This is a genomic window from Micromonospora sp. NBC_01638, from assembly GCF_045209745.1.
Taxonomy (GTDB): domain Bacteria; phylum Actinomycetota; class Actinomycetes; order Mycobacteriales; family Micromonosporaceae; genus Micromonospora.
The window spans coordinates 403,701-634,386 of the sequence record NZ_CP109273.1 but is presented as its reverse complement, the minus strand read 5'-3'; the positions used below and the strand labels follow the sequence as shown (position 1 = coordinate 634,386).

Here is a 230,686-nt window from a genome sequence, read left to right as displayed (position 1 = left end):
TTGCGTCAACCCGCTCGGCTTCGACAAGCAGGGCCCGTACGCGCTGACCGTCGCCGAGGGCAGCGCCGTGCAGCAGGCCGCCGCGTTGCTGCCCAACTCCCGGGTCTGCGCGGCGTTCAACCACGTCAGTGCCCCGCTGCTGGCCGACCCCGAAGTCGATCGGATCGACCTGGACGTGCTGATCTGCACCGAGGACCGCGAGGTGGTCGACGTGGTAGGCGCGCTCGCCGCCCGGATCCCCGGAATGCGCGGCATCTACGCCGGCCGGCTGCGCAACGCCCACCAGATCGAGGCGTTCACCGCCAACCTGATCGCCATCAACAAGCGCTACAAGGCACACGCCGGCATCCGCGTCACTGACCTCTGACGAGGTCCCGAGCGGCGTGATCGACTCCGGTTCGTTGATATCGGGGTGTCCCGTTGCCAGGGATACCCCGATATTGGCAAAACCGAGTCGATCACGCCGCTGTCCGCGCTAGAAAGTGTGCTCGGCGGCCGGGAAATCGCCGCCTCGGACCTCGTCGGCGAAACGACGGGTGGCGTCGGTGAGGGCGCCGGCCAGGTCCGCGTACCGCTTGACGAAGCGTGGCGCCTTGCCGGTACGCAAGCCGGCCATGTCCTGCCAGACCAACACCTGCGCGTCGGTGTCCGGGCCGGCGCCGATGCCCACCGTAGGGATCGGCAGTTCGTGGGTGATCCGCTTGGCCACCTCGCCGGGCACCATTTCCAGCACCACCGCGAACGCGCCCGCCTCCGTCACCGCCCGTGCGTCGGCGAGCACCTCGTCGGCCGTGTCGCCCCGGCCCTGCACGCGGTAGCCGCCCAGGGTGTGCTCGCTCTGCGGGGTGAATCCGATGTGCGCCATGACCGGAATGCCGGCGGCGACGATCGCGGCGATCTGCGCGGCGCAGCGGCGGCCGCCCTCCAGCTTCACCGCGTGGCAGCCGCCCTCCTTCATGAACCGGACGGCGGTGCGCAGCGCCTGGGTCGGGCCCTCCTCGTACGAGCCGAACGGCAGGTCACCGACCACCAGCGCCTGCCGGGTCGCCCGCACCACGGCCCGCGCCAGCGGGAGCAACTCCTCGACGGTTACCGGCAGGGTCGTCTCGTAGCCGAACACGTTGTTCGCGGCCGAGTCGCCGACCAGCAGCACCGGGACGCCGGCCTGGTCGAAGATCGACGCCGTGTACTGGTCGTACGAGGTGAGCATCGGCCACCGTTCGCCGCGCTCCTTGGCGGCGATCAGGTCGCGGGTGCGGACCCGTCGGGTGGCCGGGCCGCCGTACAGGGCGGTCACCTCGTTCGGAGTGGACTCCACCATCTCTGTCTCCCTTCCTCGAGGCCGCCTGCGCGGTCCCCGGGTTCCGTCGCGATCGTCGCACCGCGAGACGGGGTGACGACAGGGCCCAGTGCAAGATGTCACTGGACCGCCGCGAGGCGGTGCCGGGTCGTGCCACCGACCCGGCACCCCCGGGTGTACGGCTCAGCCGTGCTCGCGCCACCGGTTGGTGATCGGCAGACGGCGGTCCCGGCCGAACGCCTTCATGGAGATCTTCGTGCCCGGTGCCGACTGCCGTCGCTTGTACTCGGCGGTATCCACCAGCCGCAGCACCTTGTCCACGACTGCCGGGTCGTGACCCGACTCGACCAGCCCGTCGCGGCCGAGGTCGCCGTCGACGTAGCCGATCAGGATCGGGTCCAGTACGTCGTAGTCGGGCAGGCTGTCGCTGTCCAGTTGGCCCGGGCTCAACTCGGCGCTCGGCGGCTTGCCGATGGAGTTCTCCGGGATCGGGGCGGTCTCACCGCGCCGGGCCGCGTCCGTGTTGCGCCACTTCGCGAGCCGCCAGATCAAGGTCTTCCAGACGTCCTTGACCGGGTTGAAGCCGCCCACCGAGTCGCCGTACAGGGTGGAGTAGCCGACCGCCAGCTCGCTCTTGTTGCCGGTGGTCAGCACCAGGTGGCCCTCCTGGTTCGACAGCGCCATCAGGATCACGCCGCGGACCCGGGCCTGTAGGTTCTCCACGGCCACCCCGGACAGCGACAAATTGGCCAGGAAGCCGTCCACCATCGGCTGGATCGGCTCGACGCGGTAATCCAGGCCGGTGCGCTTGGCCAGGTCGGCGGCGTCCTCCCGGGAGTGCGCGGAGGAGTGCTGGCTGGGCAGTGACACCCCGACCACCCGGTCCGGTCCCAGGGCGTCGACGGCCAGCGCGGCCACCACTGCCGAGTCGATGCCGCCGGAGAGACCGAGCACCACCGACGGGAACCGGTTCTTGTTGACGTAGTCGCGCAGGCCGACCACCAGTGCCTGCCACACTTCGGCCTCGTCGGCCACCGGCTCGATCAGCCCGCCGGTGGCAGCCGGGCCGGACGGTGTGGGGGGAATGCCGTCCAGTGTGCTGTGCACGACCCGCATACCGCCCGCGACGGCGTCCGCGGTCGGCGGTGTGGTGGCGGCCGGCAGCTCGATGTCGTGCACGAGCAGGTGCTCGACGAACTGCGGGGCCCGGGTGAGCAGGTCCCCGTCGGCGCTCACAATCATCGAGTCGCCCTCGAAGACCAGCTCGTCCTGACCGCCGGTCATGTTGACGTACGCGATGGCGGCACCTGCCTCGGCGGCCCGCCGGCGGACCAGTGGCAGCCGGATGTCGTCCTTGTTGAGTTCGTACGGCGAGCCGTTGATGTTGACCACCAGGCCGACGCCGGCGCGCCGGGCGTCGGCGAACGGGCCGCCGGCCTGCCACAGGTCCTCGCAGATGGTCAGCGCGACGTCCACGCCGCCGATCCGCACCACGGTGAGGGTGTCGCCGGAGACGAAGTAGCGGTCCTCGTCGAAGACCCCGTAGTTGGGCAGGTGGTGCTTGAAGTAGCGGGCGGCGACGGCGCCCCGGTGCAGCAGCGCGGCGGCGTTGCGGGCGCCCCGGCCCGGCTCGGCGTCCCCGCTGACCTGTGGCGGTCCGTCGGCGTCCAGGTAGCCGACCACGACTGGCAGTTCGCCGAGACCGTCCGCGGCGAGGTCGGCCGCGAGCCGCTCCACGGCGGCCCGGGACGCGGCGACGAAGGAGCGCCGGAAGGCCAGGTCCTCGACCGGGTACCCGGTCACCATCATCTCCGGGAAGAGCACCAACTGGGCACCGGCATCGGCGGCCTGGCGAGTCCAGCTGCGGACCAGGTCGGCGTTTCCGGCGAGGTCGCCGACGCTCGGGTTGACCTGGGACAGGGCGAGACGCAGGGTGGGCATGTCCTCATCTTGCCCCAGCCTCCGCGGGAGAATTCGTACCCTCGGACCAGATGGCCGCCACGCTGCGGCGGCACGTGCTCGGCACGCTGTGCTGGTATGCGCTCGGCACGCGGCGGCGGTATGCGTTCGCCGGGCGGCAGAGGCACCGTTCGCCGGGCGGGATGCGAGGGGACGGCGGGCGGCAGTTCGCGTAACGTCTGCGTAACCAGGCCCGGGAACACTGGGCGATCAGGTCGGGTGCAGCCCGGCCAAGGCGGACAAAAGAGCGTCGCGAGGGGTTGGGGAAGTGGACCGTCAGCAGGAGTTCGTCCTCCGGACGCTGGAAGAGCGGGACATCCGGTTCGTCCGGCTGTGGTTCACCGACGTGCTGGGCACGCTCAAGAGCGTGTCGGTGGCGCCCGCCGAGTTGGAGGCCGCCTTCGAGGAGGGCATCGGCTTCGACGGCTCGGCGATCGAAGGCTTCGCCCGGGTCTTCGAATCGGACATGGTGGCCATGCCCGACCCGACCACCTTCCAGGTCTTTCCCTTCGAGGGCGGGGTCAGCGGCGAGAGCGCCCGGATGTTCTGCGACATCCTGCTGCCCGACGGCGGTCCCTCCTGGGCCGACCCCCGGCACGTGCTGCGCCGCGCGCTGTCCAAGGCCGCGGAGAAGGGCTTTACCTTCTACACCCACCCCGAAATTGAGTTCTTCCTGCTGGAGAACGGTCCGCAGGACGGCTCGGTGCCCACCCCGGTCGACACCGGCGGCTACTTCGAGCACACCACGCACGCCGTGGCTCGGGACTTCCGCCGCCAGGGCGTGCTCGCGCTGGAACGGATCGGCATCTCGGTGGAGTACAGCCACCACGAGGTGGCCCCTGGCCAGCAGGAGATCGACCTGCGCTACGCCGACGCGCTGACCACCGCCGACAACATCATGACCTTCCGGCACGTGGTCAAGGAGGTCGCGCTCTCCACCGGCGTGCAGGCCAGCTTCATGCCGAAGCCCTTCACCGACCAGCCGGGCAGCGGCATGCACACCCACCTGTCGCTGTTCGAGGGGGAGCGCAACGCCTTCCACGACGCCGGCGACCCGATGAAGCTCTCCAAGGTGGCCAGGTCGTTCATCGCCGGCCTGCTGGTGCACGCCCGGGAGTACACCGCCGTCACCAACCAGTGGGTCAACTCGTACAAGCGGCTGTTCCCACTGGCGCTGCCGGACCGGATCACCGAGAGCCCGGCGTACGTCTGCTGGGGCCACCTGAACCGGTCCGCGCTGGTCCGGGTTCCCGCCTACGGCAAACCCAACTCGGCCCGGGTCGAGGTCCGCTCACTGGACTCGGCGGCCAACCCGTACCTCGCCTTCGCGGTGCTGCTCGGCGCCGGCCTGAAGGGCATCGAGGAGGGGTACGAGCTGCCGCCGGGCGCCGAGGACGACGTCTGGTCGCTGACCAGCGCGGAGCGACGCGCCATGGGCTACGAAGCGCTGCCGGAGAACCTCGCCGAGGCGATCGACGTGATGTCCGGTTCCGAACTGGTCGCCGAGGTGCTCGGCGAGCACGTCTTCGACTTCTTCCTGCGCAACAAGCGGGCCGAGTGGGAGCAGTACCGCCGCGAGGTCACCCCGTACGAGCGGCAGCGCTACCTGGCGCTGTAGCCGCAGGGCTGACGCGGTTGCGCGCTGCCGCTATCGTCTCGATCACCGCGCCGGTCCCCCTCCGGGCGGAGAGTCGGGAGGCAAGTCGGTGCTGGAGGATCTGCTCAGCGGTGCCTGGCAGAGCGTCGTGTTCGGGATCGTGGGCGTCGGTCTCATGGCGGCCGGGTTCGGGTTGGTCGACCTGCTGACCCCGGGCCGGTTGCGGGACCTGATCTGGGTGGACCGCAACGCCAACGCGGGGCTGCTGCTCGCCGCCAACCAGCTCGGCATCGCCGGGATCGTCTTCACCGCGATCCTGACCAGCTACAGCGACTTCGGCAGGGGGCTCGCGTCCACCGTGGTGTTCGGGCTGGTCGGGTTGGCCATCATGGCGCTGGCCTTTCTCGTGCTCGACCTGCTCACCCCGGGCAAGCTCGGCGAGGCCATCTGCTCGGCCGAGCCGCACCCGGCGGCCCGGGTCAGCGCCGCAACCCACTTCGGCGCCGCGCTGATCGTCTGTGCCTGCATCGCCTGAGCCCGCCCAACGGACGAAACTGTCCAAGATCTCTGGTGGGTGGGGGGTCTGGGCCCAGCCGGGCGGCCATGAGGGCGCGATGGACCGTCTCGGCGCCCTCACCGGGCGGGCGCGGACCACGTTCATCCGATCGACTCCAGACGGGCTGATGGGGCGGTGTCCGGGTGGACACCGCCCCATCGCTGCCGAACGAGATGGATCAGGCATGACCCGCCAGCGCGGGACAGCCGTGGGTCACCTGCTGGGCGTGGCCTCCGCAGCGTCCGGCTGGTCGGAGCCCTCCGGGGCACCCTGTCCGTCGGGGCTGCCCTTGCCACCCTTGTCACCGTGGCCACCCATGTCACCGGGGCCACCCTTCTCACCCGGGCCACCCCTGCCGCCCGGACCACCCTTTCCACCCGGGCCGGTGAGGACGCCGGCCTCGGCGGCCGCGATGATCGCATCGGCCTGTTCCTGGGTGATCTTGCCGTCGGTGACCGCCTGGTCCAGTCGCTCCTTGAGGGCGGCCTGGCGGTCCTCGGCGGACGGGCGCTCCGGCCGGTCGGCCGGCTTGTGCTGCTCACGCAGCTTCTTCAGCGCGGCGGTCACCTTGTCGGTGGGGACGCCCAGCTCCGTGGCGAGCGCCTCGGCGAACTCGCCCTGCCGGTCGCCCCTCTTGTCGGTCTGCCGGTCCTGCTGCTGCGGCCTCTCACTGCTGCTGGCGCTCAGCGTCGGGGTGCCCCCGTCAGCGGCGAACGCCATCGTGGGGGCGGCGATCCCCACGCCGAGCACACCGGCGGCGGCCACGCTGGCCAGCAGGTGCTTCTTCGACATAGTGCGGAACATCAGTCCTCCGGGTTTGTCGTTGGTGCTGCGATGACGTCAGCGACAGTGACCGGGAAGCCTGGGCGCCCCCCATGGCGACCCTGTCAGCGGGCTGACAATTCCAGACCGGCAGTCGGACAAACCGATTGCAACGTCGTCGCCCAGGGGGTCCAGGTGGGAAACTTCCGACGAGAGGAACACGCCACGTTCGCGTCAGGATCCCACCCGGTAATGATCACCGGGGAGTGTCACCGGACGGCTGGGGCCACGGTGAGGGTGGCGGCGGCGGTGTCCAGGGTGGCCCTGGTGCCGATCGGGACGGTGAGCTGGCCGGGGCCGTGCCCCACGGGGAGGCCGCCGAGTACCGGTACGCCCAGGTCGCCCAGGCGTTCGGTGAGCACGTCGACGATCGTGGTGTCCCAGCCGTCGCCGCAGTCGGTGAACTGCCCGACCGCCACCCCGGCCAGCCCGTCCAGCGCTCCGGCCCGGCGCAGGTGGGTGAGCATCCGGTCGACCTTGTACGGGGGCTCCTGCACGTCCTCGATCAACAGCACCGCACCGGTCAGATCGGGCAGGTCCGGCGTGCCGATCGACGCGGCGATCATGCACAGGTTGCCGCCGAGCAGGGTGCCGGTGGCGCGACCCGGGACGCGTACGCCGAAGGTGTCCTCGGTGGGCACCGCGGCGACCGACACCGGCTCGGTCGTCATCAGCGCCGCGTGCAGGGACTCGGCGGAGCGCAGGGGGGTCCGCTCGTCCCGCCAGGCTGCCCCCGGGCCGTGTACCCCGGCCAGCCGGGCACCCCGCCACAGTGCGAACTGCAACGCGGTGATGTCCGAGAAGCCGGCCACCACCTTGGGGTCGCGGCGAACGGCGGCCATGTCGATGGCGTCCACGATCCGCTGGGCGCCGTACCCGCCCCGGGTGCAGATCACCCCGCGTACCTCCGGGTCGGCGAACGCCGCGTTCAGGTCGGCGGCGCGCAGGTCGTCGGTGCCGGCGAGGTAGCCGTGTCGGGCGTAGGCGTTCGGGGCCGGCACCGGACGCAGACCCCAACCGATGAGCAGTTCCATGCCCCGGGCCACCCGCTCCGGCGAGGTCGGCCCCGACGGCGACACCAGCAGCACCGTGTCACCCGGGCGCAGCACGGGCGGGCGGACGGCGGCGGTGTCCTCGCTGATCACAACCGCAGAGCCTAACGACCCCACCAGCTCAAGACCGCGCGCAGTGGCGCCACCCGGCGGCGAAAGAGGCGGCACGGCGGCGGCACGGCGGCGCGGGCCTGTGGCGGGGCGTGGCGCACACCGTGCACCGGCTAGCCTCGACGAGTGGCAACCGCGCTGGTGATCGAGAACGACCCGACGGACGACGCGCGCCGGCTGGGTGAGTGGCTGACCGAGGCTGGGCTGGAGCTGTGGGTGGTTCGCCCACACGCCGGCGACGAGCTCCCCGCCGACCTGGAGGGGTACGCGGCGCTGGTGGTGCTCGGCGGCGACCAACAGGCGTACCCGCTGCCGGACGGCTCGCCCGGCGCACCCTGGTTCCCGGCTGTGGAGGGCCTGCTGCGCAAGGCGGTCCGCTACCGGGTGCCCACCCTGGCCGTCTGCCTGGGCGCGCAGCTGCTCGCGACCGCGCACGCCGGGCTGGTCGAGCGGAGCTCGTCCGGGCCGGAGATCGGCCCCGGCGTGGTCGGCCGGCGCGACGCCGCCGAGGGCGACCCGTTGTTCCGGTACGTGCCGTTGATCCCGGACGTGCTCCAGTGGCACTCCGACGAGATCACCGAGCTGCCCCGGGGCGCCACGCTGCTGGCCGCGTCCACTCGCTACCCACACCAGGCGTTCCGGCTCGGCGACCGGGCGTGGGGGTTGCAGTTCCACATCGAGTGCGACGCCGCGATGATCGCCGACTGGGCCACCGACTCGGCCCAACTCGCCGAGCTGGGCTACGACCCGGAGCTGGTCGTCGCGGCCTGCGCCTCGGTGCTGGCCGACGTGGAGGAGGTCTGGCAGCCGTTCGCCGCCCGGTTCGCGGCGCTGGCCCTCGGCGAGCTGGACGACAGCACGACGCGGCGCGGCCTGCCGCTGCTCGGGCACTGATGAGCCGGCCGACCAGGGCGCCGGGCCGGCTCGCCCGGTACGGCTTCGGCACCGCCGACGGCGACGACGGCGGGCGCGCCGCGGACCTGCTCGGCCCGGACGGGCTGCGCCTGTGGCAGCCGGTCGAGCAGGAGCCGGTCGACGAGGTGGCCGCGGAACTGCTCGCCGCGCTGTCCCGGGCCGCCGACCCGGATCTGGCGCTGCGTCAGCTGCACCGCATCATCGAGGCCGAACGCCGCACCAACGGCGGCACCGAACGCCGCACCGATGGCGTTACCGCCGGGCCAGGGCTGTTGGCGGAGCTGCACATCGACCCGGGGCTGCGGCGGCGGCTGATCGCGGTGCTGGGCGCCTCGTCGGCCCTCGGCGATCACCTGGTGGCCCATCCCGAGCACTCCTCGACGCTGCGTACCGCCCCGGACGGGCTCGCGCCGATCGCCGAGGGGCGGCTGGAGCCGACTGACGGTGGCAACCCGGTGGCGGCGCTGCGGACCGCGTACCGGTTGGCGTTGCTGCGGATCGCGGCGGCCGACCTGACCGGCGGGCGCGGCCTGGAGCAGACCATGGCCGCGCTCTCCGCGCTGGCCGACGCGACGCTGGCCGCGGCGTACGAGATCGCGGTCGCGGAGCTGGCGGAGGGCACCGAGCGGCCCCGGCTCGCGGTGGTGGCGATGGGCAAGTGCGGCGGTGGCGAGTTGAACTACGTCTCCGACGTGGACGTCATCTTCGTGGCCGCCGAGGATGCCGACCTGTCCGCCGCGACCCTGGTGGCGACCCGGCTGATCCACATTTGTGGGCTGGTCGCCTGGCCGGTGGACGCCGCGCTGCGCCCCGAGGGTAACCGGGGCCCGCTGGTGCGGACCCTCGCCAGCCACCTGGCCTACTACCGGCGGTGGGCGCGCACCTGGGAGTTCCAGGCGCTGCTGAAGGCCCGCCCGGCCGCCGGTGATCTGCCGCTGGCCCAGGAATGGATCGACGAGCTCGCGCCGCTGGTCTGGCGGGCGGCCGAGCGGCCCGAGGCGGTCGAGGACGTCCGCGCCATGCGGCGCCGGATCATCGACCACATCCCGCCGAAGGAGCTGGAGCGCGAGATCAAGCGTGGCCCCGGCGGGCTGCGGGACATCGAGTTCGCCGTCCAGTTGCTGCAACTCGTGCACGGCCGCGGTGACGAGACACTGCGAGCGCCCGGCACCATCCCGGCCCTGCGCGCGCTCGTCGCCGGTGGCTACGTCGGTCGGGCCGACGGCGAGGCGCTGCTGCGCGGCTACCGCTTCCTGCGCAGCGTCGAGCACCGGCTCCAACTGCAGGGCCTGCGCCGTACGCACACCGTGCCCGCCGAGCCGGGCGCGCTGCGCTGGCTCGCCGCCGCGCTGGACTTCACGGCAGCGCCGGGGCGCAGCGCCGTGGAGAGCTTCCGGGCCGAGTGGGTCACCCACGCCGCCGAGGTACGCCGGCTGCACGCCAAACTGCTCTACCGGCCGCTGCTGGAGTCGGTGGCCCGGGTGCCGGCCGACGGGCTGCGGCTCACCCCGGAGGCGGCCCGGCACCGGTTGGAGATCCTCGGCTTCGCCGACCCGGCCGGGGCGTTGCGCCACCTGCAGGCGCTCACCGGTGGGGTGAGTCGCACGGCGGCGATCCAGCGGACCCTGCTGCCGGTGCTGCTGAGCGAGTTCGCCGACGCGCCGGAGCCGGACCGGGGGCTGCTCAACTACCGCAGGGTCTCCGACAAGCTCGGCAGCACCCCCTGGTATCTGCGGCTGCTGCGCGACGGCGGCCCGGTCGCCCGTCGGCTGGCCCGGGTCCTGGCCCTGTCCCGGTACGTCGCCGACCTGCTCGCCCGCGACCCGGAGGCGCTGCGCCTGCTGGCCGAGGAGAACGAGCTGGTGCCGCGCTCCCGCGAGGTGCTCCGGGAGGGGTTCCTCGCGGCGGCGGCACGGCACAGCGACCCGGTCGAGGCCACCCGCGCGGTGCGCGCGCTGCGACGTCGGGAGTTGGTCCGGGTGGCCTGCGCCGACGTGCTCTGCCGGGCGGGCGCGCTCGCACCCGTTCCGACCCGGCCGGACGGTGCGAACCGGCCCGCTCCCGGGCTGGCCGACATCACCGAGGTCGGTACGGCGCTCGCCGACGTCACCGATGCCACCCTGGCCGCCGCGCTGCGCGCCGCCCAGGTCAGTCAGCCGGCGCCACCCGGGCTGCGGTTCGCGGTGATCGGCATGGGACGGCTCGGCGGGTACGAGTCGAACTACCTCTCCGACGCCGACGTGCTGTTCGTCTACGACCCGCCCGCCGGGGCGAGCGAGAGCGCCGCCAGCGCCGCCGCTCGTGCGATCGCCGAGGAGCTGCGCCGACTGCTCGGCGTGCCCGCTCCCGATCCGCCGCTGGGCGTCGACGCCGACCTGCGCCCAGAGGGCCGGCAGGGCCCGCTGGTCCGCAGCCTCGCCGCGTACGCGGCGTACTACGCCCGCTGGTCGCGGGTGTGGGAGGCGCAGGCGCTGCTGCGCGCCCGGTTCGTCTGCGGCGACGCCGACCTGGGCGCCGAGTTCGAGGCGATGATCGAGCCGGTGCGCTACCCGGCCGACGGGTTGACCCGCGAGCAGGTCGTCGAGATTCGGCGGATCAAGGCCCGGGTGGAGACCGAGCGGCTGCCCCGCGGCGCCGACCCGGCCACCCACACCAAGCTGGGTCGCGGCGGGCTCGCCGACGTGGAGTGGGCGGTGCAGCTCGTCCAGCTCCGGCACGCGGGTGCCGTCCCGGCGCTCCGCGGCACGCGTACCCTCGACGCTCTCGCGGCCGCCGAGCGGGCCGGCCTGGTCGACCCGGCGGACGCTGCGGAGATGGCCGCCGGTTGGTCCCTGGCCGCGCAGGTCCGCAACGCGTTGATGCTGGTCCGGGGCCGGGCCGGCGACCAGCTGCCCCGGCACGGGGTGGAGTTGGCCGGCGTGGTCCGGCTGCTCGGCCGGGACGACCCGGGGGAGTTCCTCGACGAGTACCTGCGCACCGCCCGTCGCTCCCGCGCCGCCGCGCAACGCGTGCTGGAGGCGTAGGGGCCGTCAGCTGCCGAGCGTGTATTCGCCGGGGCGGGGGACCGTGACGGTGGTCCAGTCACCGGCGGCGGCGACGGTGGCTCCACCGGACGCGGTCAGCCAACGGCTGTGCCGCACCCGGACCGCCACCGGGCCGCCGCTCGGGGCGCGGAAGGTCACCGTCGCTGCGTCGACGCGGACCAGCTCGGCGGGGGCAGCGACCAGCGGTGTCGGGTCGGCCACCGCCCAGACCCGCCAATGCGGGCCGGACCAGACCGGCGTCAGGTACTGCAGACCGCCTTCGACCAGCGCTGCCTCGGCCCGCCCCACCCAAGACAGCGGGGCGTCCGGAAGCGCCACGTACTGCACGGCGTTCTCGTTCAGCCAGGCCCGGTAGCTTGCCTGGGTCAGCGGTACGCCGGTGCCGGACGCGCCGGGCACGGTGGTGAAGAACAGAGGATTGCGCTCGATGTCGGCCTGCCGCAGCCAACCACGGGCTAGCGGCATCTCACCGAGCCGGGCTGCCTCCCAGTAGTTGCGCGTCGGCGGCACCTCGACTCGGCCGGTGAGCCGCTGCTCTCTCAAAAACGCGCGCAGTGGCGCGTAGTAGCCCGGCGCGCTGGTCGGGTCGCCGATGCTGCGCAGGTCGGCGGGGACCACCGGCGGCTGCCAGACGCACACCGCCACCAGCAGCGCGACCAAGCCGACACCGCCCAGCAGCCGGGCGCGGCGGGTGCCGCCGGACGGTGCGGCGAGAGCTGCGGACCGGCGGGCCGTCCGGGTGGTGAGCCAGGCCGGCGGGCCGGCGGCGGCGGCCAGCACCGGCAGCGCGAACATCGTGACCAGCCGGGTCGCGTTCAATCCCACTGGCGTGTGCACCAGCGCCGCGGCGAGCACCCCCGCGGCGGAGAGGAGCGCCGCGAACCGCACCGGTCGGTACGACACCAGCGCGGCCACCACCAGACTGGTCACCACCGCGCGCAGCGTGTCGGTCCGACTGATGTTCATCCAGCCGCCGTCGCCGAACAACAGGGCCGTCGCGGCCAGCGGCACGGCCGCCGCGACCCCGACTGCCAGGCCGTCGGCGTACCGGCGGCTGAGCAGCAGCGCGACACCGGCCAGACCGACGAACAGGCCAGCCACCGGGCTGGTCGCGGAGGCAAGCAGCGCGCCAGCCGCGCCGAGCCCGAGCCGCAGCAGCGTCCGACCGTCCGTCCGCCCTTGCCCGGTGTACGCGTCGGGGCGGCCGAGCGTGAGCGCCAACAGTCCGGCCAGCCCGAACGCCACGCCCAGGGAGTACGTGACCCGCCCGGAGACCAGGTTGCCGGCCAGGGTGACCACCCCGACCAGGCTGCCCAGCAGCGGCCGGGGCACTGCGCTGCGGACCAGCAGCGCGGCCAGCGCGGCTGCCGACGCCACCAGCGCCAGAGCACCGGTCACCCGTACGCCGAGCAGCGCCATCACCGGCTGGGACACCAAGCTGTAGCCGAACTGCTGCACCCCGCCGTACCAGCGCAGATCCACTGGCGCCGCACCGTGGGCGGCGAAGAAGTCCGCCCGGGCGACCTGCGCGGCGAGGTCCGAGCCCATCAGCGGCAGAGCCAGCCAGAGCACGCCGAGCACGGCGGCGGCACCGGTGGCCATCGCCACCACCCGACTGCGCCGCATGCCCACCTCCGTACCGCGACCACCGTACTGGCAGCATGTCCGGCGTGCCTCACCACCTCGCGCGTTGGACTGGACTGGCGGGCTCGGCGCTGCTCGCCGTCGCCGCGTTCCTCGGCGGCGCCCTACCCGGGTCACCCCTGCGCCCCACCCCGGTCAGCATCTGGCAGGGCCCGAACGGGCCGCTGGTCATCGCCGCCTGGCTGGTCGGCACCGCGCTGATGGCCTACGCCTGGTGGTCGCTGCGCGACACGGTGCCGTCGACCCGCTGGGCGCTGATCACCGTCGGGCTCTGGCTGCTGCCGGTGCTGATCGCGCCGCCGCTGGCGAGCCGCGACGTCTACGCGTACGCCTGTCAGGGCGCCAGCTACGCGGCCGGGATCAACCCATACGAGCAGGGTGTCTCCGCGCTGCCCTGCCCGTGGCTGGACACCATCTCGTACATCTGGCGGGACACCCCGGCGCCGTACGGACCGCTGTTCGTGGTGCTCTCCGGCGCGGTGGTCACCGCCACCGGCTCGCTCACCGGCGCGATCGTGGCGTTCCGGGTGATCGCGGTGGCCGGGGTCACGCTGACCGCGGTCAGCCTGCCGGTGCTGGCCCGGCGGGCCGGCGTCCCCGCCGGTCGGGCGATCTGGTTGGCGCTCGGCTGCCCCCTGGTCGCCGTACACCTGGTCTCCGGCGCGCACAACGACGCTCTGATGGTCGGCCTGCTGGTCGCCGGGCTGGCGGTGATCGCCTCCCGGCCCGGTCGCCCCGGGCCGCTGCTCGCCGGCGGCGCGCTGCTCGGCCTCGCCGCCGGGATCAAGGTGACGGCGCTGGTCGTGGTGCCGTTCGCGGCGCTGGCGGCGATCGTCGGCGGATACTCGATCCGAGCTCTGCTTCGGCACGGCGGATGGGTGGTCGGTGGCGCGGTGGCCGTCGTGGTCGGGGTGACCTTCGCGGCCGGGCTGGACTTCGGCTGGGTCGGCGGGCTGGCCCGAGGCGGCGACGTGATCGCCTGGACCTCACCGTCCACCGCCGTCGGGCAGACCGTCGGCTACCTGGTGGTGCCCTTCGGCGGAAACATCGACGCGCTGCCGGTGACCCGGGGGATCGGCATGGCCGTGCTGGCGTTGCTGCTGATCTGGCTCTGGTGGCGGGCCCGCACCCGGGACCCGCTCTGGTACGCCGCCCTGGCGCTGGCCGCCACGGTCGCTCTCGCGCCACTGTTCCACCCCTGGTACTGGATCTGGCCGCTGGCCGTGCTGGCGGCCACCGCCCGGCGGACCGGATGGTTCACCGTGGTCGCCCTGGTCGCGTCGTTCCTGGTGCTGCCCGACGGCACCGGGTTGCCCCGCTACACCAAGACGGTCGGGGCCCCGCTGATGACGCTGTTGGTGATCGTGCTGGTCATCCGGTTGGTACGGTCGGCTCGGGCGGCCCGTCAGCCGGTCGCCGCCGACTGAGGGAAGGTGCGCCGGTGACCGCTCCCGGCACGCCACCGCCGCAGTCTGGTCCGCCGGCCGGTTCGTTGTTGGCACGCTCTGCCCGGTACGCGGGACTGGTTGGCGCGGTCCTGCTCACCGTTGCCGGGTACCTCGGCGGGGCACTGCCCGACGCCCCGCTGGGCGCGACACCGGTGTCGATCTGGCGAGCCCCGGGCGGCCCGGCGACGCTGACCTGCTGGCTGGTCGGCACCGCGCTGCTGGTCGGGGCGTGGTGGTCGTTGCGCGCGGGCGCCCCGTCGACCCGCTGGGCGTACGTCACCGCCGGGCTGTGGGCGCTGCCGCTGCTGGTCGCGCCGCCGCTGGGCAGCCGGGACGTCTACTCGTACGCCTGCCAGGGCTGGACGTACGCGCACGGCATCGACCCGTACGCGGTGGGAGTGGCGGCGACGGGCTGCCCGTGGGTGGACGCGGTGGCGCCGATCTGGCGGGACACCCCGGCACCGTACGGGCCGGTGTTCGTGCTGCTCGCGGCGCTCGCGGTCGGCCTCGGGGGCGGGCTCAACGGCACGGTCGCGCTGCTGCGCGTGATCGCCGTGGCGGGGCTGCTGCTGGCCGTACTCTGCCTGCCCGGGCTGGCCCGTGCGGCCGGCGTGCCGACCCGGCGTGCGGCGTGGCTGGCGCTGGCCGGCCCGCTGGTCGGGGTGCACCTGGTGGCCGGGGCGCACAACGACGCCGTGATGCTGGGCCTGCTGCTGTGCGGGCTGCTGATCGTGGTCCGCCGACCGGGCCGGCCGTCGGCGTTGCTGCTCGCCGGGGTGCTGCTCGGGCTGGCGGTGACAGTGAAGGCCAGCGCCGTGGTGGTGGCGCCGTTCGCCGCACTGGCCGCGCTGCACGGTCGCTACACCGTGCGGGCGTTGGTGCGCGACGGCAGCTGGCTGGCCGGCGGGCTGCTCGCCGCGTTGTTGGTCACCTCAGCGCTGTCCGGCCTCGGGTTCGGCTGGGTGGGCGGGCTGACCCACAGCGGTGACTCCGAGCAGTGGACGTCGCCACCAACCGCGGTGGGCTTCGTGGTGGACTACGCCGGGGCGCTGGTCGGACGGGACCCGCAGGCGGTGCCGGTGGTCCGGGCGGTCGCGCTGCTGCTGCTCGTCGGCGCGCTGGTGGTGCTCTGGTGGCGGGCCTGGCGGGCGCTGCGCGCGTTGGACCACACTCCGCAGCCGGTGGCGCGGTTCCGAGTGGCGCTGCACGGCGCGGCGCTGGCGCTGGTCGCCGTCGTTGTCCTGTCCCCGGTCTTCCACCCCTGGTACGCGACGTGGCCGCTGGCGCTGCTCGCACTCACCGCCGCCGGTACGACGTGGTTCGTGTTACCCGCCGCGGCGGCAGCCTTCCTCGCCCTGCCCGACGGCACCAACCTGGCCCGCTTCACCAAGGCCCCCGGCGCGCTGGCGATGACCGCCCTGCTCCTGACCGTGCTCGTCCGCATTCTGCGCCGCAGCCAGCGCCGTTGACCATCAGGTTGACGGGGCAATCTGGACGTAACGCCTAGCCAACCTCATGATCGTCGTCGTCCTGCAGTCAAGATCGTGCTCGAACGTGGATGTAGTGGTGTCCGACGCGATCGAGTCCACTAGATCCAGGATCGAGCACGATCTTGGGGTAGGGGTAGGGGTAGGGGTAGGGGGCTGAGCGGGATGCGGGGGTGTGGTCAGGCTCGCGCGCCGCAGATGGGGCAGGGTTGGCCTGAGGGCTGGGGGGTGGAGGGCTGGCGGGAGCGAAACAAGACGGTCAGGAGTAGGACGGCGGGGCCGGCGAGCGCGACGGCGACAGCGACCACCGCCAGTTCGGTGAAGGTGACGCTGCCCTGTCCCGGGCCGATGGCGTCAGCCAGGCCGGGCACCGCCAGGAAGCCGGCGGGGGTGAGCAGGGTGGCGAGCGCCCAACCGCCGCGGGTGTCCCCGCCCAGTGCCAGACCCGTGGCCAGCAGAGCCCCGACGACCAGCAACAGTCCACCGACGGTGGGCAGGAAGATCTCCAGGGTGGCGCCGTAGTAGGTGCCGACCGCATCCAAGCCCACCAGGAATTCCGTCGCCACCACCGCCAACAGCGCGGACAGCGCCGGCGCGAGGCGGATCGCTCGGGAGGGTCGACCGGGCAGGGCGAGCCCCAGCAGGCCCAGGACCACCTGCGGCAGCAGCACCATCAGCGGCGGTCGGAGTGCGTCGAGCGCTGCGGCCACCGGTGGCAGCGCAATCGTGAGCAGGAGCGCGAGGGCGATGGCCCACCGGGCGACCCGGCTCGGCGCGACGGCGATCACCACCGCCGCCAGCAGCCACGCCGCCCACGTGACGACACCGAGCGAGACGAACGGGCCGACGTGGGGGACGCCCCACTCCACGGGCGGCGGATGCAGCTCTGCCGTACCCCAGACGCCGGCGAGAGCGCTCGCGGTGACCAGGGCGAGCAGCGCCGCGAGGCGTACCCCGGGAACCAGGCTGGCGACGCCCGCGGCCCGCAGCCGCTGGCGCACGCCGCCGCGCACCAGGTCCGCGGTGTCTGCGGGCGAGGGCCAGCGCCGATCCGGTGCGGCCAGGTCCAGGTACGTCCCGACGATCTCGGCGCCGCGGGCGCGCCGGTAGTCAGCGGGGTACGCGCGCAGCAGCCGCAGGTAACGGCGTTCCAAGTCGCTCATGCCAGTCCTCCGGCCAGGCGCGGGGTGATCGGGTGGGCGGCGCGAGTCCGCTCGCCCAGCCGGGTGGTGGCGGCTTCGACGTTGCGGCGCAGCCGCTCGGTCTCGGCGCTCAGCGTGGCCTCGCCGCCGGAGGAGAGGCGGTAGTAGCGGCGCAGCCGGCCGTCCACCACCTCTTCCCGGTCGACCTCCACGAGGCCGGCGTCGACCAGTCGGTCGAGCGCTCCGTAGAGCGTCCCAGGGCGTAGCGACACCCGGTTGTCGGAGAGGGCGGCGACCTCACCGATCAGCCCGTAGCCGTGCATCGGCTGGGCGGCTAGCGCGGTGAGGATCAGGAAGGTCGGTTCGCGTAGCGGTGTGTCCACGCGAGCAATATATCGGACGCGAAGGTATGTCGGGGGGCAGCACAAAGCGGGCCGGGCCGGCCCCGCGATGAGCGGAGCCGGCCCGGCCGGTGTTCGAGCGACTGCTCAGCAGTCGTGGTGCATCCGACTGCTCAGCAGTCGTAGTACATGGCGAACTCGTGCGGGGTCGGGCGCAGGCGCACCGGGTCGACCTCGTTGGCGCGCTTCCAGTCCACCCAGGTGGAGATCAGGTCCGGGGTGAAGACGCCGCCGTCGAGCAGGTAGTCATGGTCGGCCTCGAGCGAGTCGAGCACGGCCGGCAGCGAGCCCGGCACCTGCTTGACGTCGCCCCACTCCTCCGGCGGGAGATCGTACAGATCCTTGTCGATCGGCGTCGGCGGCTCGATCTTGCTCTTGATGCCGTCCAGGCCGGCCATCATCATGGCCGAGAAGGCCAGGTAGACGTTGGCCGACGGGTCCGGAACGCGGAACTCGACGCGCTTGGCCTTCGGGTTGTTGCCGGTCACCGGAATGCGGGTGCAGGCCGAGCGGTTGCGCTGCGAGTAGACCAGGTTGACCGGCGCCTCGAAGCCCGGCACCAGGCGGCGGTACGAGTTGACCGTCGGGTTGGTGAAGGCCAGCAGCGACGGCGCGTGGTGCAGCAGACCGCCGATGTACCAGCGGGCCATGTCGGACAGACCCGCGTAGCCGGTCTCGTCGTGGAAGAGCGGCTCACCGTTGAGCCAGAGGCTCTGGTGGGTGTGCATGCCGGAGCCGTTGTCGCCGAACAGCGGCTTGGGCATGAAGGTCGCGGTCTTGCCGTTGGCCCAGACCTCGTTCTTCACGATGTACTTGAAGAGCTGAAGCTGGTCGGCGGCCTGCAGCAGGGTGGAGAACCGGTAGTTGATCTCGGACTGACCGGCGGTGCCCACCTCGTGGTGCGAACGCTCCACGGTGAAGCCGGTGTCGACCAGCCGGCGCACGATCGAGTCGCGGAGGTCGGCGTAGTGGTCGACCGGGGGCACCGGGAAGTAGCCGCCCTTGTACGCGGTCTTGTAGCCGCGGTTGCCGCCCGGCTCCTCGCGGCCGCTGTTCCAGGCGCCCTCAATGGAGTCGATGTAGTAGAACGACTGGTGTGCCGAGGTCTCGTGGCGGATCGAGTCGAAGATGTAGAACTCCGCCTCGGCGCCGAAGTACGCGGTGTCGGCGATACCGCTCGCCGTCAGGTACGCCTCGGCCTTCTTCGCGACGTTGCGCGGGTCGCGGCTGTACGCCTCGCGGGTGAACGGGTCGTGGATGAAGAAGTTGAGCGCGAGAGTCTTCTGTGCGCGGAACGGGTCGATGAACGCGGTGGCGACGTCCGGGAGCAGGAGCATGTCCGACTCGTGGATCGCCTGGAAACCGCGAATCGACGAACCGTCGAACGCGAGGCCGTCGGTGAAGAGGTCGTCGTTGACGGACTCGACCGGCAGGTTGAAGTGCTGCATCACGCCGGGCAGGTCACAGAAACGAACGTCGACGAACTTCACATCCTCGTTCTTGAGGTATCGAAGCAGTTCCTCGGGATTGGCGAACACACATCCTCCTGGCACGTCCACGGGGTGGCTAGGCTTCTGGCGACGCTATGGCCAAGCGGTTGCCCGGCCGTGTCTCCGTTGTTTCTGCCGTGTTACGTCCCTCGCGGAGCGTCAGCGACGCTCCTGTCCACACCTTCGGCCCGCCGCGAAAGCTGTACCGACTGTGCCAGTGTAAAGACATCTGATGCCTTTGGCCTGAATCGGCACACAGTGGCGGCGGCACCTGGCAAGCCCTCATCCCGGCGCGGATACCCTTGACCGCTGTGACCAATCCGCACGCAACGGCAGCGCCGGCAACCGACCCCACCTTCACTGCGCCGAGCCTCGGTCGGCGGTTCGGGGCGCTGATCATCGACTGGGTGCTCTGCCTGCTGGTTTCCAACTTCTTCGCCGACCCGGTACGCGACGGCTGGGCGCCGGTGCTGGTGTTGGTCCTGGAGTACGGCATCTTCCTCGGCCTGTTCGCCCAGACACCGGGCATGTACATCACGAAGGTCCGCTGCGTGAACTGGCACGACGGTGGCCGGATCGGCGTGCTCCGGGGGCTGATCCGGGGCCTGCTGCTGGCCCTCGTCGTCCCCGCGCTGATCATGGACGAGCACCGTCGCGGCCTGCACGACCGGCTCGCCGACACGGTCATCGTCGACGCGCCGCGCGGCTGAACCCGCCACCAACGAGAAAGAGCCGGACCCGCGCGGGTCCGGCTCTTTCCAGGCGTACGCCAGAGGGGTCAGCGGCCCCGCGACTGGCGGGAGGCACCCGGGGGCCGCATGTTCTTCGGGATCGCGCCCTTGGGCATCTGCGGCCGGGAGGTGAGCGCCTTGAGTCGTTTGTCCAGCGAGTTGACGTCTTTGCCGGAGAGCGCGCGGGGCAGGCGCAGCAGCGTCGTCCGCAGCTTGCGGATCGGCAGCTCGCCCTCCTCCTGCCCGATCACGTAGTCGTGCAGGGGAGCGGAGCCGATCACCTTGGACAGCCGGCGCTTCTCCTGCCCGAGCAGGCCGCGCACCCGCTGCGGGTTGCCCTCGGCCAGCAGGATCACGCCCGCGCGGCCGATCACCAGGTGGACCATGTCCATCTGGGTGGTCGAGCTGACCGCCGGGGTGACCCGCCAGTCGCCGCGCATGTTCTCCATGATCTGCGCCGCCGCGCCGGGCTGCCCCTCGGCGGCGTTCATCATCGCCTTGTTGGACCGTAGGTTGAGCACGATCAGCACCGCGAGCAGGATGAACAGGATGCCCAGCGGCAGCCAGATCCAGCCCCAGAGGATGACCGCGACCACGGTGAGGGCGAGCGGGAGCAGCACCGCGGCGGCGACCAACGGCGCGAACCACCGGTCCTGCTTGGCGGTGAACTGGAACACCATCCCGATCTGCTTCAGCCGCTGGCCGAACGAGACCTTCTCCTGGGGCTTTGCCATGCCGCAGAGTCTAGTGGTCGCCGCTCGCCCCGTTGATCCGCGTCCGGATGCCCGGGTAGCTGAGTACCTTACGTCGCCGTACGCGTCCGGACCGGGCGCGTAAGGAGGGTGGTGGTCGGGAAGATGAGGCGCTGTGCCCATGCCCGGGTGGGGCCTTCACGAGAAGAGTCGTCAGCAGAAGACGACGACGCCACGAAGGAGCCCGACATGTTCGGCAACGACGCAGACTTCCTGCTCTCCCTGCACCGTACCCACGCCGCCGAGCTGCGCGCCGAGGCGGCCGCGCAACGGCTCGCCCGGTCGCTGCCGCGTCGCGCCGGCCGCAGTTGGCTCGGCCGGCGCAAGCAGACCGGCGGCACCAACGACGCCCGCCGGTGACCGCGCCCGCCGCGCTGGCCGGTCGAGTCGAGCCCGCCCCGCCGCCCGGTCACCGGCCGACCGGCGGGGCCGGTGCTGGGGGCCGTCATGGCATGCTCGAGCCCGTGACCGTACGCGCTGCCAGCTCCGTCCTCGTCGGCCGCCATCGTGAGATCGTGGCGCTGCGGGACGCGCTGGGCCGGGCACGTACGGGGGAGCCCGCCACCGTGCTGGTCGGTGGCGAGGCAGGCGTGGGTAAAACCCGTCTGCTGGAGGAGTTCGCCGGTCGGGCCACCGACGGCGCAGCGCGGGTGCTGGTCGGCCAGTGCCTGGAGCTGGGCGAGGCGGGCCTGCCGTTCGCCCCGTTCGCTGCCGCACTGCGCGCGGTGCTGCGCGCGGACGGCCCCGAGGTCTTCGCCGGCTACGAGGCGGAGTTCGCCCCGCTGCTGCCGGAGCTGGGCCGGGCGTCCGCGGCGCTGGCCGCACCGCGCGCCGTCCCGCTCAGCGACGCCCCACGCGGCTACCTGTTCGACCTGGTCGCCGAGCTTTTCCAACGGCTCGCCGATGCTCGCCCGCTGGTGCTGATCATCGAGGATCTGCACTGGGCCGACCGCTCCACCCGCGACCTGATCGGCTTCCTGGTCCGGGTGGCCCGGCCGGGCCGGCTGCTGCTGGTGTGCACCTACCGCACGGACGAGTTGCAGCGCGGGCACCCGCTGCGCCCGTTCCTCGCCGAACTGGATCGGGCCCGGGGCGTGGAGCGGGTCGAGCTGGGCCGCCTGGACCGCGACGGCACCGGCGCGATCCTCGCCGACCTGCTCGGCGCCGAGCCGCCCGCCCGTGCCGTCGACGACATCCATGACCGCACCCAGGGCAATCCCTTCTTCATCGAGGAGTTGGCCGTCGCCGGTGGCCCGATCGGCTGCGCCGCGCTCCCCGAAACGCTGCGCGACCTGCTGCTGGCCCGGGTGGACCGGCTCCCCGAACCGGCCCAGCGGGTGCTGCGGATCGCAGCCGCCGGAGGCACCCGTTTCGCCCACGACCTGCTCGCCGAGGTCGCCGGGCTACCCGAGGCCGAGCTGGAGGACGCACTGCGCGCCGCCGTCGCCGCCCAGTTGGTGGTGGCCGATCGGGACGGTGACTACGAGTTCCGGCACGCGCTGGTCCGCGAGGCCGTGCACGACGAGTTGCTGCCCGGCGAGCACGCTCGGTTGCACGCCCGGTTCGCCGCCGCCATCGAGGCCCAGCCGCACCTGGTCGCCGCCGGCCGGGCCCCGGCCGAGATCGCCCACCACTGGTACGCCGCGCACAACCACCCGCGTGCCCTCGTCGCCGCGCACGCCGCGGCCTGCGCCGCCGCTGACCGGTACGCGTACGCCGAGCAGCGCCGGCTGCTGGAACGGGCGCTGGAACTGTGGGAGCTGGTGCCCGACGCCGCAGCCCTGCTCGGCATGGATCACCTGGCGTTGCTGGAGCAGACACTGGACGCCGCGGTCACCGCTGGCGACTTCAGCCGGGCGATCACCCTGACCCGGGCCGGCCTGGCCGAGGTGGACGCCGATGCCACGCCGCTGCGCGCCGCCCGGCTGCTGAACCAGCGGGGTCGTCTGCTGGCGTTGCTCGGCAAGAGTGACGGTGGCCGGGAGCTGGATGAGGCGTACCGGCTGGCGGCCGGCGGCCCGGCCGGCGTGGAGCGGGTCCGGTTGCTGGCCGACATCGCCGTACACCTGGTCAAGATCGACCCCCAGCAGGCGGCCCGGGTCGCCGCCGAGGCTGCCACGGACGCCGAGGCGCTCGGCGAGGACCTGGCCCTGCTGCCCGCGCGGATCGCCCTGCTCTGCCACGGCGAGCGGGACCTGGAGCGAGGGTTGGTCGAGTTGAGCCAGGCCGAGACCACCGCCCGTGCGGCGGGGGACACGCCGGTCCTGGTGCTCGCCAAGGTGTTCCGGTCGGACCTGCTCTGCGAGCTGGGTCGTTACGCCGAGTCCGCCGAGGCGGCCGAGGCCGGCGTGGCCGAGGCGCGGCGGGTGGGGATCAGCCGCTCCACCGGGGCGTACCTGCTGTCCAACCGGGCCGAGGCGCTGATCGCGCTGGGTCGCTGGGACGAGGCCGAGGCGGTCTGCGCGGAAGCCGCCCGGATCGACCTGTCCGGCGTCACCGGGCTGCACTGGCTCCAGCTTGGCGCCGGGCTGCGGCTGGCCCGCGCCCACCCGGGCGCCGGCGAGCTGGTCGACCGGGCGCTCGCCTTCCTCGGCCGGCCCTACCTGTGGCCGAACCACCGGCTGCCCCTGCACCAACTGGCGATCGAAGCGGCGCTGGCCGTCGACGACAAGGTCGAGGCGATCCGGGCGGCCCGTGTCGCGGTGGCCGACAAGAGCCTGCCGCAGTTGCCCCGCGAAGGCTGGCCGTTGCTCAACGCCGCCGCGCGTACCGCCGCCCGGGTGAGGGACCAGGAGCTGGCAGCCGCAGTGGCGGCGCTCGCCACCGACCTGCCCGTCCGGCACCCGGCGGCACGGGCGCACGCCGCCGAGGTTGCCGCACTGCTCGCGGTCGGCGACCAGGCGCTGCCGGCGTGGCGTGCGGCGGTCGATGCCTGGCGGGCCGACGGGCAGCCGCACCCGCTGGGTCGCGCGTTGCTGACGCTCGCCGAGACGGCTGCCGCCGCCGGGGAGCGCGACGAGACGGCGGCGGCGGTCACCGAGGCCGCCGAGATCGGCCGGCGGCTGGGTGCGGTGCCGCTCGCCGAGGCAGCCGCCACCCTGGCGAAGCGGGTCGGTCTGCGCACCGCCGGCCAGGGCGGGGCCGGCGCGGATCTGTTGACCGCCCGGGAGCAGGAGGTGCTGCGGCTTGTCGCCGAGGGGCACAGCAACAGCCGGATCGCCGAGCAGTTGTTCATCTCCCCGAAGACGGCCAGCGTGCACGTGTCCCGGATCATCGCGAAGCTGGGCGTGACCAACCGGGTGGAGGCCGCGGCCCTGGCGCATCGCCTCGGCCTGCTCGCCGCGCCCGCTGACCGGCTCACCGCGACAGGTAGATCCGCCAGCCGTCGATCGTGACAAGGGCCAGGCTGCCCGGCGTGGCGCGCTGCCGCTCGTCGAGCGCGTTCGCCAACGGCGAGCCGGCCGGTGCGACCCAGGCCGGCGCCGCCGCCCTGTCCACCTCCCGCCGGTATGCGGGGTAGCGGTCGAAACCGGGGCGCAGCGTGTCGTCGACGACCGCGCAGACCACCTGCTCCGCACTGGCGAAGATGAGCCGGTTGCAGGTCCAGTAGCCGGCGCGCACGTGCCGTACGCCGAGCTGACGCAGGGTGCTCACCAGCTCGGTGTGCCGGGCCTCGGCGGCCCGCGTCGCCGGGGCGGTCTCCGCTGCCCGCCAGGTGGCGTGGGCGGCGGTGCCCAGGGTGGCGGCGAGCAACGCCAGCGCGACCGGCCGGGCCAGCGTCCACCCGATGCCGCGTCGGTCGGTCGCCGACGGCCGCAGACCGTGCCGGGCCACCGTCCACACCGGCCACAGCAGCGCCGGCAGGGAGATGAGCAGGCAGGACAGGTAGCGGGAACTCTCCACCGGGGTGAGCCCGGCGGCACTGCTCACCGTGTACGCGCCGAGGGTGGCCACCGCGGCGAGCACGAGCGCCAGCCGGATCGCCGCGCCCGCGCGGGGCGCACGGCCCGCTGGGGAGTCCGGGCTGGTGGGGCGGGCCGGGCTGGTGGGGTCGGCCGGGCTGGTGGGGTCGGCCGGGCTGGTGGGGTTGGCCGGGCTGGTGGGGTTGGCCGGGGAGGCCGGCGGCCGGCGCGTCGCCCGCCAGGCGGTGGCGGCGGCGACGGCAAGCAGCAGTGGCAGGGCGAGTGCCCACCACAGCTGCCAGGTGGCGCACTGCCCGGGAGCGCAGAAGCCCATGCCCAGCGGAGGGCCGAGCAGCAGGCCACCGTGCAGCCGGTCCGCCCAGCCCGCGGTGGTGTTCGCACCGCTGACGGCGAGCACCGCGTGCAGCGGGTTACGCCCGTTCACCAGGCTGTGCAGCAGCAGCGGAGCCGCCCCCAGCACGACGGCCCCCCCGAGCAGCGCCCCGGCCGCCCCGCGCAGCTCCCGACGGCAGAACCCGACGAGCACCGCCCCGGTCGCCACGACGTACGGCAGCACCAGCGGGTCGACCCAGAGCATCAGACCGGCCAGGAACCCCCACGCCGCCCAGCGCGCCAGCCGCCACCCCGGCCGGCCGGAGGCCAGATCCACGGCGAGTACGGCCAACGCCACCCCGGCCACGTTCATCTCGGGGTAGCCGCCGCCAGCGATCAGCTGGTTCTTGACCACGCGGTCGGAGCCGAGGGCCAGCAGCGCCACCACCAGCAGCCCGAACCATCGGTCCCCGGTCAGCCGCAACGTCAACCGCCAGGACAGCACCAGGAACAGCACGTACAGCGCCAGCGTGGGCAGCCGCAGACCGAACAGCGAAGGCCCACCGGCCAGGGCGAACACCGGCGCGGCCAGGTACGCCTCCAGGGTGCCCATGTACTGCTGGCCGTAGAACCAGACCGGAAAGCCCTCACCCCGGGCGATGTGTAGCGCGGCCAGCCCCATGGTGGCCTCGTCGCTGTTCGTGGACGGCGCGGCGTGACCGAGTAGACCGAGGCGATAGCCGACACCCGCGACGACGGCGGGCACGGTGAGGATTTCGGGCAGCCGCGACCGCCGGACAGGTTGCGACACCCGTCGCACAGACACCAGCACCTGTACATAACGGGCGAGCTACGGCAATTGGCGCGCAGTCGCCTGTGTACGGCAGCAGCCGTCAGCCGATCAGGGCACCCAGGTGCCGGCGGTCCCCGACGCGGCGTGGGCCAACGGGTCGGCGCAGCTCAGCCCGGTGGTGGCGCTTCTAAACGTCAGCGCCGTCGGTGCAGCTCAGCCCGGTGGTGGCGGTCCTGGACGTCAGCGCCGTCGGTGCAGCTCAGCCCGGTGGTGGCGGTCCTGGACGTCAGCGCCGTCGGTGCAGCTCAGCCCGGTGGTGGCGGTCCCGGGCGTCGGCGCCGTCGGTGCGGGTTAGCCGGCGGTGGCGACCGGGGCGGCGGCGCGGGCGTCGAGAGCCTGCTGATAGAGCCGGCCGGCCCGGTACGACGAACGCACCAGCGGCCCGCTCATCACCCCGGCGAAGCCGATCTCCTCGGCCTCCTCGCGCAGCTCCACGAACTCCTCCGGCTTGACCCAGCGGGTCACCGGGTGGTGTCGGGGGGTGGGGCGCAGGTACTGCGTGATGGTGATCAGCTCGCAGCCGGCGTCGTGCAGGTCGCGCAGTGCCTGCGAGACCTCGGCCCGCTCCTCGCCCATGCCTAGGATGAGGTTGCTCTTGGTGACCAGGCCGTCGGCGCGGGCCTGCCGGATCACGTCCAGGGAGCGGTCGTAGCGGAACGCCGGCCGGATGCGCTTGAAAATGCGCGGCACGGTCTCCACGTTGTGGGCCAGCACCTCGGGGCGGGAGCCGAAGACCTCGGCCAGCTGCTCGGGGACGGCGTTGAAGTCCGGGATCAGCAGCTCGACGCCGCAGCCGGGCTGCAGGGCGTGGATCTGTCGGACGGTCTCGGCGTACAGCCAGGCGCCGCCGTCGGGCAGGTCGTCACGGGCGACGCCGGTGATGGTGGCGTAGCGCAGCCCCATCGAGACCACCGACTCGGCGACGCGGCGCGGTTCGTCGGCGTCGAACTCGGCCGGCTTGCCGGTGTCGATCTGGCAGAAGTCGCAGCGCCGGGTGCACTGGTCGCCACCGATGAGGAAGGTGGCCTCCCGGTCTTCCCAACACTCGTAGATGTTGGGGCAGCCGGCCTCCTGGCAGACGGTGTGCAGCCCCTCACGCGAGACGAGCCCGCGCAGCTGGGTGTACTCCGGCCCCATCTTGGCCTTGACCTTGATCCACGGCGGTTTGCGCTCAATCGGCGTCTCGGCGTTGCGCGCCTCGATCCGCAGCAGACGCCGCCCCTCGGGGGCGGCCGTTGCGGTGCGCGCTGCCTGGCCGGTCGTCGGCGCGGAGTGCTCGATCGTCACGAAAACGAGCCTACGCCCGACGGCAGGCGTCTATGTACGTCGGGCGACCGGCGTCACGCCCCAGACGTTGTGACGCCGGACACCGGGCTGTCGAAAATACCCGTCACATGTCGGCCGGCGCGGTGCTACGGTCACCGCCAACAGCGACGACGGAGCCGAGTAGCGCCCCGACCCGCCAGTGCAGAGAGCCGCCGGTGCTGAGAGGCGGTCTGGCGCCGGTGCGCGAAGACCCTCCCGAGCTGCGGGAAGAACGGTTGCGGGTCATCCCGTGCCCAGTAGAGCCCGCCCGGCTGGCCCCGGTCATCAGGCGACGAACGAGGCCCCCGCTTCGGCGGGGGTGAAGGTGTGGTGGCACCGCGAGGTTCCCGCTCGCCCACACCTCCCTGGGGCTGATGCGACGCTTCGCCATCCCAGGGCGGCGAAGGCGTGGCGATCAACCGAGGAGCAGCCCGCCATGCAACGAACCCTGTCCCACCAACTGCCCGCCCGCATCGGCGCGACCGTGCGGATCGCCGGCTGGGTGCACCGCCGACGACTGCTCAAGTCGGTGGCCTTCCTGATCGTGCGGGACGCCGCCGGCCTGGCCCAGGTGGTCGTCACCGACCCGGCCGTCCGCGCCGAGCTGGAGAAACTCACCGAGGAGACGGTCGTCGAGGTAACCGCGACGATCACCGCGAACGCAACCGCGCCCGCCGGGGTCGAGCTGACCGACCCGACGGTACGTCCACTCGGGCCGCCCGCCGTGCCGCCACCGTTCGACCTGTACCGGCCCGCGCTCACCGCGAGCCTGCCCACCCAACTCGACAACGCGCCGACCGCGCTGCGGCACCCCACCCGGTCGGCCGCGCTGCGGATCTCGGCGGCGGCGGTGGCCGGGTTCCGAGCCACCCTCGACGCCCACGACTTCGTGGAGATCCACACCCCGAAGGTGGTCAGTTCCTCCACCGAGAGCGGGGCGAACGTGTTCGCACTGGACTGGTTCGATCGGCCCGCGTACCTGGCCCAGTCGCCGCAGTTCTACAAGCAGTTGATGGTCGGCGTCTTCGAACGGGTCTACGAGGTGGGGCCGGTCTTCCGGGCCGAGCCACACGACACCGTCCGGCACCTCGCGCAGTACACGTCGCTCGACGCCGAACTGGGCTTCGTCGCCGACCACCGGGACGTGATGCGTGTGCTGCGTGACACCCTGGCCGGGATGCTGGGCACGGTGGGCGAGCGGGCCGGCACCGCCCTGGCGACGCTCGGCGTCGAACCACCGGAGGTGCCGACGGAGATCCCGGCGGTGCACTTCGCCGAGGCGCTGACGATCGCCGGAGCGCCCGCCGATGAGCCGGACCTGGCACCCGCCCACGAACGGGCGTTGGGCGAGTGGGCTCGCCGCGAACACGGGTCGGACTTCCTCTTCGTCACCGGCTACCCGATGGCGAAGCGGCCGTTCTACACCCACCCGGACCCGGCCAGGCCGGCGTACTCCAACGGCTTTGACCTGTTGTTCCGGGGTCTGGAGCTGGTCACCGGCGGGCAACGGCTGCACCGGCACGCCGACTACCTGGCGGCGCTGGCGGCGCGGGGCGAGCCGGTCGAGCCGTACGCCGGCTACCTGGACGCGTTCCGGCACGGCATGCCGCCACACGGAGGCTTCGCCATCGGCCTGGAACGCTTCGTAGCCCGCCTGCTAGGCGCAACCAACATCCGCGAGGTCACCGCCTTCCCCCGCGACCTGCACCGTCTCACCCCGTGAGGAACGCGCGGGCCGGTGGCGCGGAATGCGTCGCCGGCCCGCGCGCTGGGCCCCAGCCGCGCCCCCCGCGCCTGGCAACGCGTCGATCTAGGGAAAATGGCAGCGTCTAGAGATCAATCAACGACGATAGTCCCTAGATCGACGCGGTTGGCGGTGCTCAGAGCGCGACGAGGGTGGACAGGCGGCGCTCGACTACCGGGAGCACGTCGGCGACGGTGACTGGGCGGCTTAGCTCGGCCGTTAGCGAGGTGACGCCAGCGTCGCGGATGCCGCACGGCACGATCCGGTCGAAGGACGTCAGGTCGCAGTCGCAGTTGATCGAGAAGCCGTGCAGGGTGACGCCCCGGGCCACCCGGATGCCGATGGCGGCCACCTTGCGGGCTGGCCCTCGGTCGTCCTCGGGCACCCAGACCCCGCTGCGCCCCTCGACCCGGCCGGCGGCCAGCCCGAACTCGGCGCACACGTCGATCAGCAGCTCCTCCGTCCGGCGGACGTAGGCGACCACGTCCACCGGGTCGGGCAGCCGCAGGATCGGGTAACCGACGAGCTGCCCCGGCCCATGCCAGGTGATCTTGCCGCCGCGGTCCACGTCGACGACCGGGGTGCCGTCCGCCGGCCGGTCCCACGGCTCGGTGCGCTTGCCCGCGGTGTAGACGCTCGGGTGCTCCAGCAGCAGCACGGTGTCGCCGCGTTCGCCAGCCACCACCGACTCGTGCAGGCGTCGCTGCTCGTCCCAGGCGGCCTGGTAGTCGAGCAGCCCGGCACGGACGGCCGTCAGGCCGGGGGTCGTCGTCGTCACGGCGTCCAGCCTAGTCCCGCTACCGGCGGCGATCCCTGGTGAGCCGCCTCACCGGGGCCTGGTCGCGCCTGGTGGGGGCCGGCTTCAGGCGCTCGGCGCCGGGTCGGTGTCGGTGTCCAGGGTCGTTGCGGAACCCTGACGACGACGCAGGCGGCGAACGAGGAGAGCGACGGCGAGCAGCGTCGGCACGGCCAGTGTCAGGTAGAACCAGAGCGGGGCGGCGAACGGCGACGGTCGGCGCTCCGGACCACCGAACGCGGCCCGGGCCAGCAGGTCACCCGGCACCGTCAGGTCGGTCGACCCGGCCGGCGCGGTCACCAGCACCTCGCGCCCGCCACCGGGCGGCAGCGCGGCGAGGATGGTCCGCCGGTCCTCGCCCTGCTCCGTCCCGCTCACCTGCTGCACCACCGGGTCGTCGCCGCGCCAGCCGACGATCCGGCTTGTCGAGGCGCTGACCGGCAGCGGTTGACCGACGGCTTGGCCGGTGGTGGCGTCCAGGAACTCGATCCGCATGCTGCGTGCAGCCGCCTGCTCGCCCGTGCACCTCGGCCCGGCGCAGCCATCGAAGGCGAGCAGCGCGATCCGTCGACCATCCGGGTGCCAGGCGGCCGGGCCGGCCAGCATTCGTCGGTCGCCCAGGTCGACCTGCCAGCGAGGGTCGCCGCCATCCGGGTCGACGACCACCAGCCGCTGTCGCTCGGCGACTGACGCGGGCACGTCGGGCGGACCGGCCACCGCCAGCACGTCACCGTCGGGTGACCAGGCCGCAGCGGCGTGCGCGGCGAAGGTGCCGGCCGCGACCACTTGCTCGGTGCCCCGGTACGGGTCGACGACGAACAGGTCGTCGGGCTTCTCCGGGTCGTTGAGCGGCTGGTTGTCCGGCCCGTAGCTGATCACCGAATCGTCGTTGCTGCGGGTGCTCAGGACCCGCTGCCCGTCTGGCGACCAGGCCAGCGGCCGCATCCCGGTGTGGATCGTGCGGCGCTGCTGGCCGGTGGTGAGGTCCAGCAGCTCACCGGACGGCCGCAGGTAGTGGCGCCCGTCGGAGGAGAGCAGCCCAGGGTCCTCGGCGACGTGCAGCGGGATCAGCCGGTAACCGCCGTCCCGGCCGACCAGCACACCGGTCGACTCCAGGTAGCGGGTGTGGTTGGTGAAGAAGACCAACGCGGCCGGGCCGGTCGGGCGCTGCCCGACGGTGGCCTGCCACAGCCACGGGTCGTGCAACCGGGACGGCACCGCGCCGGCCGTGTCGCCGCCAGCGGTGCTGTCGGCGGTCGTGCTGACGGCGGCCGTGGCGGCTGGCGCGCTGAGCGCCACGAGCGCCAGCGCGACGCCGACCGCAGCGCCGCGCCGCAGTTGCCGGCCGGTCTCTCGCATCACCCCATTAGACGCGATGAGGGCCGGCCGCGATGCCCCGGTCGACCGCGCCGCTGCCTATTGATCAGCCGGTGGGATGCGCCAGAGCCAGACGTCGTCGACCCGCTGCGGCTCGCCGAACAGGGCGGTGGCGGTGCGCCGGACCGCCTCTTCGTCGATGTCGAACTTTGCGCCGTGCACCTGGTCGGCGAGCACCACCGTCTCGATCTGCCAGTGCCGCAGATCGGAGCGGACCTCCCGGATGGTCCCCTCGGTGACGATCGGCACCATCCCGGTACGGCCGGCCTGGTCCATCAGCGCGCTCAGGGTGCGCGGCACCGGGCCGATCCGGCCGCGTCCGTCCGGCCCGCCGGGACCGAGGAAGAAGCCGCCGGGAATCCTGAACTCGCCCTGCCGGTGCGACAACGCGTACGCCTGCCAGCGCTGGCCGTCCGGGTAGACGTCCACGGGCAGCGGCACCGGGGTGAGCACCCCGTCCGGTGAGACGTAGTCCCGCCACGTGCCGGAGGTGATGAACCGCGGGATGGGCTCCCGCTCGTGGGTGAGCAGCGGGGTGGGCAGCAGCGGCACCAGGGCCACCGCGAAGCCGAGCAGCCAGGCCACCTCCGTGGAGCGGTGCCGGGGCGGTGCGGCGCGCAACTGGTCGACGGCGTACGCCAGCAACAGCCCGATCACCGGCGCGACCACCAGCGCCAGCCGGGCCGGCAGCGCCGCGTTCACCACTGGTAGCTGTCCGAGCAGGTCGAACGGCATGGGCAGATCGCTGCGTCGTCCGTCGACCTTGGCGACCGGGCCGAAGGAGAGCACCGTGAAGATCAGCGCGAGGAAGCCCAGCGCCCAGAGGGTCGCCCGGCGGCCCGCGTCGGCCCGCCGCCAGAGCGCGACGAAGCAGACCACGGTGAGCACCAGCAGCGGGATGCCGAAGAACGAGTTCTCCTCGGTCGGGTTCGGCGCCAGCGAGGTGCCCAGCCCTGCCTCGCCGGCCAGCGAGCGGCGCGGGAAGGCGGCGAACGCGGCGATGTCCTCAGAATGGGTCACCGGGTCGAAGCCGGTGCCGTGGAACCGCTGCGGCCCGGCGAAGTGCAGCCACAGCGGGTACGACAGCAGCGCACCGGCCACCACGGCGGTCACCCCGAGCCCGCGCAGGAAGGTGGGCAGCGCGGCGCGGGCCTCGGCCCGGTTGGCCGGGTGCAGCGCCCAGACGGCGAGGAACACCCCGAGCGCCACGGCGGTGAAGAAGAGCCCTTCGGCGGCGATCGAGAAGGCCACCGCGACCAGCACGCCGAGGATCACCCCGTCGCGGAGCCAGCGCCCTCCTCGGCGCAGCGCGAACAGCCGCCAGATCAGCAGCGGCACCAGCCAGCCGGCGGTCCAGTTCAGGTGGGCGTTGGCGTGCGAGACCATGCCGGGGGAGTAGGCGATGAACAGGGCGCCGACCCCGGCGGCAAGCCGGCTGCGGACCAGGTGCCGGGAGAGCAGCCAGTACCAGGCCAGCGCGGTGGCGAGCAGGTTCAGGGTGAGGATCACCAGGAACGTCGCCGGTGGCCCGATCAGGTACGTGAGCGGGGCGAAGACCACCGCGTACACCGTGATCGAGGTGTTGACCGCGAGGTTGACCCCGTCCGGGACGTTGATCAGGTACGTGAAGAACGGGTTCTCCCCGTGGGTGACCGCGTGCCCGCCGAAGGCCAGCAGCCACTCGAAGAGCGCCTGGTCGCTGGAGTTGACGGTGATGGTGCGAACGTTCGGGTCCCGCCACAGCCCGCTGGTCACCCAGACGGCGAGCGCGAGCGCCACCAGCACGACGATCAGGTCGGCTCGGCGGCCCCGGTTGGCGCGCGGCGGGGACGCGGGTGCGGGCCCGGTGGCCAGCGACGGGGAGGACGGCACGCAGCGGACGTTACCAACCGGACCTGGACGGGCCGGTCAGACCTGCAAGGAGGGGACCCCTGTTATCGCCTGAGGTAGGGGAGTGGTCCCAGCCGCGGAGAGTCGATGGTTCGGCGTACACAGCGGTCGATGTGAATGTGTGAGTGTGCCCCATGTCATAGCGGCGACACATCGTCGTAACGTCTCGGCAATTCGACCGTGACCCAGTTCACAGTCTGCCCCCTCAGGAGGCCGCCGTGCGCCGCTCCTCGTCCACCCTCATCCGGCTTGTCGGCGCGGTCGCCGGGCTCGCCCTCGCCGTAACCGGCGCGGTCGCCATCGCCGCCCCCGCCCAGGCCGCCACCCTCACCCAGGTCACCGGGTTCGGCTCCAACCCGGGCAACCTCGCCATGTACGCCTACCGGCCGGACAACCTGCCGGCGAACTCCCCGGCCGTCGTCCTGCTGCACGGGTGCACCCAGAACGCCTCCGGCTACTTCGCCAACTCCGGCTGGCAGAAGTACGCCGACCTGTGGAAGTTCGCCCTGGTCGTTGCCCAGCAGCCCGCCGGCAACAACGCCAACTCCTGCTTCAACTTCTTCGAGGCCGGTGACACCGCCCGGGGTCAGGGCGAGGCGCTGTCGATCAAGCAGATGGTCGACCACGCCAAGGCGAACTTCGGGGTGGACGGATCCCGGGTCTTCGTCAGCGGTCTCTCCGCGGGCGGGGCGATGAGCGCGGTCATGCTGGCCACCTACCCGGACGTCTTTGCCGCTGGATCGATCATCGCGGGGATCCCGTACCGCTGTGCCACCAGCATGGTCAACGCGTTCAGCTGCATGAATCCGGGCTCGGACAAGACCCCGGCAGCCTGGGGCGACCTGGTCCGTGGCGCGTACTCCGGCTACACCGGCCCGCGGCCCCGGGTGGCCATCTGGCACGGCACCTCGGACACCACGGTCACCCCGCTCAACGGCACCGAGTCCCGCGACCAGTGGACCAACGTGCGGGGGGTGTCGCAGACCCCGAGCAGCACCTCGTCACTGCCCGGCAACACGAGCCTCGAGGTGTACGGCAACGACGATGTGCGGCTCTACCGGGTCTCCGGGATGGGCCACGGCACGCCGGTCGACCCGGGTTCCGGAGCCGAGCAGTGCGGCAACGCCGCCGCGTACTTCCTGGACACCATCTGCTCGACGTACCGTGACGCGCTCTTCTTCGGCCTGAACGGCGGCGGCACCAACCCGACCCCGACCCCGACCGCCACGCCGACCCCGACCGCCACGCCGACCCCGACCCCCACGGCCACCCCGACCCCGACGCCGACCACGCCACCGACCTGCGTGACCGCCAGCAACTACGCGCACGTCACCGCCGGGCGGGCGTACCAGTCGGGTGGCTACGCCTACGCGAACGGCTCCAACCAGCGGATGGGCCTCTACAACACCTTCTACACCACGGGCCTAAAGCAAACCGCCCCGAACTACTGGGTAATCGGCTGCTAACCCCCCACCCAACCCCTGTTGATCATGAAGTTATTGCCACTCGCCTCGGCGTGTCGTGGCAATAACTTCATGATCAACGCGGGTTCAGGGGTGGAGGGGTTCAGGGGTGGAGGGCCGCGTGCAGGGCCTCGGGGAGGGTTGGGTGGTGGTAGGGGTAGGTGGCGCGGGTTAGGACGCCGGGGAGGACTCGGGTGCTGGTGAGGGCCTCATGGGCGAAGCCGCCGAGGGCCACCTTGAGCGCCAGCGCGGGAATCGGGATGACCGCCGGCCGGTGCAGCTGCCGGGCCAACTCGCGGGTGAACTCCGCGTTGGTGACGGGGTTCGGCCCCACCACGTTGACCGGGCCAGCGATGTCGTCGTGGTCCAGCAGGAAGCAAATCGCGTCCAACCAGTCGACCATCGAGATCCACGGCAGCCACTGCCGGCCGCTGCCCAGTCGGCCGGCGATGCCCAGCTTGAACGGCAGCAACTGCGGTTTGAGCAGCCCACCGTCGCGGTGCAGCGGCAGGCCGGTGCGTAGGCGGATCACGCGTACCCCGGCGTCCTCGGCCGGTCGGGTCGCGGCCTCCCACACCCGACAGACATCGGCCAGGAAGCCCTCGCCGGCCGGCGCGTCCTCCTCGACCACCCGGTCTCCGGTGTTGCCGTACCAACCCACGGCCGACGAGTTGAGCAGCGCCCGGGGTCGGTCGGCGGCGGGAAGCCCCGCGAGGGTGGTCGCCAGTGTGGTGGTGCTGTCCACCCGGCTGGTGCGGATCAACCGCCGGTAGTCGTCGTTCCAGCGCTTGTCGCCGACGCCCGCGCCGGCCAGGTTGACCACCGCGTCGGCCTCGGCGACCGCGGCCGGGTCGAGCTGCCCGGCGGCCGGGTTCCACTGCCGCTCCTGTGGGCCGCGCGGCGGCCGACGGACCAGCCGGGCGACCTGGTGCCCGTCCGCCGCGAGCCGGTCGGCCAGCCGGGTGCCGAGGAAGCCGGACGCGCCGGCCAGAAGGATCCGCATGACCTTATCTTCGTGTAAAACGCCGCCTCCGCCCCACTCCTCGCCGATCTTGCACTTCGTGTCGCCGTTCTGCCCAGCCAGGTCCGTTCTGTCGGGACAGCAAGTGCAAGATTGGCGGGGTGGGGGGTGGGCGGGGTGGGGGGTGGGGGCGGGACCGCCCGTCAGTCGGCGACGTGCGGCGGTGCGGTCAGGCCGAGGAGTTCCTCGGCCGTCCCGGGTTGGCCGGTGAGCGCGTTCAGCGCGGTGACCAGCCGCTTCTCCTCGTATCGGAAGTGCGACTCCAGGAGCGCCGCCAACCCGTCCAACTCGGCGCGCACCTGGGCGAGTGGCACCGCCGTGTCGCCGGCCAGCAGCGCCTCGACCCGCTCCAGGACCCCCGCCACCACCTCGTGATCGGTGATCAGGTTCTCGATGACCGGGCGCAGTTCGGGGACCTGCTCGGCCAGTAAGCGGAACGCGCCCGCATCCTCACCGGTGTGGTGTCGGCCGAGTGCGGTGCAGAAGGTCAGGCAGTGCGCCCGCAGCTCGCGGGACGGGCGGGCACCGCCCGCGGTGTCGAGGCTTGCCCTGAGCCGGGCCAGTTCCGCGCTGAGCCAGAGGTGGATCTCGATCATCTGATTGCCGACGGCGGCGAGCCGGCCGGCCGGTGAACCGGTTGGGTGCACGTTCGTCCCATGCTGTCCCCGCGCCTCCATGCCCACGGCGGCCTTCGTGCCGGGTGCACCGCGACGCTGCGCCGGAGTCTATCCGTTGGGTTCACGGCGTGGTCGGCTCGTCGGGCTCCGGGACGTTGTGCCAGCGTGCACGCCAGGCGGCCTCGTGGGCCTCGTGAGTGGTCCGTTCCTCGAAGACGGCGGCCCGCAGCGCGTGCCGGGAACCCGACATCACCAGAACCTCGACGGCCACCAGCCCCACGCAGATGACGGTCGCGAGGGTGAGCGTACCCAGCGTCGGCAGGCGTTGACCGATCGGGAGGGCCACCGTGAGCACGACGATGACGCCGACGCGGGTCCAGCTGACGGTGTGCAGGGTCCGCAGCTGGAACAACATGTTGACGGCGAAGTAGCAGATCAACCCGCCGAAGAGCATCGGCACGGCCGGGCCCCCGACCCGTTCGGCGACCCCGCCGGCCGGGTCGGTGATCTTGCGCAGGATCTCCTCGTTACCGATGGAGAAGAGGATCACCCCGGCGATCATCGGCAGGTAGCAGTACGCGTACGCATCCCGAGCCATCGCCACCCGGGGCTTGCCCTCGGCCGCATGCAGGGCGATCCGGGCGGCCGGCCCGATGAAGTCGAAGTGCGCCCACCACAGGGCGGCGGTGACCACGATGCCGAGCGTGGCGGCCGCCACCGCCGGCCAGGTGACCGGCTTGCCGAGCAGGTTGCCGCCAACGCCCGTGGAGATCACGGACTCACCCAGCGCGATGATCAGAATGAGGTCGTAGCGCTCCGTCCAATGTTCCGCGCTGGTCACCCCCCAGCCCCAGGTGCCGATGATGAAGCCGGTGGCGTACTGCACCACCACCACGGTGATCCACAGCCCGTCGCGGACCATGGCGGCCTGGTCCGGGTCGGTGATCTGCGGCGGGATCAGCGCGGCGGCCAGCAGCAGCACGATGCTGACCACCAGCTCCGGGGCGAACCGCCGCAGCTGCCGCCGCTCCTGCGGGCTGTCCCGCACCACATGCTGATAGAGGATCATGTGAACGGCCCGGACCACGACGTAGCTGATGGCCACCAGCACCGGTCCGGCGACGCTCCCCTTCGGTTCGATGAACGCCTGCGGCAGCGCCAGCGCGAACGCGAACAGTGCGGCCATCGCGATCACCATGAGCACCGGGACGTAGCCCTCGCCGAGTCGGACCCGGGTGGCGACGAGGCTGTGCACCACCCAGATCCACCAGAGCACGGCGAGCACCAGGCCGGCGTGCAGCAACTGTCGGCCGGAGATGTTCGCGGCGGTCTCCCGGGTGATGATGAAGAACGAGAAGACGAAGACCAGGTCGAAGAAGACCTCGAACTTGTCCACCCGGGCGCCGGGAGCGATCGGGACGGCCGGTCCCAGTTGTCCACGCCGCCGGAAGCCGCCCACGGTCCCACTCTGGCAGCGCTCGGCCTGTTCGGAGGCTCGAACGGCGATGGCGGCGGCGTACGGGCAGTCCAAGACGGCCAACGCGCTGATGCCCGGCGCGATCCAGACCAACCTGCAGCGCTACGTCAGCTGCCAGGAGGCCGCCCCGCCCGGCCTGACGGGCGGGGCGGGCGTCGCGGAACACGCGCTGGGCCCGGAGCCGTCGAGCGACTCTGGCAGGTCTCGACCGCGCTGTTGAAGGACTGAGGATCGCAACCGAAAGGGCGCCCCGGTCGACGACCAGGGCGCCCTTCGGCGTTGCACAGGATCAGGCCAGGCCCAGCTCCGACTCGAAGTTGCCGGCCTCCAGCCGCTCCTTGACCGCGGCCAGGAAACGGGCGGCGTCGGCGCCGTCGATCAGCCGGTGGTCGTAGGACATGGCCAGGTAGACCATCGACCGGACCGCGACGACCTCGCCCAGCTCCGGGTCGTTTACCACGGCCGGACGCTTGACCACGGCACCCGTGCCGAGCATCGCCGACTGCGGCGACGGCACAATCGGGGTGTCGAAGAGCGCCCCCCGGCTGCCCGTGTTGGTCAGCGTGAAGGTGGCACCGGCGAGCTCGTCCGGGCTGACCTTGTTGGTCCGGGTCCGCTCGGCCAGGTCGGCAACCCGCTTGGCGATGCCGCCCAGGTTGAGGTCGCCGGCGTTGTGGATGACCGGCACCAGCAGGCCCCGCTCGGTGTCCACGGCGATGCCGAGGTGCTCCGCCTCCGGGTAGGTGATCGTCCCACCCGCCAGGTCCAGTCGGGCGTTGACGATCGGGTACGTCTGCAGCGCCTCGACGGCGGCGAGAGCGAAGAACGGCAGGAAGGACAGCTTCACGCCGTGCCGCTGCTGGAACGAGTCCTTGGCCTGCGTCCGCAGCTTGGCGATCCGGGTGACGTCCACCTCGACCACCGTGGTGAGCTGCGCCATCTCGTGCAGCGACTCGTGCATCCGGGTGGCGATGGCCTTACGGATCCGGGGGAGCTTTTCGGTGGTGCCCCGCTTGCCGCTCGGCTGCGGCTTGGCGGCCGGCTTGGCCGGGGCGGCCGACGGCGCGGCGGCCGGCTGCGGCGCGGCGGGAGCGGCCTTGGCCGCCTTCGCCTTCTCGGCCGCCTCCAGCACGTCCTGCTTGCGGATCCGGCCACCCACACCGGTGCCGTTGAGCGAGGACAGGTCGACGCCGTGCTCACTGGCCAGCTTGCGCACCAGCGGAGTGACGTAACCGGCGGCCTCCTCGCCGCCACCCTGGGCCGGGGCGGACGGGCGCGGCGGCGTCGAGGCCGCCGTGGCCGGCTGCGAGGCCTGCTCGGTCTTCACCGGCTGCGACGAGCTTTCGGTCTCCGCAGCCGGCTCGTTGTACGACATGCCCGGCGTCGGCTCCTCGACCTTCGGCTCCGGCTTCGGCTCGGCCTTGGGCGCCGGCTTGGCCTCCGTCCGGGGCTCGGGCTTCGGCTCGGGCTTCGGCTGCGCGGGGGCCGCGCCGGCAACGCCGATGATCGCCAGGTCGGCGCCGACCGCGGCGGTCTCGTCCTCGGCGACCTTGATCTCCAGCACAGTGCCGGCGACCGGCGACGGGATCTCGGTGTCGACCTTGTCGGTGGACACCTCCAGCAGCGGCTCGTCGACCTCGATGGTCTCGCCGACCTGCTTGAGCCAGCGGGTGACCGTACCCTCGGTGACGCTTTCACCCAGGGCCGGCATCTTCACCGGGGTGCCCTCGCCCGACGAGGCGGCGGCCGGAGCCGGGGCCTCGTCCTGGGCCACCTGGTCGGCGGTGCCCTCGGCGGCGGCGGTCGGCTCGGCGGCCGGCTCGACCGACTCGGCCGGGGGCTGCTCCTGCGGGGCGGCCTCGCCACCGCCGGTCGACTCGCCCTCACCGGCGATGACGGCCAGCTCGCTGCCGACCTCGGCAGTCTCGTCCTCACCGACGACGATCCGGCTCAGCACGCCCGCCGCGGGCGACGGGATCTCGGTGTCGACCTTGTCGGTCGAGACCTCGAGCAGCGGCTCGTCGACCTCGACCGTGTCGCCCTCCTGCTTGAGCCAGCGAGTGACGGTGCCCTCGGTGACGCTCTCGCCGAGCCGGGGCATGGTGACCGATACCGGCATTTTCTGAGACTCCTTCATTCCCCTGGTGGGATCTTCGCCCGTCGCCGGACGCCGCGGTTGGATGATCAGGCGTGCGCGTGCAGCGGCTTACCGGCGAGGGCCAGGTGCGCCTCGCCCAGGGCCTCGTTCTGGGTCGGGTGGGCGTGCACGAGCTGGGCGACCTCCGCCGGGTAGGCCTCCCAGTTGTAGATGAGCTGCGCCTCACCGATCAGCTCACCCACCCGGGCGCCGACCATGTGAACGCCGACCACCGGGCCGTCGTCCACCCGGACCAGCTTCACGAAGCCGGCGGTCTTGAGGATCTGGCTCTTGCCGTTGCCGCCCAGGTTGTAGTTGTAGGTCTTGACCTTGTCGGCGCCGTACTGCTCCTTGGCCTTCGCCTCGGTGAGACCCACCGACGCCAGCTCCGGGTCGCAGTAGGTGACCCGCGGGATGCCGGCCTCGTCGATCACGGCGGGGGTCTGGCCGGCGATCTCCTCGGCGACGAAGATGCCCTGCTGGAAGCCCCGGTGCGCGAGCTGGAGGCCGGGCACGATGTCGCCGACCGCGTAGACGTTCGGCACGCTGGTGCGCAGCCGCTCGTCGGTCAGCACGTAGCCGCGGTCCATCTTGACGCCCTGCTCCTCGTACCCGAGGTTGGCGGTGTTCGGGCCGCGACCCACGGCGACCAGCAGCAGCTCCGCCTCGACGGTCTCGCCACCCTGGATCGTCAGCTTGACGCCGCTCTCGGTCTTCTCGACCTTCTCGAACGGCTTGCCGACCTTGAAGTTGATCTTCCGCTTGCGGAACGCCCGCTCCAGCGCCTTCGACGACTCCTCGTCCTCGGCGGCGACCAGCCGAGGCAGCGCCTCGACGATCGTCACGTCCACACCGAAGGACTTCCACACACTGGCGAACTCGACGCCGATCACGCCGCCACCCAGCACGATCACCGACGACGGCACCCGGTCCATCGTGAGCGCGTGGTCGCTGGTGATGATCCGCTCGCCGTCGACCTCCAGGCCGGGCAGGCTCTTCGCGTACGAGCCGGAGGCCAGGACCACGTTGCGGCCGGTGTAGCGCTTGCCGTCGACCTCGACGACGTTCTTGCCGACCAGCTTGCCGTGGCCCTCGACGATGGTGATCGCCTTGTTGCCCTTCAGCATGCCCTGCAGGCCCTTGTAGAGCCGGGCGACCACGCCGTCCTTGTACGAGTTGACCCCGGCCATGTCGATGCCGATCAGTTCGGCCTTCACACCGAACTGCTCCGACTCGCGGGCCTGGTCGGCGATCTCGGCCGCGTGCAGCAGAGCCTTCGTCGGGATGCAGCCGTTGTGCAGGCAGGTCCCGCCGAGCCTGCCCTTCTCGATCAGCGCGACGGAGAGGTCCAACTGGGCGGCGCGCAGGGCCGTCGCGTAGCCGCCGCTGCCACCTCCGAGAATGACGATGTCGAAGGTCGCTTCGTTCGGCTCGCTCACGTTCAACTCCCAGGTCGCGTCGCTGCTTCGGGGGTCACGGAGGTGTAACACGGACACACCCCACCTCGGTCATCTTGTCACCACTGGGCACAGGGTGCGTACTGAGGTGCCCAACGACACGTCATCGAGACGTACCCTTGGCATCCTTGTCGATGACGCAACGTGGGGGAGAGGTCTGTGGGGTTGTTCCGGCGCCGCAAACAGGCGGCTGTGCCGAGCCATGGCCGTGCGGCCGATCGGGGTGACCTCGACCATCTGGAGAACTTCATCCGGAGCCGGCGTGGCGTCGAGGCGTTCATCGAGCCGCGCACGACGGTGACGGAGACGACGGTGATCCTGATCGCCGACGACGGGGAGTGGACCCGTCGCCGCATCGACGGCCCGGACGGCGCCCGACGATTCGCGTACCGGATGGGTATTCCGGTGTACGACGTCCGGCTGATGGGCTACCCGCAGCGGATGCGCGACTTCAACGAGCGCCGCAAGCGTCGCCCCGAGCGGTACTGAGATGCCAGGAGGGGCCCCGGCGTCAACGCCGGGGCCCCTCCGCACGTCCGTCAGCCGTTGGCGGCGACGTCCTCGACCAGCTGCACCAGGGTGCGGACCGGGACACCGGTGCCGCCCTTGGTCCAGTAGCCGGCCGGCTCACCGGAGTGGTAGCCCGGCCCCGCGATGTCGATGTGCGCCCAGGCGACGTCGTCGGTCACGAACTCGCGCAGGAACACCCCGCCCTGCAGCATGTGCCCGGCCCGGTCCATCCCGGCGTTGACCTGCGAGATGTCCGCCACGTCGGAGTCCATGCCCTTGCGCACGTCGTCCGGCAGCGGCATCGGCCAGGCCGGCTCGCCGACGGCGTCGCCGACCGTCCGGACCCGCTCGCACAGCTCCGGAGTGCCCATCACGCCGGCGATCCGCTTGCCGAGCGCGATCACCTGACCGCCGGTCAGCGTGGAGGTCTCGAACAGGTAGTCCGTGCCGTCCTCGCAGGCGCGGGCGATGGCGTCGCCCAGGATCATCCGGCCCTCGGCGTCGGTGTTGAGCACCTCGACCCGCTTGCCGTTGTACATGGTGATCACGTCACCCGGCCGGTAGCTGGTGCCCGACGGCATGTTCTCCGCCATCGGCAGGTAGGCGCTGACCGCCACCGCCGGCTTCAGCGCGGCGATCGCCAGCATGGCGGCGCCCACGGCAGCGGCGCCCGCCATGTCGGACTTCATCTCCCACATGCCCTGCGCAGGCTTGATCGAGATGCCGCCGGTGTCGAAGGTGATTCCCTTGCCGACCAGCGCGACCCGCTTGCCGTTGCCGCCACCCTGCGGGGTGTAGGTGAGCTTCACCAGCCGCGGCGGGGCCTCCGAGCCCTGCCCGACCGCGACGATGCCGCCGTACCCACCGGCGGCCAGTGCCGCCTCGTCCAGCACCTCGACGTCGAGGCCCGCGTCACGGGCAGCGCCGGCGACCGCGTCGGCGAACGACGGCGGACGCAGCTCGTTCGGCGCGGTGTTCACCCAGTCCCGGCTGAGCCGGACCGCGCCCGCCACGGCCTGCGCCCGGGTGACCTCCGACTGGGCGCCCGCGTCGGCGGCGTCCGGCACCGCGATGAGCACCTCGGCCACCGGCTCCCGCCGGGTCGGCTGGGGGCGGGTCTTGTAGCCGGCGAACCGGTACCCGCCGAGAAGCGCACCCTCGGCGACCGCGCGCAGCGCGGCCGAGGCGTCCGCGTCGTCCGGCAGTGGCATGGCCAGCGCGACCTTCGGCGCGCCCGCCAGAGCCCGGATCGCCGCACCGGCGGCCCGGCGCAGCGTCTCCGGGGCCGGGGCGGCGCCCGACGGCTCCGGGCCGAGCCCGACAGCGGCGACCAGCGGAGCGGTCACGGTGCCCAGCGTGGCCAGCTTGATGACCTCACCCGGCCCACCGGTCGCGCCGAGCAGCGCCAGGGTCTCGGTCAGCTTGCCGTCGAACGCCACGGCGATGCTCTCCGCGCCGCTGGCGAGCAGTAAGGTGCCGGCGAGGCCGCTGGTGGCGCGCTGCTCTCCGGTCTGACTGTGCACGCCGATCACGATCGCGTCGACAGCGAGCTCGGCCGGGTCGGTGTCAACCAGGCTCAGGTTGGTGGTGCGGGGTGATGTCACTGAAGCTACTCCGGGCGGGCCGGGCCGGTCGCGGCGTCGCGTACCAGCGGTGAAGGTCTCCGGCGGAACCTACCCGCCGGACGTCATGGCTGTCCCGCCGATGGCGCCAGCGGGCTCCCGCCGATGCTAACCAGCGAGGCTGCCCCCGGTAAGTTGCCACCCATGACCGACGTGACCTCCGACGCTGCCGCGACCCGGCTGCGCCGTTCCCCGCTGCACGAGCGGCACATCGCCGCCGGCGCCAAGTTCGCCCCCTTCGGGGGCTGGGAGATGCCGCTGGAGTACGCCGGCAGCGGTGTGCTCAAGGAGCACACCGCGGTGCGTACCGGGGTCGGGGTCTTCGACGTGTCGCACCTGGGCAAGGCCCGGGTGAGCGGCCCCGGCGCGGCCGACTTCGTCAACGCCTGCCTCAGCAACGACCTTGGCCGGATCGGCCCGGGCCGGGCGCAGTACACGCTCTGCTGCGACGACGTCACCGGCGGTGTGGTGGACGACATCATCGCCTACCTGTACGCCGACGACCACGTGTTCCTCATCCCGAACGCGGCGAACACCGCCGAGGTGGTGCGCCGGTTGCGCGCCGCCGCGCCCGTGCAGGTCACCGTCACCGACGAGCACGAGGCGTACGCCGTGCTTGCCGTGCAGGGCCCGCGCTCGGCCGAGTTGCTGGCCGCCCTCGACCTGCCCACCGAGCACGGCTACATGAGCTTCTCCGCCGCGAACCTGGCCGAGGTGGAGCTGACCGTCTGCCGTACCGGCTACACGGGCGAGCTGGGCTACGAGCTGGTGGTGCCGGCGGAGCACGCGGTGACCGTCTGGGACGCGCTCTTCGCCGCCGGTGCGGCGTTCGAGCTGCGGGCCTGCGGGCTGGCCGCCCGGGACACGCTGCGCACCGAGATGGGTTACCCGCTGCACGGGCAGGACATCTCCCTGGACATCAGCCCGGTACAGGCCCGTTCCGGCTGGGCGGTCGGTTGGGACAAACCGGCCTTCTGGGGCCGCGACGCGCTGCTCGCCGAGAAGGCCGCTGGCGCCCGGCGTACGCTGCGCGGCCTGGTGGCCGTCGACCGGGCCATTCCGCGGCCCGGGATGACCCTGCACGTCGGCGACGCCCAGGTCGGCACGGTGACCAGCGGCACCTTCTCACCGACCCGCAAGCAGGGCGTGGCGCTGGCCCTGCTGGACACCGACGCGAGGCTGGCCGACGGCGACGTGGTCGAGGTCGACATCCGCGGCCGCCGAGCCCCCCTCCAGCTGACCAAACCCCCGTTCGTAAACCCCTCAGTGAAGTAAACCCACCCCCCACCCGGCCCCACCCCGCCCCGCCCCACCTTGTTGATCATGAAGTTATTGCCACCGTCTTCGGCGTGTCATGGCAATAACTTCATGATCAACAGGGCGGGCGCGGGGGTGGGGGTGGGCGCGGGGGTGGGGTGGGGGTTGGTGGGGTTTAGGGGGTTGGGGGTTCGCCGGAATCTAGGACGGCTTGGGTCCAGCCGCCCTCGATGACGCCGGTGGCGTCCAGGACCGCCCAGTCGACCACGTCGGACGGTCCCACCACGACTGGGGCGCCGATCCGGACCGTCGCATCGGTGGCGGCGTCGCTGGCGCTCACGCCGATGATCTGCTCCGGGGTCTCCCACGAGGTGACGCCTGCCCAGACGTACTCCGGGCCGTCGTCGCCGGGCAGGCCGTACTTGACCACCAGCTGCGACTCCGCCGGGAGGTGGCCGGCGACGAACCGGGCCCGCGCGGCATCCAGCGCCGCTCGGGCGGTGGCGACCGCCTGGCTCATCGCGTCGCCGGAGCGGGCGTAGCGCACGTCCGGCTGGATCCCGGAGAACAGGGTCGCGCAGGCGGCGGCGTAGTACCGCCCGTCGGGACCCGGGTGCCCGGCCGGCGGGCGCAGGCTGAGGAACGAGTCGGCCTCCGGGTCGGTCGCCGGGTCCAGTTCCAGGCGCAGCAGCACCGGGGCGGTGGCGCCGTGTTGTTCCGGGTTGCCGTACGCCACCGCGATGTCGTGCCCGGTAACGGTGGCCAGCACCGGCAGCTGCACGAACGCCGGCACCTCCTCGCCGGTGAGCCCGTCGGTCCAGTCCCGCAGCAGCCGCCGTGCCGCCCCGGTCATCACCGCACCCCAGGCGCGGGTGAGGTGGTCGGGCACCCCCTGGGTCTGCAACTCCAGCAGCCCGAAGCGGCGCAGCCCCTTGGTGGTGAACCACAGCCCCTCGGTGTCCGAGGAGTACGGCACCAGCACCCAGTCGACCAGCCGGATGCGGCCCTGCTCGTCGGGGAGTGAGCGCAGCGCGGTCGCCGGGTCGAGGAACTGCAGGCCGAAGACGTCCACCACGTCGCTGTCGACGGATTCCGCCACGGCAGCCGCGACCGCTCGGGCCGCCCACTCGTGCGCGGGCGGCCAGCCGGGCCGGTACTCGGCCTGCACGACCACCAGGTGGGTCGCCGCCGCCAGCCGGGCCAACTGCTCCTCGGTGGCGCCGAACGCGGTGAGCAGGTCCGGCGGCAGCTCGGGGAACTCGGTGATCGACCGGGTGTCGACGCTCATCAGCGGGCTGTCCAGCATCTGCCGGGCCAGCCCGTGCACCGGCTCCGCCAGCCGCCCGGTCAGGGCCGCCACCGCGGTCTTCGCGCTGACCTTCGGCAGCCCCGTCATCGGCACCAGGTAGGTCGCGCTGAGCGACTCCGGCACCGGTACGGGCAGGAAGTCGTCCGTGATGAGCATGCTGGGTTCCCCCGGTGGCCGTGCCGGTGCTGTCGAACCGAACGCTACCCGGCCCGCCGCGCCCGGTTCAGCCGGACAGCACCAGACCCAGGTAGACCAGCGTGGTGACCACCTCGACGATCGCGCCGAGGACGTCCCCGGTTATCCCGCCGAGCCGGCGTACCACGTGGGTCAGCAGCGGTAGCACGACGGCGAGCGCGGCGGCGACGGCCAGCGGCCCCTGCCACGGGCGGCCCGGCACCGCGGGCACCGCCAGCAGCGCGACGGCGACCGCGCCCGCGGCCAGTGCCACCGGGCCGACGGTGCCGGCCACCAGCGCGCCGAGGCCGTCCGGCCGGGCCGCCGGCACTCCCCGCCGGCAGGCCACCGTGACGCCGAACCGTCCGGCGGCGGTAGCCGCCACAACCGCCGCGAGACACGCCGGCCAGGACCGCCCCGCCAGGTCGGCGAGCGCCGCCGCCTGCACCAGGAGTACGACCACCAGGGCGACGACCCCGAACGGGCCGACGTCCGACTTCTTCATGATCTCCAGAGCGGCCGCGCCCTGCCGGTAAGAGCCGAGCGCGTCCACGGTGTCGGCCAGCCCGTCCAGGTGCAGCCCTCGGGTGAGCAGCGCGGCGGCGCCGACCGTCACGCCGGCCGCCACCAGTGGGGGAGCGAACGCGCCGGCCAGCAGCAGCACACCGGCCAGCAGGGCGCCGAGCAGGGCGCCGACCACCGGGGCAAGTGCCATTGCGGTGCCGGCAACCGGGCGATCGATCCGTCCGGCCCGTACCGGCAGCGTGGTGAAGGTGGTGACCGCCAGTCGGGTTCCCGCGAGGAACCGTGACTCAGCCGACACGCCAGCCCGACGCCGGCTGCTCGTCCCCGCCGGTGCTGGCCGGACCCGGCCCAGCCGGCTCGGGCTCGGCGAAGTCGGGCTCAGCGAAGTCGGGGTCGGCGAAATCCGGGTCGGCGAAATCCGGGTCGGCGTAACTCGGGTCGGTTGACTCCGGCTCGTCGGCGGCCGGGTCCGGCTCCTCGTCGCCGCCGAGCGACGGGTGGACCGGCAGCGCCGCGGCCAGCGCCAGCACCGAGCGCAGCAGCGGGAGCGCGACCAGCGCGTTCGCGCCCTCGCCGAGATCCAGCCGCAGGTCGAGCAGCGGGTTGAGACCGAGCACGTCGGCGGCGAGCCGCACCGCCGGGTGCCCGCCGTGGTCGGCGAGCAGGCACCAGTGCCGTGCCTGTCCGGCCAGGTCGCGGCTGACCATGCCGGCGGCCACCCCGACCGGCCCGTCGAGCAGCACCGGCACCCGGCGGGCGGTGGCGCCGAGCAGCACACCGGTGGCCACCGCCACGTCGCCGCCGCCCAACTCGGCCAGGATGTCCTTGGCGCCGCGCGCCGAGCGGCGGGTGCGGTGCAGGGCATCGCGTACCGCTGCGCAGCGGATCATCCACGCCGCGTCGTCGATCTCGCCGGCGTCGGAGATCACCCGGCCCAGCACGGCGGGCGGCTCGGCGCCCGCGGTCGCCGCGAGCACCGCCGCGGCCGCCGCCTCGGTGCCGGCTCCGCACGCACCCAGCACCAGCAGCTGTACGCCGGCGTCGGCGGCCTGCTCGGCCAGCCTCCAGCCGTAGCGCAGCGCGGACTCCACCTGCTCGAGCGAGAGCGCCGGCTGGTCCTCCATCGGAGCGGCGGCCGGCGTGTCCACCACCTGCAGGCTGGCGCCACTCTCAGCGGCCAGCCGCGCCAACACGCCCCGGCCGGCGCGGGCCTGCGCGGCCCGGCGTGCCGACTCACCGGCGACGGTGCCGGCCGACGCTCCGCCGGCGTGGTCGCCGTGCAGCAGCAGCACCCGCACCGAACCCCAGGCCTGGGGGGTCGAGGTGCCCTGGGTGGTGGCGGCGAAGCCGACCACCCGGTCCAGCACGCCCAGCCCGGCGCCCGGTATGTCGAGCGTGGCCAGTCGGTCCACCGCCTGCGGGCCCGCGTACTCGTCGGGCATCGGCAGCTCCATGCCCGGCTGGATGACCAGCCCGGTGGCCACCATCGGCAGTGCCATGGTCGGCGCGGCCCAGGGGTTGCCGGGCTCCTGGTTCGGGATGACCGGCGGCGTGTGGGTCAGCACGTCGGGCAGCTGCACCTCGGGGGTGGGCTCGACGTCGGCCAGGCTCGCGCCGACCGGCGCGGTAGCGGTAGCGGGGGCCGCCGGCTCGGTCGCGGCGGCGACCGGCTTCAGCCAGACCGGCTGACCGGCGACCACCAGCACCACCGCGTCGCAGGCGTCGGCGACCGCGCGGTTCGCCGCACCCAGCGCGTCGGTGAACGCCCGGCCCAGCGGGGTGGTCGGCACCAGCGACAGCCCCACCTCGGGGCTCACCAGCACCACCCGCGCCGAGCAGGTGCGAATTGCCTCGGCCAGCTCGGCGATCGTCGCCAGGTCGTCGGCGGGCTGGTGATCCGGGTCGAGCAGCACCGTCACCCAGCCGCCCAGGTCGTCCACGAGCAGCGTCTCGGTGGGCTCGGCGGACTCGAGGACGTCAGCCAGCCGGCGCGGGTCCGCGGCGGTCTCCTCGGTGGTCCAGCTGCCCGGCCGCCGGGCGCGGTGCGCCGCCAGCCGGGCCGCCCACTCGGTATCCTCCGGGTCGCCCTCCGGCGCGGTGGCGAGGTAGCGGACCACCGGCGCGTCGGTGACCAGGGACTCGGCGAACTCGGACTTGCCGGACCGGATACCGCCGAGCACCAGGACCGTGTTCCACCCGTCTACGGACATGCCCGTACCTTAAGGCCGCCCGGGGTTGCGGTGCCTGCCGGCCCGGTGCTCGTCATCGTTCAGCCGCAGTGTTCGAATCCGCTGCCGTAACTGACCCCGCCGGTTCCACCGCCCCATTTCACGCACGTCCCGGCGGCGCTGGCCCGCACCGGCCCGGCGTAGTAGTCGAAGGACCCGCTGTCGGTGCTGCGGGCCCGCCCCTGCACCTCCAGGTACGCCGACGCCGCCGACCTCGTGCCGACCGCGGTGTCCTTGAGGGTGACCACGCAGTTGTTGCCGGTGCCCGAGTGGTACAGCAGGAAGACCCGGCCCTTGCGGTGGCCGTCACCACCGGTCAGCGTCGCCGAGTCGATCACCTGGTAGCCGCTGCCGCACGCCTGCGCCGCCGTGTACGGGTTGGGCCGGCTCGACGGGCTGCCGCTGGACGGCGGTCGGCCGCTGGCCGTACCGGTGGGCGTGCTGCCCGGTGCTGCGGTGCGGCCCGGTCCGCCGCTGGTCGTTGCGGTGGCGGGGGAACCGGTCGGGTCGGCGCTCGCCGTGTGGGTGGCGCCCGGCGTGCCACTCGGCCGGGGTCCGGTGGTGGTCGCGTCCCCAATTGGCAGCGGCGCGTCGGGGGCTGCGGCCGACTCGCCGGCCAGTGCGGGCGGCCGGTCCGCCGCACCGGGATCAGGGCCGGTCGGCATTGCCGCCACGGCCACCGCGACGACCAGCGCGACGAGGACGATCGCGCCGGCCCCGACCAGCAGTGGCCAGCGTCGTCCCGCTCGCCCTGTCGCCAGCCCGTCCTCCCGGGTCCGTTCCGGCTCGGTCGTCGGTGCGGCCGCGGAGCGCTCCGGTGCGGCCGCGGAGCGCTCCGGTGCGCCCACGGCGCCGGCGGGCCCTGCGGCCCCAGGCCCTGCGGCCCCAGGCCCTGCGGCCCCAGGCCCTGCGGCCCCAGGCCCTGCGGCCACCGGCCCTGCGGCCACCGGCCCTGCGGCCACCGGCCCTGCGGCCACCGGCCCTGCGGCCACCGGCCCTGCGGCCACCGGCCCTGCGGCCACCGGCCCTGCGGCCACCGGCCCTGCGGCCACCGGCCCTGCGGCCACCGGCCCTGCGGTCCCCGGCCCTGCTGCCCCCGGCCCTGCTGCCCCCGGCCCCGCTGCCCCCGGCCCCGCGGCCCCCGACCCGGCCGGCACCGACCCGGCCGGTGGCGCGGCAGTCGGGACGACGGGTGGAGTGGAGGCCGAGGCGGCCGGGGTGGGGGCGGTCATCGCCCATGGTGGGCGGGCGGAGACCGGGATGCTCGCCAGGGTCGAGTCGCGGGCATCGGCGGCGGCAGCGGCCAGCTCAGCGGCACTGCCGAACCGGTCCGCCGGACGCTTGGCCAGCGCGCGGGCGACCACGGCGGCGATCGCCGGTGGAGTGTCCGGTGGCAGTGGCACCGGCTCCTCCTGGGCGTGCCGCAGCGCCACCGCAAGGGGGTTGTCGCCGTGGAAGGGCGGCTGACCGGCGAGACAGAAATACGCCACCGCGCCGAGCGCGTACACGTCGGTGGCGGCCGACACCGGCTGCCCGGTGGCCTGCTCGGGAGACATGTACGACGCGGTGCCGAGCACCATGTTCGCGGCGGTGAGCCCGGCCATGCTGCGGGACCGGGCGATGCCGAAGTCGACCAGCACCACTCTGTCATCCGCCTTGACCAGCAGGTTGCCCGGCTTCACGTCCCGGTGCACGATGCCGGCGAGGTGGGCGGTGTGCAGCGCGTCCGCGGCCTGGGCCAGCACCGACATGGCGGTGGCCGGGTCCAGCCTCCCCGCCGCGCGCACCCGGGCGGACAACGGCTCGCCCTCGACGTACTCCATCACCAGGTAGTCGACCTGGCTGCCGTCGGCGAGCGCGGCCTGCCCCACGTCGTGCACCGGGACCACGCCGGGATGCCGTAACGCGGCCAGCATCCGTGCCTCGGCCCGGAACCGGGCGGTGAACTCGGGGTCGGCGACCAGCGACGGCAGCAGCACCTTTACGGCGACCTCGCGTTCCAGCAGCACGTCCGTGCCACGCCAGACCGCACCCATCCCGCCCGTCGCCACCCTCTCGCCCAGCCGATAGCGGTCGCCGAGCAGTACTCCCCGAGTCAGCACCGAGCCACCGTACCGGCTGGCGCCAACGGGTTGATCCACCGTGGGTCCCGCCGGGGCGAGCGGCGGCCGTTGCGCGCCGGGCCGACTACGCTGGCGAGGGTTCGTCCCACGGGGACTTCAGCGGCGAGGGGAGACGCGGCATGGTGTGGAGCTGGCGGTACGAGGGCACGGACGGCCAGGCGGTCGAGGGACCTGCGGAGTCGTTCGGCAGCCAGGCCGACGCCGAATCCTGGATCGGTCAATCCTGGCGGGAGCTCGCGGCGTCCGGCATCACCTCCGTCGCGCTGGTGGAGGACGACCGGGTGGAGTACCGGATGAGCTTGCTGCCCACGGCCGAGTGATGGCTTACGACCGGCCGGGCGCCGACGGGCTGGTCCTCGGCGTACCCAAGGCGGCGTTCCGGCCCAGCCCGGTCTTCCTCGGCCTGGTCGCCCTCTTCGCGGTCAGCGGGGTGCTGGCCTGGAACGGTTACGGCAGCGCCCGGTTCAACGTGTTCCTCTTCGTGGTGTCCGGCTGGCTGGTGTCGCTCTGCCTGCACGAGTACGCCCACGCGGTGGTGGCCTACCGGGCCGGCGACCGGGACATCGCCCACCGCGGTTACCTGACGCTCAACCCGTTGAAGTACACCCACCCGCTGCTGTCGATCGTGCTGCCGGTGGTGGTGGTGCTGCTCGGCGGCATCGGCCTGCCCGGCGGCGCGGTCTGGGTGGACCGGCACTCCATCCCGGGCCGACTGCGGCACACCCTGGTCAGCCTCGCCGGCCCGGCGACCAACGTGTTGTTCGCGCTGGTGTTGGTGGCGGCGGTGCGGATCGGCACCCAGTCGGGTGGCCCGGTGGAGTTCTGGGCCGGGGTGGCGCTGCTGGGCTTCCTGCAACTCACCGCGAGCGTGCTGAACCTGCTGCCGGTGCCCGGCCTGGACGGCGGCAACATGATCCAGCCGTGGCTCAACCCGCAGTGGCGCAAGATGTACGACCTGTTCGCCCCGTATGGTTTCCTGCTGCTCTTCGCCCTGCTGTGGAACCCGCGCGTCGGTGGCTGGTTCTTCGACGGGGTCTTCGCGGTCGGTGACCTGCTCGGTCTGCCCTCGTGGCTCTACGCCACCGGCCTCGACCTGATCCGCTTCTGGAAGAGCTGACCCACCCCACCCTGCCCCGCCCCCCGCCCCCCGCCCCCCGTCCCCCCGCCCCCTGCCCCCGTCCCCCCGCCCCCGTCGATCTAGGGCATATCGCTGCGTGTTGATCTCCGTCAGCAGCGATATGCCCTAGATCGACGGGGCCGGGGCGGCGGGGCGGCGGCGGGGACGGGGGCGGGGCGGCGGCGGGGCGGGGACAGGGGGCGGGGCGGCGGGGCTGGGTGTTACGGGCGTTGGGCCGGGGACTCGGTCTTTGCCGGGTCCCGCTCGGTGACCGGCTCGACGATCTCGTCGATCGCCTTGAGCAGCTCGGCGTCGAGCTTCACCCCGGCCGCTTTCACGTTGTCGTGCACCTGCTCCGGGCGGGACGCGCCGATGATCGCCGACGAGACGTTCGGGTTCTGCAACACCCACGCCACGGCGAGCTGGGCCATGCTGAGCCCGGCCTGCTCGGCGAGGGGCTTGAGCTGCTGGACCCGCGTGAGCACGTCGTCGTTCATGAACCGGGAGATGAAGCCCGCACCCGACTTCTCGTCGGTGGCGCGGGAGCCGGCCGGCGGCGGCTGCCCCGGCAGGTACTTGCCGGAGAGCACGCCCTGCGCCATCGGCGACCAGACGATCTGCCCGATGCCCAGCTCCTTGCTGGCCGGCACGACCTCGGCCTCGATGACCCGCCAGAGCAGCGAATACTGCGGCTGGCTGGAGACCAGCGGGATGTGCAGCTCCCGAGCGAGCGCGTGGGCGGCGCGCAGCTGCGAAGCGGTCCACTCGGAGACGCCGATGTAGTGCGCCTTGCCGGCGTGGACGACGTCGGCGAATGCCTCCATCGTCTCTTCCAGCGGGGTGCTGTTGTCGTAGCGGTGGGCCTGGTAGAGGTCCACGTAGTCGGTGCGCAGCCGGCGCAGCGAGCCGTTGATCGACTCCATGATGTGCTTGCGGGACAGACCACGGTCGTTGCGGCCCGGCCCGGTCGGCCAGTAGACCTTGGTGAAGATTTCCAGCCCTTCGCGGCGCTCGTTCTGCAATGCCCGGCCGAGCACGTCCTCGGCCCGGGTGCCGGCGTACACGTCGGCGGTGTCGAAGGTGGTGATCCCCGCGTCGAGAGCGGCCCGGACGCAGGCGAACGCGGCGTCCTCCTCGACCTGCGAACCGTGGGTGATCCAGTTGCCGTACGAGATCTCGCTGACCATCAGGCCGGAACGGCCCAGGTGTCGGAATTCCATGCACCGACCCTAACTCCGGTGGATCACCACCGTCGACCGGCCGCTCAGAGCACCGGGTTGGCGTCGGTGAGTAGCCGGTCGATCTCGGCCAGCACCTCGGCGCGATCGCGGTGCACAGGGTCGATCAGTGGCTCGCCGCGCCGGTCCAACGCGCCCCACCGCCCGGTACCGCTGCCGACCAGGAACGCAACCGGGTGGATGACCAGCATCGGATGTGTCGGCGGGACCAGCACCGCGCCGGTGCGGTCCAGCACGCCGCGACGACCGGCCACGTCGACCACGGCGAGCCCTTCGTCGGTGAAACCGTCGATCTGCTGGCCGTCGGCCAACTCCGTGACGAACCCGTGGTAGCGGGTGGGCACGACGATCCGGCCGGTCCGGTCGACCGCCCCCCACCCCTCGCGCCGAACTGCGGCCAACCCGCGGCGGAACGGTCGTACGTCAGCGAAGTTGGGTGCGACCTGCACCGCGCCGGTCGCGTCGATCGCCGTCCAACCATCTTCGCCGACCACCCAGGCCAGGCCGTCGCTGAAGGGGCGCGCCGCCCGGTAGGTCGGCGGGATCACCGTCGTACCGAGCAGGTTGATCAGCGACCACCGGTCGGTGTCCGGCCGGCGGACCCAGGCCAACCCGTCGTGGAACGGCTGCGCCTCGGCGTAGCGGGCGGGGATGACCAGCTCGCCGCCCGGGCCGGTGTAACCCCACAGCGGCCCGTCCCGGTCCGGCAGCGGGGGTCGGTCGCGCTCGAGCACCTCGTCGCGACCCCGGCGGTACGGCCCGAAGCCGTCCGCCGTGGCCCGGGCGGTGACCGCGTCGAGGGCCACCCGGATCCGGTCCAGCAGCTCGGCGTCGGCGGCACCGCGCAGGTCGAGCGCCTGCTCGAAGTGCTGGCAGGCCTCCATGAGTCGTCCCTGGTCGTAACACGACCGACCGGTGTGCTCGTGTAGTGCGGCCCGTAACCGGTCGGGCAGCTCGACCGAGTTGGCCTGGGCGAAGAGCTGGTCGGCCTCGGCGAAGTCGCCGCGCCAGCGCAGGACGTGGGCCAGCCGGGCCTGGGCCAGCGCGGTCCGGCGCAGCTCGCCGGTCGCCTCGGCGTAGGTGAGGGCGAGCCGACCGTCGGCCAGCGCGTCATCCAGGTCGCCGAGGATCCGCGAGGCCACCGCCCGCAGGCTGAGCAGCCGGGCCCGGGCGCGGTTGTCGATCGCCGAGCCCAGCTTTGCGGTCAGTCGCCGCCGAATGGCCCGCAGGTCGTCCGGCTCCGTCAGCTCCTCGCGCAGGGTGACCGGGTCCAACCGCCAGCGGTACGCCGCGAGGACCTGCTCCGGATCCCCCTGGTCGGCCAGCGAAGGGCGGGTCACCACCGGCGGAGCGTCGCCGGGTGGTGCGGACACCGGCACGTTCTCCCCGCCCGAGCCGGTCCTGGGACCGGGAACGGCTGAGGCAGGTGGCCCGGACGTCGGCACCGCCGACGCGGGCGGCGCGGACACGGGCGGCGCGGACACGGGCGCTGCCGACATGGGTGCTGGTGAGGTCGGTGGTGCGGAGACTGGTGCTGCGGCGGGTGGCGCGGACACGGGCCATGCCGGCGCGGGCGGCGCGGAGACGGGTGCCGCGGAGGCCGGCGGCGCGGGCACCGGCGGCGCGGAGATGGGCGCTACGGGCGGTGCCGAGACCGGCGGTGCGGGGGGAGCGGAGACCGGAGGGGCCGCTACGGGTGCTGCCGAGACCGGATGGCTCGCGTCGTCGGTGTCGTCGTGGGACGTGACGGGTGGGGCTGGCAGCGCGGCGGCGACCGACCAGTCGTCGACCCGCGAACCGTCCATCGGCCCTGCGGTGCTCGGACCGCTCGCGGCGTCCGACGATCCGTCGTACGGGACGGGCTCGTCCGTCGGGTCGTGCTCGACCGGATCGGTGTCTTCCATGGGACCGGCGCTGACCCGGTGGTCGACCTCGGCGACGGTTTCGGCCTGGTGGTGCGGCATCGCCATGGGAGGTGTGCCGGAGACGGGCCGGTTTTCCTCCACCGATGCCGGCCCGACAGCTGGCGGGGCGTCGTCTGGCTGTGCAGCGTCGACCAGGTCGTCCGCCCAACTGGGTGGGGCGCCGGAGGTCGGGCGTGCGGGTGGCGCGGACACCGGCTCGGGGGCGTCAGTCGGTGTGGAGCCGCCTGCGGGCTCGTCGGCCACATCGCGACGGACGTCGGCGGTCGGTGTCGACGGCTCCCAGTCCACTGCGGCCGGAGCGGTGAAGAGCTCGGTGTCGCCGGCTGTCGGCTCATCGTCGGCCGAGTCGGACGACTGCCGGTCCGACGGCGGCTCGGCCTGGTCGGACGACTGCCGGGGCGACGCTGGCTCGTCCTGGTCGGAATCGGCCGGCTGACCGGGGCTGAACCACGCGCCCGGCCCGCGGGTACTCGGTATCCCGTCCGGCTCGCGAACGGGTGCCACCGGGCCTTCCGAGGGCGGCGGGGGTACGTAGCGGCGCGGTGTACCAGGGGCCAGCGGGAGCGCCAGTTCGATGTCCTCGACCGGGGGCTGCTGGGCCCCCAGGGCTGGGGCCGTAGGGGCCGGGCCCGCAGCGGTCGAGGCCGCCGGGGCGGGGCGGGGCGCCGGCGGGTCCGGTACCTGCCAGGTGGGCGGCGGCGCGACCGACGGGCGTGTGTCCGCCGTCTGGGCCGGCCGCTCCGAGGACTGCGGGCGCTGCGGCGAGACCGGGCTGCGTTCGGTCGGCGTGGTGGTGCCCCGCGGGTCGCCGCCCCCGCGGCGGTCCGGGCTCGGCTCCTCGCCGCGCCGCTGGTCCACCGGGCGGCTTCCGGTGTCCGGACCGGGGTAACGCGGCGGTGCGGTGGGGTGTGCCCCGGCCGCCGGTGCCGGGCCGGCGGACGTCCGGTGCCCAGGCGACAGGGGGGCATCCGACCGCTCGTTGGAGATCGGCGGGTCCACCGGCGCGGGCAGGTACTCCAGCCGCAGGCGTGCGGCAGGTGGACCCGAAACGGGCACGTCGAAGGCAGGGGAGACCGGGGTGGCCGACACCGGTCGGTCCCGGCCGGGCGCAGCGGGGGAGACGGGCGCCGGCGACACCGGTCGCTCCGGGGAGACCGGTTTGGCATGGCCTGACGTGGCCGGTGCCGGCGGAGCCGTCGCGGCCGGGCGCACCGGTCGCTCGTCGTACCGGGACGGGTTGGCCGCCGGTCGCTCGTCGTAGCGGGCCGGAGCGACCGCCGGCCGCTCGGACTGGGCGGCCGGCCGCGACGGGATGCCCGGCTCGGCGCTGCGGTACGGGTCCACGGTGCGGTGTGGGTCGGCGGTGCGCTGTGGGTCCGGGATGCGATGTGGGTCCGCGGTGCGGTGGCCCGGCTCCCGGGTGCGGTCCTGGCGCACCGGACCCGGTGGCGGCCAGGGCAGGTTGCCGTCCGGCCGCTGACCGGGCTGCGGCCGAGGCTCGCGGTACCCGTTCTCGCGAGGACCGTCTGCGCGGTAGGTGTCCGGTCGGGCCTCCTCGTGGGGGCGCCGGTCCGGGTACGCCTCGGCGCGGGCCGCGGCCTCACGGGGCTGCTGCCAGTGCGGGTCGGTGTCGGGCCGACGTCGATCGTCGTCGCGGCGGGGCTGTTCGGGCATCTCCGGCTCGGGTCGTCGCCGACGTCCACCATTGGGTGGCTGTGCTGCGCCGGCCCCCTCGTCCGCGCGGTAGCGCCGCTCCGGGCGCGGGGCGTCGTCGGCGGTCCGGTCCGGGTACCCGTCGGCGCGATACCGCGTGCGGCCGTCCACGGGCGCCCACTGGTCGGCCCCGTCGGCGGTCCGGTCGTCGGCCGTCCGGCCGTCGTGGTCCCGGGTGGGTCGTGGGCCGTATCCGTCGCCGGGGTGCCGCTCGTAACCGGCTGCCGGTCGCTCCTGGGCGCCGCGCCGGTGCGACGCATCGTCCGGCTCCGGCATCCAGCCGGCGTCGGATCGGGGCGCGGGGGAGACCGGCGGCGTGCCGAGGTAACCCCGATCCCGCTCGGTGGGCTCCTGCCGTGGGCGACGGCTGTCGTACCGCTCGGTGGCGGGCTGGTCCCGGTGCCAGGCGGCCTCCCGCGCAGGTCCCCGGTCGTCGGCGGGGCGTCGGTCGGACCAGGCGGTACGCCGGTCCGACTCGGGGGAGCGGCGATCGTCGCGGCGGGGCGGCTCGGGTAGTGGCCGCCGGTACGGCTCGTGGTCGTAGGGGCGGGAGTCGGCACTGTCGGGCCGGCCGTAGGCGGACGCGTCGGCCGAGCGCTCGTCGCCCCGCGGCCGGCCGTAGGTGGGTGCTTCGCCCGGCTCGTCGTCCGCCCAGGACCGACTGTGGGGTGCTGGTTCTGCCGGCGGTTCGTCGGCCCAGGACCGGCCGAGGTAGGTGCCGTCCGAGCGCGTGGGCGCGAGCGACGGCACCTCGGCTCGGCCGGTCACCGTCGCCCGGCCGCGCGGTGGCGGTTGGTGGGGCATGCCGATGTCGCCGGGATAGCGCTGGCCGGGGAACTGGGGGTGCCACTCAGAGGTCGGTTCGGCCACCCAGGATGGTTCGTTCGGGTCTGGCCACCGGTCGGTGTAGCGGCCGTTCATCCGCCGAGCCCGTCGCCACACCCGGCCGCGCGGTCGATTGTCGCCGGAGGTGAGCCAGCCGTAGCCACAGCTGGGTGACTGCCGGGCGTCCGGTCGCCGCCTGCCACGCTCCGGTGGCCGGCTCGCGTCCGCTCGCTCACGCGTTGTCACCTCGTTGCAAATTGTCGCGCTTGGGCCTCGGGTGCCGGTCAGGTTGCTGCTCCGGCAGGCCGTGGCTGCGGATGGAGGGTAACGGCGTGGGCTCGCTCACCGCCACTGTGGCTCCGCCCACCGGCGCAAACGTTATCCCATTGGTTTCGGACATTTGGCCCGATAACCGAATCTCGTCTCCGACGATGCCGCAGCCGGCGACGACTCGACCCGGGCGGGATCGCCGCCGTGCTTCCCGACGTGCTTGTCCGCCGTTCGGCCTGCCTCAAGCACGAACCGCACAACTCCGGGGAAACTGCGGCCTCCAGCACGCCGGAGGCAGCAGTTTCCCTGATGTTGTGCGGTTCGTGGCCGGTGCGTGGGGGACGCTCGCGCCGAGTCGGGTCAGACCTTCGCGCCGAGCTTGACCTGAGGGGCCGGAGCGCGCATCCGCCGGAAGGTGATCGACCGCATGACCGCGTAGAGGAAGAGCGAGCCCATCCGTTGGTCGGACTTCGGGAAGCGCTCCCGGACCAGCTTGCTGATCTTGCGGCAGATCAGCACCGAGTCGATGACCACGCCCAGCGCCAGTGCGCCCCAGAGCACGTTGGAGATCAACCGAACCAGCGGCGGCATGGCCGCGTTCGACCCGATCAGCACGATCAGCGCGCCGCCGAAGAACCAGGTGCCGACGGTACGCCGGGAGTCGACCACGTTGCGGGCCAGCAGCCGCTCCGGGCCACGGTCGCGGGGGCCGCCCTCGCGGCGGAACTCCGACGCGGCCTCGGCGCGCAGTTGGCGGCGACGTTCCCGCTCCTCCTCCTTGGTGAGGGGGCGGCTGGGGCCGGCCGGGCGGCGACCGGCGGCGGGCCGCTTCGGCGTCTCCCGACCCTTGGCCGGGGTGTAGCCCCGGGAACGCTCGGCGGTCTCCTCGGGGGTCACGGAGGTGACAGCCTCGTCGACGAGGTCAGTGGACTTGCGGCGAAAGAGCGAGGGCACGCGGCAAGGGTAGCCAACGGTTCGCGCCCGGTGCACATCGCGGTGCACCGGGCCGACGGCTCCAGGTCGCAGCGCGGCGTCAGACCGGCCTTCATTCGGTCCGGAGCGCCGCCTGCCGGCGCGGAGGCCGAATTATGGCCGCCAGCCGAACTGGAGTTGTCGTAGCGAACGAAGGGTGATCGAGGTTACGGACGCTCGGCGTGCGCGCCCAGGTCGGCGAGCTTCGCCTCGAAGTCCTCGTAGCCCCGGTTGATCAGGTCGACGCCGTACACCCGGGAGGTGCCCTCGGCCGCGAGCGCCGCGATCAGGTGGCTGAAACCGGCCCGCAGGTCCGGGATGACCAGGTCCGCGGCGTGCAGCTTGCTCGGCCCGGCGATCACCGCCGAGTGCTTGAAATTGCGCCGGCCGAAGCGGCAGGGGGTGCCGCCGAGGCAGTCCCGGTAGACCTGAATGTTGGCGCCCATCGAGTTCAGCGCCTCCGTGTAGCCCAGGCGCTGCTCGTAGACCGTCTCGTGGACGATCGACAGCCCGCGGGCCTGGGTGAGCGCCACGACCAGCGGCTGCTGCCAGTCGGTCATGAAGCCCGGGTGCACGTCGGTCTCCAGCGCCACGGCGTTCAACTCGCCGCCCGGGTGCCAGAAGCGGATGCCGCCCTCCTGGCCCGGGTCGCCCAGCTTCGGCGCGCGCGCGTCGGTGACCTCGTACTCGCCGCCGACCGAGCGGAAGATGTTCAGGAAGGTCATCATGTCGGCCTGCTGCGCGCCGAGCACCTCGACGTGACCGCGGGTGGCCAGCGCGGCGGCGGCCCAGCTCGCCGCCTCGATCCGGTCCGGGATCGGCCGGTGGGTGTAGCCGTGCAGCTTCGGCACGCCCTGGATCTCGATCACCCGGTCGGTGTGGACCTTGATGATCGCGCCCATCTTCTGCAGGATGCAGATCAGGTCGATGATCTCCGGCTCCACCGCGGCGTTGCGCAGTTCGGTGACGCCCTCGGCCATCACCGCGGTCAGCAGCACCTGCTCGGTGGCGCCGACGCTCGGGTACGGCAGGGCGAACTTGGTCCCGTGCAGGCCGTTCGGCGCGGACAGGTGCAGACCCTCGGGCCGCTTTTCGACCGTGGCGCCGAACTCCCGCAGCGCCTGGAGGTGGAAGTCGATCGGGCGGGGGCCGATGTGGCAGCCGCCCAGGTCCGGGATGAACGCGCGCCCGAGCCGGTGCAGCAGCGGGCCGCAGAACAGGATCGGGATCCGGCTGGAGCCGGCGTGCACGTTGATCTGGTCGGTGCTGGCGCTCTCCACGTTCGCCGGGTCGAAGACGAGCTCGCCGTCCTCGCCGCCGTCGGTGACCTTGACGCCGTGCAGTCCGAGTAGACCCCGGACCACCTCGACGTCGCGGATCTTCGGCACGTCGAACAGCCGGCTCGGGCTGTCGCCGAGTAACGCGGCGACCATCGCCTTCGATACCAGGTTCTTCGCGCCGCGCACGCGGATCCGCCCTTCGAGCGGAGTGCCTCCGTGCACGACCAGGACGTCGTCGGTCAACGCAACCTCCAGCGCGTCGGTGCTGCCGTGTTGATGGTGGGGTGCCTGAACCTTCTCGCTACCCCGGATGCGGCCATATCGAAACGGCCCGCGTGTGTCGTCGCTCCGGCAGCATAGTCCTCGGTGACGAAAAAGGACTCGGTCACATCGGCTTGTGTGGCATTAATCGGTGATCCGGCACTTTTACGTACCAAGAGCGCTACAGATCGTGATCAGGACGCCGCCGCCGGCGGCGGGGTGTCCGCGCCGGGCAGAGCGAGCATCTGGTCCAGCGCTACCCGGGCGTGGTGCGCGGTGTCGGCGTCCACCGTGATCTGGTTGACGACCCGGCCCGCGACCAGCTCCTCAAGAGCCCAGACCAGGTGCGGTAGATCGATCCGGTTCATCGTCGAGCAGTAGCAGACGGCCTTGTCCAAGAACGTGATCTGCTTGTCCGGGTGGGCCAGCGCGAGCCGGCGGACCAGGTTCAGCTCGGTGCCGAGCGCCCACGCCGAGCCGGCGGGAGCCGCCTCGATCGTCTTGATGATGTATTCGGTGGAGCCAACGTAGTCGGCAGCGGTGACGACCTCGTGCCGGCACTCCGGGTGGACCAGGACGTTGACCCCGGGCACCCGCTCGCGTACGTCGTTGACGCTGTCCAGCGTGAACCGGCCGTGCACCGAGCAGTGCCCCCGCCAGAGGATCATCTTGGCGTCGCGCAGCTGTTCCGGTGTGAGCCCGCCACCGGGCTTGTGCGGGTCGTAGAGCACGCAGTCGTCCAGCGACAGGCCCATCTCCAGCACGGCCGTGTTGCGGCCCAGGTGCTGATCGGGCAGGAAGAGCACCTTCGACCCCTGCTCGAACGCCCAGTCCAGGGCGCGCTTGGCGTTGGACGAGGTGCAGACCACGCCGCCGTTGCGGCCGACGAAGCCCTTGATGTCGGCCGAGGAGTTCATGTATGTCACCGGCACGGTCGCACCGGCGATGCCCAGCTCGGTCAGGGTGTCCCACGCGGCCTCGACCTGGCCCAGGACCGCCATGTCCGCCATCGAGCAGCCCGCCGCGAGGTCGGGCAGGATCACCCGCTGGGCGTCGGTGGTGAGGATGTCGGCGCTCTCGGCCATGAAGTGCACACCGCAGAAGACGATGTACTCCGCGTCCGGACGGGCCGCGGCCTCCCGGGCCAGCTTGAACGAGTCACCGGTCACGTCGGCGAACTGGATGACCTCGTCGCGCTGGTAGTGGTGCCCCAGCACGAAGACCTTGCTGCCCAGCTTCGCCTTCGCGGCCGTGGCGCGGGCCACCAGATCCGGATCGCTGGGCGCCGGCAGGTCGCCCGGACACTCGACGCCACGCTCGGTGTCGGGGTCACTGCCCCGGCCGAGCAGCAGCAGAGCCGTCGCCGTGTTGGAGGGTTCCACCCAGGTCGAAGTCACGTAGCCCATCGTCCCACAGCGCGAGCGCGACGCAGCTTCCCTCGGTGTGGGCTGCCACACTGCTCGGCATGCGCGTGCTGCTCTGCCCGGACAAGTTCGCCGGCACCCTGCCCGCACCGGAGGTGGCCGCTGCGGTGGCCGCCGGCTGGCGCAGCGTCGCCGATGACGACGACCTGCTGATCCGGCCGCTCGCCGACGGTGGACCGGGCTTCGTGGAGGTGCTCGCCGAAGCCCTCGGCGGCCGGCGGGTGCCGGTGTCGACGGTCGACCCGCTGGGCCGGCCGGCGGCCGGTGAGATCCTGCTCACCGCCGACGGCGCGACCGCCTATCTGGAGAGCGCGCAGGCGTGCGGCCTGCACCTGCTTTCCACCGCCGAACGCGACCCGAAGACCACCACCTCGTACGGGCTGGGCCTGTTGGTGGCCGCCGCTGTGGAGAGCGGTGCCCGGACCGTGGTGATCGGGCTGGGCGGCTCCGGCACCAACGACGCCGGAGCCGGAATGCTCGCCGCGCTGGGCGTGACCCCGCTCGACACCGCCGGCGCCGCGCTGCCGTACGGCGGGGCCGCGCTGGCCGCGGTCGCCGCGGTGGACGGCGCACCCCGGCTGCGTGGTGCCCGGCTGGTCGCCGCCACCGACGTGGACAACCCGCTGCTCGGCCTGCACGGCGCGAGCAACGTGTTCGGCCCGCAGAAGGGCGCCGACCGGGCCGACGTGCTGCTGCTCGACGCCGCGCTGGAACGCTTCGCAGCGGTGCTGGAGCGGGACCTGCCCGGCTGCCCGGCGGGGCTCGGCGCGCTGCCCGGCGGCGGTGCGGCCGGCGGCCTCGGCGCGGCCATCCTCGCGCTCGGTGGCGGCTGCGAGTCGGGCATCGGCCTGGTCACCCGGGCCACCCGGCTGGACGCCGCACTGGACACCGCCGACCTGGTGATCACCGGTGAGGGGTCGTTCGACCACCAGTCGTTGCGCGGCAAGGTGGTCGCCGGGGTGGCCGGCGCCGCCCGCGACCGGGGGGTGCCCTGCGTGGTGGTGGCCGGCCAGGTCAGCACCGGCCGGCGGGAGGCCGCCTCGGCGGGGGTGACCGACGCGTACAGCCTGGTCGAGCACTTCGGCGGGGAGGAGGCCGGCGGGCTGGACGCCGCGTTGAGTCGGCCCGCGGAGGGTTTGCGCGAGCTGGGCGCCCGACTGGCCCGGCAGTGGAGCCGTTGAGCACGTCGACAGCCCGGCTGGTCCGTGCCGCGACCGGGCCGACCTGCGGCGGGGGTCACGGCACGCGGGTGAGCCCGGCCGGGGCGGCGTACGATCGGCGGAGGAACACAATCGGGAATCACTGGACGGCGCGCGGCGTTGGCCAGTGCGTCCGGACCCAAACCGCGCAGGGAGACTTCCACGTGACCACGCCAGCGCAGACCGAGTCGACCGAGGCCCAGGCCCCTACTTCCGTCGTCCTCACCGACGTCGCGGCGCAGAAGGTCAAGGCCCTGATCGAGCAGGAGGGCCGCGACGACCTGCGGCTCCGCGTCGCGGTGCAGCCGGGCGGCTGCTCCGGCCTGCGGTACCAGCTCTTCTTCGACGAGCGTTCGCTCGACGGTGACGTCGTCACCGACTTCGACGGTGTCGGGGTCGTCGTCGACCGGATGAGCGCCCCCTACCTGTCCGGTGCGACGATCGACTTCGCCGACCGGATCGACGCACAGGGCTTCACCATCGACAACCCCAACGCGGGCAACTCCTGCGCCTGCGGTGACTCGTTCAACTGAGTCGCGCCACACACCAGCACGAGGCGGGGCCGTCCTTCGGGGCGGCCCCGCCGTCGTGTCGAGGTGCCGGTGGGAGCGGTCCCGGGTCGCCGGTTACGGCCGGTTGCCGTTGTCCGACCGACCGGACACCATCGGGTTGCCGGGCCGGTAGGCTGACCGCGCCCTGCCTCCGACCCCGAGGGTTGACATGAAGATCGCCGTCACTGGCTCGATCGCCACCGATCACCTGATGAGTTTCCCCGGTCGCTTCGCCGACCAGCTCATCGCCGATCAGCTGCACAAGGTGTCCCTCTCCTTCCTGGTAGATGACCTGGTGCTCCGCCGCGGCGGCGTGGCGGCGAACATCTCCTTCGGCATGGGGCAGCTCGGGCTGCGCCCGGTGCTGCTCGGCGCGGTCGGGGCGGACTTCGCCGACTACCGCTCCTGGCTGGAGCGCCACGGCGTGGACTGCGACTCGGTGCACATCAGCGAGGTGGCGCACACGGCCCGGTTCGTCTGCACCACCGACACCGACATGTGCCAGATCGCCTCGTTCTACGCCGGCGCGATGAGCGAGGCGCGCAACATCGAGCTGGCCCCGGTCGCCGACCGGCTCGGCGGCCTGGACCTGGTGCTGGTCAGCGCCAACGACCCGGAGGCGATGCTGCGCCACTCGGCCGAGTGCCGCACCCGCGGGTACGCGTTCGCCGCCGACCCCTCCCAGCAGCTCGCGCGGATGCCGGGCGAGGACGTGGTGGCGCTGATCGAGGGCGCCGAGTTCCTGATGACCAATGACTACGAGAAGTCGTTGCTGCAGAGCAAGGCGCAGCTGAGCGATGACCAGCTGCTCGACCTGGTCAAGGTGCGGGTCACCACGCTGGGCAAGCACGGCGTGGAGATCGCCGGGCGGGGCATCGACCCGATCCACGTGCCGATCGCCCGGGAGATTCGCGCGGTCGACCCGACCGGCGTGGGTGACGGCTTCCGGGCCGGCTTCTTCACCGCGCTGTCCTGGGGCCTCGGTCTGGAGCGGGCCGCCCAGGTCGGCTCGCTGCTCGCCACGCTGGTCCTGGAAACCGTCGGGACCCAGGAGTACGACGTCCGCCACGACCTGTTCGTCAAGCGCCTCGCCGAGTCCTACGGAGACACCGCAGCAGACGAGATCCGCCCGCACCTCCTCCCGTCGTAGTCCCCCACCCCTCCTCGGCGATCTTGCACTTTGTGTCGCCGATCTGCGGCTTTTGCGCGCGTTTGTCGGGGCAGAAACCGCAAGATCGCCGGGGTGGGTGGGTGGGTGGGTGGGTGGGGTCAGTGCGAGCGGCGGACGTCGTAGGCGGGGCCTTCGGGGCCGTTGACGGAGCCGAGGAACTCGTGGCCGCGCATCCGGCACCAGGCGGGAATGTCGACCGCTGCCGCCGGGTCGTCGGCCAGCACCCGCACCACCGTGCCGACCGGCACCTGCGGCAACCGCCGGGCCGCCGCGATCACGGGCAGCGGGCAGCGCTGCCCCCGGCAGTCGATGACCTCGTCCGGCACTGTCACAGCCCCACCACCCCGGCCTCGGCGCGCAACTCGGCGACGATCCCGGGCAGTTCGGTGAGGAACCGCTCGACGTCCGCCTCGGTCGTCTCCCGATGCAGGCTGACCCGCACGTTGCCGTGCGAGAGCACCCCCATCGCCTCCAGCACGTGCGACGGGCGCAGCGTGGACGAGGTGCAGGACGAGCCGGAGGACACGGCGAAGCCCCGCCGGTCCAGTGCGTGCAGCAGCGCCTCGCCATCGACGTACAGGCACGAGAAGGTGACCAGGTGGGGAAGCCGGAGCACCGGGTCGCCGACCACCTCCACGTCGGGGACCTCCGCCGCGACCCGCACCCGGATCCGGTCCACCAGCGGGTCCAGCCGGGTCGCCTCGGCCGCCGCGTCGGCCGCCGCCGCCCGCAGGCTCGCCGCCGCCGCCACCACCGCGGGCAGGTTCACCACCCCGGGGGTACGCCCACCCTCCCGCTCGTCGGCCGGCCAGGGTGACTCCCAGCGGGTCCCCTTACGGACCGCCAGCACGCCCACCCCGGGTGGACCGCCCCACTTGTGGGCGCTCGCGGTGAGCACCGACCAGCCGGCCGGCAGGGGCACCCGCCCGACCGACTGTGCGGCGTCCACGTAGAGCGGCACGCCCACGTCGGCGCAGGTGGCCGCCGCCTCGGCGACCGGTTGCACGGTGCCCACCTCGTGACTGGCGGTGATCAGTGCGGCCAGCGCGACTCCGGGGGCCTGAACGGCGGCCGACCAGGCGGTCAGGTCCAGTCGGCCCAACCGGTCGACCGGCACCGCAGTGGCGGCTCCGCCCGCGGCGACGTGCCGCTCCGCGGCGTGCAGCACCGCCGAGTGCTCGATCGCCGAGTGCACCAGCGTCGACCCGACCCGGCGCCGCCCCGCCAGACCCCCGAGCACCGCCCCGTGGGCTGCGGTCGTACCGCTGGGGGTGAAGGACACCTCGTCGGCGCGGACGCCGAGCGTCAGCGCGGTGGCCTCGCGGGCGGCGTCGAGCAGTTGCCGTGCCCGGCGAGCCTGGGTGTAGAGCTTGCCCGGGTCGGCCCAGCCATCGTCGAACGCGGCCAGCAGCGCCTGCCGCGCGACCGGGTGCATCGGCGCGGCGGTCGCCGCGTCCAGGTAGACCGGGGATGCGCTCACGGTGCCCTACGTTATCGCGGAGGTATGGCCAGGTTCCCCCCAATGGGGGGTGGACAGCGACCCCACCACGGTCGAGTCCGTCATGGTCGAGTAATCTGCGACCGTCGGTGACGCCTTTGCCGCCGGTGCTGACGAAAGACGCACCGCGGCGCGCTAGGGAGGCAGGACCAGGTGGTCGCAAGGAGTTCGGAGGTACGGCCGTCGGCCGTACGGCACAGCGCTTCCCGAGGGGTCGGTGGACGCCGGGGGCGTGGTGCTGGTCGGTTGGCCGGGCTCGGTCTCGGTGGCGTGGCGCTGCTGGTCCTGCTCACAGGCTGTGACGTCGGTGCGGCGTTCGACGGCTTCGGCTGGCCGCAGGGCGGCATCTCGGCCGAGTCCCGGCGGATGTACGACCTGTGGATCGCCTCCTGTGTCGCCGCGCTCGCGGTCGGCATCTTGGTGTGGGGCCTGATCTTCTGGTGCGTGGTGCGCTACCGCAAGCGTGGCAACGCGCTGCCGGTGCAGACTCGCTACAACATGCCGATGGAGTTCCTCTACACCATCGCGCCGATCCTGATCGTCTCCGTGCTCTTCTACTACACGGCGGTCGTGCAGACCGACGTCGACAAGTTGTCCAAGAACCCGGACGTCACGGTCGAGGTCGTCGCCTTCAAGTGGAACTGGCAGTTCAACTACCGCGACGGCCAGGGCACGGAGGCCCGCACCACCGCGTCGACGCTGGGCACCAGCGAGGTCATCCCGGTGCTGGTGCTGCCGACCAACCGGTCCATCCGGTTCGAGGAGACCAGCCGCGACGTCATCCACTCGTTCTGGGTGCCGGAGCTGCTGTTCAAGCGGGACGTCATGCCGGGCAAGATCCGCAACGTGTTCGAGGTCTCCAGCCTGGACGTCGAGGGTGCCTTCGTCGGGCGCTGCGCCGAGCTGTGCGGCAGCTACCACGCGTTCATGAACTTTGAGCTGCGGGTGGTCTCGCCGGAGAAGTACGACAGGTTCCTGGCTGCCAAGCAGGGCGGCAAGTCCACCCAGGATGCGCTGGCCGAGATCGGTGAGCAGCCGTACGCGGAGAAAACGCAGCCGTTCGACACCCGGCGGACGCAGGACAACTTCAACCCGGACGAAGTTCCGGACCGCACGGGAAGCTGAGGCAGCCGCATGAAGACCGAGTGGCGTATCTTCCTGATCATCGCCGGGTTCCTTTTCGGTACCGCCATCCTCTACGGCGTCTGGACGAACGGTGAGTCGGGCGGCATCGAGTGGGTGGGTACCATCGCCCTGCTGCTGTCCTTCCTGCTCTGCTCGATGTGCGGTGGCTTCTTCTGGTTCGTCTCCCGCCGGATCGACCTGCGCCCGGAGGATCGTCCGGACGCCGAGATCGCCGACGGTGCCGGCGAGGTCGGTTTCTTCAGCCCGGGCAGCTACTGGCCGTTCGGCCTGGCGATGGCCGCCGCGATTGCCGCGGTCGGCCTGGCGTTATGGCAGTACTGGCTGATCGGCGCCGGCCTGTTGGCGGTCATCTTCGCGGCCTGCGGGCTGCTGTTCGAGTACTACTCGGGCACCCGGCGTACCGCCGAGCACTGATCCGCCCGGTCGCCTCACGATCGACTCGTACGCCTCGAAGGCCCGCACCCCCCACCGGGGGAGCGGGCCTTCGTCGTGTGCGGGGGCCGACCAGGCCCGACATCATTGATGTCGGGGCATCCCGTCCTCCGGACACCGCAGATTCAAGAATTCCGAGTTGACCAGCCCGGCGCCCGCGTGCGACCCGCGCCGACGTCAGGCGCGGGTGGGTCAGGCGGTGGTGGCGGTCTTGATCCAGCGGTCGAGGGTCCCGGCGGCCGCGCCGGAGTCGATCGACTCGGCCGCACGCTCCAGGCCGGCGCGTAGCGCCTCGGTCAGGTCGCCGTCGAGCGGGCCCTGCGTGGCCAGCGCCGCCGCAGCGTTGACCAGCACCGCGTCGCGGACCGGGCCCTTCTCGCCAGCCAGCAGGCGACGGGCCACCCCCGCGTTGTACGCGGCGTCAGCGCCCCGCAGGTCCGCGAGGGTGGCCCGGGGTACTCCCAGGTCCATCGCGTCCAGCACGGTCTCGCGTACGGTGCCGCCCTGGGCCACCCAGATCCGGGTCGGTGCGGCCGTGGTGAACTCGTCCAGCCCGTCCTCGCCGCGCATCACCAGGACGGAGTCACCGCGGGCGGCGAACACACCAGCCATCACCGGGGCCATCCGCGGGTCGAAGCAGCCGACGGCGCCGGCACGGGGCCGGGCCGGGTTGGTCAGCGGACCGAGGAAGTTGAAGACGGTGGGCACGCCCAACTCCCGGCGGACCGGCCCGGTGTGCCGCATCCCCGGGTGGAACCGGGCCGCGAAGCAGAACCCGATGCCCGCCTCGGTGACGCAGCGGACGATCGCGTCCGGATCGAGGTCGAGCGGGACGCCGAGAAACTCCAACAGGTCGGCCGTGCCGCAGGAGGACGATGCCGCCCGGTTGCCGTGCTTGACGACGCGGACGCCGGCACCCGCCACCACCAGGGCGGCCATGGTGGAGATGTTGACCGTGTGGGCGAGGTCACCGCCGGTGCCCACCACGTCCAGTGCGGTGGACCGCAGCTCGTCGGGGAGGTCGACCGGGACGGCCCGGCTCAACATCGTCTCCACCAGCCCAGCCAGCTCGGCCGATGTCTCACCCTTGGCCCGCAGCGCCACCGCGAAGCCCGCGACCTGCGCGGCGCCCGCCGAGCCGGCCATGATCTCGCCCATCGCCCAGGCGGTGTCGGCGGTAGACAGCTCCTCGCCGCGCAGCAGCGAGTTGAGCAGGTGCGGCCAGGTCCGATCGCCCATGGCGGGCCTCCCGAGCGTGCGAAGTGCGGGTGGGCTGGAACCGGCGCCGAGGAGATCCGGCGCCGTGCTGGTGCCGGAGAGCGTGGGGACGTCAGGCGGGTGCGTGCGTCCGCAGCAGCTCGGCGACCGTGCCTCCGGTGGTCACCGGGTCGAGCGGGTGCACCAGCGTCGCGTCGACCTCGGCGTACGCGGCGAGCCATCGGTCGGCGGCGCGGGCGATCACCAGGCAGGTCGGGGGAGCGTCGTCCCGGTCGTCCTTGATCTGCCGGGCGATGCCGATGCCGCCGCCCGGGCTCGCCTCACCGTCGAGCAGCAGCAGGTCGATCTCGTAGTCGTCGACCAGGCGGATGGTCTCCGCGTAGGTCGACGCGTCGACGAACTCGATCTGCAGCCCGGGCGCGGGCCGGGTGCCGACGGCCATCCGCATCCGATCACGGACCTGCGGGTCGTCACTGTAGAGCAGAACGGTGCAAAGACGATCACTCATGCCGGCACTCCGCTTCGCTCCGTGCCGTCATGAGGCACCATCGCACTGAGCTTGATGATTCGTTCGCTGCGCTCGCTCATGCCGGCACTCCGTTTCCACCTCGTAGCTGATCGCCGATCGTACCGGTCGGCGTGACGTAGCTGACATCCCGCCCGTCGCCGCCCGTCGGGCGTACCGTCCGTGCAGCTCAGGCGCCTGCGGCGTTGGCGGCGCGCTCGCGGGCCTCCTGGCGATCCAGCTCGCGGTCGACCCGGCGGGCCTCCCGTTCGGACTGCTTGACCCACTGGACCACCAGGACCGCGAGCATGGTCACACTGACGAACTCACCGCCGGCCCAGAGGATGCCGCCGGCGACCACCTGGTCCGCCCAGGGGTCGGACCAACCGAGGTTGAGCGACGGGTACCAGTCGCCGCCGAAGAGCGTGCTGCTCTGCATGATGGTGAGGCCGAGCACGGTGTGGAACGGCACGGAGAGCAGCATCAGCAGCGCACGCGCCGGGTACGGCCAGCGGCCGGGCAGCGGGTCCAGGCCGAGCAGCGGCCAGAAGAACACGCAGCCGGTCATGATGAAGTGCGCGTGCACCAGCTCGTGTGCCCAGACGTGCTCGAGGGTGAAGCGGTACAGGTCGCTGAAGTACAGGACGAACGGGTTGACCACGAAGATGGCGAACGCCACCAGCGGGAAGCTGTAGACCCGGGCGACGCGGCTGTGCACGATCGCCAGCAGGCGCTTGCGCGGCCCGACCGGCAGGGTCCGCAGGGCCAGGGTCATCGGCGCGCCCAGCGCCAGGAAGATCGGCGCCACCATGGACAGCACCATGTGCTGGATCATGTGCACGGACAGCAGCGCCGTGTCGTACGCGTGCAGCCCGCTGACCGTGACCAGCGCGATGCCGCCCAGCCCGGGGCCGAGGAAGAACACGGTACGGGCGATCGGCCACCGGTCTCCCCGCACACGCAGACGGTGCACCCCGTAGAGGTACAGGCCGGCGGCGAGCACCAGGCCGAGGGCCAGCCAGCTGTCCAGCCGGGTCTCGGTCAGCACCGCGCCGACGGTGAACGGCGGAGGGGCCGAGGTGGCGGCGAAGATCGGATCGACGTGCAGCACCTTTCCAGGCTAGGCCAGGCGAACCGGACCCTGACGCTCGGGCCACGGAAGGCGCAGGTTTGCCACCCCGCTGATCGCCGGCCCCGGTCAGGGGCAATAATGACGGCGTGACTGCGGCCCCAGCCATTGACAAGAGCCGGATCCACTCTCTGACCCGACCGAACATGGTCAGCGTCGGGACGATCGTGTGGCTCTCCAGCGAACTCATGTTCTTCGCGGCGTTGTTCGCGATGTACTTCTCTATCCGCGCGGCTGCGCCGGAGCAGTGGGAGAAGCACACCGAGATACTTAACATCCCGTACGCGACCACCTTCACGGTGATCCTGGTGCTGTCCTCGGTGACCTGCCAGCTTGGCGTCTTCGCGGCGGAGAAGGGTGACGTGCACGCGTTGCGGCGCTGGTTCACCATCACCTTCGTGATGGGCCTGATCTTCGTGCTCGGGCAGCTGAACGAGTACCGCACGCTGGTGGTACACGAGGGCGTCAAGATCAACGGAGACGGTTACGGGTCGGTGTTCTACCTGACCACCGGCTTCCACGGCCTGCACGTGACCGGCGGCCTGATCGCCTTCATCATCTTCATGGTCCGTACGACCATGGGCCGGTTCACTCCGGCGCAGGCGACCTCGGCGATCGTCGTGTCGTACTACTGGCACTTCGTCGACGTGGTGTGGATCGGGCTGTACGCCATGATCTACTGGCTCCAGTGATCTTGCGCGTCACATTCCGCGCTGCTGCTCCGTCCCCTGAGACAGGTCCAACCGGTTAAGGACACCGCTCATGACTTCTGACAACGACCGCCGACGCGGTCTGTTCGCGCGGCTGCGCGAGCGGCCCGCCGCGCGCAGCAGGGGCCGCCGCCGGCTGGGCGCCGCGGTCCGGCTGATCGCCGCGCTGATGCTCGCCGGCGGCGCCTACACCGTCTTCGCCCCGGGTGCCCAGGCACAGGACAACCCGCAGCTCACCGGCGCCGCCGCCGAGGGCAAGGCGCTGTTCGACGTGAGCTGCGTGACCTGTCACGGCCGGAACGCCCAGGGTGTCGAAGGCCGCGGGCCGAGCCTGATCGGCGTCGGCGCGGCCTCGGTCGAGTTCCAGGTCAGCTCCGGGCGGATGCCGCTGGCCCGCCAGGAGGCCCAGGCGCACCGCAAGCCCACGGTCTTCACCGACGAGCAGACCCGTCAGCTCGCCCAGTACATCCAGGAGCTTGGCGGCGGCCCGGTCGTGCCCGACGGCGACGAGCTCCGCGGGGACGGCAACGTCGCGGCCGGCGGTGAGCTGTTCCGGATCAACTGCTCGCAGTGCCACGCGTTCGGTGGTAGCGGCGGTGCGCTCTCCTCGGGCAAGTACGCCCCGAGCCTGCACCCCTCGACCGACCGTCAGATCTACGCGGCGATGCTGAGCGGCCCGCAGAACATGCCGGTGTTCGGCGACAACCAGCTTCGGCCGGAGCAGAAGGCCGACATCATCGCCTACATCCAGGAGACGCTGAAGTACGACCAGGACCCGGGTGGGTTCAGCCTCGGGCGGTACGGCCCGTCCACCGAGGGCCTGGTGATCTTCCTGGTTGGCATCGTGGCGCTCGTCTTCGCCAGCCTGTGGATTGCGGGCAAGTCGTGACCGAGCGGATCATCCGATTCAGTGCTGTGGTGCCGCTCGGCGCCACCCGTAGCGAGGTGACGGCATGAGCACCCACACCGAGCACCAGACCCCGCAGGGTCGGGAGCCGCTCGACGTGAACGACCCCAAGCTGACCCGGTTCGACATCGTTCGTGAGGGCGCGCGTCGGGACGACATCGAGATCGTCCACTACGAGCCGCAGGTGCTACCCGGCACCAAGGCAGAGCGTCGGCTGACCCGGGTGGTCGCCGGGTTGTTCCTGATCACCGGGCTGGCCGCGACCGCCTTCCTGGCCATCTACATCTGGTGGCCATGGCAGTACGAGCCGGGCCGTGGCGGCGACAAGTTCTACACCCCGCTGCTCGGGCTCACCCTCGGCGTGGCGCTGCTCGCCGTCGGCTTCGGCATCCTGACCTGGGGCAAGAAGTTGCTGCCCAAGGAGGTCTCGATCCAGGACCGGCACGAGGGCGAGGTCGACTCCGAAGGCCGCACCATCACCGGCCAGACCATGCTCTACATGGCGGACGAGCTGGGTGTGAAGCGTCGCCCGCTGCTGGGCATCTCGCTGCTGGCCGGTCTCGCGCCGGTCGGCGCGGTCATCGCGGCGCCGCTTGTCGGCGGCATGATCTCACAGCCGCACAAGAACAACCAGATGTTCACCACCGGGTTCGCCACGGCCGAGGGTGGCCCGCGGATCCGCCTGATCCGCGAGGACGGCCGACCGATCCGCCCCGCCGACATCAGCGCCGGTGGGCAGCTGACCGTCTTCCCCGGCATCGAGCACGGTGTGAGCAACAAGCACGCCGATTCGCCGACGCTGCTGATCCACCTCCGGGACTCCGACGCGCAGGAGTCGCGTCGGGCCAACGAGCGGGTCGGCCACGGTGACTTCATGTGGGGCAACTACGCGGCGTTCTCCAAGATCTGCACGCACGCAGGTTGCCCGGCCAGCCTGTACGAGCAGCAGACCAACCGGCTGCTCTGCCCGTGTCACCAGTCCCAGTTCCTGATCACCGACAACGCCCGGCCCATCTTCGGCCCCGCCAGCCGGCGGTTGCCGCAGCTGCCGATCGAGGTGGACTCCGAGGGCTTCTTCGTGGCGAAGTCCGACTACACCGAGACCGTCGGGCCTGATTTCTGGGAGCGGCCATGAAGCGTCGAAAGTTTGACCTTGCGGCGACGCCGGGCAAGGCCGCGGTGGGAGTGGACGACCGCTTCCAGGTGGCCACCCCGCTGCGCAAGCTGCTGAACAAGGTCTTCCCGGATCACTGGTCCTTCCTGCTCGGCGAGATCGCGCTGTTCTCGTTCGTCGTGCTGCTGCTGACCGGTGTGTTCCTGACCCTCTTCTACGAGCCGGCGATGACCGAGGTGGTCTACAACGGCAGCTACGCGCCGTTGCAGGGCACGCCGATGTCCGCCGCGTACGCCTCCAGCCTGAACATCACGTTCGATGTCCGCGGCGGTCTGGTGATGCGACAGATGCATCACTGGTCGGCGCTGCTGTTCATGGCCGCGATCGTCGTGCACATGCTGCGGGTCTTCTTCACCGGTGCCTTCCGCAAGCCGCGCGAGACCAACTGGATCGTCGGCTCGCTGCTGTTCTGGGTCGGCTTCCTGGCCGGCTTCACCGGCTACTCGCTGCCGGACGACGGGCTGTCCGGCACCGGTCTGCGGATCGCCTCGGCGATCATGCTGTCCATCCCGGTGATCGGTTCCTGGGTTACCTCGTCCGTCTTCGGTGGCGAGTTCCCGGGCACGATCATCATCAGCCGGTTCTTCATCGCCCACGTGCTGCTGGTCCCGGGTCTGCTGGTCGCGCTGATCAGCGTCCACCTGGGGCTGGTCTTCAAGCAGAAGCACACCCAGTGGCCCGGCCCCGGCCGGACCAACGGCAACGTGGTCGGCGAGCGGATGTTCCCGCGGTACGCGTTGAAGCAGGGCGGCTTCTTCATGGTCGTCTTCGGCGTCATCGCGCTGATGGGCGGTCTGTTCCAGATCAACCCGATCTGGCTGTTCGGCCCGTACGAGGCGTGGGTGGTCTCGGCCGCCAGCCAGCCCGACTGGTATGTCATGTTCCTCGACGGGTCGACCCGACTCATGCCGGCCTGGGAGATCAACATCCCGCTCGGTGACGGGTACGTCATTCCGCCGCTGTTCTGGCCGACGGTCGTGCTGCCCGGCATCCTCGTGGGCCTGTCGACGATGTATCCGTTCCTGGAAGCCCGGCACCTCAAGGACCGCAAGAGCCACAACCTGCTCCAGCGGCCCCGCGACGTCCCGGCCCGGACCGGGGTCGGCGCGATGGCCGTCGCGTTCTTCATCGTGCTGACGCTCACCGGCGCCAACGACGTGATCGCCGACAAGTTCCAGATCAGCCTGAACGCGATGACCTGGGCTGGCCGGATCGGTCTGCTGTTGCTCCCGCCGCTCGCGTACTACTTCACGTACCGGCTCTGCCTTGGTCTGCAGCAGCACGACCGGGAGGTGCTCGCGCACGGCGTGGAGACCGGCATCATCCGGCGCATGCCGGACGGCCGGTTCGTCGAGGTGCACCAGCCGCTCAGCGCGTCGAGCGAGCACGGGGACGGTCACGGCGAGCTGGAGTACGTTGGCTGGGTCGTGCCGAAGAAGATGAACCGGCTGGGGGCCCTCGGCCCGGCCATCCGGGGCTTCTTCTACCCGATCGAGAAGCCGGTCGAGGCGCCGGTCTCGCCGGGTCACCCGCCGGTCGAGGCCCGGCCCGAGCGCGAGGAGATCGGCAGCGGCGAGAGCCGCCGCTGACCGCCCAAACGCACTGTTACGTGGCGCCCGCCGGATTCCGGCGGGCGCCACGTCGTATCCGTACCCGCCGCCCCATCCCAGCAGGAGTCGGACGGTCACGGCGGGACCTGTCGACCCCGCCCGACGGGCGATCGCAGGAATAACCCCGGTGAGTCGGGTATCCGTGCGGTCCAACGTCTCAAGGGGGGGAAGCATGTTGGGTATCAAACGCCTCGGCCTGTTGGCCGCGCTGGTACTGGTCGGTGTCGCGCCGGCTGCGGCCGCGCAGGCCGCGGCACAGCCGTCGACGCAGGACACCCAGTACCTGCAGGCGCTACACCAGGTCAACCTGTTCGAGATCACCGCTGGTGAGCTGGCCCAGCAGAAGGGTCAGGACCAGGGGGTCAAGGACCTGGGGGCGATGTTCAAGACCGACCACACCCAGCTGGACCAGACGGTGCAGCAGACCGCGTCGCAGCTCGGGGTGGAACTGCCGAACGAGCCCAGCGCCGATCAGCAGGCGGTCATCAACAAGCTGAACAACGCCAGCGGTGCGGAATTCGACCGGCTCTGGGTGACCAGTGAGCTGGCTGGCCACGTCCAGGCCATCCAGGCCACCCAGACGGAGATCTCGCAGGGCTCCGAGCAGTCGGTGGTCCAGTTGGCCCAGACCGCTCTGCCGACGCTGCAGGCGCACTACGACGAGCTGGTGCGGCTCGCCAACCAGTTGGGCATCCCGGTTCCGCAGACCAGCGCCAGCGGTACGCCCAGCCCGGGTGGCACCGGCACTGAGTCGCCGGCTCCGGGCGGCACCAGCACCGAGTCGCCGGCTCCGGGTGGCACCAGCACCGAGTCGCCGGCTCCGGGCGGCGGCACCACCGAGACGCCGGCTCCCAGCGAGAGCTGACGTAGCGACGACAGCAGACGGCCGGTCCACCCGCGCGGTGGACCGGCCGCCGTGCGTGCGGGTCAGTCGGCGCTGGCCAGGCCGATCGCGAACGCCTCCTCCAGGTCGTGCTGGGAGTACGCCCGGAACGCGATGTGTGAGTCGGTGTTCAGCACGCCCGGCACCTTGGAGATGCTGCCCGCGATGACCTCGGCGATCTGGTCGAACTCGCGGACCCGGACGATGGCGATGAGGTCGACGTGCCCGGCCACCGAGTAGACCTCGCTGACGCCGGGAAGGTTGGCCAGGGTCTCCGCCACCTCGGGAATCGCGTCGGTGGCGCAGTCGATCAGCACGATCGCGGTGATCACGGGGCATTTCTCCGTTCGTCGGCGTCGTCGCCCATGCTAGATGTTTCCGCCCGGGCGTGGAGTCGGGAGCCGTCGAGGCTCAGCCGTGCGCGACGGCCGGTACGGTGCAGCCGTCCCCGGCTCGGATCGCGTCGCGCAGCCGCTCGCCCGCGCGCACCGTCGCGCCCGGCCACACCACCGTGCGGCACACGTCACCGTTGACCCGCGCGCCCGCGCCGACCACCGACTCCACGCAGCGACCGGTCACCGTGGCGGACGGGTCCACGATGGCTCCGCCGGCTGCGGCGTGCAGGTTGGCCGCCAGATAGTCGGCGGGGGTGCCGGTGTCGTAGAAGGTGCCCGCGTAGGGCACCACCTCCAGGTCACCGGCCGCCTCGGCCGGGCGCCACAGGGCGCGGACCAGGTTGGAGGAGACCACCGGCAGGTCGCGGACCAGCCGCCAGGGCAGCAGCGAGAAGCCGGTGAAGTTGTGCCCACTGAAGGTGCCCGGTGCGGTCGGGTCGGCGGCGGGCTGGCCGAGCAGGCGTACGGTGTGCCCGTCCCACCCGTCGAGCAGGGCGGCCACGTCCGGCCCCGGCGGAGCCGCCGGGTCGGCGAGGTACGCGTCCGCGTTGCCGACCAGCACCGGCCGCCCGTCGATCCAGTCCCGCAGATTGGCCACGCCGCCCGCGGTGCCCAGCGGATCGCCCGGCTCGACGGACAGGTGCGCGCGGTCGCCGACGTGCGCGACCACCTGGTCGCCGAGGTAGCAGGCGTTCACCGCGACCCGGGCGGGACCGGTCAGGCCGAGCCCGGCCAGCCGGGTCAACGCCCGGTCCAGCAGCGGCACGTTGCCCACCGGGCAGAGCGCCTTGGGCAGCCGTTCGGTGAGCGGGCGCAGTCGGGTGCCCTCGCCCGCGGCGAGCACCACCGCGCACAGCTCCCCAGGCACATCAGCCGCGCCGGTCATGGCAGGTTGTCGGGGACCGGTGGAGGGAACTGCCCGGCCAGCGGCCCGATGTCGTAGTAGGCGAGCAGCCGGGCGGTCGGCCAGGTCAGCTTGGGCAGGTCGTCCAGCGGGTGCCACGCGGCCTCGAAGACCTCCGCGCCGTCGACCGCAAGTTCGGTGCTGGACGCCGGCACGTCCGTCTCGAAGACCATGTCCACCCAGCCCTTGGCGTGCACGATCGCGTTCGGCACCGCCGGACGCAGCCGCGACGGGGGGAGCCGGATGCCGGATTCCTCGAACAGCTCGCGGGCCGCGCCCACCACCGGGGGCTCGCCGCGATCCAACAGACCGGCGGGGAGTGACCAGCCCTTGCCGGGTGGCTGGCGCAGCATCAGCAACCGACCCGCGCCCGTCGCCTCGGCGTCGCGGACCAGGGTGACCGCGCCGACGATGTACTTGGGCACGGCCATCCGGACCAGGCGCCGACGCGCCGGCAGAGGCAGTCGGTAGAAAGCCTGGTAGAAGATGGCCCGACCGGTGGCGCGGGAGCGGGGGATCATGACTCCAGGCTAGTGGTCACAAAAGTCCTTCGGACGCGCTGGGGCCCGCCCGGTCACTGCCGGTGGTCGACCAGGTCGATGAGCTGGCGTACCACGGTGTCCGGTTCGATGACCCGGTCGAAGACCGCGACCAGCAGGGTCTCCAGGTCGGGGTAGCCCAGCTCCTCGGAGAGGCGCAGCAGCGGCAGGTCGCTGGCGAGACCCCGGTTGTGCTGACGCAGGGCGAGCCCGATGGTGGCCCGACCGAGGCGGACCTTGTCGCTGATCGTGATGCCCGGCTCGGTGTGCTCGGCGAACCACCGGTTGATCTGCATCTGCGCGTGCGGCGACTTGACGAAGCTCAGCCACTCCCGGCGGGGGCCACGCGGCGCGACACCGGCCTCGAAGCCGTTGTCGCCGTCGTTCTCGGTGAAGATCTCCACCACGTCGCCCTCGTCCAGCTCTGAGCTCAGCGGGGCCAGTCGACCGTTGATCCGCGCGGCGAGGCAGCGGTCGCCCCGTTCGTTGCCCAGCTCGTACGCGAGGTCGACCGGCGTGGCGCCGGCCGGCAGCACGACCTGCCGCCCTTCGGCGAAGACCTGGATCTGGCCCTCGGCGAGGTCGCAGCGCAGCGATTCGAGGAACTGCGCCGGGTCGGCGGCGTCCGGCTCCCAGTCGAGCACCCGGCGCAGCCAGTCCAACTGCTCGGCGCGGGCCGTGGCGCTGCTGCTCCCCGAGCGGGGAAAGCGGAAGTCGGCGGCGATGCCGTACTCGGCTGAGCGGTGCATCTCCTCGTTGCGGATCAGCACCTCCACGGTGCGGTCCTGTGGGCCGCAGACGCTGGTGTGCAGAGAGCGGTAGAGGTTGTTCTTCGGTGAGGCGATGAAGTCCTTGAAACGGCCGGGCACCGGTCGCCAGGTGCCGTGGATCGCGCCCAGCGCGGCGTAACAGTCGGTGGCCGGGCCGTCGACGACCACCACGATGCGGGGCAGGTCGTACGGGGCGGTGTGGTCGCCGGCGATGGTGTCTTTCCAGATCGAGTAGAGGTGCCGGGGGCGAGGGCTCACCTCGGCGTCGACCCGGCTGCGGCGCAGCGCCACCCGGGCCCGGGTGACCACCGAGTCGAGGTACGCGTCCCACCCCGGCCGGTCGTGCACGTGTCGGGCCAGCCGGGCGTGCTCGTCGGGCTCCAGGTGCAACAGCACCACGTCGTCCAGTTCGCGTTTGAGGGTCTGGATGCCCAACCGGTCACAGAGCGGGACCAGGACCTCCTGGGTCTTGCGGGCGATCCGTTCCCGCGACGACGCGGAGCGCACCCCCAGGGTGCGCATGTTGTGCAGCCGGTCGGCCAGCTTGATGATCAGCACCCGGACGTCCTTGGCGGCCGCGACGATCATCTTGCGGATCGTCTCCGCCTCGGCGGCCTTGCCGTAGAACGCCTTGTCGAACTTTGTCACGCCGTCGACCAGGTGGGCCACCTCGCCGCCGAAATCCTCGGAGAGCGCCTGGAGGGTGTAGCGGGTGTCCTCCACGGTGTCGTGCAGCAGCGCCGCGACCAGGGTGGTGGTGTCCATCCCCAGCTCGGCGCAGATCTGCGCCACCGCGAGGGGGTGGGTGATGTACGGTTCCCCGCTCTTGCGGAACTGCCCCCGGTGCATGTTTTCCGCAATCGTGTACGCCCGGCGCAGCACCGCGGGGTCGGTGCCGGCGTGGATGCCCCGGTGGGTGCGAACCAACTGGGTGACCGGGTCGGAGTCGGTGGTCGGCCAGCTGAGCAACGACCGCAGCCGGCGGGCGAGCGGCAGCTCACCCGGCTGCGTCGGCAGGGCGCCCCCCAGGGCGGCGCCGTGTCCGGCGTCGACGTCCACGAGGGACACCTCCTCACCCCGGCTCCGCGTCGCCAACGGCCGGCGGCACGGAGCAGGCCCACGAATCGGGCAGGACTGCACTTCTCTAACAGACTAAGCGAGTCGACGTAGTCCGATCGGTCAGTTGGTCATGAGCGTTCGGTCGAGAGTTGGTGGGACGCCCCGCTCTCGGCCTTCGCCAGCAGGTCACGGAACCGCGCCGCGCCACCCACGGGGGAGGACCAACCGGAGGACATCTCGACCAGTCGGGTCTCCGGTCGTTCCAACCAGGACAGGATCCGCTCGGACTCCTCGGCGGTGGCCGCCGGCACCGGGCCGTGCCCGCCCGACACCGTCTCGGCGGTGGCTCGGATGGCGGTCAGCGTGGGCCGCGGGTGGACGCCCGGCGGGGACACCCCCGCGCCGGCCAGCCGACCGTGCCGCACCAGCGCCAACTCCCAGCCACCCCGGGCGGCCGGCCGAGCCGCGGCCAGCTCGACGATCCCGGTCAGCGCGGCCAGCCGCTGCATCCGGACGGTGGCCCGCAGCACCGCGGCCAGCCGGGACCGCACCACCGCCGCGTCCTCGTAGCGCTGGTCACGGGACAGCACGTCGATCCGGGCGAGCAGCGCGTCCACCACCGGCTGCGGGTCGCTGGCCGTCGCGGTGCGGAAGGGCGCGGCCGCGCTGTCGTCGTACTCCTGGGGGGTGATCTTGTGCTCGCAGGGTGCCGGGCAACGACCCAGCTCGGCCAGCGCGCAGGCCGGCGTGACGGTGCGCAGCGAGAGCCGGTGCGTGCACTGGCGCAGCGGCACGGCGTCGTGGAAGCCGGCGGCGGCCAGCTCCGCGGCCCGCCGGGAGGTGAACGGCCCGAGGTACGCGGTGTCGGTGGGGGAGAGGTCGCGGACGATCGAGAGCCGAGGATACGGACCGTCGGTCAGCTTCAGCCAGACCATCCGCTCCGGGTACTTCGACCGCCGGTTGTACGGCGGGGCGTGTGCGGCGATCAACCGCAGCTCGCGGACCTCCGCCTCCAACGAGTGCGCGCACTCCACCGCCTCGACCCGTTCGGCCACGGCCAGCATCTCGGAGATCCGGGCGCGCTTCTCCCCGGCGGTGAAGTAGCTGCGTACCCGGGTGGCGATGTCGACGGAGGTGCCCACGTAGAGCGGCCGGTCGTCGGCGGCCCGGAAGATGTAGACCCCGGGGACCTTGGGCAGCCCCTCGGCCAGGTGCCGTTTGCGGCGTTGGGTCGGGGTGACCGCCCGGGCGAACTCGATGGCGTCGCCGACCGTGTCCACCCGGTGCCCGCCGAGCCGACCGATCAGCCCGTGCAACACGTCGACGGTGGCCTTCGCGTCGTCCAACGCGCGGTGGGTGGGCTGGGTGACGGTGCGGAAGTAGGCGGCCAGGGTGCCGAGCTTGCGGTTGGGCACCTCGTCGCGGGTCAGCACCCGACGGGCGAGCGCCGCCGTGTCCAGCACCCGAGGGTTGGGCCAGCGGTAGCCGTGCTTCGCGCAGGCGGCCTTGAGGAAGCCCACGTCGTACGGGGCGTTGTGGGCCACCAGCACCGCGTCGGCGATGAACTCCAGGAAGCTCGGCAGCACCTGCTCGATCGGCGGCGCCGGCACCAGCATCGCCTGGGTGATCCCGGTCAGGACGGTGATGAACGGCGGGATCGGCTGCCCCGGGTTGACCAGGGTGGCCAGCACGCCCAACTGCTCGCCGCCGCGCACCTTGACCGCGCCGATCTCGGTGATGCCGCCGCCGTCCGGCGCGCCGCCGGTGGTCTCCAGGTCGACCACCACGAAGGTGGTCGCGTAGAGCGGAAGTGCCGGGTCCACCCCGCCCACCGCCGGGTCGAGACCGGCCAGCGATTCCTGGACGTACTCCGCCTGTGCCATCGGCGGCACGCTAACGCCCCGGTCCGACACTCTTGTCGCAGCCGTCCCACCAGTCACCTCGGGGGCTAGGATGAGAGATCGGCTCACTCACCGGGCGGTGGGCCCGGTCGCGGTGGGAGACTTGCCACATGCCCCTCACCGAGCCGTACGACGACCACCTCCCGCAGGAGGATGCGGTCGCGCTCGACGGTGCCCTGGGCAACCCGGACGATAACGTAGTCAGCGAGACATCAGGCCCATCCGAGTCGACCGCAGTGGGCGACGGCCCCGCTGTCGAGCCGGAGCCGACCCTGCCCGAGCCGGTCCGGCAGCGGATCGTGACGCTGACCGCCATGGTGCTGCCCACCCTGCCCGCCGACGAGGTGCCGGTGCCGTTGCGTCGGGTGGCCAAGTTCGCTCCCAACCGGCGGGCCCGGCTCGGCGCGCCAGCCATCGCCGCCCAGCTCACCGCCGACCCGCTGTTCCGGCAGCGGGTCACCGCCCGCGTCCTGGCCGACGCCGGTGACCTCGGGGCCGCCGTCGTCGAGGGCACCGCGCCCGCCGCCGCCGACCCGGTCGAGGTCGCCGCGCTGGCCTACCTGGCCCGGCCGCGCGGCTGGCGGGAGCTGATCGACGCGAGCGGTGCCGCCGTGCGCGCCGAGGCGGACAGCGCGGTCGTCGCCGAGCTGGTCCGTGAGGCCGAGCAGCGGGCCACCCGCGCCGAGCACGACCGGGCGGTGGCCCGGGTCGAGGCGGAGAAGCTCCGCGACGAGCTGGCCCGCGTCCGTGAGGAGCTGGGCCAGCTCCGCGAGGAGTCCCGCCAGGTGACTCGTACCCTGCGGGAGACTCAGGCCCGCGAGCGCAAGGCCACCGAGCTGCTGGCCACCGAGCGCGGCCGGGCCGCCCGTGCCAGCGCCGACGTGGACGCCGAACTGCGCCGCGCCCGCGCCCGGCTGGCCGAGGCCGAGTCGGCGGCCGGGGTGGCTCGCGCCAGTGCCAAGGAGGCGCGCTCCGTCGACGACGCCCGGCTCTGGCTGCTGCTGGAGACCATCGGCCAGGCCGCCGTCGGGCTCCGCCGGGAGCTGGCGCTCGACCCGGTCGACAAACTCCCCGCCGACTTCGTCGCCGACGCGTTCGCCGAGCAGCAGGGCACCGCCCCGGCCGGCCCGGCCGCGCGTGCCCGGGACACCGACGACCCGGCCCGGCTCGACCAGCTGCTCGCCCTGCCCAGGGCGCATCTGGTGGTGGACGGCTACAACGTCACCAAGCGCGGCTTCGGCGAAATGTCCCTGGAGCAGCAGCGCAAACGCCTGATCACGGGGTTGGGCGGGATCGCCGCGCAGACCGGCGACGAGGTCACCGTGGTCTTCGACGGCGCCGAGCGGATGCACGGGCTGCCGCCCGCGCCGCGCGGCGTTCGGGTGCTCTTCTCCCGCAAGGGCGAGACCGCCGACGAGCTGATCCGGCGGCTGGTCCGCGCCGAGCCGTCGGGGCGGCCGGTGGTCGTGGTCTCGTCGGACCGCGAGGTCGCCGACGGCGTACGCCGGCACGGGGCTTACCCGCTGGGAGCCGACTCGCTGCTGCGGCGACTCGCCCGCTCCTGAGGTCCGCTCCGACCGGTCCGGTCGCCCGGTGGGAGGTCTCGGCCCGCGGCATCGTCCAGCGCTCAGGTTCGGCACGAGTTCCACGAGGTCGGGGTCTCCGACCGCGCGGGACGGCCCGATGTCATCGACTGGAGTCGACCTCGCCCCACACCGGTCGGGGGCGGTTTCTGTCGTGCCCTCGGGCTAACGTCTCCGCTGTCGCCGACGGGAGGGGGTCGCCATGACTCAGGACAACGCCACGGTATTTGTCGACAGAGACCTGCGGGGTGCCCGGTTCAACAGGTCGATCCTGGCCGGCGCGGTGATGCGGGGCGTCGATGTGAATGGCCTAGACATCGACGCGCCGTGGCTGTCCGACGGCACGCTCGTGGTCAACGGCGTCGATGTCGTGCCGCTGGTCGAAGCCGAGCTCAACCGACAGTTCCCCGGCCGTGAGCTCCGAACGGCCAAGGACCCGGACGACCTGCGCGTGGCGTGGGCGGCGGTCGAGGGAGCCTGGGCGTCGGCAGTTGACCGGGCCCGGTCCATGCCCGAGGGCACGGTCGACGTTTCGATCGACGGGGAGTGGTCGTTCGCGCAGACGCTGCGCCATCTGGTGTTCGCCACCGACGCATGGCTGGGCAAAGCGGTCCTGCGCCTGCCGCAGCCGTTCCACCCGCTCGGTCAGTCGCACGTCGAGTACGAGACCGACGGCTTCGACATGTCGGTCTTCGCCACCGAGCGGCCGACCTTCGAGACGGTTCTCCAGGTGCGGGCCGAGCGGCAGGCCATGGTGCGCGATTTCCTGGCCACCGTCACGCCGGAGCTGCTCGTCGAGTCTCGGCCGAGCGCCTGGTGGCCCGAGTACATCGTGTCCGTCCTGCACTGCCTCCACGTGATCATCGGCGAGGAGTGGCAGCATCTCCGCTTCGCCCTACGCGACCTCGACGCGCAGGGCTGAGACCTCGCCCGAACGGCCGCTCGGGCCACTGCTGGATGCCGCTCGTCGCTCGATCGACACGAGTTCCTTGATGTCGGGTCTTCGGCCGGGTGGGATGGCCCGATTTCGCTGATCTGGAGTGGATCTAGCCCTGAACCGTGCGATCGGACGGGGTTCCTGTCGTACCCGGTGGTTAGCGTCGATGTGACCGACGGTGCTCGGCCGGCGACGACAGGGTGTCGACCGGGCACCGCGAGCCGATCAGGAGGCGTGATGCGCATCGACTGCGACGGGTGCGCGAAACGGGCCGACGGCTGCTCCGGCTGCCCGCTGGCCGCCCTGTTCGACGAGACGTCCCCGGCGGCCGGGCTGGTCGCCGCCGAGGTGGAGGCCATCGAGGTGCTCGCCCGGGCCGGCTTCGACGTGGAAGTGCTGGCCGCGCCCGCGCGCCCGCAGGCGGCTCGCAGCCGTGGCACCCGCCGCGTGGCCTGAGCCCGACACCGCGCCCGGAAGTGGGCTTCTCGCGGGCCATAGGATGAGCGGTCACGGCGGGAGGAGCGGCGCGATGAGCGGGGCACGACGGGCGGTGACGCGGTGACCCCGCGCGGCTGGGCGCTGCTCGCCCTGGCCGGGCTGACCATCGCGCTGATCGTGCTGGCCGCGCTGCTCATCCCGTGGCACCGGCCACCGGCGCCCCGGGCCGACCAACTCGCCGCGCTGGGTGACCTGCCGGCCGAGCAGGTGGCCAAGGGGCGGGAGTTCCGGGCCGCGCTGCGCCCCGGCCGGTATACCGCGCTCGCCGTGGGGCTGCTGATCGCCCTCGCGCTCGGGCTGACCCCGCTGGGCAGCCGCCTGGTCGAGCTGGTGGGCCGGCCCTTCGGCGGGCACTGGGCCGCGCAGGCGGTGCTCGGTGGGCTGGCCGTGCTGCTCGTCGCCGACCTGCTCACCCTGCCGTTCTCGGCCTGGCGGCAGAGCGTGCTCACCCGCTACGGGCTGAGCACCAACGGCTGGAGTGGCTGGGCGGTCGACCTGCTCAAGTCGTACGCGGTCAGCGCGGTGGTCGGCGCGGTGGCGCTGTTCGGCTTCTACGCGGTCATCCGCCTCGCGCCACGCTGGTGGTGGGCTTTCGGCGCGGCCGGTGCGGCCGTGCTGGTGGTGCTGCTGTCGTTCGTGCTGCCGGTGCTGGTGGAGCCGGTGTTCAACCGGTTCACCCCGCTGGAGCAGGGCCCGCTGCGCACCGAGCTGATGAGCATTGCCGCCCGCGACGGAGTGCCGGTGCGCGACGTGCTGGTCGCCGACGCCTCCCGCCGCACCAGGGCGGTCAACGCGTACGTCTCCGGTCTCGGGCCGACCCGGCGGGTGGTGGTCTACGACACGCTGCTGCGCGAGGCGACCCCGGCCGAGGTGACCGCCGTGGTGGCGCACGAGTTGGGGCACGCGAAGGACTCCGACGTCACGGTCGGCACGCTGACCGGGGCGCTGGGTGCCGCCGCCGCCGTGGTGGCGCTCTATCTGCTCGGCTCGTGGGGGCCGCTGCTGCGGTTGGCCGGCGTCGACTCGGTTGCCGAAGCGCGCGCGCTTCCGTTGCTGCTCGCCCTGGTCACGGTGGCCGGGCTGATCGCCACGCCGGTGCAGGCCCTGATGTCCCGACGGGTGGAGGCGCGCGCCGACGCGCACGCGCTCGCGCTTACCCGTGACCCGGTGGCCTTCGAGTCGATGCAACGCCGGCTCGGCTCGGTCAACCTCGGTGACCCCGACCCGCCGCGCTGGGAATACCTCTACTCGGCCTCGCATCCATCCACGGTGGAGCGGATGGCCGCTGCCCGCGCGTACGCCCGGGAGGCCGGCCGATGAGCCGCACGCTGCTGATCACCAACGATTTTCCGCCCCGCCCGGGCGGGATCCAGTCCTTCGTGCACAACCTCGCGGTGCGTCAACCGGCCGGTTCGGTGCTCGTGTACGCGTCGAGCTGGCGCGGGGCGGCGAAGTTCGACGCCGACCAGCCGTTCGAGGTGATCCGGGAGCGCACCCGGGTGCTGTTGCCCACCCCGTTGATCGCCCGCCGGGCGGCGCGGCTGGCCCGTGCGTACGACTGCGACACGGTGTGGTTCGGCGCGGCGGCCCCGCTCGGGCTGCTCGCCGCTGGCCTGCGACGTCGGGCCGGCGTACGCCGGGTGGTGGCGCAGACCCACGGCCACGAGGTCGGTTGGGCGGCGCTGCCGGCCGCCCGGCCGGCGCTGCGGCGCATCGGTCGGGGCGTGGACGTCACCACCTATCTCGGCGAATACACCCGTAGCCGGTTGGCCCGCGTACTGGACGGGGTGACCGAGCTGCGTCGGCTCGCGCCCGGGGTCGACGTGGACACCTACCACCCGACCGTGGACGGTGAACAGGTCCGGGCCCGGCTCGGGTTGACCGACCGGCCGGTGGTGGTCTGCGTGTCCCGGCTGGTGCCGCGCAAGGGTCAGGACATGCTGATCCGGGCACTGCCGGAGATCCGCCGTCGGGTGCCCGACGCGGCGCTGCTGATCGTCGGCGGCGGGCCGTACCGGGCGACCCTGGAAAAGCTGGCCCGGCAGACCGGTGTGGAACGGGACGTGGTGTTCACCGGCTCGGTGCCGTCGGCCGAGCTGCCGGCGCACTACGCGGCCGGCGACGTCTACGCGATGCCGTGCCGCACCCGCAACCGTGGCCTCGACGTGGAGGGGCTGGGCATCGTCTACCTGGAGGCCTCGGCGACCGGCCTGCCGGTGGTGGCCGGTGATTCCGGGGGCGCACCGGACGCGGTCCGCGAGGGGGAGACCGGCTACGTCGTCAGCGGCCGGGACGTCGCCCAGCTCGCCGACCGGGTCGCCCGGCTGCTCGCCGACCGGGACCTGGCTCGCCAGTTGGGCGCTGCGGGCCGGGCGTGGGTGGAGCGGGAGTGGCGCTGGGAGGCGCAGGCGGAACGGATGGCCGCGCTGCTCGCCGGCTGATCGCCGCCCGCGCTCAGCGGGGGCTCGCCCGGGGCGGCGCGTAGTGCGGCACGTACTCCTGGCCGGTGAGCTTCTGGATCGCCGCCATCACCTCGTCGGTGACCGTGCGGATGTCGCGTGGCCCGTTGATCCGCTCGGCGACCGGGATCGGCGGGCCGAACCGCAGGGTGACCGGGTGTCGGCGGGGCAGCCGCGCGTCGACCGGCAGCACCTCGGCGGTGCCGAGCACGCCGACCGGGATGATCGGCACCCCCGCGTCGCGGGCCAGTCGGGTCATTCCGACACGGCCCCGGTAGAGCCGCCCGTCCGGGGAGCGGGTGCCCTCCGGGTAGACGGCGACGAGGCCGCCGGCGCGCAGCACCGGGACGGCGGCGTCGAGGGCGCGCAGGGCGGCCCGGCCGTCGGCGCGGTCGACCCGGATGGCACCCATGCCGGCGACGATCCGCCGGTTGAGCCAGCCCACGGGACCGCGACCGGTGAAGTATTCGGCCTTGGCCCAGAAGGTGACGTGTCGGGGCGTCGCGCTGACCAGGAACAACTCGTCGGCGACGGACAGGTGATTGCCGGCGAGGATCGCGCCGCCGTGCTGGGGCAGATGCTCCAGCCCTTCCACGCGGGGCTGCCAGCCCAACCGCAGTGTGGCGCCGACGGTCAGTTTGGTGAGGTCGTACAGCAGGGGCACGTGTTCTCCGGGGATCGGGGTTCAGTCGAACGTCGGGCCGAGATGGGCGTCGAGCGCGGCGCGCAACAGGGCGTCGTCGTCGCTGGCGCCGGTGGCCAGCGGCAGGCTGCCCCAGGCCCAGAGCTGGGCGATGCCGTGCAGGTTGGCCCAGAGCGCGCCGGCGAGCACCGGTGCGGGCGCGTCGGTCGGCCGGCGTACCTGGGCCACCAGGTCGGCCAGGACGGCGAACAGCGGCAGGCTCGTCTCGCGCAGCCGCAGCCGGCCGCTGTCGAGCAGGTCGTGGCGGAACATCAGCTCGAACATGCCGCGGTGGGTCGCCGCGAAGTCCAGGTACGTCCGGGCCAGCGCGGCCAGTCTGGTACGCGGGTCGGGGCCGGCGTCGCGCATCGTCTCCTCGATGCGGGCGGTGAGGTCGGCGAAGCCCTCCCGGGCGATGGCGGAGAGCAGGTCGACGTGGTTGGGGAAGTAGCGGCGCGGTGCGCCGTGCGAGACCCCGGCGCGACGGGCGATCTCCCGCAGCGACACCGCGGACTGGCCCTCGCGCAGCACGAGGTCCACCCCGGTCGCCACCAGCCGTGCCCGCAGGCCCGTCTCATCGGCGCTCATAGACAGTGTCTACCATCTGGTCGTAGACGATGTCTACCTCGGTGGGTCTGACTCAGCGGATGCGGGCCAGGATCCGGTCGGCGGGGGCTGGCCGCCCGAAGTGCCAGCCCTGGGCCGCGTCGCAGCCGATCGCCCGCAACCGCTCGGCCTGCCCGGCGGTCTCCACCCCCTCGGCGGTGACCGTCAGGTCCAGCGCGTGCGCCAGCGAAACCAGCGAGGCGAGGATCCGCTCGTCGGTGCGGCCGACCGTAGGCGACCGCAGGCCGGCCACGAACTCCCCGGCCACCTTCAGCTCGGTCACCGGCAGGTCCCGTAGGTACGCCAGGTTGCTGTAGCCGGTGCCGAAGTCGTCGATGGCGATCCGCACCCCGAGGTCGGCCAGCACCCGCAGGGCGCGTACCGGCTCCTCGGCGGTGCTCATCATCGTGCTCTCGGTGATCTCCAGTTGGAGTCGCTCCGGCGGCAGGCCGGTCTGCCGCAACAGCGCGCGGACCTCCTGCACCAGCCCGGGACGGTGCACCTGTCGCACCGCCAGGTTGACGCTGACGAACGGCGCGGCGACATTACCGGCCGACCAGGCCTCGGCCTCGCGGCACGCCTCGGCCAGCACCCACCCGCCCAACTGGACGATCAGGCCGGTCTCCTCGGCCAACCCGATGAAGCTGTCCGGCCGCAGCACACCCAGCTCCGGGTGGCGCCAGCGGACCAGCGCCTCGACGCCGACCATGCTGCCGTCGCGGAGCGAGGTCAGCGGCTGGTAGTCGAGGTAGAACTCGCCCCGTTCCAACGCGGCCGGGATCGCCGCGGAGAGCGCGTACCGGGCCAGCTCCCGTTGGTTGCGCTCGGCGTCGTAGAGCGCCCAGCGCGCCCCGCCAGCGGACTTGGCCCAGTGCAGGGTGCTGTCGGCGGCGCGCATCAGGTCAGTGGGGTTGGCGCCGGCCACCTGGCGCTCGACGATGCCGATGCTCGCCGAAATCTGCAGCTCGTGCCCGTCGACCAGGGCCGGTGTCCGGATCGCGGCCAGCGCGGTCTCGGCCACCGCCACCATGTCGTCGGTGCCACCGCTGCATTGCACCAGGATGACGAACTCGTCCCCGCCGAGCCGGGCCACCAGGTGCTCGCCCATGGCCTGGCTGAGCCGTTCGGCCACCGTGACCAGCAGCCGGTCACCCACCTGGTGCCCCAGGGTGTCGTTGACGACCTTGAAGCGGTCCAGGTCCAGGAAGCACACCCCGACCCGCTGCGCGCCCTGGCCGGGCTCGTTGAGCGCCACGGTGAGCCGCTCGGTGAACAGCGTCCGGTTGGGCAGGCCGGTGAGCGGGTCGTGGGTGGCCTGATGCCGGAACCGGGCCTCGCTGGCTCGCAGCGCCCGCTCGGCCTGCGTGCGGGCCCTCATCGCGGCCCGGCGGATCGACTCCTGCTCGTCGAGCGTCCGGTCGCGCAGCGCGCGGGCGTAGCCCGTGGCGACGGCCGCCAGCAGCCGGGCCATCCGGTCCTCGACGTCCTCGGCCACCAACCCCAGGTCGCGCACCAACCGGAGTTGGATGACCTCGACGGTACGACCCAGCCCCTCCGCGGAGGCGATGTGCGCGGCGACCAACTCGGCACCGACCCGATGACCGGCACGCAGGTCGAACGGCTCCGTGAGCAACGCGCCGGCCAGTTGCCCGGTGAGCCGGTCCAGCAGGGTCTCCAGCTGGGCCTGGGTCATCGGCAGGTAGCTGGTCCCGGAGACCGCCTTTGCCCAGGCTCGGGCGAACGTGCCCGGGTAGGAGGTCGCCCCGGGTGGCTCAGCCACCGAGTCGCCCGACGCCGCCCATGAAGACCGCGCGCTCGGCGTCCTCCGCGCTCTCCGGAGTGTCCGGTCGCCACTGGGGCACCCAGACCACGCCGGGGTCGAGCAGCTCGAACCCGTCGAAGAGCGCGGTCAGCTCGGCCCGGCTGCGCACCGACAGTGGGTTGTCGGTACGCCGGTAGACCCGCTCCGCCTCGGCGCGTTCGTCGTCGCTGCGCCCGTCGTCGCTGGCCTGCGACAGCACCAGGTAGCTGCCGGGGGCCAACGCGTCCCGGAGCGTCCGCAGCAGCTGGGCTGGTCGGTCGTCGTCGGAAACGAAGTGCAGGACGGCCACGACCATCACAGCGACCGGTTGGCTCAGGTCGAGCAGCTTGCGGACGTCCGGGTGGGCCAGGATCGCCTCCGGGTGCCGCAGGTCCTCCTGCACCACCACCGCCCGTTCGTTGCCGGTGAGGATCTCGCGGCTGTGCGCCACCGCCACCGGATCGACGTCCACATAGACCACTCGCGACTGCGGGTCGAGCCGTTGGGCGATCTCGTGCACGTTGCCGACGGTCGGGATGCCCGAACCGATGTCCAGGAACTGCCGGATCCCGGCCTCGGCGAGGTGGTGCACGGCCCGGCGCAGGAACGCCCGGTTGGCCTGGGCCATCAGCGGCGCCTCGGGCACCGCCGCGACCATCGTCTGCGCCGCGGCCCGGTCGGCGGCGAAGTTGTGCGAGCCGCCAAGGTAGTAGTCGTACATCCGCGCGACGCTCGGGCGCTCGATGTCGATGGTGTCGGGTGCCCAGTCCGGCCGCTGCATGCGTCAACCCCTCGAGTCCGCGACGCGGGCACCGTCGCCCGCGCGGGTATTGTGCACCCGCCACGCACGCCAGACCATAGCGCGCCAGAGGTTACCCGCCGACGTCGGTCGATGCGCGACGGTCCGCGCCGGGGAGAAGCTGGCGCGGACCGTCGGTCGCAACGTCCCGCTCGACGAGCGGGGGCAGGTCAGAACTTCGGGGCGTCCGGTGCCTCAAGGAGGCCGAGCCGCAGCGCGGTCATCAGCGCCTGCGCCCGGTTGGCAGCCCCGAGCTTCTCGTAGAGCTTGGAGATGTGCGTTTTGGCCGTCGACTCGCTGACGAACAACTGCTTGGCGATGCCCGCCACGCTCATCCCGTCGGCGAGCAGTCGCAGCACCTGCCCCTCCCGGGGCGACAACTGCGGGCCGGACGGGGCGAGCCGGCGCTTCATCGCCTCGGCCAGGTCGGCGGCGGTGAACGCGCTGGGCGAGGAGGCGGCGTGCCGTGCGGCGGCCACGACCTCGTCGGCCGGGGCGGTCTTCGGCACGAAGGCACTCGCGCCAGCCTCCAGAGCGCCGAAAAGCTGGTCGTCGCCGGCGTACATGGTCAGCACCACGATGCCCATCGACGCGCTGGACTTGCGCAGCGCGCGGGTGGCCTCCAGGCCGCTGCCGTCGGGCAGCCGCAGATCCATGATCACCACGTCCGGCTGCAGAGCACCGGCCTGGCGTACGCCCTCCGCCGCGGTGGCGGCCTCACCGACGACCTCGAACTGACGGTCGCGCTCGAAGGCGTGCCGCAGGCCCTTGCGAATCAGGTCATGATCGTCGACAAGGAGGACCTTGGTGCGGGTGGCCGGTATCGGACTTGTGGTCATCCTCGGGTTACTCCCCTTCTGGTGCTGCGCTACCGCGCATGTTGTCTCGCCGGGACGAGGTGCCAAGAACCACCGCCACGGTCGTGCCGCTGGGTTGTCGCGGCCTGATCTCCAACCGGCCCCGGATACGTTCCGCCCTCTCGGCCATGATCGCAAGACCGTACCGCCCGTCGGGGCGCTGGTCAGCCATCCCCTGACCGTCATCCGACACTTCTATTTGCGCGTACGGGGGGTCGACCTCACACGTGACCCACAAATTCGAGGCGCCGGCGTGCTTGCGCGCGTTGGTCACCGCCTCCTGCGCGATGCGCAGCAACTCGGCCTCGGTGGCCGCCGGCAGCCGGGCGGTGGACTCGTCCAGCGAGAGATGCACGCGCAGCCCGCCGGACGCGCCCACGGTGCGCGCGTACTCGGCGATCGCCGCGGCCAGCCCGCCCTGGCGGTCCACCTCGCTGCGCAGCTCGAAGAGGCTCAGCCGCAGCTCCTGGATCACCCGGGTCACCTCACCGCGCAGCGTCCGCAGAGCCTCGGCGGTCTCGTCGGCGTCGTCGAAGACGGTGGCCAGGGCGTTGTCGATGCCGTAGCCGACCATCACCAGCTCCTGCGCCACCCCGTCGTGGATCTCCCGGGCCAGCCGCTGCCGCTCCTCGTTGGTGGCCAGCGAGCGCACCTCGTCGAAGAGCAGCGCCGCCTCCAGCCGCAGCGCGGCCGGGCGGGTCAGGGCGGTCACCCGGGACACCACCGGCGGCGGGTACGCGTGCGCGACGTCCGCCTCCAGCACCACCAGCCCCACGGTGCGCACCCCGGCGACCAGCGGGACGATCAGCGCGGACACGTCGGCGCCGTGGTGCGAGCGGGACTGCGAACGCGCGGCGGTCTGTGCCTGTTGGCTGGCCCAGGCGTCGGCGATCGCCGAGTCCGCGTCCAGCGTCGTCTCCCAGTCCACCCGGTCGACGCCGGCCTGGGCGAGCACCACGAGCCGGCCGCCGCCGCTGGCCGACAGCACCGCGCCCCGGTCCGCCCGGGCCACCGTGCGCAGCTCCTCCAGCAGGTGCTCGGAGATGCCACCCGGGTCCAGCGTGGCCCCGGGCAGCTGCCGGGCCACCGTCCGCAACTGGGTCAGCAGTCGGGTGGCCTCGGCGTACGGCTGGGGTTTGCCTTCACCGCGGACCGCCATCACCCGGTGCAGGGTGCCGGCGGCGTAGAGCCCCAGCGCCGCGAGGATCAGCCACTGCGCGCAGACCGCGAGGTAACCCGGCTGGCCGAGCTGGAGCCCGCCGCCGACCTCGGTCAGCGCACCGCTGACCAGCAGGGTCGCGGCGGTGACCGCGAGCAGAGCGCTGCCCTCACGGAAGCGGCGGCGCAGCGCGGTGACGGTCACCGGGACCGCCAGGTAGGGCAGCATCGCCGAGGCGCCGAGCCCGTCGACCGTGCCGCCGATCGACGCGACCGCGGCCACGTGGCTCGCGGCCAGGCCGAGCACGACCACCTCGGCCACCCGGCTCAGCGGCGCGATCAGCTGCTGCTGCGGGGCCAGCAGGGACGGGAGCCCGGCCACCGCCAGCAGCGCGATCCACCACAGCTGGGCGACGTCGCGGGTGACGAACAGGGTCAGGACGGCGACCAGCGCCAGCATCACCAGGCGGGCGGCCGCGGCGAGGGGATGCGGGTGCGGTGCGGTGGCTGTGGATGCGGGCACGTGACGGATGGTAGTCAGCCTCGGTAGATATCGGCGATCTCCGCCGCGTACGTCTTCTGGACAACCTGGCGCTTGACTTTGAGGGACGGGGTCAGCTCGCCGGTCGCCTCGGTGAAGTCGCGGGGCAGGATCCGGAACACCTTGATCGCCTCGGCCTTGGAGACGGCCCGGTTCGCGGTGTCGATCGCGGCCTGGATCTCCTTCCGCAGGCCCTCGTCATGGCGTAGTTGCTCGACGGAGGTGTCGGCGGGCATCCCGGCGCCTTCCAGCCAGGTCGGCAGCGCCTCCTCGTCGAGGGTGACCAGCGCCGCGATGAACGGCTTCTGGTCACCGACCACGACGCACTGGCTGATCAGTGGGTGCGCCCGGACCAGGTCTTCCAGCACCGCCGGGGCGACGTTCTTGCCGCTGGCGGTGACGATCAGCTCCTTCTTGCGGCCGGTGATGCTCAGGTAGCCGTCGGAGTCGAGCTGGCCCAGGTCGCCGGTACGGAACCAGCCGTCGGTGCTGATCACCTCGGCGGTCGCCGTCTCGTTGCGCCAGTAGCCCTGGAAGATCAGCTCGCCGGAGATCAGGATCTCGCCGTCGTCCTCGATCCGGACGGTCACACCGGGCAGCGGGCGCCCGACGGTGCCGATCCGGGTGCCGGTGGGCAGGTTCGCCGCGGCGGCGGGTGAGGTCTCGGTCAGGCCGTAGCCCTCCAGGATCGGCACGCCGACGCCCCGGAAGAAGTGACCGAGTCGGGCGCCGAGCGGCGCGCCGCCGGAGATGGCGTCCCGGCACCGCCCGCCGAGCGCGGCGCGCAGCTTCCGGTAGACCAGCCGGTCGAAGACCGCGTGCTGGGCGCGCAGCGCCAGGCCGGGTCCGCCCGGGGTCTCCAGAGCCTCGCTGTACGCGATGGCGACCTGCTCGGCGCGGGCGAAGATGCCACCCTTGCCGGACCCTTCGGCCTTCTGCTTGGCCGCGTTGTAGACCTTCTCGAACACCCGGGGTACGGAGAGCACGAAGGTCGGCCGGAACTCCTGCAGCTCGGCGACCAGGTTCTTGGGGTCGGCGCAGTGCGCCATGGTGGCCCGCGCCTGCACGACGCCGATCTGGATCAGCCGGGCGAAGGCGTGCGCCAGCGGGAGGAAGAGCAGGGTGGTCGCGCCGGCGTTGAACAGGTTCGGCAGCACCGGCACCGCGTTGGCGATGTTGGCGTACATGTTGCGGTGGGTGAGCATGCAACCCTTGGGTCGGCCGGTGGTGCCGCTGGTGTAGATGATCGTGGCCAGGTCGCCGGCACGGAGGGCCTTGCGTCGCTGTTCGACCTCGGCCAGCTCGACCGTGGCACCGGTCGTGACCAGTTCGTCGACCGCGCCGTGGTCGATCTGCCAGACGTGGTTCAGCTCGGGCAGGCGGTGCCGGACGCCGGCGACCAGGGCGGCGTGCGCCTCGGTCTCCACCACGATGGCGACCGCGTTGGAGTCCTCGAGGATCCAGGCGGCCTGCTCGGCGCTGGACGTCTCGTAGATCGGCACGGTGACCGCGCCGACGGCCCAGATGGCGTAGTCCAGCAGCGTCCACTCGTAGCGGGTACGGCTCATCAGCCCGACCCGGACACCCGGCTCGATGCCGGCGGCGATCAGCCCGCGGGCCACCGCGGCCACCTCGTCCCGGAACTGCAGGCAGGTGACCTCGCTCCAGACGGTGGTGGTGCCAGCGGTGCCCGGGGTGGGGCGGGCGAACTGGACGGTATCGGGCGCGATCTCGGCGTTGTCCCAGACCGGATCGGTGAGGTTGGCCGTGTCGCCAACGGTGACGATCGGCGGAACGGAAAACTCGCGCACCTGCACTCCTTCGTGCTCGCACTGGCCGGGCCGGCCGCCACCGTGGGCGGCGGCTGTGTCGAAACCTACCCGGCGGGCGGTCAGGGTGGGACAGCCAGGAGGCGGGTAGCCTCCCCCCATGGCGGACTCCTCCACCCAGTCGATCATCATTGGCGCCGCACCGGATCGGGTGACGGCGGTGATCTGCGACTTCGCGCGCTACCCGGAGTGGACCGACGCGGTGCGCCGCGCCGAGGTCGTCGAGGAGTACGAGGACGGCTACGCCAGCCAGGTGCACTTCACCATCGACGCCGGGGTGATGGCCGACGACTACGTGCTCGCCTACGAGTACGCCGAGGACCTGTCCCGCATCGAGTGGCACCTGGTCGCCCCCTCGAAGATGCAGAAGACCCAGCGCGGTTCGTACGACCTGGTGGGTAACCCGGATGGCAGCACCACGGTGACCTACACGCTCGAGGTCGACCTGTCGGTGGGAATGCTCGGAATGTTTCGGCGCAAGGCCGAGAAGATGATCATGGACACCGCGTTGAAGCAGCTCAAGCGCCGGGTAGAAGCAACCGGTGCGGCGCAGTGACGTGTCCGGTGGCACGGTAGAGGAGCCGACGGTGGGCGGAACGGATCCGGGTTCGGCCCGGGAAGAGGCGGAGCGGTTGGTCGCCACCCTGCTCGCGGGGGCGCGACTGGCCTCCGGAGGCTCGGCGGGCGGTGCGTTGGGCTCGCTGGGCGGGGTGCTGGCCGGTGTCCTCGGTCACAGTGCCGGCCCGGACGGGCGCCCCGGCACCGGTGGTGCTTTCGCCACCGGTTCGGCCGAATGCTGCGTCTGCCCGGTCTGTCGGGGCATCGCCGCGTTGCGGGACCCAAGTCCGGAATTCGCCGAACGCCTCGCGACCGGCGCCGGTGACCTCGCGGCGGGCGTCGCCAGCCTGCTCCGGGCGTTCTCCCCGGCGGAGCCGCCCGCGACGAGCCCATTCGAGCCGGCATCCGAACCGAACGCCCCGCCACCGCCCGCACCTGCCGCGAGCACCGGCGATGTGCCTCCGGAGTCAGCTCGGAACAATCAGTCCACCGCAGCCGGCGACGATCACGTGTGGCGCGATGCCACCCGTAGCGGGCATGATTCTCAGCCGGCACCGGAGCGGGATATCTGGTCGGTCGCCACCCGGACGGCGGACCCACTCGCCCCGGCCGCCGCACCACCCGTCGACGAGGCCGGGTCGGCGACCGCACCGGCACCGACCACCCGCCCCGTGGTGCCCGCATCGCGGGTGTCCGACGACACCGGCGCGGAAGCGTCGGGCGACGGCGCCTGAGCGCGGGACATCCCGACCCGGACCGGCACATTGCCGGGACGCGGGCCGGACAGCAGAGGGGAGCGGCAGCGGTGACGCTGACCATCGGAGTCGACGTCGGTGGCACGAAGGTGGCCGGCGGTGTCGTGGACGACACCGGCACGGTCCTCGTGCAGACCCGACGGAACACTCCCGCCGATGATGTCGGCAAGACCCGCGACGTCATCATCGAGGTGGTCGGCGAGCTGGCCGCCGGGCGGACGATCGAGGCCGTCGGCATCGGCGCGGCCGGTTGGATCGACGCCAGCCGCTCGACCGTGCTCTTCGCCCCCAACCTGGCCTGGCGGGATGAGCCGCTGCGCGAGTACGTCAGCACGGCGGTCGGCCTTCCCGTGATCGTGGAGAACGACGCGAACGTGGCCGCCTGGGCCGAGTTCCGCTACGGCGCGGCCCGCGCCGCCGACGACTCCATGATCATGTTCACCATCGGCACCGGCGTGGGCGGCGGCATCGTCCTCGGCGGCGAGCTGATGCGGGGCGCGCACGGCATCGCCGCGGAGCTGGGCCACATGCTGGCCGTGCCGGACGGGCACCAGTGCGGTTGCGGCCGGCTGGGCTGCATCGAGCAGTACGCCAGCGGCAGCGCCCTCGTGCGCTTCGCCCGAGCCGGCGCCCGGCAGGAGCCCAACCGGGCCACCGCGCTGCTGGACCTCGCTGGCGGTGAGGCCGAGGCGATCACCGGCCCGATGGTGACCGCCGCCGCGCAGGGTGGTGACCCGATCTCCGCCGAGGCGTTCGCGCAGATCGGCCGATGGCTCGGCACCAGCCTCGCCGACATGTCGCAGATCCTCGACCCGCAGACCCTGGTGGTCGGCGGCGGTGTGATCGACGCCGGTGACCTGCTGCTCGGCCCGACCCGCCGCTCCTACCTCGACGCGCTCGCCCAGCGCGGTCGCCTGCCGGTGGCCGAGGTGCTCCCGGCCGAGTTGGGCAACAGCGCCGGGGTGATCGGCGCCGCCGATCTGGCCCGCCGGATCTGAGGCGGTCCGGGATGGGCCAGGGTGCCGGCGTGCCGCTGCGCGTGGTGTCGTACAACATCCACAGCCAGCGTGACGACACCGCCGCGCTGGCGGCGGTGGTCCGGGCCGCGACGCCGGACGTGGTGATCGTGCAGGAAGGTCCGCGCCGGTTCCGGTGGCGGCAGAAGTCCGCCACGTTGGCCGAGTCGTTCGGCCTGGTGGTGGCCGCCGGCGGGCTGCCCGCGCTGGGCAACCTGCTGCTGACCAGCCTGCGGGTCCAGGTGCGGGACACCCGATGCCAGCGCTTCCCGCTGAACCCCGGCCGGCATCTGCGCGGCGCCGCGTACGCCGACTGCCGGGTCGGCGACGCTCGGTTCACCCTCGCCGGCTCGCACCTGTCCACCGACCCGACCGAGCGCCCGGCGCAGGCGGCCGAGTTCAAGCGTGGGCTGGACGCGGCGACCAGCCCGGTGCTGGCCGGGGCGGACCTCAACGAGGGTCCGGACGGGCCCGCGTGGGCGACCGTGTCGCGCGGGTTGACCGACGCCGCGGTGGCGGCCGACCGGGCGGACCGGCTCACCTACTCCTGCATCGACCCACGCCGACGCATCGACGCGCTCTTCGTCGACCCGCGGATCACCGTGGTCGACTACGACGTGGTGGACACTCCGCAGACCCGCCGCGCCAGCGACCACTTCCCGGTCCTGGTCGACCTGCTGCTGCCCAGCACCGACTGACCCCCAACCTCGGTTCGACCGTCGATTCGTCCGCGTCAGGGCTGGACATCCGGCTCCGTTGTGGAGAGGATTTCGCGGCGACCGGCACGCGTGCCGTACAAAAGGAGATGTCCCGGTGTCCACCTCCACCGACCACGGCCGGCCCGACCCGGAGGCGACCCCGTCCGCGCAGAGCGGCGACGGCCGCCCGGTCTCCGACCGGGGCGACACGGTCTGCGTCATCGGGGCCGGGGCCAGCGGCCTGACGGCCATCAAGAATCTGCGCGAGCACGGGTTCGGCGTCGACTGCTACGAGCGGGAGACGGGCGTCGGCGGCGCCTGGAACTGGCGGCACGACCGCAGCCCGGTGTACGCCAGCACCCACCTGCTGTCGTCGAAGCCGTTCACCCAGTTCCCCGACTTCCCGATGCCGGACTCCTGGCCGGACTACCCGCACCACAGCCAGCTGCTGTCGTACTTCGAGCGGTACGCCGACCACTTCGACCTGCGCTCGCACATCTGGTTCGGCACCGAGGTGATCAGGGTTGAGCCCGCCGAGGGGGAGCGGTGGGACGTGACCACCCGCTCCACCGGCGGATACGGCCCGGAGCGCACCTCCCGGTACGCCGCCGTGGTGATCGCCAACGGCCACAACTGGTCACCGAAGCTGCCCCGCTACGAGGGGCTGGAGCAGTTCCGCGGCGAGATCATGCACGCCTCGTCCTACAAGGACCCCGCGCAACTGCGCGGCAAGCGGGTGCTGGTGGTCGGTGCCGGCAACACCGGCTGCGACATCGCCGTCGAGGCCGCCCAGCAGGCGTCGCGTTGCTGGCACTCCACCCGGCGCGGCTACTGGTACGCGCCCAAGTACGTGCTCGGCCGCCCCGCCGACCAGGTGAACGACACCCTGCTGGCGCTGCGGGTGCCACTGCGTCTGCGGCAGTGGCTCTACCACTGGACGATGCGGTTGACCGTCGGCGACCTGACCCGCTTCGGCCTGCCCAAGCCGGACCACCGGGTCTATGAGACGCACCCGATCGCGAACAGCCAGCTCGTCTACTACGTGGGTCACGGTGGGATCGGCCCGGTGCCCGACATCGCCCGGTTCCACCCGTACGCGGTGGAGCTGGCCGACGGTCGTGAGATCGACCCCGAGGTGGTCATCTTCGCCACCGGCTATCTGCCGCGCTTCGAGTTCCTCGACGCGTCGGTGTTCGGTGACAGCGCAGGGGCTGGCCGGCCCACGCTGTGGCTCAACGCGTTCACCCCGGGGCATCCGACGCTGGCGGTCGTCGGCCTGGTGCAGCCGGATTCCGGCTTGTTCACCCTGTCGCACTGGCAGACGGTGCTCTTCGCCCGACTGCTGCGGGCCCGCCGGGACCGACCGGAGCGGGCCGCGGCGTTCGCGCAGCGGGTGCGCGAACGGGCCGGGGAGCGTTACTCCGGGCAGGTCAAGGACAGCAGCCGGCACTGGTTCGAGGTCGGTCACGCCGACTACCTGCGCGCCGTCGAGCGCGCACTGGGCGACCTGGAGGGCAAGTGAGCTGCTGCCGGCCCCACCGTCGCGAACGAGAGGCTGAACAGTGACTGAGCTGCGGATCATGCGGGGCCGGGAGTGGTCCCGCCCGGTCCGGCCGGCCCGTCGGGAGGTGCTCAGCGCCACTCCCGAGCTGGAGGAGGGGCGTCCGCCGCTGCTCTTCGTCCCCGGGTTCGGGCACGGCGCGTGGGCGTTCGCCGAGCACTGGTTGGGTCACGCCGCATCGCGGGGCTTCCCGGCGTACGCGGTGAGCCTGCGCGGGCACGGTGGCAGCGAGCCGGCGCCGGAGGCGACGCTGCGGGCGTACGCCCACGATGTGGTCCAGGTGGCCGCGGACCTGCCGCGCCAGGCGGTGCTGGTGGGGCACGGTGCCGGGGCCCTGGTGGTGGCGCACGCGTTGGCCCGCTACCCGGCGCGCGGCGCGGTGCTGGTGGCGCCGGTCTTCGGTGGTTGGGGAGTGCTGGGTGCGGCCCTGCGCCGCAACCCGGCGGGCACGCTGCCGGCGGTGTTCGGCGGGCCGCTGCGGCTCAACCGTGGGCAGTTGTTCAGCCGCGAGTTGCCCGACGAGGAGGCCCGGCGGTACGTCGGACGGCTCGGTCGGGCGGGTCGGCGGGCGCAGTGGGCCCTGCTGGGTGAGCCGGAGGCCGAGCCGGCCGTGGGTGAGCCGCCGGTGCTGGTGCTGGGCAGCCCGGACGACCGGGTGGTGCCGGCGTCGACGTTGACCCGGGTGGCCCGCCGCTATGGTTCGGCCCCGCTGCTCTTCCCCGGGATGGGCCACGACCTGATGCTGGACGCGCGGTGGGCCGAGCCGATCGACGCGATCCTGGACTGGCTGGAGAAGGAGCCCGCGGCGCACTGACCGACCGGGCGGCCCCGCGCCGGTCGGGCTTTCAGCCGCTGGCCTGGTGACTGGCTGGGCTGCCGGTCGGGGTCGCGGGTCGGGGCACCCTGGTGGCGCCGTCGGGGTTGGCGTCGGTGCTGGTCAGGAGGCGGACCAGGGCACCGCCATCGTCCAGCGCGCGGAGGTAGGAGCGGACCCAGGCCCGGATGTCGTGCTGGTGCAGGTGGGCGCGCATGGCCTGCATCCGTTGGGTGATGTCGGCCGGGCTGGCCCGCAGCGCCGCACGGAGGCCCTGCTTGAGCCCTTCCAGGTCGTGCGGGTTGACCAGGTACGCCTGGGACAGCTCAGCGGCGGTGCCGGCGAACTCGCTGAGCAGCAGAGCGCCCGTGTCGTCCACCCGGGCGGCCACGTACTCCTTGGCGACGAGGTTCATCCCGTCGCGCAGCGGCGTCACCGCCATGACGTCGGCGACGCGGTAGAGCGCGGCCAGCTCGGCACGGTCGAAGGGCTGGGTGAGGTAGTGGATCGCCGGCTCGCCGACCCGGCCGAACTCGCCGTTGATCCGGCCCACCTCGCGCTCGATCCGCTCCCGCAGGATCTGGTACTGGCCGACGCGTTCCCGGCTCGGCATCGCGACCTGCACCAGCACGGTGTCGCGGACCTTGACGTCGCCGCTGGCGAGCAGTTCGCTGTACGCCTTGAGCCGCTGCTCGATGCCCTTGGTGTAGTCCATCCGGTCCACGCTGAGGACGACCTGCCGGGGGTCGCCGAGGTCCTGACGTAGCCGGCGGGCCCGAGCGGCCACGTCCGGGCGGGCGGCGAGCGCGCCCATCTCGGCGGTGTCGATGGAGACCGGGAACGCGCCGATGCGGACGACCCGGTCGTCGATGCCGATGCGCCGGTCGGTGGCTGGCAGCTCCAGCACCTTGGTCACCAGCTGGGCGAAGTTGTGCGCCGCCTGGGCGCGCTGGAAGCCGACCAGGTCGGCGCCGAGCATGCCGCGCAGCAGTTCGGCGCGGCGGGGCAGCTGCATGAACAGCTCCGGCGGTGGGAACGGCACGTGCAGGAAGAACCCGATGCGCAGGTCCGGGCGGAGCGCGCGCAGTTGGCCGGGCACCAGGTGCAGGTGGTAATCCTGCACCCAGACCACCCCGCCCGGCTCGGCCACCTCGGCGGTCGCCTCGGCGAAGCGCTGGTTGACCCGCTGGTACGCCTCCCACCACCGGCGGTGATGCTGCGGTTGCTCCACGGCGTCGTGGTAGAGCGGCCAGAGGGTGGCGTTGGCGAACCCTTCGTAGTGGTCGCGCAGGTCTTCCGGGCTGAGCGCGACGGTGTGCATCCGGACGCCGTCCACGTCCGGCAGGGTGGGGGCCGGCCCGGTGCCGCCGGCCCAGCCGACCCAGGTCGCCGGGGTGTGCCGCAGGAGCGGGTGCAGCGCGCTGACCAGCCCACCTGGGCTGCGCCGCCACTCGCAGGCACCGTCGGGCGCCTGGCTGTCGTCGATGGGGAGGCGGTTGGCCACCACCACGAGGGAACTCTGTCGCATCTCGGGCATTCCGATCAGCAGAGGACTGACCGCCGCGAGCAAGGGAAAACCGGTCAGTCAGCGGGGGAAGTGACGTACAGCGGTATTCCTACTGACAGTAAGTTACACCACTGTTACGGCCCCGGCGGGTCGGTGTCGTCCCGGGATGCGGGCCGGGCTCAGACGACGGCGCCGTTGTCCGGGTCGTCGTCGTCCTCGTCGCCGGGGCGCAGCCGCCAGATCAGCGTGACGAAACCGGCCAGAATGCCGGTGAACCCGAACAGGGTGACCGCCGACTTGTCCACCGGGACCAGCCACGGGAAGAGGAAGAGCGCGAACCCGACGACCACACCGAGCACGCCGACCACGGCGTACTTGCTGAAGCGGGGCAGCGGAGGCGGTGGGGGCGGGTGGTATCCCTCGTCGTCCTCGTCGTCGGGCAGGTCGGCGCCGAACGTGTCCAGCCCGTCCAGCAGCGACGGCTCGTCCGGCCGGGTGTCGCGCCCGACGGAAATCCCGGAGATGTCGGTCGCGGACGGTAGCCGGCGGACGTCGGTGGCGGTCGGACCGGGCTCGTCGGTCCCGGAGCGGGCCAACGGACCAGCGGTCGGCTCGTCGAGGGCGTCCCGTTCGTCCACGTCCTCCGCGGCCGGCCACGGGCGTTCGCCGACCGTGGCGGAGGTGTGGAAGCCGGCCACGATCCGCGCCCACTCGGCGTCGATGTCCGGTTCGTCACGGGCTGGCGGCTGCTCCGGAGCGGTCTCGTCGGAGAGCTGGGTCAGGTAGTCCCGTGCGGTGGTCAGGTGTGAGCGGTCGACGTAGAGCCGGTCGACCGGCCGGGCCGGAACGGTGGTGGTGCGGGTGACCGGGTTGAGGTCGGCGGAGGGCTGCAGGTAGGCGGCGATCCCGCCGGCGGCCAGCACGTCGAGCAGGTGCTCGCCGACGCGCGGATCGACGTCGCCGACGACGGCGTACTCGTTCGCGTCGAGCCCGTTGTCCCGCCGTCCCCGGCGGGCCCCACCCGCTGACACCCGGACATCCCCCTTTAACGCGCCTCCCGGCGCGGCCGCCCCTGCGTCTCGGCGCCCGTTCGCACGCCGTGCTTTGAATCGTGACACGTCAGGGCATGGTTCCGGGAGTGCGTTGTGTCGCGTCTTCCAAAGTCACGGCTGCTGCCGCAGGTCGCGGCGGGGCTTCTTTGTCCGTTCTTGCTCAACAAGTGCTATCTCGACGATCGTTGACGCCCGGGCGACCCCGACACGCCGAGCGCCCGCCCGGCTGACCTACCGCCGATCGGAACGGAGGGGCACGCGTGGCTGCTGGTGACTATGAGGAACTGGACGTCCCACCGCAGTTCCAGACTTTCGCGGACCGTCACCACCTCGAATACCGACAGACGCCGCCCGGGATCGCGCTCTACCTGGGCCTGGGCTCGACCTTCCTGGGGTTGCTGTTCAGCACCGCCCCGAAGGTCCCCGACGACCGGATCCTCGGCTACCTGCTGCTGGGCGCCGGCGCGGTGCTCCTCGTCGCCTCCCGGGTGCTGCACAAGCGCAAGCGAAGGCGGGAAGAGGAGCTGTACCGCGAGTACCTACAGTGGAACAAGGAGCAGGGCGGGTAACCAGCTGTCGCAGACGCGTACCGAGGGTCGGGATGGATCGCCCTGAAATTTCGTCCGTTGTGGGGAGCTCAGCACGCCACCGCCGGCCCGGTCGGGCTGATCGGCCGACCGGCCAGGGCGAGCAGACCGGGGGCGTCGTTGCGCAACGCGAAGGTGCGTACCTCGGCACGCGGCACCCGGGCGGCCGTCGGGTCACCGGCCCGGGTCAGCTCCGCCGCCGCGAACGTCAGCGCCAGCACCCGGTCGCTGGCGTCCGGGATCCGCCCGTAAATCTCGGCGGCGACCAGGTGCAGCTCGGCCGAGCGTCGGTGGTCGCCGTCCGCCGCGGCCAGGGCCGCCGTCACGGTCCGCAACGCGGCCTCCGACCAGGGCGTGCGGTGCCCGACCCGACCCAGCATCGTGCGGACCCGCACCGCCGCGCTCCGACCGCTCAGGGCTGCGGCGTACGCGGCTGCGGCGATCCACTCCCCACTGGCCAGGGCCGGTACCGCTGACCAGCATCGGTCCAGCTCGTCGATCAGCTCCGCCGCCTCGGCCTCGCGCCCCTGCAGCGCGCGGCACAACGCCGCCATGCTCAGCATCGTCCAGTGCAGTCGGTGGAACCCGCTGCGTCGCGCGGTGTCCAACGCGTCGGCCAGGTCGTCCGGATCCTCGTCGTCTCGCAAGACCAGCAGACAGCAGCGAAGCCCGCGTACCTGCATGTCCCAACTTCCGGTGGGCGTGTCCACGAACGCCTCCGCCGCCGCGAGGAGCCGGCCGAAGTCGCCGTCGAACCAGGCGCGCATCGCCTCCGCCGAGTAGCTGGTGGTCAGGGTCTGGCCGCTGGCGGTACGCGCCGGCGCGGCCGAGAGCAGGGCGTTGGATCGCAGCCAGTCGCCTTCCTCCCGGATCGCCCAGGCGAGGTTCTGGGTGGCGCGGGGCAGCGCCAGCAGTTGACCGGCCCGGGCGAACTCCACGATCGCGTGCAGCTCGTCCAGGCCGACCCGGTCCCCGGACTGGTAGCGGGCGGTGGCCGCGGTGATCCGGGCATTGGTGCGGCTCTCGGTCAGACCCAGCCGCTCGGCGATCTCCGCCGCCGTGTCCGCCGCCGTCACGGCCTGGTCCCGCTCGTAGTTGAGCATGTGCAGCCGGCCCAGCTCGGCGTACGCGTCCGCCTTCTGCGGGCTGTCCGGCAACGGCTCGAACAGGTGCACCGCGCGGTCCAGGCAGGCCAGCGCGTCGCCGCGGTCGGCCCGCAGCCAGGCGGCCTGGCCGAGCAGCGTCCAGGCCCGGGCGGCGCAGGCGTCGTCGTCGTGCGCCAGCAGCCGGTCGGCGAGCGCGTGCAGCTGCTCCGGCCCACCGCCGGAGAGGAAGCCGTTGCCGTCCCGATAGAACGAGATCTCCGTGCTCAGCAGCTCCAACTGGAGCCGGCCCACCGGGTCGCTGTCGTCGGCCAGGCCGAGTGCCCGGCCCGCATGGCTGGCCGCCGCGTCCAGCCCGTGCAGCGCGTACGCCCGGCGGGCCGCCCGGTGCAGCGCCTGCCGCGCCGGCCCGGCGTAGCGCCGCACCTGCATGCCCAGCGAGCGGGCGATCTCGTGAGCCGCCCAGCGGTGGTGGGCGAGCACCTCGGCCAGGTCGGTGTCGCGGCTGTGCGACAGCGCGTCGAGCCAGTCGGCGGCCCGCTCGTGCCGGGCAACCCGCTCGGTGCGCGGCAACCGCTGGTAGCAGACGTCGCGTACCAGCACGTGGCGGAACCGGAACTCCGCCTGCCCGGCCATCGTCGACGCGGACTGCTCGTGCACGAAGTCGCGCTGTTCGAGTCGGCGCAGCGAGCGCTCGACCGACTCGACCTGCTGGCCGAGAGCGGCGGCCACCGATCCGGGCCAGAACTGCACCCCGACCACCGAGGCGGCCAGCAGCACCGCGCGATCCTTGGCGTCCAGCAGGTCCACCCGGTTGGCGATCACCGCGTGCACGCTCTCCGGCATGGTCAGCTCAAGGTGCTTGTCCAGCGACCACCCCCGCCCGGACTGGCGCAGTGCCCCCTGCTCGATCAGCATCCGGACGTACTCGTGGGCGTAGAGCGGGTTGCCGCCGGCCACCTCGATCAGCGGGTTCAGCATGTCGGCGGAGAACGCGGCCTGGCCGAACAGGTGCGCGTACAGGGCGGCGATGCCGGTGTCGCGCAGTGGCGGCAGGGTGATGGTCACCGAGCCGGTGATCGACCCGGCCCAGCTCGGGTCCCGGTCGACCAGCTCCGGGCGGGCAGTGCACAGCAGGAGCAGCGGCACGTCGCGGGCCGCCGCCCCGAGCAGCTCCACGAAGCGCAGCATCGCGTCGTCGGCCCAGTGCAGGTCCTCGAAGACCAGCACGGTGGGGCGGCGGGTGGCCAACGCCAGCAGGAAGCGCCGCCACGCCGACTCCGCCTCCTCGGCCGGCAGCGGCGTGCCGGGCAGCCCGACCAGCGGACGCAGGGCGTCCACCACCCGGTCCCGCTCGCCCGGGCCGATCAGCTCACCCACGGCGGCGGCCAGCCGCTGCGCGGCGCTGGCCGCCGGGTCCGTGTCGAGGATGCCGGCCTCGGTCTTGACGATGTCGGCGAGCGCGGCGAAGGTGACGTTCTCCCCGAATGGCGGGCAGCGCCCGGTTCGCCAGGTCAGCGGCTCGTCGACCATCCGGCCGGTGTGTCGGTACAGCTCCCGCAGCAGTCGGCTCTTGCCGATGCCCGCCCGGCCGAAGATCGTCACCACCTGGGGCAGCCGGTCGCGCAGCGACCGGTGCAGAGCGTTGACGAGCATCCCCAACTCGTGTTCCCGATCGACCAGCGGCGTGGTGTCCGGCTCCCGGTCGGTGGCCTGGCGGCGCAGCGGGGACAGGGCGAGCCACACCTCGGTCGGTGACGACCGGCCGCGCAGAGTGACCGGGGGCTGCTCCTCGTAACGGATCGCATCCTTGGTGAGCGCGTGGGTGGTGCCACAGACCAGCACCCCTCCGGGTGGTGCGACGGACTGCATCCGGGATGCGGTGTTGACCACGTCGCCGGCCACGATCGCCTGCCCGCCGTCGCGGGCGGCGGCCACGTCGACCAGCGCCTCGCCGGTGGCCACCCCGACCCGGAACCGCAGTTCGGTGCTGCCGGTCGGCGTGAACCGGGTGAGCACCCGCTGCAGCTCCAGGCCGGCCCGGACGCAGCGTAGCGCGTCGGTCTCGGTGGCAATCGGGGCACCGAAGAGTGCCATCACCGCGTCCCCGATGTACTTCTCCACCACCCCGCCGTACTGGCCGACCACCCGACGGGCGGCGGAGAAGAACCCGGTCTGCATGCCACGGACCTGCTCCGGGTCGGTCCGTTCGACGTACGGCGTGAAATCGATCAGGTCGACGAAGAGCACGCTCACCCGGCGGCGGTCCTCCTGCGAGGCGACCGCGGCCTGGCGGTCCGCGCCCGGTCGGGGCGACCCGCACGAGGTGCAGAACGTGACGTCCGAGGCGAGCGGGCGCAGGCAGTGCGGGCACACAGCGCCCAGCTCGGCGCCGCAGCCACCGCAGAAACGGTCCCCGTCGGCGGCCGTGCGTCCACAGCGTCCACACTGCGCGGCGATGACACCCCTCCACTGGCGAACCGGATGACGCCGGTGGCGTCCCCTGACAGGGAGTATCGCCCCCGGCGCGGCTGTCGGGTACTGGCCTGTTGGCTTGTGGACAGTCCAATCGGGTGGTCAACCGACTAGATTCAGGCGGCCAGATATGGATCAGCGACCAGAGGGGGACAGGTCAATGGTGTACGTCAAGTTGGAAAGCGACTGGACCGACGGCAACGGGGTCAGCCACTCCGCAGGCGATTCGGTGGACGTCGACGCGGCCACGCTCGCCACGCTGCAGGCCGACGGCATCGTGAGCGAGCAGTCCCACGGCCCGGGCGGCGACGGCAAGGGTCCGGACAAGTGGGCCGGGCCGGGCAGCCCCGGAGTGTGACCCGACGCCGGTAACGCGTCGCGGCCGGGTCGCCCACGGGTGACCCGGCCGCGTCATGTCGTCTCGGTGCGTCAGCGGTCGTTCATGCCGGCGCGGCGGCGCAGCGCGGCCACGTCGGTCACCACGATCCGACGCCCCTCGGTACGCAGCCAGCCGCGGCTGGCGAACGAGCCGATCGCCTGGTTGACGCTCTGCCGGGAACCACCGGCCATCTCGGCCAGTTGACTCTGGTTGAGCTCGATCGTGATCATCGGTGCCTGGCTCTCGCCCGCCAACCGGACCAGCGTCTTGGCAACCCGACCGGGCAGGTCGAGGAAGACGTGGTCGGCGTTCTGCTCGGTCAGCCGGCGGATCAGCCCGCCCAGCGAGCGCATCACCGCGTCCAGGATGCGAGGGTTGGAGTGCACCAGCTCCATGAACGCCCCCCGGGAGAGTGCGAGCGCCGCGCAGTCCTCGATGGCCTCCGCGGAGGCGGACCGGGTGGACGCGTCGAGCAGGGAGACCTCGCCGAGCACGTCCGGTGGACGGATCACCGACAGCACGGCCCGCTCGCCGGTGGGTGCGGTGCGAAAGACGGCCACCGCGCCGCGGCGCAGCACGATCAGCGACTCACCCGGGTCGTTCTCCACGAAGAGCAACTGACCCTTGCGGTAGGTGCGCGGGACGGCGGCGGCGATGACCCGCTGCCGCACCTCAGGCTCCAACCCGGCGAACATCTCGACACCCGTGAGCGCGTCACCCGGCTCCGGCAGGCGAACCTCCACGGCCCAACCCCTCCCCGGTCATGGACCACAAACTCGCTCACCGGGCGAACCTGATGGGCCCCGACAAGGTGAACTGACACCGATTCGGCGTCCGGTAGCGGTACACATCAGATCATGACGGTCCGGTCGCTTGCTGTACACCCCTCGAAGCACTTCCGTGACCGTCGCGAGCTGCGGCGCACCGTTTCTGCGATGTCTGTCCCGGTCGGCGCGCGGGTCGTCGCTGGCTCCGGCCGTGCCGTCCCGCCGGCCCCGCCGGTCAGCGCCGCGCGGCGGTGGGCGAGGATGGCCGGAATGGTCTACCGCTACTTCTACGACTGCGAGTTCATCGAGGACGGCACAACCGTCGACCTCGTCTCGATCGGTGTCGTCGACGAGTACGGCCGCGAGTTCTACGCGGTCTCCACCGAGTTCGACGATTCCCGCGCCGTGCCCTGGGTCCGTCGCAATGTGTTGGACAAGCTGCCCTCCCCGGCGGACCGGGCCTGGCGGTCACGCGAGCGCATCCGCGACGACCTGTTCGACTTCCTGGTCGAGCCGATCCGGGACCGGCCGGGCGAGCAGCTGGAGCTGTGGGCCTGGTTCGCCGCGTACGACCACGTGGTGCTCGCCCAGCTCTGGGGTGCGATGCCGGCGCTGCCCCGGGAGATTCCCCGCTACACCAAGGAGCTGCGGCAGCTCTGGGACGACCGTGGTCGGCCGACCTTGCCCGACGCGGACGCCGCCCGGCACGACGCTCTGGTCGACGCCCGGCACAATCTGGCACGGTGGCGGGCGATGACGAGCCGCTGAGTGCGGTCGGAGGTTTGACCGGTTCTGTCCCGGGCATCGGTTCGACGAGCCGAGCCGAGGAGAGTGCCATGAGCAACCAGCCGACCAGTGCCGCCGAGGCCCGCGCCCGGGTCACCGAACTGGCCCGGGCCGCGCGGATCTGCATGCTCACCACGACTGCTCTGGACGGGCGGCAGGTGAGCCGGCCGATGGGGCTTCAGGAAGCCGAGTTCGACGGCGAGTTGTGGTTCTTCGCCTCCGCCGACTCGGCCAAGGTCCGCCAGCTCCGGGTCAACCCGGAGGTCAACGTCGCCTTTTCCGATCAGAAGCACAACGCCTGGGTGTCGATCTCCGGCACCGCCACCGAGGGCTTCGACCGAGCCCGGGCCGAGCGGCTGTGGAGCCCGCTGCTCAAGGCGTGGTTTGCTGACGGGCTGGACACCCCCGGACTCACGCTGATCAAGGTGCACGCCAGTTCCGCCGAGTACTGGGACTCGGCGAGCAGCGCCATGGTCAACTTGCTCGGCTTCGCGAAGGCCGCGGTCACGGGACGCCCGCCGAAGGCCGGCGAGAACCGCGAGGTGACCTTCTGAGCAGCGATGGTTGGGTGAGTCACCCCGGGGCGCGCTGTCGTCGCACCAGCAGGCCGACTACAGTTCGCAGTGACGGCCCGCCCCGGGCCGGCAACGGCGCCGATGGTCTGACTTGACACATATCCTGGGGCAAATCGGGCTTTACCTGATGCTTCAGGAGGATGAGCGGATCATGCGTATCGGCGTGCTCACCGGCGGCGGCGACTGCCCGGGTCTCAATGCGGTCATCCGGGCGGTGGTCCGCAAGGGCGTCGCCACGTACGGTCACGAGTTCGTGGGCTTCCGGGACGGCTGGAAGGGCCCGCTGGAGGGTCTGTCCCGACCCCTGAACATCGCTGACGTCCGTGGCATCCTGCCCCGCGGCGGCACCATCCTCGGCTCGTCCCGGACCAACCCGTTCAAGATCGAGAACGGCGTCGAGCGGATCAAGGACAACCTCGCCGCGCAGGGCGTGGACGCGCTGATCGCGATCGGCGGCGAGGACACCCTCGGCGTGGCCACCAAGCTCCACGAGCTGGGCGTGCACGTCATCGGCGTGCCGAAGACGATCGACAACGACCTCGGCGCCACCGACTACACCTTCGGCTTCGACACCGCGGTCAACATCGCGATGGAGGCCATCGACCGCCTGCACACCACCGCGGAGAGCCACCACCGCACCCTGGTCGTCGAGGTGATGGGCCGGCACGCCGGTTGGATCGCCCTGCACGCCGGCCTGGCCGGCGGCGCCAACGTGATCCTGCTGCCCGAGCGGCAGTTCGACGTCGAGCAGGTGGCCGGCTACGTCGAGAAGCGCTTCCAGCACCAGTACGCCCCGATCGTGGTGGTCGCCGAGGGCGCCCAGCCACTGGACGGCCAGATGGTCCTCGCCAACCAGGAGTTGGACTCGTTCGGCCACGTCCGCCTCGGCGGCATCGGCCAGTGGCTCGCCGAGCAGCTGGAGGCCAAGACCGGCAAGGAGGCCCGCACCGTGGTGCTGGGCCACATCCAGCGCGGTGGCACCCCGACCGCCTTCGACCGGGTGCTCGCCACCCGCCTGGGCCTGCATGCCATCGACGCCGTCAACGACGGCGACTGGGGCAAGATGGTCGCGATGCAGAGCACCGACATCGTCCGGGTGCCGCTGGCCGATGCCACCCGCGAGCTGAAGACCGTGCCGCTGGAGCGGTACGCCGAAGCCGAGGTCTTCTTCGGCAGCTGATCCCCGCCAGCCTGCGGCGCGGCGGCCCCCCGCCGCCGCGCCGCCCCCGCGCCCTCCGGGTGCCCCCCGGGGCCCCCCGGCGCCATAGCCCGTCGATCTAGGGCGTATCGCTGTGTCTGGAGATCAACTGACGACGATCCGCCCTAGATCGGCGGGGTGAGGGAGGGGTGCGGGCGACATGGCAGCTGGGGTGCACACCGTTGCCGTTATTGGCGCGGGCAAGATTGGGGAGCTGATGCTTTCCGGGCTGCTGCGCTCGGGGTGGCCGGTGGATCGGTTGCTGGCTACCGCTCGGCGGCCGGCCCGCGCCGAGGAGTTGACCGCCCGCTACGGCGTACGGGTGGTCGACAACCTGACGGCGGTGGACGAGGCGGCGGTGCTCGCGGTCTCCGTGAAACCGCAGGACGCCGCCGCGCTGCTCGACGAGATCGGCCCCAAGGTGCCGGCCGACAAGCTCGTCATTTCGCTCTGCGCCGGTCTGCCCACCAGTTTCTTCAGCCGCCGGCTGCCCGATGGCACCCCCGTGGTCCGGGTGATGACCAACACCCCGGCGTTGGTCGACGAGGCGATGACCGCGATCTCGGCAGGCGCGTACGCCACCGGGGCGCACCTGGCGTTGGCCGAGGAGATGTTCAAGCCCCTCGGTCAGACGATCCGGGTGCCCGAGTCACAACAGGACGCGGTCACCGCGCTCTCCGGCTCCGGCCCGGCCTACTTCTACCTGCTGGTCGAGGCCATGATCGACGCTGGGATCCTGCTCGGGCTACCCCGGCAGGTGGCCCACGAGCTGATCGTGCAGACCGCGATCGGTTCCGCGGTGATGCTGCGCGACTCCGGCGAGCACCCGGTCAAGCTGCGCGAGGCGGTCACCTCGCCGGCCGGCACCACCATCTCCGCGATCCGTGAGCTGGAGAAGCACGGCGTACGGGCGGCGCTGCTCGCCGCACTGGAGGCTGCCCGGGATCGCGCCCGCGAGCTGGCGGCCCAGGCCGACTGAGCGTTCCGGGCGCTTCGCGGGGCCGTGCGTGCCGCATACTGGCCCGGTGTTCACACTCGCCCAGGCCCGGCACCTGGTGGCCACCCTGCAGCCGCGCATCGACGAGCTGATCCGGGTCCGGGCCGACCTGGCCGAGCTGCGCGCCGACCTGGCCGACCACGGGGTGAGCGCGCTCGGCGGGCTGGCCGAGGTGAAGGCGCTGGAGGCCCGGCTGCATGCCGTCGTCGATGAGCTGCACCAGCACGACATCCAGGTCAAGGGCATCGCTCCGGTGCTGCTCGACTTTCCCGGCGAGCGGGCCGGCCGCGCCGTGCTCTGGTGCTGGCTGGAAGGCGACTCCGACGTGCGCTGGTACCACCGGGCCGAGTGCGGCTTCGCCGGCCGCCGCCCGCTCTGACGCCGCCCACCCTGACGCCGCCCACTCTGACGCCGCCCACCCTGACGCCGGTGCTGGCATGGGATCGCCAGGCTCAGTCGATGATCCACTCGCGATCCCGGAAACCGGGGCATCCGGCGAGCTGGACACCCCGACATTTTGAACCCCAGTTGATCAGGCCGCGAGAGCACTGCGTGCCGGACCGGTGAGCGGGCCGGACCCGAGTTGATCAGGCCGCGAGAGCGCTGCGGGCTGGACCGGTGAGCGGGCTGGACCGGTGAGCGGGCTGGACCGGTGAGCGGGCTGGACCGGCGAGCGGGCCGGGGACGGTGCCGCGGGCCAGACTGGCGGCTCAGCCCGCGGCGGACTCTGGCAGCGCCGGGCGGGCCGCCTCGGTCACCGCGAAAACCACCACGTTGTCCCGGTAGTGCCCGCTCCGCCGGTCGAACTCGCCACCGCAGGTGACCAGGCGCAGCTCCGCGCCGGGCGTCGGCCCGTAGACCACGGCTGTCGGGAACTGATCCTTGCGGGTACGCAGCGAACCGGTCACCCGGAACGACAACCGCTGTCCGCCGCGCCACACCTCAACCCGGTCGCCGGGCCGAAGCTCACCGAGCCGGGCGAAGACCGCCGGACCGCGCCGCGAGTCCAGGTGCCCGGCGAGCACGGCCGGACCGGTGTCGCCGGGGGCCGGGCCACCGCCGTACCAGCCAGCGGTGTCGAAGTCGGTCGGCGGGATCAGCGCACCGGCGCGGTCCAGGCCCAGCATGGTGAGCGTGGAGTCGAGGTCGATACGCGGTACGCGTACCCGCGTGGGTGGATCCTGTGACGCGGGCGCGGCGGCCGTCGACGGGCAGTCGTCGGCGCAGCCGGGGTGCCAGCTCGCCATCGGCGGCGCGGCGCCGGTGGTGGCGAGCCCGACCCCGGTGCCGGCGGCCAGGCAGACCGCCGCGCCTGCCGCGACCAGCGCGGCCAGCGGCACCCGGCGGTCGCGGTGCCGTCGGATCGACGGGTCGGGCCCGGTGTTCACCAGGTGGTGCGCCGTCGTCGGTGCCACATCAGCAGGGTCACCGCGACGGCCGCCGCAGCCAACCCGCCGGCCACCAGGGGGTACGCGCCGAGCCCGGCCCTCGCGGTGCCGCCAGCGCCGGTGTCCACCCCGCCGGCGGGCACGACGGTGCCGCCCTCGGCGTCGCGGCGCAGCTCGGCGGTGAGCCCGCCCTGCTTCGCGTCGAGCACCAGCAGTGAATAGACGGCGCCGCCGCTGAGTCGCACCTCGGCGTCGGTGCTCGGCCCGCCAGCGCCCGTCAGCCGCAGCCGCCAGCTGCCCGGCTCGACCTCCTGGTATTCGGTCGTCGTCGCGAACTGCACGCCGTCGGCGATCATCGGGCCGTCGGCGGCAGCCACGTCGAGCACCGGGGTACGCACGGACGCCTGCACGACACGCACCTTGGCGCGGCCCCGCGTGGGCGTGCTGAGGTCATCGTTGAGCACCCGCAGCCCCAGGTCTGCGTACCGGCCGACACCGGCAACCGTGTACGCGTCGCCGCTGGTCACCGCGACCTCGGTGGTGAGCACCGGGGGATCGCTGGCGGGAGCGCCGGCCTCGCGCATCGCCACCGCGTACCGGCCGGGTGCCAGTTCCAGGTAGTCGGAGACCACGCCGTAGCCGACCCCGGGGAAGACCCTCGGCTTCGCGGAGTCCGGCGCGACCAGATAGACGTCGACGGCCGGGGTGTCCGGGGACAGGTGGGCGAGCCGGACGTATCCGACGGTGTCCGCGCCGGTCGCGGCACTGGCCGGAACCGGGGCGCCGGCGGCGGCGAGGGCGGTGGTGAGCAGGAGCGCGCCGGAGCCGGCCAGCAGCCGGCGGGGCGCGGTACGGAGCGTGTGCATGTCGCCTCCGGAAGCACGTTCGGTGAGCGGGCGGCAACCCAGAGAACAGGGTCCCGTGTATGGGACTGCAACGCAAGTTGCCAAGGCGATGTTTTTGTGGCCGCCCGGCCCCGCCGCACTGCCCTCGCGTTGCGCCCTCACCCGTGGGAGGGCGGCGGCGTTGCTCAGCGGGTCGCGGCGGCCAGGGCGGCGCGTACCTTCTCGGCGTCGCCCTGGGCCGGGTGCTCCCAGTTGGTCGGGTCGGCGGAGTAGGGCGTGCCGTACGCCGGGGTGTCCGGCTGGTAGCGCCACCCCTCGGCCAGCGACCCGACGTCGACCGCGTCGTAGCCGATCCGGTCCAGGAAGGCCGTCACCTCGGCCTTCGCGGCGGCGTCGTCGCCCGCGATCGCGAGGGCGCTGCGGTCGGCCGCGCCGGACGGCCGGGGGAGCGCGGCCAGGTGCTTGAAGTAGATGTTGTTGAAGACCTTGACCACCCGGGCGCCCGGCAGGTGCCGCTGCAGCAGCTCACTGCTGGTGGTCTCGTTGGAGTCCAGCTCGGGGAAGGTCCCGTCACGCTGTGGGTAGTAGTTGTTGGTGTCGATGACGACCTTGCCGGCCAGCGGCTCCGCGGGCACCGCGCGGTACGCCTTCAGCGGCACAGTGACCACCACCAGATCGCCGACTGCCGCCGCGTCCTGTGCCGTGCCGGCGCTGGCGTGCCCGCCCAACTCGTCGACGAGGTCCTTCAGCGTCTCCGGGCCGCGCGAGTTGCTCAGCACCACGTCGTAGCCGGCATCCACTGCCAGTCGGGCCAACGTGCCGCCGATGTTGCCACTGCCGATCAGTCCCACAATTGTCATGCTCGTTCCCAACTCCGTCCATCCGCGACCATTCCCGACCGGCGCGATGGGTTATTCCGGTTGCCGGGGCGTCGGCCGTGTACGAAGACTGGTGGCATGCGCTGCCTCGCCGAGGATCTCGCGGCCTTCGCCGCCGGCGCCGACGCCTGGCTGTGTCGCGAGCCGGTCCTGCACAACGTACTGCGCACGCTGGTCGTCGATCGGCTCTCCGGCGACGTGCCACTCTCCGGTGACGGGCGGTTCGTCCGGGCCCTCGCCGATCACGGTGACCTGTCGATCAAGAGGCTTGCGTCGGAAACGGGCTTCAGCTGACGCAAATCTCTTGATCAACACGACTCGGGGGTGAACGTCAGGCGGTGGTGGGGAGTGCCTTCTCGATGGCGATGCGCAGTTCGTCGGCGGCGGGCTCGACCGTCGGGGCGAAGCGCGCGGCGACCGTGCCGTCCGGGGTCACCAGGAACTTCTCGAAGTTCCACCGGACGTCCCCGGTGTGCCCGTCGGCGTCCGGGGCGTCCACCAGCGTGGTGTAGAGCGGGTGTCGCTCGGGGCCGTTGACGTCGATTTTCTCGGTCAGCGGGAAGGTCACCCCGTAGTTGACCTGGCAGAAGTCGCTGATCTCGGCGGCGCTGCCTGGCTCCTGTCCAGCGAACTGGTTGCAGGGGACGCCGAGCACCACCAGGCCCCGGTCGGCGTAGGTGTCCGCGAGCGCCTGGAGGCCGGCGTACTGGGGTGTGAGGCCGCAGCGGGAAGCCACGTTGACGACCAGCAGCGCCTTGCCGCGGTAGCGGGCCAGCTCGGCAGGGCCGCCGTTGAGGGCGCCGATCGGGATGTCGAAGACGGTCATGGACCGAGGCTACGCGCCGGTGGGGCGGGGTTTCGGGGGCGGGCGGGCCTGGCGCACTACATGCACCAGGAGAAATCGAAACATGGACATCTTGACGAAGTGATGACGCTGTGAGTACCGTCTCACCATCCCTTTTGGAAAGTTTCCTAACAGTTCGGGAGACGCCTTATGAAAAGATCGCTCCGCCGGGCCCTCTGGGCCGGTGCCGTGGTCGCCGTGACCGTCGCAGCGGTGCCGATGACCACCGCGTTCGGCGCCGGCACAGTCACCACCACGTTCACCAAGGTGCAGGACTGGGGGACCGGTCACGAAACGAAGGTGACCGTCACCAACGGGTCGAGCGCCACCATCAACACCTGGCGCATCGAGTTCGACCTGCCCTCGGGCACCGCCATCAGCAGCGCCTGGGACGCCGACGTGACCAGCAGCGGCAACCACTGGGTCGCGGTGAAGAAGAGCTGGGCCGGCGGGCTCGCCCCGGGTGCCTCGTTCAGCTGGGGTTACAACGGCACGGGCGCCTTCAAGGCACCGTTGAACTGCACCGTCAACGGCGCACCCTGCGGCGGCGGCACCCCGACCAGCCCGCCGACCACGACCCCGCCGCCGACCACCACCCCGCCGACCACGACGCCACCCACCACCACCCCGCCCACCACGCCACCGCCGACCACCAACCCGCCGAACCCGGGTGGCAAGAAGGTCGTCGGCTACTTCGCCGAGTGGGGCGTCTACGCCCGCAACTACCACGTCAAGAACATCCAGACCAGCGGCTCCGCCGCCAAGCTGACCCACATCCTGTACGCCTTCGGCAACACCACCGGTGGCCGCTGCTCCATCGGCGACAGCTACGCCGACTACGAGAAGGCGTACACGGCGGCGGACAGCGTGGACGGCGTCGCCGACACCTGGGACCAGCCGCTGCGGGGCAGCTTCAACCAGCTGCGCAAGCTCAAGAAGATGAACCCGCACCTCAAGGTGATCTGGTCGTTCGGCGGTTGGACCTGGTCCGGCGGCTTCACCCAGGCCGCGCAGAACCCGGCCGCCTTCGCCGAGAGCTGCTACAACCTGGTCGAGGACCCGCGCTGGGCGGACGTCTTCGACGGCATCGACGTCGACTGGGAATACCCGAACGCCTGCGGCCTGAGCTGTGACACCAGCGGCCCGAACGCGTTCAAGAACGTGATCGGCGCGCTGCGGACCAAGTTCGGCTCCAACGCCCTGGTCACCGCCGCGATCACCGCGGACGGCAGTAACGGCGGCAAGATCGACGCCACCGACTACGCCGGGGCCATCGGCAACCTCAACTGGCTGATGCCGATGACCTACGACTACTTCGGCGCCTTCGCCGCACAGGGCCCGACGGCACCGCACTCGCCGCTCACCTCGTACACCGGCATTCCGCAGCAGGGCTTCAACTCGGACGCGGCGATCCAGAAGCTCAAGAGCAAGGGCGTACCGGCCAACAAGCTGCTGCTCGGCATCGGCTTCTACGGTCGGGGCTGGACCGGGGTCACCCAGGCCGCCCCGGGCGGCAGCGCCACCGGCGCGGCACCGGGCACCTACGAGGCGGGCATCGAGGACTACAAGGTCCTCAAGAACACCTGCCCGGCCACCGGGACGGTCGGCGGCACCGCGTACGCCAAGTGCGGCAGCAACTGGTGGAGCTACGACACCCCGTCGACCATCAACGGCAAGATGACGTACGCGAACAACCAGGGCCTCGGTGGCGCGTTCTTCTGGGAGCTCTCCGGTGACACCGGCAACGGCGAGCTCATTGGCGCCATCAAGGGCGGTCTCGGCTGAGCCGAGGGCCGACGCATCACCCACACGGCGGGGAGGGGCCGCACCGTCCCTCCCCGCCCGTGACAACACCGGCCCGGTCGACGCCCAGCGTCGGCCGGGCCGCCGTCGTTGGGTGAGGCCAGCGCGATGTGGCAGACTCGCGGCTCGGCACGTCTCGATCTCACCGTCGACGGAGGTGGTCATGCGCCCGACCCATCGCAGGCTGGCGGCGACCGCCGCCGGGCTAGTGCTGCTGCCGGTCGCCCTGGTCGGGTGCGGGATCGGCGACGACGACGACACGGCCGCCAAGCCCGAGCGGGCCCCCGCCGAGGAGGCTGCCACCCGGTCCCGCGAGCGCGTCCAGGCGTACCTCGACGCGATGACCGCCAAGGACGTGGCCGCCGGCCGCAGCCAGCTCTGCGCGCTGCTGCACGAGGGCTTCGACCTGGGCGCGACCGGCCCCAACGGCGACTTCGCCGATCACTTCGAGGTGCCCGAGGCGGCCATCACCGACGTCCGGTCCGGCCCGCGCGGCCAGGAGGTCAGCGTCTCGGTGTCGGTCACCGCCGGCAAGCGCAAGGCCACCCGGCCGCTGGTGTTCACCGTCACCCGCGACGGCGGCGACTGGTGCATCGCCGGGGAAGCGCCGGGCGACGCCCCGCCCGCCAGCCCGTCGCCGGGCGACGCCGTCCCCTCGCCCGCTTCCTGAACTCCGCCCACCGGGACTGGTCTCCCATCTACCGGAACCGTCCCCCTCGCCGCCCGGGCACCCCCGCGGTCGCCGTACGCTTTCTGTCATGCGCCATGAGTGGCATCAGCTGAGCCATCCCGCGGTGAGCAGCCCGGGCCTGCAGACCAGCCGACCGACCGTCGACTCCGCCGAGGACGCCGCGCTCGGCCTGGACCGATGGCGGGAGCTGCCCCGCGAGCAGATCCCGCCGTGGTCCGACCCGGCGGCCGTCGCCGCGGTCTGCAAGGTCCTCGACACCGTGCCGTCGGTCGTCGCGCCCTACGAGGTGGACCAGCTCCGGCAGAAGCTCGCCCTGGTCTGCGAGGGCAAGGCGTTCCTGCTCCAGGGCGGTGACTGCGCCGAGACGTTCGTCGACAACACCGAGAGTCACCTGCTGGCCAACGCCCGCACCCTGCTCCAGATGGCGATCGTGCTCACCTACGGCGCGTCGCTGCCGGTGGTCAAGGTTGCCCGGGTCGCCGGGCAGTACACGAAGCCCCGCTCACTGCCCACCGACGCGCGCGGCCTGCCCGCATACCGGGGCGACATGATCAACTCGTTGGAGGCCGACCCGGCCGCCCGGGTCGCCGACCCGCAGCGCATGATCCGGGCGTACGCCAACTCGGCGGCGGCGATGAACATGCTCCGGGCGTACCTCGCCGGCGGGCTCGCCGACCTGCACGCCGTGCACGACTGGAACAAGGGCTTCGTGAAGAACTCCCCGGCGGGGGAGCGCTACGAGGCGATCGCCCGGGAGATCGACCGGGCGCTGGCCTTCATCCGGGCCTGCGGGATGACCGACGACGAGGCGCTGCGTACCGTCACGCTCTACTGCTCCCACGAGGCCCTCGCCCTGGAATACGACCGGGCGCTCACCCGGGTCTCCGACCGTCGGGCGTACGGGCTCTCCGGGCACTTCCTCTGGATCGGCGAGCGCACCCGGCAGATCAGCGGCGCGCACATCGACTTCATCTCCCGGATCGCCAACCCGATCGGCGTCAAGCTCGGCCCGACCACCTCCCCGGACGAGGCGATCGAGCTGTGCGAGAAGCTCAACCCGGACAACATCCCCGGCCGGCTCACCCTGATCAGCCGGATGGGTAACCACCGGGTGCGCGACGCCCTGCCGCCGATCGTCGCCAAGGTCACCGCCGCCGGCGCCAAGGTGGTCTGGCAGTGCGATCCGATGCACGGCAACACGCACGAGTCGTCCAACGGCTACAAGACCCGGCACTTCGACCGCATCGTCGACGAGGTGCTCGGCTACTTCGAGGTGCACCGAGGGCTGGACACCCACCCCGGTGGCCTGCACGTCGAGTTGACCGGCGAGGACGTCACCGAATGCCTCGGCGGCGCCCAGGGCATCGAGGACCTCGACCTGCCCGACCGGTACGAAACCGCCTGCGACCCGCGATTGAACACCCAGCAGTCGTTGGAGTTGGCTTTCCTCGTAGCCGAGATGCTCCGTGGCTGACGCGAGGAGTGAGCTTGCGAGCCCCGCAGCCGGCAGTGGAAAGGATGATTGTGGCTGACCTGTTCGTGGACCTGCGGTCCGACACGGTGACCCGACCCACCACCGGGATGCGGGAGGCGATGGCCACCGCCGAGGTCGGTGACGACGTCTACGGCGAGGACCCGACCGTCAACGCGCTGGAGGCCGAGGTCGCCGCGCTGTTCGGGCACGAGGCGGCGCTGTTCGCCCCGAGCGGGTCGATGGCCAACCAGATCGCCCTGCAACTGCTGGTGTCGCCTGGCGACGAGTTGCTCTGCGACGCCGACGCGCACGTGGTCACGTACGAGATCGGTGCCGCAGCCGCGTACGGCGGGATTTCCTCGCGGACCTGGCCTGCGGTTGGTGCGGACATCGACCCGGAGACGGTGGCCGGGATGATCCGACCGGACGGCTACTTCGCCGTCCCCACCCGTGCGATCGCCGTCGAGCAGACCCACAATCGCGGCGGCGGCGGGGTGATTCCGCTGGCCACCCTGCGGGAGCTGCGCGGGGTCGCCGACGACGCGGGCGTCGCGCTGCACTGCGACGGCGCCCGGATCTGGCACGCGCACGTCGCGGACGGGGTGCCCCTGATCGAGTACGGGCGGCTCTTCGACACGCTGTCGGTGTGCCTCTCCAAGGGCCTCGGCGCGCCGGTCGGCTCGCTGGTGCTGGGCAGCGCGGAGAACATCGAACGGGCTCGGCTGATCCGCAAGCGGATGGGCGGCGGCATGCGTCAGGCCGGCATCCTCGCCGCCGCCGGCCGGTACGCGCTCGCGCACCACGTCGACCGGCTGGCTGACGACCACGCCCGGGCGGCCCGGCTCGCCGAGGTGGTCGCGCCGTTCGGCGTGCTGGCCACCACGGTCCGCACCAACCTGGTCGCGCTGGACCTCACCAAGCACGCCCTGGACGCGCGTGCTCTGGCCGCCGCCGCGCGGGCCGAGGGCGTACTGATCTCGGTGCTCGGCCCCCGTACCGCCCGCCTGGTCACCCACCTGGGCCTCAACGACGCAGACATCGACCGCGCCACCACAGCCCTATCCCGCATCCTCGCCGCCTAACTCGAAAATCGAACCGTACGTAGACGCGCGGCAGCATCCCGCGTAGCGAAGCGGAGCGGGATGGGTTCTTGCTGGGTGGGTGGTGGTTATGCGGCGAGGTCGAGGGTGACGCGGTAGCCGAGGGCTTCGAGTTGGTGGATGTGGTTGCGTTTGCGGCGTTCGGTGTCGGTGCGGCTGAGGTAGAAATCGGCGCCGAGGTCATGGAAGTGGGCTTCGGGGTCGGACAGCAGGTGCCAGATGATCGTCAGGGTCGAGCGGCCGACCGCGACGATCGCGCGTTTGGCGCCGCGTCTTCGGGCGATGCGTCGGTAGCGTTCGCCGAGGAACGTGTTGGTGCGGGCGGCGGAGACGGCGATCTGGCCGAGGACGCGGGCGAGGTAACGGTTGCCGTGTCCGGTCGAGCCGTTGCCTTTGCGCCGGCCAGCGGATTCCTTGACGCCGGGGGCGAACTTGGCCCAGCCAGCGAGGTGGGCCGGGGTCGGGAAGCGGGTCATGTCGACGCCGATCTCGGCGATGATCGTGGCAGCGGCGGCCGGGCCGATCCCGGGGATGTCAAGCAGCCGGGCCGCCGCCGGGGTGAAAGGGGCCAGTTGCGCCTCGATCCGGGCGTCGACGTCGCGGATGTCGGCCTCGACCTGTTCGACCCGGGCGATCATCTTGCCCAGCAGGAACGCGTGATGATCCGTGAAATGACCGGTCAACGCTTCCTGCAAGGCGGGGATCTTGCGGCGCAGGCTGGACCGGGCCAACTCGGCCAGAGTGTGCGGGTCACGTTGCCCGCCGATCAGCGCGGCCATCATCGCCCGCCCGGACGTGCCGAACAGGTCGCTGACCACGACCGACAGCTTGATCTGCGCGTCCTCCAGGAGCTTCTCCGCCCGGTTACGTTCCGCCCCGGCCTCGGCGATCAGATCAACCCGGTAACGGGTCAGATCCCGCAGCATCCGGATCGGCGCGGGCGGCACGAAACTCGGCCGGATCATCTGCCGCTCGGCGACCTTGCACAACCACACCGCGTCCAGCTTGTCGGTCTTCGGCCGGCCCGGCAGATGCTTCACGTCGCGGGCGTTGACCAACCACACCTCGAAGCCGTGCGCCTCGAGGAGGTAGAACACCGGCTTCCAGTAGTCACTGGTCGCCTCCATCACCACCCGGGTCACGCCGAGAGCGGCCAGCCGTTCGGCCAGCCCGGTCAGCGAGCGGGTCATCGTCGGGTAGGTCCGCACCTCCTGCAACCGCCGACCCGGATGGGCCTCGTCCGGCACCCGCGCGCAACACACCAACGACGCCTTACCGATATCCAACCCAGCCACACGCGTGATGATCTGCTCTTCGTCCTGGGCCTGTTCCAGCAACCGAACCCCTCCCCACCAGCGCGAACATCAGGGCGGTCGCCCGCGGCAGCCACAGAACGGGTGAATCTAACTCGCGTGCTCGCAGCAACAGCGAAGGGCCCATAACGCGGCTACCAGCGTCCGACTAACCCACGACCTCGTACGGACCAAGGAGATACGACGTCAGCGGGCGACCGACACAATTTTCAGCCCGGAACGGGCCACCTCGCCAGAGGCGACAGGGACTAACCCCCACCCCCGCCGCCCGCCCCTCCCCCCTCCCCCAGCCCCCGTCGATCTAGGGAAAATCGTCGCTAGTCGATCTCCAGACACGACGATTTTCCCTAGATCGACGCGATGAGGGGGGCGGTTAGGCAGGGGGGTTAGTCCTTGCTGCTTCGCTCCGCGAAGCGGCCCTAATCGGGAGGAAGTAGGTCTACTTCCGAGTTAGGAGGGCGGCGTCAGGCGGGTGAGGGTGGTGATGTCGGCGGCGTGGCCTAGGCGCTCTTCGCTCGGGGTTTCCACGACCACCGGGACGCCGGCGGTGGCGGGGTGGGTCATCAGCTCGGCGAAGGCGGGCTCGCCGATGGCGCCCTTGCCGATGTTCTCGTGCCGGTCCCGGGTGGAGCCGCACGGATCCTTCGAGTCGTTGGCGTGGATGAGCCGCAGCCGGTCCGCACCTACCGTGGCGACCAGGGTGTCCAGGGTCGCCGTCATGCCGTCCTCGGCCGCCAGGTCGTGGCCGGCCGCCCAGGCGTGGCAGGTGTCGAAACAGACTCCGAGCATGGGGTGCCGGTCCACCGCGTCCAGGTAGGGCCCGAGCTGCTCCACCCGGGAGGCGAGTGACCGGCCACCGCCCGCGCTCGGCTCGACCAGCAGCATTGGTCCGCCGGCGTCGGCGGCCCAGTCGAGCAGCGGCAGCAACTCCTGGCGGACCTGTCGCATCGCCGCTTCGGCGTGCCCCTCGTCCACCGAGCTGCCCGCGTGGAACACCACCGCCTGCGCGCCGATCGCCACGCCGCGGCGCAGCGCGTGCGCCAGCGTCTGCGCCGACTTTTCGACCGTGGCCGGAGTGGGCGAGCCGAGGTTGACCAGCAGCGAGGCGTGGATGAACGCCGGAATGCCGCGCTCGGCGCAGCCGTCACGGAACAGGGCGTCCTGCACGGGATCACCGCTGGGCAGCGCCCAGCCCCGCGAGTTGGAGACGTAGACCTGCACCACCTGGGCACCGGTCGCGTCGGCGTACGGCAGGGCGGCTTTCGCCAGCCCGCCGGAGGTCGGAGTGTGCGCGCCAACCGGCCGCGAGTTGACCGCCGGCATCAGAAGCACGTGATGGCGACCTGGGTGCCCGGCGGCACCTGCGAATTCTCGCCCGGGACCTGGATCCGGACCACGGCGTTCGGGTTGATCGCAATCGTCACCGGGAAGCCCTGGCTCTCCAACAGTTGCTTGGCCTGCTGGCAGGGCAGGTCGATCACCCGGGGCACGACGGTCAGCGGTGGGCCCTTGCTGACGTCCAGCTTGACCTGGGTGCCCTTCTCCACGCCGGCGCCGTCGGCCGGGCTCTGGCCGAGGATCTCGTCCCTGGGCTTGTCGGAGTCCTTGTAGGTCTCCACCGGCACCAGGTTGAGCTGGGCCAGGGTGGCTTGGGCCTCGGCCAGGCTCTTGCCGACCAGGTTCGGCACCGTCACCGGCGCCCGACCCCGGCTCAGAATGAGAGTGATCTTCGCACCCCGTTTGACCTCGGTGCCCACCTTGGGGGAGCTGTCCACCACGACCCCGGCCGGCAGGCTGTCGTCGTAGCGGGCGGCCCCCTTGGCCACCACCAGCTTCGCGTTGACCAGGTCTGCTTCGGCGAGCTCGAACTCCTTGCCGATCACGTCCGGCACGGGGAAACGCTCCGGGCCGAGGGAGAGGGTCAGGGTGATCGTGCCACCCTTGACGATCTTGGTGGCGGACGTCGGACTCTGCCCCAGCACGCTGTCCTTCGGGGCCTTCTCATCGAAGCGCGGCTCACCGTACTCCAGGATGAGCCCGGCGCGGTCGGCCTGCGCCTGCGCCTCGGCCTTGTTCAGGCTCACCAGCTGCGGAGCGTCCGTGTAACGGCCGACGCCGAACCACCAACCGCCGACGGCGGCCACCAGGCCCAGCGCCACCACCACGGCCGCGACGGCCAGTCGATTGCGCGAGTTGCCCAGCATCGTGGTGCGCAGCGCGGCGAGCCGGGACCCCAGGCCCTCCGCTGCCTCCGGAGCGGCCCGACGCCGACCCTGCCCCTGACTGCTGCCCCCCTCGGGCAGCCGCGCCCAGGCCGGACGGTTGGGCGGGCGAACCGTCGCGACGACCATGGTCGGCTGGGAGAGCGGTGCGTCGTCGGTCACCGGGCGGAGCACCGCGGTACGGGTGTTGTCGTCGCCCAGGCGATCCCGGGCCACCTGCACCTCGGCCAGCAGTGCGCCGGCGTCGGCGGGCCGCGCGCCGGGATTGCGCCGAGTGGCCCGCTGCACCAGGTCGTCGAGGACCGGCGGCAGGCCGGGCACCAGCGTCGAGGGCGCCGGCACGTCCCGGTCGACGTGCTGCCAGGCGACGTCCACCGGGCGGTCCCCGTCGTACGGCACACGGCCGGTGAGCATCTCGAACAGCACGATGCCGGCTGAGTAGACGTCGGTGCGCGGGTCGGCACGGCCCTCGGTGACCAGTTCCGGGGCGACGTACGCCACGGTGGCCATCAGTTGGTTGCCCTGCTCCTCGTCGGCGCTCGCCTCGACCGCCCGGGCCAGCCCGAAGTCGGCCACCTTGACGACGCTGTCGACCAGGTTGGCGACGCCACCGGTGGGCGCCTCGGCGACAAGGACGTTTTCCGGCTTGACGTCGCGGTGCACGAGACCGGCCCGGTGCGCGGCGGCGATCGCGGCGAGCATCTGCTCGGCGATGGCCAGCGCCTCGTCCGGGTTGAGCCGGCGTCGCTCGGCGAGCACGTCGCGCAGCGTGCGGCCACGGACGTACTCCATCACCAGGTACGGCAGACCGGCGTGCGTGCCCTGGTCGTAGACCGCCACCACGTTCGGATGGGTCAGCCGGGCGATGGTTTTCGCCTCGTCGGTGAACCGAGCCACGAAGTTGGCGATCCGGGCCCGGGCCTCGGGCGCCTGGGTCGGGTGGATGATCTTGACAGCGACGGTGCGCTCAAGGCGTTCGTCGGTGGCGGTGTACACGGTCGCCATGCCACCACGGGCCACGCGACCGCGAATGCGGTAGCGCCCGTCGATCAGTGAGCCCAGCAGCGTGTCGGCGACCTGTGTGTCCATCGGCAGGGAGTCTATGTGTCCAAGGGGTGAAGGTTGAACAGGATGCTACAGCCGTACGCTGAATTGGTCCGTCCCGCCGCGCCCGCCGCCCCTCTTCCGCTGGTCAGCGGCGATCACGAGAGTGGGCCGCGATCGATCGTCCGGGGTGCCGGTGGCTCGTCGCGGTGGCGGCGTGGCAGGGTGGTCGGGTGACCGAACCCGTACCCGACCAGGCCGCGCCCGGCCTGGAGCCCGCCGGACCCACCGACCCGGCCGGCTGGCTGGCCCTGCCCGACGTCGCCGAGCGCCTCGACGTGTCGATCAGCAAGGTGCACCAGATGATCCGTGACCGGGAGTTGCTGGCGGTCCGCCGCGACGGCATCCGCCGGATCCCGGTGGACCTGGTTGCCAACCAGACCGTGCTCAAGCACCTGCCCGGCGTGCTCAACCTGCTCGCCGACAACGGCTACGACGACGAGGCTGCCCTGCGCTGGCTCTACGAGCCGGATGACACCCTTCCCGGCGCCACCCCAGCCGCCGCCCTGTCCGGCGACCAGGCCCGAGAGGTAAAGCGCCGAGCCCAAGCCCTGGGCTTCTAACCCACCCCCACCCCAACCCCCAACCCCCGGCCCCCCGGCGGGTCCCTGGCTCCCGGTGATCATGAAGTTGGCGGCGTCCGCACCGGCGTGTCGCGCCGCTAACTTCATGATCAACAAGGTCGGGATGGGGTGGGTGGGGTGGGGTGGTTAGTCGGCTCGGCGGGTTGCGGCTATGGCCAGGTCTACCAGGGCCTGGCGGGCCTCGGTGTCGAGGTCGACGGCGGTCAGTGCCGCCAGGGCGGCGTCGGTGAGCGTGACGATCCGCTGCTCGGTGCGGGCCAGCGCCCCGCTCGCGGAGATCAGCTCGCGCAGTCGGGTCACCCCCTGTTCGTCTAGCTCCGGGTCGCCGAGCCGGCCGAGCAGCAGCTCGCGGCCCGCGTCGTCGGTGGCCTCCACGGCCGCCGCCACCAGGTAGGTGCGCTTGCCCTCGCGCAGGTCGTCCCCGGCCGGCTTACCGGTCAGCGCCGGGTCACCGAAGACCCCCAGCACGTCGTCGCGGAGTTGGAACGCCTCGCCCAGCGGCAGCCCGTACGCCGAGTAGGCCGTCCGCACGTCGGCCGTCGCGTCGGCCAGCGCGGCGCCGAGCAGCATCGGACGCTCGACGGTGTACTTCGCGGACTTGTACCGGGCGACCTTGCTGGCCCGTTCCACCGAGGTGTCGCCGGTGACCTGCGTCAGCACGTCGAGGTACTGCCCGACGGTAACCTCGGTGCGCATCTCGTCGAAGACCGGCCGGGCCCGGGCCAACGACCACAGGTCCAGCCCCGAGGAGTGCAGCAGCTCGTCGGACCAGACCAGGCAGAGGTCGCCGAGCAGGATGGCCGCGGCGTCGCCAAAGCCGTCCGGGTCACCGCCCCAGCCGGCCTTCCGGTGCCGCGTGGCGAACCGCCGGTGCACCGCGGGCTCGCCGCGGCGGGTGTCGGAGCGGTCCATCAGGTCGTCGTGGATCAGGGCACTGGCCTGTACGAACTCCAGCGCGGCCAGGGCCGTGAGCACCTGGTCGCCGTCCACCCCACCGGCGCCCCGGAACCCCCAGTACGCGAATGCCGGACGCAGCCGCTTGCCGCCGCCGAGCACGAATGCCTCGATCGCCTCGGCCACCGGGATCAGGGCGTCATCCACGGCGGCGAGCCGGACCCGTTGGCCGGTCAGGAACTCGGTAAGGGCCTTGTCGATCCGCTGCCGCAGGTCGGCACGGTCGACGGGAGACACAGGAGCAGCGTGGGTCACGCCTCGACGCTAGCTGGTCGCCGAGGCCCGCGCGCTACCGCCATGCGGAGTCCCACCGGTGCGGCCGGGACCGGTTCGCCCAACCGGTCGGGTGCCGGCCACCGGGACGCGGCCCGGTCCGGTGGCTCGCGTCGAGCCGGCCCGACAGGTGGCCGCGGCGGCCTCGGCGAGCGCCACCAGCGGCACGTCCAGGACGACGGCGAGCCAGCCGAGCCAGAACCCGCCGGGCACGCGTCGCTGTCGTTCCCACCGGGACACCTCGTGCCGGCTCAGCGTCGGCACCCCGGCGGCGGCACACAACTCGGCGGCGGCGCGCTGCTGGCTCCAGCCACGGGCCAGCCGGCGCCGGGCCAGCAGCGGCCCGAGCTGCGTTGGGCGTGGCGATGTGGGCGGGGTCATGGGTCCTCCTGGCGGGCGTCGGTGGGGTGACGACCTACCCGCCCGACCGGACGGGACCGGCGTCACCGCCCGGTTGCTGACCCCCGCGCGGGACCCCGGGCCGCCCCCGCCGCCCCTCCCACGCCACCCATTCCTACCCCGGGGGTACGACGACTTTCCGCCCGCCGGGCCGGGGGCGCGCAGGGCGACATCGGCCGCCGCGGTGGGAAGCGTCTGGGCCATGGTGGCGTTGCCCGCTAGAGTCGGGTCGTGGCGCTCGGTCTCCCCTCGGTACTCCCCAACCCGCAGCCGGCGATCGGGGAGCTCATCCGTGAGCGCCAGCCGAGCTTCTCGTTCGAGTTCTTTCCGCCCAAGACCGAGGCGGGGGAGCGGCTGCTCTGGCAGGCCATCCGCGAGCTGGAGTCGCTGCGCCCGTCGTTCGTGTCGATCACGTATGGCGCTGGCGGCTCGACCCGGGACACCACCGTGGCGGTGACCGAGCGGATCGCCACCGACACCACCCTGCTGCCGATGGCCCACCTGACCGCGGTCAACCACTCCGTCGCCGAGCTGCGGCACGTGGTCGGCCGGCTCGCCGGGGTGGGAGTGCGCAACGTGCTGGCCGTCCGTGGCGACCCGCCGGGCGACCCGGGCGGTGAGTGGATCCGCCACCCCGATGGTGTGGACTACGCCGAGGACCTGGTCCGCCTGGTGCGCGACGCCGGGGACTTCAGCGTCGGCGTGGCGGCTTTCCCGTACAAGCATCCCCGCTCGCCCGACGTGGCCAGCGACACCGCGCAGTTCGTTCGCAAGTGCCGGGCCGGCGCGGAGTTCGCGATCACGCAGATGTTCTTCGATGCCGATGACTACCTGCGGCTGCGTGACCGGGTGGCCGCCGCCGGCTGCGACACCCCGATCCTGGCCGGGGTGATGCCGGTGACCCAGATCGGCACCATCGAGCGGTCCGTGCAGCTGTCCGGCGCGCCGTTCCCACCGACGCTGGCGGCCCGCTTCGAACGCGTCGCCGACGACCCGGAGGCCGTCCGTCTGCTCGGCATCGAGCAGGCCAGTGAGATGTGCCGCCGACTGCTGGACGAGGGTGTGCCGGGAATCCACTTCATCACCCTCAACCGGTCCACCGCGACCCGCGAGGTCTGGCAGAACCTGAAGGCCGGCGCGCGGGTGTGAACGTTGAGCCTGCGACACCTGATGCCCGGCATGACGGTTGATCTGTGGTGGGCACACAGCTGAACTGGGATCAGTACGCCACGGCGTGGGCACGGTTGCACGGCGGGTTCGACCCCCGGGTCGCCGCGCCGGTGGTGCGCGCCTGGCTGCGGTTCGCGTACCACGTCGGGTATGTGCTGGGCCGGCTGCGGGTCAGCCCCACCGCGGTCACCGTGGCCGGGGTGCTGCTCTGCTTCTGCGTACCGTTGCTGGTGACCCGGCCGGGGAACGGACCGTTTCTCGGTGCGCTGTTCGTGCTGCTCGCCGCTGTGGCGGACAGCGTGGACGGTGCGGTGGCGGTCGTCACCGGCCGCACCACCCGGCTCGGCTACGTCTACGACTCGGTCGCCGACCGGCTCGGTGAGGTGGCGTGGTTGCTGGCGTTCTGGCTGGTGGGCGCGCCGGGGGTGCTGGTCGTCGCGGGTGGCGCGCTGTCCTGGCTGCACGAGTACGTCCGAGCCCGGGCGGTCGCCGCCGGCATGCGCGACATCGGCGCGGTGACCGTGGGTGAACGCCCCACCCGGGTCTCGGTGGCGCTGGTCGGGTTGCTGGTCGCCGGGTTGGCCGGGCTGATCGAGCCGGACCTGGCCGCCGGCACCATCACCATGGCGACCGCGGTGTGGGTGCTGCTGGCCGGTTTCGGCCTGGGGCAGCTGCTCTCCAGCATCCGGCGCGCCCTGATCGACGCCGGCTGAGCGGCCCGTCCTGCTGAGCGGCCCGTCTTACCAGGCGGGGCCGATCTCGTCGGCGACGATCTGCGCGGAGAGGGTCACCATCGGCAACCCGCCGCCCGGGTGGGTGGAGCCGCCCACCAGCCACAGCCCGTTCGCCGGGCCCCGGTTGGCGGGGCGGAGCAGCCCGCCGGCGGTGCCGTAGATCGAGCCACCTGGCGCGCCGGTCGCCGCGTCCAGGTCGGCCGGGGTGCGGATCTCGCGGAACAGCAGCCGGTCGCGCACGTCCACGCCGCGCTGCGCCAGCACGTCCAGGATCCGGTCGGCGTACGCGTCGGCCAGCCCCGGGCGTCGCCAGTCGACCGCACCCGCTGCGGTGCCCTGCCGCGGGGCGTTGACCAGCACGAACCACGCCTCATGTCCGGCCGGGCGGACCATCGGGTCGTCGGCCACGGTGACGAACACCGTCGGGTCGGCCGCCGGCCGGGCCCGTACGCCGCGCCCGGGATCGCCGAAGACCGCGTCGAACTCCGCGTCGTAGTCGTCCGGGAAGAAGACGTTGTGGTGGGCCAGCCCGGTGTCGCCGGAGACGCCGAGCAGCAGCACGAAACCGGCGAGGCTGCGGTCGGTCAGCCCGGCCAGCCGACGGGGGTGCGGCAGCAGGTCACGGTAGACGGTGAGCGCGTCCACGTTGGCCACCACCACGTCGGCGGGCACCGGCGCGGTGATGCCGGCGAGGCGTACCCCGTGCACGCGACCGCCGGTGGCGTCGATCCGGGTGACCGTGGCGTCGGTCTGCACGACCACGCCGAGGTCCAGGCAGCGCGTCAGCAGCGCGTCGGCGAGGGTGCCCAACCCGCCGCGCAGATACCAGCCGCCGAAGGTCAGCTCGGCGTACGGGACCGCGACCAGCGCCGCCGGCGCCCGGCGTGGGTCGGCGCCGGTGTAGGTGGCGTACCGGTCCAGCAGCATCCGCAGCCGCGGGTCGGACAGGTGCCGGCGGCCCAACCCGCGCAGGGTGCGGCCCGGGGCGATGGCGGCCAGGTCGCCGACGCGCCAGGCCAGCGACGCGAGGTCGCGGGGGGAGTCGACGGTACGACGCAGGATGTCCCGCGAGGAGGCGTGCCACACGCGCGCGGCCCGGCGCCACAGCCGCTGCCAGTCGGCTGCCGCCCGGTCACCGAAGGCGGCCCCGATCCGGGTGGCGAACTCCACCGGGTCGGCGCACGAGTCAAGCGCCGGCCCGCCGTCTCCGAAGACGTGCCGGACGATCGGGTCCAGCGGGACCAGGTCCAGGTATTCGTCGAGCTTCGCTCCCGTGGCCTCGAACAGGTCGTGGAAGACCTCGGGCAGGGTGAGCAGGCTCGGCCCGGTGTCGAAGTGGAACGACCCGGCCGGGGTGTCGTGCGCGTACCGGCCGAGCTTGCCGCCGACCGTGTCGGCCCGCTCGAAGACGGTCACCTGATGCCCGGTGGAGGCCAGCCGGGCGGCGGCGGCGAGGCCACCGACCCCGGCGCCGACGACCACGATCCGCGCCATGCCGCGCCCTCCTAGCTGACCGGGCGGCCCCGCCAGGTCAGGCGGCGTCGCTTTCGCAGATGGTACGACCGTAGGGTCAGCCAACCGAGGACCACGACCGACACGGGGTGTGCGAGCGCGTCGGGCCACCATCGGCCCCCGGTCGCCCGTGCGGTGAGCACTCGCCCGGCCACCCCGAGCAGGTAGCCGGCCAGGCCCACGGCGGCCACCTCCGGCGCACCGGCCGCCACACCCGCCAGCGCGATCAGCGGCGGGGCGGTGTAGAGCAGCAGCAGCGACGCCAGCACGGCCGCTGCGGCGCCCGGGTGCCCGAACGACGCCCAGAGCGACTTCGAGTACCCGTCGCGCAGCTGCGGCCAGTCGTCGTACATCCGGCAGGTGGCCAGCCGGGAGCCGTCGGCCAGGACGATCCGCCCACCGGCCCGTTTGACCGCCCGGGCCAGCTCGACATCCTCCAGGATCTTGTCGGCGACCGCGGCGTGCCCGCCGGCGGCGGTGTAGCCGGCCCGGTCCACCACCAGGAACTGCCCGCCCGCCGCAGCCAGCGACGGCCGCGGCGAGCGCTCCATCGCGCGTAGCGGCAGGAAGGTCAGCCAGAGCCACTGCAGCAGCGGCTGCACCAGCCGGTCGGCCGCCGTCGCCACCACGATCCGGGGGTACGGCGACAGCAGTGTCGCGCGGGCGGCGCGCAGCTCGGTGACGGCCGCGGCCACGGCGTGCGGGGCGAGCACCACGTCGGCGTCGACGAAGACCAGCGCGGTGGCGTCCGGGTCGGCCCGGTTGGCCAGTTGCCAGCAGGCGTGCGGCTTGCCCAGCCAGCCCGGCGGCGGGGCGACCCCGGTGAGCAGCGTGACCCGGGGGTCGTCGCCGGCTACCGCGCGGACCACGTCGGCGGTGCCGTCGGTGGAGCCGTCGTCGAGGACCACGACGCGCAGCCCGGGCACGCCGCGCTGGGCGAGCAGGGCGCGCAGGCATCCGGTGACCCGGGTGGCCTCGTCGCGCAGCGGCAGCAGCACGGCGACCGGCTCGTCGACCTCGTCGGGCTGGTCCGTGGGCCGGCGCAGCCAGCGGGCGGCGTTGAGCCAGGTGTGCCCGGTCAACGCGGCGACGGCGAGCAGCAGGGCGAGCAGGACGGTCATCGGGTCGCGTCGACGCCGGGGCGGTGCGGCTGGTGGTTCGCCCGGACGGAGTCACGGGCCCGGCGGGCACGCAGCAGGGCCACCGCCAGCGGCACGGCGGTCACCGACATGCCGGCGGCGCCCCAGAGCGCCGAGGCGGGCAGGTCGAGGAAGACCGCGTGGGCCAGGATGCTGGAGAAGTACGTCCACAGGTAGAGCGCGATCATCGGGTGGTCCCGCCGATCGGTGTGCTCGGCGGTCGGCCCGGCCAGCGGGCGCAGCGCGCTCATCATCAGCACCGCGAAGAGCAGCCAGCCCAGGTAGTTGCTGACCGGGATGCCGGGCAGGCCGGGCAACGCCCCGGTGGCGTCCCGCCAGACCCAGTAGCCCTCAGCCACCATCTGTGGATCGAGGAAGAGGTCCCAGGCGGCCAGCCCCACCGTGGCCAGCGCGATCCTCCCCACCCATCGACCGACCGGCGACCCGCTGCCGCCGGTCAGCCGGACCGCCGTCAGCCAGGCCGGCCAGGCCATCCAGGTCCAGGCCAGCGGAATGATCAGCGGCACTCCGGCCAGCTTGGGGCCCAGCTCGCCGGAGTAGTCGTAGCTGCCGAACGGCACGCCGGTGGCCACCCCGATCGCCTCGATCGCGAACCCGCCGCCGGTGGCCACCGCGACCAGCGCCGCCGCGACGCGCGGACCCCGGCTGAGCAGCGCGTGGCCGACCGAGAGCAGCCAACCGAGAACGACGGTGGCCACGGTGAGCCCGGCCCGGGTGGCGCCGGTGGTGAGCGGGTAGCAGATCTGGGCGAGCACCAGGACGGCGAGCAGCGTCCAGGAGATCCGCCGGGTCATGACGCGGGTGGCTCGAGCGGCAGGTTCCGACCGAGTACGCCGAACGGACGCTCGTCACCGGGGAAGTGGAAGTTGCGCAGCACGTCGACGAAGCCGAACCGCCGGTACAACCGCCAGGCCCGTGAGGTCTGTTCGTCGGCCTCCGGGGTGGACAGCAGCGTGGTGTCGCCCTCGGCCATGCCGAGCAGCGCGCGCAGCTGGCCGGCGCCCAGGCCGTGCCCCTGCGCCGGTGGCCGGACATGCAGCTCGACCACCTCGAAGCAGTGGGTGAGCCAGCGCGTACGGGTCGGAGCGTCCAACGCTCGGTGCACCTGGTCGTGCCACCACTGGCCGGAGGCGCCCAGGTAGCCGTAGCCGAATCCGGCGAGGTGACCCTCACTGGTCAGGCTGGCGACCGCCCGGAAGCCCGGCCGGCGGACATGGGTGGCGATGTAGCCGCGACGGGCCTCCAGCAGGTCGGTGCGGTATCCCATCGCCTCGCCGTAGACGGCCACCACGTCGTCCAGCCGCCGGACGAGATCGTCCGGCGTCCAGCGCACCAACCTCATGCCCGTCCACCCTTCACCGTTTCCGGGCCGCCGTCGGCGACCCACCCGAGCACCGTCCGGTCGCCGACCACGTCGCGCACCTCGAACCGGGCGAACAGCTCCTCGGCGTACCAGCCCGCGGTGGGGGTTCGCATGATCGCCGCCCGGTGCTCCGGGTGACGGTACGCGAACGCCACCAGGTCCGTCGGATCGCGCCACACGCTCACCGTGCCCTGCCAACCCAGCGGCGCCTCCCCGACCCCGAACCGGGCCAGCAGCCCGGGCGCGTCGCGTAGGGCGGTGGCCACCGGGGGGATCGCCCGCCAGAAGGCGGCTGCCCGGCGGGCCCGCAGCCGAGCCCGGGTCAGCGCCAGCACCGGGCCGGTGACCCGGCCGCCCGACGGGTCGCCGAACGGCCGCTGGCCGGACCACTCGCCCCGGCTGGTCAGCGGACGCAGGTCGATCCGGACCTGGGCGCGGGCGATGTCTGCCCAGGCGCGCCCGACCGACGAGTCGTCGAAGTCGGCCGCCGCGGCGGGGGAGTCCCAGACGGTCAGCGCCGCCCACCGGGTCAGGTCGGCGTCCCTCGGCCCGAAGTCGGTGCCGGTCCCGGTGCCCAGCAGCTTGCCGAACCGGGCGCCCGGGAGGGCGCGCAACCGGCGTGGGTCCACCGCCATCCGGGTCAGCGCCCGGGGCAGCGCGCCGCGGGAGGTCCGCCACACGTGCAGCGTGACCAGCTCCGGAGCCGTGCTCACGCCACCTCGGCTGGGCTGCCGGCGGTGACCCGCAGCAGCTCGGCGTAGGTGGTCGGGAAGACCGCCTGCGGTACGCCACCCGCGGCCCAGATCTCGGGGTACGCCGCCAGCGCCGTGTCCACCAGGGTGCGCAGCGGGTGCGGGTGCCCGAGCGGGGCGACCCCGCCGATCGGCTGTCCGGTGTGCGCTCGGACGAACTCCGGGGTGGCCCGGCGCAGCCGGGTGACCCCGGTCGACGCCGCGAGGCGGGCGGTGTCGACCCGGTGTGCGCCGGAGGTGAGCACGAGCAGCGGCGTGTCGTCCGCGTCGAAGATCAGCGAGTTGGCGATCTGGCCGACCTCGACGCCGAGCGCCTCGGCGGCCGCCGAGGCGGTGTGCACCGCGTTGGGCAGCAGGCGGACCGTGCTGGGCTCACCGGCGCCGTCGAGCGTGCCGGCGGCGGTGAGCGTGTCCTGCACCGCTCGTACGTTCGGGTGTGGCTGCATGGTCGTCATTCTTTCCCGGTCCGCCGGTGTCGGTTCACCCAGGTTCACCCGGCCGGCGAGCCCAGCGCGTCACACGTTGCATTTTCGTCGGAGGGGAGGTGTACTGTCAGCAGCAGTTAGAACGAGTGTTCGATTGTCTCGAACGCCCGTTCCAACCAGCCGGGGCGCGGCGTTTCGCGGCGCCAGCTCCGGGCGGTGTGGCTCCGCGGGCCGCACCTGGGTTTCCGGGCAGTCGCGAGCCTGGTCCCGACAGGCAGGAGCGTCGCCCGCCGCCCACGACCCCCGGGCGGCGGGCGACGACCCCGCCGGTACGCCGGCCGGGTGTGGTGTGGGGAAGCATCCACACCCGGCCGGCCACACCCGGTGCGTCTTCCTCCGCACCACCCGACCTCGGCGTCTCATCGGCGGCACCAGCGCGCCGAGTCGACGCCCGGCCACGTGGAGGAGACATCCATGCCGACCAACCCGGCTCAGGCACCGACGGTGCCGGCGCACGTGCTGCCGCACCGCACCCCCGCCCAGCTCCTCACGTTGGCCCGGCGCGGGCTGGTCGAGGCCGGCCAGACCCGACCTGACGGCCTGCGCTACGCGGCTGCCCACCTGGCGGCGCTGCGTGCGGCGGCCGCCCTGCTCGCCGCCCGTGCCCGGCCCGCGCCGAGTCGGCGCAACCGGATCACCAGCGTCTGGGTCCTCCTCTGCGCCGTCGCTCCGGAGCTCGACGAGTGGTCCCGGTTCTTCGCCGCCGGGGCCAGCAAGCGCGCCGCCGCCGAGGCCGGCATCCCCCGGGTGGTCAGCGCCCGGGAGGCCGACGATCTGCTCCGCGCTGCCGAACAGTTCGTCACGGTGGTGGAGACCGCCCTCGGCGTGGCCCACCAACCGGCCCTGGGCGGCCTCGCCGCATGATCCCGCCGTGCCACCGGCCGCCCCGCGGGGGGAGCCGGGCGGCCGGTGGCACGGCGTGCCGGTCCTGATCTGTTCCACAGCAACGACGGGGGGTTGGTCCAAATGGCGGGCCGCATGGTGGTCGGTTCCGCCGCACTGGCCGATCTGGTGCGTCCGGCGAGTGCACCCGACCCGGTCGGCGGCCACCGGGTGCTGCCGGTGGTGCCCGAGCTGACCGGTCTGCTGCCCAACCGGGGCCTGCGCCGGGGCAGCACCATCGCGGTTGCCGCCGGCCAGCCCCAGCGCAGCGGTGGCACCTCGCTGATGCTGGCCCTGCTCGCCGAGGCGTCCCGGGCCGGCTCGTGGTGTGCCGTGGTCGGTGTGCCGACGTTCGGTGCGGGCGCGGCCGCCGAACTGGGCATCGCCCTGGACCGGTTGGCCCTGGTGCCGAATCCCGGCCCCGAATGGGCCACCGTGGTCGCCGCGCTGATCGACGGGGTGGACGTCGTGGTCACCACCGTGCCGGCCACGGTCTCCGCCTCGGTCGCCACCCGGTTGGCCGCCCGGGCCCGGCAGCGCGGCAGCGTGCTCGTCCCGTACGGCCGGTGGGACGGCGCGGACGTGACACTGCAGGTGGTCCGTGGAGTCTGGGAAGGGCTCGGGCAGGGCCGGGGGCGGCTGCGCCGCCGGGAGGTCACCGTCTCGGCGCGCGGGCGCGGGGCGGCCGCCCGACCCAAGGAGATCAAGGTCTGGCTCCCGGGTGACGAGCTGACCCGGGTGATCCCCCGCATGGTGCCGTCGACCGTGGGTCGCCCGGCCGCGCCGCTCGGCGGCCGGCTCCATCCGGTGCCGCCAGCCGGTGACCGGGCCCGCACCGACACCGCCCGCCAGAGCGCACTCACCCTGGTCGGTCCGGCGTGACATCGGCGATCAGGCGCGAGTCCGGCCCTGGAGGGCTGCGGTGACCGGCTCGCCGGCACGGGCTCTGCTGCTGTGGTGCCCGGACTGGCCGGTGCTCGCCGCCGAGATCGTCGACGGGGTGCCGGCGACCGGCCCGGTCGCCGTGCTGCACGCCAACCGGGTGGTCGCCTGCTCCGAGCGGGCCCGCGCCGAGGGGGTGCGCCGAGGGCTGCGCAAGCGGGAGGCGCAGGGGCGCTGCCCGCAGCTCACCGTCGTGGAATACGACCCGGGCCGGGACGCCCGCGCGTTCGAGCCGGTGGTCGCCGCGGTGGAGGAGTTGGTCGCCGGCGTCGAGGTGGTTCGTCCGGGCGCCTGCGCGGTGGCCGCTCGGGGGCCGAGCCGTTACCTCGGCGGCGAGGAGGCGGCCGCCGAGCGGATCATCGAGCACGTCGCCCAGTCGTGCCTGGTGGAGAGCCAGGTCGGCATCGCCGACGGGGTGTTCGCGGCCGGGTTGGCCGCCCGCGCCGGTCGGGTGGTGGCACCGGGCGGGACACCGGAGTTCCTGGCCGGGCTGCCGGTCGAGGCGCTTGGCCGGTCGTCGCTGGCCGACCTGCTGCGCCGGCTGGGGGTGCGTACCCTCGGCGACTTCGCCGCGTTGCCGGCTGGCGACGTGCTGGCCCGGTTCGGGTTCGACGGTGCGCTGGCCCATCGGCTGGCCGCCGGGCGGGACCACCGCCCACTCGCCGTCCGGCAGCCGCCGGCCGACCTGACGGTGACCGCCGAGCACGACGAGCCGATCGACCGGGTCGACGCGGCGGCGTTCGTGGCCCGGGCGTTGGCTGAGCAGCTGCACGAACGGCTGGCCGGGCACGGGCTGGCCTGCACCCGGCTCGGCATCGAGGCGGTCACCGAGCACGGGCAGGAGCTGCACCGGGTGTGGCGGCACGATGGCCTGCTCACCGCCGCGGCCATCGCCGACCGGGTGCGCTGGCAGCTCGACGGTTGGCTCTCCGGCAGCAACGGCCGCACCGGCGCCCGACCGGCCCGACCGACGGCCGGCATCATCCGGCTGCGACTGATCCCGGACGGGGTGATCGCCCAGGCCGGTCTGCAAGCCGGCCTGTGGGGGGAGGCCGGCGAGGAGCGGGAACGAGCGCACCGGGCGTTGAGCCGTGTGCAGGGCATCCTCGGCCCGGAAGCGGTGGTCACCGCGGTGCTCGGGGGTGGGCGCTCCCCGGCCGACCAGGTGCGACTGGTGCCGTGGGGCGACGAACGCCTCCCCGCCCGCCCCGGCCCACCACCGCTGCCCGGCGAGCCGATCGCCAGCGGCGACGACCGGGCCGTCAGCGCTGGCCGGGCTGTGGTCGGCGATCGGGCCGTGGGCACCGATCGGGCTGTGGGCACCGGCCCGGCCGTCAGCGCTGGCCGGGCTGTGGGCACCGACCGGGCTGTGGGCGGCGGTCGGGCCGTCGGTGCCGGTCGGCCTGCTGGCCGCGGTGGGGGCGGAGTTCCGCCGTGGCCAGGTCGGCTGCCGCGGCCCGCGCCCGCGGTGGTGCTGCCCAGCCCGCTCGCCGCGACCGTGCACGACGCCGCTGGCGAGGCGGTGGTGATCAGCGCGCGGTTGGCGGTGAGCGCTCCGCCCGCCCGGCTGGTGGTCGGCACCGGCCGGCCCGCGGAGATCGTCGGCTGGGTCGGCCCGTGGCCGGTGGACGAGCGGTGGTGGGCCCCAGCCGAGGCTCGGCGGCGGGCCCGGTTCCAGGTCTGCCTGGCCGATGGCACCGCCCTGCTGCTCGCCGTCGAGGCCGGGCAGTGGCTGGTGGAGGCGATCTATGACTGAGTGTTCAGCCGGGCGCCACCCTGGCCATGATCGACTCGACATTCCGGAAGTCGGGGTGTCCCGCCCATCCGGACAGCCCGGTGTCCATGCTGTCGAGTGGATCAAGTCGGTCGAGATCGGCCTGGGGGCGGGCGAGTGAGCTTCCACAACCCGAAGATGCCCTGGTCGGAGCTGGAGCGGGTGCTCTCCGGGCGGCCTGGCGACGACCGGGGGAGCCGCGACGACCGGGGGAGCCGGGGCGAGCGGCACCTGCACGTGGTGGACCCACTCGCCGTGGACGCCGACGGTGGGGACTCCCCGGCCTGGACCCGTCGGCGCGAGCAGTACCAGCCGCCGGAGCTGACCCGTCCCGACGGTGTGGTGCCCTACGCGGAGCTGCACGCGCACACCAACTTCAGCTTCCTCGACGGCGCCAGCCACCCTGAGGAGCTGGCCGAGGAGGCGGCCCGGCTGGGGCTCACCGCGCTCGCCGTCACCGACCACGACGGCTTCTACGGGGTGGTCCGCTTCGCCGAGGCGGCTCGTACGCTGGGCCTGCCGACCATCTTCGGCGCGGAGCTCTCCCTCGGGCTGCCCGGCCCGCAGAACGGCGAACCCGACCCGCACGGCGCGCACCTGCTGGTGCTCGCGCACGGCCATGAGGGGTACGCCCGGCTGGCCACCACCATCGCTCGCGCCCAGCTGCGCGGTGGGGAGAAGGGTCGCCCGGTCTACGGGGAGCTGGAGGAGGTCGCCGAGGAGCTCCGCGACCATGTGCTGGTGCTGACCGGCTGCCGCAAGGGGCACGTGCCGGGGGCGCTGCTCACCGAGGGGGTGGACGCGGCGGCCCGCGAGTTGGACCGGCTGACCGCACTCTTCGGTGCGGAGACGGTGGCGGTGGAGCTGACCGACCATGGTCACCCGGTCGACGCCGACCGCAACGACGCGCTCGCCGAGTTGGCCGCCGCGGCCGGGCTGCCGACGGTGGCCAGCAACAACGTGCACTACGCCAGCCCCGGCCGGCGTCGGCTGGCCACCACTGTCGCCGCTGTCCGGGCCCGACGCAGCCTGGACGAGATCGACGGCTGGCTGCCCGCGGCGGCCACCGCCCACCTGCGCAGCGGCGCGGAGATGGCGGCCCGGTTCGCCGCGTACCCGGGTGCGGTGGCGCGGGCCGCGGAGTTCGGCGCCGAGTTGGCCTTCGACCTCCAACTGGTCGCGCCGCAGTTGCCGGCGTACCCGGTGCCACCGGGGCACACGGAGATGAGCTGGCTGCGGAAGCTGACCGCCGACGGGGCACGGGAGCGCTACGGGCCGCCGCAGGCGCACCCGACGGCGTACGCGCAACTCGACCACGAGCTGAACATGATCGAGGAGCTGGGTTTCCCGGGCTACTTCCTGGTGGTCTACGACATCGTCACGTTCTGCCGTGACCAGGACATCTACTGCCAGGGTCGGGGTTCGGCGGCCAACTCGGCGGTGTGCTACGCGTTGCGGATCACCAATGTGGACGCGGTCCGGCACCGGCTGCTCTTCGAGCGGTTCCTCGCACCGGAGCGGGACGGCCCACCGGACATCGACGTGGACATCGAGTCCGACCGTCGGGAAGAGGTGATCCAGCACGTCTACACCCGCTACGGCCGGGAGCACGCCGCCCAGGTCGCCAACGTCATCTCCTACCGGCCCCGGTCGGCGGTGCGGGACGTGGCCAGGGCGTTCGGCTATTCGCCGGGGCAGCAGGACGCCTGGAGCAAGCAGATCGACCGGTGGGGCTCGGTCGCCACGGTCGACGTCGAGAACATCCCCGAACAGGTGGTGGAGTACGCCAACGAGTTGCAGACATTCCCGCGGCACCTGGGCATCCACTCCGGCGGCATGGTGATCTGTGACCGGCCGGTGATCGAGGTCTGCCCGGTGGAGTGGGGGCGGATGCCCGGCCGCAGCGTGCTCCAGTGGGACAAGGACGACTGCGCCGCGGTGGGCCTGGTCAAGTTCGACCTGCTCGGCCTCGGCATGCTTTCCGCCCTGCACTACGGCTACGACATGATCGGGTCCAGGCTCGACCTGGGTGACATGACCCTGGACGACCCGGAGGTTTACGACATGCTCTGCCGGGCGGACTCGGTCGGGGTGTTCCAGGTGGAGAGCCGTGCCCAGATGGCCACCCTGCCCCGGCTCAAGCCCCGTGAGTTCTACGATCTGGTGGTCGAGGTGGCGTTGATCCGGCCCGGCCCGATCCAGGGCGGTTCGGTGCACCCGTTCATTCGGCGCAAGAACGGCCAGGAGCCGGTGACCTTCGCGCACCCGCTGATGCGCAACGCCCTGGAGAAGACCCTGGGTGTGCCGCTGTTCCAGGAGCAGTTGATGCAGCTCGCCATCGACCTGGCCGGCTTCGACGCCGGGGAGGCCGACCAGCTGCGCCGGGCGATGGGCGCCAAACGGTCGGTCGAGCGGATGACCCGCATCGCCGACCGGCTCTACGTCGGGATGGCCGAGCGGGGCATCACCGGCGAGCTGGCCGACGACGTCTACCGCAAGCTCACCGCGTTCGCCAGCTACGGCTTCCCGGAGAGCCACGCGATGAGCTTCGCCTACCTGGTCTACGCCAGCTCCTGGCTCAAGCGCTACCACCCGGCGCCGTTCCTGGCCGCGTTGCTCAACGCCCAACCGATGGGCTTCTACTCGCCGCAGACCCTGGTCGACGACGCCCGCCGGCACGGGGTGGAGGTGCGCCGGCCAGACATCAACGCCAGCGGGGCCAAGGCGGTGTTGGAGTCCACCCCGGACACCCGGTGGGGGAGCCAGCCGGGGGAGCCGCCGCACGCCTGGGGGCTGGGCGGGCCGGTCGTCCGACTCGGGCTGTCCGGCGTGCGTACCCTCGGCGCCGACGTGGCCGAGCGGATCGAGGCCGAACGCGCCGCAGGTGGGCCGTACCGGGACATGTCTGATCTGGCCCGGCGGGTCGGTCTCACCGCCGCGCAGTTGGAGGCACTGGCCACCGCGGACGCCTTCGCCTGTTTCGGGCTGACCCGGCGGCAGGCGCTCTGGGCCGCCGGCGCGGCCGCCCAGGATCGGCCGGGCCGGCTGCCCGGCACGGTGACCGGCGCGGCGGCGCCCACGCTGCCCGGAATGGAGGCGGTGGACCGGTTGGTCGCCGACGTGTGGGCCACCGGGCTGTCGCCGGAGAGTCATCCAGCCCGGTTCATCCGGGGTCAGCTCGACGTGCTCGGCGCGGTGCCGATCTCCCGACTCGGCCGGGTGGAGCCGGGGCAACGGATCCGGGTCGGCGGCATCGTCACCCACCGGCAACGCCCGGCGACCGCGGGCGGGGTCACCTTCCTCAACCTGGAGGACGAGACGGGGATGCTCAACGTCACCTGTTCGCCGGGGCTGTGGCAGCGCTATCGGCGAGTGGCCCGGACCAGCGCCGCGCTGGTGGTCCGGGGGCGGCTGCAGCGGCACGAGGGAGTGACCAACCTGGTCGCCGATCGGCTGGACGCCATCGAGCCACCGGTCAGTCCCGCCTCCCGTGACTTCCGCTGATTCAGTGATCCACATTACGGTTTCCTGCGGCGTGGAGCGGGAGACTCGTCCCGAGCGGGCAGAGTGGCCCGTGATTCGTGAGGGAGAATGACAGTGATGGGGAATCACGCGTACACCGGTGGAATCGCCAACGCCCGACGGACCCGGCTGGGTGCCGGTTGGGTGCCGTCGCACCTCGCCGACCCCCGCGAGTACGAGGTGACCAACGGTCCGGTGGCCAACGAGCGCCGGTCCCGGGCGGAGGACGAGGTCGAGGGCACCGAGTCCTGACCGACCGCGTCACCGCGCACCGATCGGACGGGTGGCGGGTACGCCCCGCCACACGCCCGCACCATGGATGGACCGGGTGACTAGGCTCGACGGGTGGACCAGACCCGAGGCCGGTTCGCCGGGCCCCCGCTGACACCCCGCACCGCCGTGATCTGGTCGGTGCTCCGCGCCGAGCTGGACCGGCGCGGCGACGCCGAGCTGACCGTGTTGGACGTGGGCGGCGGCACCGGCGGTTTCGCCGTCCCGCTGGCCCGCGCCGGGCATCGGGTCACCGTGGTCGACGCCAGCCCGGACGCGCTGGCCGCACTCACCCGCCGGGCCGCCGAGGCCGGGGTGGCCGACCGGATCGCCGCCGTCCAGGGCGACGGCGACGCCCTCGCGGGGCTGGTCGAGCCGGCCGGCGTCGACCTGGTGCTCTGCCACGCCGTGCTGGAAGTGGTCGACGATCCGACGCCGGTGGTGGCCGCGCTGGCCACCGCGCTGCGTCCCGGCGGCGCGGTCAGTGTGCTGGTGGCCGGCCGGGCCGCTGCCGTGCTGGGCCGCGCGATGAACGGGCACCTGGACGTCGCTGCCGCGCTGGCCGCCGATCCGGATGGCACCGCCGGGCCGCGGGACACTCTGCGCCGGCGTTACGACGCCCCCGGCGCCGCCGCGCTGCTCGGCGCCGCCGGGCTCGTGGTCGAGGAGATCCACGGGGTACGCGTGCTGGCCGACCTGCTGCCGGCCGCGGTCGCCGATGGGCAGTCCGCCGCCCTGGTCGAGTTGGAACGTGCGCTGGCCGCCCAACCGCCGTACCGGGACCTGGCCGCCCAGCTGCACCTGTTCGCCCGCCGGCCGGCATGATCGCCGAGCCGGGTGGCGTGCCGGCGCCACTGGAGGTCCTCGGGCCGGACCACGGCGGCGGCCGTCTCGCCGATGTGCTGCCCAGCGCGCTCGCCGTGCTGGGCGTGCCCGGATCCGCCGACCCCCTCGGGCTCGTCGGAGCGTTGGCCGGGGTACGCCGGATCGCCGTGCTGCTGGTCGACGGGCTCGGTTGGTACCAGTTGCCGACCGCCGCGCCGTACGCGCCGGCCCTCGCCGGGCTGGCGGCGACGGTGGCCCGGCCGCTCATCGCCGGTTTCCCGTCCACCACCCCGACCAGTCTGGTGTCGCTGGGCACCGGCGTCGCGCCGGGCGCGCACGGGGTGCTCGGCTTCACCGTGCGGGTGCCCGGCACCGACCGGGTGCTCACCCACACCGACTGGGCTGGCGACCCGCCGCCGCTGCGCTGGCAGCCGGTGCCCACCCAGCTGGAGCGGGCCCGCGCCGCCGGCGTGACGGTGACCGTGGTGAGCCGGCCGGAGTTCGGTGGCAGCGGGTTGACCCTGGCCGCCAACCGGGGCGGTGACTTCCGGGGCGCCGCCGGTGGGGACGCGGTGGCCGCCACCATGCTGGCCGCGCTGGCCGCCGGCTCCGGACCCACCCTGGTCTCCGGTTACCACGCCGACCTGGACCGGCACGGCCACCTCAGCGGCGTCGACTCGGCGCCCTGGCGGATCGCCGCCACCGAGGTGGACACGCTGCTCGCCCGGTTGGTCGACGGGCTGCCGCCGGACGCGGCGCTGCTGGTGACCGCCGACCACGGCCAGCTCGACATTCCCGCCGCGCACCGCTTCGACCTGGACACCGATCCGCGACTGCGCGCCGGTGTGCGGCTGGTGGCCGGTGAGGCCCGGGTCCGCTACCTGCACGTCGAGCCGGGCGCGGTCGACGACGTGCTGGCCGCCTGGTCCGAGGTGCTGGGTGCCGCGGCGCGGGTACGCACCCGCGACGAGGTGGTGGCCACCGGCTGGTTCGGGCCGGTGCCCGAGGAGCACCGGGGGCGGATCGGCGACGTGGTGGTGACCTGCAACGACACGTACGCGGTCATGGCCAGTCGCACCGAGCGGCCGATGGCGTCGCGACTGGTGGCGTACCACGGGTCGGACACCGCCGCCGAGCTGACCGTGCCGCTGCTGGTCGTGCGCGGCTGACCGGCGGACGGTCCGGCCCGTTGACGGCTGGTGGTGTCGTACCCCCGGGTTAATCTGCCGGGATGGGCCGCAGTCAGTCGTTGCCCCGGGGCGACGATCCGCGCTTCGGGCCGGACGCCGACGACTCCGGCAGCCCGATCCTGCACGTCGACATGGACGCGTTCTTCGCCGCCGTCGAGGTGCGCCGCCGACCCGAGCTGCGCGGCCGGCCGGTGGTCGTCGGCGGCGTTGGGCCGCGCGGGGTGGTCAGCTCGGCCAGCTACGAGGCCCGCCAGTACGGCGTGCGCAGCGCGATGCCGACCAGTCAGGCCCGGGCCCGCTGCCCGCACGCGGTCTACCTGCCACCGGATTCCACCGCCTACACGGTCGCCTCCCGGGCGGTCATGCAGATTTTCCGGGACGTCACCCCGCTGGTCGAGCCGCTCTCCCTCGACGAGGCGTTCCTCGACGTGACCGGTGCCCGCCGACTCTTCGGCTCCCCGGCCACCATCGCCCGCCTCATTCGCCGCCGGGTCGCCGACGAGCAGGCGCTGACCTGCTCGGTCGGGGTGGCGCCGAGCAAGTTCGTGGCCAAGCTGGGTTCCACCCGGGCCAAGCCGGACGGCCTGCTGGTCGTGCCCCCGGGGCAGGTGCTCGACTTCCTGCACCCGCTGCCGGTGGACGCGCTGTGGGGGGTGGGGGAGCGCGCCGCCGAAGCGCTGCGCCGGCTCGGCCTGACCACCGTCGGCGACCTCGCCGAGGCGCCGGTGAGCATGCTTCGCCGAGCGGTCGGTGCCGCCTCGGCGACGCACCTGCACGAGCTGGCCTGGGGACGGGACCCGCGCCGGGTCAGCTCCGAGCACGTCGACAAGTCGATCGGCGCCGAGGTGACCTTCGACGTCGACGTGGCCGACCCGCAGGAGATCCGCCGTACGTTGCTCGCGCTCAGCGCGAAGGTCGGCGTCCGGCTGCGAGGCTCCGGGCAGGTCGGTCGCACGGTCGCACTCAAGGTCCGGCTGGCCGACTTCCGCACCGTCAGCCGCTCCCGCACCCTCGACGTGCCCACCGACACCGCCCGCGAGATGTTCGACACGGTCTGGGCGCTCTACACCGCGTTGGACCCAGGCGAGCGGATCCGACTCGTCGGTGTCCGGGTGGAAGGGCTCGCCCCGTCGCAGGGCGCCCACCGGCAGCTCACCCTCGGCGCGCCCGAGCGTGGCTGGCGCGAAGCGGAAGCTGCCTCGGACGCCGCTGCTGCCCGTTTCGGGCGGTCCGTCATAGGTCCGGCCAGTCTGATGGGCGATCGTGATCCCCGCCGAAACGAAAATCCACCCCACCCATAGGTCGTCCCGCTTTCCGACGCGCGACCCCCCTCGTAGACTTGCGGGTAAGCAGCCGGTTGGCTGCCACGGTCTGTCGGCCCGAGTGGGCCCGACCAACGTGACCGGGGAGGAGTGCCGTGCCGCTCTCGGAGCACGAGCAGCGGCTGTTCGAGCAGATCGAGCGGTCGCTTGCCGAGGACCCCAAATTCGCCTCGGCCGTGCGCGCCAGCGATCCGCGCTTCCATGCGCGGCGTCGCCTGCTCGTCGCCGCCGGCGTCATAATCGCTGGCTTGGCTCTACTGGTCTATGGCGCGGTGATCAAGACTCCACCGCTGGCGGTGGCGGGCTTCGTCGTCATGCTGGCGTCGGCCGCGTTCGCGGTGCAGTCGCACCGGCGGGCGCAGTCACCTGACCTGCACGTGGTGGGCGGCACGACGAGTCGTCGCCGTCCCCGCGGTGGCCGGTCCGGTCGCCGGTCGTCAATCCTGGACCGCATGGAGGACAGGTGGCGGCAGCGCCCGGAGGGGCACCGCTGAGCCAGTCCCGCCCCTGAGGCGGGACGTACGCCGCGACGAGCGGGTCGCCGGGCACAGCCCCGGGCGACCTCCGTCGTATCCGCGCGCCCTCTCCCGCTGCCCCTTCCCGCATGATCGTGCTCGACCCTGGTTGTAGTGGCATCGTGCGCGACGTGAGGGGCCTTGTTCCTGGATCGAGCACGATCTTGGGTGGCCCGGTATTCGTTGAGCCGCCATCCCACGTCACCCCATGATCACCTGATGGTGAGTAGCTGCGAGAACCTATCTGCAACTACTGGTCATCAAGTGATCATGGGGTGGCGTGGTGGGTTTTGGTCAGCGGGCCGCCCGGTCGGCCAGCAGCCGTCGGGGGTTCCAGCGCAGCAGCCTGTACCGGGCCCGCCCGGTCAGCGCCACCATTCGACTGGACGCGTCCGCCAGGGTGGTCCTCCACCGCAGCAGCACCGACGGCGGCAACACGGCGGCGAGCAGGCGGGTCCGCCGGTCGGCCCGCGCGGCGAGCGCCCCACGGACCGCGCTCAGCGCCGGAAGCAACCGCTCACCGGTCAGCGGATCCCGCGCGTAGCGGGCCCGTTCCTCCGCCCGGCCGAGCAGTCGCGCCGACCCGATCGCTGCGGTGTCGTCGTTGAGGGTGACCCGGACAAGCCGGTCCGCGGTCGCCCTGGGCGTCTCGGTCGGATCGACCGGGACCCGGAAGTCCACCAGTGTGTCGAGCAGCTCCGCCCAGGCGGCGTGCGCGTCCGCGCGGGCACGGTTGGCGTCCGCGCCGACCACCACCAGTCGGGTTCCTGGCTCGCCGACGTCATCGACGGTGGCGGCGGCCACTGCGGCGCTCGGCGCCTGGCCACCTCGTCGGCGGCGCAGCGCGAGCCGGCGCAGAGCGGGTACGGCGAGCAGTATCAGCAGGGCCAACAGGCCCGCCGTCCACCAGGGCCAGACCGGCGGCTGCTCGTCCGGAGTGGTTGCGCCGAGGGCGAGCCCGTCGTCGATGTCGCGGTCTGCGTTGTCCGAGCCGGCCGGACCAGCCGGCTCTTCGGCGCCCGCCGGGCTGTCCTTGACGCCGGTGCCCGGCGTGGACGGCTCCGGCGCGTCAGTGTCCGGTGCCCAGGCCGACCGGGTGGACCCCGGCACCCCGTACGCCGGGGTGGCGTCGAACGGCACCCAGCCGACCCCGTCGAAGTAGACCTCGGTCCAGGCGTGCAGGTTGAGGTTGGTCAGCGTGAACGTGTCACCGTCGCGCTTGCTGCCGTTGGTGAACCCGAACGCCACCCGGGCCGGGATGCCGGCCGAGCGGACCAGCCAGGCCATCGCGGCGGCGTACTGCTGGCAGTAGCCAACCTTGTTGGTCAGGAAGTTGACGATGTCCTGCCCGCTGCTGCCGCTCTCGGTGCTGAGCCGGTAGCTGAACCCGTTGTCCGCCGAGAAGTGCTGGTAGATCGCCAACACCCGGTCGTAGTCGGTGCGCTTGTCCTGGACCAGCCCCTTGACCAGCTCCTCCACCTCGGGCACCGCCCCGGGGGTGGCGGTCATCTGCCGGCGTACCGGGTGGTCCGCCGGCAGCGGTTGCGCGGCCCGCAGCGTCGCCGGCGAGTATGTCGAGCGCAGGTAGTCGAAGGAGTACTTCCGGCCCCGGGAGTTTTCCCGGTTGGAGAAGATGACCTGCTGGTTGGGGTCGTAGAGCCAGTTGCCGTTGAGGTCCTCGGTGCGTACCGGCTCGGCGTACACCGGCATCAGCGACATGCTCAGGCTCCTGGTGACCTCGACGGTCGCCCGGTAGGGGGTCTGCTGCACGCCCTGGCCAATCCGCTCGGCCGGGTTCGGCAGGTCCCGGTTGGCCGGCCGGCCGCTCGGGTTGCGCGCCTGGAAACCACTCGGGCGCAGGTCGTCGGCTACCGCGTAGCGCAGGTAGAACGGATTCGGCTCGGACGTCGTCACCTTGACCAGGTCGGCCACCTCGGACTGGTTGAGCTGGCCGGCGAGCGAGGCGAACAGGTCGATGCGACCGGACGTGCCACCCGAGCCGCTCCCGTTGCCGGTGCCCGGCGAACGGCTGAGGGAGTCGAGCAGCCCGCCGGTCATGCCGGGCACCGCCAGCGGAAGCACCACCGCCAGGGCCACCCCGACCGCCGCGAGCCGCCGGCCGGCGGAGGCCAGCGGCGAAGCCTCCCACACGTCGACGTCGCGGCCGTCCCCGGTGAACCGGCGTCCGAATCGGCGCACCCGGTCGACATTGTCGGTGACCAGCAGCCAGAGGTAACCGGCGGCGCCCACCACGAACGGCGTCGCGGGGACGCTGTCCACGTAGACGGCGACCGGCACCGAGTAGATGGCGAGCATCGGCAGCCCCGCCAGCGCGGGCCGGCGCAGCCCCACGGCCAGCACGTCCACCAGCACGGCGACCGCGCCGACGCCGAGCACGGCGATGAACAGCAGCGGGTCGGTGTCCGGGACCTCGACTCCGTACGAGCGCATGTCCTGCATGGAGCCGGCCAGCAGATCGGCGAAGTGCGCGAGCGTGCCCGGAGTGGGCAGGACGGCGAGCAGCTCCTCGCCGCTGGGGAACAACCAGGTCAGGGCGAGCGCCAGGCCGGCCAGCATGCCCAGCACCTGACCCCACAGTGGTGCCCGGGCGAGCCGGGTCAGCGCGGCCACCCCGGCCACCACGGCGACCGCGATGACGGACTCGATCAACCATGTCCAGCTCTGGAAGATGGCTGACAGCGGCGCGGCGGCCAGCAGCGTGGCCGCGGCCGCCACCAGGCCGATGTTCCGACTGGCGATCATGAGGGGAACCTTCCGTTCATCGCACGCCGCCGGCGACCGTCTCGGCCAGCGCGGCGCGCAGGGCGAAGCCCTGGGAACCTCGGCCGGCCTGCGGCCACAGCGCTGGCAGTCGGGCGCCGTGGTCGACGCCGACCACACGCCAGCCGCTCTGCAGCATGGAGAGGACTGCGGCGCCGTGCGCGTGCTCCGCCTCGGCCCGGGCCTTCTCCGGCAGGCTGAGCCAGGTGGAACTGTTCAGCAGGAAGCCGATGCAGGTGGCGCCGTTGCCCCGCAGCCCGGCCAGCAGCTCGGCCTCGGCCGCGCTCACCGTGCCGAACAAACCGATGACCAAACCGCCGTCGGAGCGTTGGCGGACCCGCTGCACGAGGCCGGCCACCTCGGCGCGCTGATCCAGCCGGACCTCCGCGAGGTGGTCGAGCAGCGCCCCGTCACCGCCGGCCTCCGAGGCGTCCACATCGACCCCCGAGCCGGTGACCAGGCGCAACTTGTAGCCGGCCTGCCGCAGGTGGACGGCGATGCTCGCGGCGGCGGAGACGGCCCACTCGAAACTGGCCGTCGGCCCCTCGCCGCGGTGGCCGTACGCCCGGGTGTCCAGAACGACCGTGGCCCTGCTCTCCCACGGCTGCTCCTCGCGGCGCACCATCAGCTCGCCGGTACGTGCGGTGGACTTCCAGTGCACCCGGCGCAGGTCGTCGCCGCGCCGGTATTCCCGGGTCGCCGCGTCGTCCTCCCCGTGCACCGCCACCGAGCGGGCCCGGCTGTCGCCGCTGCCCGCGTACTCCCCGGGGAGCCGGACCGACGGCAGCGGGGTGACCTGCGGGATGACCGTCAGGTGGTCGGTGCTGGGGAAGGACCGGGTGAGCTCGCAGAGGCCGAACGGGTCGGTCATCCGGACCACCAGCGGGCCCACGTCGTAGCGGCCCCGCACGTCGGCCCGCACGGTGTACGCCACGGACGTCGCCTGTTGCGCGCCGAGCCGCTCCAACACGACCCGGGGTCGGCTGCCCAGCGCGTAGGGCAGCCGGTCCTCCAGGAGGAGGGTGCCGGTCGGCAGCCGGGAGAGGTTCTGCAGGCGCAGCACCACCCGGGAGTTGGCGCCGACCGGAACCCGGTGCGGGTCCAGTGAACGGTTGCAGGCCAGCTTGTAGCGGCTGCGCCCGACGTAGGCCGCAGCCAGCAACGGCAGGATGGCCAACAGCACAGCCACCCGGAGCAGGTCCTTCTCGCCGAGGATGCCGGCCGAGATCGCCGCCGCGACCGCCGCGGCGAGGAAGGAGCGCCCGCGGGTGGTCAGCCCGCGCAGCCCGGCACGCACGTCATGGCCTCCGCGGCTCGTAGGAGGCGCGGCCGTTGCCGGTGGCGGGCCGGGTGTCGTACGGGTTGCGCTGCCGGTCGTGTGGCAGCGGCAGGCGGTGCACCAGCTCGGAGACGATCGCGTCGGTGGTGCGTCGGGCGAGCTGCGCGTCCGCGGTCGGGATGATCCGGTGCGCGAGCACCGGCACCGCCAGGGCCTGCAGGTCGTCGGGGAGGACGTAGTCGCGGCCCTCCAGGGCGGCGACCGCGCGGGCGGTGCGCAACAGCTGCAGGGTCGCCCGGGGAGAAGCACCGAGCCGCAGGTCGGGCGCTTCGCGGGTGGCGGTGACCAGGTCGATCGCGTACTGCTTGACCGCGTCCGCGACGTGCACCTGCCGGACGGTGGCGATGAGCTGCCGAACGGTGGCGGCGTCGGAGACCGCGCGCAGCTCGTGCAGAGGGTCGGTGGCGCCGTGCCCGTCCAGCATGGCCAACTCGGCGTTGGCGTCCGGGTAACCCATCGCGATGCGGGCGGTGAACCGGTCGCGCTGCGCCTCGGGCAGCGGGTAGGTCCCCTCCATCTCGATCGGATTCTGGGTGGCGATGACCATGAATGGCGTCTGGAGCTGGTACGTCACGCCGTCGACGGTGACCTGCCGCTCCTCCATGCACTCCAGCAACGCCGACTGGGTCTTCGGCGAGGCCCGGTTGATCTCGTCGCCGACCACCAGGTTGGCGAACACGGCGCCGGGACGGAACTCGAAGTCGTGCGTCTCCTGGTTGTAGACGCTGACCCCGGTGACGTCGCTGGGCAGCAGGTCGGGGGTGAACTGGATCCGCCGCACGGTGCAGTCGATGGACCGCGCGAGGGCCTTGGCCAGCTTGGTCTTGCCGACACCCGGGACGTCTTCGATCAGGAGGTGGCCCTCGGCGAGCAGGACGGCCAGGGCGAGCCGCACGGTGGCGGTCTTACCCTCGATGACCTGCTCGATGTTGGTCACGATGGCCTCGCTGGCGGCGCGGAACTCGTCGTGCGGCAGTAGGCCGCCCACCTCGTCCCAGGTCTGTTGTGTCACGGGGCCTCCTCCTCGTCGCCAATACGGCAGCTCTCTAAAGAGCACCTGGACCCGTCGTTGGGTTCGCGACGTCGAGCCTCATATGCCGCAGGAATCTCACTGGGCTCTCAGGCTAACCATGTTTGTCGTTCTCGCCGACCCCCGCAGGTGGTCCGTCGGTTACGCACCGATTTTCGCCACGTCGGGGGACCGGGTTCGACCATCGCGGGGGTCGGTGGGCCGGGACCGCTGACGGGGTACACTGCCGGACATGGCCGGAGTCTTCCTGCTTCTTACCGGGCCGTGCTGATGCGCTGAACGCGCGACAGTACGGCGGCCCCTCCTGCGCGAGGGGCTTTTTTGTGCCCGCCGCCGGCCCGGCCCGACGGTGCCGAGACGAAGCGAAGCGAAGCGAGGAGAGACGATGAGTGAGGCAGCCGCACCGGCGGGCGACATTCCCCCGTTCCGGTACACCGCAGCCCTGGCCGACGAGATCGAGAATCGTTGGCAGGACATCTGGGCGCGCGAGGGCACCTTCCACGCACCGAACCCGACCGGCCCGCTGGCCGACCCGACCCACCCCCGCGCCGGCGCGGAAAAGCTGTACGTGCTGGACATGTTCCCGTACCCGTCCGGTGCCGGCCTGCACGTCGGCCACCCGCTGGGTTACATCGGCACCGACTGTTACGCCCGCTACCAGCGGATGGCCGGCCGCAACGTGCTGCACGCGATGGGCTTCGACGCGTTCGGCCTGCCCGCCGAGCAGTACGCGGTGCAGACCGGCACCCACCCCAGGACCACGACCGAGCAGAACATCGAGCGGTACAAGGTGCAGCTGCGCCGGCTGGGCCTGGCCCACGACGAGCGCCGCTCGGTGGCCACCATCGACACCGACTTCTACCGCTGGACCCAGTGGATCTTCCTGCAGATCTTCAACTCCTGGTACGACCGCGACGCGGGCCGGGCCCGCCCGATCGCCGAGCTGATCGCCGAGTTCGAGGGCGGTAACCGATCCACCCCGGACGGCCGCGCCTGGGCCGAGCTGAGTGTCGCCGAGCGCCGCCAGGTCGTCGACGACCGCCGACTGGCGTACGTCTCCGAGGCCCCGGTGAACTGGTGCCCGGGGCTGGGCACCGTGCTGGCCAACGAGGAGGTCACCGCCGACGGTCGCTCCGACCGGGGCAACTTCCCGGTCTTCAAGCGCAACCTGAAGCAGTGGATGATGCGGATCACCGCGTACGGCGACCGGCTGATCGAGGACCTGGACACCCTGGACTGGCCCGAGCCGATCAAGCTGATGCAGCGCAACTGGATCGGCCGCTCCACCGGCGCCCACATCGACTTCCCGACCGCCCTGGAGCCGGTGCGGGTGTTCACGACCCGACCGGACACCGTCTTCGGCGCCACCTACATGGTGCTGGCGCCCGAGCACGCGCTGGTCGACGCGCTGGCGCCGGCCACCTGGCCGGAGGAGACGAGGGACGCCTGGACCGGCGGGCACGCCAGCCCCCGGGAGGCTGTCGAGGCGTACCGCAAGGCCGCGGCCGCCAAGACCGACGTCGAGCGGCAGTCCGACACCAAGGAGAAGACCGGCGTCTTCATCGGCGCGTACGCCACCAACCCGGTCACCGGCGGGCAGATCCCGATTTTCATCGCCGACTACGTGCTGGCCGGCTACGGCACCGGCGCGATCATGGCGGTGCCGGCGCAGGACGAGCGGGACTGGGCGTTCGCCGAGGTCTTCGAGCTGCCCATCCTGCGTACCGTGCAGCCGGCGAAGGGCTTCGACGGCAAGGCGTACACCGGGGACGGCCCGGCGATCAACAGCGCCGCGCCCGAGCGCGGCCTGGACCTGAACGGCCTGGGGGTCACCGAGGCCAAGGCGACGATCATCGCCTGGCTGGAGGCGAACGGGCACGGCACCGGCGCGGTGACCTACCGGCTGCGCGACTGGCTGTTCTCCCGCCAGCGCTACTGGGGTGAGCCTTTCCCGATCGTCTACGACGAGACCGGCGCGGCCATCGCCCTGCCCGAGGAGATGCTGCCGGTCGAGCTGCCGGAGGTGGACGACTTCTCCCCGAAGACGTTCGACTCCGACGACGCGGACAGCAACCCGGAGACCCCGCTGTCCCGCCGCCGCGACTGGGTCGAGGTCGAGCTGGACCTGGGTGACGGGCCAAAGCGCTACACCCGGGAAACCAACGTGATGCCGCAGTGGGCCGGCTCCTGCTGGTACGAGCTGCGCTACCTGGACCCGACCAACAGTGAGCGGTTCGTCGACGCGGAGAACGAGCGCTACTGGATGGGCCCGCGCGCCGACGGTGACTGCGGGGGCACCGACCTGTACGTGGGCGGTGCTGAGCACGCCGTGCTGCACCTGCTGTACGCGCGGTTCTGGCACAAGGTGCTGTTCGACCTGGGGCACGTGTCGTCGTTCGAGCCGTTCCGCAAGCTGTTCAACCAGGGCATGATCCAGGCGTACGCGTACACCGACTCGCGCGGCAGCTACGTGCAGGCCGAGGAGGTCGTCGAGCGCGACGGCGCCTACTACCTGGGCGACCTGGCGGTCAAGCGCGAGTACGGCAAGATGGGCAAGTCGCTGAAGAACGTGGTGACCCCCGACGACATGTGCGCCGTGTACGGTGCGGACACCTTCCGGGTGTACGAGATGTCGATGGGTCCGCTGGAGGTGTCCCGCCCCTGGGAGACCAGGGCGGTGGTCGGCTCGTACCGGTTCCTGCAGCGGGTCTGGCGAGCCGTCGTCGACGAGCAGACCGGCGAGCTGCGGGTCACCGAGGACCCGGCCGACGAGGCGACCCGCCGGCTGCTGCACAAGGTGATCGACGGGGTCCGTGGCGACATGGACGGCATCCGGTTCAACACCGCGGTCGCCAAGCTGATCGAGCTGACCAACGGGCTGACCCGGCTGTCGGCAACGCCCCGCGAGGTGGCCGAGCCGCTGGTGCTGATGGTGGCGCCATTCGCCCCGCACGTGGCCGAGGAGCTGTGGCGTCTGCTGGGCCACGACACCTCGCTGACGTACGTGGACTTCCCGACCGCTGACCCGGCGCTGCTGGTGGCCGACACGGTGACCTACCCGGTGCAGGTCAACGGCAAGGTCCGTGGCCGCATCGAGGTCCCCGCCGACGCCTCCGAGGAGACCGTCCGGGGGGCAGCGCTGGACGCGGTGGCCGCCGCCCTGGCCGGCAAGGAACCCCGCAAGGTCATCGTCGTCTCGGGACGAATGGTCTCCGTCGTCGCCTGACGCTGCACTGCGGACGCTACAGAGCGTGACAGCTCGTCGCAGCGGACGCCGCGTCGGCGATGAAACCGCCCGTGAGCGGCTCCTCGGCGGGGCCGTCAGCCAGGCGGCGGGGCCGTCAGTCGGGCTCGGGCACGGTCAGACCGGCAGGCGACGGCGCTGGCGCTCGGCGCGCCACCACTGGTGTACGAGCACCAGGCTGGCGATCAGGCCGAGGCTGGCCGGGGCGGCGGCGTACCAGTTGATGTGGCCGGGGGAGTTGGCCGCCGCGCCGATCGCCGCATAGCCGACGGCGGTCGGCGCGGACGCGATCACGCTGCCCGCCAGGAACGGCAGCACCCGTGCGCCGGTCGTGCCGTAGCCGTAGCTGACCAGCCCGAAGCCGGCGATCGGCAGCAGTCGGACGGTGATCACGCCGAGTACGCTCTGCCGGGCGAACCAGCCATCGAGGCGGGCCAGGCGACCACGGACCCGTTCGGCGACGAACTCCCGGCCGAGCAGCCGGCCGACCGTGAACCCGATCGCCGCGGCCACGAGTGCGGCGCCCAGGGCGTACGCGGCGCCCTCCAGCGGGCCGAAGATCGCGCCCGCCGCGAGTGTGATGAAGGTCCGGGGGACCAGCGCGACCAGCAGCAGCGCGCCGCCGAGGATCGCCGCCACCGGGGCGAGGTCGCCCAGTCGGTCGGCCAACAACGGCAGCTGATCCGGGTCCGGCCGGGGTGCCAGGAGCAGCAGCAGCCCGCAGCCGCCGATCAGCAGCACGAGCAGGGCGAACCGGGCGGCCGACGGCTGCCGGAGCAGTCGCCGGACGGCTCGGGTCATGCCCGGGCGGCGGCCACTGCGGAGCGGCGCTCATCGCGGAGCCGGTCCGACCAGGTGTCGTCCAGCGGCGGGAGCTGGTGTGCCCCGGTGGCCCAGCGCAGCAGCAGGTCGGCGAGGGCCGGGTTGCGGGCCAGCGCCGGACCATGCGAGTAGGTGCCCAGCAGCTTGCCGCGCCACGCGCCCTCGGTGGCGCCGTCGTTACCCACCCCGGCGGTGACCCGGGCCAGCGGGGAGACCTCCGGACCGAGGCGGGTGCGGCCGCCGTGGTTCTCGAAACCGGTCAGCGGGGGCAGGCCCAGCCGGGGGTCGATCTCACCGGCCAGTTCACCGACGGCCCGGCTCTCGTTCCGGTCGGACTGCAGGTCGAGCAGTTCCAGGCCGCGGCACTGCACGCCCTTGGCGAAGAAGGAGGTGCCGAGTAGTTGGTAGCCGGCGCAGACGCCGAACACCACCGAACCCTGGGCGACCGCCCGGTGCAGACCGCCGTCGGCGAGCAGCCGCTGGGCACCCAGCGCCTGCGGGCCGTCCTCGCCGCCGCCGACCAGGTAGATGTCGGCGGTCGCGGGCAGTTGCTGATCGGAGCGGACCTCCAGCACCTCCACCGGCATGCCGCGTTGGCGCGCCCGACGGGCGAGGATCAGGGCGTTGCCCCGGTCGCCGTAGGTGGAGAGCAGGTCGGGGTAGATCCAGACGATGCGCAGGCTCTCAGATGACACGGTCCAACTCCGCTCGGATGTCCTGGAACGCGGTGTAGTTCGCGATGACCTCCAACCGCCCTGGCGGGACCGACCGGAGCGCCTCGTCGAAGGTGCGTACGTGCTGGAACGGCACGTCGTTGATGTCCAGTCGGACCGCCAGGTCGTATGCCCGGTCGCCGGTGATCAACACCTGTCGGCCGCGGAGCGGGGCGAAGTCGACGTCGAAGAGCCAGGACGTGTCGAGACCGTCGGGGTCGCGCGCGTTGATGGAGAGCAGGGTCGGCGCGTCATCGGCCATGTCGAAGGCCTCCAGCCAGCTGGCCGGGTTCTTGGCCAGCAGCAGCCGGATGTTGCGCCCGTCCTTGTCGACCTGCGCGTAGCGGCCGGCCACCGAGGTGACGATGCCGAGGCGGGACACCGCGTCGACCGGGCGGACGCCGAACTCGGCGGCCACGGCCAGCGCGGTCGCCGCGTTGCCGAGGTTGACCTTGCCCGGCAGTTGGAGGGAGACCTTGTGCCAGGCGCCGGTGGGGTCGAGGACCCCCTCGTCCTCGACGACCCACTGTGGCTCCGGCCGGCGCAGCGGACAGCCGGTGCACCACCACTGGCCGCCGGAGCGCGCGATGGTGGAGCCGCACTCCGGGCAGACCCAGGAGTCGTCGTGCCAGCGCTGGCCGGCACTGAACCAGGTCACGTGCGGCGGGTTGATGCCGCGGGCGGGGTCGGCCGGCGGGGTGGCGGCCCAGACCACCAACGGATCGTCGGCGTTGGCCACCACCCGCACGTTGGCGTGCCGGACCAGTGCCGCGCGCCAGAGCTGCGCCATCATGGCGACCTCCTTGGCGCGGTCGAGCTGGTCGCGGGAGAGGTTGAGCAGCGCGACCACGTGTGGCTCGGTCGCTTCCAGCACCTGGGCGAGGTAGTGCTCGTCCACCTCCAGCACCGCGTACGGGGTGCTGCCGGCCTTGGCCAGCGCCGAGGTGTGCCCGCTGGGCATGTTGGCGCCGAACGAGTTGGTGGCGACCCGGCCGAGCACGCCGACTGCGGCGGAGGTCAACCGGGTGGTGGTGGTCTTGCCGTTGGTGCCGGAGACGAGCGCGATCGCACGCCCGGCCGACAGGTGGGCCAGCAGATCCGGGTCGATCTTCAGGCCGATCCACCCGCCGATCACCGAACCGTCGCCACGGCCGGCGGCTCGGGAGAGCGCCGCGGCGGTCCGTGACACGGAGCTGGCCACCTTGGCCCGTAGGGGCATTTTCGCGTCCGTCACGCGAGCGAGGTTACCGGACCGCCCGCCCCACCAGATCGCCGCCGACGGTGAACCGTTCGGCCGTGGTGGCTGCGCGGGCGGCCGGTTGGGCGTCCACCGGACGGAGTCGATCTATGTCGGAAAGCGGACCACGCCGGAGGGGAGCCGTGGCCCTCCACTCCGCTCCACCCCTTGTGACGTGCGGTTTTGCCTCCGCGTCGGGCACGCCACGCGGGCGAATCTGGTTGCGGGTGGAGGGAAGTGGAGTAGAGTGGAGACCAATGGTGAGGCCGGGAGGGCTCACCGGCCCGGGGGGTCAGCGGCGCCGCGAACGCCGCTCAAGGGCGAGGGGGTAGGGCCGATGTTCCTCGGCACCCACACTCCGCGCCTGGACGAAAAGGGCCGGTTGATCCTTCCGGCCAAGTTCCGGGATGAGCTGGCGGGGGGTGTCGTGGTCACCAAAGGGCAGGAGCGCTGTCTCTACGTTTTCCCGACCCCTGAGTTCCAGCGGATCGCGGAGCAGTTGCGCGCGCAGCCGATGACGCACAAGGCGGCCCGGGCCTACAGCCGGGTCTTCTTCGCCAGCGCGCACGACGAGGTTCCGGACAAGCAGGGCCGGGTCACGATTCCGGCCCACCTGCGGGCGTACGCCGCGCTGGACCGCGAGCTGGTGGTCATCGGCGCGAGCACGCGGGTGGAGATCTGGGACAAGGTCGCCTGGGAGACCTACCTCGCCGACAGCGAAGACGATTTCGCCGACATCGAGGAGGGGGTGCTGCCCGGCGGTCTGTAGGGCGGAACGGCGCCCGACGTACTGCGAGATCTCCAGCCGCTTTCGAGTTCCTGGCATCCCTTCCCCGGTGCCAGGCGCACGATCCAGTCATCGGGCGAGAGTTCGGTGTCAGGCGGGAGCGGATGGGGATCTGGCGGTACGACGGCAGCGCCGTCCGACGACAGGCGCACGAGAAGAACGGACGTTTCAACCAGTGGGGGTCAACATGGGGGAGTTGCGCGGCACGCACGTGCCGGTGCTGCTTGAGCGGTGTCTCGAGCTGCTGGCCCCCGCGCTGGGTCGAGGCGGCCGGACGGTCCACGTCGACGCGACGCTCGGTCTGGCCGGGCACGCCGAGGCGGTGCTCGAGGCTCACCCGGAGACGGTCCTGATCGGGCTCGACCGGGACACCGAGGCGCTCGCTCACGCGCGGGTCCGGCTGGCCCGGTTCGCCGATCGGGTGCACCTGGAGCACGCCGTCTACGACGAGCTGCCCGACGTGTTGGATCGGCTGGGATATCCGGGCATCGATGGGATCCTGTTCGACCTGGGTGTCTCGTCGCTGCAGTTGGACGCGCCCGACCGCGGATTCGCGTACGCCCAGGACGCACCACTGGACATGCGGATGGACCAGACCCGGGGGGTGACCGCCGAAGAGGTGGTCAACACGTACGCACATCCGGACCTGGCCCGGTTGCTGCGGGTCTACGGCGAGGAGAAGTTCGCCGGCCGGATCGCCTCGGCGATCATCCGGGAGCGGGAACGCGCCCGGATCACCTCGTCCGCGCTGTTGGCGGAGCTGGTTCGGGACTCCATCCCGGCACCAGCCCGACGAACGGGTGGGCACCCGGCAAAGAGAACGTTTCAGGCTTTGCGGATCGAGGTAAACAAAGAGCTGGCAGCGCTGGAGACGGCGCTGCCGTCCGCACTCGACGCACTGACCGTGGGCGGTCGCATGGTGGTCCTGTCCTACCACTCCCTGGAGGACAAGCTCACCAAGGCGGCGCTCGCGGACCGGGTCCGCAACACGGGCCCGATCGACCTCCCGGTCGAACTGCCCGGGTCCGGTCCGACGTTCCGGCTGCTCAGCCGGGGCGCCGAACTGCCCGGGGAGGCGGAGGTCGCCACGAACCCGCGCGCCGCCTCGGTGCGGCTGCGGGCCGCGGAGCGACTCGACCCGAACGCGACAGAGCAAGGGCGGACCGACCGCGAACGGTCTCGCCGACGGGTGAAGGGAATGCACCAACCGGGCACGGGGTCCGCCTGATCCGTGGGGGGTCAGGGGCACCGGGACGGGCAGAGGGACGGATGTTGAGGGGGAGGGACATGAACATTGACAAGCGCGACCGCCGGGACGTCACCGGCGGCGGGCAGCGCACACCGCGGTCGGGGGGCCGGACCGCGGCGGAGCGGGCTCCGCGCCTCGGGAACGGTACGCCACGCATCGATCGAGTGAACCGGCAGGGGGAGACTCGCGCCCGGGGGGCGCGCGAGTTCCCGACCCAGGGCGCCGCTGCGCTGCGGCCGGTGGAGAAGGCTGGCACCGCGACCAGCGCCCGCCCGCCCCGGCTGCGGGTGGCGCCGCCACCGCCGGTGTCGGTGCCGCGCGCGCCGTTCGCGGCGCTGATCGTGGTGCTGGTGGTCGGTGGGGTGCTGGGCATCCTGGCGGTCAACACCAAGATCAATGAGAACGCGTTCCGGCTTGAGCGGTTGCAGCAGCAGCAGGCTCGACTGGACCTGGAGAAGCAGCAGCTGGACAAGCAGATCGCCGATGCCGAGGCGCCGGGCAACCTGACCGCCGAGGCGCGGCGGCTGGGCCTGGTGGATGCCGGCGAGCCGGGTTACATCCGGCTGCCGGACGGCAAGACCATCGGCGTGCCGCAGCCGGCGACCGGCCACCCGTCGGTGACGAGCCAGGGTGCGGGAGGCTGACCCGTGCCACCAAGGTCGGACGAGCCGCGCCGGGGCCCCACAGGGTCCCGGCGCGGTTCTTCGCGTGACGCCGGCCCCACCGACGGGGAGCCGCGCACCGGCGAGTCGGGTATCGGGGGCATCTCCGGCGCCCGGGCGTACACCCCGAGGGGCCGGACCGTCCGCGAGGAGCGCGGCACACCGGCGCGGAGCGGGAATGCCGAGCAGCGGCGTACACCGCGCAGCACCCGGTCCGGCGACCCGTTCCGGCCAGCGTTGCAGGTGCTCGACGGCGGTCGGGCCGCCGCCCGGTCCGGCCGGCGCGACGCTCCGGCCGCCGGACGCGGTGGCGTGGTGCGCACCGTCGCACCGCGTACCCCCCGTGGCCCCGGAGTCGACGAGCCGCCGCCGCGCCGCCGGACCACACCGCGCGCGCCGCGCCGCACCGACCGCCCCGCGGCCCGCCGACCGTCCCGCAAGCCACCGCGCCCGCCGAAGCTGGCCGACTCACGGCTGCGCCTGCGGCTGGGCACCGCGCTCGCCCTGCTGCTCTTCGCCAGCATCGGGATCCGGCTGATCTTTCTCCAGGCGGTCGATGCCCCGGCGTACGCCGGTGGCGGCATCGCCGACCGCCTCCGCACGGTCGAGCTGCCGGCGCCGCGGGGTGCGATCTACGACAGCACCGGCGCGCCGCTGGCCCGCAGTGTCGAGGCGCGCTACGTGTTCGCCGACCCGACCGAGGTGAAGGACCCGCCCGGCGTCGCCAAGGCGCTCTCGCCGCTGCTCGGCATTCCGGCGTCGAAGCTCGTCGAGCTGATGAAGCCCCGCAAGCTGGGAGACGGCAAGACGTCCACGTTCGCGTATCTGGCCCGGGGGGTGGAGATCTCCACCGCCAAGCAGGTGATGGCGCTGGAGCTGTCCGGCATCGGGGTGCACCGCGACGAGCGCCGCGAGGTGCCCGGTGGTGACCTGGCGGCCAACCTGATCGGCTTCACCAGCCAGGACATGGTCGGGTTGGAAGGGCTGGAGGCCCGCTACGACGACCTGCTCGCCGGGCAGGACGGCAAGCGGGTGTACGAGGCCGGTCTCGGTGACCTCAACGCACCGATCCCGGGCGGCTACAGCCGCACCACGCTCGCCAAACCGGGCAGCTCGCTGACCCTCACCATCGTCCGCGACCTGCAGTTCCGGATGCAGCAGATTCTCAGCGCGGGCATGGCCCAGCAGCCGGGTGGCACCGGCGCCGCCGTGATCATCGAGATTCCCTCAGGTGCGGTGCTGGCCCAGGCCAGCAATCCCACCTACAACGCGGCGAAGCCGTTGCCGAGCGACCCGGTCGCCCGGGAGGACGCGGCGACCAGCTTCGTCGTCGACCCCGGCTCGATCCACAAGGCGATCACCTACGGCGCGGCGTTGCAGGAGGGCGTGATCACGCCGGACACCGCGCTGCCCATCGCCAACAGCATCAAGATGGGCGACACCTGGTTCTCCGACACCCATCCCGCCAATGGCAGACGGATGAGCGTGCCGGGAATGCTGGCCTACTCGTCGAACGTCGGCACCATCACCATCGCCGACAAGCTCGGCCGGGACCGGTTGATCGACTATCAGAAGCGGTTCGGTCTGGGTAAGCCCACCGGCGAGGGGATGCTGGGGGAGGCCAGCGGACGACTGCTGCCGGCCGACGAGTGGAGCGAATCGTCGTACGGGTCGGTGCCGATCGGGCACAGCGTCGACGCCACGCCGCTGCAGATGGCCGCCGCGTACGCCGCGATCGCCAACAACGGCACGTACGTGCAGCCGCACCTGGTCAAGGAGGTGATCGGCCCGGACGGCAAGCGCACGCCCGCGCCGGCCCCGGTGACCCGGTCGGTGCTCAGCCCGCAGAACGCGGCGGCCCTGCGCACCATGCTGGAGGCGGTCACCACGGTCGACGGTGCCACCGGTCTGGCCGCCGCGGTTCCTGGCTATCGGGTCGCGGGCAAGACCGGCACCGGCTGGCGGCTGGTGAACGGCAAGAAGCAGCGTGGCGAGGTGTCCTCCTTTATCGGCATGGCCCCCGCCGAGAACCCCCGGTACGTGATCGCGGTCTTCGCGTACGCGCCCGAAGGTGGCGGCGCGGCGATCGCCGGCCGGGCGTTCCGCGACATGATGCAGTTCACTCTGCGTCATTACCGCGTACCACCGTCCACGGGCGGTTCCGCACCCAAGTTCGTGGTCTATCCGCGCTGAGCAGCGACGGCGGGACATCATCGGTGAGTGCCGACGAACAACCGGGGCGGCTGTGCGGCCGGAACCGGACGACCGGGTAGGGTCTGACGCCGTGCCCGGCAATCCACGTCCACGTACCGTGACCGGAGTCCGGCTCGGTGATCTCGCCGTCCGACTCGTCGTCGACCTCCCGGCGGACGCCGCCGCGGTGGTCGTCACCGGGGCCACCCACGCCAGCCAGGAGGTTCGCCCCGGCGACCTGTACGCGGCGCTGCCCGGTGCCCGTCGCCACGGCGCGGAGTTCGCCGCCGGGGCCGCCGAGGCGGGTGCGGTGGCCCTGCTGACCGATCCCGCAGGTGCGGAGCTGGCGGCGGGGAGCGGCCTGCCCGCCCTGGTGGTGCCCGACCCGCGCGCCGTGCTCGGCGAGCTGTCCTCGGCCGTCTACGGGGACCCGACCGCCGATCTCATCATGATCGGGGTGACCGGCACCGCCGGAAAGACCTCCACCGCGTACCTGGTCGAGTCGGGGCTGCGGGCCGCCGGGCACACCACCGGGTTGATCGGCACCGTGGAGACCCGGCTCGGGGACCTGGTGATCGACAGTGTGCGCACCACCCCCGAGGCGACCGACCTGCACGCCATGCTGGCCACCGCCCGCGAGCGTGGGGTCACCGCCGTGATCATGGAGGTGTCCAGTCACGCCCTGGCCATGGGCCGGGTGGGCGGTGTCCGGTTCGCCGTCGGTGGTTACACCAACTTCGGCTCCGACCACCTGGACTTCCACGCCGACAGCGCCGACTACTTCGCCGCGAAGGCCCAGCTCTTCGACGGGCGCTGCGCGGTCGAGGTGCTCAACCACGACGACCCGGCGCTGAAGCCGCTGCACAAGCCGGCGACGGTCACCTACTCGGCGGCCGGTGACCGGGGCGCGACCTGGTGGGCCGACGGGGTGGGCGGCGAGGGGTACACCCAGCGGTTCACCGCGCACGGCCCGGACGGCGTGGTCCTGTCCGCCGGGGTGGCGCTGCCCGGACGGCACAACGTGGCCAACGCGCTGTTGGCCATCGCCACGCTGGTCGGCGTCGGGGTGGATCCGGCGACCGCGGCGGCGGGCGTGGCCGCCTGCGGTGGCGTACCGGGCCGGCTGGAGCTGGTGGACGTCACCGCGCCGGTGCGCGGGGTGGTCGACTACGCGCACAAGTCGGACGCGATCGTGGCCGCGCTGGCCGCGTTGCGCGAGCTGAGCGCCGGCCGGTTGATCTGCGTGATCGGCGCCGGCGGGGACCGGGACCGGGGCAAGCGGCCGGTGATGGGCGCCGCCGCGGCGGAGGGAGCCGATGTGGTGCTGGTGACCGACGACAACCCGCGCACCGAGGATCCTTCGGCGATCCGCGCCGAGGTGCTGGCCGGGGCGTACCGGGCCGACACGGCCGCCCGGATCATCGAGGTGGCGGGTCGCCGCGCCGCGATCGACGAGGCGGTTCGACTGGCCGAGCCGGGCGATGTGATCGCGCTGCTCGGTAAGGGGCACGAGCGGGGCCAGGAGGTGGCGGGCGAGGTGTTTCCGTTCGACGACAACATCGAGCTGGCTGACGCGCTGCGAGCCCGCTTCGGGGACCTGGCGGGTCAGCGGTGATCGCGCTGAGCCTGGCCGAGGTGGCCGCGGCGGTCGACGGGCGGCTGGTGGCCGCCGATCCGGCCGCCACCGTCACCGGCTCGGTGGAGTTCGACTCCCGCAAGGTGGGACCCGGTTCGCTCTTCGTGGCCTTCCCGGGGGAGAAGGTCGACGGGCACGACTACGCGGCGACGGCGATCCAGGCCGGCGCGGTGGCGGTGCTCGGCAGCCGTGCGGTGCCCGGGGTGCCGATGGTGCTGGTCGCCGACGCCCTGGCCGCGATGGGCCGGCTGGCCCGCGCGGCGGTGGACCGGCTGCCCGGGCTGACCGTGATCGGCGTGACCGGCTCCTCCGGCAAGACCACCACCAAGGACCTGATCGGTCAGCTCACCGCCCGACTCGGGGCCACGGTGGCGCCGCCCGGCTCGTTCAACAACGAGCTGGGGCACCCGTACACCGCCCTGCGGGCCGGGCCGGACACCCGCTACCTGGTGATGGAGAAGGGCTCGCGCGGGGTCGGGCACGTGCGTTACCTCTGTGAGCTGGTGCCGCCCCGGATCTCCGTGGTGCTCAACGTCGGCACGTCGCACATCGGCGAGTTCGGCTCGCAGGACACCATCGCCCTGGCCAAGGGCGAACTGGTCGAGGCCCTGCCGGCGGACGGGCTGGCCGTGCTGAACGCCGACGACCCCCGGGTGGACGCGATGGCGAGCCGCACCCAGGCCCGGGTGGTCCGCTACGGCGAGGCGCCGGACGCCGACGTGCGCGCCGAGAACGTCACCCTGGACGAGCGGGGGCACCCGTCGTACACCCTGGTCACCCCGGAGGGGCGCGCGCCGGTGCGGCTCGGGCTGACCGGCCGCCACCAGGTCTGGAACACGCTTGCCGCGGCGGCGGTCGCCCGGGAGCTGGGCATGCCGCTGGCCGAACTGGCCACGGCCCTCGGCGAGTTGGGGCTGGTCTCGACCCGCCGGATGGACGTCTTCGACCGTCCCGACGGGGTGACCGTCATCGACGACTCGTACAACGCCAACCCGGCCTCGATGGCGGTTGCGGTGCGGGCGCTGGTCAGCATCGGTCAGGGTCGGCGTACCGTCGCGGTGCTCGGTTACATGGCCGAGCTGGGCCCGTTCGAGTCCGACGGCCACGCTGAGGTCGGCCAACTCGCGGCCGAGTTGGGTGTGGACCGGCTGCTCGTGGTGGGCGAGCCGGCGGCGCCGATTCACGAAGGTGCGACAGCGGTAGCGAACTGGGGAGGAGAGTCGGTGCTGCTCACCGATCAGGCGGCGGCCGTCGAGGTGCTGCGGAGCGAGCTACGACCGGGCGATGTCGTCCTGGTCAAGGGCTCCCGGTACCGGACCTGGGAGGTGGCCGACGCCCTGCGCGCCGACGCCGGTGGGGAGTCCACCCGATGAGGGCGGTCATCGTCGCCGTCGGGGTGGCCTTCATCGTCTCGCTCTTCTGCACCCCGATCGCGATCAAGGTGTTCACCCGGCTCAAGGCCGGTCAGCCGATCCGGGCCGAGGGCCCGGCCATGCACCAGACAAAGAAGGGCACGCCCACGATGGGCGGCGTGGTCTTCATCCTGGCCACGGTGATCGCGTACGTGGCCGGGCACCTGGCTCTGACCAGCCTGCCGGACCAGCAGATCGCGCAGGTCGAGCCGACCATCACCGCGTTGGTGCTGCTGGGGCTGATGGTCTTCTCCGGCGCGGTCGGTTTCATCGACGACTTCCTCAAGGTGCGCAAGCGCAACAGCGCCGGGCTCAACAAGCGCGGCAAGCTGCTCGGCCAGATCCTGGTCGGCGCGGTCTTCGGCGTGGTCGCGCTGTACTTCCCGAGCACGATGACCGACGCGACGGGTTTGGCGACCAACACCGAGACGGTGGGCAGCACCACGCTGAGCTTCATCCGGGACATCAACGCCCTGGAGGTCAGCAAGGTCGGCGCGGTGATCATCTTCATCTTCGTGGTGATGGGCGCGACGAACGGCGTCAACCTCACCGACGGCCTGGACGGTCTGGCCACCGGCGCCTCGGTGATGGTGCTCGCTGCGTACGCGCTCATCGCGTTCTGGCAGTACCGGCACTGGTGCGCCGACCCGAACTACACGCAGGACTACTGCTACGCCGTCCGGGACCCGTTGGAGATCGCCCTGATCGCCGGGGCGGCGGCCGGAGCCTGTGTGGGCTTCCTCTGGTGGAACACGTCGCCGGCGCGGATCTTCATGGGTGACACCGGCGCGCTGGGACTGGGCGGCCTGATCGCCGGCATGGCGATGTCCACCCGCACCATCCTGCTGCTGCCGATCATCGGCGGGCTCTTCGTGATCATCACGATGTCCGTGGTGATCCAGATCATCTCCTTCAAGACCACCGGTAAACGGGTCTTCCGGATGTCACCGCTGCAGCACCACTTCGAGCTGGCCGGCTGGAGCGAGGTCAACATCGTGGTGCGGTTCTGGATCATCGCCGGCATCGGCGTAGCCATCGCCCTGGGCCTGTTCTACAGCGAGTTCCTCGCGAACATGACGTAACCCCCCACCCCCATCCCCGGCGATCTTGCACTTTCGGCCGCCGAAATGCCCCTTTGTGCAGCTCCTGTCGGGGCAGTTAGTGCGAGATCGGCGGGGAGGTGGAGGCTCGACACGCCCGAGGTGCCGTTGTGGGCGTGCGCGGCGCGTCCAGCGGTGATGATGTCGGGGTGGGGGAGGAACCAGGCACCGAGGACAGGACAGCCGGTCGACCGCGACGGTCACCGGGCGCAGCGCGTACCGCGACGGCCGGCCCGCCGCCGGACGACGCGCGCGGCCCGGAACCAGCTGCGGCGCCGCGCGAGGCGGAACCAGCGCCACCCTCGCCGTTGCGCGGGATGGACGCGGCCGGCGGGCTCGCCGCGCTGCGGGGCCTACTGGACCGGCCGCTGGCGTCCTACTACCTGCTGTTGTCCTGCGCCGGCCTGCTGCTGCTGATCGGGCTGACCATGGTCTTCTCGGCGACCAGCGTGAAGGACTACGCCGAGGACGGCAACGCCTCGGCGTCGGTGACCAAGCAGGCCATCTTCGCGGTGATCGGCATCGGAGTGTTCTGGGCCTGTCAGCGCCTGCCCGCCAGCACCTACCGGTCTCTGGGCCGGCCGCTGCTGTTCACCTCGATGGGGCTCCTGCTGCTGCTCAACCTGCTGCTCGCCTACGCTCGACTGACCAACCAGAAATCGGCGCAGATCGGCCCGATCGAGGCCCGGCTGCTCTGGCTGTTCATCGGCGGGGTCCAGGTGCAGCCCTCGGAGTTGGCAAAGTTCGCGCTGGTGTTGTGGGGCGCGCACCTGATCGCCCGTAAGGGCGCCGCGCTGGGGTGGTGGCGGGAGCTGGCCACCCCGCTCTTCCCGGTGATGGGCCTGCTCTTCGTCCTGGTCGGCTACAACGACGTGGGCACGATGCTCTGCCTGCTGGCCCTGGTGGTGGGCCTGCTCTGGGCCGCCGGCGTACGGATGCGGGTCTTCGGCGCGCTGACGGTGATCGGTCTGCTCGGCGTCGGCCTGCTCATCGCGGTGGCCTCGCTGGGCGCCGGCTCCGGGGAGCAGGGCGAGGAGAACTACCGCTTCGCCCGGCTGGCCATGTTCTTCAATCCGCCGGACCCGGAGACGTGCAAGCTCGACGGCTGCCTCCAGTTCTACCAGGGCCGACTGGCCATCGAGCACGGCGGCTGGTTCGGTGTCGGGCTGGGCAAGGGCAGCCTGAAGTGGGACTGGCTGCCCGAGGCGCACAACGACTTCATCTTCGCGATCATCGCCGAGGAGTTGGGCGTGATCGGGTGTGTCGTGGTGCTCAGCCTGTTCGCGGTCCTCGCGTACACCGGGTTGCGGATCGCCCGGCGGGTCGACGACCCGTTCCGTCGGCTCGCCGCCGCCGCCGTGACCACCTGGCTGGTCAGCCAGGCCGTGATCAACATCGGCGGTGTGGTCGGGCTGCTGCCGATCACCGGCCTGCCGCTGCCGTTCATCTCCGACGGCGGAAGTGCCCTGGTCGTGACGTTGGCCGGGATCGGCATGCTGGCGTCCTTCGCCCGCGCCGAACCCGATGCGGCCAGAGCACTGCATGCCCGTCCGTCGGCCCGGTGGGTCCGACTACTCTGGGCCCCGTTGCCGCCGCTTCCCGGCCGGCGCCGCCGACCGGCGACGCCGCCCGCTGGCCGAGGGTCCGTGCCCCGGTCCCGCGAGCGGCGCCATGACGACCAGGCCGCGCCGCGCGGGGTCCGACAGGACCGGAGCCGCGGAGGTACGGCGAGCGAGAGGAGACGCTGATGGGTCCGCTGCGTTCGGTGGTGCTCGCGGGAGGTGGCACCGGGGGGCACATCTACCCGCTGCTCGCCTTCGCCGACTGCCTGCGCCGACACGACCCGGGCGTCCGGATCACCTGCCTCGGCACACCCAAAGGCATGGAGAACGAGCTGATCCCGCCGCAGGGCTACGACCTTCGGCAGATCCCGGCGTACCAACTGCCCCGGTCGGTCAACATGAACCTGGTCCGTACCCCGGGCCGGATGTGGACCGCGGCGCGCGCCGCGGGCAAGGTGATCGACGAGGTGCGCGCCGACGTGGTCGTCGGCTTCGGTGGGTACGTCTCGGTGCCGGCCTACCTCGCCGCCTGGCGTCGGGAGATGCCCATGGTGATCCATGAGGTGAACGTGCCCCCGGGCGTGGCCAACCGGCTGGGCATGAAGTTCACCAAGAACATCGCCGTCGGCTTCCCGCACCAGCCGAGCCAGGCCGAGTCGCTGCGCGACGCCACCGTGGTCGGGGTGCCGCTGCGCCGCACCATCGCCGGGTTGGACCGGTACGCGCTGCGTAACGCCGCCCGCGCCCACTTCGGGCTCCGCCCGGACCTGCCGGTGCTCTTCGTCTCCGGCGGCTCGTCGGGTGCCCGCACGATCAACCTGGCGGTCTCCGGGGCGGCCAAGGAGCTGGCCCGCAACGGCGTGCAGGTGCTGCACGTGATGGGCGCCCGCAACGAGCCGGTGTCGATCCCCACCGACCTGCCGGTGCCGTACGTGACGCTGCCGTACCTGTCCGAGATGGAGCTGGGCTACGCCGCTGCCGACCTGATGCTGGCCCGGGGCGGGGCGATGACCGTGGCCGAGGTGGCCGCGATCGGGCTGCCCACGATCTACGTGCCGTACCCGCACAGCAACCAGGAGCAGAGGCGCAACGCGCTGCCCGTGGTGGAGGCCGGCGGTGGGCTCCTGGTCGACGACGCCGAACTCATCCCGGACTGGTTGGAGCGCACCGTCATTCCACTGATCCGCGACCCACAGCGGTTGTCTGCGATGGGTGCCGCCGCGGCAGCGTACGGGCGGCGCGACGGTGATGAGGCGCTGCGTTCCTTCGTCATCGAGGCGGTGGCCCGATGACCGCGCAGTTCACCCCGGCCGGCACGCTCACTGCGGAGGACCTGGGTGCCGTTCACCTGATCGGAGTGGGTGGGGTGGGCATGCTCGGCGTGGCCCGGCTGCTGCTCACCCGGGGCATCCGGGTTTCCGGCAGCGATCTGCGTGAGTGGCCCTCGCTGGCGGGGCTGCGGGCGCTCGGCGGCACCATCTACCTCAGCCACGAGGCGACCAACCTCGACGGTGTGGACACGGTCGTCTACTCCTCGGCCATTCCGCAGGATCACCTCGAATTGGTCGAGGCGCGTCGGCGCGGCCTGCGGGTGCTGCACCGCTCGGAGGCGCTCGCCGCGGCGATGACCGGCCGCCGGGCGGTGGCGGTCGCCGGCACGCACGGCAAGACCACCACCACCTCGATGGTGACGATGGTGCTCCAGCAGGCCGGTGTGGACCCGTCCTTCGTGATCGGCGGGGAGATCTCGGAGGTCGGCTCGGGCGCCCACCACGGCACCGGCGAGCACTTCGTGGTCGAGGCGGACGAGAGCGACCGCTCGTTCCTCATCTACCGCCCGTACGTCTCGATCATCACCAACGTCGAGGCGGACCACCTCAACACCTACGGCGACTACGCGACGCTGGAGGCGGCGTTCGTGGAGTTCGCCCGCCTCACCGACCCGGACGGGTTCATCATCACGTGCGCTGACGACCCGGGCGGTCGGCGGCTGGCCGAGAGCCTGCGCGCCGAGGGGCGGCGGGTGTTCACCTACGGCGAGGCGGCCGACGCCGACCTGCGGCTGACCGAGATCGTCTCCTCCGCGCGCGGCGTGCGCTATCTGGCCGCGATCGACGGCCGGTCGCTGGGCGAGTTCCGGCTGCCCGTGCCCGGCCGGCACATGGGGCTGAACAGCGCCTCCGCGGTGCTGACCGCGTACCTGCTGCAACTGCCGCTGGAGGCGGCGGAGGCCGCGCTGGCGGTCTTCCCCGGTGTGCGGCGGCGCTTCGAGCGCAAGGGCGTCGCGGACGGCGTGCTGGTCTACGACGAGTACGCCTACCACCCGACCTCGATGACGTTGGCGTTGCAGACGCTGCGCGAGGTCGCCGGGGACGGGCGGCTGATCGTCGTCTTCCAGCCGTACCGGCTGTACCGCACCCGCGACGCTCAGGCGGAGATCGCCGAGGCGCTCGCCATCGCCGACGAGGTGGTGCTGCTGGAGGTCTTCGGGCCGGGCGAGCTGCGCCAGCCCGGCGAGGGTTCGGCGGCGCTGATCGCGGCGGTGGCGCTGCCCGCCGACCGCAAGGTTTTCGTCGACTCGTGGGAGGCGGCGCCGGTCGAGGTGGCCCGTCGGGCCCGCTCGGGGGACGTGGTGGTGACCATGGGCGCTCCGCCGATCTCGCTGATGGCTGACGAGCTGCTGGCGGCGCTGGGTGAGCGTACCGCCGGCTCCGCGCCGACCGCGACCGTCGACCCGGTGGCCATCGCCCCGGCGATCGGTGATCCGGTGCCGGGTGGGGCCACCGCTGGGGGCGACGGAGCGGCCCTCGGCGGCACGGCACCCACGGCCGGATGAGTCCCGGCCCGGCCCGAGGGCGGACCAGCGCCGCCGACGGCGGCGCCCCGCGCCGCGGTCCGGCCCGGCGGTGGCAGCTGGTCCGGGCGGGCCGGGACGCGGTACCGCCCTCGACCCGCCGGTTCATGGCCCGTGCCCGGCAGCGGCGCATGCGTGCGGCGCTGCCGTGGGCGGTGGTTGCCGGGGTGTTCGCGCTGGCCGGGCTGGTCGCCTGGACGGTGCTCGGCACCGGGCTGTTCGGGGTCCGCGAGGTGACGGTGGACGGCGCCAAGCTGGTCACTCCGGTGCAGGTGCGTGACGCGGTGGGGGTGCCCGACGGGGTGCCACTGGCCCGGGTGGACCTGGCCGCCGCCGCCCGCCGGGTCGGCGCGTTGCCCCCGGTGGAGCGGGCCACGGTGTCCCGGGACTGGCCCGGCAAGCTCGTGGTGCGGGTGACCGAGCGGTCCCCGGTGGCGGTGGTGCCGCAGGGCGAGGTGTTCGCCCTGATCGACCGGAGCGGGGTGGCGTTCCGGACGGTGGACCGACGCCCCGCCGAGCTGCCGCAGGTGACGGTGGCCCACCCGGCCGCCGACGACCCGGGCACCAGGGCCGCGCTGGAGGTGCTCGTCGCGCTGACCCCGCAGCTGCGCGCGGAGCTGGTGGACGTGAGCGTGGAGGGGTTGGCCCGGATCAGCCTGCGGTTGCGGGGCGACCGGACGGTGGTCTGGGGCGACGCGACCCGGGGTACGGACAAGGCCCGGGTGGCCACCGCGCTGCTCGATCAGGACACCGACCGGATCGACGTGAGCGCGCCGGACGTGGTGACCTTTCGGTGACCGGGGAGCGTGCGCGGAGGTGACCCGTCGCGCTCCGGGCGGCGACACGCCGCCCGGGTCCTTGGCTCATCGCGCGGTGGCGCTTACGTTGCCCCGAAGAGGAACAGTGGTTGACATAACTGTAAGCCTCTAGTAGAGGGTGAGGGTTCACCTCTGATTCTCGCTGGTGACAGCTGTCGTCGGCCGCTGGTCTGGCCACGCCGTACCCGGTCGGCCGAAGCCAATCTCGAAGGAAAGGACCGGAGATGACACCTCCGCACAACTACCTGGCGGTCATCAAGGTCGTCGGCATCGGGGGCGGCGGCGTCAACGCCGTCAACCGGATGATCGAGGTTGGGCTCAAGGGCGTCGAGTTCATCGCGATCAACACCGATGCGCAGGCGCTGCTGATGAGTGACGCCGACGTCAAGCTCGACGTCGGGCGGGAGCTGACCCGCGGCCTGGGTGCCGGCGCCAACCCGGACGTTGGCAAGAACGCCGCCGAGGACCACCGCGACGAGATCGAGGAGGTGCTCAAGGGCGCCGACATGGTCTTCGTGACGTGCGGTGAGGGCGGCGGCACCGGCACCGGCGGTGCGCCTGTCGTGGCGAACATCGCCCGCAAGCTCGGCGCGCTGACCATCGGCGTGGTGACCCGTCCGTTCTCCTTCGAGGGCAAGCGCCGCCAGGTGCAGGCCGAGACGGGGATAGACGAACTCCGCAACCAGTGCGACACCCTGATCGTCATCCCGAACGACCGGCTGCTGGCCCTGGGCGACCGCAACATCAGCATGATGGACGCGTTCCGCACGGCCGACCAGGTGCTGCTCTCGGGTGTGCAGGGCATCACCGACCTGATCACCACCCCGGGTCTGATCAACCTGGACTTCGCCGACGTCAAGAGCGTGATGAGCGGCGCCGGCAGTGCGTTGATGGGCATCGGCAGCGCCCGCGGGGAAAATCGCGCGGTCGAGGCGGCCGAGGCGGCCATCTCCAGCCCGCTGCTGGAGCAGAGCATGGACGGCGCGCGCGGCGTGCTGCTCTCCATCGCCGGCGGGTCCGACCTGGGCCTGTTCGAGATCAACGACGCTGCCCAGCTGGTCACCGACGCGGCCCACCCGGACGCCAACATCATCTTCGGCGCGGTCATCGACGACGCGCTGGGCGACGAGGTGCGGGTGACGGTCATCGCGGCTGGCTTCGACGGCGGCACGCCGGCCTACAAGGCGGCCGAGCCGACCCGCAAGACCAACACCAACCAGCCGGCGCCGCAGAGCACCCCGGTGCCGGCGCCGGCCACCAACCCGGCTCCGGCCCAGTCGCCGCGCCGAGTGCTCTTCGACGACGTGGACGTTCCCGACTTCCTCAAGAACGGGTCCTGAGCGCCGCCGATGACCGACAGCTCAGCCAACGTGCGGCCGGACCGGCACGCCGAACTCGCGGCCGGCCTGGCCCAGGTCCGATCCCGGATCGCCGACGCCTGCGCGGAGGCCGGCCGGGACCGCGCCGAAGTCACGATGATCGCGGTGACGAAGACCTACCCGGCCAGCGACGTGGTGGCGTTGGCCGGGCTCGGTGTGACCGACATGGGGGAGAACCGCGACCAGGAGGCAGCCGGTAAGGCCGCCGAGGTGGCTGCGGCCGGGGTGCGTCCCCGTTGGCACTTCATCGGCCAGCTACAGCGCAACAAGGCCCGTTCGGTGGTCCGGTACGCCGACGTGGTGCATTCCGTCGACAGTGTCCGGCTGGCCCGGGCGCTGGCCACCGCGGCCGCCGACCGGGAGGTGCCGATGGACGCCTTGATCCAGGTGAGCATCGACGGCGACGCGGCCCGGGGCGGAGCGCTGCCCGGTTCGGCCGATCCGGGTGCCGGGCTGGAACCGGTGGCCGAGGCGGTCGCCGAAGCGCCAGGGCTGCGTCTGGTGGGCCTCATGGCGGTGGCGCCGCTGGGTTGGGAGCCGGAGCGGGCCTTTGCCCGACTCGCCGAGGTTGCCCGCGTGTTTCGGGCAGTTCATCCGGGAGCGACCGAGCTCTCCGCGGGAATGAGCGGAGATTTCGACATCGCGATCCGATACGGCGCGACACATGTCCGCGTCGGTAGCGCGTTGCTCGGAATGCGTCCCACGCTGCGGTAGCCTGACCGCGAGACATGCAAATTACATCAGTGTTGTTTCAGGGGTGGCGTCTCCTAGTCGGGGGCCGTGGCGTGCGACGCGAATCGCGCGCCGGGGGATTGCCATCCCGGTCCGATGGGCATGGTTGTCCACTCGTGACGGGCGACATGGCACGGGGGCGCGTGCCGCACGGCGGACGGAAGGGCGCGGGATGGGTGCACTGCGCAAGGCGGGGGTCTGGCTCGGTCTGGTCGAAGAAGACGACGAGCGGGCCTACGACGACGGTGGCTACGACAAGGGTGGCTACCGCGACTCGCGTTACCGGCAGAGCCGGTACGCCGAGGAGTTCGCCGACGAGGATGAGGACGACACCGAGGAGCCGCCGGCTCCCCGCCCGCGTGCCAGTGAGCGGGGTCGGCTCTCCGAGCGTACGAGCGGGCGGTTGAGCGAGTCCGAGCGTGGTGACGTCGAGCGTCCGGAGCGGGCCAGCGTCCGGTCGATCACCCGGTCGTCGGCCGGCGAGACCTCCGGCGCGCTGACCTACCACACCCGGGACAATCTGGCCCTCGCGCCGCAGGTCACGTCGCGTGAGCGGGCGTTGCCCGAGGAGGAGCAGCGTTACCAGATCACCACCCTGCACCCGACCACCTACCGGGAGGCGCGCACGATCGGTGAGCACTTCCGCGACGGTGTTCCGGTGATCATCAATCTCACCGAGATGGATGAGGCCGATGCCCGCCGTCTGGTGGACTTCGCCGCCGGTCTGGCGTTCGGCCTGCGCGGTACGATCGAGCGCGTGACCAATCGGGTGTTCCTGCTCTCACCGGCTAATGTCCAGGTCACCGCTGAGGACAAGGCCAAGATCGCTGAGGGCGGCTTTTTCAGTCTGAGTTGACCCCGCCCGACCCGAGGGACGTCGCTGACCGTGTTGTCGATCTTACTGCAAGTGCTGTACCTGATCCTTTATGTCTTCCTGCTCATTCTTCTGTCCCGGTTCGTGTTGAGCGCCGTCCTGCAGTACGGCCGTCGCTGGCAACCGGGGCGTGGCGCATCGGCAGGATTGGAATCCGTGTGGAGCGTCACTGATCCCCCTCTCAACGCGTTGAGGCGTGTGATCCCTCCGCTGCGAATTGGTACCGTGAGCATCGACCTGGCCTCCCTTGTGCTCCTGGTTATCCTGTTCGTGCTGATGGAGTTCGTGTTAGGGCCGTCGATCAGGGCATCTGCCTGATGACCGACGCGCTTTCGCGGCCGCAACTGACCCGAGGAGTTTCGATGCCGCTGACCCCGGCCGACGTCCACAACGTCGCCTTCAAAAAGCCGCCGATCGGCAAGCGGGGGTATGACGAGGAGGAGGTCGACGCCTTCCTGGATGAGGTCGAGCGCGAGCTGGCCCGTCTCATCGAGGAAAACAACGAGCTGCGCGCCCAGGTGGAGCGCGGCGGCCGTGGCGGCGCCCCCGCAGGCCCCGGCGGCGACGCCCGACTGGCGGCGGAGCTCAACGACGTCAAGGCCCAGCTGGACCGGGTGCAGCGCGACAAGTCGGCAGCCGAGCAGGCGGCCCGCGCGATGCAGGCCGAGCTGGAGCAGGTCCGCGCGACCGGCGGCCCCGCGGTCACCGGTGACGGCGAGCAGCAGGCCCTGCGCGTGCTGATGATGGCCCAGCGCACCGCCGACGACCACGTGTCCGACGCCCGCCGCGAGGCCGACCAGCTGCTGTCCGAGGCCCGTGGCAAGGCCGAGGAGGTGACCCGGGAGGCGCGCGCGAAGGCCGACGCCCTCGAGCGGGACGCCCGCCAGCGGCACCAGGAGGCCATGGGCGGCCTGGACGCCAAGCGCACCGCGTTGCAGAAGCACATCGAGGAGCTCAAGCAGTTCGAGCGCGAGTACCGCACCCGGCTCAAGGCATACCTGGAGAGCCAGCTGCGTGACCTCGACGGTCGCGGCCAGGGCCTCGAAGCCGAGATGACCCGCTCCGAGGCAGGTCGGGCCGCTGGCGGCAACGGGCTCGCCGCGGCGGGTCTCGCCGGGTCCTACGGCGGCGGCGGGCGTTCCGGCGCCCTCGAAGCCGGACGCTGAGCACCGGCCGGCGATCGCTGCCCGCCAATGGTGACGGTCGCCGGCCTCGTCTGGACGGTACGACGCGGCGGGGGTGAGCCGTGATAGTCGCAAGTCTCCTGCTCATCCTCGTCGCGGTGGTACTGCTGGTGCTCGGTCTGGCCGGTGGTTCCAGCTTCATGTTGATCATCTCCATTGCGGCCAGTCTGCTGGCCGCCGTGGCGTTGGTGGTGGGCGCCCGCCAGGCAGCCGCCAACCGCGCTACGGCGGATCCCGGCCGGACCGGCCGGCGGCACCCTGACGCACCCCGCACGGCCAGCCAGGCCACGCCGGATGTCGCGTACGGGCCGCCGCTGGTCGAGCCGGAGGTGCCGGTCCAGTACGTGCCCACGACGGTTGGTACCGGCGGCACCGGGTGGCGGCAACCACCCGCGCCGCCGGTCGACGATGCGTCGCCGTACGACGCGCACGTCGACGATGCGTCGCCGTTCGACCAGGGGTCACCGCTCGTGACTCCGGCTGACGACGCGTCCGCTCGTACCAGACCCGTCAGCCCGGCGTCGCCGTTCGCGGCGTCGACCGACGACGCCTTCCGTCCTGCTGCCCCGGCAGCCGACGAGCCGGCCGAGCAGCCGGTCACCCCCGCCGAGGCGGCCCGGGTGGCTCGACTTCCCGATCCGGTCCAGGTGGTGGATGGTCACCCCCGCTACCACCTCGACAGCTGTCCGCACCTCGTTGGTCGGGTGCCCGAGACACTGCCGGTCGCCGAGGCCGTGGAGCTCGGTTTCACTCCGTGCGCGCACTGTGCGCCAGCCACCGCTCTCCTCGCCGACGTCCGGCCGATCTGAAGCGGCACCGGTGCCCGCGCAGGACACGCTCACCGTGGCGGTACGGGTGAAGCCTGGCGCCTCCCGGGACCGGGTGGGTGGCCGCTTTGACGGTCCGTACGGGCCCGCCCTTGTGATCGCGGTGCACGACCCGGCCGTCGACGGCCGGGCGACCGAGGCGGCCCGCCGGGCACTGGCCAGGGCCCTGGGGGTCCGACCAGCCGCAGTGTCACTGCGCGTCGGCGCGGCCAGTCGGGACAAGCTCTTCCTCGTCGATCGGCCCGGCCCGGAGCTGTCCGGGGTGCTGCGTCGACTGCGCGACGGATCCGCCGAGTGAGGAAGGCCCAGGCCAGGCAGCCGTGACGCCCGGGTTGGATATCGCGCTGCTGCTGGGTGCGGCTGTGCTGCTCGTGGCGGTCGGTGCGGTGCGACTCTCCTCCTGGCTCGGCGTGCCCAGCCTCCTGGTCTATCTGGCAATGGGTGTGGCGATGGGCGAGGGCGGGCTGGGCATCCGCTTCGACGACGTCGAGCTGACCCGGACCCTCGGCTTCTGCGCGCTGATCGTGATCATCGCGGAGGGCGGCCTCACCGCCCGGTGGGCCACGCTGCGCCCGGTGCTCGGGCTGGCCTCCGCGCTCTCCACCGTCGGGGTGGTCGTCAGCATCGTGGTGGTCGGCGTCGCCGTACATCTGTTGCTGGGGGTGGACTGGCGGTTGGCGCTGCTCTATGGCGCGGTGCTCTCGTCCACGGACGCGGCGGCCGTCTTCGCCACCCTGCGCCGGCTGCGGCTGTCGCCCCGGCTGGTGGCGACGTTGGAGGCCGAGTCGGGCATGAACGACGCCCCGGTGGTGCTGCTGGTGGTGCTGCTGTCCCACTCCGGCTGGTCGCACCCATGGTGGTACGAGCTCGCGCTGGTCTGCTACGAACTGGGCGTCGGCGCGGCGGTGGGCGTGGGGGCGGGTGTTGCCGGCACCTGGGCGCTGCGCCGGGCCGCGTTGCCCTCGGCCGGGCTCTACCCGATCGCCGCGGTGGGCATCACCGTGTTGGCGTACGCCGCGGGGGCGGTGCTGCACGCCTCGGGGTTCCTCGCCGTCTACGTGGCCGGGGTGCTGCTCGGCAATGCCCGGTTGCCGCACCGGCAGGCGATCCTCGGCTTCGCGGACGGGCTGGCGTGGCTCGCTCAGATCGGGCTGTTCGTGCTGCTCGGGTTGCTGGTCTCGCCGGGCCGGTTGGACGCGGCGGTGCTGCCTGCGGTGGTCGCGGGGCTGGCGCTGGTGCTGCTGGCCCGGCCGCTGTCGGTGGGCGTGTCGGCGCTGCCGTTCCGGGTCGGCCTCCGAGAACAGGCGTTCCTGTCCTGGGCTGGGCTGCGCGGGGCGGTGCCGATCGTGCTGGCCACCATTCCACTCTCCGAGCGGGTGCCCGGAGCGGAGCGCCTCTTCGATGTGGTCTTCGTGCTGGTGGTGATCTTCACACTGGTGCAGACCGGGACACTGGGGCCGTTCGCCCACTGGTTGCGGGTGACCGCGCCGGCCGAGGCCGCCGAGATCCACGTGGAGACCGCGCCGCTGGAGCGGATGCGGGCGGACCTGCTGCAGTTGGAGGTGCCGCCGGGCTCGCGGTTGGCGGGCGTACACGTCGACGAACTGCGGCTCCCGCTGGGCGCATCGGTCACCCTGGTGCTGCGCGACGGGGTGGGTTTCGTGCCCGCACCGGACACCCGGCTGAAGACCGGCGACAGTCTGCTGATCGTGGCGACCGCCGGGGTACGGGACGCCGCGGAACGGCGGCTGCGGGCGGTCAGCCGGCGGGGCCGCCTGGCCCGATGGTTTGGTGAGTACGGGGATGGGGCGGGCGGTTGATCTGCTAGCGTTCCCTTTGCCCCAGTTCGGCAGGGCTGGGGGCTGTCAAGCGGTGCGACGGGTGCGGCACATTGTCGGACGCCTGTACGTTCCGTATTCTTGCCAACCTCAGGAGTGCGCGGCCATCATCGCCGTGCGCCCCTTTTCGTACATGGGGGACGCCCTGGTCGGCGGCCCCTGACCAGGTGCCGCGGACCGCGCGGCTCCCCGGCCGAGGGAGCGACTCATGGCGAAGCCAGCCGACACCAGGACCGCCGGACGCAAGGCGGTGGCCAAGGCCACCCGCAGCACGGCGGAGACCGAGAAGATCCGGGCGGCGCTGGCGGCGCGGCGGGACGAGCTTCGCGCCGAGTACGATCAGACGCTGAGTGAGATCACCGAGCTGCAGCGCGAGCGGCTGACCGACTCGGCCGGGGACGACCAGGCCGACACGGGCACCAAGACGCTTGAGCGGGAGCAGGAGATCTCTCTCGCCAACAGCATTCTGGAACGGATCACGCAGGTTGAGCGCGCTCTGGAGCGCCTCGACGAGGGTGGTTACGGCTGGTGCGAGCGGTGCGGCAACCCGATCCCGGTCGAGCGCCTCGCCGCCTTCCCGTCGGCCACCCAGTGCGTGACGTGCAAGCAGCTGGAGGAGCGGCGCTGAGGTCCGTTCCCCGGCGGCGATGAGACGGTGAGTGATCACCGCCAAGACTGTCGATGGGGAGCGCATGACCGCAGCACCGTCCGCCGAACCCGGCCGCACCGACCCGGGCGGCGGCACCCGCCGGCCGCGGGCCGTCGCGATTCTGGGCGGAGTCGCCCTGGTGGCCCTGCTGGCCGACCTGGTCACCAAGCACCTCGCGTTGGCCGCGCTGACCGACCGGGAGCCGGTCCGGCTGCTCGGGGGCGTCGTCTACCTGAGCCTGACCCGCAACAGCGGTGCCGCCTGGAGCATCGGCGCGGACCACACCTGGATCTTCCCGCTGATCACCATCGGTGTGGTCGGCTGGATCGGCTGGATGGCACTGCGACTGCGCTCGCTGCCCTGGGCGATCTCCCTCGGCCTGGTGCTGGGCGGCGCTCTGGGCAACCTCGTCGACCGGATCTTCCGGGCACCCGCACCCTTCCACGGGCACGTGGTCGACATGATCAGCCTGTTCGACCCGTACGGCCAGGTCTGGCCGGTGTTCAACCTGGCGGACAGTTCGCTGGTCTGCGGCGTGCTGCTGGCCGTCGTGCTGGAGCTGACCGGCCGCCAGCGTGACGGCCGGCGGGTCGGCCGCGACGGCAAGCCGGCCGAGACCGACGCCGTGCAGGGCGCCGACCAGCGGGAGCGGGCATGACCTCCGGGTTCGCCGCTGGCGGCGATCACCGTTCCCTGCCCGTGCCGGACGGCCTCGACGGCATGCGACTGGACCAGGCGGTGGCGCGTCTGTTCGGGCTCTCCCGCACCGCCGCCGCCGCCCTGGTCGATGCCGGGGACGCGATGGTCGACAGCATCGCCCGGCCCAACTCGTACAAGGTCAAGGCTGGCTCCTGGCTGGACGTCACGCTGCCCGCCCCGATCGCACCGCCGACCGTGGTGCCGCAGGCGGTGCCCGGTCTGCGGGTCGTCTACGCCGACGACGACATCGTCGTGGTCGACAAGCCCGTGGGAGTGGCCGCGCACCCCAGCCCCGGGTGGACCGGCCCGTCGGTGATCGGCGCCCTCGCCGCGATCGGCCACCGCATCTCCACCAGTGGCGCCGCCGAGCGGCAGGGCGTGGTGCACCGGCTCGACGTGGGCACCACCGGGATCATGGCGGTGGCCAAGAGCGAGCACGCGTACACGGCGTTGAAGCGGGCCTTCAAGTACCGCGAGGTGGACAAGGGCTACCACGCGGTGGTGCAGGGTCACCTGGACCCGCTGCGCGGCACGGTGGACGCGCCGATCGACCGGCACCCCACCCACGACTACCGCTGGGCGGTGGTCTCCGGCGGCAAGCCGAGCATCACCCACTACGACACCCTGGAGGCGTTCCCGGCGGCCAGCCTGGTCGACGTCCGACTGGAGACCGGCCGGACCCACCAGATCCGGGTGCACTTCTCCACCCTGCGGCACCCCTGTGTCGGTGACCTCACCTACGGCGCCGATCCCACCCTCTCGGCCCGTCTTGGCCTGGCCCGACAGTGGCTGCACGCCCGCGAACTGAGCTTCCTGCACCCCCGAACGGGGGACGAGGTCCGGTTCGTCAGCGACTACCCTGACGACCTGGACCGCGCGCTTGAGATCCTGCGTGACTGAGCGGCGACCGCCCGACACCGATCCAACGAGGGGATCCCGCCCGTGCGCGCCGGCAACCTGCTGCGGCAGCTGGACCAACGGCTGCTGCCGCCGCTGACCCGGGCCGTGGCCCGGCTGGGTGACCGGTCGGCGCGGTCCGGGGTGCTCACCTGGGCCGCCGTGTTCTCCGCGGCGGCGGTGCTGGGCACCGCGGTCTGGGCCACCGACGACACGTCGGTCGGCGACCGCACGGTGGGCGAGGTGACGCGGGTCGGGGTGACCGACGGGGATTCCGTCCCCGGCTACCTGCGGTCCGCCGCGGCCGACCTGGCGGCGCTGCCCGCGTCGTCCCCGGTTCCTGGGGACGGGACCTACGCGCTGGTCACGCTTGACGCGTACCTGCCGCCGCAGCGTCTGACGGCGGTGCTCGGCGACGTTGCGGTCTCGACCGTCTTCGGGCGGGTTCCGCTGCCCGGGCGGCAGACCGAGATCGTCAAGATCCCCGCGCTGCGGGTGCCGGACGACGTGGTCGCCGGGATGACGCAGCTGGCGGTCCGCAAGGACACCGAAGCCGCCGACTACCGGGCCAGGGCCGCCGCGGTCGACGGTGACGGTGCGGGCGAGCGGGAGTTGCGTGCGCGCTACGCCAGTGGCGCCGAGGTGGCGGCCGCCGAGGCGGCGGCGTACCGCACCGGCTGTGCCTGCGTCTACGCGGCGGTGGTGCGGGCGACGCCGGTGGCGCTTCGCGACGTGGCGGCCCGGCCGGACGTGCGGGCGGTCGACCCCGCCCCCGAGGTGTACCGGCTGGACCGCACGGTCTTCACGCCACCACTGCCCGAGCAGAACGATGTGGTGCGGCCGCCGGCCGACACCGGGCCGAGCCCGGAGCCGACCCCGGTCCAGCGGTCGGAGCCGACCCCGGGCCCACCGGTGCCCTCGGCGCCGATGGGCGAATCGTCGGAACCCGCACCGGTCGTGACGACTCCGTCACGCAAACCGTCGTCGCCCGAGCCCACCAGGTCAGCGCCGCCGAGTGTGACCACCTCGCCGGACACCGCCGATGCCGAGCCGTCGGCACCCATGGCGTCGTGATCTGCGTCGGCTGGTGTGCGTTCTGAGGTGTGGTCCGAATAGGGTTTGGTTCGTAGCCTGTCAGACGGAGATCGATGGCGCTGGGAGGGCGGGCCGTGGAGGGCAGTGACACCGGCTGGGGCCGGCCGGCCGAACCAGCGCCGCGGTGGCGCGCGTTGCTGGACCGCGCCCGGCTGGGCGGTCGCGGCGCGGAGCAGACCGAGGCGGACCGGCGCGCCGACGAAGCGCCGCCGGACCCTCTGCCGCGGCGCGCGGCCCCCAACGGGTACGCCGGGCGGGCACCCGCCGTCGGGCATCCAGCCGAGCTGTCGTACGGCGCTGAGCCCGCTTACCGTGCCGAGGCGACCTATCGCGTCGACCCCGCCTACCGGGCCGACCCGGCGTACCGGGCGGAGCCGGGCTATCGGCCCGAGCCGGACTACCGGTCGGAGCCGGCGTACCGGACCGAGCCGGACTACCGGTCGGAGCCGGCGTACCGGACCGAGCCGGGCTATCGGGCGGAGCCGGACTACCGGGCCGAGCCGGGTTATCGCGCTGAGCCCGACTACCGGGCCGAGCCGGGCTATCGGGTGGAGCCGGACTACCGGCCTGAGCCCGACTACCGCGCGGAGCCAGGCTATCGGGCTGAGCCGGGCTACCGGGCCGAGCCGGGCTACCGGGCCGAACCGAACTACCGGGCCGAACCCGAGCCGCCGCCGCGCGGGCCCGACCCGGTCCAGTCGCGCTACGCCTTGCTGGACAACGGCTACCGGCCGGGCGACCCGCCGGTGGAGTCGCGGTACGCCCTGCTGCAGACCGGCTACCAGCCGGAGACCGGCTACCCGGTGTCCGCGCCGCCGCCCGCACCCGTCGCACCGCCGGTCGCACCGCCACCGGCCCCGCCGGTCGCACCGACGGTCGGCTCGGCGATCGCCGAGCGCGCCTATCCGGCCCGTGTCGAGTGGCGCCCGCAGGGCGTCGACCAGGAGCAGGAGCGGGCCGACGGGGTGCTCCGGCGTGACCTGGGCACACCCCGGGTGTTCGCCTTCGCCAACCCCAAGGGCGGGGTGCACAAGACCACCGCCACCGTGCTCGCCGCGGCCACGGTCGGCAGCGTGCGCGGGCAGGGCGTGCTGGCCTGGGACGACAACGAGCTGCGCGGCACCCTCGGGCTGCGCGCGGGCAGCGCCCGGCACGCCCGGACGATCCGACACCTGATCACCGACCTGGCCCAGATCGAGATCCTTGAGGGCGCGACCCTGCTGGATCGGCTGGACGACTACCTGCGGCACGCCTCCGACGGCTCGTACGACGTGCTGGCCGGCGAGGAGAGCCCGCGCTTCGCCCAGCGACTGGACCAGTTCACCGTCCGGCGTGTGCTGGAGCTGCTGCGGCGCACCCACGACGTGGTCTGCGTGGACACCGGCAACAACGTGGAGAGCCCCAACTGGCGCACGGTGATGCAGGCCGCCGACCAGTTGGTGGTGACCACCGTGCCCCGTGAGGACGCGGCGTTCAGCGCGGACTGGATGCTCGACCTGCTGCACGAGGAGGGCATGGGCGAGTTGGCGGACAACGCGATCACCCTCATCTCCTGCCCGACCCCGGGTCGTTCGGCCCTGCAGGACGACCTGGAGCGGCACTTCGCCACCCGTACCCGTGGAGTGGCCGTGGTGCCCTACGACCCGGCGCTGGAGACCGGGTCGTCGATCGAATACCACCAACTCCAGCCGGAGACCCGGCAGGCGTGGCTGCGTGCGGCGGCCATGATGGTGGAGCCGTTCGCCCGGTGAGCTGGTCTGCCGCCACCGGAGCCCCGCCCCCGCACCGGGCCTGAGAGGATCATCGGGTGAGCCCGGACAACCCCGACCCTGAGCGGCCCGTCGACGATCCCGACCGGGCCGCTTTGCCCGGCCCGTCGGGGGCGACATCGCCGGAGACGCAGCCCTCTGCCCAGCCGCCGGCCCACGTTGGCCCGCCGGCCTACCTTGACTCGCCGGGTGCCGCACCCTCGACGGCGTACCAGAGCTCGCTGGAGATGACCTTCGACGAGCCGCGCCGCCCGCTGCGCGCCGCGGTGACGGTGCTGGGAGCGGTGCTTGCGCTGGCCGTGCTGGGTGTGCCGTTCGGGCTGCTCTGGGCCGTGCTCGCGCCGGACACGCCGGTGCTCAAGACCGCCGAGGGGGCGATCTACGCCGACCCGCAGCCGGAGCAGCCGATCGCCGCGGACGGGTGGTTCAGCCTGCTCGGGCTCGCCTTCGGGCTGATCGCGGCGCTCGCCCTGTGGTTCGTGCTGCGTCGGCGGCGCGGCCCGGTCGGGCTGCTCGCCGCGGTGCTCGGCGCGTTGGCCGCCGCGCCGGTGGCCTGGCAGGTGGGACGGCGGGTCGGTCTGGCCACCTTCGACCGGCTGCTGGCCACCGCCCCGGCCGGGCAGTCCTTCACCAAACCCGCCGACCTGCGGGCCGGTGGGGTCGACTGGCTGCTCGGCGTGCTGCCGGTGCCGCACGGCAATCTGCTGCTGCCGGCGTTCGGCGCCGCGATCATGTACACCCTGCTGGCCGGTTGGTCGCGGTGGCCAGGGCTGCGCCCGGAGCCCGACCCGCCGGGCTTCAGTTGGGTGTCGGCGGAGACGCCAGCTCCGCCAGCGGCACCGGAACCGCCCGCACCTGACGCAGCAGAGCCGCCTCGCGGTTGAGCAGCCGCAGCTCGGCGCGGAGCCGGGAGGCGGTGTCGTCGATCGCCAGCAGTCGCTGTCGGTCGTCGACGGTGAGCGCCGCGGTCGCCGCCACCAGGTGGGAGAGCACGGTCGGGTCCTCCGGCAGTTGCTCGGAGATCTCCTCCGGGTCGGACCGGATCAGGCCGAGGTATTGCCGGAACACCGCGATCACCCGGGCGGCCAGCAGCTCGGCCACCTCGTCCGGCCCGGCCGGCTCGGGCAGCCACTCGACCTCGGCGGTCAGGTAGGGCATGGCGCTGTCGTCGACCTCGGCGATCCGGAAACGGCGCCGGCCGACCGTGACGATGTCGAAGCCACCATCGGCCAGCTCGGTCACCTGGCGCAGCTCGGCGGTGCAGCCCACCTCGTGCAGGGTGACCTCGCCGACGCTCGACGTCGCGCGGGCGCCGGGACCGGCGGGCGCGACCTCCCAGCCGGACTGGATGGCCACCACCCCGAACTCACGCGAAGCGCCCTCGGGCAGGCCGACCAGGTGCCGGACCAGCGCCCGGTAGCGCTCCTCGAAGATGTGCAGCGGCAGCACCAACCCCGGGAAGAGCACCGTTGCGAGCGGGAACACCGGCAGCCGTGCGGTCACATGGTCGAGCCTAACCAATCTCGCCCCGGTGGGCGTGGCCCGGCTCACCGTGGCGGCGGACGGGCGGCTCGGGTGGACTCGGGCCGGCCGCCTAGACTCGTAAGGGTGCTGAATCGGATCGACCTGCGCAACGGTCTGGGTGACCCGCGCCGCCTGCTGCCCCGTGCCCAGCTCGACGTCTCGGTGGCCGTCGAGCGGATCCGGCCTCTGGTGGAGGCGGTCCGCGAGCATGGGTACCCGGCGATCCGGGAGGCCAGCGAGCGGTTCGACGGCATCTCCCCGGAGGTGCTCCGGGTGCCGGTCGAGGCGATTACCGAGGCCGAGGGGGTGCTCGACCCGAATGTGCGCGCCGCACTGCTGGAGTCGATCACCCGGGCCCGTCGGGTGCACGACGACCAGCGTCGCACCGACCACACCACACAGGTGGTGCCCGGGGGCACGGTCACCGAGCGGTGGTTGCCGGTCGACCGGGTCGGTCTCTACGTGCCCGGCGGCCTGGCGATGTACCCGTCGACCGTGGTGATGAACGTGGTGCCCGCCCAGGCGGCCGGGGTGCGTTCGCTGGTGGTGGTCAGCCCGCCGCAGAAGGACAACGGTGGCCTGCCCGACCCGCGGGTGCTCGCCGCGTGCGCGCTGCTCGGCGTCGACGAGGTGTACGCCGTGGGCGGGGCCCAGGCGGTGGCGATGCTGGCCTACGGCGCGGCGGTCGACCCGGCGGGTGAGCTGCGGTGCGACCCCGTCGACCTGATCACCGGCCCCGGCAACATCTGGGTGACCGCCGCCAAGCGGCTGCTGCGCGGCGTGGTCGGCATCGACGCCGAGGCTGGGCCGACCGAGATCGCCATCCTCGCCGACGACACGGCCGATCCGGCGCACGTCGCCGCCGACCTGATCAGTCAGGCCGAGCACGACCCGCTCGCCGCGAGCGTGCTGGTCACCCCGTCGCTGGCGCTGGTCGAGTCGGTCGAGCGGGAGTTGGCCCGGCAGGTGCCGGCGACCAAGCACACCGAGCGGGTGACCACGGCGCTGACCGGCGAGCAGAGCGGTGTGGTCCTGGTCGACGATCTTGAGGCAGGGTTGCGGGTGGTCGACGCGTACGCGGCCGAGCACCTGGAGATCCAGACGGTCGACGCCCGGGAGTGGGCGCTACGGGTACGCAACGCCGGGGCGATCTTCGTGGGCGCCTGGTCGCCGGTGTCGCTCGGTGACTACTGCGCCGGGTCCAACCACGTGCTGCCCACCGGCGGCTGCGCCCGGCACTCCTCCGGCCTGTCCGTGCAGTCCTTCCTGCGCGGTGTGCACCTGATCGAGTACACCGAGGCCGCGCTGCGCGACGTGGCCCCGCACGTGGTCACCCTGGCCAACGTGGAGGACCTGCCCGCGCACGGCCAGGCCGTCCAGGCCCGCTTCCCGGGAGGGCCCGCGTGAGCAACCTGGATGATCTGCCGATCCGTGCCGACCTGCGGGGGCTGTCGCCGTACGGGGCGCCGCAGTTGGACGTGCCGGTGCGGCTCAACACCAACGAGAATTCCCACCCGGTGCCGGAGCCGGTGGTCGAGGCGATCGGTAAGGCGCTCGCGGCCGAGCTGCGCGATCTGAACCGCTACCCGGACCGGGACGCGGTGGCGCTCCGCGCCGACCTGGCCGAATATCTCGGGCACGGGCTGACGGTCGAGCAGGTGTGGGCGGCCAACGGCTCCAACGAGATCCAACAGCAGCTGCTGCAGGCGTTCGGCGGGCCGGGGCGCAGCGCGCTCGGCTTCGTGCCGGCGTACTCGATGCACCCGCTGCTGGCCCTCGGCACCGGCACCCGGTGGGTGCCCGCCCATCGCGGCGTCGACTTCGGGTTGACCGTCGAGGAGGCGGTCGCCCAGGTCCGCGAGCACCGGCCCGACGTGGTCTTCCTCTGCTCCCCGAACAACCCCACCGGCACGGCACTGGACCCGGCGGTGATCGCCGCGGTGCTCGACGCCGCGCCCGGCATGGTGGTCGTCGACGAGGCGTACGCCGAGTTTGCCCGACCCGGGACGGTCAGCGCCCTCGCGGTGTTGCCCGGCCACCCGCGGCTGGTGGTCACCCGGACGATGAGCAAGGCGTTCGGTTTCGCCGGCGGGCGGCTGGGTTACCTGGCCGCCGACCCGGCGGTGGTGCAGGCGGTGCAGCTCGTCCGACTGCCGTATCATCTCTCCGCGCTGACCCAGGCCGCCGCTCGCGCGGCGGTGACCCACCGCGATGCCCTTCTCGGTACGGTGAGCGCGATCATGGCGCAGCGGGACCGGATCGTGGCGACGCTTCGCGAGCGCGGGTTGCGGGTCGCCGACAGCGACGCCAACTTCGTGCTCTTCGAGGTGGGCGGCGACCAGACCACCGTCTGGAACGCTCTGCTGGCACAGGGGGTGCTGGTTCGCGACGTCGGCCTGCCCGGCTGGCTGCGCGTGACCGCCGGCACCTCCGCCGAGACCGACGCCTTCCTTTCTGCGATGGAGACTGTGCGATGAGCCGGACCGCCCGCGTGGAGCGGATCACCAAGGAGACCAAGGTTCTCGTCGAGATCGACCTCGACGGCACCGGCACCGCCGAGATCAGCACCGGCGTCGGCTTCTACGACCACATGCTGCACCAGATCGCCCGGCACGGCGGCTACGACCTGACCGTGCGCACCGTGGGTGACCTGGAGATCGACGCGCACCACACCATCGAGGACACCGCGCTCGCCCTGGGCGCCGCGTTCGACCAGGCGCTGGGCGACAAGGCCGGCATCCGGCGGTACGGCTCGGCGACCGTGCCGATGGACGAGGTGCTGGTCCGGGCCGCGGTGGACCTCTCCGGTCGGCCGTACGTGGTGCACGACGAGCCGGTGCTGGCCCCGTACATCGGGCCGGTGTACGCGACCAGCATGACCCGGCACATCTGGGAGTCCTTCGGTCAGGCGGCCCGGGTCACGCTGCACGTCGACGTGCTGCGGGCGGCCCGGCCGGGCGGTCACCCGGACGCGCACCACGTGGTGGAGGCGCAGTTCAAGGCGGTCTCCCGGGCGTTGCGCGAGGCCACCGCGATCGATCCGCGCGCGGCGGGCGCGATCCCGAGCACGAAGGGTGCGCTCTGATGGCTGCTGCTCTGCCGACGTTGTTGCTGATCCTGGCCGGGCTGTTGGTGGGCGGCGCCTGGTCGATGTACCGCCAGGGCGCGTCGAAGAGCGCGGTGGTCATCACCGCGCTGCTCGCGGTGCTGGCCACGATCGGCGGAGTGCTCTGGCTGCTGCCGGGGGAGAACGCGTGAGCGTGGGGCAGGCGACGACATGAGCGACGTGGTGGTGCTCGACTACGGCTCGGGAAACCTGCGCTCGGCGGAGCGGGCGCTGGCCGCCGCCGGCGCGGACGTGCGGGTCACCGATGATCTGGCCGTCGCGGCCGCCGCCGACGGTCTGGTGGTGCCGGGGGTGGGTGCGTACGCCGCGTGCATGGCGGGGATCGAGGCGCTCGGCGCCGGCCCGGTGATCGCCGAGCGGGTGGCCGCCGGTCGGCCGGTGCTCGGCATCTGCGTGGGCATGCAGGTGCTCTTCGAGCACGGCGACGAGCACGGTGTGGTGACCAAGGGGCTCGGGCTGCTGCCCGGTGGGGTGACCCGGCTGGCCGCCACCCGGCTGCCGCACATGGGCTGGAACACGGTCCGCGCACCTCGGGAGTCGGTGCTCTTCGCGGGGCTGCCGGAGCAGAGCCGGTTCTACTTCGTCCACTCGTACGCCATGGGCGACCCGACGGCGCTGGCCGCTGCCGGTGCCACGGTGACCACCGCCCACCACGACACGGATTTCGTCGCCGCGGTGGAGCGCGGTCCGCTCTCGGCGGCCCAGTTCCACCCGGAGAAGTCCGCCGACACCGGTGCCGCGTTGCTGCGCAACTGGCTCGCCACGCTGCCCAGCGGTGGCTGAGCGTCGTCGCCCGGTGCCCGGTCGAGGGGTGTCGCGGTGAGCCGGGAACGGGCCCGCCGGCGGGCGGAGCGTGAGGCGGAACAGGCCCGGGAGCGGGCGGTCCGGCAGCGCCAGGTGGCCCGCCGTCAGCGCCGTCGCGCGGTGGTCCGCCGGTTGATGCCGCGGGTGCGGCGGGGCCGCTCCGGACGGCTGGCCCGGCACACTCGGGGTGAGCGGGCCACGATCGTGCTGTTCACCGGTGCGGCGCTGCTTCTGATCTGGACGTTCGTCGACAACCTGGCGTTGCGTATCGCGCTGATCGTGCTGTTGCTGCTTGTACTGCCGGCGATCGTTGTGATCGCCCTGGACCGTCGTACCTGATCGAGGAGAAGACGTTGAGCCTCACCCTGTTACCCGCCGTGGATGTCGCTGACGGCCGGGCCGTCCGGCTCGTGCAGGGCGCCGTCGGAAGCGAGAGCATCTATGGCGACCCGTTGGACGCCGCGCTGGCCTGGCAGCAGGACGGCGCCGAGTGGATCCACCTGGTCGACCTGGACGCGGCGTTCGGTCGGGGCACCAACGCGCACCTGCTCGCCGAGGTGGTGCGCCAGCTGGACGTGAAGGTGGAGCTCTCCGGCGGCATCCGCGACGACGAGTCGCTGCGTGCGGCGTTGGGCACCGGGGCGGCCCGGGTGAACATCGGTACCGCAGCCCTGGAGGACCCGGTCTGGTGTGACCGGGTGGTCGGGGAGTACGGCGACCGGGTCGCCATCGGGCTGGACGTGCGTGGTCAAACCCTCTCGGCGCGTGGCTGGACCCGCGACGGCGGTGACCTGTATGAGGTGCTGGAGCGGTTGGACAAGGCGGGCGCGAGCCGGTACGTGGTCACCGACATCACCAAGGACGGCACGATGCGCGGGCCGAACATGGACCTGCTGCGCGAGGTGTGCGCCCGTACCGACCGGCCGGTGATCGCCTCCGGTGGCGTGTCCACGTTGGATGACCTGCGGACGTTGGCCACCCTGGAGCCGATCGGGGTGGAGGGCGTCATCGCCGGTAAGGCGCTCTACGCGGGTGCCTTCACGGTGGCCGAGGCGCTGCGGACCCTGGCCGAGGCGTGACGACCACCCGGCTCGGCTCGGGCGGTCCATGGGAGCAGCGGTACGGGTACTCCCGGGTGGTTCGGGCCGGTGACCGGGCCTGGACGGCCGGCTGCACGGCCACCGTGGACGGCCGGGTGGTGCACGTCGGTGATGCCGCCGCGCAGACCGCGCAGGCGCTGCGGATCGCGCTGGCCGCGCTCGCCGAGGTGGGTGTGGAGCCGGGCGACGTGGTCCGGACCAGGATGTACGTGACCGACCGGCTGCACGCCGACGAGGTGGGCCGGGCGCACAGCGCGGTCTTCGGCGCGGTCCGGCCGGCGGCGACGCTGGTGGTGGTGGCCGGTTTGTTGGACCCGGAGCACCTGGTCGAGGTGGAGGTGGAGGCGTACCTCGGCGATCGCTGAGGTCGGCCGGCGGTGACCGTCTTCATGGCCGCACCACGGTCAGACAGATTGTGCACAATTTAATTGTGGGCTACGGTTCTGTGGTGACCGATGACCTGGTGCTGCGCCGGCAGGTGTGCTTCGCGCTCTACGCCGCGTCGCGCGCCCTGACCGACGTCTACCGGCCGATCCTCGACGAGGTCGGGCTGACCTACCCGCAGTACCTGGTGCTGCTGGTGCTCTGGGAGCGCCCCGACGACGCCCCCACGGTCTCCGAGCTGGGCACCGAGCTGCGGCTCGACTCCGGCACGCTCTCCCCGCTGCTCAAGCGGCTGGAGACGGCGGGTCTGGTGGTGCGGCGGCGGTCGGCGCGCGACGAGCGGCGGGTCGAGGTGGGCCTCACCGAGCAGGGCCGGGCGCTGCGCGAGCAGCTCTGCGACGTCCCGCTGCGGATCGCGCAGGCCACCGGGCTGGGCATCAGTGAGCTTGTCGCGCTGCGCGACACCCTCACCCGGGTCACCGACACCATCCACCGACAGAAGGAGCAGTGACCATCATGCAGTTCATCTACACCGCGTCCGCGACGGCCAGCGGCGACGGCCGCGACGGCCACGTCGAGACCTCCGACAGCACCCTCGCGCTCGACCTGGCTGTGCCGAAGGAGATGGGTGGCGCCGGTGGCGCGGCCAACCCCGAGCAGCTCTTCGCCGCCGGCTACGCGGCCTGCTTCCACAGCGCCCTGCGGCTGGTGGCCCGCCGGGCCAAGGCCGACGTGACCGGCTCCGTCGTCGTCGCCGAGGTCGGCATCGGCCCGAACGGCAACGGTGGCTTCGGGCTCACCGTGCAGCTCGTCGTCGACCTGCCCGCCGTCTCCCGCGAGACCGCCGAGCAGATGGTCGAGCAGGCTCACCAGGTCTGCCCATACTCCAACGCCACCCGCGGCAACATCGACGTCGCCCTGACCGTCCGCGAGACCCTGACCGCGTGACGTCGCGGACCCAGGCCCCCACCGCGGACGAAAGGACCATCACCCCGTGACCAGCAACCGCGAGATCCACCTGGCCAGCCGCCCTGTGGGCTGGCCCACCGAGGACACGTTCCGACTCGTCGAGACCGACGTCCCGACGCCCGGACCGGGCCAGATCGTGGTCCGCAACCAGTACCTGTCCGTCGACCCGTACATGCGCGGACGGATGAACGACGTCAAGTCGTACGTGCCACCGTTCGCGCTCGACGCGCCGCTTGACGGTGGCGCGATCGGCGAGGTGGTGGCCAGCGAGGCGGTGGACGTCGCCGTCGGGGACACCGTCCTGCACGGGCTGGGCTGGCGGGAGTACGCGCTGCTCGACGCCACCGCCGCCCGTAAGGTCGACCCGAGCCTCGCCCCGGTCAGCGCGTACCTGAGCGTGCTGGGCATGCCCGGGCTGACCGCGTACGCCGGGCTGCTGGAGGTCGCCGCGATGAAGCCCGGTGAGACGGTCTTCGTCTCCGCCGCGGCCGGCTCGGTGGGCAGCCTGGTCGGCCAGATCGCCAAGCTCAAGGGCGCCGGCCGGGTGGTCGGCAGCGCCGGCTCGCCGGCCAAGGTCGAGCGGCTGCGGGCGCTGGGCTTCGACGCCGCCTTCGACTACCACGACGGGCCGGTCCGCGACTCGCTGCGGGCAGCCGCTCCGGACGGGGTCGACGTCTACTTCGACAACGTCGGCGGCGATCACCTGGAGGCGGCGATCTCGGCCATGAACCTGCACGGCCGGGTTGCCAGCTGCGGCATGATCGCGCAGTACAACGACACCGAGCCGCCGGCCGCGCCGCGCAACCTGGCACTTGTCATCGGCAAGCGGCTCACCCTGCGCGGTTTCCTGGTCAACGACCAGAACCACGTCCGTGCGGCGTTCGTCCGCGACGTCGCCGGCTGGCTCCGCGAGGGCACGCTGTCCTACGACGAGACGATCGTGGACGGCATCGAGAACGCCCCGGCCGCGTTCCTCGGCCTGCTGCGCGGCGACAACCTCGGCAAGATGCTCGTCCGGGTGTGACCCGGACCTCGTTTGCGGCGGTCGACCCGATCGGGTCGACCGCCGTGCCCGGTGCGGACGATAGGCTCGCGGCATGTCGGTGGCGGTACGGGTGATCCCCTGTCTTGACGTGGACGCCGGGCGGGTGGTCAAGGGGGTCAACTTCCTCGACCTGCGCGACGCCGGTGACCCGGTGGAGTTGGCCGCCGCGTACGACCGGGCTGGCGCGGATGAGTTGACCTTCCTCGACGTGACCGCGTCCTCGAGCGACCGGGGCACCATGCTCGACGTGGTGCGCCGCACCGCTGAGTCGGTGTTCATCCCACTGACCGTTGGTGGCGGGGTCCGGCAGGTCGCCGACGTGGACACGCTGCTGCGCGCCGGGGCGGACAAGGTCGGCGTGAACACCGCCGCCATCGCCCGGCCGGAGCTGATCGCCGAGATCGCCGACCGGTTCGGCCGGCAGGTGCTCGTGCTCTCCCTCGACGTGCGCCGGGCGCCGGGCGGCGGCACTCCCAGTGGCTTCGAGGTCACCACGCATGGCGGTCGGCGCGGCACCGGGATCGACGCGGTGCAGTGGGCGCATCGGGGCGCCGAGCTGGGCGCGGGGGAGATCCTGCTCAACTCGATGGACGCCGACGGCACCAAGGCAGGCTTCGACCTGGAGCTGATCGCCGCGGTGCGAGCGGTCGTGGACGTGCCGGTGGTGGCCAGCGGGGGCGCCGGCGAGGTGGCCCATTTTCCGCCCGCGATCGGCGCTGGCGCGGACGCGGTGCTCGCCGCCAGCGTCTTCCACTTCGGCGAGCTGACCGTGGCCGAGGTCAAGGACGCGCTGCGCCACAGTGGGCACCCGGTGCGCTGAGCGGGTCAGTGCCCGCCCGAGTGTCCCTCCGGTGACCGGCGGGGCGTAGGGATCGAGCGCACCGCGTATTCCTGAACGGCCGCCGCGTGGTCGGCCTCGTCCAGACTCCAGTCGGCACTGCCGGGTGCGTGCCGGCGGGTCAGCACGCCCTGCACGGTGTCCACCATGGTCGCCACACCCGCGCGCGGGCGGGTACGCCAGAGCTGCTCACCCTCGGCGGTGATCCGGAACCAGCCGTCGGCGACGCTGACCAGCCCGGCACCGACCAGCCGCTGGACCGCGGCCTCCACCTCGTGCCGCTGCGGGATCGCGTGGTTGAGATGGTCGGCGGTGGAGAGCACGTCGGTGAGGCGTACGCCTTCCGGCCGTCGACTTGTCGCCGACCGACGGTGCCGCCCGGCCCCGCTCGCGATGACCAGCGACACGAAGATCCAGGCGTCCGACCAACGCCAACCATTCTCCCCCATGCAGAGATGATGACGGCGCGCGTCGCGGAAGGGAACACCTACCCTCCATCCGGCACGCTGCACGATCACGGCGTGCCGGTTCGCGGACGGTCGGTGAGGGCTCAGCCGGCGGGAGTGACCGGCGCGCCGGTGCCGGGTGCGGGCGCGTCGGCCCCCGATGTGGGCGTGTCGGTCTCGGGCGCGGCTTCGTCGGGCACGGAGAACAGTGGGATGAAGAGTTGCGCCAGTGGGCCGATGGCCAGCGCGTACGCAACGGTGCCCAGGCCGACCGTGCCGCCGAGCAGCCAGCCCAGCGCCAGCACGGTGACCTCGATGACGGTGCGCACCAGCCGGACCGACCGGCCCGGCCGACGAGCCACGAAGCCGGTCATCAGCCCGTCCCGGGGGCCGGGACCCAACCGGGCGCCGAGATAGAGGCCGGTGGCGGCACCGTTGGCGACGATCCCGGTGATCAGCAGCGCGATCCGGACGCCGAGCGGGCCACCGGCGGGCAACAGGGCCAGTGTGGCGTCCACGACCAGACCGATCACCACGACGTTGCTGACCGTGCCGAGGCCCGGCCGCTGCCGCAGCGGGATCCAGAGCAGCAGCACCAGCGCGCCGACGCCGATGGTGACGGTGCCGAAGGAGAACCCGGTCAGCTCGGAAAGCCCCTGGTGGAACACGTCCCACGGGTCGAGGCCCAGGTCGGAGCGGACCATCAGTGCCATGCTGACGCCGTAGAGAGCGAGCCCGAGGTAGAGCTGGACCAACCGTCGAACCGGCCGGTGCCGCAGATTGCCAAGCAGTGCCATGCATGCCACTCTAGGTGCCAATCTTCGTCGAGGAAGAAGCCAATATCGGGGGAGTGGCCATGACAGGTCAGGTGCGAGGTGTCCAATTGGCTCGCCTGCTCGGGCAGTGGCACGCCCTGCCGGGCCGTCGCCGCAGCCCCGACTACGTCGCCCTGGCCGGCGCGGTGCGTGGGCTGCTCGCCGACGCCCGGCTCCCGCTGGGCGTCCGCCTCCCGGCGGAACGGGAGCTGGCCGAGGCGTTGCGGATCAGCCGGACCACGGTCACCGCCGCATACCGGCATTTGCGGGAGACCGGGCATCTGGCCAGCCGCCGGGGCGCGGGCAGCTGGACGATGCTGCCCGGCAACCACCGGGTGGCCAGCACCGGGCTGTGGACCCCGATGGACGACCGCGAGATGATCGACCTCGGTGTCGCCGCGCTGGCCGCCCCGCCGCAGCTGCTCGCCGCCGCCCGGGCGGCCACCGAGGACCTGCCCCGCTATCTGGGCGGGGCCGGCTACCACCCGACCGGCATCATTGAGCTGCGCGAGGCGGTGGCCGACGCGTACACCGCCCGGGGCCTGCCCACCTCGGCGGACCAGATCATGGTCACCAGCGGCACCCAGCACGCCCTGGACCTGGTGCTGCGGCTCGCCCTTGCCCCCGGCGGGAGCGTGCTGGTCGAGTCCCCGACCTACCCCAACGCCCTCGCCGCCCTGGCCGGCCGGCGGGCCCGGATCACCACCCACGGGCTGTCCGCCGACACCGGCGGTTGGGAGCCTGACCTGCTGTTGGGCAGCCTGCGGCAGACCCGACCCAAGCTGGCCTACCTGATCCCGGAGTTCCAGAACCCGACCGGGCACCTGATGCCCGCCTCGCTACGCGAGCGCGTGGTGGCCGCCGCCCACACGGTCGGCACCGATCTGATCATCGACGAGTCCTTCGTGGACCTTTCGATGGACGGCACCGAGCTGCCACCCCCGGTGGCCACCTTCGACCGGCACTCCCGGGTGGTGTCCATCGGCGGGATGAGCAAGCCGTACTGGGGTGGCCTGCGGATCGGCTGGGTTCGCGCCTCCGCTCCGCAGGTGCAGCGGCTGGCCGCCGTCCGGGTCGGGGTGGACATGTCCAGCCCGGTGCTCGACCAACTGGTCGCGGTGCACCTGCTCGCCGACGCGGCGGCCATCGTCGCGGCCCGCCGGGTCCAGCTCACCGCCCAGCGCGACGCGCTGCTCGGCGCGCTGGCGGACCGACTGCCCGACTGGCGGGTCACCGTGCCGCGCGGCGGTGTGACGCTCTGGGCCGAGTTGGACGGCCCGGTCTCCAGCGCGCTGGCCCGGGCCGCTGAGGAGGTCGGCGTACGGCTGGCGCCCGGTCCCCGGTTTGGCCTGGACGGCACCCTGGAGCGCTTCCTGCGGCTGCCGTTCACCCTGCCCGCCGCAGACCTGGTGGAGGCCGTGGGGCGGATCGCCGCGGTCCGCTACGACCTGGACCGCACCGGCCGGCAGCGATGGCGGGAGCCGACCGTCATCGCCTGAGTCGCGCCGTCCGGCGCACCGCACTCGGGACCAGCAGGCCCGGGTCAGGTTCGTCCGGACCCTGTACACCTATCTCCACCTGCCGTTGGTGGCCGGGATCATCTTGTTCGCGCTGGGGCTCAAGGGACTGCTCGGCGAGGCGGCGGAACCCTCCGTGGCGCCCTGGGGGTTGCGGCTGCCGACCTTCCACCTGCTGGTCCTGCTCGGTGGCGTGGCCCTGTACCTGCTGACGCTGGTCGTCCTCGGGTGGCGCGGTCTCGGCAACCTGCGGCTGCCGTCGGCCGTGGCGGTGGTGCTGCTCGTCGTGCTGGTGCCGGTCGCGGCCCGGCTGCCGGAACTGATCGTGCTGGGACTGCTCGGCCTGGTCGTGCTGGCGCTGACGGCGGTGCAGACACTGGTCGACGCGCCCCTCCGCCGGCAGGTCCGCGGGGTGGCACTGACCGAGCAGCTCGCCGCCGAGACCGAGCAGACGCACTGGCGGGGGCAGCACCTGTGACGCCGGTGGTCTCGGACCCGTGGGGTCCGAGACCACCGGTGGTCCAGTCAGAGTTCGGCGAGGGTGCCGGCGTACATCTTGTCGATCTGGGCGGCGAAGTTGCTTTCCACACCACGCCGCTTGATCTTCAACGACGGGGTGATCTCGCCGTCCTCGATCGTCAGGTCGCGTGGCAGGATGGCCACCTTCTTGATCGTCTCCCAGCGGTTGAGCTTCGCGTTGAGCTGGGCGACGTATTCCTCGACCATCGTCTGGGCCTCCGGCGAGGCGACGATCTCGGTGTAGCTGCGCCCCTCCAACGGGCCGCCGGCAACCCAGCCCCGGATCGCGTCCGGGTCCAACGTGACCAGCATCGTGCAGAAGTTGCGGGCCTGCCCGATGACGACCGCCTGCGAGGTGTACGGACAGACGGCCTTGAACATCCCCTCGATGTGCGACGGTGCGATGTACTTGCCGCCCGAGGTCTTGACCAGGTCCTTCTTGCGGTCCGTGATCCGGAGGTAGCCCTGCTCGTCGAGGGTGCCGATATCACCGGTGCGGAAGAAGCCCTCCTCGGTGAACGCGGCGGCGGTCTCCTCCGGCAGGTTGTGGTAGCCGCGCATCACCGGCCGGCCACGCACCAGGATCTCCCCGTCGGTGTCGATCCGGCACTCCAGGTCACCCATCGCCTGGCCCACCGTGCCGATCCGCAGCCCCGACGGCGGGTTGACGAAGTTGCCGGCGCTGGTCTCGGTCAGGCCGTAGCCCTCGGAGATCGGCAGGTTCGCCGCAGCGAAGAAGGTGGCGATCTCCGGGCTGAGCGGCGCGGCGCCGGACACCAGCACCCGGATCCGGCCGCCCAGGCGGGCCTGGAGCTTGCTGAACACCAGTTTCTCGGCCAGCCCGTAGCGCAGCTTCAGCCCCGCCGGCACCGGCTTGCCCGCCTGCTCCAGGGTCACCTTCTCCTTGCCGACGCCAACGGCCCAGGCGAAGATCTTCGCCTTCGCACCGCCAGCGCCCTGCGCGGTGGTCACCGCCTTGTTGTAGACCTTCTCGAACACGCGGGGGGCGCCGCACATCAGCGTCGGACGGATCACCGACAGCAGGTCGACCAGCTTCTCCACCCGCCCGTCGACGTAGGTCGGCAGTCCGACGTGGATGGCGCCGCAGAGCAGCGTCTTGCCGAACGAGTGGGCCAGCGGCAGCCACAGGTACTGCAGGTCGTCGTCACGCAGCAGCCCGACATCCGCCTGCGCCACGGCCTCCCAGCACCAGCCGCCGTGCAGCAGCTCGACGCCCTTGGGCCGGCCCGTGGTGCCGGAGGTGTAGATCAGGGTGGCCAGGTGGTCCGGGCCGATGCCGGCGACGAGCATGTCGATCAGATCCGGCTCGGCGGCCAGCGCGCGGGTGCCCCGCTCCTCCAGCTCGGCGAGCGTCAGTTGCGGAATCGCCGCGCTCGGGTCGGCGGCACCGTCGAGGAGCACCACGTGGGTCAGCGCGGGCAGGTTGGCACCGGCGATCTTCGCCGCCTGGGCCGGGTTCTCCGCGAACAGCACCTTCGACCCGGAGTCGGCGATGATGTGCGTCGCGTCCGCCGGTTCGGTGGTTGGGTAGACGGTGGTGGTCGCTCCACCGGCGCACATGATGCCGAGGTCGGCGACCACCCAGTCCAGCCGGGTGTTGGCGAGGATCGCTACCGGGTCCTCCTGGCCGACGCCCAGGCCGTGCAGGCCGGCGGCGACCGCCTTGGCGCGCTGGCCGACCTGGTCCCAGGTCAGCCAGACGGGCCCCGAGTCGTCGGGGGTCGGGGACGCAAACGCATTCCGGTCGGGGGTGGCCGCCACACGCTTGAGGAACATGTCCGGGATGGAACGGTACGGTACATCGAGAGCCATCGCTGTAGCCGCCTTCGGGGGTGGTGGCGTGACGGTCGTCACGTCATAATGGTTACCGAAGAGTATTGCCTGGCACCGTGCATCGGCTAGCCCTGGTGATCGTCCGGCCGTCCCAACCCACCAACCGGTGCGGTCGGATCAGGCGTACCGGGCAGCCATGAGTGACCAGTCGTAGGTGGCCCGGACCCAGTTGCGCCGGGCGGTCAGCGCGTTCCGGATCCCGTCGTCCCCGGCGGACAGCAGCGCTTCCTCCGCATCCAGGTACGTCGCCAGCCCCTGGTTGAACCGGTTCGCCGCAGCCCGCAGCGCAGCGGCCTCGTCCGCGCCGCTGTCCTGGGCGATCACCGTCACCAGGTTGTGCGCGTCCGGGTCCGCCTGGCTCTCCTTGCTGTAGGAGAAGAGGTCGTTGCACCAGCAGACCAGGTCCACCGCCAGCAGATCCAGGGCGACCAGCCCCGGATCGGCGCGTTGGGCCGATCCTGGTGGTTGCGCCGACGCCAGGTCGGTCAGGGTGAGGCAGGGGTGCACGCCGCCGATGTGTCGGCGCAGTTGGACGTACTCCGCCACCTCGGGCACGCGCCGACGCTCCCGGTTGGCCGCCTCCCAGAGCAGCGCCAGCAGGTATTCCCGCATCTGGCTGACGAACCGCAGCAGCAGTGCCGCACGGCCCTGCAGGCGGGTCCGGCGGCACAGGTCGTGCAGCGCGTCACCCAGTGGCCCAACGGCGGGCGGTACGCCGTCCGGGTCGCCGCACCGGTCCAGCACGTCGAGCAGGGTGCTGATCGCCGGCCCCAGGCGGATCGGGTCGGCGCCGAGGCCGTCCTCGTCACAGGCGTCGTCCATCACGAAGAGCCAGCTGATCAGATCGGTGAGCAGCCGCAGCCCGTCCACCGATCCGTCCGGGCAGGCGCGGCCGGCCAGGCCGGCGGCGTCGGCCCGTAGCAGCCGGTGCGCACGATGGCTGGAATCGATCAGCCCGAACGCGCGCGCCCACTCGACGCTCTCGCGCGCTACCTGCTCCGTAGCCCCATGGTGCCCTGTGGGAAACGGGGGCTCCCGCAGCGCCGAAATCGCGAAACTCCGCACAGTGCGCCCCCACTTCGTGCCGCCCGGCGCGGAGCGGCGCGGTGAAGCGTACGGGAGGGGATATCAGCATGCATCGCTGGGTGTGCGCAACTCCACACAGGACCGGTGACCGTTTAAGCGCAAAGGGTCACATGCCCAGGCTGGCTACGCGCAGCCGTCGGGCGGCCTCCGCCGGACCGTCAAGTTGCACCCTCGCCACCCGTTGCCGGCCGGAGAGGAAAAGAACCAGCTCAGCCGGGGCACCGATCACCCGCAGCGGTTCGCCGCCGCGGCCGACGGAGACCTCACCATGACCGGGCGCCTGCACGTGGAGGTCCGCCGGGAAGCGGCGTAGTGCCAGGCGGGCCATCGGGGCCGCACGCTTCCAGAGTGCGCTCTGCAGGCCGGCGGGCAGGTCGCGTGGCTGCCAGCCCGTGCCGGCCCGCCGTACGTCCTCGTGATGGATGAAGAACTCCATCGTGTTGGCCAGCTCGTCGGTCACCGGGTTGCTGATCGGGCTCCACAGCGGCGGCCGTCGCACCTGCGCCACCAGCTCGGGGTAGGGCTGCGCGGCGAGTTGCCGACGGACCCGCTCGGCGTAGCCGCGCAGCGGCGGCAGCACGATGCCGCCCGCCGCGTCCGGACGGCGCTCCCGCACCACCAGGTGCGCGGCGAGGTCACGGGTGGCCCAGCCCTCGTTGATCGTCGGGGCGTCCGGGCCGAGTGCCAGCAGGAGATCGGCCAGCGCCTCGCGCTCGGCTCGGGCATAACGCGGCATGACCCGATCGTAGGCCCGGCGGCCCGCCGGCATGCGACAGCGGACGTCGGGTCGATGTCTGCCGCTCGCCGCCATCCGGTACGTGACGGTCGACATATCCGGTCCGGGTCGGCGGCGCTGGCCCGGACCGGTAAGGATGAGGGAGATAATTGCGGCTTACGGCGGGGGAGAGCGTGGCGAGCAGGACAAGTCGGGACGTGCTCAGTCGAGGGCTGGGGGTCCTGCGGCAGGCGATCCGCGAGCAGCCGCGGATCTTCGCGGTGGCGGTCGTCGGTAGCGTGCTGTTCGGCGGAATGATCATCGTCAGCGCCCGGGTCGTCGGGACGGTCATCGGCGAGGTGGCGCTTCCGTCCATCGAGCGCGGCGAGGTGGGCGCCGGCACCCTGTGGCTGGCCGCGGCCGCCCTGTTCGGGATCAGCGTGCTGCGGGTGGTCGGCATCTTCGGCCGCCGGATCGGTGCCGGCTACATGCAGTACCGGCTCCAGGCCTCCTACCGCCGCCGCGTCACCCGTCGGTACCTGGAGCTGCCGCTGTCCTGGCACCACCGCAACTCCACCGGCACCCTGCTGTCCAACGCCAACTCCGACGTGGAAGCGGCCTGGTACCCGATCGCGCCGCTGCCCTTCGCCGTCGGCACGCTGGTGATGCTGGTCGGCGCGATCGTGTCGCTCTTCGCCACCGACTGGGCGCTCGCCCTGGTCGGCCTCGCGGTCTTCCCCGCGCTGTTCGCGCTCAACGTCGTCTACTCCCGCCGGATGGCGCCCCGGCAGGCCCGAGCGCAGCGCCTGCGCGCCGAGGTCAGCGGGATCGCCCACGAAAGCTTCGACGGCGCCCTGGTGGTCAAGACGATGGGCCGCGAGGCCCAGGAGACCGCCCGGTTCGCGGGCCGCGCCGGCGAGCTGCGCGACTCGTTGATCGCGGTCGGTCGGCTGCGCGGCATCTTCGACCCACTGCTGGAGACGCTGCCCAGCCTCGGCACCCTCGCCGTGCTGGTGGTCGGGGCGTTCCGGCTGCGCCAGGGCGCGATCAGCGTGACCGAGCTGGTCAGCGTTGCCTTCCTCTTCACCGTGCTGGCCTTTCCGGTGCGGGCCATCGGTTGGGTCCTGGCCGAGCTGCCGCGCAGCGTCGCCGGCTGGGACCGGGTCCGCCGGGTGCTCGACGCGACCGGCGAGATGCCGTACGGGCAGCGCGTCCTCGACCTGACCAGCCCTGGCCCGGCCACCCTCACCTTCAGTGACGTGCACTTCTCCTACCCGCCGGCCGAGGCGCACCAGCCCGACGCGCAGGTCCTCGGCGAGGTCGGCTTCACGGTGCCGGCCGGCCGGACGGTGGCCCTGGTCGGGCCGACGGGCGCCGGTAAGTCCACCATCGCCTCGCTGGCGGTGCGCCTCGTCGACCCGGACTCCGGCGCGGTCACCCTCAACGGGACGGACGTGCGCGAGCTGACCGCCGCGTCGATGGCCGGCACGGTGGCCCTGGTCGCCCAGGTGCCGTTCGTCTTCGACGACACGGTCCGCGCCAACATCGCCCTCGACCGGGCGGGCATCGACGACGAGGCCGTCTGGGCGGCGTTGCGGCTGGCCGAGGCGGACGGGTTCGTCGCCGCGCTGCCCGATGGTCTGGACACCATGGTCGGCGAGCGGGGCACCTCGCTCTCCGGTGGGCAGCGGCAACGGCTCACCCTGGCCCGCGCGCTGGCCGGCCGGCCGCGTCTGCTGGTGCTCGACGACGCGACGAGCGCGGTGGACCCGCGGGTGGAGGCGGCCATCCTGGCCGGGCTGCGGTCGTCGACGGCCGAGCCGGGGGTCCCGGCTGCGTCGATCCTGGTGGTGGCGTACCGCCGGGCCACCATCGCGCTCGCCGACGAGGTCATCTACGTGGAGCAGGGGCGGGTGGTCGCCCGGGGCACACACACCACGCTGTTGGCCAGCGTGCCCGGCTATGTCGACCTGGTCACCGCCTACGAACAGGCGGAGGTCGAACGCGCGCAGGAAAGCCCGTACGGCGACGAGGTCGCACCGCTGCCCTCGGGCCTGGAAATCGAGGTGGACCGGTGAGCGCGAGGAGTGCAGCGCAGCGGAGCCCCGCAGTCGCGAACGAAAGGTCAGCCCGGTGAGCGCCAAGACCGATGAGCGGGACGAGAGGGCCGAGACGACCTGGCAGACGCTGCGTCGGGGCCTGGCGCTCTCGCCGGAACTCCGGACCGGCCTGGCTGGCACGCTGGCCCTGGCGTTGGTCTACATGGTCGGTCGGGTGGCCGTGCCGGTCGCCGTCCAGCAGGGCATCGATCAGGGGATCGTCGGTGGCCTGAATCTGGATGTGATCTGGTCGGTGGTGGCGATCACCGCGGCGATCCTGACGATCACGACGATCTGCGGCTACCTGATGATGCGCCGGCTGTTCACGGTCAGCGAGACCGCGCTGGCCAACGTGCGGACGCGGGCGTTCCGGCACGTGCACGACCTGTCCATGTTGCACCAGCAGTCGGAGCGGCGCGGCTCGCTGGTCTCGCGGGTGACCAGCGACGTCGACCAGATCACCCAGTTCCTCCAGTGGGGCGGGGTGATCCTGCTGGTCAACCTCGGCCAGCTGGTGGTCACGACCGCCGTGATGCTCGCGTACTCCTGGCAGTTGACCCTGGTGGTGTTGGCGGCGTTCCTGCCGGCGGTGCTCGTGATCCGGCAGCTGCAACGCCGCCTCGGCGCGGCGTACGCGACGGTGCGCCAGCGCACCGGCACGCTGCTCGGCGCGATCGGCGAGAGCGTGGTGGGCGCGCCGGTGATCCGGGCGTACGGGATCGCGGGGCGCACCGAACGGCGGCTGGACGAGGCTATCGACGGGCAGCGTCTGGCGCAGCAGCGGGCGATCCGGATCAGCATCGTGGGCAGCTCGGTCGGCGAGCTGGCCGCCGGGCTGGCCCTGGCCGGTGTGGTGGTGCTCGGGGTGACGCTGGGGGTGGACGGCACGCTGTCGATCGGCCAGCTGACCGCGTTCCTCTTCCTGGTGACGCTGTTCATCCAGCCGGTGCAGATCGCCACCGAGGTGCTGAACGAGGCGCAGAACGCGATCGCCGGCTGGCGTCGGGTGCTGGACGTGCTGGACGTCGCCCCGGACGTGGCCGATCCGGGAGAGCAGGGCCGGGAGCTGCCGGGCGGGCCGCTGGACATCCGCTTCGCGGGTGTGCGGTTCGCCTACCCGGGTGGTCCGCCGGTGCTGCACGACATCGACCTGGAGATTCCGGCGAAGAGCCGGGTGGCGGTGGTCGGCGAGACCGGCAGCGGCAAGACCACCTTCGCCAAGTTGTTGACCCGTCTGATGGACCCGTCGGCCGGGGCGGTGCTGCTGTCCGGGGTGCCGTTGGCGGAGGTCCGGTTCGATTCGCTGCGTTCCCGGGTGGTGATGGTGCCGCAGGACGGGTTCCTTTTCGACGCCACAGTGGGGAACAATGTCCGGTTCGCCCGGCCGGAGCTGACCGACGAGCAGCTGAGCGCCGCCTTCACCGAGCTGGGCCTGTCGGACTGGCTCGACGGGCTGCCAGCGGGTCTGGACACGCCCGTTGGCGAGCGCGGTGAGGCGCTCAGCGTCGGGGAGCGGCAGCTTGTCGCGTTGGCCCGGGCGTACGTGGCCGATCCGGATCTGCTGGTGCTGGACGAGGCGACCAGCGCGGTGGACCCGGCGACCGAGGTGCGGTTGCAACGCGCCCTGGACGCGGTCACCAGAGGTCGGACCACCCTCGCGATCGCGCACCGGCTCTCCACGGCGCAGGCCGCCGACGAGGTGATCGTGGTGGACCGGGGTCGGGTGGTGCAACGTGGTCCGCACGACGAGCTGGTTCGCGATCCCGACTCGGTCTACGGGCTGCTCTACGGCTCCTGGCTGGAGCAGACGCGGTAACGAGGCCGAGCCGGACCCGGTGCACCCGGTCGAGGTGCGCCTGCTCGCCCGCCGCGCTGACGCCCTAGGACGGCAGCGGTCCGGTGAGGTACCGCTGGATCGTGGGGCCGATCGCGGCGACCAGGGTCTCCGGGTCCGCCGAGGCGACCGGTTCCAGGCGCACCACGTGCCGCATCATGGCCAAGCCGATCATCTGGGTGGCCACCAGGGAACCGCGCATCGGCAGCTGGGCCGGATCGACGTCGAGGTGCTCCAGCACCCGGCGCAGCACCTGGGTGGTGACGAACTCGCGTAGCAGCCGGGCGGTCCACTCGTTGCTCATCGCGGAGCGCAACAGTGCCTGCGCGGCCGTGCCGGCTGGCGAGTCCCAGAGGGCGAGGAAGGCGCGTACCAGCCGTTCGCCGATGCCGTCCCGGTCACCCGCGAGCACCTTCGGCAGCATCTCGGCCGGGTCGATCGGCGCGTTCATCGCGGCGATGAAGAGCTGGTCCTTGCTGCCGAAGTAGTGATGCACGAGAGCCGGGTCGACCCCGGCGGTGGCGGCGATGGCGCGGATCGAGGCGGCGTCGAAGCCGCGCTCGCCAAACGCCGTCCGCGCGGCGTCGAGGATCGCCTCCCGGGTGTCCGGGTTGCCGGGTCGCCGGCCGGTCCGCCGCGTCATCGCCGCCCCTCATTCGTCTACCTGGGCAGGCGTGGGCCGGCCGGCCCACGCCTGCCACGGTCTCAGCCGCTGCGCCGGCGCAGGGTGGCCGCCGCGAGCACCAGCGCCAGCACCACCGCCCCGAGCACCACCGCCACGTCCCGCCACATCCGGCCGGTCGGCTCGGCGTGGGCGCCGACCTCCTGCAACGCCTCGATGGCGTACGACAGGGGGAAGGCGTCACTGAGCGCCTGGAGCCAGCCGGCCATCTGGTCGCGGGCCACGAACAGCCCGCAGAGCAGCAGTTGGGGGATCACCACGACTGGCAGGAACTGTACTGCCTGGAACTCGGTGCGGGCGAAGGCACTGCACAGCAGCCCGAGGGCGACGCCGAGCACCGCGTCGAGGACGGCGATCCCGATCACCAGCCCGATGCTGCCGGCGGTGTGCAGATCGAAAATCCAGTACGCCACACCGGCGGCGACCGCGGCCTGCACGGCGGCGGCCAGCCCGAACGCGATGCCGTACCCGAAGAGCAGGTCGAGCTTGCCCAGCGGCGTGGTGAGCAGCCGTTCCAGGGTGCCGGAGGTGCGTTCCCGGAGCATGGCGATGCTGGTCACCAGAAACATGATCACGAAGGGGAAGATCCCCAGCATCACCAGCGCGATCCGGTCGAACGCCGTCGGCTGCCCGGGTGGGGTCGGCTGGTCGGCGTACATGAAGTAGACCAGGGTGAGCAGGGCGGCCGGCACCACCACGAGCAGCGCGATGGTCCGCCGGTCGTGCCGGAGCTGACGCAGGATGCGGCCGGTGGTGGCCGCCACGATACGGGGGTTCATGACTTCTCCGGTCCGGTCGTCGCGTGACCTGCCTCGCTGGCGCGGATCAGGCGCAGGAACGCCTCGTCGAGGTCGTCCACACCGGCGGCGGCGCGGACGGCGGCCGGGCTGTCGTCGGCGATCAACCGGCCCTGGCGGATCAGCAGCAGCCGGTCGCAGCGGGCCGCCTCGTCCATGACGTGACTGGACACCAGCAGGGTGGTGCCGGCGGCGGCCATCGCGTGGAACCGGGCCCACAGATCGGCCCGGAGCACCGGGTCCTGACCGACGGTCGGCTCGTCGAGGATGACCAGCTCCGGCTCCCCGACCAGGGCACAGGCCAGCGAGGCTCGGCTGCGTTGACCGCCGGAGAGGGCGGCGACAAGTTGGCCAGCCGCCTCGGCCAGCCCGACATCGCTGATCGCCCGGTCGGCCTCGACCCGCCCCCGCCCGTGCAGGGCCGCGAAGTAGCGGGCGTTCTCCCGGACGGTCAGGTCGGCGTAGACGCTCGGCGCCTGGGTCAGGTAGCCCACCTGGTGCCGCAGCGCGGGGGAGCCGGCCGGTTGACCGAGGACGGTGACCGTCCCGCCGCTGACCACCTGCACCCCGACCACCGCGCGCATGAACGTGGTCTTGCCGCTGCCACTGGGGCCGAGCAGCCCCGTGACGGCGCCGCGCCCGACGGTGCAGCTGATGCCGTCCAGCACCCGTCGACCGCCCCGGTCGACGACCAGGTCGTGGACGGTTATCGCGTCGTCCATCACGCACCTCCAAGGAAAGTCATCATCTGTTGAACTCAACGCTAGATGAAATTCTGATCCCGGCGCAACCGCCACGACGGGCGATCGACCGCCCACCGTTACGCCGAGCGCGAGAACGGGCAGTAGGCTCCGGACCGGACAGCGAGTCCGGCAACGGGCATTGCGCACCGATCGGGCGTACGGCACGATGGCCCGGTGGGTCACGCTCCGTTACCGGATAGCGGTTTTCTTGAAGACTGGGCCGCGCGATTGCGACAGGCCGCCGAGCGGCCGGTCGTCGGCATCCTGCTGCGCGGCAGTCACGCCCGCCGCGACGCCACCGCGCACAGCGACGTCGACCTCGACGTGTTGGTCGGCGGCGCCCCGTACGCCGCCCGGCGGGCCTACCTGGCCGAATCCGCAGGCCAGGTCACGCACGTCTCGGTAGCCGCCCGCGACGTCCGCTCCTGGGTGCACCGACTCGGAGAACCTGCCGACTGGGCGTTCGGGCTGCCGGTCACCGCGCCGGCACGGCTGCTCTGGGCCGACCCGCACTGGCGGCCCCGGATCGACCTCCCGGTGCTCTGCCAGCCCGCCGAGCCACCCCGACTCGAGGAGCTGATCGCCACGCTGGGTAAGGCCGCATCCGCCCGGGCCGCCAACGACCGCCTCGGGGTCCGGCTCGCCGTCGCCGACCTGGCCCGGCTCTGCCCATCGGTGCTGCGCCCGGCCAACCCGTCGGTGCGGGTCCACTCCCGCCGGGCGGCCTTCGCGGCGGCCCTGGAACTGCCGGTGGCCCCACCCGGTTACCGGGCGGACATGCTGCTCTGCCTCGGACTGCGCCCGAGTGCCACCGGCCAGCTCTGGGCCGCCGCCGTACGGCTGGTCGCCGGCACACTGCCGTTGATCCGGCCGTACGCCGCAGAGATCGCCGACGTGGCCGGCACGGACCTGGCCGCCGCCCTGGTCGACGGCCGGCTGGATCGCTACGTGGCCCAGTTGGCCCGACCCGCCGGACTTCCGTCGCAGCCCCGACGGGAGCGGTCACCGGTGCCCGCGCCGCGTGCGGGACAATTGGTCACTGTGCCCGTACCTGACTCGCCGGTGACCGGCGACCCCAGCGTTCCGAGCGACCCGGTGGCGTCCGTCCCGGCTCGTCCGTCCCGGCTCGACCCGGCCATCGCGGCCCGGCTGCGCCGCGGCGCCGACGGTCTGGTCGCCGCCGTGGTCCGCGCGCACGACTCCGGCGAGGTGCTGATGGTCGCCTGGATGGACGACGAGGCGTTGCACCGCACCCTCACCACCGGCCGGGCCACCTACTGGTCGCGCAGCCGACGCGAATACTGGGTCAAGGGCGCCACCTCCGGGCACCACCAGTACGTCCGCTCGGTCGCGCTGGACTGCGACGGGGACGCGCTGCTGGTGAGCGTGGACCAGGTCGGCGCCGCCTGCCACACCGGGAACCGGACCTGCTTCTTCACCGAACTGCCCGTCACCGCCCCGGAGGCACGCCCATGACCGACGGCACCGTCAGCCCCGACCTGGCCACCTTCACCGAGCTGGCCGCCGACTGGCGGGTGGTGCCGGTCACCCGGCGGCTGCTGGCCGACGCGGAGACCCCGGTCGGGGTCTACCGAAAGCTGGCCGGTGGACCGGGCACGTTCCTGTTGGAATCGGCGGAGCAGGGCGTCGGCTCGGCCGGTATGGCCTGGTCGCGGTACTCGTTCATCGGCGTACGCAGCAGCGCCACCCTCATCGAGCGGGACGGGGTGGCGACCTGGCTCGGTCAGCCGCCGGCCGGGCTGCCCACCGAGGGTGACCCGGTGCGGGTGCTGCGGGAGACGGTGGCGGCGCTGGCCGGCCCGGTCGGGGACCCGTCCGACGGTCTGCCGCCGTTGACCGGCGGCATGGTCGGCTACCTCGGCTACGACCTGGTTCGTCGCTTCGAGCGGTTGCCCGAGCTGATCGAGGACGACCTGGGCGTGCCGGAGCTGGGCATGATGCTCGCCACTGACCTGGTGGTGCTCGACCACTACGACGGCTCGGCGATCCTGGTCGCCAACGCGGTGCTGCCGCCGCTGGACGCCCGGGACCGCGCCCCGCAGGTCGCCGCCGCGTACCACCACGCCGTGGGTCGGTTGGACGCGATGACCAGCGCGTTGTCCCGGCCCATCCCACCGATGATCTCCACTGTGGAGCGTCCGCCGGCCGGGGAGGTGCTCTGTCGTACGCCGGACGGCGGCTACCCGAAGGCGGTGGAGGAGGCGAAGGAGGCGATCCGGGCCGGCGAGTGCTTCCAGATCGTGCTCTCCCAGCGCTTCGAGCGGTCGACCCACGCCGATCCGCTGGACGTCTACCGGGTGCTGCGCACCAGCAACCCGAGCCCGTACATGTACCTGTTGCGCTTCGACGGGTTCGACATCGTCGGCTCGTCCCCGGAGGCGCATCTGAAGGTCACCGGAGCTGCGGACGGGCGGCGCCGGGCGCTGCTGCACCCGATCGCCGGCACCCGTCCGCGCGGGGGCACCCCCGCCGCCGACACCGCGCTCGCGGCGGAGCTGCTCACCGACCCGAAGGAACGGGCCGAGCACGTGATGCTCGTCGACCTCGGCCGCAACGACCTGGGCCGGGTCTGTCAGCCCGGCAGCGTGGAGGTGCCCGAGTTCGCCACCATCGAGCGGTACAGCCACGTCATGCACATCGTCTCCACCGTCACCGGCACGCTGCGTGACGACCAGACCGCCTTCGACGCGCTCGCCGCGACCTTTCCGGCCGGCACGCTCTCCGGCGCTCCCAAGGTGCGGGCCATGGAGATCATCGAGGAGCTGGAGCCGGTCCGCCGCGGTCTCTACGGCGGCACGGTCGGCTACTTCGGTTTCGGCGGTGACCTGGACATGGCGATCGCCATCCGGACCGCGCTCATTCGCGAGGGCCGCGCCTACGTGCAGGCCGGGGCAGGGATCGTCGCCGACTCGGATCCCGCCGCCGAGGATCAGGAGACGCGGAACAAGGCCGCAGCCGTGCTGGCGGCGATCGCCGCCGCCGAGACATTGCGGCCAGCCCGATGAGCGCGAGGAGTGCAGCGCAGCGGAGCCCCGCAGTCGCGAACGAAAGGCCAGCCCGGTGAGTGCCGGCGAGCGGTCCGCGGTGGGCCGGCGCGAGCTGACGTACGCCGTCCTGCTCTGCCTGGCCGGCGCGGCTCTGGCGCTGTGGGCTGCGACGCGGAACTGGTCGGTCGAGCTGACGGTACGCCCGGCGCCGCTGCCGCCGGTGCGCGACACCCGCAGCGGTGCGGGCCTGCTGCCCTGGCTGCCGGCGTTGGCCCTGGTGATGTTGGCCGGCGGTGGCGCGGTGCTGGCCACCCGGGGTCGACTGCGGCGGGTGCTCGGCGTGCTGCTCGGCGCGCTCGGTCTGGCCGTGGCGGCCGGCGGCGGGTACGGGCTCGTTGCCGACGTCGGCGGCTCGGTGAGTCGGCAGTGGCCGGCGCTCTGCCTGGTCGGCGGCCTGCTGGCCGCTGCGGGCGGTCTGTGGACGGCCCTGCGCGGCGGCGGCTGGCCGGCGATGGGAGCCCGGTACGAAAGGCCGGCGCGGACCACCCCGGAGGCCGTGTCGGCGCCGGGCCCGGCGGGACCGCCGACTCCGATGGCCGGGCGGCGCACCACCGAGGCGTGGGATGCGCTGGACCGGGGCGAGGACCCGACGGCCGACTGACGCGACGGCCAGTGCGGCCAACGGGGCGTCAGCCGACGGGCTGGCGCTCCCGCTGTGCTGGGCGACTGGCGGCGCGCGCGGTGCTCAGCTCGGCTACCAGACGGTTCAGCTCGGCGCGCTGGTCGGCGCGGGCGCGGTCGGCGCAGACGGCCTCCCAGGCGTTGCCGCGCGCGGTCCGCATCCGCCCCTCGCCCACCACGGCCCGCTCCAGGGTGTGCACCACCCCGACGGCGAGCGACGCCACCGTCCGCGAAATGGTGGTCAGCCCGATGGTCGGTTGCGGCTCGGAAATGCTCACGGTCACCTCGCACGAGGAGTTGCGACGGTCGGGCAGGCGCGTCATCGAGTCTGCCTGAGGACGATGCTGGCCGCTGACGTTTCGCCGCCGTGCCCGCCCAGTCAACTGTCCCGTCTCGGCCGTGAACAGGGACCGTCCGTTCGGCCTTGAGCTTGCTCACAACATCGACCGGCGCCGTTGTCGTGAGGCGTCGGCCGGAAAGTGGTGGCATGATCGATGGATCGGCTCGGTCTGACCGTGGCCGCCAGGCTCCATACCGCGTGACGGTGGTCGATACCGGAGGTGGCGCTGCGTGACATCCCGTTCACGGCAAGTCGGCCATTATGCCGCAGCCCTTTTCGTGAGCAGCGCCATACCCCCGGCATCCGGCATCGGTCGGGTGCCCCTAGCATCGGCCCATGACGCCCGGAGAGGGGAGTCCGTTGGTGACTGCTGAGCATGCGCACGCGGAGGGGGACGAGGCCGGTCAGGCAGCGTCCGTAGGCGTGCTCGATGAGATTCTGGCTGGGGTGCGTGAGGACGTCGCCCGACGCCAGGAGCAGGTTCCGCTGGAGCGGATCCGTGAACTGGCAGCGGCGGCGCCGCCGCCACTGGACGCGTACGCGGCGCTGCGCAAGCCCGGCGTGGCCGTGATCGCCGAGGTGAAGCGCTCGTCGCCGTCCAAGGGCCGGCTGGCCGAGATCGCCGATCCGGCCGATCTGGCGGTCGACTACGCGGCCGGCGGGGCGCGGGCGATCAGCGTGCTGACCGAGGGGCGCTGGTTCGGCGGCTCACTGGACGACCTGGCGGCCGTCCGGGCCGCGGTCACCGTGCCGGTGCTGCGCAAGGACTTCGTGGTCTCCAGCTACCAGGTGCACGAGGCGCGCGCGCATGGCGCCGACCTGGTGCTGCTGATCGTCGCCGCGCTCGAGCAGAACGTGCTCATGGGCCTGCTGGAGCGGATCGAGTCGCTGGGCATGACCGCGCTGGTCGAGGTGCACGACGAGGAAGAGGCCGACCGCGCCCTGGAGGCCGGCGCGCAGGTGATCGGGGTCAACGCCCGTGACCTGCGTACCCTGGAGGTTGACCGATCGGTGTTCGAGCGGATCGCACCCGGCCTCCCCAGCAGCGTCGTCAAGATCGCCGAATCCGGCGTTCGTGGCCCGCACGACCTGATCCGGTACGCCTCCGCGGGTGCCGACGCGGTCCTCGTGGGCGAGGGCCTGGTCACCCAGAAGAGCCCGCGCGAGGCGGTCGCTGAGCTGGTCAACGCAGGCAACCACCCGGCAACGCCCCGGCCGGTGCGCTGACCCCGCACCGGCGTGAGCTCCCACCGAGAGGATTTCCGATGAGCGCCGACGCGCTGGCCCCGCTGGCCGGCCCGCAGCCCGACTCCGCTGGCCACTTCGGCCGCTTCGGCGGTCGGTTCGTTCCCGAGGCCCTGGTGGCCGCGCTGGACGAGCTCGACGGGGCGTGGCGCACGGCGATGGCGGACGAGTCCTTCCGGGTCGAGTTCGGTGCGTTGCTGCGCGACTACGCGGGCACGCCGTCGCTGCTCTACGAGGCCCGGCGGTTCTCCGCGAAGATCGGCGCGCGGGTGCTGCTCAAGCGCGAGGACCTCAACCACACCGGCGCGCACAAGGTGCGCAACGTGCTCGGCCAGGCGCTGCTCACCAAGCGGATGGGCAAGTCCCGGGTGATCGCGGAGACCGGTGCCGGCCAGCACGGCGTGGCCACCGCGACGGCCGCGGCACTGTTCGACCTGGAATGCGTGGTCTACATGGGCCAGGTCGACACGGAGCGGCAGGCGCTCAACGTGGCCCGGATGCGGATGCTCGGTGCCACCGTCGTCCCGGTCACGAACGGCTCGCGCACCCTCAAGGACGCGATGAACGAGGCGATGCGCGACTGGGTGGCCAACGTCGACGAGACGCACTACCTGATCGGCACCGCCGCCGGCCCGCATCCGTTCCCGGCGATGGTCCGCGATTTCGTCCGGGGCATCGGTGACGAGGCCCGCCAGCAGTGCCTCGACCTCACCGGCACGCTGCCGGACGCGGTCACCGCCTGCGTCGGCGGCGGCTCCAATGCGTTGGGCATCTTCCACGCCTTCGTCGGTGACGAGGACGTGCGGCTGTACGGCTTCGAGGCCGGTGGGGACGGGGTGGCCACCGGCCGGCACGCGGCCAGCATCACCGGTGGGTCGGCCGGCGTGCTGCACGGCACCCGTACCTACGTGCTGCAGGACGCTGACGGGCAGACCCTGGAGTCGCACTCGATCTCCGCCGGCCTGGACTACCCGGGCGTCGGGCCCGAGCACGCCTGGCTGCACGACACCGGCCGGGCCAACTACCTGCCGGTCACCGACGACGAGGCGATGGCCGCGTTCGAGCTGCTCTGCCGCACCGAGGGGATCATCCCGGCGATCGAGAGCGCGCACGCGCTCGCCGGCACCGTCGCGCTGGCTCCGAAGCTCGCCGCCGAGTTGGGCCGGGAGCCCACCATCGTGGTCAACCTTTCCGGGCGGGGCGACAAGGACGTGCACACCGCCGGCGACTACTTCGGCATCCTCGACAAGGAGCGGTGAGATGAGCCGGATCGGGGTGGCCTTCGACAAGGCCCGCGCCGACGGACGGGCACTGCTGGTCGGCTGCATGCCGGCTGGTTTCCCGACCGTCGAGGGCAGCATCGCCGCGATGACCGCCATGGTCGAGGCCGGCGTCGACGTCATCGAGGTGGAGATCCCATACTCCGACCCGGTGATGGACGGGCCGGTGATCCAGAAGGCCAGTGACATCGCGCTGGCCGGGGGCGTCCGCACCGCGGACACGCTGCGGATCATCGAGGCGGTGGCGGCCACCGGCGCTCCGGTGGTCACCATGACCTACTGGAACCCGGTCGAGCGTTACGGCGTGGACGTGTTCGCCCGTGACCTCGCCGCTGCCGGTGGCACCGGTCTGGTCACCCCCGACCTCATTCCCGACGAGGCGGACGAGTGGCTGGCCGCTTCGGAGGCACACGGACTGGACCGCACCTTCCTGGTCTCGCCGTCGTCCACCGATGCGCGGCTGGCGATGACCGTGGAGCACTGCCGCGGCTTCGTCTACGCGACCGCCGTCATGGGTGTGACCGGCGCCCGAGCGCGTACCTCGGACGCAGCGCCGACGCTGGTCTCCCGGGTCCGGGCGGTCACCGACCTGCCGGTCGGTGTCGGTCTGGGCGTGGGCACCGGTGCGCAGGCCGGCACCGTCGCCGGGTACGCCGACGGGGTGATCGTCGGCAGTGCGCTGGTCCGGTGCGTGCTCGACGCGTCCACCGAGGCGGAGGGGCTGGCCGCCCTGCGTACCCTCAGCGCCGAACTCGCCGAAGGGGTCCGCACCCCCACCCGCTGAGGGCGCGGCGGGCATGTCTTTCTTCTGAGCGTGATGCCTGTGAGTCATCTTGATGACTCACAGGCATCACGCTCAAAAGGGTGCTGGCCGCCGGGTGGGCGGCGTCGTGCGGCCTGAGATTTATCCGGCGGTCAGGGACGAAGCGAAGCGTCCGCAGCCGCTTCGCCACGTTGTTCCGGCGGCTGCCCCGAGACTGGTTGCGCGTCGGGACCGTTCTCCGGCTGGCCGTCCGGATCGGGCATCGACCGGGCGTCGCGGAGCACGCCGGAGCGGCCGGCGATCGCGTCGGCGACGGCGGCCCGGGTGAGCGGGGTGACCGACTCGGGCAGCGCGGCGGGGGCGTGCCAGGACAACCGGCAGCCCGGCGGCGGGTTGGCCGTCGGGCTGCCGTCGGCGGCGCGGGCCCGGAACACGTGCACGAGGACGTCCGGCAGCGGCCCGGCGCGTCCGGCCGGTGTTCTCCCCGTGGGGACGGTCAGGTGGTAGACGCCGACCAGGTCGACCAGGTCGATGTCCCAGCCAATCTCCGTGCGGATGTCCCGCAGGGCCGCCCGCACCGGGCTCTCGGCGGGGCGCAGTCGCCCGCCGGGTAGCGCGTAGCGGCGCTCACCCCGGCCCTGCTGGCAGAGCAGCACCCGGCCGATGTCGTCGCTGACGACCGCGGCGACCGCCCAGGTGAGCGCGCTCATGGACAAAGAGCCTACGGCGGCGCAAACCAGAAGTCACCGAGATGCGCGCACCAGCCGCCCGGGGTGCCGCTGGTGGGGTGTGCAGCGGTAGCGTGTGCACCCGTGACCCTCGCCTTGCTGTCCCCCCAGGCGGCCCTGCCCAGTCCCAGCACCGCGGTCTGGCAGCTCGGGCCTTTTCCGCTCCGGGCCTACGCGCTGTGCATCATCGCCGGCATCGTGCTGGCCTGCTGGGTGACGGAGCGCCGGCTGCGGCAGCGCGGCGTCGCGCCCGGCGCGGTGCTCGACATCGCTGTCTGGGCGGTGCCCGCGGGCATCATCGGCGCCCGGATCTACCACGTGATCACCTCGCCGGAGAAATACTTCGGCGCCGGCGGTGAGCCGTTGAAGGCGTTTTACATCTGGGAGGGCGGCCTCGGAATCTGGGGTGCGGTCGCTGGTGGCGCACTCGGTGCCTGGATCGCGGCCCGGCAACTCGGCATCCCGTTCGGCGTGGTGGCCGACGCGCTGGCACCCGGTCTGCCGCTGGCCCAAGCGGTCGGCCGGATCGGCAACTGGTTCAACAACGAGCTTTTCGGTGGCCGGACGACCCTGCCGTGGGGCCTGCAGATCCATCGGATGGACCCGGACAATCCGGGGCACGCGCTGCGCGACGACGCCGGGCAGCCGATCCTCGAACCGGGCCTCTACCAGCCGACCTTCCTCTACGAGGCGCTGTGGAACCTCGGCGTGGTCGCCCTGGTCCTCATCCTGGATCGCCGATTGAAGCTGGGCCGGGGTCGGGCGTTCGCGCTCTACGTGATGGGCTACACCGTCGGCCGGTTCTGGATCGAGCTGATGCGCACCGACGAGGCCAACCAGATCCTCGGCGTCCGCCTCAACGTCTGGACCGCGGCCCTGGTCTTCCTCGGCGCGTTGATCTACTTCGTCCGGGTGCGCGGCCCTCGGGAATACCTGATCCCGCTCGGCGCGGCGGCGACGACCCCGCCTGCCACGTCCGACCTGTCCCAGGTCGACCTCTCCGAGCGGGAGACCGCCGCGCGGGCCGCCGCGCCGGAGGGCTACCGGGTGGTCAGCGAGGAGCAGTACGCCGCGTGGCAGGACACCGGCGTCGTGCCGCCGGAGCCGGCCACCGACGAGGGCTCCCAGCCGGGTGGCGGCGAGCCGCTCGGTGCCGCGGCACCCGTCGACCGCCCGTCGACCGACGACGAGCCGGCGGACGAACTCTCGGCCGCCGACGCCGACGCCGACGCCGACGCCGACCGGGCCGACGCCGCGGGCGCGCGGCCCGCCGACCAGGACAGCTGAGCGGGGGCGGCACCGATGCGAAGCGCGGTGGTGGTCGGCGCAGGGGTCGGTGGCCTCGCGGTGGCCGGCGCGCTGGCCCGCTCCGGCTGGCAGGTCACCCTGTTGGAACGCGCCGAACGGGTCCGCCCCGAGCCGACCGCCGTGGTGCTCTGGCCCAACGGTGTCCGCGCGCTGCAGGTCCTCGGCCTCGGCGCGGGCCTGGCTGCCATCGCCACCCCGCTGCCCGACGGCGGGGTCCGTCGCCCGGACGGGCACTGGCTCGTGCAGCCCCGGCCTGTCCCGGCCGACCGGATGCCGGTGGTGGTCCACCGCGAGGACCTGCACGACACGCTGATCGCCGGCCTCGGCGACCGGGTCGAGCTGCGTACCGGAGTGACCGTGCGCCACGTCCGGGTCGAGCCGGGCGAGCGACCGGCGGTCAGCGACGGACGGCACACCATCGAGGCCGACCTGGTGGTCGCCGCTGACGGCACGGACAGCGGCATCCGCCGCCAACTCGCCCCCGAGTCCCGGGTGGTCAGCTCCGGATGTGCCGCCTGGCGGGCGGTCATTCCCTGGTACCAGGCACCGCGGCTACCCGACGACCAACCGCTGGCCGGTGAGATCCTCGGCGCGGGTTACCGATTCGTGGCCGCGTCGCTGGGCGAGCGCGGCTCCTCAGGTGGGTCTACCCGGGGCGGCATCTACTGGGTGGCCACGGCCGCCGGCGCACCACGTCCGGAACCGCCGGAGACCCAGCTCGCTCTGCTGCGCCGCTGGTACGCGGGGTGGCCCGCCCCGATTGGCGCGCTGCTCGACGCCACCGACCCGGCCGACCTGGTCCAGCAGGAGGTGCGCGAGCTGCGCCCGCTGCCCCGTGCGTACGGCTTTCCGGTCGGGCCGGGCGGGGTGGTGCTGCTCGGCGACGCGGCGCACGCCATGCCGCCGCATCTTGGGCAGGGCGCCTGCCTGGCGTTCGAGGACGCCGCCACGCTCGCCTCCCTGCTGCGCGAGGCTCGGCTGCCGGACGCCGTTCAGGCGTACGACCGGGTGCGCCGTCCCAGGGTGGCGGCCGTGGTCCGGCAGACCCGGCGGATGTCGGCGGTGCTCCAGACCCGGGGCCGGTTGGCGTTGCGCGCCCGGGACGCCGCACTAGGCACGATCAATTCGCGGCTGATCTCCAGTGCCGCCGCCTCCGCCGCCCAGTGGCGTCCCCCAGCCTGACCCACGCTCGCGGGAGGTCAGGGGATGAGGGCGGCGGGTTCGGCGATGCAGGCGGTGCCGATGCGGCGGAAACCGACTCGCAGGTAGACCCGGGCGATATCGTCGCTGCCCGCCGAGAGGAAGATCAGGTCGGTGCCGGCCGCGCGCAGCTCCCGGGCGATGGTGGCGGTGAGCGCGGCGCCCAGCCCGCGTCGTCGGGCGGCCGGCAGAGTGGCCACCCCGGCGATCTCCGCGACGTCGTCCACCCGCATGGCCATGCCGCTGGCCAGCGCACCCTCGGTCGGTGTGCCGGCCAGTGCGGAGATCCGTCGGCCGTCGGCGATCCGGGTGCGCTCCTCGTCGAGCGCGGCCACCTCAAGTGCGGTGATGGCGGCGTCCCGCTCGGCCGGACCGGCCGCACCAGGCGCGGTGCCGGCCGCGGCGAACGACACCGCTGCCACCGCACGTCGGGCGGCCACGTCGGCGGCGAAGCCGGGGGAGTCCGCCGTCAGCACCCGCACCGCCACGTCGGACAGCGTCGCCGGGTCGGGCAGCGCGGTCGGGTCGAGCACCATCAGCGGCGCCTCCAGCACGTTCAGCCCCGCCGAGCGGGCCACCGCCAGCAGCTCGGGGCTGGTCTCGTGCACCCACTCGAAGGCTTCCGGCAGGCCCAGCTTCCGCTGCCGCTCGCGGACCGAGGTCACGTCGGCCAGCGACGGCGGCGCGGTGGCGTCGATCCGGGGGCGGGCGTAGAACGGCCAGCCGGCACTCTCGCGAACGAATAACACCAGCCCGCCGTGCTCCTCCACACCGGCGACGTCGCGGGGCACCGCGTCGTAGAAGCGTTCCAACCGGTCGAAGACGTGCTTGTTCAGCGGATCCACCGCGCGAGACTACATGTCCCAGACTATGGACGGTGTGATCAATCTCAGGTGGCCGTGCGACCCCGGCCCTAACGTAGACTCAATAGACCCACGGGCCGACGTCGTCCCCATCATGATCCAACCTGAGTGACGACAGGGGGCCCGGTGGCTCAGCCGTACGCGGACATCGAACAGCCGTATCCGCACAGCCCGCAGGCGTCCCCGACGCCCGGCCCCCGCCCGTCCGCCCAGGGCCTCTACGACCCGGCCCAGGAGCACGACGCCTGCGGGGTGGCCTTCGTAGCGGACCTGCATGGCCGGCGTTCACACGCGGTCGTCGCCAACGGGCTCGGTGCGCTCTGCCGGCTGGACCATCGGGGTGCCCGTGGCGCGGAGCCGAACACCGGCGACGGCGCGGGCATCATGATCCAGGTGCCCGACGTGTTCCTGCGTGCGGTGGCCGACGTCGCGCTTCCCTCGGCGGGCGAATACGCCACCGGGCTGGTCTTCCTCCCCGACGACGACGCCGCCGAGGCGCGTGCGCGGCGGGTGGTCGAAAAGTACGCCCTGGTCGAGGGTGCCGATCTGCTCGGCTGGCGGGAGGTGCCAATCGACCCGGCCGGGCTCGGCGAGACCGCCCTGGCGGCGATGCCTCGGGTCCGGCAGCTCTTCCTGGCCGCGCACCGGCTCACCGACTCACCCGCTGGGTCGGCCGGTTCCGCGCTGAGCGGCGTCGAGCTGGACCGGGTGGCGTTCTGCCTGCGCAAGCAGGCCGAACGGGAGACCGCCGAGCGGGGCGTGCCGGCATACTTCCCGTCGCTGTCCAGCCGCACGATGGTCTACAAGGGGATGCTCACCCCCGACCAACTGCCGGCGTTCTACCCGGACCTGCGCGACGAGCGGGTGGACAGCGCGATCGCGCTGGTGCACTCCCGCTTCTCCACCAACACCTTCCCGTCCTGGCCGCTGGCGCACCCGTACCGCTTCATCGCCCACAACGGCGAGATCAACACGATCCGTGGCAACCGCAACTGGATGCAGGCCCGCGAGGCGCTACTGCGCTCGCCGAACGTGCCGGGCAACATTCGGCGGGTCTTCCCGGTCTGCACCCCCGGCGCCTCCGACTCGGCGAACTTTGACGAGGTCCTGGAGCTGCTGCACCTGGCCGGGCGGAGCCTGCCGCACGCGGTGCTCATGATGATCCCCGAGGCGTGGGAGAACGACCCCGGCATGGAGCCGGCCAAGCGTGCCTTCTACCGCTTCCACGCCAGCCTGATGGAGCCGTGGGACGGTCCGGCGTCGGTGGCCTTCACCGACGGCGAGATCGTCGGCGCCGTGCTGGACCGCAACGGGCTGCGCCCGGGGCGCTGGTGGCAGACCGACGACGGGCTCGTCGTGCTCGGCTCCGAGGCGGGCGTACTCGACCTCGACCCGGCCCACGTGGTCGCGAAGGGGCGGCTCCAGCCGGGCAAGATGTTCCTGGTCGACACCGTCGCCGGTCGGATCGTGCACGACGAGGAGATCAAGTCCGAGTTGGCCGCCGCCCAGCCGTACGGCGAGTGGCTGCACGCCGGGCTGATCGAGCTCAACGACCTGCCCGCCCGCGAGCACACCGTTTACACGCACGACTCGGTTCGCCGCCGCCAGCAGACCTTCGGCTACAGCGAGGAGGAGCTGAAGATCCTGCTCGGTCCGATGGCCAGCACCGGCGCCGAGCCGCTCGGTTCGATGGGCACGGACACCCCGATCTCGCCGCTGTCCACCCGGCCGCGGCTGCTCTACGACTACTTCCACCAGCTCTTCGCCCAGGTCACCAACCCGCCGTTGGACGCCATCCGCGAAGAGTTGGTGACCAGCCTGGCGTCGACGATCGGGCCGGAGGGCAACCTGCTCGACCCGGGCGCGGCAAGCTGCCGGCAGATCGTGCTGCCGCACCCGGTCATCGACAACGACGAGCTGGCGAAGATCCTCTCCATCGACGAGGACGGCGACCTGCCCGGTTTCAAGGCGGTCCGGGTCTCCGGGCTGTACCGCATCCGGGAGGGCGCCGCCGGGATCAAGGCGCGGCTGACCGAGATCTGCCGGCACGTCTCCGAGGCGATCGAGGACGGCGTACGCATCCTGGTGCTCTCCGATCGGGACTCCAACGCCGACCTGGCGCCGATCCCGTCGCTGCTGCTCACCGCCGCTGTGCACCAGCACCTGGTGCGTGAGCAGACCCGTACGCAGGTAGCGCTTGTCGTGGAGTCCGGCGACTGCCGGGAGGTGCACCACGCGGCGGTGCTGATCGGCTACGGTGCGGCGGCGGTCAACCCGTACCTGGCCTTCGAGTCGGTGGAGGACATGATCTCCACGGGCACGCTGGTCGGCGTCGAACCGGCCACCGCGGTGCGCAACTACGCCAAAGCGCTCGGCAAGGGCGTCCTGAAGATCATGTCGAAGATGGGCATCTCGACGGTCTCGTCGTACTGCGGGGCGCAGGTCTTCGAGGCGGTCGGGCTGGACAAGCGGCTGGTCGAGCGCTACTTCCGGGGCACCCCCAGCCGGATCGGCGGGGTGGCGCTGGCCGGCGTCCACGCCGAGGTTGCCGCCCGACACGCGCTGCCCTGGCCCCCGGCGGGCACCGCCGCCTCCGACCGGTTGGAGGTCGGTGGCGAGTACCAGTGGCGCCGCGAGGGTGAGCTGCACCTGTTCAACCCGGAGACGGTCTTCCTGCTGCAGCACGCCACCCGCAGCCGACAGTACGACGTCTTCCGGCAGTACACCGCGAAGGTCGACGCGCTCGCCGCGCAGGCCGGCTCGCTGCGTGGGCTGTTCACCCTGCGCACCGGGGTCCGCCCGGCCGTGCCGATCGGGGAGGTCGAGCCGGTCACCGAGATCGTCAAGCGGTTCGCCACCGGCGCCATGTCGTACGGGTCGATCTCCGCGGAGGCGCACGAGACGCTCGCCATCGCGATGAACCGCCTCGGCGGCAAGTCCAACACCGGTGAGGGCGGCGAGGACGTCGAGCGGCTGCACGACCCGGCCCGCCGCTCGGCCGTCAAGCAGATCGCCAGCGGCCGGTTCGGTGTGACCAGCGAATACCTGGTCAACGCGGACGACCTGCAGATCAAGATGGCCCAGGGCGCCAAACCGGGCGAGGGCGGTCAGCTGCCCGGCAACAAGGTCTGGCCGTGGATCGCCCGCACCCGGCACGCCACCCCCGGCGTGGGTCTGATCTCCCCGCCGCCGCACCACGACATCTACTCCATCGAGGACCTCGCCCAGCTGGTGCACGACCTGAAGTGCGTCAACCCGGCTGCCCGGGTGCACGTCAAGCTGGTCAGCGAGGTCGGCGTCGGCACTGTCGCCGCCGGCGTGGCGAAGCTCAAGGCGGACGTCATCCTGATCTCCGGCCACGACGGCGGCACGGGCGCTTCCCCGATGAACTCGCTCAAGCACGCCGGCACCCCGTGGGAGCTGGGGCTGGCCGAGGCGCAGCAGACGCTGCTGCTCAACAAGTTGCGCGACCGGGTCACCGTGCAGGTCGACGGCCAGCTCAAGACCGGCCGGGACGTGCTGATCGCGGCGCTGCTCGGCGCGGAGGAGTTCGGCTTCGCGACCGCGCCGCTGATCGTTGCCGGCTGCGTGATGATGCGGGTCTGCCACCTGGACACCTGCCCGGTCGGCATCGCCACCCAGAACCCGGTGCTCCGGGAGCGCTTCACCGGCACCCCGGAGTTCGTGGAGAACTTCTTCCTCTTCCTGGCCGAGGAGGTCCGGGGATACCTGGCCGAGCTGGGCTTCCGGTCGATCGAGGAGGCGATCGGGCAGTCCGAGCTGCTCGACGTGGCCCCGGCGGTGACGCACTGGAAGGCGCACGGGTTGGACCTGGCGCCCGTCCTGCACCTGCCGGAGCTGCCCGCCGGCGCCGCCCGACGTGGGGTTCGCGCCCAGGACCACGGCCTGGAGCAGGCACTGGACAACGAGCTGATCGCGCTGGCCCGTCCGGCGTTTTCCGACGGGGCGCCGGTGCGGGTCGAGGTGGCGGTGCGCAACGAGCACCGCAGCGTGGGCGCGATGCTCGGCGGCGAGGTGACCCGTCGCTTCGGCGGCGTCGGCCTCCCCGAAGACACCATCGAGTTCGTGCTGCACGGCACGGCGGGGCAGTCGTTCGGCGCGTTCCTGCCGCGCGGGGTGACCCTGCGGCTGCACGGCGACGCCAACGACTACGTGGGCAAGGGCCTCTCCGGTGGACGCATCATCGTCCGTCCGGACGCCACCGCGCCGTTCCTCGACCCCGACGCCGAGCCGGGGCAGCGGGCCGAGGATCAGATCATCGCCGGCAACACCATCCTGTACGGGGCCACGGCGGGCGAGGTCTTCCTGCGCGGTCGGGTGGGGGAGCGGTTCGCCGTGCGCAACTCCGGTGCGATCGCCGTGGTCGAAGGCGTCGGCGATCACGGCTGCGAGTACATGACCGGCGGCACGGTGGTGGTGCTCGGCGCGACCGGCCGTAACTTCGCGGCCGGTATGTCCGGCGGCACCGCGTTCGTGCACCACCTGGACCGTGCGCGCGTCAACGCCGAACTTGTCGACCTGGCGCCGCTGGGCGAGCAGGAGCAGTCGCTGCTGCACGAGTTGGTCCAGCGGCACGTCGCCGAGACCGGGTCGGCGGTGGCCGAGGAGCTGCTCAAGCGTTGGCCGGAGGCGGTGGCTGAGTTCACCGCGGTGGTGCCCCGCGACTACCGCCGGGTGCTGGAGATCATGCGGGCCGCCGAAGCCGCCGGCCGCGATGTCGACGACGCGGTGATGAGCGCGCTCAGCGCGCCGTCGGCCGCGCCCGTGCCGCCCGCCCCGCGGGTGGTCGCCCAGGAGGTGGCACGTGCCTGACCCGAACGGTTTCCTGCGTTACGACCGGCGGCTGCCGGCCCGCCGCCCGGTGCCGGTGCGGATCAGCGACTGGCATGAGGTATACCCGCCGGCCGGCGAGGAACTGATCCGTGAGCAGGCCACGCGATGCATGGACTGCGGCATCCCGTTCTGCCACGACGGCTGCCCGCTGGGCAACCGCATCCCGGACTGGAACGACCTGGTGCGTACCGGCAACTGGGATGCCGCCGTGGAGTCGCTGCACGCCACCAACAACTTTCCGGAGTTCACCGGCCGGCTCTGTCCGGCGCCCTGCGAGGCGGCCTGCGTGCTCGGTATCTCCGGCGGCCAACCGGTGACCATCAAGCAGGTCGAGGTGGAAATCGCCGACGCCGCCGCGGCGCGCGGTTTCCCTCCCCGCCCGGTGCCGGCGCCGTCCGGCCGGTCGGTCGCCGTCGTCGGCTCCGGGCCCGCCGGGCTCGCCGCCGCCCAGCAGCTGGCCCGCGCCGGTCACGCGGTGACGGTGTACGAGCGGGACGACGCGATCGGTGGCCTGCTCCGGTACGGCATCCCCGACTTCAAGCTGGAGAAGCGGCACATCGACAGCCGACTGGAGCAGCTCGTCGCCGAGGGGGTGCGCTTCCGCACCGGTGTGAACGTCGGGGTGGACATCAGCGCCGAGCAGTTGCGCGACGAGCATGACGCGGTGCTGCTGGCCTGCGGCGCGTTGCAGGGCCGGGACACCCCGGAGACCCCGGGGCGGGCGCTTCGGGGCGTACACCAGGCGATGGCGCACCTGGTCGCGGCGAATCGCGCGGTCGCCACCGCGGCCACCGACCAGCCCGGCGTCGTGGTCACCGGCGAGGGCCGGCCGGCGCGTGCGCTGCTGCCGGACGGCACCCCGATCGATGCCGCCGGCAAGCACGTGGTGATCATCGGTGGTGGTGACACCGCGGCCGACTGCCTCGGCGTCGCGCACCGGCAGGGCGCTGCTGGCGTGCACCAGCTCGACCTGTACCCGCAGCCGCCCCAAGCCCGCGACGAGGCACGGGACCCGTGGCCGACCTGGCCGTGGATCCTGCGCAGCTACCCGGCGCATGAGGAGGGTGGCGAGCGGGTCTTCGCTGTGGCGGTGCAGGAGTTCGTGGACGACGGCACCGGCCAGGTGCGGGCGGTGCGGATCGCCGAGGTGACCGTGGAGAAGCGCGACGGCCGGCGGGTCGTCACCGTGGTGCCGGGCTCCGAGCGGGAGTTGCCGGCCGATCTGGTGCTGCTGGCGATCGGCTTCGAGGGCACCGAGCCGCAGCCGCTGCTGGGCCAGTTCGGCGTGACCCGTAATCCCCGGGGTGCTGTCGATGCCCGCGACGACTGGCAGACCGATGCCGACGGGGTGTTCGTCGCCGGTGACATGCACCGGGGTGCGTCGCTGATCGTCTGGGCCATCGCCGAGGGGCGTGCGGCGGCCGCCGCCATCCACGGGTATCTCGGCGGTGTCGGTGCGCTGCCGGCTCCGGTCGGCCCGGCGGCGCAGGCTCTCGCCGCCCACTGACCCGGGGGCGTCACCAGACGATCGACGCCGTGGTGGTGGCGCCGTTCGCCGTACGCCCGGGGGTCGTTCCCGGTCACCAGGCATCGCCGCCGGCCGGTGGCCGGGACCGGGGCGGTGCCCGCGCCGGATTCGCCTACCTGCGCGGGCAGCCGGTACTGCTCCTCGCGCTCGCCCTGTCGTTCGTGCTCGGCAGCCTGGGCCGCAACTACCAGGTCACGATGGCCGCGATGAGCGACGGGCCGCTGGAGGCCGGCGCTTCCGGTTACGGCTTCCTGTCGACCGTTTTCGCGGTCGGGACGGTGCTGGGCGCGCTCGTCGCGGCCCGCCGGAGTTCCCTGGGCTACCGGACGCTGGTCGCCGCGGGGCTGCTCGCCAGCGGGCTGCAGATCGTCGCCGACCTCGCACCGGGGACCTGGAGTTTCGCGGCGGTGATCCTGCCGATCGCCGCCGCCGCGGTGGTCATCGACACGACCGTCGGCACCCGCGCCCAACTCGACACCGACGGCGTGATGCGGGGGCGGGTGCTCGCCGCCCTGGCGGTCACCGGCTCGGTCTCCGCCGCAGTCGGCCCCTCCGCTGCTCGGCTGGCTCGCCGAACACGCCGGGCCACGGCAGACACTCGTCCTCGCCGGTTCCGCTGCGGCGATCGCCACAGTGGTGGCGGCGGTCGCCCTGGACCGCCAACGCGGTCGCGAGGCCACCCTCGCGCTGGTCGTGCCGCGGCCGCGACATCCGGTACGGCGAGTGGCGTTCCGGGCCGCCCGCATCGTCCGGCCCACCGGGGCCGTCTGTGCCGTCGCGCCCGCCGGGCCCGGTGGGGTCCGGTTGGGCTCGGTCCGGCTCGGGGAGTTGACCACGGCCGGGCAGGCACCGCCCCGCTGAGACAGCGGTCACCCCCCGGCGGACGGTCTGCGGGACCGATCGACACGAAGATCATCGTTACGCTGCGGTCATGGACATCGAGGAGCGGCTACGGCGGACCCGCCGGTGGCTGTGGATCGTGCTGATCGGGCTCTTCCTGAGCGGCGCCACCGCGTTTCCGCTGGAAATCGAGGTGCGCTGGCTGCTGCGCGCACTGGACCCTCTCGCCGGTCAGCTGCCGGCGCTGGTCAACTGGATCGAACGGGTGCACACCGGGCTCGTGACGGCCGGCGAGGACTATCCGTTCCTGCTCTACGGCACCGACTGGCTGGCCTTCGCCCACCTGGTGCTGGCGGTGGCCTTCTGGGGGCCGCTGCGTGACCCGGTGCGCAACGTCTGGGTGGTGCAGGTCGGCATGATCGCCTGCGCGGGGATCGTTCCGCTGGCACTGATCTGCGGCCCGATCCGCGACATCCCCTGGTTCTGGACGCTCGTCGACCTGTCCTTCGCGGTCGGGGCGTTCCCGCCGCTCTGGTTCGCCTATCGGCACATTCGCGCCATCGAGGCGAGCACGGCCGGGCAGGCGGGTGCCCCGTCTGAGCTCCGGTCGTCGGCGCCGGCGTCCTGAGTCGCCGTTGGTGACGGGTCCGCACGGAGGCCAGCGACATCTGCGGGCCCCGTTGCTCTGCTTCAACCCGCGCAACGCCTCACGTCCAATATCCGGACAGTAGGTGTTGCCTCCGTTGAAGCAGAGCAAAGGACGTGCAGCGGTGGGCCGAGGAGCCGCAGGGACAGACGGAAGGCCCGCCGCGGTGGGCGGCGGGCCTTCCGGGCGACTAGTGCGACAGCAGGTGGTGCGCCTCGCGGATCTTGGCCCAGGACTTCGGCTCCGTCGGCGGGGCGGCCTTGCGCGCGGCGGCGGCCACGTCGGGTCGCCCGGCGGTGAACAGCCAGGTGGTGAACAGGTCGTCCAGGTCCAGCCCGGAGATCCGTTCGGCCAGGGCCTGGAACTGCGCGATGGTGCCGTTGCCGTAGCGGTGCTCGGCGGTCCAGGCCGGCAGGATCTCGAAGAACGCGTCGTCGCCGACGGCCAACCGCAACTGGTGCAGCGTCATCGCACCCCGGTCGTAGACGGCGTCGTCGAAGACCCGGTTGGCACCCGGGTCGCCGGGCAGCACCTGCCAGAACTCGTCGTCGGCCGGGTAGCTGGCGTAGGTGAAGTCGAACACCTCCTGCGCGGTGCCCTCGCCCTGTTCCTCCGACCAGAGCCACTCGGCGTACGAGGCGAAGCCCTCGTTGAGCCAGATGTTGCGCCAGTCGGCCACCGAGACCGAGTCGCCGAACCACTGGTGCGCGTTCTCGTGGGCCACCACGTACGTGTTGGCGCCGCGACGCCAGAACCCGGGGCCGTACACCGGTCGGGTCTGCGTCTCCAGGGCGAAGCCGATGCCGTCGACCGGCCCTGCCACGCCGCCCTGCGCCTCGAACGGGTACGGGCCGAAGATCCCGCTCTCCCAGTCGACGATCTCGGCGGTCCGCTCGATGCTGGCCCGTGCGGCCGGCCCGAGCGCGCCCAGCGAGGTGCTGTACGCGTTGATCACCGGCTGGCCGCTCGGTGTGGTGTCGGTGACGATGTCGTACTGGCCGATGGCCATGAAGGCCAGGTAGGGGGCCGTGGGGGAGGTGGTCCGCCAGATCCACCGGGTGCGGTTGCCGGCCTCGGCCAGCGGCGGTCGCGGCTGCACGCCGTTGCTGATCACCTCGACGCCGGTGGGCACCGAGACGGAGATGTCGAAGGTGGCCTTGTCCAGTGGGTGATCGTTGCTCGGGAACCACCACCACGCCGACTCGGGCTCGTTGACGGCGAGGGCGCCGTCGTCGGTACGCGTCCAGCCGGTGTAGCCGCCGACCAGGGTCTCCGACGGGATGCCGGTGTAGCGCACCACGATGGTGAGCTGCTGACCCCGGGTCACCGTGCGGGCCGGGGTGACGACCAGCTCGTGCACACCGGCGGTGCTGGTGCTCGCCGCCCAGCCGTTGACCCGGACCGACTCGACGTCGAGCAGGAAGTCCAGATTGAACGCCGAAAGGTCCTGTGTGGCGGTGGCGAGGATGGTGGTGGTGCCGGTGAGCAGGTCGGTTGCCGGGTCGTAGCGCAGCCGGACGTCGTAGTGATCGACGTCGTAGCCGCCGTTGCCGTAGTCGGGGAAGTAGCTGTCGCCCAACCCGGGTGCGCCGGGTTGCGGCGCGGCGGTGACGACGGGACGGCCCCAGCCCGTCGGGGCGGCCTGGCCGGGGGTGCCGGCGAGCATGGTGCCGGCGGTGGTGAGGGTCAGGGCGGCGGTGGCCGCCGTGAGGACTCGTCGCACGGGGTGGACTCCCTCCATCGGGTGTTCGCCCCGCCAACCTAATCGACAACTGTGAACGCCGCCGGCCCTCCGCGCGGTGCCGGCCGGTGGCGGGGCTTGCGCCAGATGACCACACTGGGTGGAATCGGCGGTCACGCCGTGCCACGGTCGGGGGTGCCGATGCGGGAGTTGACCGGTCAGAGGCAGTCGACCGCCGGTCGGGACCGGTTCCCGGCCGGCGGGCTGGAGTTCTTCGCGCTGCTCGCGCGGCTGCTGCGGCGTCCCCGCCGCGGTGACCTGTGGGGTGGCCGACGCGTCCACCCCGGCGGCCTGCGGCAAGGCGTGACCGGCAAGGCGTGACCGGCCCGGCGTGACACGTCCTGGCAGGACTGTCCGGGTGCCGCCGGTGTCCGTTAGGGTTCCTGGGACCAGACGGCCGTTGGCGTTGGGGGCACAGGTTGGGCAGGCTCGCGTCGGCGTACGGGCAGGCGGTCAACTCCCACCGGGCGGCCCGGGCGCACCTGGACACGGCCCGGAGCGCGCTCGGCACGGCACCGACTGTCGTCGCGCCGGTCGGCGCCGATGAGCTGGTGGCCCGACTCGCCCGCCTCGGCGGCACCCTGGCCACTCCCGCCCCGGGCGCCACGCCCCTGACCGACGAGCCGGCCGCGGTGCGGATCGGCGAGGCGTCCACCTCGGACGGCGGCTTCCCGGTGCTGGTCCCGCTCGGCGGCGGCCACCACCTGGCCCTGGACACCGATGCCCGGGACCCACAGGTCGCCGGGCTGCTGCGAGCGCTGGTGCTGCGGCTGGTCGCCACCGCACCGCCCGGTCAGGTCCGGGTCGCCGGCCTCGACACCGCCGCGCTGGGCGCCACCTTCGGCCCCTTGCGCCCACTGCTCGACGCCGGGGTGCTCGACCCGCCGGCCACCGGCGAGGCCGAGGTGGCCGCGCTGCTGGACGCCGCCGAGCAGCACGCCCGCGCCGCGCAGCACGGCCAGCCCGCCGCCCGGCACCTGCTGGTGGTGGTCGCCACCGCCGCGCCCCCGCCGCGCGAGCTGGCCCGGCTCGCCGCGCTCACCCACGCCGGCCCGGCCGCTGCCGTGTGCGTGCTGCTCGCCGGTCACCCGCCCCGGCTGCCCGGCGAGACCGCGCCCCCGCTGGGCGACACCACCGCGGTGCGTCTCCAGCAGGGGTACGCGCACGTCGGCGACCCGCCCGGCCTGCCGTTCAGCGCCGACGGCAGCGGGCTCGCCGCACCCGTCCTGCTCGACGGCGACCCGCCGCCCGCTTCGGTACGCGCGCTCGCCGAGCACCTTGGCGCCGCCACCCGCCGCGCCGACGCCCTGCCCTTCACCGATCTGCTGCCCGAGCGGCGCTGGGCCGAGTCCGCCGGTAACGGTCTGCGGACGGTGATCGGCCGTGCCGGAGGTGTCCCGCTGACGGTGGCCTTCGACACCGCACTGACGCTCGCCTTCGACGACGCCACCCCGCACTGGCTGGTCGGCGGGCGTACCGGCGCAGGCAAGACCGTCTTCCTCCTCGACGTCCTCTACGGGCTGGCCGCCCGCTACTCACCGGCCGAGTTGCAGCTCTACCTGCTCGACTTCAAGGAGGGCGTGAGCTTCACCGAGTTCGTGCCCACCGGTCGGGACCCGTCCTGGCTGCCGCACGCCCGTGCCGTCGGCATCGAATCCGACCGGGAGTACGGTCTCGCCGTGCTGCGCGAGCTGCGCCGGGAGACGCAACGCCGGGCCAGCGCGCTCAAGCGGCACGGCGTCACCAAGCTCGCCGACCTGCCCCGGGACAATCCGCTGCCGCGCATCGTGGCGGTCATCGACGAGTTCCACGTGCTGCTCGCCGGCAACGACGCGCTGGCCCGCGAGTCCGTCGACCTGTTGGAGGAGTTGGCCCGCAAGGGCCGCTCGTACGGCATCCACCTGGTGCTCGCCAGCCAGAGCATGACCGGCATCGAGGCCCTCTACGGGCGGGCCGAGGCGATCTTCGGGCAGTTCGCGCTGCGGGTGGCGTTGCCCGGTGGCGGCGGGGTGCTCGATCCGCTCAACGACGCCGCCGCGGCCCTGCCGATCGGCTTCGCCGTGGTCAACACCGCCGCCGGTGCGGCCGGCGCCGACACCGTGCTGCGCTTCCCCGACGCGCACGCCGCCGCGGCGGACCTTGGCGCACTGCGCCACGAGCTGTGGCAGGCCCGCCCGCCGGGCTCGCGCGCACCGGCGGTCTTCAAGGGGTACGAGGCTGCGCGGGTCGAGGACGACCCCACCTTCGCCGGGCTGCGCCCCGGTGGCCGGCGCCCGATGGCCCTGGTCGGCCGGACGGTCGACGTGGACGGCACCACCGCGCTGTTTCTGATGGACACCACCCCCGGCCGGCACCTCGCCGTGGTGGGCACCGCACCGGCCGGCGCGGACGTGCTACGCGCCGCGGCGTTGAGCCTGGCCCGCCAGCACACCCCGGGTGACGCCCGGTTTCACCTGGCCTCCCTGGTGACCGCCGCCGAAGCGGTCGCCGACGACACCGAAACCGTCCTGCGGGCCGCCGGCCACCCGGTGCAGCGTCTCGACGCGGCCGGGCTGCGCGACCGGATCGCCACGCTGGCCGCCGAGCCCGCCGGCCGCGAATACCTGGTGGTGTTCGGCATGGACGCCGCCGCGCCGGTCCTCGGGGTCACCGACCCGGGCACGTTCCGCTCCGGCCTGGACGACCTGCGCACACTCCTGCGCCAGGGCCCCGGGCAGGGGGTGCACCTGCTCGGTTGGTGGCGTGGGCTGCGCCGACTCGCCGACGACCTTGGCGGCACCCAGCACCGCGACGACGTCGCCTGCCTGGTCGCGCTCAACGTGCCCGGGGCCGAGTTGGCCATGCACCTCGGGGCGCACGACCTGGCCTACACGCCCCGCGCCGACCGGGCGCTGCTGATCGACCGGCACGACCAGCGCACCCGGCTGATCGTCCCGTTCGTCGGCGACGGGCACGAGTCGGACGGGGATCGGTGACAGTGTCCTTCGAGGAGTACGCGGCGCTGGCCCGACAGCTCTCCGAGCGGCACCGCGCCGGTGAGCAGCACGCCGCCGCCGAGTCCGCGCGCCGCCGTGACCTGCACGCCGCCGCCGACTATCTACAGCAGAGGTTGACCGCCCAGGGGCATCGCCTCGACCAGCTCGGCCGAGCGGTCGGCATCGACCAGCCCCCCGCCGGCCCTGCCCCCGGGCCGGGGCGTTCGGGCGAGACTGCCGC

At 72.5% G+C, this 230,686-nt stretch carries 198 protein-coding genes and 6 pseudogenes (2 of these 204 only partly in view); 120 read left to right on the top strand and 84 right to left on the bottom strand.

Annotation, left to right across the window (positions count from 1 at the left end; translation table 11 throughout):
* Positions 1–367: the 3' portion of an NADPH-dependent F420 reductase gene (gene npdG, locus OG811_RS02765; protein ID WP_406071899.1), read on the top strand. It extends 332 nt beyond the left edge of the window; only the last 367 of its 699 coding nucleotides appear in the window; the start codon falls outside the window, past its left edge; the stop codon is at positions 365–367.
* 108 nt (positions 368–475) lie between these two features.
* Here npdG and panB read toward each other — a convergent pair whose 3' ends face one another.
* Complete coding sequence (gene panB, locus OG811_RS02760; protein ID WP_406071897.1) at positions 476–1,321, bottom strand: 3-methyl-2-oxobutanoate hydroxymethyltransferase; 846 nt, start codon at positions 1,319–1,321, stop codon at positions 476–478.
* A 162-nt stretch (positions 1,322–1,483) separates the two neighbouring features.
* Positions 1,484–3,241 carry an NAD+ synthase gene (locus OG811_RS02755; protein WP_406071896.1) on the bottom strand — a complete coding sequence of 586 codons (1,758 nt, stop codon included), beginning with the start codon at positions 3,239–3,241 and terminating at the stop codon, positions 1,484–1,486.
* Between the two features lie 286 nt (positions 3,242–3,527).
* Between OG811_RS02755 and glnA (OG811_RS02750) the strand changes: the two genes are divergently transcribed.
* Both glnA (OG811_RS02750) and OG811_RS02745 read left to right on the top strand, forming a co-directional pair.
* Positions 3,528–4,877, top strand: a complete 1,350-nt coding sequence (gene glnA / locus OG811_RS02750; protein WP_406071894.1) for a type I glutamate--ammonia ligase — start codon at positions 3,528–3,530, stop codon at positions 4,875–4,877.
* Positions 4,878–4,965: 88 nt separating this feature from the next.
* Positions 4,966–5,391: a DUF350 domain-containing protein gene (locus OG811_RS02745; protein WP_406071892.1), complete on the top strand. Its 426-nt coding sequence runs from the start codon at positions 4,966–4,968 to the stop codon at positions 5,389–5,391.
* A gap of 366 nt (positions 5,392–5,757) precedes the next feature.
* Here the strand turns inward: OG811_RS02745 and OG811_RS02740 are convergent.
* Together OG811_RS02740 and OG811_RS02735 are read right to left on the bottom strand one after the other, a co-directional pair.
* A pseudogene (locus tag OG811_RS02740) lies at positions 5,758–6,216 on the bottom strand (hypothetical protein); the annotation flags it as partial.
* 227 nt (positions 6,217–6,443) lie between these two features.
* Positions 6,444–7,379 carry an LD-carboxypeptidase gene (locus OG811_RS02735; protein WP_406071890.1) on the bottom strand — a complete coding sequence of 312 codons (936 nt, stop codon included), beginning with the start codon at positions 7,377–7,379 and terminating at the stop codon, positions 6,444–6,446.
* A gap of 144 nt (positions 7,380–7,523) precedes the next feature.
* Between OG811_RS02735 and OG811_RS02730 the strand changes: the two genes are divergently transcribed.
* Positions 7,524–8,291: a type 1 glutamine amidotransferase gene (locus OG811_RS02730; RefSeq protein ID WP_406071889.1), complete on the top strand. Its 768-nt coding sequence runs from the start codon at positions 7,524–7,526 to the stop codon at positions 8,289–8,291.
* The gene (locus tag OG811_RS02725; RefSeq protein WP_406071887.1) at positions 8,291–11,335 is read left to right on the top strand and encodes a bifunctional [glutamine synthetase] adenylyltransferase/[glutamine synthetase]-adenylyl-L-tyrosine phosphorylase; all 3,045 of its coding nucleotides are present in this window, start codon (positions 8,291–8,293) and stop codon (positions 11,333–11,335) included. Before OG811_RS02730 ends, OG811_RS02725 begins: the two co-directional genes overlap by 1 nt.
* 6 nt (positions 11,336–11,341) lie before the next feature.
* On the opposite strand, the gene OG811_RS02720 is transcribed toward OG811_RS02725, so the two are convergent.
* On the bottom strand, positions 11,342–12,982 hold the full coding sequence (locus tag OG811_RS02720; protein WP_406071885.1) for a hypothetical protein: 1,641 nt from the start codon (positions 12,980–12,982) through the stop codon (positions 11,342–11,344).
* Between the two features lie 44 nt (positions 12,983–13,026).
* On the opposite strand from OG811_RS02720, the gene mptB (OG811_RS02715) reads away from it, so the two are divergent.
* Together mptB (OG811_RS02715) and mptB (OG811_RS02710) are read left to right on the top strand one after the other, a co-directional pair.
* Positions 13,027–14,427: a polyprenol phosphomannose-dependent alpha 1,6 mannosyltransferase MptB gene (gene mptB, locus OG811_RS02715; protein WP_406071883.1), complete on the top strand. Its 1,401-nt coding sequence runs from the start codon at positions 13,027–13,029 to the stop codon at positions 14,425–14,427.
* 14 nt (positions 14,428–14,441) lie between these two features.
* Positions 14,442–15,917, top strand: a complete 1,476-nt coding sequence (gene mptB / locus OG811_RS02710; protein ID WP_406071881.1) for a polyprenol phosphomannose-dependent alpha 1,6 mannosyltransferase MptB — start codon at positions 14,442–14,444, stop codon at positions 15,915–15,917.
* A 197-nt stretch (positions 15,918–16,114) separates the two neighbouring features.
* On the opposite strand, the gene OG811_RS02705 is transcribed toward mptB (OG811_RS02710), so the two are convergent.
* From OG811_RS02705 to glnA (OG811_RS02695), 3 genes are all read right to left on the bottom strand, one after another.
* Positions 16,115–17,098 carry a hypothetical protein gene (locus OG811_RS02705; RefSeq protein ID WP_406071879.1) on the bottom strand — a complete coding sequence of 328 codons (984 nt, stop codon included), beginning with the start codon at positions 17,096–17,098 and terminating at the stop codon, positions 16,115–16,117.
* On the bottom strand, positions 17,095–17,460 hold the full coding sequence (locus OG811_RS02700) for a PadR family transcriptional regulator (protein WP_406071877.1): 366 nt from the start codon (positions 17,458–17,460) through the stop codon (positions 17,095–17,097). The genes OG811_RS02705 and OG811_RS02700 overlap by 4 nt, the downstream gene beginning before the upstream one ends.
* Before the next feature lie 131 nt (positions 17,461–17,591).
* Positions 17,592–19,016, bottom strand: coding sequence for a type I glutamate--ammonia ligase (glnA, locus tag OG811_RS02695; RefSeq protein WP_406071875.1), 1,425 nt, complete (start codon positions 19,014–19,016; stop codon positions 17,592–17,594).
* A gap of 263 nt (positions 19,017–19,279) precedes the next feature.
* Between glnA (OG811_RS02695) and OG811_RS02690 the strand changes: the two genes are divergently transcribed.
* The gene (locus OG811_RS02690; RefSeq protein ID WP_406071873.1) at positions 19,280–19,678 is read left to right on the top strand and encodes an RDD family protein; all 399 of its coding nucleotides are present in this window, start codon (positions 19,280–19,282) and stop codon (positions 19,676–19,678) included.
* Positions 19,679–19,746: 68 nt separating this feature from the next.
* Here the strand turns inward: OG811_RS02690 and OG811_RS02685 are convergent, their stop codons facing one another.
* The gene (locus tag OG811_RS02685; protein WP_406071871.1) at positions 19,747–20,433 is read right to left on the bottom strand and encodes a DUF4191 domain-containing protein; all 687 of its coding nucleotides are present in this window, start codon (positions 20,431–20,433) and stop codon (positions 19,747–19,749) included.
* A gap of 207 nt (positions 20,434–20,640) precedes the next feature.
* On the opposite strand from OG811_RS02685, the gene OG811_RS02680 reads away from it, so the two are divergent.
* Both OG811_RS02680 and OG811_RS02675 read left to right on the top strand, forming a co-directional pair.
* A complete protein-coding gene (locus OG811_RS02680; RefSeq protein WP_406071869.1) occupies positions 20,641–20,811 on the top strand; it encodes a hypothetical protein in 171 nt (56 codons plus the stop codon).
* 104 nt (positions 20,812–20,915) lie between these two features.
* Positions 20,916–23,846: an AAA family ATPase gene (locus OG811_RS02675; RefSeq protein ID WP_406071867.1), complete on the top strand. Its 2,931-nt coding sequence runs from the start codon at positions 20,916–20,918 to the stop codon at positions 23,844–23,846.
* On the opposite strand, the gene OG811_RS02670 is transcribed toward OG811_RS02675, so the two are convergent.
* Together OG811_RS02670 and lipA are read right to left on the bottom strand one after the other, a co-directional pair.
* Complete coding sequence (locus OG811_RS02670; RefSeq protein WP_406071865.1) at positions 23,809–25,506, bottom strand: hypothetical protein; 1,698 nt, start codon at positions 25,504–25,506, stop codon at positions 23,809–23,811. The genes OG811_RS02675 and OG811_RS02670 overlap by 38 nt on opposite strands.
* Positions 25,507–25,830: 324 nt before the next feature.
* Positions 25,831–26,826 carry a lipoyl synthase gene (gene lipA / locus OG811_RS02665; RefSeq protein ID WP_406071863.1) on the bottom strand — a complete coding sequence of 332 codons (996 nt, stop codon included), beginning with the start codon at positions 26,824–26,826 and terminating at the stop codon, positions 25,831–25,833.
* 454 nt (positions 26,827–27,280) lie between these two features.
* On the opposite strand from lipA, the gene aspS reads away from it, so the two are divergent.
* The gene (aspS, locus tag OG811_RS02660; protein ID WP_406071861.1) at positions 27,281–28,567 is read left to right on the top strand and encodes an aspartate--tRNA(Asn) ligase; all 1,287 of its coding nucleotides are present in this window, start codon (positions 27,281–27,283) and stop codon (positions 28,565–28,567) included.
* Between the two features lie 157 nt (positions 28,568–28,724).
* Here aspS and lipB read toward each other — a convergent pair whose 3' ends face one another.
* From lipB to OG811_RS02645, 3 genes are all read right to left on the bottom strand, one after another.
* The gene (lipB, locus tag OG811_RS02655) at positions 28,725–29,366 is read right to left on the bottom strand and encodes a lipoyl(octanoyl) transferase LipB (RefSeq protein WP_406071859.1); all 642 of its coding nucleotides are present in this window, start codon (positions 29,364–29,366) and stop codon (positions 28,725–28,727) included.
* Positions 29,367–29,450: 84 nt separating this feature from the next.
* Entirely contained in the window at positions 29,451–30,743 is a 1,293-nt protein-coding gene (locus OG811_RS02650) for a TolB family protein (protein WP_406071857.1), read from the bottom strand.
* Positions 30,744–30,800: 57 nt separating this feature from the next.
* The gene (locus OG811_RS02645; RefSeq protein WP_406071856.1) at positions 30,801–32,633 is read right to left on the bottom strand and encodes a DUF2079 domain-containing protein; all 1,833 of its coding nucleotides are present in this window, start codon (positions 32,631–32,633) and stop codon (positions 30,801–30,803) included.
* Positions 32,634–32,869: 236 nt separating this feature from the next.
* On the opposite strand from OG811_RS02645, the gene OG811_RS02640 reads away from it, so the two are divergent.
* Positions 32,870–34,117 (top strand): PHB depolymerase family esterase, encoded by a 1,248-nt coding sequence (locus OG811_RS02640; protein ID WP_406071855.1) that lies wholly within the window; start codon positions 32,870–32,872, stop codon positions 34,115–34,117.
* Between the two features lie 100 nt (positions 34,118–34,217).
* On the opposite strand, the gene OG811_RS02635 is transcribed toward OG811_RS02640, so the two are convergent.
* The 5 genes from OG811_RS02635 to lpdA all read right to left on the bottom strand — a co-directional run bounded on the left by OG811_RS02635 (position 34,218) and on the right by lpdA (position 40,805).
* Complete coding sequence (locus OG811_RS02635; protein WP_406071854.1) at positions 34,218–35,117, bottom strand: TIGR01777 family oxidoreductase; 900 nt, start codon at positions 35,115–35,117, stop codon at positions 34,218–34,220.
* Between the two features lie 161 nt (positions 35,118–35,278).
* Positions 35,279–35,782, bottom strand: coding sequence for a hemerythrin domain-containing protein (locus OG811_RS02630; RefSeq protein WP_406071853.1), 504 nt, complete (start codon positions 35,780–35,782; stop codon positions 35,279–35,281).
* A 91-nt stretch (positions 35,783–35,873) separates the two neighbouring features.
* On the bottom strand, positions 35,874–37,211 hold the full coding sequence (locus tag OG811_RS02625; protein WP_406075465.1) for a low temperature requirement protein A: 1,338 nt from the start codon (positions 37,209–37,211) through the stop codon (positions 35,874–35,876).
* Between the two features lie 307 nt (positions 37,212–37,518).
* Positions 37,519–39,348, bottom strand: coding sequence for a 2-oxoglutarate dehydrogenase, E2 component, dihydrolipoamide succinyltransferase (gene sucB / locus OG811_RS02620; RefSeq protein WP_406071851.1), 1,830 nt, complete (start codon positions 39,346–39,348; stop codon positions 37,519–37,521).
* A 65-nt stretch (positions 39,349–39,413) separates the two neighbouring features.
* Positions 39,414–40,805: a dihydrolipoyl dehydrogenase gene (lpdA, locus tag OG811_RS02615; protein ID WP_406071850.1), complete on the bottom strand. Its 1,392-nt coding sequence runs from the start codon at positions 40,803–40,805 to the stop codon at positions 39,414–39,416.
* Between the two features lie 177 nt (positions 40,806–40,982).
* Between lpdA and OG811_RS02610 the strand changes: the two genes are divergently transcribed.
* On the top strand, positions 40,983–41,312 hold the full coding sequence (locus OG811_RS02610) for a hypothetical protein (RefSeq protein ID WP_406071848.1): 330 nt from the start codon (positions 40,983–40,985) through the stop codon (positions 41,310–41,312).
* Positions 41,313–41,362: 50 nt separating this feature from the next.
* Here the strand turns inward: OG811_RS02610 and OG811_RS02605 are convergent, their stop codons facing one another.
* Positions 41,363–42,937 carry a leucyl aminopeptidase gene (locus OG811_RS02605; RefSeq protein ID WP_406071846.1) on the bottom strand — a complete coding sequence of 525 codons (1,575 nt, stop codon included), beginning with the start codon at positions 42,935–42,937 and terminating at the stop codon, positions 41,363–41,365.
* Between the two features lie 162 nt (positions 42,938–43,099).
* On the opposite strand from OG811_RS02605, the gene gcvT reads away from it, so the two are divergent.
* On the top strand, positions 43,100–44,230 hold the full coding sequence (gcvT, locus tag OG811_RS02600) for a glycine cleavage system aminomethyltransferase GcvT (RefSeq protein WP_406071845.1): 1,131 nt from the start codon (positions 43,100–43,102) through the stop codon (positions 44,228–44,230).
* 157 nt (positions 44,231–44,387) lie between these two features.
* On the opposite strand, the gene OG811_RS02595 is transcribed toward gcvT, so the two are convergent.
* The 4 genes from OG811_RS02595 to OG811_RS02580 form a co-directional block, all read right to left on the bottom strand.
* Complete coding sequence (locus OG811_RS02595; RefSeq protein WP_406071844.1) at positions 44,388–45,677, bottom strand: DUF2314 domain-containing protein; 1,290 nt, start codon at positions 45,675–45,677, stop codon at positions 44,388–44,390.
* A 67-nt stretch (positions 45,678–45,744) separates the two neighbouring features.
* Complete coding sequence (locus tag OG811_RS02590) at positions 45,745–46,518, bottom strand: adenosylcobinamide-GDP ribazoletransferase (protein WP_406071842.1); 774 nt, start codon at positions 46,516–46,518, stop codon at positions 45,745–45,747.
* Entirely contained in the window at positions 46,508–48,430 is a 1,923-nt protein-coding gene (locus tag OG811_RS02585) for a bifunctional adenosylcobinamide kinase/adenosylcobinamide-phosphate guanylyltransferase (RefSeq protein ID WP_406071840.1), read from the bottom strand. The genes OG811_RS02590 and OG811_RS02585 overlap by 11 nt, the downstream gene beginning before the upstream one ends.
* Positions 48,431–48,489: 59 nt before the next feature.
* Positions 48,490–50,550, bottom strand: a complete 2,061-nt coding sequence (locus OG811_RS02580) for a protein kinase domain-containing protein (RefSeq protein WP_406071839.1) — start codon at positions 50,548–50,550, stop codon at positions 48,490–48,492.
* Positions 50,551–50,690: 140 nt separating this feature from the next.
* Between OG811_RS02580 and OG811_RS02575 the strand changes: the two genes are divergently transcribed.
* Together OG811_RS02575 and OG811_RS02570 are read left to right on the top strand one after the other, a co-directional pair.
* Positions 50,691–50,891, top strand: a complete 201-nt coding sequence (locus tag OG811_RS02575; protein WP_406071837.1) for a hypothetical protein — start codon at positions 50,691–50,693, stop codon at positions 50,889–50,891.
* On the top strand, positions 50,891–51,688 hold the full coding sequence (locus OG811_RS02570) for a site-2 protease family protein (RefSeq protein ID WP_406071835.1): 798 nt from the start codon (positions 50,891–50,893) through the stop codon (positions 51,686–51,688). Before OG811_RS02575 ends, OG811_RS02570 begins: the two co-directional genes overlap by 1 nt.
* 221 nt (positions 51,689–51,909) lie before the next feature.
* Here the strand turns inward: OG811_RS02570 and OG811_RS02565 are convergent, their stop codons facing one another.
* From OG811_RS02565 to nadA, 5 genes are all read right to left on the bottom strand, one after another.
* Complete coding sequence (locus OG811_RS02565) at positions 51,910–52,908, bottom strand: aldo/keto reductase family protein (protein WP_406071833.1); 999 nt, start codon at positions 52,906–52,908, stop codon at positions 51,910–51,912.
* A 44-nt stretch (positions 52,909–52,952) separates the two neighbouring features.
* Positions 52,953–57,434, bottom strand: coding sequence for a WG repeat-containing protein (locus tag OG811_RS02560; protein WP_406071831.1), 4,482 nt, complete (start codon positions 57,432–57,434; stop codon positions 52,953–52,955).
* A 585-nt stretch (positions 57,435–58,019) separates the two neighbouring features.
* Complete coding sequence (locus OG811_RS02555; protein ID WP_406071830.1) at positions 58,020–58,613, bottom strand: DUF3043 domain-containing protein; 594 nt, start codon at positions 58,611–58,613, stop codon at positions 58,020–58,022.
* A gap of 185 nt (positions 58,614–58,798) precedes the next feature.
* The gene (gene murA, locus OG811_RS02550; RefSeq protein WP_406071828.1) at positions 58,799–60,154 is read right to left on the bottom strand and encodes a UDP-N-acetylglucosamine 1-carboxyvinyltransferase; all 1,356 of its coding nucleotides are present in this window, start codon (positions 60,152–60,154) and stop codon (positions 58,799–58,801) included.
* Positions 60,155–60,366: 212 nt separating this feature from the next.
* Positions 60,367–61,569 (bottom strand): quinolinate synthase NadA, encoded by a 1,203-nt coding sequence (gene nadA, locus OG811_RS02545; protein ID WP_406071826.1) that lies wholly within the window; start codon positions 61,567–61,569, stop codon positions 60,367–60,369.
* A gap of 68 nt (positions 61,570–61,637) precedes the next feature.
* Between nadA and OG811_RS02540 the strand changes: the two genes are divergently transcribed.
* The 3 genes from OG811_RS02540 to OG811_RS02530 all read left to right on the top strand — a co-directional run bounded on the left by OG811_RS02540 (position 61,638) and on the right by OG811_RS02530 (position 64,496).
* Positions 61,638–62,777 (top strand): glycerate kinase, encoded by a 1,140-nt coding sequence (locus tag OG811_RS02540; RefSeq protein ID WP_406075464.1) that lies wholly within the window; start codon positions 61,638–61,640, stop codon positions 62,775–62,777.
* A 182-nt stretch (positions 62,778–62,959) separates the two neighbouring features.
* A complete protein-coding gene (gene erpA, locus OG811_RS02535) occupies positions 62,960–63,328 on the top strand; it encodes an iron-sulfur cluster insertion protein ErpA (protein WP_357010816.1) in 369 nt (122 codons plus the stop codon).
* 187 nt (positions 63,329–63,515) lie between these two features.
* Complete coding sequence (locus OG811_RS02530; RefSeq protein ID WP_406071824.1) at positions 63,516–64,496, top strand: carbohydrate kinase family protein; 981 nt, start codon at positions 63,516–63,518, stop codon at positions 64,494–64,496.
* 119 nt (positions 64,497–64,615) lie between these two features.
* Here OG811_RS02530 and OG811_RS02525 read toward each other — a convergent pair whose 3' ends face one another.
* Together OG811_RS02525 and OG811_RS02520 are read right to left on the bottom strand one after the other, a co-directional pair.
* Entirely contained in the window at positions 64,616–64,849 is a 234-nt protein-coding gene (locus tag OG811_RS02525) for a sulfurtransferase TusA family protein (RefSeq protein WP_406071823.1), read from the bottom strand.
* On the bottom strand, positions 64,846–65,997 hold the full coding sequence (locus OG811_RS02520; protein WP_406071821.1) for a cysteine desulfurase family protein: 1,152 nt from the start codon (positions 65,995–65,997) through the stop codon (positions 64,846–64,848). Before OG811_RS02520 ends, OG811_RS02525 begins: the two co-directional genes overlap by 4 nt.
* Before the next feature lie 171 nt (positions 65,998–66,168).
* On the opposite strand from OG811_RS02520, the gene coxB reads away from it, so the two are divergent.
* Positions 66,169–67,140, top strand: coding sequence for a cytochrome c oxidase subunit II (gene coxB / locus OG811_RS02515; RefSeq protein ID WP_406071820.1), 972 nt, complete (start codon positions 66,169–66,171; stop codon positions 67,138–67,140).
* 9 nt (positions 67,141–67,149) lie between these two features.
* Positions 67,150–67,575 carry a cytochrome c oxidase subunit 4 gene (locus OG811_RS02510; RefSeq protein ID WP_406071818.1) on the top strand — a complete coding sequence of 142 codons (426 nt, stop codon included), beginning with the start codon at positions 67,150–67,152 and terminating at the stop codon, positions 67,573–67,575.
* Positions 67,576–67,785: 210 nt separating this feature from the next.
* On the opposite strand, the gene trpD is transcribed toward OG811_RS02510, so the two are convergent.
* The 3 genes from trpD to OG811_RS02495 form a co-directional block, all read right to left on the bottom strand.
* Positions 67,786–68,832, bottom strand: coding sequence for an anthranilate phosphoribosyltransferase (gene trpD / locus OG811_RS02505; RefSeq protein ID WP_406071816.1), 1,047 nt, complete (start codon positions 68,830–68,832; stop codon positions 67,786–67,788).
* Between the two features lie 91 nt (positions 68,833–68,923).
* Positions 68,924–69,319 (bottom strand): hypothetical protein, encoded by a 396-nt coding sequence (locus OG811_RS02500; RefSeq protein WP_145779657.1) that lies wholly within the window; start codon positions 69,317–69,319, stop codon positions 68,924–68,926.
* Positions 69,320–69,506: 187 nt separating this feature from the next.
* Positions 69,507–70,427: a cytochrome c oxidase assembly protein gene (locus tag OG811_RS02495; protein WP_406071815.1), complete on the bottom strand. Its 921-nt coding sequence runs from the start codon at positions 70,425–70,427 to the stop codon at positions 69,507–69,509.
* Positions 70,428–70,534: 107 nt separating this feature from the next.
* On the opposite strand from OG811_RS02495, the gene OG811_RS02490 reads away from it, so the two are divergent.
* The 5 genes from OG811_RS02490 to OG811_RS02470 all read left to right on the top strand — a co-directional run bounded on the left by OG811_RS02490 (position 70,535) and on the right by OG811_RS02470 (position 75,711).
* Positions 70,535–71,137 carry a heme-copper oxidase subunit III gene (locus tag OG811_RS02490; protein ID WP_406071813.1) on the top strand — a complete coding sequence of 201 codons (603 nt, stop codon included), beginning with the start codon at positions 70,535–70,537 and terminating at the stop codon, positions 71,135–71,137.
* Positions 71,138–71,207: 70 nt separating this feature from the next.
* The gene (locus OG811_RS02485) at positions 71,208–72,044 is read left to right on the top strand and encodes a cytochrome c (RefSeq protein ID WP_406071812.1); all 837 of its coding nucleotides are present in this window, start codon (positions 71,208–71,210) and stop codon (positions 72,042–72,044) included.
* A gap of 64 nt (positions 72,045–72,108) precedes the next feature.
* Positions 72,109–73,197, top strand: coding sequence for a ubiquinol-cytochrome c reductase iron-sulfur subunit (locus OG811_RS02480; RefSeq protein WP_406071810.1), 1,089 nt, complete (start codon positions 72,109–72,111; stop codon positions 73,195–73,197).
* Positions 73,194–74,825: a cytochrome b N-terminal domain-containing protein gene (locus OG811_RS02475; RefSeq protein ID WP_406071808.1), complete on the top strand. Its 1,632-nt coding sequence runs from the start codon at positions 73,194–73,196 to the stop codon at positions 74,823–74,825. Before OG811_RS02480 ends, OG811_RS02475 begins: the two co-directional genes overlap by 4 nt.
* Positions 74,826–75,018: 193 nt before the next feature.
* On the top strand, positions 75,019–75,711 hold the full coding sequence (locus OG811_RS02470; RefSeq protein WP_406071806.1) for a DUF4142 domain-containing protein: 693 nt from the start codon (positions 75,019–75,021) through the stop codon (positions 75,709–75,711).
* A 62-nt stretch (positions 75,712–75,773) separates the two neighbouring features.
* Here OG811_RS02470 and OG811_RS02465 read toward each other — a convergent pair whose 3' ends face one another.
* The 5 genes from OG811_RS02465 to OG811_RS02445 form a co-directional block, all read right to left on the bottom strand.
* The gene (locus OG811_RS02465) at positions 75,774–76,061 is read right to left on the bottom strand and encodes an Lrp/AsnC family transcriptional regulator (protein ID WP_406071804.1); all 288 of its coding nucleotides are present in this window, start codon (positions 76,059–76,061) and stop codon (positions 75,774–75,776) included.
* Between the two features lie 79 nt (positions 76,062–76,140).
* Positions 76,141–77,010, bottom strand: coding sequence for an NDP-sugar synthase (locus OG811_RS02460; RefSeq protein ID WP_406071802.1), 870 nt, complete (start codon positions 77,008–77,010; stop codon positions 76,141–76,143).
* On the bottom strand, positions 77,007–77,549 hold the full coding sequence (locus tag OG811_RS02455) for an NUDIX hydrolase (protein ID WP_406071801.1): 543 nt from the start codon (positions 77,547–77,549) through the stop codon (positions 77,007–77,009). The genes OG811_RS02460 and OG811_RS02455 overlap by 4 nt, the downstream gene beginning before the upstream one ends.
* Before the next feature lie 53 nt (positions 77,550–77,602).
* A complete protein-coding gene (locus OG811_RS02450; RefSeq protein ID WP_406075462.1) occupies positions 77,603–79,396 on the bottom strand; it encodes a RelA/SpoT family protein in 1,794 nt (597 codons plus the stop codon).
* Positions 79,397–79,524: 128 nt separating this feature from the next.
* Positions 79,525–81,279 (bottom strand): DEDD exonuclease domain-containing protein, encoded by a 1,755-nt coding sequence (locus tag OG811_RS02445; RefSeq protein ID WP_406071799.1) that lies wholly within the window; start codon positions 81,277–81,279, stop codon positions 79,525–79,527.
* Between the two features lie 128 nt (positions 81,280–81,407).
* Here OG811_RS02445 and OG811_RS02440 point away from each other — a divergent pair, with 128 nt between their 5' ends.
* From OG811_RS02440 to OG811_RS02420, 5 genes are all read left to right on the top strand, one after another.
* Positions 81,408–82,862: an NYN domain-containing protein gene (locus OG811_RS02440; RefSeq protein ID WP_406071797.1), complete on the top strand. Its 1,455-nt coding sequence runs from the start codon at positions 81,408–81,410 to the stop codon at positions 82,860–82,862.
* A gap of 220 nt (positions 82,863–83,082) precedes the next feature.
* Positions 83,083–83,802 carry a DinB family protein gene (locus OG811_RS02435; protein WP_406071795.1) on the top strand — a complete coding sequence of 240 codons (720 nt, stop codon included), beginning with the start codon at positions 83,083–83,085 and terminating at the stop codon, positions 83,800–83,802.
* 252 nt (positions 83,803–84,054) lie between these two features.
* Complete coding sequence (locus OG811_RS02430; protein WP_406071793.1) at positions 84,055–84,273, top strand: hypothetical protein; 219 nt, start codon at positions 84,055–84,057, stop codon at positions 84,271–84,273.
* A gap of 102 nt (positions 84,274–84,375) precedes the next feature.
* A complete protein-coding gene (locus tag OG811_RS02425) occupies positions 84,376–85,635 on the top strand; it encodes a M48 family metalloprotease (RefSeq protein WP_406071792.1) in 1,260 nt (419 codons plus the stop codon).
* Complete coding sequence (locus tag OG811_RS02420; RefSeq protein ID WP_406071790.1) at positions 85,632–86,756, top strand: glycosyltransferase family 4 protein; 1,125 nt, start codon at positions 85,632–85,634, stop codon at positions 86,754–86,756. The genes OG811_RS02425 and OG811_RS02420 overlap by 4 nt, the downstream gene beginning before the upstream one ends.
* Before the next feature lie 13 nt (positions 86,757–86,769).
* Here the strand turns inward: OG811_RS02420 and OG811_RS02415 are convergent, their stop codons facing one another.
* The 7 genes from OG811_RS02415 to OG811_RS02385 form a co-directional block, all read right to left on the bottom strand.
* Positions 86,770–87,438, bottom strand: a complete 669-nt coding sequence (locus OG811_RS02415; protein ID WP_406071788.1) for a lysophospholipid acyltransferase family protein — start codon at positions 87,436–87,438, stop codon at positions 86,770–86,772.
* Between the two features lie 21 nt (positions 87,439–87,459).
* Positions 87,460–88,044 carry a TetR/AcrR family transcriptional regulator gene (locus tag OG811_RS02410; protein WP_406071786.1) on the bottom strand — a complete coding sequence of 195 codons (585 nt, stop codon included), beginning with the start codon at positions 88,042–88,044 and terminating at the stop codon, positions 87,460–87,462.
* A 52-nt stretch (positions 88,045–88,096) separates the two neighbouring features.
* Positions 88,097–89,755, bottom strand: coding sequence for a putative bifunctional diguanylate cyclase/phosphodiesterase (locus tag OG811_RS02405; RefSeq protein ID WP_406075461.1), 1,659 nt, complete (start codon positions 89,753–89,755; stop codon positions 88,097–88,099).
* A gap of 79 nt (positions 89,756–89,834) precedes the next feature.
* A complete protein-coding gene (locus OG811_RS02400; RefSeq protein ID WP_406071785.1) occupies positions 89,835–90,644 on the bottom strand; it encodes an SAM-dependent methyltransferase in 810 nt (269 codons plus the stop codon).
* A gap of 188 nt (positions 90,645–90,832) precedes the next feature.
* Entirely contained in the window at positions 90,833–91,501 is a 669-nt protein-coding gene (locus OG811_RS02395) for a response regulator transcription factor (protein WP_030337723.1), read from the bottom strand.
* 7 nt (positions 91,502–91,508) lie between these two features.
* Positions 91,509–93,200: a GAF domain-containing sensor histidine kinase gene (locus tag OG811_RS02390; RefSeq protein ID WP_406071783.1), complete on the bottom strand. Its 1,692-nt coding sequence runs from the start codon at positions 93,198–93,200 to the stop codon at positions 91,509–91,511.
* A gap of 14 nt (positions 93,201–93,214) precedes the next feature.
* The gene (locus OG811_RS02385) at positions 93,215–95,029 is read right to left on the bottom strand and encodes an AMP-dependent synthetase/ligase (protein WP_406071781.1); all 1,815 of its coding nucleotides are present in this window, start codon (positions 95,027–95,029) and stop codon (positions 93,215–93,217) included.
* Positions 95,030–95,147: 118 nt separating this feature from the next.
* On the opposite strand from OG811_RS02385, the gene OG811_RS02380 reads away from it, so the two are divergent.
* From OG811_RS02380 to OG811_RS02355, 6 genes are all read left to right on the top strand, one after another.
* Positions 95,148–95,603, top strand: coding sequence for an SRPBCC family protein (locus tag OG811_RS02380; protein WP_406071779.1), 456 nt, complete (start codon positions 95,148–95,150; stop codon positions 95,601–95,603).
* A 31-nt stretch (positions 95,604–95,634) separates the two neighbouring features.
* A complete protein-coding gene (locus OG811_RS02375) occupies positions 95,635–96,339 on the top strand; it encodes a hypothetical protein (RefSeq protein ID WP_406071777.1) in 705 nt (234 codons plus the stop codon).
* A gap of 71 nt (positions 96,340–96,410) precedes the next feature.
* Positions 96,411–97,358 carry an ROK family glucokinase gene (locus OG811_RS02370; protein ID WP_406071774.1) on the top strand — a complete coding sequence of 316 codons (948 nt, stop codon included), beginning with the start codon at positions 96,411–96,413 and terminating at the stop codon, positions 97,356–97,358.
* 11 nt (positions 97,359–97,369) lie between these two features.
* Positions 97,370–98,074, top strand: coding sequence for an endonuclease/exonuclease/phosphatase family protein (locus tag OG811_RS02365; protein ID WP_406071772.1), 705 nt, complete (start codon positions 97,370–97,372; stop codon positions 98,072–98,074).
* 115 nt (positions 98,075–98,189) lie between these two features.
* A complete protein-coding gene (locus OG811_RS02360; protein WP_406071770.1) occupies positions 98,190–99,596 on the top strand; it encodes a flavin-containing monooxygenase in 1,407 nt (468 codons plus the stop codon).
* 58 nt (positions 99,597–99,654) lie between these two features.
* Entirely contained in the window at positions 99,655–100,449 is a 795-nt protein-coding gene (locus OG811_RS02355; protein WP_406075460.1) for an alpha/beta hydrolase, read from the top strand.
* A gap of 31 nt (positions 100,450–100,480) precedes the next feature.
* Here the strand turns inward: OG811_RS02355 and OG811_RS02350 are convergent, their stop codons facing one another.
* A complete protein-coding gene (locus OG811_RS02350) occupies positions 100,481–101,977 on the bottom strand; it encodes a trehalose-6-phosphate synthase (protein WP_406071768.1) in 1,497 nt (498 codons plus the stop codon).
* 158 nt (positions 101,978–102,135) lie between these two features.
* Positions 102,136–102,987 carry a DUF308 domain-containing protein gene (locus OG811_RS02345; protein ID WP_406071767.1) on the bottom strand — a complete coding sequence of 284 codons (852 nt, stop codon included), beginning with the start codon at positions 102,985–102,987 and terminating at the stop codon, positions 102,136–102,138.
* A 281-nt stretch (positions 102,988–103,268) separates the two neighbouring features.
* Here OG811_RS02345 and OG811_RS02340 point away from each other — a divergent pair, with 281 nt between their 5' ends.
* On the top strand, positions 103,269–103,577 hold the full coding sequence (locus OG811_RS02340) for a hypothetical protein (protein ID WP_406071765.1): 309 nt from the start codon (positions 103,269–103,271) through the stop codon (positions 103,575–103,577).
* Between the two features lie 68 nt (positions 103,578–103,645).
* On the opposite strand, the gene OG811_RS02335 is transcribed toward OG811_RS02340, so the two are convergent.
* On the bottom strand, positions 103,646–107,158 hold the full coding sequence (locus OG811_RS02335; RefSeq protein WP_406075459.1) for an adenylate/guanylate cyclase domain-containing protein: 3,513 nt from the start codon (positions 107,156–107,158) through the stop codon (positions 103,646–103,648).
* Positions 107,159–107,333: 175 nt separating this feature from the next.
* Here OG811_RS02335 and OG811_RS02330 point away from each other — a divergent pair, with 175 nt between their 5' ends.
* Positions 107,334–107,531, top strand: a complete 198-nt coding sequence (locus tag OG811_RS02330; RefSeq protein ID WP_406071763.1) for a hypothetical protein — start codon at positions 107,334–107,336, stop codon at positions 107,529–107,531.
* 71 nt (positions 107,532–107,602) lie between these two features.
* On the opposite strand, the gene OG811_RS02325 is transcribed toward OG811_RS02330, so the two are convergent.
* Positions 107,603–108,295 carry a Crp/Fnr family transcriptional regulator gene (locus tag OG811_RS02325; RefSeq protein WP_030337710.1) on the bottom strand — a complete coding sequence of 231 codons (693 nt, stop codon included), beginning with the start codon at positions 108,293–108,295 and terminating at the stop codon, positions 107,603–107,605.
* Positions 108,296–108,589: 294 nt separating this feature from the next.
* Here OG811_RS02325 and OG811_RS02320 point away from each other — a divergent pair, with 294 nt between their 5' ends.
* The 5 genes from OG811_RS02320 to OG811_RS02300 all read left to right on the top strand — a co-directional run bounded on the left by OG811_RS02320 (position 108,590) and on the right by OG811_RS02300 (position 112,254).
* A complete protein-coding gene (locus OG811_RS02320) occupies positions 108,590–109,087 on the top strand; it encodes a polyadenylate-specific 3'-exoribonuclease AS (RefSeq protein WP_272619576.1) in 498 nt (165 codons plus the stop codon).
* A 68-nt stretch (positions 109,088–109,155) separates the two neighbouring features.
* On the top strand, positions 109,156–109,659 hold the full coding sequence (locus tag OG811_RS02315; RefSeq protein WP_406071761.1) for a pyridoxamine 5'-phosphate oxidase family protein: 504 nt from the start codon (positions 109,156–109,158) through the stop codon (positions 109,657–109,659).
* Positions 109,660–109,831: 172 nt separating this feature from the next.
* Positions 109,832–110,860, top strand: coding sequence for a 6-phosphofructokinase (locus OG811_RS02310; RefSeq protein ID WP_406075457.1), 1,029 nt, complete (start codon positions 109,832–109,834; stop codon positions 110,858–110,860).
* A 178-nt stretch (positions 110,861–111,038) separates the two neighbouring features.
* Entirely contained in the window at positions 111,039–111,857 is an 819-nt protein-coding gene (gene proC / locus OG811_RS02305) for a pyrroline-5-carboxylate reductase (RefSeq protein ID WP_406071759.1), read from the top strand.
* Between the two features lie 46 nt (positions 111,858–111,903).
* Positions 111,904–112,254, top strand: a complete 351-nt coding sequence (locus OG811_RS02300; protein WP_357180829.1) for a DUF2203 domain-containing protein — start codon at positions 111,904–111,906, stop codon at positions 112,252–112,254.
* 331 nt (positions 112,255–112,585) lie between these two features.
* On the opposite strand, the gene OG811_RS02295 is transcribed toward OG811_RS02300, so the two are convergent.
* The 3 genes from OG811_RS02295 to OG811_RS02285 all read right to left on the bottom strand — a co-directional run bounded on the left by OG811_RS02295 (position 112,586) and on the right by OG811_RS02285 (position 114,968).
* Positions 112,586–113,290: a class F sortase gene (locus OG811_RS02295; protein ID WP_406071758.1), complete on the bottom strand. Its 705-nt coding sequence runs from the start codon at positions 113,288–113,290 to the stop codon at positions 112,586–112,588.
* The gene (locus OG811_RS02290) at positions 113,260–114,129 is read right to left on the bottom strand and encodes a DUF4397 domain-containing protein (protein ID WP_406071756.1); all 870 of its coding nucleotides are present in this window, start codon (positions 114,127–114,129) and stop codon (positions 113,260–113,262) included. Before OG811_RS02290 ends, OG811_RS02295 begins: the two co-directional genes overlap by 31 nt.
* Positions 114,130–114,293: 164 nt before the next feature.
* Positions 114,294–114,968 (bottom strand): NADPH-dependent F420 reductase, encoded by a 675-nt coding sequence (locus OG811_RS02285; protein ID WP_406071755.1) that lies wholly within the window; start codon positions 114,966–114,968, stop codon positions 114,294–114,296.
* A 96-nt stretch (positions 114,969–115,064) separates the two neighbouring features.
* Between OG811_RS02285 and OG811_RS02280 the strand changes: the two genes are divergently transcribed.
* Complete coding sequence (locus tag OG811_RS02280) at positions 115,065–115,280, top strand: hypothetical protein (RefSeq protein WP_406071753.1); 216 nt, start codon at positions 115,065–115,067, stop codon at positions 115,278–115,280.
* A 37-nt stretch (positions 115,281–115,317) separates the two neighbouring features.
* Here the strand turns inward: OG811_RS02280 and OG811_RS02275 are convergent, their stop codons facing one another.
* The gene (locus tag OG811_RS02275) at positions 115,318–115,812 is read right to left on the bottom strand and encodes a glutathione peroxidase (RefSeq protein WP_406071752.1); all 495 of its coding nucleotides are present in this window, start codon (positions 115,810–115,812) and stop codon (positions 115,318–115,320) included.
* Between the two features lie 168 nt (positions 115,813–115,980).
* Here OG811_RS02275 and OG811_RS02270 point away from each other — a divergent pair, with 168 nt between their 5' ends.
* The 4 genes from OG811_RS02270 (at position 115,981) to OG811_RS02255 (ending at position 120,880) form a co-directional block, all read left to right on the top strand.
* Complete coding sequence (locus OG811_RS02270; protein ID WP_406071750.1) at positions 115,981–117,615, top strand: glycosyl hydrolase family 18 protein; 1,635 nt, start codon at positions 115,981–115,983, stop codon at positions 117,613–117,615.
* A 181-nt stretch (positions 117,616–117,796) separates the two neighbouring features.
* Positions 117,797–118,303 carry a hypothetical protein gene (locus tag OG811_RS02265; RefSeq protein ID WP_406071748.1) on the top strand — a complete coding sequence of 169 codons (507 nt, stop codon included), beginning with the start codon at positions 117,797–117,799 and terminating at the stop codon, positions 118,301–118,303.
* An 88-nt stretch (positions 118,304–118,391) separates the two neighbouring features.
* Entirely contained in the window at positions 118,392–119,798 is a 1,407-nt protein-coding gene (locus OG811_RS02260; RefSeq protein ID WP_406071747.1) for a class II 3-deoxy-7-phosphoheptulonate synthase, read from the top strand.
* Positions 119,799–119,848: 50 nt separating this feature from the next.
* On the top strand, positions 119,849–120,880 hold the full coding sequence (locus OG811_RS02255; RefSeq protein ID WP_406071745.1) for a threonine aldolase family protein: 1,032 nt from the start codon (positions 119,849–119,851) through the stop codon (positions 120,878–120,880).
* 86 nt (positions 120,881–120,966) lie between these two features.
* On the opposite strand, the gene OG811_RS02250 is transcribed toward OG811_RS02255, so the two are convergent.
* From OG811_RS02250 to pknB, 3 genes are all read right to left on the bottom strand, one after another.
* Complete coding sequence (locus tag OG811_RS02250; protein WP_406071743.1) at positions 120,967–122,193, bottom strand: IS110 family transposase; 1,227 nt, start codon at positions 122,191–122,193, stop codon at positions 120,967–120,969.
* Between the two features lie 468 nt (positions 122,194–122,661).
* Positions 122,662–123,534, bottom strand: coding sequence for a deoxyribonuclease IV (locus OG811_RS02245; RefSeq protein ID WP_406075456.1), 873 nt, complete (start codon positions 123,532–123,534; stop codon positions 122,662–122,664).
* Positions 123,534–125,522 (bottom strand): Stk1 family PASTA domain-containing Ser/Thr kinase, encoded by a 1,989-nt coding sequence (gene pknB, locus OG811_RS02240; RefSeq protein ID WP_406071742.1) that lies wholly within the window; start codon positions 125,520–125,522, stop codon positions 123,534–123,536. The genes OG811_RS02245 and pknB overlap by 1 nt, the downstream gene beginning before the upstream one ends.
* A 188-nt stretch (positions 125,523–125,710) precedes the next feature.
* On the opposite strand from pknB, the gene OG811_RS02235 reads away from it, so the two are divergent.
* Entirely contained in the window at positions 125,711–126,100 is a 390-nt protein-coding gene (locus tag OG811_RS02235) for an Rv2175c family DNA-binding protein (RefSeq protein WP_406071740.1), read from the top strand.
* Positions 126,101–126,247: 147 nt separating this feature from the next.
* Here OG811_RS02235 and OG811_RS02230 read toward each other — a convergent pair whose 3' ends face one another.
* Both OG811_RS02230 and OG811_RS02225 read right to left on the bottom strand, forming a co-directional pair.
* Positions 126,248–127,330 (bottom strand): polyprenyl synthetase family protein, encoded by a 1,083-nt coding sequence (locus tag OG811_RS02230; protein ID WP_406071739.1) that lies wholly within the window; start codon positions 127,328–127,330, stop codon positions 126,248–126,250.
* Positions 127,331–127,339: 9 nt separating this feature from the next.
* Positions 127,340–127,729, bottom strand: a complete 390-nt coding sequence (locus tag OG811_RS02225) for a helix-turn-helix domain-containing protein (protein ID WP_406071737.1) — start codon at positions 127,727–127,729, stop codon at positions 127,340–127,342.
* Positions 127,730–127,978: 249 nt separating this feature from the next.
* On the opposite strand from OG811_RS02225, the gene metF reads away from it, so the two are divergent.
* Entirely contained in the window at positions 127,979–128,896 is a 918-nt protein-coding gene (metF, locus tag OG811_RS02220) for a methylenetetrahydrofolate reductase [NAD(P)H] (RefSeq protein WP_406071735.1), read from the top strand.
* Positions 128,897–128,940: 44 nt separating this feature from the next.
* Positions 128,941–129,630, top strand: coding sequence for a CDP-alcohol phosphatidyltransferase family protein (locus OG811_RS02215; protein ID WP_406071733.1), 690 nt, complete (start codon positions 128,941–128,943; stop codon positions 129,628–129,630).
* A 27-nt stretch (positions 129,631–129,657) separates the two neighbouring features.
* On the opposite strand, the gene OG811_RS02210 is transcribed toward OG811_RS02215, so the two are convergent.
* Genes OG811_RS02210 through OG811_RS02185 form a run of 6 tightly spaced genes read right to left on the bottom strand, consistent with a single transcriptional unit; the run spans position 129,658 to position 134,884 of the window.
* Positions 129,658–131,145, bottom strand: coding sequence for a phytoene desaturase family protein (locus OG811_RS02210; RefSeq protein ID WP_406071731.1), 1,488 nt, complete (start codon positions 131,143–131,145; stop codon positions 129,658–129,660).
* An 11-nt stretch (positions 131,146–131,156) separates the two neighbouring features.
* Complete coding sequence (locus OG811_RS02205) at positions 131,157–132,284, bottom strand: glycosyltransferase (protein ID WP_406071730.1); 1,128 nt, start codon at positions 132,282–132,284, stop codon at positions 131,157–131,159.
* Positions 132,281–133,117, bottom strand: coding sequence for a carotenoid biosynthesis protein (locus OG811_RS02200; protein WP_406071728.1), 837 nt, complete (start codon positions 133,115–133,117; stop codon positions 132,281–132,283). The genes OG811_RS02205 and OG811_RS02200 overlap by 4 nt, the downstream gene beginning before the upstream one ends.
* Complete coding sequence (locus tag OG811_RS02195) at positions 133,114–133,665, bottom strand: GNAT family N-acetyltransferase (protein ID WP_406071727.1); 552 nt, start codon at positions 133,663–133,665, stop codon at positions 133,114–133,116. Before OG811_RS02195 ends, OG811_RS02200 begins: the two co-directional genes overlap by 4 nt.
* Complete coding sequence (locus OG811_RS02190; RefSeq protein WP_406071725.1) at positions 133,662–134,399, bottom strand: monooxygenase; 738 nt, start codon at positions 134,397–134,399, stop codon at positions 133,662–133,664. The genes OG811_RS02195 and OG811_RS02190 overlap by 4 nt, the downstream gene beginning before the upstream one ends.
* Entirely contained in the window at positions 134,396–134,884 is a 489-nt protein-coding gene (locus OG811_RS02185) for a YbaK/EbsC family protein (RefSeq protein WP_406071724.1), read from the bottom strand. The genes OG811_RS02190 and OG811_RS02185 overlap by 4 nt, the downstream gene beginning before the upstream one ends.
* A 453-nt stretch (positions 134,885–135,337) precedes the next feature.
* On the opposite strand from OG811_RS02185, the gene OG811_RS02180 reads away from it, so the two are divergent.
* From OG811_RS02180 to OG811_RS02135, 10 genes and pseudogenes are all read left to right on the top strand, one after another.
* On the top strand, positions 135,338–135,787 hold the full coding sequence (locus tag OG811_RS02180; protein WP_406071722.1) for an SAV_6107 family HEPN domain-containing protein: 450 nt from the start codon (positions 135,338–135,340) through the stop codon (positions 135,785–135,787).
* A 102-nt stretch (positions 135,788–135,889) separates the two neighbouring features.
* On the top strand, positions 135,890–136,687 hold the full coding sequence (locus tag OG811_RS02175) for a hypothetical protein (RefSeq protein WP_406071720.1): 798 nt from the start codon (positions 135,890–135,892) through the stop codon (positions 136,685–136,687).
* A gap of 40 nt (positions 136,688–136,727) precedes the next feature.
* A pseudogene (locus tag OG811_RS02170) lies at positions 136,728–137,984 on the top strand (DNA polymerase Y family protein); the annotation flags it as partial.
* Between the two features lie 186 nt (positions 137,985–138,170).
* A pseudogene (locus OG811_RS02165) lies at positions 138,171–138,503 on the top strand (DNA polymerase Y family protein); the annotation flags it as partial.
* A 135-nt stretch (positions 138,504–138,638) separates the two neighbouring features.
* Entirely contained in the window at positions 138,639–142,025 is a 3,387-nt protein-coding gene (locus tag OG811_RS02160) for an error-prone DNA polymerase (protein ID WP_406071719.1), read from the top strand.
* 96 nt (positions 142,026–142,121) lie between these two features.
* Positions 142,122–142,295 (top strand): hypothetical protein, encoded by a 174-nt coding sequence (locus tag OG811_RS02155; protein ID WP_272619820.1) that lies wholly within the window; start codon positions 142,122–142,124, stop codon positions 142,293–142,295.
* Between the two features lie 93 nt (positions 142,296–142,388).
* Positions 142,389–143,138 carry a methyltransferase domain-containing protein gene (locus tag OG811_RS02150; protein ID WP_406071717.1) on the top strand — a complete coding sequence of 250 codons (750 nt, stop codon included), beginning with the start codon at positions 142,389–142,391 and terminating at the stop codon, positions 143,136–143,138.
* Positions 143,135–144,307 (top strand): alkaline phosphatase family protein, encoded by a 1,173-nt coding sequence (locus OG811_RS02145; protein ID WP_406071715.1) that lies wholly within the window; start codon positions 143,135–143,137, stop codon positions 144,305–144,307. Before OG811_RS02150 ends, OG811_RS02145 begins: the two co-directional genes overlap by 4 nt.
* A 62-nt stretch (positions 144,308–144,369) precedes the next feature.
* Positions 144,370–145,629, top strand: coding sequence for a DNA polymerase IV (locus OG811_RS02140; RefSeq protein ID WP_406071713.1), 1,260 nt, complete (start codon positions 144,370–144,372; stop codon positions 145,627–145,629).
* Between the two features lie 116 nt (positions 145,630–145,745).
* Entirely contained in the window at positions 145,746–146,144 is a 399-nt protein-coding gene (locus OG811_RS02135; protein WP_030334542.1) for a DUF3040 domain-containing protein, read from the top strand.
* A gap of 315 nt (positions 146,145–146,459) precedes the next feature.
* On the opposite strand, the gene OG811_RS02130 is transcribed toward OG811_RS02135, so the two are convergent.
* The 3 genes from OG811_RS02130 to OG811_RS02120 are packed head-to-tail and all read right to left on the bottom strand — an operon-like array spanning position 146,460 to position 151,297.
* Positions 146,460–148,928 (bottom strand): DUF3488 and DUF4129 domain-containing transglutaminase family protein, encoded by a 2,469-nt coding sequence (locus OG811_RS02130; protein ID WP_406071712.1) that lies wholly within the window; start codon positions 148,926–148,928, stop codon positions 146,460–146,462.
* Positions 148,929–148,944: 16 nt separating this feature from the next.
* Entirely contained in the window at positions 148,945–150,243 is a 1,299-nt protein-coding gene (locus tag OG811_RS02125; RefSeq protein ID WP_406071710.1) for a DUF58 domain-containing protein, read from the bottom strand.
* Position 150,244: 1 nt separating this feature from the next.
* On the bottom strand, positions 150,245–151,297 hold the full coding sequence (locus OG811_RS02120) for an AAA family ATPase (protein ID WP_406071709.1): 1,053 nt from the start codon (positions 151,295–151,297) through the stop codon (positions 150,245–150,247).
* Positions 151,298–151,700: 403 nt separating this feature from the next.
* Here OG811_RS02120 and leuS point away from each other — a divergent pair, with 403 nt between their 5' ends.
* Entirely contained in the window at positions 151,701–154,541 is a 2,841-nt protein-coding gene (gene leuS / locus OG811_RS02115; RefSeq protein ID WP_406071707.1) for a leucine--tRNA ligase, read from the top strand.
* A 135-nt stretch (positions 154,542–154,676) separates the two neighbouring features.
* Here leuS and OG811_RS02110 read toward each other — a convergent pair whose 3' ends face one another.
* Genes OG811_RS02110 through OG811_RS02100 form a run of 3 tightly spaced genes read right to left on the bottom strand, consistent with a single transcriptional unit; the run spans position 154,677 to position 157,313 of the window.
* Positions 154,677–155,360: a TVP38/TMEM64 family protein gene (locus tag OG811_RS02110; RefSeq protein WP_406071705.1), complete on the bottom strand. Its 684-nt coding sequence runs from the start codon at positions 155,358–155,360 to the stop codon at positions 154,677–154,679.
* A complete protein-coding gene (locus OG811_RS02105; protein WP_406071704.1) occupies positions 155,357–156,076 on the bottom strand; it encodes a type 1 glutamine amidotransferase in 720 nt (239 codons plus the stop codon). The genes OG811_RS02110 and OG811_RS02105 overlap by 4 nt, the downstream gene beginning before the upstream one ends.
* On the bottom strand, positions 156,066–157,313 hold the full coding sequence (locus tag OG811_RS02100) for a MurT ligase domain-containing protein (protein ID WP_406075455.1): 1,248 nt from the start codon (positions 157,311–157,313) through the stop codon (positions 156,066–156,068). Before OG811_RS02100 ends, OG811_RS02105 begins: the two co-directional genes overlap by 11 nt.
* Before the next feature lie 355 nt (positions 157,314–157,668).
* On the opposite strand from OG811_RS02100, the gene mraZ reads away from it, so the two are divergent.
* The 25 genes and pseudogenes from mraZ (at position 157,669) to OG811_RS01975 (ending at position 184,431) form a co-directional block, all read left to right on the top strand.
* The gene (gene mraZ / locus OG811_RS02095) at positions 157,669–158,100 is read left to right on the top strand and encodes a division/cell wall cluster transcriptional repressor MraZ (RefSeq protein WP_124817664.1); all 432 of its coding nucleotides are present in this window, start codon (positions 157,669–157,671) and stop codon (positions 158,098–158,100) included.
* Positions 158,101–158,305: 205 nt separating this feature from the next.
* Positions 158,306–159,416: pseudogene (gene rsmH / locus OG811_RS02090) on the top strand (16S rRNA (cytosine(1402)-N(4))-methyltransferase RsmH).
* Complete coding sequence (locus OG811_RS02085; protein WP_406071702.1) at positions 159,406–160,011, top strand: hypothetical protein; 606 nt, start codon at positions 159,406–159,408, stop codon at positions 160,009–160,011. The pseudogene rsmH and the gene OG811_RS02085 overlap by 11 nt, the downstream one beginning before the upstream one ends.
* A 3-nt stretch (positions 160,012–160,014) precedes the next feature.
* A complete protein-coding gene (locus OG811_RS02080; RefSeq protein ID WP_406071700.1) occupies positions 160,015–162,222 on the top strand; it encodes a peptidoglycan D,D-transpeptidase FtsI family protein in 2,208 nt (735 codons plus the stop codon).
* A 52-nt stretch (positions 162,223–162,274) separates the two neighbouring features.
* Positions 162,275–163,837 carry a UDP-N-acetylmuramoyl-L-alanyl-D-glutamate--2,6-diaminopimelate ligase gene (locus tag OG811_RS02075; RefSeq protein WP_406071699.1) on the top strand — a complete coding sequence of 521 codons (1,563 nt, stop codon included), beginning with the start codon at positions 162,275–162,277 and terminating at the stop codon, positions 163,835–163,837.
* Complete coding sequence (gene murF / locus OG811_RS02070) at positions 163,834–165,231, top strand: UDP-N-acetylmuramoyl-tripeptide--D-alanyl-D-alanine ligase (RefSeq protein WP_406071697.1); 1,398 nt, start codon at positions 163,834–163,836, stop codon at positions 165,229–165,231. The genes OG811_RS02075 and murF overlap by 4 nt, the downstream gene beginning before the upstream one ends.
* Positions 165,228–166,352, top strand: coding sequence for a phospho-N-acetylmuramoyl-pentapeptide-transferase (mraY, locus tag OG811_RS02065; protein ID WP_406071696.1), 1,125 nt, complete (start codon positions 165,228–165,230; stop codon positions 166,350–166,352). Before murF ends, mraY begins: the two co-directional genes overlap by 4 nt.
* A 335-nt stretch (positions 166,353–166,687) precedes the next feature.
* Complete coding sequence (locus OG811_RS02060) at positions 166,688–168,118, top strand: FtsW/RodA/SpoVE family cell cycle protein (protein ID WP_406075453.1); 1,431 nt, start codon at positions 166,688–166,690, stop codon at positions 168,116–168,118.
* On the top strand, positions 168,118–169,224 hold the full coding sequence (gene murG, locus OG811_RS02055; RefSeq protein ID WP_406071695.1) for an undecaprenyldiphospho-muramoylpentapeptide beta-N-acetylglucosaminyltransferase: 1,107 nt from the start codon (positions 168,118–168,120) through the stop codon (positions 169,222–169,224). The genes OG811_RS02060 and murG overlap by 1 nt, the downstream gene beginning before the upstream one ends.
* Positions 169,221–170,768, top strand: a complete 1,548-nt coding sequence (murC, locus tag OG811_RS02050; RefSeq protein ID WP_406071693.1) for a UDP-N-acetylmuramate--L-alanine ligase — start codon at positions 169,221–169,223, stop codon at positions 170,766–170,768. Before murG ends, murC begins: the two co-directional genes overlap by 4 nt.
* Complete coding sequence (locus tag OG811_RS02045) at positions 170,765–171,583, top strand: cell division protein FtsQ/DivIB (protein ID WP_406071692.1); 819 nt, start codon at positions 170,765–170,767, stop codon at positions 171,581–171,583. Before murC ends, OG811_RS02045 begins: the two co-directional genes overlap by 4 nt.
* 245 nt (positions 171,584–171,828) lie before the next feature.
* Positions 171,829–172,944 (top strand): cell division protein FtsZ, encoded by a 1,116-nt coding sequence (gene ftsZ, locus OG811_RS02040; RefSeq protein WP_110564078.1) that lies wholly within the window; start codon positions 171,829–171,831, stop codon positions 172,942–172,944.
* Between the two features lie 9 nt (positions 172,945–172,953).
* A complete protein-coding gene (locus tag OG811_RS02035) occupies positions 172,954–173,697 on the top strand; it encodes a YggS family pyridoxal phosphate-dependent enzyme (RefSeq protein WP_406071690.1) in 744 nt (247 codons plus the stop codon).
* Between the two features lie 190 nt (positions 173,698–173,887).
* Positions 173,888–174,571 carry a cell division protein SepF gene (locus OG811_RS02030; RefSeq protein WP_406071689.1) on the top strand — a complete coding sequence of 228 codons (684 nt, stop codon included), beginning with the start codon at positions 173,888–173,890 and terminating at the stop codon, positions 174,569–174,571.
* Between the two features lie 30 nt (positions 174,572–174,601).
* Complete coding sequence (locus tag OG811_RS02025; protein WP_406071688.1) at positions 174,602–174,907, top strand: YggT family protein; 306 nt, start codon at positions 174,602–174,604, stop codon at positions 174,905–174,907.
* A 44-nt stretch (positions 174,908–174,951) separates the two neighbouring features.
* Complete coding sequence (locus tag OG811_RS02020; protein ID WP_406071687.1) at positions 174,952–175,755, top strand: DivIVA domain-containing protein; 804 nt, start codon at positions 174,952–174,954, stop codon at positions 175,753–175,755.
* 80 nt (positions 175,756–175,835) lie between these two features.
* Positions 175,836–176,582 carry a hypothetical protein gene (locus OG811_RS02015; RefSeq protein WP_406071686.1) on the top strand — a complete coding sequence of 249 codons (747 nt, stop codon included), beginning with the start codon at positions 175,836–175,838 and terminating at the stop codon, positions 176,580–176,582.
* Between the two features lie 10 nt (positions 176,583–176,592).
* The gene (locus tag OG811_RS02010; protein WP_406071685.1) at positions 176,593–176,898 is read left to right on the top strand and encodes a DUF167 domain-containing protein; all 306 of its coding nucleotides are present in this window, start codon (positions 176,593–176,595) and stop codon (positions 176,896–176,898) included.
* Positions 176,899–176,920: 22 nt separating this feature from the next.
* Positions 176,921–178,420 (top strand): potassium/proton antiporter, encoded by a 1,500-nt coding sequence (locus OG811_RS02005; RefSeq protein ID WP_406071684.1) that lies wholly within the window; start codon positions 176,921–176,923, stop codon positions 178,418–178,420.
* A 226-nt stretch (positions 178,421–178,646) separates the two neighbouring features.
* Entirely contained in the window at positions 178,647–179,066 is a 420-nt protein-coding gene (locus OG811_RS02000; protein ID WP_406071682.1) for a TraR/DksA family transcriptional regulator, read from the top strand.
* A gap of 64 nt (positions 179,067–179,130) precedes the next feature.
* Positions 179,131–179,745 (top strand): signal peptidase II, encoded by a 615-nt coding sequence (lspA, locus tag OG811_RS01995; protein ID WP_406071680.1) that lies wholly within the window; start codon positions 179,131–179,133, stop codon positions 179,743–179,745.
* Positions 179,742–180,686 (top strand): RluA family pseudouridine synthase, encoded by a 945-nt coding sequence (locus tag OG811_RS01990; RefSeq protein WP_406071678.1) that lies wholly within the window; start codon positions 179,742–179,744, stop codon positions 180,684–180,686. The genes lspA and OG811_RS01990 overlap by 4 nt, the downstream gene beginning before the upstream one ends.
* A 42-nt stretch (positions 180,687–180,728) precedes the next feature.
* A complete protein-coding gene (locus OG811_RS01985) occupies positions 180,729–181,757 on the top strand; it encodes a hypothetical protein (protein WP_406071676.1) in 1,029 nt (342 codons plus the stop codon).
* Positions 181,758–181,831: 74 nt separating this feature from the next.
* Complete coding sequence (locus tag OG811_RS01980) at positions 181,832–183,529, top strand: AAA family ATPase (protein WP_406071674.1); 1,698 nt, start codon at positions 181,832–181,834, stop codon at positions 183,527–183,529.
* A gap of 56 nt (positions 183,530–183,585) precedes the next feature.
* On the top strand, positions 183,586–184,431 hold the full coding sequence (locus OG811_RS01975) for a DUF2567 domain-containing protein (RefSeq protein WP_406071673.1): 846 nt from the start codon (positions 183,586–183,588) through the stop codon (positions 184,429–184,431).
* Here OG811_RS01975 and OG811_RS01970 read toward each other — a convergent pair.
* Positions 184,346–185,050 carry an LON peptidase substrate-binding domain-containing protein gene (locus tag OG811_RS01970; protein WP_406071671.1) on the bottom strand — a complete coding sequence of 235 codons (705 nt, stop codon included), beginning with the start codon at positions 185,048–185,050 and terminating at the stop codon, positions 184,346–184,348. The genes OG811_RS01975 and OG811_RS01970 overlap by 86 nt on opposite strands.
* A 105-nt stretch (positions 185,051–185,155) precedes the next feature.
* Between OG811_RS01970 and hisD the strand changes: the two genes are divergently transcribed.
* The 12 genes from hisD to hisF all read left to right on the top strand — a co-directional run bounded on the left by hisD (position 185,156) and on the right by hisF (position 193,320).
* Complete coding sequence (gene hisD / locus OG811_RS01965) at positions 185,156–186,478, top strand: histidinol dehydrogenase (RefSeq protein WP_406071670.1); 1,323 nt, start codon at positions 185,156–185,158, stop codon at positions 186,476–186,478.
* Positions 186,475–187,548, top strand: coding sequence for a histidinol-phosphate transaminase (locus tag OG811_RS01960; RefSeq protein WP_406071669.1), 1,074 nt, complete (start codon positions 186,475–186,477; stop codon positions 187,546–187,548). The genes hisD and OG811_RS01960 overlap by 4 nt, the downstream gene beginning before the upstream one ends.
* Entirely contained in the window at positions 187,545–188,156 is a 612-nt protein-coding gene (gene hisB / locus OG811_RS01955; RefSeq protein WP_204941261.1) for an imidazoleglycerol-phosphate dehydratase HisB, read from the top strand. Before OG811_RS01960 ends, hisB begins: the two co-directional genes overlap by 4 nt.
* Positions 188,156–188,329 (top strand): hypothetical protein, encoded by a 174-nt coding sequence (locus OG811_RS01950; protein ID WP_406071667.1) that lies wholly within the window; start codon positions 188,156–188,158, stop codon positions 188,327–188,329. The genes hisB and OG811_RS01950 overlap by 1 nt, the downstream gene beginning before the upstream one ends.
* A 19-nt stretch (positions 188,330–188,348) precedes the next feature.
* Complete coding sequence (gene hisH, locus OG811_RS01945; protein ID WP_406071666.1) at positions 188,349–188,981, top strand: imidazole glycerol phosphate synthase subunit HisH; 633 nt, start codon at positions 188,349–188,351, stop codon at positions 188,979–188,981.
* A gap of 36 nt (positions 188,982–189,017) precedes the next feature.
* Positions 189,018–189,341, top strand: coding sequence for a hypothetical protein (locus tag OG811_RS01940; protein ID WP_406071664.1), 324 nt, complete (start codon positions 189,018–189,020; stop codon positions 189,339–189,341).
* Between the two features lie 14 nt (positions 189,342–189,355).
* Positions 189,356–190,081 carry a bifunctional 1-(5-phosphoribosyl)-5-((5-phosphoribosylamino)methylideneamino)imidazole-4-carboxamide isomerase/phosphoribosylanthranilate isomerase PriA gene (gene priA, locus OG811_RS01935; protein ID WP_406071662.1) on the top strand — a complete coding sequence of 242 codons (726 nt, stop codon included), beginning with the start codon at positions 189,356–189,358 and terminating at the stop codon, positions 190,079–190,081.
* A complete protein-coding gene (locus tag OG811_RS01930; RefSeq protein WP_406071661.1) occupies positions 190,078–190,467 on the top strand; it encodes a Rid family hydrolase in 390 nt (129 codons plus the stop codon). Before priA ends, OG811_RS01930 begins: the two co-directional genes overlap by 4 nt.
* 83 nt (positions 190,468–190,550) lie before the next feature.
* The gene (locus tag OG811_RS01925; RefSeq protein ID WP_406071659.1) at positions 190,551–190,997 is read left to right on the top strand and encodes a MarR family winged helix-turn-helix transcriptional regulator; all 447 of its coding nucleotides are present in this window, start codon (positions 190,551–190,553) and stop codon (positions 190,995–190,997) included.
* 5 nt (positions 190,998–191,002) lie between these two features.
* A complete protein-coding gene (locus OG811_RS01920; RefSeq protein WP_406071658.1) occupies positions 191,003–191,434 on the top strand; it encodes an organic hydroperoxide resistance protein in 432 nt (143 codons plus the stop codon).
* Between the two features lie 46 nt (positions 191,435–191,480).
* On the top strand, positions 191,481–192,479 hold the full coding sequence (locus OG811_RS01915) for an NADP-dependent oxidoreductase (RefSeq protein WP_406071657.1): 999 nt from the start codon (positions 191,481–191,483) through the stop codon (positions 192,477–192,479).
* A 73-nt stretch (positions 192,480–192,552) separates the two neighbouring features.
* On the top strand, positions 192,553–193,320 hold the full coding sequence (gene hisF / locus OG811_RS01910) for an imidazole glycerol phosphate synthase subunit HisF (protein ID WP_406071656.1): 768 nt from the start codon (positions 192,553–192,555) through the stop codon (positions 193,318–193,320).
* A gap of 5 nt (positions 193,321–193,325) precedes the next feature.
* Here the strand turns inward: hisF and OG811_RS01905 are convergent, their stop codons facing one another.
* A complete protein-coding gene (locus tag OG811_RS01905; protein ID WP_406071654.1) occupies positions 193,326–193,787 on the bottom strand; it encodes a hypothetical protein in 462 nt (153 codons plus the stop codon).
* Between the two features lie 101 nt (positions 193,788–193,888).
* Positions 193,889–194,581: a YitT family protein gene (locus tag OG811_RS01900; protein WP_406071652.1), complete on the bottom strand. Its 693-nt coding sequence runs from the start codon at positions 194,579–194,581 to the stop codon at positions 193,889–193,891.
* A 59-nt stretch (positions 194,582–194,640) separates the two neighbouring features.
* Here OG811_RS01900 and OG811_RS01895 point away from each other — a divergent pair, with 59 nt between their 5' ends.
* Both OG811_RS01895 and OG811_RS01890 read left to right on the top strand, forming a co-directional pair.
* On the top strand, positions 194,641–196,098 hold the full coding sequence (locus tag OG811_RS01895; protein ID WP_406071650.1) for a PLP-dependent aminotransferase family protein: 1,458 nt from the start codon (positions 194,641–194,643) through the stop codon (positions 196,096–196,098).
* A 25-nt stretch (positions 196,099–196,123) separates the two neighbouring features.
* A pseudogene (locus OG811_RS01890) lies at positions 196,124–196,594 on the top strand (low temperature requirement protein A); the annotation flags it as partial.
* A gap of 47 nt (positions 196,595–196,641) precedes the next feature.
* Here OG811_RS01890 and OG811_RS01885 read toward each other — a convergent pair.
* The 3 genes from OG811_RS01885 to OG811_RS01875 form a co-directional block, all read right to left on the bottom strand.
* Positions 196,642–198,468, bottom strand: a complete 1,827-nt coding sequence (locus OG811_RS01885; RefSeq protein WP_406071649.1) for an AMP-dependent synthetase/ligase — start codon at positions 198,466–198,468, stop codon at positions 196,642–196,644.
* A 138-nt stretch (positions 198,469–198,606) separates the two neighbouring features.
* Positions 198,607–199,554: a terpene synthase gene (locus tag OG811_RS01880; RefSeq protein ID WP_406071647.1), complete on the bottom strand. Its 948-nt coding sequence runs from the start codon at positions 199,552–199,554 to the stop codon at positions 198,607–198,609.
* 127 nt (positions 199,555–199,681) lie between these two features.
* Positions 199,682–200,311: a TIGR03085 family metal-binding protein gene (locus tag OG811_RS01875; RefSeq protein WP_406071645.1), complete on the bottom strand. Its 630-nt coding sequence runs from the start codon at positions 200,309–200,311 to the stop codon at positions 199,682–199,684.
* 173 nt (positions 200,312–200,484) lie between these two features.
* Between OG811_RS01875 and OG811_RS01870 the strand changes: the two genes are divergently transcribed.
* Positions 200,485–202,368, top strand: coding sequence for an ABC transporter ATP-binding protein (locus OG811_RS01870; protein WP_406071643.1), 1,884 nt, complete (start codon positions 200,485–200,487; stop codon positions 202,366–202,368).
* Positions 202,369–202,423: 55 nt separating this feature from the next.
* Positions 202,424–204,205 carry an ABC transporter ATP-binding protein gene (locus OG811_RS01865; RefSeq protein ID WP_406071641.1) on the top strand — a complete coding sequence of 594 codons (1,782 nt, stop codon included), beginning with the start codon at positions 202,424–202,426 and terminating at the stop codon, positions 204,203–204,205.
* 64 nt (positions 204,206–204,269) lie between these two features.
* Here OG811_RS01865 and OG811_RS01860 read toward each other — a convergent pair whose 3' ends face one another.
* The 3 genes from OG811_RS01860 to OG811_RS01850 form a co-directional block, all read right to left on the bottom strand.
* Entirely contained in the window at positions 204,270–204,866 is a 597-nt protein-coding gene (locus OG811_RS01860; protein ID WP_406071639.1) for a TetR family transcriptional regulator, read from the bottom strand.
* A 62-nt stretch (positions 204,867–204,928) separates the two neighbouring features.
* Entirely contained in the window at positions 204,929–205,684 is a 756-nt protein-coding gene (locus OG811_RS01855) for an ABC transporter permease (protein WP_406071638.1), read from the bottom strand.
* Positions 205,681–206,424 (bottom strand): ABC transporter ATP-binding protein, encoded by a 744-nt coding sequence (locus OG811_RS01850; protein ID WP_406071636.1) that lies wholly within the window; start codon positions 206,422–206,424, stop codon positions 205,681–205,683. The genes OG811_RS01855 and OG811_RS01850 overlap by 4 nt, the downstream gene beginning before the upstream one ends.
* Before the next feature lie 195 nt (positions 206,425–206,619).
* Here OG811_RS01850 and OG811_RS01845 point away from each other — a divergent pair.
* The 4 genes and pseudogenes from OG811_RS01845 to OG811_RS01830 form a co-directional block, all read left to right on the top strand.
* A pseudogene (locus tag OG811_RS01845) lies at positions 206,620–207,306 on the top strand (phosphoribosyl-AMP cyclohydrolase); the annotation flags it as partial.
* Positions 207,307–207,486: 180 nt separating this feature from the next.
* On the top strand, positions 207,487–207,921 hold the full coding sequence (gene hisI / locus OG811_RS01840; RefSeq protein WP_406075452.1) for a phosphoribosyl-AMP cyclohydrolase: 435 nt from the start codon (positions 207,487–207,489) through the stop codon (positions 207,919–207,921).
* A complete protein-coding gene (locus tag OG811_RS01835; protein ID WP_406071634.1) occupies positions 207,918–209,471 on the top strand; it encodes an anthranilate synthase component I in 1,554 nt (517 codons plus the stop codon). Before hisI ends, OG811_RS01835 begins: the two co-directional genes overlap by 4 nt.
* Before the next feature lie 55 nt (positions 209,472–209,526).
* The gene (locus tag OG811_RS01830; protein WP_406071633.1) at positions 209,527–210,114 is read left to right on the top strand and encodes a Trp biosynthesis-associated membrane protein; all 588 of its coding nucleotides are present in this window, start codon (positions 209,527–209,529) and stop codon (positions 210,112–210,114) included.
* A 28-nt stretch (positions 210,115–210,142) separates the two neighbouring features.
* Here the strand turns inward: OG811_RS01830 and OG811_RS01825 are convergent, their stop codons facing one another.
* The gene (locus OG811_RS01825; protein ID WP_406075451.1) at positions 210,143–210,412 is read right to left on the bottom strand and encodes a hypothetical protein; all 270 of its coding nucleotides are present in this window, start codon (positions 210,410–210,412) and stop codon (positions 210,143–210,145) included.
* A gap of 485 nt (positions 210,413–210,897) precedes the next feature.
* Between OG811_RS01825 and trpC the strand changes: the two genes are divergently transcribed.
* The 3 genes from trpC to trpA are packed head-to-tail and all read left to right on the top strand — an operon-like array spanning position 210,898 to position 213,783.
* Positions 210,898–211,701, top strand: a complete 804-nt coding sequence (trpC, locus tag OG811_RS01820) for an indole-3-glycerol phosphate synthase TrpC (RefSeq protein WP_172862221.1) — start codon at positions 210,898–210,900, stop codon at positions 211,699–211,701.
* A gap of 38 nt (positions 211,702–211,739) precedes the next feature.
* Positions 211,740–212,978 (top strand): tryptophan synthase subunit beta, encoded by a 1,239-nt coding sequence (trpB, locus tag OG811_RS01815; RefSeq protein WP_406071632.1) that lies wholly within the window; start codon positions 211,740–211,742, stop codon positions 212,976–212,978.
* 1 nt (position 212,979) lies between these two features.
* Complete coding sequence (gene trpA / locus OG811_RS01810; protein ID WP_406071630.1) at positions 212,980–213,783, top strand: tryptophan synthase subunit alpha; 804 nt, start codon at positions 212,980–212,982, stop codon at positions 213,781–213,783.
* 131 nt (positions 213,784–213,914) lie between these two features.
* On the opposite strand, the gene OG811_RS01805 is transcribed toward trpA, so the two are convergent.
* Positions 213,915–214,472 (bottom strand): NUDIX hydrolase, encoded by a 558-nt coding sequence (locus tag OG811_RS01805; protein ID WP_406071628.1) that lies wholly within the window; start codon positions 214,470–214,472, stop codon positions 213,915–213,917.
* Positions 214,473–214,574: 102 nt separating this feature from the next.
* Here OG811_RS01805 and lgt point away from each other — a divergent pair, with 102 nt between their 5' ends.
* Together lgt and OG811_RS01795 are read left to right on the top strand one after the other, a co-directional pair.
* Positions 214,575–215,777: a prolipoprotein diacylglyceryl transferase gene (gene lgt, locus OG811_RS01800; protein WP_406071627.1), complete on the top strand. Its 1,203-nt coding sequence runs from the start codon at positions 214,575–214,577 to the stop codon at positions 215,775–215,777.
* Positions 215,778–215,792: 15 nt separating this feature from the next.
* Positions 215,793–216,980, top strand: coding sequence for an FAD-dependent oxidoreductase (locus OG811_RS01795; protein ID WP_406071625.1), 1,188 nt, complete (start codon positions 215,793–215,795; stop codon positions 216,978–216,980).
* A 17-nt stretch (positions 216,981–216,997) separates the two neighbouring features.
* Here the strand turns inward: OG811_RS01795 and OG811_RS01790 are convergent, their stop codons facing one another.
* Positions 216,998–217,834, bottom strand: a complete 837-nt coding sequence (locus OG811_RS01790) for a GNAT family N-acetyltransferase (protein WP_406075449.1) — start codon at positions 217,832–217,834, stop codon at positions 216,998–217,000.
* A gap of 174 nt (positions 217,835–218,008) precedes the next feature.
* Here OG811_RS01790 and gltB point away from each other — a divergent pair, with 174 nt between their 5' ends.
* The 4 genes from gltB to OG811_RS01770 are packed head-to-tail and all read left to right on the top strand — an operon-like array spanning position 218,009 to position 225,711.
* Positions 218,009–222,694: a glutamate synthase large subunit gene (gltB, locus tag OG811_RS01785; RefSeq protein WP_406075448.1), complete on the top strand. Its 4,686-nt coding sequence runs from the start codon at positions 218,009–218,011 to the stop codon at positions 222,692–222,694.
* Positions 222,687–224,222, top strand: a complete 1,536-nt coding sequence (locus OG811_RS01780; protein WP_406071623.1) for a glutamate synthase subunit beta — start codon at positions 222,687–222,689, stop codon at positions 224,220–224,222. The genes gltB and OG811_RS01780 overlap by 8 nt, the downstream gene beginning before the upstream one ends.
* A gap of 29 nt (positions 224,223–224,251) precedes the next feature.
* A complete protein-coding gene (locus OG811_RS01775) occupies positions 224,252–225,229 on the top strand; it encodes a hypothetical protein (protein ID WP_406071622.1) in 978 nt (325 codons plus the stop codon).
* A complete protein-coding gene (locus OG811_RS01770; protein ID WP_406071620.1) occupies positions 225,175–225,711 on the top strand; it encodes a hypothetical protein in 537 nt (178 codons plus the stop codon). Before OG811_RS01775 ends, OG811_RS01770 begins: the two co-directional genes overlap by 55 nt.
* A 208-nt stretch (positions 225,712–225,919) precedes the next feature.
* Here the strand turns inward: OG811_RS01770 and OG811_RS01765 are convergent, their stop codons facing one another.
* On the bottom strand, positions 225,920–227,452 hold the full coding sequence (locus OG811_RS01765; protein ID WP_406071619.1) for a M1 family metallopeptidase: 1,533 nt from the start codon (positions 227,450–227,452) through the stop codon (positions 225,920–225,922).
* Between the two features lie 105 nt (positions 227,453–227,557).
* Here OG811_RS01765 and OG811_RS01760 point away from each other — a divergent pair, with 105 nt between their 5' ends.
* From OG811_RS01760 to OG811_RS01750, 3 genes are all read left to right on the top strand, one after another.
* A complete protein-coding gene (locus OG811_RS01760; protein ID WP_406071617.1) occupies positions 227,558–227,791 on the top strand; it encodes a hypothetical protein in 234 nt (77 codons plus the stop codon).
* 98 nt (positions 227,792–227,889) lie between these two features.
* Entirely contained in the window at positions 227,890–230,445 is a 2,556-nt protein-coding gene (locus OG811_RS01755) for an FtsK/SpoIIIE domain-containing protein (RefSeq protein WP_406071616.1), read from the top strand.
* Positions 230,442–230,686, top strand: the beginning of a protein-coding gene (locus tag OG811_RS01750) for a hypothetical protein (RefSeq protein ID WP_406071615.1). It continues 640 nt past the right edge of the window; the window shows 245 of its 885 coding nt (coding positions 1–245); it begins with the start codon at positions 230,442–230,444; its stop codon lies off the right edge, out of view. Before OG811_RS01755 ends, OG811_RS01750 begins: the two co-directional genes overlap by 4 nt.

Coding starts and splice junctions, on each gene's coding strand:
- panB (WP_406071897.1), bottom strand. CDS start 1,321: ATGGTGGAGTCCACTCCGAACGAGGTGACCGCCCTGTACGGCGGCCCG.
- OG811_RS02755 (WP_406071896.1), bottom strand. CDS start 3,241: ATGCCCACCCTGCGTCTCGCCCTGTCCCAGGTCAACCCGAGCGTCGGC.
- OG811_RS02725 (WP_406071887.1), top strand. CDS start 8,291: ATGAGCCGGCCGACCAGGGCGCCGGGCCGGCTCGCCCGGTACGGCTTC.
- OG811_RS02720 (WP_406071885.1), bottom strand. CDS start 12,982: ATGCGGCGCAGTCGGGTGGTGGCGATGGCCACCGGTGCCGCCGCCGTG.
- OG811_RS02705 (WP_406071879.1), bottom strand. CDS start 17,098: ATGAGCGACTTGGAACGCCGTTACCTGCGGCTGCTGCGCGCGTACCCC.
- OG811_RS02685 (WP_406071871.1), bottom strand. CDS start 20,433: ATGGCAAAGCCCCAGGAGAAGGTCTCGTTCGGCCAGCGGCTGAAGCAG.
- OG811_RS02680 (WP_406071869.1), top strand. CDS start 20,641: ATGTTCGGCAACGACGCAGACTTCCTGCTCTCCCTGCACCGTACCCAC.
- aspS (WP_406071861.1), top strand. CDS start 27,281: ATGCAACGAACCCTGTCCCACCAACTGCCCGCCCGCATCGGCGCGACC.
- OG811_RS02650 (WP_406071857.1), bottom strand. CDS start 30,743: ATGCGAGAGACCGGCCGGCAACTGCGGCGCGGCGCTGCGGTCGGCGTC.
- OG811_RS02635 (WP_406071854.1), bottom strand. CDS start 35,117: ATGCGGATCCTTCTGGCCGGCGCGTCCGGCTTCCTCGGCACCCGGCTG.
- sucB (WP_406071851.1), bottom strand. CDS start 39,348: ATGCCGGTATCGGTCACCATGCCCCGGCTCGGCGAGAGCGTCACCGAG.
- gcvT (WP_406071845.1), top strand. CDS start 43,100: ATGACCGACGTGACCTCCGACGCTGCCGCGACCCGGCTGCGCCGTTCC.
- OG811_RS02595 (WP_406071844.1), bottom strand. CDS start 45,677: ATGCTCATCACGGACGACTTCCTGCCCGTACCGGTGCCGGAGTCGCTC.
- OG811_RS02585 (WP_406071840.1), bottom strand. CDS start 48,430: ATGTCCGTAGACGGGTGGAACACGGTCCTGGTGCTCGGCGGTATCCGG.
- OG811_RS02575 (WP_406071837.1), top strand. CDS start 50,691: ATGGTGTGGAGCTGGCGGTACGAGGGCACGGACGGCCAGGCGGTCGAG.
- OG811_RS02570 (WP_406071835.1), top strand. CDS start 50,891: ATGGCTTACGACCGGCCGGGCGCCGACGGGCTGGTCCTCGGCGTACCC.
- OG811_RS02565 (WP_406071833.1), bottom strand. CDS start 52,908: ATGGAATTCCGACACCTGGGCCGTTCCGGCCTGATGGTCAGCGAGATC.
- OG811_RS02540 (WP_406075464.1), top strand. CDS start 61,638: ATGCGCGTGCTGCTCTGCCCGGACAAGTTCGCCGGCACCCTGCCCGCA.
- OG811_RS02530 (WP_406071824.1), top strand. CDS start 63,516: ATGAAGATCGCCGTCACTGGCTCGATCGCCACCGATCACCTGATGAGT.
- OG811_RS02510 (WP_406071818.1), top strand. CDS start 67,150: ATGAAGACCGAGTGGCGTATCTTCCTGATCATCGCCGGGTTCCTTTTC.
- trpD (WP_406071816.1), bottom strand. CDS start 68,832: ATGGGCGATCGGACCTGGCCGCACCTGCTCAACTCGCTGCTGCGCGGC.
- OG811_RS02500 (WP_145779657.1), bottom strand. CDS start 69,319: ATGAGTGATCGTCTTTGCACCGTTCTGCTCTACAGTGACGACCCGCAG.
- OG811_RS02485 (WP_406071812.1), top strand. CDS start 71,208: ATGACTTCTGACAACGACCGCCGACGCGGTCTGTTCGCGCGGCTGCGC.
- OG811_RS02480 (WP_406071810.1), top strand. CDS start 72,109: ATGAGCACCCACACCGAGCACCAGACCCCGCAGGGTCGGGAGCCGCTC.
- OG811_RS02475 (WP_406071808.1), top strand. CDS start 73,194: ATGAAGCGTCGAAAGTTTGACCTTGCGGCGACGCCGGGCAAGGCCGCG.
- OG811_RS02470 (WP_406071806.1), top strand. CDS start 75,019: ATGTTGGGTATCAAACGCCTCGGCCTGTTGGCCGCGCTGGTACTGGTC.
- OG811_RS02460 (WP_406071802.1), bottom strand. CDS start 77,010: ATGACCGGCGCGGCTGATGTGCCTGGGGAGCTGTGCGCGGTGGTGCTC.
- OG811_RS02455 (WP_406071801.1), bottom strand. CDS start 77,549: ATGATCCCCCGCTCCCGCGCCACCGGTCGGGCCATCTTCTACCAGGCT.
- OG811_RS02445 (WP_406071799.1), bottom strand. CDS start 81,279: ATGGCACAGGCGGAGTACGTCCAGGAATCGCTGGCCGGTCTCGACCCG.
- OG811_RS02440 (WP_406071797.1), top strand. CDS start 81,408: ATGCCCCTCACCGAGCCGTACGACGACCACCTCCCGCAGGAGGATGCG.
- OG811_RS02435 (WP_406071795.1), top strand. CDS start 83,083: ATGACTCAGGACAACGCCACGGTATTTGTCGACAGAGACCTGCGGGGT.
- OG811_RS02430 (WP_406071793.1), top strand. CDS start 84,055: ATGCGCATCGACTGCGACGGGTGCGCGAAACGGGCCGACGGCTGCTCC.
- OG811_RS02420 (WP_406071790.1), top strand. CDS start 85,632: ATGAGCCGCACGCTGCTGATCACCAACGATTTTCCGCCCCGCCCGGGC.
- OG811_RS02410 (WP_406071786.1), bottom strand. CDS start 88,044: ATGAGCGCCGATGAGACGGGCCTGCGGGCACGGCTGGTGGCGACCGGG.
- OG811_RS02405 (WP_406075461.1), bottom strand. CDS start 89,755: ATGACCCAGGCCCAGCTGGAGACCCTGCTGGACCGGCTCACCGGGCAA.
- OG811_RS02400 (WP_406071785.1), bottom strand. CDS start 90,644: ATGCAGCGGCCGGACTGGGCACCCGACACCATCGACATCGAGCGCCCG.
- OG811_RS02395 (WP_030337723.1), bottom strand. CDS start 91,501: ATGACCACAAGTCCGATACCGGCCACCCGCACCAAGGTCCTCCTTGTC.
- OG811_RS02380 (WP_406071779.1), top strand. CDS start 95,148: ATGGCGGACTCCTCCACCCAGTCGATCATCATTGGCGCCGCACCGGAT.
- OG811_RS02365 (WP_406071772.1), top strand. CDS start 97,370: ATGGGCCAGGGTGCCGGCGTGCCGCTGCGCGTGGTGTCGTACAACATC.
- OG811_RS02355 (WP_406075460.1), top strand. CDS start 99,655: ATGCGGGGCCGGGAGTGGTCCCGCCCGGTCCGGCCGGCCCGTCGGGAG.
- OG811_RS02350 (WP_406071768.1), bottom strand. CDS start 101,977: ATGCGACAGAGTTCCCTCGTGGTGGTGGCCAACCGCCTCCCCATCGAC.
- OG811_RS02330 (WP_406071763.1), top strand. CDS start 107,334: ATGGTGTACGTCAAGTTGGAAAGCGACTGGACCGACGGCAACGGGGTC.
- OG811_RS02320 (WP_272619576.1), top strand. CDS start 108,590: ATGGTCTACCGCTACTTCTACGACTGCGAGTTCATCGAGGACGGCACA.
- OG811_RS02315 (WP_406071761.1), top strand. CDS start 109,156: ATGAGCAACCAGCCGACCAGTGCCGCCGAGGCCCGCGCCCGGGTCACC.
- OG811_RS02310 (WP_406075457.1), top strand. CDS start 109,832: ATGCGTATCGGCGTGCTCACCGGCGGCGGCGACTGCCCGGGTCTCAAT.
- proC (WP_406071759.1), top strand. CDS start 111,039: ATGGCAGCTGGGGTGCACACCGTTGCCGTTATTGGCGCGGGCAAGATT.
- OG811_RS02290 (WP_406071756.1), bottom strand. CDS start 114,129: ATGCACACGCTCCGTACCGCGCCCCGCCGGCTGCTGGCCGGCTCCGGC.
- OG811_RS02285 (WP_406071755.1), bottom strand. CDS start 114,968: ATGACAATTGTGGGACTGATCGGCAGTGGCAACATCGGCGGCACGTTG.
- OG811_RS02280 (WP_406071753.1), top strand. CDS start 115,065: ATGCGCTGCCTCGCCGAGGATCTCGCGGCCTTCGCCGCCGGCGCCGAC.
- OG811_RS02275 (WP_406071752.1), bottom strand. CDS start 115,812: ATGACCGTCTTCGACATCCCGATCGGCGCCCTCAACGGCGGCCCTGCC.
- OG811_RS02270 (WP_406071750.1), top strand. CDS start 115,981: ATGAAAAGATCGCTCCGCCGGGCCCTCTGGGCCGGTGCCGTGGTCGCC.
- OG811_RS02265 (WP_406071748.1), top strand. CDS start 117,797: ATGCGCCCGACCCATCGCAGGCTGGCGGCGACCGCCGCCGGGCTAGTG.
- OG811_RS02260 (WP_406071747.1), top strand. CDS start 118,392: ATGCGCCATGAGTGGCATCAGCTGAGCCATCCCGCGGTGAGCAGCCCG.
- OG811_RS02245 (WP_406075456.1), bottom strand. CDS start 123,534: ATGCCGGCGGTCAACTCGCGGCCGGTTGGCGCGCACACTCCGACCTCC.
- pknB (WP_406071742.1), bottom strand. CDS start 125,522: ATGGACACACAGGTCGCCGACACGCTGCTGGGCTCACTGATCGACGGG.
- OG811_RS02225 (WP_406071737.1), bottom strand. CDS start 127,729: ATGACCCCGCCCACATCGCCACGCCCAACGCAGCTCGGGCCGCTGCTG.
- OG811_RS02210 (WP_406071731.1), bottom strand. CDS start 131,145: ATGGCGCGGATCGTGGTCGTCGGCGCCGGGGTCGGTGGCCTCGCCGCC.
- OG811_RS02205 (WP_406071730.1), bottom strand. CDS start 132,284: ATGACCGTCCTGCTCGCCCTGCTGCTCGCCGTCGCCGCGTTGACCGGG.
- OG811_RS02200 (WP_406071728.1), bottom strand. CDS start 133,117: ATGACCCGGCGGATCTCCTGGACGCTGCTCGCCGTCCTGGTGCTCGCC.
- OG811_RS02195 (WP_406071727.1), bottom strand. CDS start 133,665: ATGAGGTTGGTGCGCTGGACGCCGGACGATCTCGTCCGGCGGCTGGAC.
- OG811_RS02185 (WP_406071724.1), bottom strand. CDS start 134,884: ATGCAGCCACACCCGAACGTACGAGCGGTGCAGGACACGCTCACCGCC.
- OG811_RS02180 (WP_406071722.1), top strand. CDS start 135,338: ATGCCGACCAACCCGGCTCAGGCACCGACGGTGCCGGCGCACGTGCTG.
- OG811_RS02175 (WP_406071720.1), top strand. CDS start 135,890: ATGGCGGGCCGCATGGTGGTCGGTTCCGCCGCACTGGCCGATCTGGTG.
- OG811_RS02155 (WP_272619820.1), top strand. CDS start 142,122: ATGGGGAATCACGCGTACACCGGTGGAATCGCCAACGCCCGACGGACC.
- OG811_RS02145 (WP_406071715.1), top strand. CDS start 143,135: ATGATCGCCGAGCCGGGTGGCGTGCCGGCGCCACTGGAGGTCCTCGGG.
- OG811_RS02140 (WP_406071713.1), top strand. CDS start 144,370: ATGGGCCGCAGTCAGTCGTTGCCCCGGGGCGACGATCCGCGCTTCGGG.
- OG811_RS02130 (WP_406071712.1), bottom strand. CDS start 148,928: ATGATCGCCAGTCGGAACATCGGCCTGGTGGCGGCCGCGGCCACGCTG.
- leuS (WP_406071707.1), top strand. CDS start 151,701: ATGAGTGAGGCAGCCGCACCGGCGGGCGACATTCCCCCGTTCCGGTAC.
- OG811_RS02110 (WP_406071705.1), bottom strand. CDS start 155,360: ATGACCCGAGCCGTCCGGCGACTGCTCCGGCAGCCGTCGGCCGCCCGG.
- OG811_RS02100 (WP_406075455.1), bottom strand. CDS start 157,313: ATGCCCCTACGGGCCAAGGTGGCCAGCTCCGTGTCACGGACCGCCGCG.
- mraZ (WP_124817664.1), top strand. CDS start 157,669: ATGTTCCTCGGCACCCACACTCCGCGCCTGGACGAAAAGGGCCGGTTG.
- OG811_RS02085 (WP_406071702.1), top strand. CDS start 159,406: ATGAACATTGACAAGCGCGACCGCCGGGACGTCACCGGCGGCGGGCAG.
- mraY (WP_406071696.1), top strand. CDS start 165,228: ATGAGGGCGGTCATCGTCGCCGTCGGGGTGGCCTTCATCGTCTCGCTC.
- OG811_RS02060 (WP_406075453.1), top strand. CDS start 166,688: ATGGACGCGGCCGGCGGGCTCGCCGCGCTGCGGGGCCTACTGGACCGG.
- murG (WP_406071695.1), top strand. CDS start 168,118: ATGGGTCCGCTGCGTTCGGTGGTGCTCGCGGGAGGTGGCACCGGGGGG.
- murC (WP_406071693.1), top strand. CDS start 169,221: ATGACCGCGCAGTTCACCCCGGCCGGCACGCTCACTGCGGAGGACCTG.
- OG811_RS02045 (WP_406071692.1), top strand. CDS start 170,765: ATGAGTCCCGGCCCGGCCCGAGGGCGGACCAGCGCCGCCGACGGCGGC.
- ftsZ (WP_110564078.1), top strand. CDS start 171,829: ATGACACCTCCGCACAACTACCTGGCGGTCATCAAGGTCGTCGGCATC.
- OG811_RS02035 (WP_406071690.1), top strand. CDS start 172,954: ATGACCGACAGCTCAGCCAACGTGCGGCCGGACCGGCACGCCGAACTC.
- OG811_RS02030 (WP_406071689.1), top strand. CDS start 173,888: ATGGGTGCACTGCGCAAGGCGGGGGTCTGGCTCGGTCTGGTCGAAGAA.
- OG811_RS02020 (WP_406071687.1), top strand. CDS start 174,952: ATGCCGCTGACCCCGGCCGACGTCCACAACGTCGCCTTCAAAAAGCCG.
- OG811_RS02000 (WP_406071682.1), top strand. CDS start 178,647: ATGGCGAAGCCAGCCGACACCAGGACCGCCGGACGCAAGGCGGTGGCC.
- lspA (WP_406071680.1), top strand. CDS start 179,131: ATGACCGCAGCACCGTCCGCCGAACCCGGCCGCACCGACCCGGGCGGC.
- OG811_RS01990 (WP_406071678.1), top strand. CDS start 179,742: ATGACCTCCGGGTTCGCCGCTGGCGGCGATCACCGTTCCCTGCCCGTG.
- OG811_RS01980 (WP_406071674.1), top strand. CDS start 181,832: ATGGCGCTGGGAGGGCGGGCCGTGGAGGGCAGTGACACCGGCTGGGGC.
- hisB (WP_204941261.1), top strand. CDS start 187,545: ATGAGCCGGACCGCCCGCGTGGAGCGGATCACCAAGGAGACCAAGGTT.
- OG811_RS01950 (WP_406071667.1), top strand. CDS start 188,156: ATGGCTGCTGCTCTGCCGACGTTGTTGCTGATCCTGGCCGGGCTGTTG.
- hisH (WP_406071666.1), top strand. CDS start 188,349: ATGAGCGACGTGGTGGTGCTCGACTACGGCTCGGGAAACCTGCGCTCG.
- OG811_RS01920 (WP_406071658.1), top strand. CDS start 191,003: ATGCAGTTCATCTACACCGCGTCCGCGACGGCCAGCGGCGACGGCCGC.
- hisF (WP_406071656.1), top strand. CDS start 192,553: ATGTCGGTGGCGGTACGGGTGATCCCCTGTCTTGACGTGGACGCCGGG.
- OG811_RS01905 (WP_406071654.1), bottom strand. CDS start 193,787: ATGGGGGAGAATGGTTGGCGTTGGTCGGACGCCTGGATCTTCGTGTCG.
- OG811_RS01900 (WP_406071652.1), bottom strand. CDS start 194,581: ATGGCACTGCTTGGCAATCTGCGGCACCGGCCGGTTCGACGGTTGGTC.
- OG811_RS01895 (WP_406071650.1), top strand. CDS start 194,641: ATGACAGGTCAGGTGCGAGGTGTCCAATTGGCTCGCCTGCTCGGGCAG.
- OG811_RS01885 (WP_406071649.1), bottom strand. CDS start 198,468: ATGGCTCTCGATGTACCGTACCGTTCCATCCCGGACATGTTCCTCAAG.
- OG811_RS01875 (WP_406071645.1), bottom strand. CDS start 200,311: ATGCCGCGTTATGCCCGAGCCGAGCGCGAGGCGCTGGCCGATCTCCTG.
- OG811_RS01860 (WP_406071639.1), bottom strand. CDS start 204,866: ATGACGCGGCGGACCGGCCGGCGACCCGGCAACCCGGACACCCGGGAG.
- OG811_RS01855 (WP_406071638.1), bottom strand. CDS start 205,684: ATGAACCCCCGTATCGTGGCGGCCACCACCGGCCGCATCCTGCGTCAG.
- OG811_RS01850 (WP_406071636.1), bottom strand. CDS start 206,424: ATGGACGACGCGATAACCGTCCACGACCTGGTCGTCGACCGGGGCGGT.
- OG811_RS01835 (WP_406071634.1), top strand. CDS start 207,918: ATGACCGACGGCACCGTCAGCCCCGACCTGGCCACCTTCACCGAGCTG.
- trpB (WP_406071632.1), top strand. CDS start 211,740: ATGAGCGCCGACGCGCTGGCCCCGCTGGCCGGCCCGCAGCCCGACTCC.
- trpA (WP_406071630.1), top strand. CDS start 212,980: ATGAGCCGGATCGGGGTGGCCTTCGACAAGGCCCGCGCCGACGGACGG.
- OG811_RS01805 (WP_406071628.1), bottom strand. CDS start 214,472: ATGAGCGCGCTCACCTGGGCGGTCGCCGCGGTCGTCAGCGACGACATC.
- OG811_RS01795 (WP_406071625.1), top strand. CDS start 215,793: ATGCGAAGCGCGGTGGTGGTCGGCGCAGGGGTCGGTGGCCTCGCGGTG.
- OG811_RS01770 (WP_406071620.1), top strand. CDS start 225,175: ATGGACATCGAGGAGCGGCTACGGCGGACCCGCCGGTGGCTGTGGATC.
- OG811_RS01760 (WP_406071617.1), top strand. CDS start 227,558: ATGACCACACTGGGTGGAATCGGCGGTCACGCCGTGCCACGGTCGGGG.